Below are 230,686 nucleotides of genomic sequence, written 5' to 3' on the forward strand. Positions count from 1 at the left end.
CCTATTCTACTATCATACTCCCAGAACTGTGCAGTATAATTATTATCTCCTAACTCACTCGAGTGCTCTTGCCCATTAAACCCATAGCGATAACCTCCCGCATTATACCCCCTACCCGGCATCTGCATCCCAAACGGATAATATTCATTCGCAGAAAGCAAATCAAACTTATATGCTTGTCCTATCAACACCTTCCTATCCGACACTGTCGCAAGCACATTCCCCAAATGATTACTTAACTCAAAGACCTTCTTACCACGGTTAAAATTAGTAATTTCTGCCGAACCTAATCCCCGCAATACTATCCCGCCGCCTGTATTCTCATTTAAATCCAATTCCGGCCTCGATATACCCAGCCTGCTGCTACCATACAAGTGGCTTTCTGATAGCCTGATATTGCTACCTGCAGGAAGAGTATAAACGCTCATTACATTCCCCGTTGCATCTCTTACATACCAGGTAGTCGTGTCATGAAAACTTTTACTGATGCGATTACCACTCACATCATAAGTATAACGTATCGTATCACCTTCCGCGTTTACAATATAGGAAATTTTACCATATAATGTCCAGTCAACCTTTTCAATTTTCCCCGTAACATCTTTCACCAGATTACCAATACTGTCATATACATAGTTACCTGGTAACTGTCTGTCAATATCACTCTCATAATTAGCAGCATCTACCGCATCATCGACATAATCCAGCTTATTTGTACCAGGACGATAAGCATAGGTAAGACTATCCATACCCAGTGGCTTATTCGCAAAGGTCTGATTACCATTACGGTTGTATTTAAGAATGTTACCATTAGGATCATAACTCACAGACTCCTTAAAGTCTTCCAGTGCTACCGGATTCCAGGCATTTGACACGACATCCAGTCCCTTATATGCCTGCATTCCCTTAATGCGGTTCAAGGCGTCATACCTGTAATTATACAACAGCGGCTCACCCAAACCAGTCACATACTGACTAATAGCTCCGATATTACCATTATACAGTGGTTTGAAATCACCACCTCCAGCTGCAAAAGGTAGTTTACTACTGTTAATTGGTTTATAATCAGCTCCATAGTAATTCAAAGCAAAACCGAATGCATCGCCGGGAACCACAGCCCCCGCCTTTCCATCACCGCCCTGATCACTGTCTGGTGTCAGCGCCGTACTGTTCACACCTTTAAGCCATCCCTGCAGAGTATAGGCATAATCCAGGCCCTGCACCTGTTGCTGACCAATCACTGTACGTGCGAGCGGACCGTGCTTATAGTACTGGTAATACGCATCATTCTCCCAATATATCCTATCCTTGCTTGTCTCTACACTGGTCAATCTGTTCTCTGCATCATAATTATACCGGTGATAAAACGCATCAGGTGCGCCTGGCTGATATGCTACCTCGTTTATCTTCCCGCTGATCAGATCATAGTTATATGCTATCCTTTTGAAACGATGTCCTGCAAGGCCCATTTTCCCTTCCCTATAGTCCTGCAGCAGGGTATCTACGTTTCCGAGAACATCATATGTATAAAAGGTAGCAACACTATGCCCGCCGCCATTCAATGAATCCGCATTTTTATATAAGGCAGTCCATGACACACGGTTGCGAAGGTTCCGCGCAGCAAAATCACGCGGGCTGAAGAACGGATAGGCAATGTCATACGTTGTTTTCGTTATCTCCCTACGGCTATTGGAAACACTATTAAACCAATTGATAAAATTCTCCTGGTTACGGCTGATGGCATCAGTCATTGTCGTACCTGAAGACAACTCTCCAACCTCTGTTATTCGTCCAAGATCATCATAGCTTGTATAGCTGTAATTGCTGAATGGCTGCTGTTTCGCATTCTGCGACACTGCCAATCTTCCCAACCTGTCATACCAGAATGCAGACTTGCCTGCATCAGGTGTTTTCTGTGCTACTATACCATTCAATGTATTATACCTGTACTCCGTTACCATAGTATGAGCAGGTACCAGTCTCACACCGGCGGCCTTCGCAACTTCCACACTATCTACCCAGGTCTGTCTGCGGTTCTTCATCACACCAGCCGGAGGAACGGTCTTCACAAGATTTCCGGCCTGATCATAATAGTATAAGGTGTAATGGTATTCGCTAAGCGAGTACTTCACGGCAAATTTCTCCAAATACGCTGCCTTGAGAGCTGTGCGCATGTAACTTGCATCGAAGTCATTTTTTATGGAATCGGTATAGGTGTCATATATTACCCTGGCAGCACTTTGAGCAAAGAATGTACTGTCGGAACAAGCAGTTGTCTGATCGATCTCCACAGTTGGGAATACCCCCAGGTTACCACACAGCAACGGCAGGCCATTCACCAGGTAACAACTGTCAAGTCCGGGACATCCAGCCTGATTTCTTACCGGCGTACATGCTTTCTCCACCAGCGCTACGGCACTGATCAGCTTTTCGTCAAGATCTGTAATTGTTTGTGCTCCTATTGTTTTACGGACAACAGATGCGTAAATATCATTACTCCTGATATCTTCAATAGTGTCCTTGCACCCTGTCTTACCACCGGCAGTGGCGATCATTAACAAAGCCCTGTTGTTCAGCATACCTGCTCCGGCAATTGTACCGTCGGGATTCTCAGTAATGTGACGAACATAATCAGCTCCATCTACCCGTACATGACTCGACCACAACACGCCATTATTAACCCCTATCTTGTGCAGATATACATCCCTGGACACAGAATCACTGGGGACAGTCTGTGCTGCCAGTATGCTTCCATCTGCCGCAGCAATGCCGTTAAACAACGCTTCTTCGCCGGTTCCGGAAAGAGCAATCTTTCGGGCAGATAGCACCAATCCACCTCCATTAATATCTAACAGGATACCGGCACGATCTCCCAATAGCTTATAACCAGCCGCTGTCTTAATAATACTACCCGGAATATTGTCATTACCACTAATACCGTAGCCGCTCATATCCAATATCTCACCGGTCGACTTCCGCTGTTTTATTACCACCGCATCATAATTAGCTCCGGCAGCGCTCATGGAAGTTGCTATCACTAATGTATCGTCGTTCTCCAACAGCGCAATCGCCTCCTTCTTCTCCGGAGATGCGATGATCTTTGACCATCTCAACGTACCATCATCGCTCAGAAGTCCAGTCACCCACTCCAGCGGATTGCCCTGTGATATGCTAAGCCCTGCGAACGCATAGTCGCCTTCACTCGTCTGGATAATGTCATAACCTTTGCCCTCATAATTACTACGGCCCATTTCCAACACCTTGTTCCATTCAACCCTTCCCAGACTGTCCAGCTTCGCCACCATTATCGTACCTGCATCATAACAATAAGAGTTGGTAGATCCTATCGCTATATATCCGCCGTCTGTTGTCTGCCTTATACGTTTAAATTCCTCGTGATTTTCTGCGCCATAGGTTTTTGCCCATAAGAAATTACCGGCAGTGTCTGTTTTGATCAGATAAGCATCTTCCTGACCTGCGCTACAGCCGCGGGTCCATCCTGCCAGCAGATATCCCCCGTCCTTACTGCGAACAATATCTTTAATATCATCCACACCGCCATTGGAGTAAGTACTTGCCTGGGCATTCGTACCTGTCTTAGCCGGCTTACATACCGTGTAGCTATCGCCGGTTGCTTTTGTGCAGCTATCCTGCAGAAAAGCAAGATACTCCCATGCTTCCTTGCTGAATCCAAGATGGTTATTCATATAGGATGCAAAGAATTCATTCTTCTTGTCCTGCAGCGTATCATCCAGTATTATCTGCGGCTGTATTCCGTATGTTGTTACAAATGAAGTATATAAACGGTTTACATCCTCACAGGTGGCACAGGCGGGGGCTACATTACATTGCAGCATCGCTGGGATATTGATCTGCGCAGGTAACCAGCTACAGCTACTGTTAGCAGGAGCACTGCAGGCTGATTCCAGCATATCCAGATCTGACTGGCTGATGTTGATGCCACGTTTGCGGCTCAGGTAAGATGAAAACGTTTCTGAAGACTGCCTCAGCGATGTATATTCCCTGCGCAGTTCTGCCAGCTTATCACATTGACAATCCGTAGGACGTGAGAAGCTTGGCTGATCACTATAATTTACCTGGCGTTCATATGGTTTAGGCATGGTAATCACATCAGCATTACAACTCATACTCTTAGTAATACCATGCTGCAGATTATATTCGTCTATTACTTCTTCAAAACTGTGATACTGATAAGTACTGCCTGGTTTCACCGTACTGGAGCCATTAGGATGATCCCGATCCGAGCCTTCCTTACAAACCTTCAGTAATTTCGGTATGATCTCATTATCAATGGCAGACTGGCTATAACAGCTCGCCAGCTGTGCTGTCCAGGATGAGACATAAGCGCGGCAGTTTTCATCATAAGTACGAATCTCCATCGCAGTAGCCGAATCTGTCATCGCCTTCACATCAGGCGTTCCCACCATATTGCCCAAACCTGCATTCGCAAGCTGTTCAGTGCTGGATGTGAAACGAAGTTGCTTGCCGGCATCCAACAGGTCCTGTGCCTTTGCACCACAATTGATTGCTTTCAGGTAATCGTCAAGTACTATACGTTTAGCTGTAAGATACATGCTACGGAAACTGCGCCATGCCATATTCAGATCGCCTTCACACATCTTACTTTCATCGAAAGCCAGTGCCGGCGTATTGTATTTGTTTATGCAGGTTTTATCTGCTGCTCCACATTTGACTGAGCTGGCAGCAATGGTCCACATCGTATACCCTGAATTACTACAATTATTTAAACGCGACTCCAGGGCCGACTTGAAACTAGTGGACAATGGATCCACATTAGATCTAGGAAATGGGATCCCTTGCATATCAGTAGGATTCAGATAGCCTTTATTCCTGGCCTCAGCATAAGTATCCACAGATTCAAAATCTTTGCTCCACTCTTCACTACTGCGGTATTTACTTTTTTCAATCAGCTTGCAGTACTCCGGATGCAGATGTAACAGCGCCGAAGACCAGGAATTCTTGAACGCTGCTGCAAACTGTGCAGGCCGCAGGTTCTGTGGATCTACAAACAGTCCGCTACCTTCATCATACACTTTATCTGGTCTGCCCGCTTCATCAAGATAATGGAGAGATGTATCCATGTAAGTATACATCGTATCTTTCAGATTCAGGTAGAATATTGAGTAAATGTTGGCAGTATCACTGGGGTTTGCATACTGCCCTGAAGGCGCTTCCATATCCAGCAACATCGCATCGCGGATAGCGTCGGTTTCTGTACCGGTTCCACAAAGAATAGTACAGGCACCCAGTGCAGTATTGTATGCTGCTTCCGCCTCGCTCCGGTAGGATGCAGTATCTGTTACAGGATAGTTATTCTCTGTCATATACCTGTCGCGATAAGGCTCCCAGTCCCCAAGGTTGGCCAGACAACCAGCACAATCCGGCACACACTGAACAGTACGCATACGGGTCAGTTGCTGTTGCAGAACAGTATCGTAGCTTCTACATATGCTGCCCTTCATAAAAACACTGTCGCGGTAATAATCCATCGCCGCCTTGTTGATCGTCAGTGTCTTTGTGAACTCATAACTGCCTTTTTTTAGATAAACATCAAAGGAAATATTTATTGGTTGTGGCGTCTGATTGCAGTCAACACTGATACTATCAAGTTTGGCTTTTATTACTTTTTCAAACGGCTTCTTATCGTCAAAACGCTGATTAAAGGCATCGTCCGTAATACGGATCTCCAGATCATATAATCCTGTGTAGCATACAGTATTCCCATTACAATCAATTTTCTGTAATACAGGAGGCGTTAGCTGGTAAGTAAATGAGAAATAGCCGCTTTCCGATACAAACTGGGAATGTCTGCTACTGATCCTCATATCAGTGATCGTATTCTGTCCTGCACCGGACAGCGAATCGGTTACAGACAGGCTGTCTTTTGACGGCAGATCTTCAAGCCCTCTGTTTTCAGGAGAACCTGCCAGAGCTGTGGCAATTGTACGACCATGCATATCCACATATGATACGGATGTCTGTCCATTACCATCGGTCACTGTATTTTTAAAGTAGTGTGTATTCTCACCTACTTCCGTACCAAACAGCGCATAGAGGTCTTCTTTAGCGGCGGTATTGTAGGTATACTTTGTCTCGTGACCACTGCCTAACTTAAACGTCGGCCCTACACCACTCTGACGAAGTACTCTTCCTGTATTATCAGCCGTATATTCAGTTTCAGTAAAGGCATAACCTTCTCCATCCGGGATGAACTGGTTAAAGCCAATATTTTTCTCGGGGTTAGCAGGTGAATAATACAGGTTGGTGCCGGACGCAGTGCTCATTGGTGCGGCAGCAGCTGTCAGGTAGCTTTCGGGAGAAGGCAGGGAGTCATAATAACTCTTGTCATATTCTGCTCCGTTCAGAGCAGAGTTAAGATTATGCGCATATTTTAACACCGTATTCAAGGTAGGGGCGGGCAATACCTGTACGGCAGGACGTCCCTGGTAATCATAGAAAGTTTCCGCAGCTACCACGGTATTTGTGGTATTGTCTTTTGTAACTGTCTGACGTCCCCTCAAACTGCCGTCATAATACTGCACAACCACTTTTCGCTTTCCGTCTTCTGCAAATGAGATAGTGGATTGCCAGTTTAATGTCGGCTCATGCCCGGTAAACTGATAAGCGCCTATACCGGTAGTTGTATCTGAGCTCCAGGCAGTTTCCATCCGTTGATAACCCATCTTTTCCTGTACGCCTCGTACGCGGTAATAAAGGGTACCAGCAGCATCATACAAAAGCGGGATGCTGTAATTATTACCGGAAATGGTAACCCGTGTCGTATTATTCTCAAATATCAGAGTAGGATCGGGGCTTGAAGGATTACCATAACGTCCCGCAGAAAGCGCACTCTGATCAATATATGCCCACTCAAGGTCATAAACATCCGCTCCTGTCATAACAGGCCAGTTCACCTCCAGTTCGTTGGCAGTATCTGCCTTTGCAGGATTGCCGTATATAAATTTCACAGCGTCAGCCTTGCAGGATAGCTTATAAACAGGATGGATTTCCATCTCGTTTAATACCAGCAGTGCCGGAATAATATTCGCCTGTGCAGTAGACGTTATTCCCAATATCTTCACTTTCACCCTGTGGGAACCACTGAAGACAAAACTACTGCGCATGGTATAAGTACCTGCGGTGTCGTAGTTAACAGAGAGCTGTTGATCAACAGAATCAACTGAAAGATCAGCAAGTGTGTAATAAATACGTAGGCTCACCGTTGCCCGGAAAGAATCTGGCAATGGTAATATTGTGTATTCATTTATACTGAGTGTAATAATGTTCTTCACCTGATATGGCGTATCAAGCCTGCCTGTCAGCGCAGCACTAAAATATGCTGAGTCTGACACTGTTGCCACGGAGTCAGCCGTCAGCTGCCCTTTCGCGCCATCCAGTATACGCTTAAGGGTAATCTGACCACCTGTCTGCGCACCGGCTAACTGTGGCAAATATGCCAGTAACAAGAACAATATTCCTTTCAGGATCGTTTTAATTCGCCTCTTATAGTTCATAGGTCCGGGATACTCTAATTCTTTTTTCTTTTGCTGTCAGATATGCGGCTCATTGCAGCTCGCATACCGGAAATCAACTGCCGCTGTCTCTTTCTTTGTCTCATATATCTATTCCAAAGAAATGCTGTTCTATTTATCCTTTTTGTCGACGGCTTTTTCGTTTTTCAGCCGCTGCACTTCCTGCTCCAACGCTTCAACTCTTGCGTTCATTTCCTGTAATGCCTTTACCAGCAATGCTACAGTATTCGCTTCATCGACACCTTTATGTTCAGCTGCCGACATCTCTTCCGGAAGTTCATCAGCAATAAAGCCGATACGCTTCGTATTTGTGCTGTCTGCCTTGTAGATAAAAGTACGTACCTGTGCATCTTTCAGAATGCCGGTTGCACTTACAGTAAACGGCTGAATGTCTTTTTTAAGGCTTCTTAATGATGACTGAACAAATCCTGTGGCAGTTACCTGTCCAGTTACAATAGCATTCCCGCTGGCGTCTGTTTTCAATCTCCAATTGGTGCCTGAACCTCCGGTAAAACCGATGGTGTTATCATTTGCGGCGTATACACTACCACGGCTGATAGCATCCGAAGTTTTAAAATCGAGGTAAGTGACGGTTGTTCCCGTTGTACTTTTGAGTACCCAGCAGGCAGGGCCGTTATGATAAAGGGCTGTGCCATCTGGCGTCGTTAAGCCGGTATTATTTCCAACTCTCACCCAACTTTCAAGGCCTAATCTGCCATCTGATTCCGTCTTCAATGCTATGTTAGCTCCTTTCGTAGCAAAGGTCACATTACCGGAGTGCCAGAATTCTTTCCAGGCAGTCCAGGTACCACTACTCTGATTACGAAAATATGCTCTTCCGAGATAAGTACCGCTCATTCCGCTCGCTATTTGCATCCCGTAATTATTACCATCAGTGAGACCATTCCTGTGCCTTGTAGAGATCAGGTTCCACCAGGCACCATCAGTAGCCGGAGCATTTGCTCCCATATTAGCCGAGCCAATAAAGCTGCTACTTACAAGCGTATTCCAGTCAGTGGGAGTTTCGTATACACCAGCCTTAACATAATAGGGATAACTTGTGTGAAGCACGTCAGATCCTTTGTATTGCAAACGATCCCTCCCGATAGACAGCAAATCAGTCTTTGCGCCGCCGGTGTTGGTAGCATCATGTCTGAAGATCCAGCCTTCATTATCATTATCCCTCGCTTCAAATATCATATTTCCCGGAGGAGTATCCTGTGACGACTCTACAAAAATCTTCCATGCATCGCTATTATACCCCCAGGTTAAACCGTTGGAAGGATTGCCTGACGCCGTGTTAAATGTAATGTCATATGGTGTACTGGCTCCTCTTGCGGTAACTGTTGACAGCGTCTCAGGCGTTAACTGCAGGGTATCCTGTCCGGTTATCGCAATGGCATTGCTACCAACGGACTGTAACTGAAGTTTACGGAACTCAGTACGGCCGTTCCCCTTATTGTACAGGAAGCCGAGGGTATCTTTTGTTTTATTTTCTATGATCAGTTCAGCAGTGTCGCAACCACTATATATCCGGACACTGTCAGCCCGTATCTGATATACATGCTTCTGCGCCATTACCTGACTTGTCACAAATGAAATGCTTAAAAATAACAGCAATCGTTTCGTTCTTCTGTTCATAGGTTTATTTAAAAAATAGATTCAATTATCAGTTTACAAATTCCGGGAGCCAATGAATGCTGTGTATTCAGTTTACTCCTTAATTAAAGCGCTTCTTGTTTCCTTAATTGTCTTGACGCCCCTTTCAGTTTCCTTCTTTACGCGGGTTAATGTCGCGTCATCATCATATTCAAAGAAAGTGGCGTAGTTGTTTTCGTCCAGTTCAGCCATCATACGCAGGTTCCTTGCATCATATACAAATGACTTCATATTGGCATTATAAGGATGGATGCGGATATCGTCGTAAAACACAGTTGTTGATCCTGTTGCAAGCAGCACAACAGAGAACTTCGAGCTTCCCACCGGTATATCGATCACCTGTTCATACCGCTGCCAGCCATCAATAATTGCTCCAACGGGTTTAATTTTAACGACTACACTATTTCCATCTCCAGTTGTTACCGCAAGCGCTACCTGGTTGCTTTCATAAGAGTTGCACTGACAGTCCTGCATTTCTTTCACCCATGCGCTAAACACTGCCTTTCTGCCTGAAAGCAACGCGAAAGAAGGCAGCAGCACTTCACTGTTTGCATTTACGCTTTTGAGCACAGTGGTTGGAACATTGTTACAGGTGAAAGTTGTTTCATTGAAAGAAGGTGCACCCAATGTTTCAGCAACATCCATAATGGGACTGATCACTCCGACGGTATCCCCCGGCACTACTCTGATGCTGTACCTGCCTGTATGTCTCTGAGTAGAATCTATTCTGCTCATATAAGGCGTGAAGTCAAAGCGACGGCCAGCGGGGCAAGCTTCCTGGCAATTTGCATTCGCGAAATAATAATCCTCAAATCCCTCAAAAGTGGCTTCCTGGTAACGGCTATTCTGGACTACTGCAACCGGTATTGCATCACCATATCCATATATCCCTGAATTATAACGACCCAGCGGGTCCTTATTCTCCAGTTCAAATCCTTTAGCGTTAAAAATGGTGCTTTCCGCATTCCACACCCACGCTTCCTGTTTTTGTGCAGACCATTTTCCGTCTTTTACCTGCCAGAAGGCATCAAAATCAGCGAAGGCGCCATCAGTCCTAATATCCGTAGGCTTGTCAGGATCAGACTCCGCACGTGATCCATAATAGGTATAAGAACGCATCGGCCGCCAGCTACCTAAGAGCCCGTAAATGTATGGGTTGACACTGGTATCCGTTACTGCACTGTAGCATACTGCCAGATATGGCGCTGCTCCTATTGTTACGGTGCCTACAATAGAATCCCCACACATATCTGACGTAATCGCCACCCTGTATTCGCCTGCATTCTCAACTCTGAAGTCAGGGATGAACAGATCACTGCTGGTGCTTTGTGTACTGAAGCCATTAGGTCCCGTCCAGTAAGCACGTCTGGCCGTGGTAGGAAGATTAATGGTACGAAGATGGGCCGTTTCTCCAATGCAGTACTCCGGCTTATCACTGAATACCACCTGCGCGGTAGCGAAATCTATTATTTTTAATGATTGCACCGCCGACGCGCCACAGTCATCCTCCACTTTTATATCATAACTCTGATTAGCGATCAGACTATAATTACCACCTGATGCAACAGAACTAAAATAGCCGCTGTTATTCACTGCCAGATAGGGTCCTGTTGCACCCTTGCCTGCCTCAGCCAGCTTAAAAGTATAGACGCCGGATTGCGCGGTACCTCCATATTTACCAAACGCCCTGATCGTTCCCGAATTATTCGCCTGCCTCGGACATACCCATCCAAGAGAATTCTCAACGTCCACAGCCAGCGGCTGGTTCACATAATGCACATCCTTCGCGTTTGACCCATAATCAACAGCCGCACCATCATAAGCCGATACAGCAACACGGTAAGAACCCGGAATGGATAATAGCAGGCTATCTCCTGCCGGTATAATAGAATTGCCGGATCCCGCAGGGCCACTTATGATCTGATAATAAGTCGGCAGGTCCTGTCCTTTATAATAAGCATGTCCTGTCGGTTTAACTGACAGTCCCATACATGTCTGCATACTTGTATAGCTCCATGAATACCTGAATACATCATCTTCTTCTATCGTGATGGGAATCTCGTATACACCACAATTATCTGTTACTCTTATCAGATAACTTCCCACGCCAAACGTTTCCAGTTCACCATTTTTTAAAGGATATGCTATATTATTGTTATTATAATCTACTACGTAAGTGAAGGCTTTGTCCGCAGGACTGATTACCTCAATCCTGGTACCAACTGAAAAAAGCGATGTTTTATGCACTGCTATTAATGCAATACCTTCATTTCCAAGGCTTGCACCAGGCCCTTCTTCCGCAGTAAGAAAATAAGGCGATTCACCAGCCGGCGGCTTCGCCGAAAAGTAATACTGGGAAGCAAGTTTCCCGTCCGCGCCTGTAATTGTCATTTCATAGTCACCAAACGAAAGGTGATTGATCGTATCTGTTACGGTTGCGTCCTTATTGAAACCTATCGTACCATAGCGGTATGAACCTGTAGTGCTATTCTTCAGACTAACGGAAAGAGGATAACAAACCATTTGTGCACCATAAAGGGTATAACTGAGATTAAAATCAGTACCGCAATTATTTTCAACTGCGGCGCTTATCCAGGACGACGGCAAGGATACTGTAACCGATAATATTTCATTGCAGGGTGATTTGAAATTAATCTGTAATGGCGCCCCACGGTAATCACTGATGCTGGTACCTGCAGGCAGTGTAAGATACCCCGGCGCCGATGTCAATGGCACATATGCTGTCGAAACCCCTGCTAACGTGCAGCTTACTTTTAATGGTGCGCTCTCAGAGAAGTATTTGTAGAGGTCAGGTGAATAAAAACCAATAGCACTTATCCATAGTTGCTGACAGTCCAGAGGCACAGGTTCAACGTTAAAACCAACATCTGTTGCGGCTATAGATGTAATCGCATTTACGGTCAGTGTTTGTGTCGGTGCGGTAGATGTACAGGCATCAGACACGGACAAGGTATATGAGCCAGCGTTCAGGCTATCGAGCAGCAAAGTTGAAGCCGATGTCACAAACGTTGTGCGGCCGGCATATTCTGAAGGCTTCCCCGTTATTGTAACAGTATAAGGCGCATTTCCACCGGCGAACGTGATGCTTCCCTGCCCTGTATTACATGAGGCAAATGCCATTCTTTCTTCCTTCAATAACACATTCATCGGTACATAGGTATTTGAAACAGTAACATTAGTGCTGGCCGATACTGACACGTTATTGCATACGGCCTGTACCACCACCCTATACTGACCGCCGGGCACATTTTCAAATACCGGCAGTTCACTCTGCGGCACAGCATATCCTCCTGACACCACCGGCTCAAGGCTGTATAGTATATTCCTCAGCGAAGAAGCCCCGCTACCTGTTAATGTCACTGTTATCTTACCGTTTGCCGCACACGTAGACGTTTGAGCCGCCGCGCTTACAGCCCAGGGACTGCATTGTGCATGCACACTACCATTACGCAATAACAAAAAACAGCCTATCATCCAACACAAGATGATCTTCCATGTATACCGATCTTTAAATATCATCGAATCTCAGGTAATATATTATTCAATAGTTCCGGCACCAATTGTTCAGGTGCATTAATTCCTTTTGTACTGGCATTGATATACGACCTTTACAGCCTCGCCTCTGCCAGTGTCCTGGTAATACACCGAGGGCAGCGTCAATGTCAGTACTCCCGGAGCAAGTACATACTGATAGGTCTTCATAATTGCGGGAATCCGGGAATTTATCACCTGTTTAACCCTAAGCAACCCGCCCCTGATCAAATCGTAACCACCAGCAATGGCTTCCCTTCCTCCCAGAAAGCAGGAATCTTCAGTAAAGCGTATATGTTGGGGAATGCCCATTTTTAACTGGCCATCTTCCACCCTCGGGTCCGTCGACCTTTTCTCCAGTAATATTCCGTCCTGCTGCGAATACATTTCTGCCTGTACACCGAAGATGTTCCACTCCCCAAGTATTGCAATAGAATCAGATGCCTCCTGCTGGCCATGTGTTACATTCACAAAACCAGTGAACATTATCAGCAATACCAATAATCTTTTCATCAACATATTATTTATTTCAGTCTGCGTTTTTTAGTATGCACAGATTATCTTCTGCTTTTTCCTATCCGGTACCTGCCAGCTCTGTTTATATTCAACGGCACTGGCTTTTATAATTTTCTTGTTCTTGTTGATATTCAGGGAATATTTCCCATTAACAAAGTCAAGCGGCGTTTTCATCATAATGACTGTTCCTACATCTGTATTTATGTTCCTCCGGCCGGAACGAAGTACTTTCAAACTCACATCATTGCCAGTGTAGGGCGTTCCATTTTCATCCAGGAAATAAATATTTTTAGTTCCACCATTCAGCGTGTTGATGTCAACCGCCCATATTTTAGTCGCGTTACCAAACGTTGCAACAAGTGGAGCGCAGTCATCATCATTCACTTTATTCTTCCCATAAATGAGGATCTCATCACCGGCGAAAAAACAATCATTGATTGTCTGCAAGGTCGCACCTCCGATAATCTTTCCGTCTCTGATGTCTACGTGTTCCAGTGTTGCATTGACATTCTTGTATGCGCCTGCCATACCTTCGTACATCCATGCCGCGGGATAATTAAACTGGAATATCGAATCTCCGAATTCATTCTGTGTCGCAGTCAGGAGCACGTCCCCGGTCTCGCCGTTATACAGCAGATTGCTGGTAACAACCTTACTGCCTTTATCCATTGCCTCGACCTTCTCCATAATACCATGCCTGTTGATCACCTTCATCGCTGCCGCAGACCGGAACATGTTATGTTCACTCTGTGGAATAGCCATGACCGATGGGATACCAGCAATGAACGGACCGTAGAAAGAAATATCAACGTTGCCCTGCACAGCAACACTAAGTGTCTTCATCTCCGTCTGCCGCATATCCATCATTAGCTCTACATCCTTACCAATAGTAAGATCTGTACTGATATTGCCTTTGGCATCTATTGCCAGAACGGTGTTATTCAACTTCTTAATATCCAAAGAGTCGTTGTCAACGTGATAATAATAGCGGGTATAAGAACCTGGCTGTCCGGCCGAATCTGTTGCCGCATAAATGTTTTCTGCTTTTGGCTTCCCATGCATATCGTTCAGCTCCACTTTAAAACCCTGACTCATTACAAGATGATGTTGGGCATCTATTTTCAGTAGATTCCTCAAACCCGGTTTAAACGTCTTCTTGGTATCCGGGTTCAATAACGAATAGTCTGAAAAAGTTGGAAAATCATATGCCGTATAAAACAGGTTCTCCTTATATCCTGTCACTGACTTTATTTTGGAACTACTATTATGAATAGACCTTGAAATTACAGCACTATAGCCAACCGCCGGGCCGGGGTAAAACGACTCGCACATGGGCGTCTCTACATATCCCATATTGGTCGGCGCCCATAGGGCTGCGCGCTGACCATATTCGATAGGTACACGCAGGGAATTCTCCTCTCCACCCAGTACCGGCTCATAGGTAGCTACTCCGCTGCTGATCTTTCTGTCCTTTCCATCTATATTCCTGATAGTGGTATACTCATATTCAGTACCGTATCTGGATTCCTTACGGCCAGTCATCGCGTTCCAGTTATCATATATAACGATGCGCTTCACACGGTGCCCGCCTCCATACTTCTTATAATCAGGTACATTCAGCCGTACCCACGAACGGTTAAGATCGAGGTCTCTTACCCATCCTTTGTTTCTTACCATATTATCAAATGACGTTACTGCATTGATCACATTACCAGCCATGGAAGTCAGCAGTCTGACGCCGTCTGCTAAATCCAGATTGTCACCTACATCAGATCCGGGATATGCCTTTGATGGCAGGTTAAGCCGAAGGAACTGTGCCGCAGTTTTGGCCACCGTAGTGAAGTCTCCGCCGTCTTCCCCTTTCTTATTAACAGTTTTAATCTTAAACCAGATCGTGTAACCTTTATTCAGGAAGCCGTATTCTCCTGGCACCAGATCAGCATAAGCAGGTACAAACTCGTACCCTTTCCCCCATTTGTCAGAAGGCATTTTCACACTTACTCTGAAAGCCATGTTGTTATCAAGGCCAGACAAATATTTGCGGTATACCTCTTCGTTTGAGCTTACTGCTTCGGGAACATTTACCACCACATAAGGATAATCCCCTTCTGCACCATATAACTGCGGCTTTACACTGCTCATATCTACAGGCGCCTGTGGCGAAAAGCCCGCTATATTGAACATTCTGGCTACCCGTTTATGCTGCACAAATCCATAATCATCACTTTCATAAGTGACTTTCATCCGTCCTCCGGAGGGAAGTATGATCGAATCCAAAGCCCAGGCAGCGGCATTCTGAGCTGCTTTGACGCTGTCCTGGACAGCATAAGGCCGATCAGCATTAGTGATCTTATTATTATCGGTATAACCCGGATTATCTGTAACGCTTTTGTAATTGCCCCAGCGGTCGAATGATTTATGATCATAGTCGGGGTTCTTTCCGGTATAATGGAATACATAGGCATTCTTACGACCTTTTTTGTTTCCATTGTAAGTAAACCAGATGCGTTTCAGTGTCAGTTTTCCGGTCGAATCTGCCGTAGTCACATCTCCACCCATACTGCTATAACCTTTGCACAACTCATATGTATATTCGAAATGCACCGTTTTAACCGGGGTCGCGGCTGTATTATATTTCATAAAATCAGCCTTAGTATACAGGTTGATCTCCTCCAGCCTTTTGGACAATTTACTATTGACGATCTTTTGCCCATTCTCCTCAATAGGCTGCTGATCCTTTCTGTCGCCCAGCACAAAAGTGGCAATCATATTTTTTGACTCAATAGCATTCAGGTACCATAGTTCTTTCTCACCATATACATAACTCCCTTTGTCATCCCTATCATCCGTTTTCAGGGATTCATTATAGGTCGCACCTTCAGAATATGGGGTACGCCATTTATAGAGATTATCGATACCGGCTGTACGGGTGTAATTGAATTTTACCGCATTACCCGGATCATCATCAGAAATACCGTTGCCTGTCAGGTCCACATAATCCGGTGAAACCACTCCCGTTAACAGGAATGAATGCGGATATGCCGGTATTTCTTCACTCGTGAAATACCAGTCAACACCATTCCTGTTCTCAGTTGTGTTGTCCGTTCCATGTGTATAATCGACCATGCCTTCGATAGGATCACCATTATTGTGGTTTACCGCAAAGGTTACCTCCTTCTGCCGGATATTATACACCGGCAAGCCGTATATATTCTTTTTTCCATCGGGACTAAGCACTTCTATTTGTGAAATATGATTTTCCTTCCGTAAACTTGTTACTCTCTTTTCGCGGATCAGCGTATCAGGTATAGCCACGAATGATTCATGTACCGCAGAGGGTGTAAACAGATCCTTCCCTTTTATTGTATCTTTTCCGTTATGAATATATAGCTGTACATACGCATAACTTTCATAGTTAACATATTCCACCCGGAGATCATAAAAAACACCCGCCTCCAGGTTAACCGAGTCCTGGCTAAAGCCGTAGTGGTTCCATTTATCTATAAATATCTTGTCGTTAATAAATACCCTGATACCATCGTCAGCGACACTCTCTATTTTATATTTTCCAGACGTCGGCGCCTTTATCCGTCCAGTCCACTTTACGCTGAATGGTTTACCACCTTTTTCTCCATTGGGCGCCCCTGTCAGATCATTATATTTAAATGCGTTTATATCCGGAAAATAAATATTGGTATCGATCCTTTCATAGACCTTGACTTTTGTCTTCCAATCTGATCCACGGTAATATTCACCACGAAGACCGGAAGTATCCTGGTCATGCTCTCCACCATTATTCGAAACAACTGCACAGTCACTCTGCTGTATGTACCTGTTTAAAAGATGATTTTCTATATACGTCGATTGCCCTGCCAGACTGGCCTCTTTTGCCGTCAGATAGGTAATTACCTGTGTGCGCTTGTCACGTTCATTCTTCACTACGGATTGGTTAGTCAATTGAACATCGCCCCGTTGTATTCCGCCCGCGTAACGTGTAAGCGCATTTGTGGTTCTGATATCGGGCCCTGAACCCAGTAATTTCGGAAAAACGACGTCATCACCACCTACGGCGTTGTAAAAAGCGGCTGTATTGACGGTCATTTCTCCAGGGTTACGGAAGTAAGCCGGCTCAAACAATGCATTCTGCTTTTTGAAACCAACCATCTGTGCCAGACGATTTGACTTCGCCAACCATTGGCCGGCTTCAGTATAAGAACGTGTATATGTGATGTCCATACCGGCATGCACCAGGTTACCGAAACCAACGTCCACGCCAACACTGGCCGATCTGTCTTTTGTCTTTATTTTATGATCATAAATATATCCGATATCACTTCTGTAGCCACGGAAGCTTCCCCCTACCCCTTCACCTGAAATAGTAAAGATGTCATAGGTATAACTGGGCACTCCAATATTCGGCAATGTTGGCTTCTCGCGGTAAACAATATCTTTCTCCCTGTTGAAATCAAGAACGGCTAAGGGATTAGCTTCTGCGTTCTGATAATTGAGATAACCATATGCCGGCAAACTCAGTCGCTGGTCTTCTTTTTCAATGGACTGTTTAGTTACATATCCACTTAAGAAAAAACTCGGATGTACCACCGAAGCCTCCCAACCAGCTTTCAGTGTAATGGTCGTCATTGAGTTGGTGTAGGGTATAGACATCGATGGATTGTATGCTGGATATGCGAAGGAAATACTGCTTGATAAAAGCCCTCCATAACTATTGCGGGAAAACTGCAAAGGACCTGCTGTCATATTAGGGATTCTTGCATGAAGAGCGTCTTTCCGCATCTTCGTAAGTCCGGCACTATACTGTATCGATTTCATGCCCTCCCTTGTGTTATAAGCAGAACTAATTGACAAAGTTCCAGCAAGTCCACCTTTTACGTCTGCATCTTTTTGTGCCAGGTTCGCTGAAATACTTGGAGAGATGCTCAATCCTTCCTGGGAATTACTATTAAAACCTAGTCCTCCAGCAGCGCCATACGCCCCACTTTTTCCTGTGCGTAGTCCCACACCCATACCAATTTCCGTTCCCCATCCGCGATACGTATTATGAAAAACACCCAGACTACCTGTAAGTGTTACGCTTGTCGACACTGCTTTCTTAGCCGCCTCCTGATCCACTCCTACAATCTCCAGATTTAAACCGGCATTGGCTCCGATTGTCTTGTTTTCTTTGATACTCTGTGTCTTTGTAATGGAGTCTGTACCGTTAAAGTCATCAGGTATACCCCGTACGTTACGTGTAATGGTACCCGGATTAAGGTTCCAGCCCAGGCCAGTCCAGCTTGCCTCCTGATCCATTGTGACTCCGCTGTTATAACCAATTGCGATCGGGTAGCCGCCTACATCCATTAAGGGAATAGAATAAGAGAAATCCCCTGTAAACAGATCCACCATATTATCACTGTTCACGGAATGGAACTCCTGCGTTTCGGGCTGGGTAGGACCGCCTTCAGCTTTTTCAGGCGCAGGAACGCGAAGACTGGCGTCTGCCGTCTTTACGATATCCGGCCCGGCACCAGGCTGGCGCCTGTCAACAAATCTGTTGCCAACCATTGCGGCAAGCTTTGTATAGCCAAAGCCAAATCTATTATAATACGGTGTTGTAACGGATGCACCTGATACAAATGGAGGTATTACCATTTCTAAATACAGCAGCACCAGCAAGGTACGGGCAATCGTTTTCTTTCTCTTTGCAGCAAGAGCCAAAATCATCGTCGATCTTATTTATAAGTATAGCACCGGTGGTCCGGTTTTTATCTCGTATATGTAAACTTCATCTGGAAATATTCGTTGCATGAATTTCTTACACGCATGAGGTAAGTGCTAACATCCCGGAGGCGACTGACTATAGAACGCAACCGTCAAAACCAATAGGAACAAGAAAAGGGATACAAAATATTTCATGGTATATAGCATCAAATTCTACCTGGCCGCTATCTCAGACCAAAGGTGCTTAAAATCGTCACAATAAATTATCTATCGGGCCAGGCAAACAATACAAACATATCCGAACAAAGCAATTCACTTATAAGGTATAGCTTTTAAGACGCGGTAAAGTCGAGATGAGAATTCCATTACTCAAATTTTCACACTTAATGACGTATCAATTGCCCCGTTATCAGGGCACAATAATAGATATTTTTTTTCACATTCGATATTATGCTTATGCTTTTTTTTACAGGTGCGTTTACTATACATGCTCTTGCACTGACGAAAATTCACAAAGTGACCAGCATGTCTCCCTTAAGTGGATGATCCTACTATGACGGATTGTAATCCGCAAACGCTTCCAAATACTTACCGATATACTCCTCTTTACGCTTCAGGCGGTATTGCATGATATAACGAGGGTGCTCCAGCGGCACGACCGTTTCAAAAAAGCCTTCCTTCTCATTCAGCTGCTTCAGAAAAGCCGCATTTTTACCTGTACCAAAACAGTAACAGACACGGGTATCTACGCCAAACTCCAGCTGCTGACGGATGCTTTTTACCATAAAGTCATAAACTGCATTGGTCAGCGCCTTACTATCGTAATAGTTGTAATTGATCTCTGAGCCATCCGGCTGTATAGAAGTAAATCCCAGGGGAGAAACAGAAGCGAAGTAGAAATCCTGGTAAAAGGCGGTAGGACCTCCATAAGCGCTGATCACATCATACACGAACACAGAAGATGGCTCATGCGTCTTCAGTCCTTCTATGCCAATCCCAAGCACTTCTGTCAGTCTTTTCGTATCGGTAAAGGGAATCCCCGTTGCTCCAGATCCCAGGCGGCCGGGATTAATGCCCATGATTATACGACGCGGATGATGATCGTCATAGTATTTACGGTAAAATTGCTGCATGATATCCATTACCTGCGGCTGCTCACGGAAAGGGTTCATGATCCTGATGCCCGGAGGCAGGGAGCCGGTGTAATGCAGATTAGTGTTGAATTCAATGACGTGGTCGGCGAATGTCTTCTTCTTCTTCATGATCGGATTTGGACAGTAAAAATACATTGTTTCCTCTTAGCATGAAGGCAATTATCTGACTACCTCCCCTTTTTTATGCTACAAAATACCCCTGCCCATTCACGGCCCTATCTGACCGGTTCAGCACATATTTAGCCTCCTTGCCGGACTTTCACATTGACTCCGGGCACTCATACATCTAGTTTTGATCCATCAATCATTCACATATCTAAACTTAAATCATGAGAAACAACAGAACAATTACTAGCATGAAACGTCTCGCATTATTCGCTATCCTGGCATTGGGCATTGCCTCTTGTGATAAGGACGAAACACCGGCTAAAGATGATACAACGGTAACGGTCGATTATCACCAGACAGCTACCACACAATTTATTGAGTCAGGCGATACAAAGTATGCCTACCGTGTTTTAGGACAAAAAGAAGGTACTCCGCTGGTCATCCTGTCTCCGCTGGGAGGTTCACTGGATGACTGGGACCCTGCTATCACCAACGGACTTGCTCAGAAAAACAAGGTAATTATATTTGACAACCAGGGTGTAGGATCCTCCACTGGGAAAACACCCGCCACTATTGCTGACATGGCAAAAGGCGCTGTAACATTTATAAAGGCACTCGGCTATACTAAAGTGAACCTGATGGGCTTTTCTATGGGAGGATTTGTTACACAACAGATCGCGCTAACTGAACCTGCACTGGTCAATAAGATCATACTTACCGGAACAGGGCCAAAAGGTAGCGAAGGTCTTTCCAACCTGCCCAATCTATTGTCCGCTGCTGCAGGACTGAGTCCTAAAGAGTCCTTCCTCCTTTTCGGGTTCACATCATCCGCAGAAAGCAGAAGCGCAGGTGAACAGTCTTATGCAAGGGTGCAGAAACGCACTGTGAACCGTGATGCACCAGTGAGTAATGAAAGCTTTGGCGCTCAGCTGACAGCTGTCCTGGCATGGGCGCAGCCATATCCCAATGCGCTAAAAGAGCTGGAAACGATTACACAACCTGTTCTGCACATACAAGGCCAGAAAGACGTCCCTGTTCCTGTGATCAATGCGGTTAATATGTCCCAGCATATACCGAATGCACGCCTGTCTGTTTATCCGGATGCTGGTCATGCTGCCTTTACGCAATATCCTGAACAGTTTGTAGAACAGGCAAATGACTTCCTGAAATAAAGCATCTTTTATTTAAAAGAGAAATTCAAAGGCCGCATATATCGAATGACATATGCGGCTTTGTTATTGAGGCATTCTTTATAGATTAACGTAGGTTGATTCTATACAATCTTCAGAAACCATTTTGTTCATTTTACCGATAGATGCAAGTTGTATAAATACATACCATAAATTCGAAGCAAATTGCACTATGAGTAAGAAAATTGTAAAATACAAAAGCAGCCTTTTTACCCAGGAGGTCAAGCTCATTATTAATGAAAAAAGTTCAGGCATTGACCTTAAAAAGGTCGCTCCTGAAAAATTAGCAAAAGCTAATGAAGCATTAAAAGGCGTAAAACTGCCAAGATAGAATTTTCGTACTAAAAGGAATTCGGCCATTTGATTAATTTCAGATGGCTTTTTTTGTCCCCTTCTTTATTGTACCTATGACAAATATCCAGCGTTTTTGTATATTTATACCCACTACGTATTCTAAATTGTCATGCGTAAGAATTCCCACAATGATGAAGAGCTACTGGAACAGATCCAACTAAACAGGGATGCTGCCGCATTTACGACTTTATATGAGCGCTACTGGGAAAAGCTGCTCACACTTGCCTATATCCGCCTTCAATCATCTGCTGATGCCCAGGAAGTAGTGCAGGAAGTCTTCCTCGACATCTGGAAAAGAGCAGGTAATATCTCCCTGGAATATTCTTTTCATACATATATATCCGCCGCACTCAAATATAAAATATTGACCCTCTTAGCCAAACGCAAAGCGGAACAGGCTAAAAGCTCCCTTATAGTGCAGGATGAAGCCGATGCCAGCACAGAGCAATGGCTTAGCTACCAGCAATTACGCCAGGAACTGGAACAAACCGTCCAGACCCTCCCGGAAAAATGCCGCCTGGTGTTCCGCCTGAGCAGGGAGAAAGGCATGAGCGAAAAACAGATCGCCAGGACCCTCAATATCTCTATTAAAACCGTAGAAGCGCATATCTCCAAAGCGTTAAAAACGTTGCGCACCTCCCTTCATCATCTCCACACCTTTTTCCTCTGGTAAAATATTTTTTTCGGGGCACTAAGGGAAACGCCTTCTTTCCGAAGACTATATATAAAAGAGGCCCTACAATGAATGATCTGACATCCGAACAGATATCCCGACTTGCCGATAAATGGCTGAAAGGAACTATCAGCCAGGAAGAAAAGGCTTTGTTTGAAGCATGGTATAATAATGTACCTGAAGGTACTGTTGAATGGGATGATGACATGGCGCATTCCGGTAGGGAGCTCCGTGAACATCTCCTGCAACAGATCAGGGAACGCATGGAAGAGAAAAGGCCTCTTACCTTATATAAAAGGATACCTGTCAGATACCTGGGCGCAGCGGCAGCGGTAATTGTGCTGATGATGGCAACAGGTATCTACTGGTATACCGCCAGAAAGGACCAGTCATTATCCACGGCCTATAATAAAGGGACTACCATCCAGCTGAAACCCGGTGGCAACAAAGCTACCCTTACACTGGCCAACGGCGATGTAATAGCGCTTGAAGATGAACAGAACGGTAAACTGGGACAACAAAACAACACCAAAATCATTAAGCTCAATAACGGTCAACTCGTATATAACAGTGAACAGGGAAAGGCAGGCAATGCACCTGTCGTCCTCAATACACTTTCTGTACCCCGTGGTGGCAAGTACAACATCACTCTTGCCGACGGAACAGTGGTATGGCTGAATGCAGCCAGCAGCCTCACCTTCCCTGCAGCCTTTACAGGCAAAGAAAGGCAGGTTACTTTAAGCGGTGAAGCCTATTTTGAAGTAGCCACTGACGCCTCCCACCCTTTCACTGTTAAGGTGGGCGATATGCAGGTAAGGGTATTGGGGACGCATTTTAATGTCATGGCTTACAATGATGAACAGTCTGTAAACACCACATTATTACAGGGAGCAGTGAAAGTACAGAGTGCTGCGGGTGAAGCATTGCTAAAACCAGGACAACAGGCGAAAATGGACCATACCGGCAATGTAAAGGTAGCTCCTGCCGATATCAATGCGGCCATCGCCTGGAAGAACGGCCTGTTCAGCTTCAACAATGCCTCTATAGAAGAAGTAATGCGACAGGTGGCCCGTTGGTTTGACGCAGAAATAATATACCCGGATGGTATTCCACAGGACCGTTTCCAGGGGGAAATAGACAGAAACTCAGATATAACAGCCGTTTTGAAAATACTCGAAGCAAGTGGGGTTAAATTCACAGTACAGGGACATAAAATACTGGTAAGATCCTGACACTATAACGACAACGCTTTTATCAACCAAAATTGAATGCAGGTATGGATAACGCACCTTGATTCCACCTGCCGTATAACCTGTAATAAAACAGGGGCGATTGAGCCCGCCCCTGCAACGTTTGGGCTATACAGGCAATAAATAATCCGCTGAAGATCAATTATCACTCTCACCCAAACACTGCAAATCTATGCAATTGTATGATTATGTGGAAGCCACCGGCATGCCCGGGCTTTTACCAACCAAAATTGAACATCGCAGCATAGCAAAGAAAGTGACGCTATTCCCTATGCGCAAAATTCTCCTGGTTATGAAAATGATCACTATTTTATTGACAATCGCCTGTCTGCAGGTAAGCGCTGCCAGCTATGCACAAAAGCTGAGCTTATCTGCAAAAGACCGTCCGCTGGAAGAAGTGTTCAGGGAAATTAAAGAGAAAACCGGTTACCTGTTCTTCTACAACATCGGCATGCTGAAAAATGCCCAGAGAGTGAACATACAGGTGGAAAACAGTGATCTGCGCTATGTACTGGATCTCATCTTCAAAAAACAACCTTTCACTTACGAGATCGTGAATAAAACAGTGGTGATAAAGCCACGGCAGACAGACCTCCTGATGGTAGTACCTGCTGAAGCACCTGCTGGTAACGTTTCCGGTCGGGTAACAGACGAAAAGGGGAATCCCCTGCCTGGCGTATCTGTACAGGTAAAGGGCAGTTCGAAAGGTACACAGACCAACGCCAATGGAGAATATCAGCTGACCGGATTAGCCGACAATGCCGTATTGATATTCCGCTATATCGGCTTTCAGCCACAGGAGATACCGGTAAACGGGCGTAACAACATTGCTGTTACGCTTACATCCGGCGCACTGGGCCTGGGTGATGTGGTAGTAGTTGGGTATGGTAAACAATCACGCCAAAACCTTATCAGCGCTGTCAATACAGTAAAAGCAGATGAACTGAACAAAGGCGCTATTACAGACGTAGGCCAGTTGCTGCAGGGTAAGGTACCCGGATTGAACGTTTCAGCCAGCGGTGACCCGAATACTGTAGCTGCCGTGGTACTACGTGGTGCTTCCACACTGAATGCCTCCCAGGGGCCCTTCTATGTGATTGATGGTATCCCGGGCGCAGATATCTCTATCATTGCGCCGGATGATATCGCTTCTGTAGATGTACTGAAAGATGCTGCCGCCACGGCCATCTATGGTAACCGCGCTGCCAACGGCGTGATCATGGTTACGACCAAAAGAGGGAAAAAAGGACAAATGCAGGTGTCTTACAGTGGATATGCCGGTATGGAAAAAGTATCCAACAACCTGAAGATGATGAATGCAGAAGAACTGCGTAGTTTCCTTACAAAGAACGGACAGTCCTTCTCACCGGCAGACGACAAAGGCGCTAGTACTGACTGGCAGAAATCCATACAGAGAAGCACCGCTGTATCGCATAACCACAACCTCTCCCTGAGCGGAGGTACTGACCATAGCACCTATCTGGCAAGTCTGAACTATACCAAGAAAGAAGGTATCCTGCTGAACAGCGACCTGGAACGCGTTATTGCACGTTTGCAGGTGGAACAGTATGCATTGAACGACAGGGTTAAATTTGGCATCAATGTGATGAACTCCAACAGCAATGCCAATGATATCCCTTACCGCAATGTGGTACTGCTGCAATCTGCCTTGCACCTGCCAGTGTCACCTATTAAAAATGCAGATGGTTCCTGGTTCGAGAACTTCGCCACACAAGGCTACTACAATCCTGTTGCTATGATGAACAACAGCCAGATGAACACCAAATACAACAATCTGGTAGGTAGCTTCACCACACAGGTAAAACTGCCATTCGGATTTACATACGATATTAACCTTTCTTATATTGGTTTCACCTCACTACACGGTGAATACTACAACAAATATTTCACATCAAATTATAACAGCATGTATGATAACCCCAATCCCGGATTGGGCTTTCATGCACCGCAGACCTTCGGCCAGAACGGACAGGCCACCAGGAACTCTTATCAGAACACATCAAAGATCCTGGAAACTTTCCTGACCTGGGATAAGACATTCGGACGGCATGTCATCAACATGGTATTGGGCTATTCCTGGCAGAATAACAAAATAGGCGATGGATTCCAGGCAACTACCAGCAATTTCCCTGTAGATAATATCAGTTATAATAACCTGGCCCTGAGTAATCCCTATGCCGTATCCGGCTTCCAGGTAGGATTCGGTCCTGATGGCGTTTACCAGGAGAACAGGCTGATCTCCAATTTTGCCCGTTTAAACTATAACTACGGCGATAAATACCTCGTACAGGCATCTGTGAGAAGAGACGGGAGTTCCGTATTCGGCACCAACAACCAATGGGGTTATTTCCCATCTGTAGGTCTTGCATGGCGACTAAGCCAGGAGAACTTCATGAAGGATGTTACCGCCCTGAGCGATGTGAAACTGAGAGCCAGCTATGGCGTAACAGGTAATGCATCCGGTTTTAACGCTTATACTTCCCGCTTCATCTCCGGTACCCTGGGTACGTATTATTATAACGGAATGTCCATCGCTGCCGGCGGTCCCGTACAGGCTGCCAATCCGAACCTGAAATGGGAAAAGACGGCCACTTCCAACATCGGTGTAGACTTCGGCATCCTGAAGAATAAGCTCAACGTTTCTGTGGATGTCTATAACAAGAAGACAACCGGTATGATCTATTCTTACAGAGTAGACCCTATCCTTGTGCCTACAGGCACGATCGTTGCCAATGGCGGTAGCATGCGTAACAAAGGGATTGAAGTAAGCCTGAGTGCCACACCAGTACAAACCAAGCACTTCAGCTGGACCAGCAGCCTGAATCTGGCACACAACCAGAACAAGATCACCAGTCTTACGAACCCGCTCTTTGCAGGAGGCGACTCTGTACTGCTGGCCTTCCCTGAAGGCGCCGGTCAGTCCAGCCACTCTTTGCAGATACTGAAAGAAGGCAAGCCGCTGGGACAATTCTTTTCACTGGTTTATGCCGGCAAAGATGCTAACGGCGTTTCTCAGTTCGTAGGAGGAGATGGTAAGCTGACGACCACTCCCGTTATTGGTACAGACTATCATTACATCGGTAATGCACAACCTAAATTGCTGATGGGATGGGCCAACAACTTCCATTACCATCAATGGGATCTGAGCATCTTCCTGAGAGGTGTATTCGGCAACAAAATATTCAATGCCACCAGGGCTGATCTGTTCAGACCTGCTACTGCCCAGTATACCAACATCCTGAAAGATGCAGCCAATGAAAGCGTGGCTGACTTCAACGCATATCTCTATTCCGACCGTTTTGTTGAAAGCGGCAGTTATGTGCGGTTTGACAATGCCACCCTTGCTTACAATTTCAAAAACATAGGCCCATATATTAAGGGAATCAGGTTATACGTAACCGCTAATAACCTTTTTGTCATTACAGGATTTAAAGGCGTAGACCCTGAAGTGAACCAGGGAGGCCTCGCACCGGGTGTAGATTATAATAACTTCTACCCTAAGACACGCACCTTCCTGTTTGGCGCAAACATATCCCTGTAAGTGAACAAGTAAAAATCTTCATTATGAAAAAACTACTTCAATATATAAGCATTCCGTTGCTGATGAGCGTATTGGGAGCCTGTTATAAACTGGAGGTGCCTATCACAACTGAGTTAACGCCGGATGTATTCCCGAGGGACAGTGCACAATTTGTGGCTGCTTCCGGCCCCGCCTATGTCGCTTTAAGAGGCAATATTTCCGTGGAATATTTCTTCCTGCAGACACTCTCCACCGACGAAGCTATCTTCCCTGCTAAAGGAGGTAACTGGTATAATGGCGCTGAATTGCAGCAATTACACTATCACACCTGGACGAAAGATAATGGGCTGGTAAACGGAAACTGGACCTGGCTTTCTACTATTATCGGAACAGTGAACCAGACACTGGCGATCCTGGGTAAAAATGAACCGGAAGGATCCTTTAAACAGACCAATCTTGCAGAACTGAGGATGATCCGTGCGCTGGCCTATTTCATGATGATGGACAACTACGGTAACGTACCTATTGATACAGTGAACGGCGACTTTGCACCGAAGCCGAATGTTCCCCGCGCCCAGGTATTCAACTTCGTGGAACAGGAGATTAAAGCCTGTATCCCCTACCTCGGCACAGATCCGGTTGCTACCTACGGCAGGGCCAATAAATGGATGGCTTATACCTTACTGGCAAAAATGTACCTGAATGCCCAAATTTATACGGGCACTGAAAGGAATAATGACTGTATCGCCGCCTGCGATAATGTGATACAATCAAATCAATACGCGATTGAGCCTAAAAGCACCTACCTGCAGATGTTCTATCCTAATAACGGGCCTCAGATGAAGGAGTTTATCTTCGCCATACCTTTTGATCCTTCATGGGCGAATACGTTTCCTTTCAGAAGCCAGAACCTGCATGCACGCTATGATATTCCAAGGGGACTGGCGCAACAGAAATATCATCTTCCCTTTACTCCGGATGCTGCTATCTGCACCCTGCCTGAATACTATGCAAATTTCAACGATCCTGGCGATGTCAGGAACAAGCAATGGCTCACTGGTCTGCAGTACCTGGACGATGGCGTAACACCCGCTACCGTTACCACTACCAAGAAAGGTTATGATCAGTTCTATACCGGTGCGGATGGTTCAGCTCCTTTCACTTACCAGATCGATCTGAAGCCGGAAGTGACCCTCCGCCAGGATGTAGCTTCCTTTGATGTAGGCAACGATGAGATTGCCTGGAATATGGGTTATCGTAACATCAAGATCTTCCCCGACGCTACATCCCTGAACAGGAACCAGAAAAATGATATTCCGTTCTTCCGCTACTCAGACGTCATCCTGATGAAGGCAGAAGCTATCCTCCGCGGAGGAGCGCCAACACTGGGTCATACCGCGCTGACACTGGTGAACCAGCTAAGAGCAGAGCGTAGTACATCACCGGCATGGGGTGCTGTGACGCTGGATGATATCTATGCCGAAAGAGCCCGTGAATTTGCCTGGGAATCCTGGCACAGGAATGATGTGATCCGCTTTGGCAAGTATGAAGGAAAATGGGGATTCAAAACAGATGCAGATCCTAATAAACGCATCTTCCCCATTCCTACCACCGCCTTTCAGCTGAATCCTGTGCTTACACAGAATCCAGGATATCCGCAGTAATAATATACTATAGAATGAATTACACCCGGCTTTATTACGCCGGGTGTAATATTTATCGGCAAGTGTTTAACTTCACGACGGCAACCAATTTTTCAGTCTCATTTTACCATCAGCTAATGAAGATCTCTTTCACGGCCAAAGCACGCCAACACTGGTATTATATCGCCTTGTTCCTTTCTATTTGCCTCTATACCAATGCAACTGCACAGCTTAACAAAGCGGAAGCTACTTCCCTGATCAGGAGAATACTGCCGGAAAAGGCAACTGCTTTCACCGTGGAAGCATTACCACCGCAATCGGACAAAGATGCTTTTGAAATAGAAAGCAGTAAGGGAAAGATCATTTTAAGGGGCAATAACGGCGTCGCAATAGCGGCCGCCTTGTACCATTACCTGGGTGAATATGCCCATTGCCAGATCACATGGAATGGTACTAACCTGCACCTTCCCGATCGCCTGCCTGCGGTACCACAGAAGGTGCAACTGCATACGCCCTACCAATACCGCTACTACCTGAACTACTGTACGTTCAATTATTCCATGAGCTGGTGGAACTGGGAACGCTGGGAAAAGGAAATAGACTGGATGGCCTTACATGGCATTAATATGCCGCTGGCCATCACCGGAGAAGAATATACCTGGTACCTGGTCTATAAAGACCTGGGATTCAGCGATGCGGAATTACAGGACTTCTTTAGTGGCCCTGCCTATTTCGGCTGGTTCTGGATGGGTAACCTCGATGGCTGGGGTGGTCCCCTGCCCCTCAGCTGGATGAAAAGTCATCATGCCTTACAGGTAAAGATCCTGCAAAGGGAAAGGGCGCTGGGCATGAAGCCTGTATTGCCAGCCTTTACCGGCCATGTGCCTGTAGCTTTCAGAAAGAAATTCCCTGCCGCAAAACTCATCACTACCAACTGGAAGAACGGCTTCGCCGATACCCAGATCCTCGATGCGGCTGATCCGCTCTTCGCTGTACTTGGTAAACAGTTCCTGGAAAAACAAACACAGTTGTTTGGCACGGATCATTTATACTCTGCGGATACTTTCAATGAAAACGAACCTCCCTCCGATGATCCAGCCTTCCTCTCCGGATTGAGCGCGCGGATCTATGAAGGCATGAAACAGGCCGATACAGCCGCTGTATGGGTCATGCAGGGATGGCTGTTCTATAGCGACCGTAAGTTCTGGAAAGCGCCACAGGTAGAGGCACTGCTGAAAGCTGTACCCAATAATAAGATGATCCTGCTGGACCTGGCCGCTGAAATTGAACCGGTATGGAAAAGAACGGATGCCTTTTACGGCAAGCCCTGGATATGGAATATGCTGAACAACTTCGGTGGCAATGTCAACCTCTTCGGAAGAATGGAGGGCGCAGCTTCCGGCCCTGCATTGGCTTTAAATGATACCAACTCCGGCAACATGGCCGGCATTGGTCTTACCATGGAAGCGATTGAACAGAATCCGGTGTTGTATGAACTGATGATGGAACATACCTGGCGCTCCCAGCCTATACAGCTCGATGAATGGCTGCATAAATATATCCGCAACCGTTATCGCAGCGAGAACACAGACCTGATCAAGGCCTGGGATATCCTAAAACATACCGTCTACAACGGGCAGTCTATCAGGGATGGTGCGGAATCCATTATTACCGGCCGTCCTACATTCGATTCCGCTGCGGAATGGACACGTACCCGTCTCAATTATCTACCGCACGAACTGCTGCCTGCGTGGGACCTTTTCATCAAAGCTGCAGCAGCGGGAGTCAATACGGACGGCTTCCGTTACGACCTCGTGGATGTTAGCCGACAGGTACTGGCTAACTATGCATTACCCCTGCAACAGCGTTGGGTGCGTGCCTTCCGGGAAAAAGACAGTGCCGCCTTCCGCGTGTACAGCAGCCGGTACCTCGCACTGATCAGTGATCTGGATACCCTCCTGTCCACACGCAAAGACTTCCTGCTGGGACCATGGCTGGCTACCGCCCGCAGTTGGGGAAATAATCCCGCTGAGAAAGCATTGTATGAACGTAATGCCCGCGATCTGATCACTTTATGGGGCGACGCTAACAGTCCTTTGCACGAATATGCCAACCGCCAGTGGAGTGGTTTGCTAAACGACTTCTACAAACCACGCTGGTCACAGTTCCTTGATATGTTACAGCATTCACTGCAAACGGGAGCAACACCCGACCTGCCAGCATTCGACAAGCAGATACGTACCTGGGAGTGGCAATGGGTGAACCGTCAGAAAGCATTCCCTGTCCTACCACAAGGTAACAGCATACAAACTGCACGCAGATTATATGACAAATACAGATCAGTAATAGAAGATCCGCTGTAATGTAGCGGATCTTCCATTTCAGGATATCGTTGTTTGCAATTGTTATCGCTCCATCTGTTTATTAACCCTATCATGATTAACAAGAACAGGCTATACGCTCATACCTCCATCTATGACGAAATCAGCCCCTGTAATAAATGAAGCGCTTGTATTGTCAGACAGGTGAAGTACCATCCGCGCCACATCTTCAGCGGTTCCGAGCCTCCGTAAAGGTATTTCAGGGAGGATCATGTTTTTCGCTGTCTCTTCGTCAAAACCCAGTTTCCTGACAATCTCAGTGGCAGTGGGTCCGGGGCTTACGGCATTTACCCTTATTTTCTGTTCACTCAGTTCAATGGCCGCTGTTTTCATTAACATATTCAGCGCCACTTTACTGGCAGAATACACCGCGCTGTTAGGTCTGTGCATACCTGCGCTGTTGGATGATATCATTACCACAGATGCCCCCTCATTCAGGATGGGGATAAACTTCTGTAATGTGAAAAACGCACCCTTGAAGTTAATATTCAGCACTTCATCAAAGTGCTGTTCTGTTGCAGCAATTATAGGGAAGAAAGCAGCAATACCTGCATTGATCACCAGCACGTCTGCCTTTCCATAATCACGTTTTACCTGAGCGACCAGCTGGTCTATCTCCTGCAGATTGGATTGATCCGCCTGCACCGCCACTGCGCCTGTTTCCCGGGCTGCCTGTTCAATGGCGTCTTTACGTCTGCCGGTAATGATCACCTTTGCGCCTCCGGCGATAAATCCCTTTGCCGTTGCCAATCCGATACCGCTATTTCCCCCTGTAACTACTACTACTTTGTTCTCAAAATTTCCCATGTTATTTTTATTTTTCTGAGCAACAAAACTATTTTCCAATGATGTAAATTTGGCATGACTTACATACAGGATAGTACTTACACAAATGTTACTATATGCACAAAATGATACAGGCAGAATGTAAAAAAGCCCAACTGGCAGTTCAGGATACTTTATATGTTGTCAACGGAAAATGGAAGATGGGCCTTTTATCTATCCTGATAAACAATGGCACCAAACGTTTCGGAGAACTGGTACGTGAGGCGGAGATCTCTCCGAGAATACTTTCAAAAGAATTGCAGGAGCTTGAAATGAACCTGCTGATCACCCGCAAAGTCTGCGATACCAAACCTGTAACTGTTGAATACTCAGCTACGCCCTATAGCAAATCATTGATGGAAGTGATTGATGCGATGATCCGCTGGGGTACGACACACAGAGAGATGGTCGCAGCAGCATTCGCAAATGCCTAATCTTCAACACTCTTATAATCCACTTTAACTCACAGTTAATCCAATGAAAAATCTCATCACAACCTTAGTCCTTGTATTGGCCGTTTACCCATCTTTCAGTCAGCAGCGGGCAGCAAGCAACAGTCATCCTGCAAAGCTGGCAGATGGCATCTCCATTGCCTCGCTGACAGAGGAAGGCATCAACGCAGACAAGATAAATATGCTGACTGAGGAGATCAGCAAAAACACCTATCCCAATGTTCACAGCCTGCTGATCAGCCGTCATAACAGGCTGCTGTATGAACATTACTGGCCGGGCGAAGATCAGCACTGGGGCAATCCTGTGGGTATAGTGCCACACGACAGGGACAGTTTGCACGATATCAGAAGCATCTCTAAAAGTATTGTGTCTGCCTGTATAGGGATCGCTATTCAGCAGGGAAAGATCAAAAGCGTTGATCAGAAGGTCCTCAGTTTCTTTCCAGCCTACGCCGCACAGGATACCGGCATGAAATCTGCGCTCACCATCAGACACCTGCTGAGCATGAGCTCCGGCCTCGTGTGGAATGAAGACGTTCCCTACGATAATCCGGAGAACAGTGAAATAAGGATGATCAACAGTCCGGATCCTATAGGATATGTGCTTATTCAGCCGATGGAAGCCGCTCCGGGCAAGCTCTGGAAATACAATGGCGGCACTACCCAGCTGCTGGCAGCGATCATCGAGCGAACCACCGGTAAACCCATAGACCAGTTTGCCCATGAATACCTGTTTAAGCCATTGGGCATCACTTCCTTTCAATGGGTGAAGTATCCGGGTACCACTTTGCCCGCAGCGGCTTCAGGCCTGCGCCTGCGCTCCAGAGACCTCCTGAAGTTCGGGCTGTTGTACAACAACAATGGCCTCTGGCAGGGTAAACAGATCGTTCCTGCGCCATGGGTAAAAGAGTCCTTCCAGCCACAGGTAACACGTCGCGGTGGTGCTTATGGTTACCAGTTCTGGATATGGAATGATACCGTGGACAATAAGCCCGTTCACGTTGTGAATTGCGTCGGCAATGGCGATCAGCGGATCATTTTTGATAAAGAACATGATCTGGTCGTAGTTATTACTGCCGGCAATTACAATAAATGGGATATCAAAGAAAATAGCACAGCTATCATGCAGGACTATATTATTCCGGCGGTGGGGAAATGATTTGCATCAATGGAGAACATACTGAGATGTCTCCTACATTAGCGGTGTAAAACTTTGCGCTTATTGGGAAAAGGCACCGATGTGCCAGAGGATGCCTGACGGATCATGTATAAAACACTCCTTTCCCCAGTCATATGTTCGTATGGGTGTGAGTCGTACACCTTCATATTTAGCGGGCAGGTCCAAGGTCTGCAGTTCATTCCAGAAACGTTCTACGTCTTCCACTTCGAGGAAGATCATTGAATTGTCTACCCAGTCCTGCACGTAGGCCCGTTGGAGATAGAAAGCCAGTTCACCGGTTTCGAAAACAGACATGTCGGGAGATAATACACCCTCATGGAAACCAAGGTCCCTGTAAAAACGACGGGAAAGTTCAAAATCTTTAGCACCGATGAATGGCCGGATCGACATCGCTTTATGTTCCATGATCGTTACTTTTATTGATTGCCTGTAACCAGGCCTGTTAAAGATAATAAAGCCCGGACAAATAGCCCGGGCTTTATTACACCACTCAATTTATCAAGAAAACAGTTAGTAGGATTTCCTGTAACCTGTTATTCCCATCGGAGAACCTGGCAGTGGAAGGAAGTAATTAGCAGCATCTACTTTTGCAGCTGCCCATGTACCGAATTTCGTATTAGCCAGTGCACCGGTACCTTCCTTCACCTGAGCACCTGGATCCAGGTAAATGAAATACTTATCATACATAGGAGATATTGCGTTCTGCGGTCTGATAAAGGCATTTGCATTAACGATCTGCTGACCTGTCTGACCTGTGCTACCATTGATACGCAGGCTGTTTCCCATTGTATACGCAACGGTATTGTTGGTGAACTGTACGATCGCATTTGCGTAACCTCTCATGCTCACACCATCAAGCGCACCATGTGTAAACAGGTTGTTATGGATGATATGTGTAGCACCATTAGCCCCTGTACCATAGAACTGGCAAAGTTCACCCCAACCATCATGTACAAAGTTGTCATGCGTATTGGTATTCATGGTACGTCCGCCGATCAGGATACCGCCATTATGCGCGGAATTCTTCTCCATTGCCCAGTTGGTCACTTCATTATTGTAGATTTCCAACTGATCGATAGCAGCGGTCTGGATACCATCCTTTCCGATATCTTTTACCTTGTTGTTATAAATTTTCACATTCCTCCACATGATAGGCTGTACATACTGATGACTTGTGGTCATTGCAGCTGTAGCGCCATAGTAAGGTGCATTAGCGGTCAGGTCCCAGTAGGTTGCTGTGTGACCGATATACATCGCTTCGTTTGCAGTGTTATGTATCGCCAGATCATGTATCAGCAGATTGTTCATGGTAGTATTTGGATATTGGGTAGAAGCGTCTCCTGTCACCGGATCTGTTTTCGCTACGATACCGTTACCACCGTTCTGGATAGTCAGATTTGCGACTTCGATGTTATCACTCTTGTTACCGATCTGCAGATCATAATAAGCTTCTTTTGCAGCCTGTGTTGACCCACTGATAATAAGCTGTGATTGTCCTGACTGACCACCAAAACGTATATAATGGGAATTCCAGAATACACATCCTACGCTATAAGCACCACCATTCCAGGAGGGATCACCGATTGTTACTGTGCTACCTGCCAGGTTACGAATAGTAATGGGCGCTGATGCACTTCCACTCATATTCACGACCTGCACCGTTTTAAATGTGCCCTTCAGGTTGATGATGTCACCAGGTTTGTAAGTACCTGCTGAGTTGTCAATAATCAGACGACCATAAGCATCAGGAACCAGTGTATATGATTTTCCCGTAGCTGTTGCGGTAACTGCCAGATTATTATCTGTGCCCAGCTTTTCGCTTAAAACGTCTTCTTTCTGACAGCTTGCGGCAGCAAATAGTATGGCCGCTCCAATCATTGATTGGAAAATGTAGTTACGATTCTTCATGTTGTGATTAAGGATACAGTTAAATTTTCGGCACGGCGCTTCAACCGGCCACCAATGTTGTGAATAATTAAATAAATGTTAAAATTTCTGGCACGTCGCACTCGAACCGGCCATTAATGTTGTGATTAGCTGAAATAAATAGGTGACTAATGTTGTGATTAATCAGACTGAAATAGGTGCATTAAAAAACAATTCGTTACAATGCACTCCTCTGTTCTTCAATTAAAACAGGTGTTTAAAATGATAAGATATGGTACTCTTCTGTTTTCCAATTACATTTTCCAATAGTTCTTCTCCTCTTCTGTTGGGCTTCGTTTGGCATGCATCGTTTACGTTAACCGATGCGAAACATCTCATGACAAAGTAAATAGCAATTTGCTCTTTTTCAATTGCCATGCAAAGTTATAAATTATTCCAAAAAATCAAAACAAAATATATTTTGTAACAAAAAAAAATACGTTCAACAACTAACGAAAATCAATACTGGTAACAGTAACTCATCAATTAAATGACCGATGTTTACTATATTGTGTCGCCTATACAATCATTAATTGAAACCCTCACTATATGATAAAAAAAATTGTCAGCCTGACGTTCATTTGTAGTTTGCTCACATGCGTAGCATATTCACAAACTACCAAGGAAGAAAAGGAATTACTGAACGCTGTAGATCGTTTCACAAATGCCAACAAACAAAATTGGAATGATCTTGAGAAGTTAATGAACAGTTTACCCGACGATGAAATTGCGCAGCGGACAGAAAAATTCCGTAATGCTGTTTTTATCAAATCTTTCAATGTATTCAATCAGGCAAATGGTGATAAATATGCGGCTGTGCGGACTGCCAAATTTGCACAATATGCACCACCTCCACCCGCATTACTCGCGCTCGATTGGGATACCAGCAGCCTCCGCGCACCCAATAGTCTGACAGGCAATATTGATCTGTTCTCCGTAATACTCCTGCGCACATTCGATCCTACTTTAACAGCGCAGATCGCCAACTCGATGTTTGCCATCACCATATTCTCCGACTCAACATTACAGCCTATGGCGCTTCGCTATTACCGTGTAAAGGGGATGTATGGTATGCAGTTGTATACCCGGCATCTTTCCGGCGATTACTGGCAGGTCTGGGCTGCAGATCATATACTTGCGGTTTCATTCCGGTATGATGTAAGACGGGGAATTATCTCTGCTCCGAGCCGCACAAAGCTGGATGACCCCGCTTATGCCAGGATTCAATGGCCGCATTCTATTGAGAAGCCAGCCAATGAAACGGTGCGCCTGATGGATGATCTGCTGCAATCAATATGGGATAGTTACCCCGCTACCGGATATGATAATGAGGACCATTACTTTAGATACAGGCAATTACAGACGGCAAAACTGGCGGCATTCCTCAGTAGCAACCGCGGGCGTTACAGAATAGCTATAGAACAGGAGCTGCGCTCGCTGGAACAACCGCCAGCTACGCTGACCGGATTTAAAGAGCTGACTACAGCAGAGGACGACATTGTTCCCTACAGGGATAGTGCTTATAATGCAGCCACGTTTCTTTATCCGCGTCAGTGGGCGACAGCCATACAAATGGCGGCACTCTCCTATCTCCAGCTGGATCCGAAAGACTATGGAAGAAGAGTGCAACACAATGCAATATTCGGACTGAACAGTTATGCACGCCGGCTCAATGATGACGAGTGGGAAGTCTGGAACATAGGTGCACTGGATGCTTGTAGTTATATATGGGACCTCAGGTCCGGACATGTAAACAAAGCCCGTTACTGGGTCCGGGAGGAACCCGCGTCATAAAGTCCTGCGGCGGCCGGGTCAGCTGCCCGGTACAACTTGCCCCCGGGCTGTCGGCTGAAGTCCAACTCAAAGGCATGGCAAAGCCATAGTAAAGGCGTGTCAAAACCATGTTATCATTGATTACTTAGTCATGTGGAGGAACAACCAGGATGTTGGGTTAACTTTAGGTTTGAGACTGTATATAAGTTCGATATAACTTCGTTTTAACAATGCTTCACCTATGTTCATCTTACGTTGATCCTACGTTCCTGAACGCAGGATTAACGTAAGATAGACATAGGTGAAACATTGTTAATTCCTGTTTATATGCCGGTTATATCCTGTTTAAATGCTTCTCCGGTTGAATTCTCTTTCTCCTATTTTCGCCTTAAGCTTTCTCATAATCAAGCAGTATTACGCCTGATTTCGACGTAACAGCACCTTTAAGTTTCAAGTTAGTCCTGCCCTTCAGATCTGAAAAAAGCGGCGTTCCTCCTCCCAGTATCACCGGATGCACCGCAAGCAGGTAATTGTCGACGAGTCCCAGGTTAACAAACGTAGTGATCAGCTTTGCACCGCCATAAAGCCAGATGTCTTTTCCCGGATGTGCTTTTATTTCATTCACCCTATCAGCAATATCACCTGTAATATATGCAGCATCCTTACTTCCTGTCGGACGCGTTGAAAAAACATACTTGCTTTTGCTGTGCACATTCTCCCAAAGTCTTCTTTCTGGCCAAGAGGCATCGGCAGCAGGCTGATATTGCCCCCAGAGATCATAACTCACTCTCCCGTAAAAGATTGTATCGATCCGCGCCAGGAACTCATCAAAATGCGATGTAATACCCTCTTCTGAATCTGGTCCATCGTCCATGATGCACCAATCGATTTCCCCATTGGGTCCTTCAATAAAACCGTCCAGTGTTACAGCAAGGTTTAAGATCACTTTTCTCATATCGTATGGTTTAAGTTTTTATTTCCCCTGCAAGTTGCCGCAAAAATTTTTTTTATTATTAATTTTCTATTAACTTACTATTGCAAATAACGCAATTGTCAACCCGCTTTGTTTGTAACTCTGTATACCCAAATTAAATAATCATCCGAAAATTGGTATTAAAGTTTGGTTTTACCCCGATGGCTGGAATGCTCTGATTCCTGTTGAAATAATTGTAGATCATATGTTAAAAATCACCGCAACAATACTGTTCTCTTTCATATTTTATTCCACTTATGCGCAGGTGTCTGTTCGGGGAAAAATAACCGACAATAACCAACACCCGATGGCATTTGCGACAATAAGTGTGCAACAGGGAAACATTGTTGTGTATAATACATTTACAGACAGTACAGGCCACTATCGCTTCCCGGATATCAAAACAGGTAACTATAAATTCCTCATCCGACCCGGCGCCTTCAGAGATACATCCATATCGCTTGTCATTCATGCAGATACAACACTGAATATACAATACGATAAAGTACAAATGCTATCGGAAGTGATAGTACGGTCTAAGAAACCTGTTTTCGAGCGAACTATCGACCGGTTGCGGTTCAACGTGGCGGGAACAGATCTCGTGTATGGTAACAACATATGGGACGTTGTTGAAAAAACACCACTGATCAACGCCTCCTCCGACGGTACATTAGAGATCGCCGGTACTTCCGGTGCGATCGTATACATCAACAATAAAAAGAAAATACTGAGCGGCAATGCGCTCAAAAACTACCTGAGCAGCATTCCTTCTGATAACCTCGAAGCAATCGAAGTGATGACCACTCCGCCCAGTAAATATGATGCGGAAGGCGGCGCCGGTATCATCAATATCATCATCAAAAAGAATAAAGAAGAAGGACTGAATGGAAATGCCGTACTCAGTACCCGGCAAAGTGCTGTCAATTCACAGGCGGCAAGTGTATATCTCAATCATCGTAAAGGAAAATGGAACATCTATACAGATATCTATGCAGGCAACAGGAAAAGGAAACCGGAATTTAACAAGAACATCTACTACCCTTCCAATGGCACTGATAGTCTGGCACAAAGGCACATCAATTCTTCCAATGAGTTCCGTGTGTTATACCCCGGCGCCAGCCTCGGCGCAGATTACCAGCTCAATCGCAACCATGTGATAGGCCTGTTATTCGACTTCTCCGGCGACTGGCACAAGGAAACACGCGATGCCTACAGTCGCGATTATTATCCGCATGCCGATTCACTACGGTTCACCAACAACAATGATGATCTCAATTCACAAACATATGCACTGAACTTCAACTACCAGGGAAAACTGGATTCCACAGGCACTACACTCAGTGTGGATGTGGATGTGCTGGAATACAGATCCGGTAATAAATCACTCAGTAAAACACAAACGCTTGATACGGACACCTATAAGCCCCTGCTAACGAAAGACTGGTTCAGGAGTTCTTCTCCCCAGGATATCAGCAACAAATCTGTCAAAGCCGATCTGGAATGGCCTATTGGCAAAAAGGCATCGCTTGACCTGGGTGCAAAAATATCATTATCGTCCATCCACAATGACCTCGTGTTCGAGAACTGGACACCCGACTACACATGGGAGAAGGATTTTACAAGAAGTAATCTCTTCAGATATGATGAAAACGTCAGCTCTCTGTATGCCATATGGAATAGTGAAATAAACGCACGATGGAGTTATCAGCTGGGTATGAGAGTGGAAAACACGGTCGCCAAAGGATGGCTCAATGGCTCAAAGGTAGTGAACAGGAATTACACCAACGTCTTTCCTACTGCATTTCTCAAATACACCACCGCGAAAGAACGAACCTATGTACTGGCAGTATCCAGCAGGATCACCAGGCCTGGTTTCTGGGATGTGAATCCTTTCAGGATGTATACCACCGACCAGACCTATTTTGAAGGGAACCCCTTCCTCATGCCGTCAAAATATTACAGGCAGGAACTCAGTCATACACTGGAAGGTAAAACAGGTACCTACACCTTCCAGCTAGCTGCCAGCCAGCTGCTGGACGAGTTCTATGCACTCCCCTATAATCCTTCAGGAAATATCATTGCCAATAAAAAAACAAACTATGGAAATAAATACAGCTATTCAGGCGCAATGGTGTATTACAATAAACTGCTGCCCTGGTGGACTTTATCAGGGTCCCTGCTGACAGGCTATGTCATTTCCAGGGGGAAATATGCAGACAGTGTCGACATTAACAATGAATCTTTCCTGCTGAGTCTCTCGGCTAACCAGACCTTTACTATATCGAAGAAAAGAGGTCTCTCCTGTACGGTGATCGCGAAGAACACATTCCCTGTGACCATCGTCAATACAAAGATCTCCAACAGGCTGGAAACAGAGATCAGACTGCGGAAATCCATTCAGAATTTCAATATTGTACTATCTGCACAGGACCTGTTCAAAAGCAATATGGACAGATACAATATTATGCTGGACGGCCTGCGGATCATCGACAAAAACTATCACGATACGCGCAGTGTAGCGCTATCGGTAAGCTATAATTTCGGCAAGTCGACTGTAAAGAGTAAAAGAGACCGGGATACCGGAAATGATGACGTAAAAGGAAGAATTATGTAGTAACCCAACACCCCCGAATCCATCTGCTTTACTGGTGCTTCTTTAGTTTCATTTTTAATCCCAATAAATGAAAGGGCAATTGCCATGTCCTTACTGATGGCACATTTTTCATTTCTTTAAACCTCAAATTTTATGAAGAAAAAAACCAGGATCGCATCACAACCTGAACAGAAAAGCATCATCGATGAAGCACTGAAGTCCTCAGAAAATGAGCAACTTGACCTCTACAAAGCTATTTTCGGTGGCATAGGTGCTGACTGCCCTGTTGTTGCCGTTAGCAATCTGCGTTCAAGAGCATCTGCTTACGATAAGCACGATACTTTCCTGCAGGCAATTGGTTAATTAACCAGATGTATAGCCAATCTATCAGCAGATAGATTGGCTATTTACACCTCAACCCCGTTTCTACTATGAAAAAGATAAGCTCATTCGTGCTCAAGATTGCCAGCCGCTGTAACCTCAACTGTTCATACTGCTACATGTATAACCTGGGCGACAAGACCTATATGAATCAGCCAAAATTCATGTCTATCGACACCATCACGGCACTGGCAGAAAGACTACGGTCATATTGCAACGCGGCAGATATACAGTTTGTCCAGATCGTTTTCCATGGAGGGGAACCGCTGCTGCTGAGTAAAGAATTTTTCAGGGAAAGCATTGAGATCTTTACCAGCACCTGCCCCGATATTGAATTCTCTTATACTATCCAGACCAATGGCGTACAGCTGGACAACGACTGGTATCATTTCTTCAATGAATACCAGGTGAAGATAGGCATCAGCTTTGATGGCCCACGGCAACAACATGACAAGTACCGGAGGTTCCATAATGGGAAAGGCTCTTACGATGATGTAGCGACAGCCGTACGACTGGGGAAAGACAATGGTCTCGCCGGTATACTGATGGTATTAAACACGGATATTCCACCAGCAGATTTTTATAACGAGATCAAACAACTGGGCGTCAGAAACCTGAACCTCTTATTCCCTGATGGTCACCATAGCAAACTGCCCGGCGGATTTGATATGAAGCGGCTTTCCGAAGCAGGATACACCCCGTATGCAGACTGGCTGATCGCTTTGTTTGTACTATGGAAAAAGGATAAGAGCAGACCCACCATCCGGCTTTTTGAAAACATTATCGCATTGCTGATGGGCAATGAGCAGATCGGCAATCAGGCCATGGGAAAAAAAACCAATGGTGTTGCCGTCATAGAAACAAATGGCGGAATAGAGGTAGTCGATTCATTAAGGGCCTGTTATGAAGGCATCACCAGGAACAATCTGAATGTACATACCGGGAAGATAGAAGATCTATTTGGAGATGATGTATTTGAACTGTTCTACAACTCCCATGAAATGGTTTGCGAGCAGTGTCTCAACTGCCCCGTCTATGACATCTGCGGCGGTGGTTTCCTTGGCAACCGTTTCTCCGAAGCCAACGGATTTGATAATCCCACTATCTACTGTAAAGATATTATCCGCCTGGTCAGTTTCCTGCAGAACGATATATTGGAAAGCCTTCCTCCTGACACGGTTGACCGGATAGGTATTGAGAAAATGTCTTACGAGGAAGTATTGGAAGAACTGAAAAGGCCCGCTGACATCCCGATAGACAACAGTGTAAAACAAAAATTAATCTCATTCAAACAACTATCATGATGGAACTTAAAAAAGGAATCGGCTTATACAGCAAGCTGCCCGGGATTAATGAACAGTTGTACATTAATGAAGGAACAATCCCCGCTACAGCAGATACCGGGCTTTATTACAATCCCGGTTCATATATACCCCGGCATGGATGGAGACACCTACAACCTGCCGAATCAAAGTTATTAATCAGCCATGTTGCTGACGATACAGACTTCAGTAAAAGCATCTATGTAGGTGATATTCCGGATAATCTAAAGACCTCCTTTGCCACACTTGGCCTGGACCAGGTGAAAGAGCTGGATAAGGTCTATCCTACTTTAAAAGAGAACGAAGGCATCGTGAAGCAGATAACAGATGAACTGGATGTTTTTCTACGTCCATTGTCGGCGAACAGGAACTATAAGTTTCACCGTATCACGAGGGCGATGCCCAACCGTGAAACCATTACCTGTCATTATATCGACGAGCAGTTTATTTATATCGGCTTACATATCGATCAGAGCAAACGTTTCACGGCGCATACTGCGTATAAGTCAGGCAACCGTATCTCCATCAATCTCAGCAAAGAGAACCGCTTTCTGGCTTTCATTAATCTTTCTATGCGACAGGTAGTGAATATGCTGAGAGACAAGATGGACGTGGCGGAGGTGAACCCTGATAACATCGCCTATCATTTCTTCAAACACTACCCGGATTACCCCACTATTAAAATTGAGATCAAACCTTATCAGTATTACATAGCGCCTACGGATAATTTCTTTCATGATGCCACCACATTAGGCAACAAGGAAATAGATGTAACGATTGTGTACACGGGTGTTTTTGACACGGTCCATTTAAATAACTAGTGTATGAAAATGATCAGGGGTATCCGGCTGCACAACCAGACTGCTGATGGGCACACCATCGTTTCCATTAACACAGGTGTTCTGCACCATGCCGGTCAGGAGAAACAGGCAGTGAACTATGAAGGACTTTCCTTTGTGCCCGGCTTTGAAGAGGGCGCCTTCCTGCCAAAAAAGAACTGGCGGTCGCTAAACAGTACAGAACTAAACATACTAAAGCCCGTGGGCAAACATGATATTGGCAAAACGATCTGTATAGGAGAAATTCCTGACGAGCTCAAAACGCTGTTCGAACAATTGCACCTGGACACCTGCAGGAACAGGGAGGATGTCTTTGCAAGATTCAGAGAGCATCCAACAATTACGACAGCTATCAATACATTGACAGATCAGTTCCTGCAAAGCAAATCCAACGGGCATCCATATAAGTTCCACTACCTGGGCACCAATCTGCCAGACCTGGAAGTAACAGCCTGCGATACGACGGTGATGCGGACGGGTTATACAGAGCAGGATAAGAAGTACATGGGTATTCATAACGATGGTACCGAGTATGTGTCTCCTTACCAGTTACATAAACTGGGGAACAGGCTGACGATCAACCTTGGCAGGGAGCCCCGCTCCTTCCTGTTCCTGAACCTCACTATGGTGCAGGCGCTCAATAAGCTGAAGCAGGTCATAGATGTAGATGAACATAAGATAGATATCATCAATATCGCTGACTACTTCTTTAAATATTTCCCGGATTATCCGGTGGTAAAGATCACACAACATCCGTATCAATATTACATCGCCCCAACAGATAATTGTTTCCATGACGGATCAACACTGGGAATGAAGTCGCTGGATATCATCCTGGTATATTTCGGCATGTTCACCTGTAAGATGTAACACAAACCTTTTTGAATATGATGCAATTAAAAAAAGGGATCACTATCCATAACAAGTTGCCGGAGCGCTATGATGCCCTGAGCATCAATTCCGGTACCGTTTACCATACAGAACAGGAAGCGCCGCCTGTTAATTTTCAGGGACTTCATTACACTCCCCGGTACATTGATGGCGCCTATGTGATCAAAAGAGACTGGCGGCCGCTGAATGGAGATGAGATCAGGTGTCTGCAGGCGAATGGTCAACGCACTGATTATAGCACCATCTACCTGGGAGACATTCCTGAGCAGCTGAAAGACCTTTTCCAATCACTCTCTTTAAACGGTGCCGGCAACAGGGACGAAGTAATGGAAAAACTGGCAGCAAGCCCGGAGAAGACAAAAGCACTCAGTGAACAGATCAATGCCTTCTTGCAACCACTAGCCAATCAACAGCCCTTCAAATTCCATTGTATAGGCATTAATTTCCCCAATATTGAGCTGGTGGCCTGTAATACAACCAGACTACCAGCAGGCTACAAACCGCAGGATATCAGGTATATGGGCATGCATAATGATGGCACCAGAGATATGACCATCTATACCGCCAATAAAGCAGGCAACAGGATCTCTATCAATATTGGTGAGGAAAGCAGGTCATTCCTGTTTGTAAACCTCTCTATGGTACAGGCCATCAATATGCTGAAGAAGAAAATAGATATTGCGGAACATAATGTCAACATCGCCAACATCGGCCGCTTCTTCTTTCAGTATTACCCGGATTATCCGGTGATAAAGATCCGGCAAAAACCCTATCAGTACTATATCGCACCAACAGATAATTGCTTCCATGATGGTTCTACATTGGGTAGTTCCACGCTGGATGTTACCATGGTCTATTTTGGCAACTTTCAATATTAATGTATGCGTCTGAAACAAGGCATAAGATTACACAGCCTCTTACCGGAGGGATATGATGCTGTTTTCATTAACTCGGGTACCTCGCCTTATCAGGAACAGGTACTGGCAGAAGTAGACTTCCAGGACTGGCATTTTACGCCCCTCTTTGAAGACGATGCCTATCTGCCGAAGAAAGACTGGCGAAAGATGAATCCGCAGGAGGCATCTATTATCTGCTCCAAAACAACACGTAAAGATTACAACACCATCTTTACAGGTTATATTCCCGAAGAGCTACAGGACACTATCAGGCAACTCGGACTGGAACAGTCACAAAACCGGGAGGAAGTGATGCAAAAGTTCAGGGATCATCCTGCTACAGTTCAACAGCTCAATACAAAGATGCAGCAGTTCCTGACGACTGTGGCAGATAACAAGCCCTTTCACTTTCACTGTATAGCTGCCAATCTGCCCAACCTGGAAATGGTAGCCTGTGATATTACACGGTTGCGTGAGAACTTTACTGTACCAGAGAAAAGGTATATAGGACTGCATAATGATGGTACGCAGTTTATGACCCTGCATACTACGCATAAAGCGGGCAACCGTATCACTATTAACCTTGGTAAACAATCGAGGATATTTTACTTCGTAAACCTCACCATGATACAGGCATTGAACATGCTGGCGAAAAAGATCGATGTGAAAGAGCAGGGTATCAATATCCATAACGTGTCTGCACATTTCTTTAAACATTACCCGGAGTATCCCGTCATCAAGTTCATTCAACAACCTTATCAGTATTACATTGCCCCGACTGATAACTGCTTTCATGACGGATCAACGCTGGGCAATACGGTATTAGACATCAACATGGTTTATTTTGGAACTTTCAGATGCTGAACTTTAATCAATACCCCTTTCAGAAACAGCTGGACTCGATGGATTGCGGGCCTGCCTGTTTAAAGATGATCACCGCCTATCATCGTATTGAGACGAATATTTTCGTGCTCAGAGAATGGTGTAATACATCCAGGCTGGGCACCAGTATAGGCGACATTGTTTATGCCGCGGAACAAACCGGTCTGAAAGCACTGGTACTGAAAACTACGGATGAATATCTGACGAAACAGCAGCCCTTCCCCTGTATATTACACTGGAGAGAGAATCACTATGTGGTGTTGTATAACATCAAAGACGGAAAGTATACCATTGCTGATCCCGGGTATGGTATCGCTACGTTATCACGCGAAGAATTTATGCGTTCCTGGCTGGGCAGAGGAGAAAAGGGTATTGCCATGTTCGTGGAACCTGATCCTTCGCTGACAAACAATACAGTCAACAACCCGGCCCACAAGCGGAATATATCCCGTCAGTTCCTGCAATTCCTGAAACCCCATGCAGGGAATACGGGTATACTCTTCCTGATCATCCTTATCGCCAGCCTGATATCATTACTGATACCGAGAACGATCCAGTATATGACAGATCATGGGGTACAGGAAAAGAACATCCATATCATCTGGAAGATGCTTTTGTTCCAGTTTGTACTATTTGGCAGCCTTACTTTTACTAACTATATCAAGAACCTGATCCAGGCGAAGCTCAGCACGAAGCTGAGTATCAGTATTATCTCTGAATTCCTTGTTAAGCTATTACACTTGCCGGTGTCCTTTTTCGATACAAAGAACCATGCAGACATCTATCAGCGTATAGATGACCACGAGCGGGTGGAAACCTTCCTGTCTACGAAACTGGTCGCCTTTATTTTCTCGGTAGCCTTGCTGGTATCGTATGTATTGCAAATGTTGTTCTTTGACAAATACATTGTGCTCAGCTTTGTGGTATTTACCGTGCTGTCTTTCATCTGGTTCCTGCTGTTCCTGGGTAAGCGGAAGGAACTGGACTATCGTCGCTTCGGACTTGCTATTGAGGAACGGCATTACCTCAATGATCTTATTTCAGGCATGACGGAGATCAAGCTGAACAACGCGCAGGCCGTCAGGGTAAGACAATGGCAGGACTTACAACAGAAACTGTACGACTTCAAACTGGGCAATCTCAAGCTATCGCACCTGCAACAGAATGGGATCAACACCATCAATCAGCTGAAGAACATCTTCATTACTTTCCTCTGCGCCTACTGGGTTATCAACGATAAAATAACTTTCGGTGTGATGCTGAGTATCAGCTACATCATTGGCCAGCTGGCCATCCCTTTACAGGAGGTGATGAACTTCTTCCATGACTACCAGGATGCCAGGACCTCCTTCGAACGCCTGAATGAAATACAGTTAAAGGCTAATGAAAACGATGAAGAGAAGCTTGACTTCCCGGCAACATTCAGGGAAGGATTTGAGATTGTTGATCTTTCATTCAAGTATGCCGGCGTGCATAATAACTATGTGCTCCGTGATATTCATCTCACTATTCCCAAGGGCAAGATCACTGCTATAGTAGGCACCAGCGGGAGTGGTAAAACCACTTTAATGAAGTTGCTTTTAGGGTTTTATGCCCCTCAGCAGGGTCATATATTAGTAGACAATATCGACCTTCAAAGGATCAATACAGACGACCTGAGAAAGCATTGTGGTGTGGTGATGCAGGACGGATATATTTACAGCGCCTCCATTGCGCAGAATATTGCGATGACCGACAGGGATATTGATGTGGAACAGGTACAGCGCGCGCTGCAGATAGCTTGTCTGGATGAATTTGTAGACTCCTTACCACAAAAGCACAATACACTACTTGGCAGCATTGGTGTAGAGCTGAGTGGTGGACAGAAACAACGCTTATTTATTGCGCGGGCGGTATATAACAATCCCAGGATCATCCTTTTTGACGAGGCCACCAATGCACTGGACTCCAACAACGAAAGAGCGATCATGGACAACCTGGAACAATTCTTTGAAGGGAAGACGGTCGTGGTTATTGCACACCGGTTGAGTACTGTGAAGAATGCCGCACAGATAGTCGTGCTGGAAAAAGGTGAGATCGTGGAAGTAGGCTCTCATGCAGGGCTAACTAAGAACCGGGGGAAGTATTTTGAATTGGTGAAGAACCAATTGGAATTAGGCGTGTAATTGATGCCTCATATAACAGACAAAGGCCGCACAAAGGCGGCCCTTATCGTTTTTACAGATCAATTCACTTAAAGCACCACGAGCTTTTGTGTGGAGTTGAGCGCTGTATTCGCGATCTTCACCAGGTATACGCCTGGTTTAAGCGCTTTAGGTTCTACTGTATAATTATTACCTGTAGTTACTTTCTGCAGCAGCAGTTCACCTGTCAGGCTATAGACAGTGATAATACTTCTTTCCATTTTAGCATTTGAGAAACGGATCTGCACACCGTTGCTGGCTGGAGCCGGATTAGGAAATACCTGAAACTCAGGATGAGCGTACACAAGTTTGTATTCCTCAGGTCTTGCCTGTCCGTTGAATGGCTGGTTACAGTATAAAGACCAGTCAATACCAGATTTAGTCTCAGCAAAAGCTTCGCTGGTTCTTGCACTTGAAAGCAGGGCAGCAGTATACCATTTTGTGTTCACGCTGGCAGCGCCGGTAACACCGGTAACGAGCTGCAGACGGTAGTCATACTTTGCTTTCCTGGTAGCTTCTCCTGAATAGATATAATCGGTGTTTGTAATGATAGCGATCACTACATTGTTAGCAGGAGCAGCAGCAAGTTTCAGCGTAACGTTACCGCTGGAAACATACTGGCTGTATACAGGCGTACCATTGGCAGTCCAGTAAGCCAGCTGACAGGTCATATTTGCACCAATTGGCTGGAAGTTAACCGTAACGGTATTGCCGGTCACTGTTAAAGGGATCTGGTTAGCGCCAGACCAACCTGGCAGTGTAGTGGTATCTGGTCTCAGTACACCGTTGGTATTGGTCGTTTTCGCATAAGGAGTGGCAGTCCACGGAGCAGGATTCAACCAGGAAGGCTGCCACTCAGCACCGATAGCGCTACCGAAGTTATCATTGAGTAATTGCACAACAGCTCTCTTCCATTTACCAAAATCAGCCATCGCCTGTTTAGCCCTGTATTCTGTAATCAGCCTGCGCATCTGGGCAGCACCGATGCCGCTTGCGATACCTTCCAGTACCCTCGAAGAGGCATATCTCCAGATCCATGGAACAGCGTTGTCGCCCAGGGTATTACCCAGGAAAGTAGGGAATGAAGAGCTGTACTGGTGTCCGCCCAGGAATCTGCGCCATGTACAAAGCTGTTGGCCTGCACTGTTAAACATGTTCACGCCTTCTGCTGACGGTCCGCCGAAGCTACCATCCTGCAGCCAGCCTGAATAACATTCGATCGGCATAAACGGTGCGATGAAATCCGTACCATTCAGGAAGCCCATGGAGCTGTAGTTATTGGACCTGCGTGCATCAGCTGTTTGCTGGAACCACACGTTACCACCTTCATGGAACCATGCAGAGTTCTTTACGCCAGGCAGGTCAGCCAGTGTTGCGTGAATACCCTCATGTACCATCGCACTTCTCTGGTATTCGCCATCGCTGCCGGTAAATTTAGGATCAAAAGCATATACCGGATAATAAGAAGCCAGGATCATCGGCCAGCTCTTTCCGTTGTAAGAAATGGCGCTCTGCCATCCGCCAAGCTCTGTGCTATCTGCCTGGTCAGTGCAAAGACCCGAACCGTACAGATATACAGCACTCTTATAACCACTTCTCGCTCTCAGATCAGCAGGCCAGCCCATTGTATCGCGGAAGTATTTGAACTCGCTGTTCAGGCGTGCCAGCATGGGTGTGATAGCTGCTGAAGTAATGTTAGAGCGTTTCTTTGGTCCCCAGCGGAATGTCCACCAGCCGGATGACTGTGTACCTGCCACCTGCGGACAGTCATTCAATACCTGTTGAGGTTCAGCCAGATTAGGATATTCAGTCCTGAAGTCATAACTGATGGTAGGCGAGTATTTAGGCCAGGTATAGTTGCTGCTGTCGCCACCAGTTGGAGGAGGAGTTGTTACAGCCGTACCGTATACCTGCCATTCCAGTATCCCTGTTGACTGCGAAGTGTTACGCATAGACAGCCGCAGCCGGGTTACATTCACTGATGCGAATGATACGGTGTTGAATGCATTTTTCTGTAAAGGAACATTGGCCAGCTGTGTCCATGCGGAGCCGTTCCAATATTCAAGATAAGCAGTAGTAGGTGTCAGTACACCACCCGCATCATCAAACCAGTACACCTGTGCGGAGGTAACAGCGTAAGTCTGTGACCAGTCATACTGCACCCATTGGATGGAATTCGGATTATCCCAGTTGCCATAGGCGCCATGGGTTTTGTCGTTTGAGTTGGCCGGCGTATAATTGTCATTTAACGCCGTGATTGTTTCCCAGGAGGAAACATAAGAAGTTGAGGAGCTGGCTTGTGGCGCAATATTCGTTTGTGCGTGCGCGACAATACTGCCAAACAACAACAGGAGCGATGCTCTTGTAAATTTCAGCATGTGTGTTTCTTTTAAATGGTGATAAAAAAAGGATAGCCTGATAGTCGTTCATTTCACCATCGACGGGTTTTTCAAGTCACAGTAATCCCTGCAGCGGGCTTTTCAAGTCGCTGCTTCATAGGTTCTCGTATTAGTCTTCGGAATAAAAATAAACTATAGCAGAATAGAACGCCATAGCTGGGTTGTATCATTTTCCTATACCGTGAATGGTTCTTTTGAGTTTAAATAATATGGTTCTTGATGCTCAGTACACTAGACTATTGCACGCTGTAAAAATAGTATAGTCCTCAATACCGAGACCTCCATATTTTAACTTCTTTGAATAGTATTTTATCCATATGGTGTCAAAAGGACACTATATAATGGTATGCCAATATTAAGCGATTATTATCAACAGTAACAGCCCCACGATTTCCTGGCAGAATTGTTCCAGGTTAAATATACCCGCTGAACCCACCGCTATTTCTCCCTGATAAATTGACGCATTAAACAAAGTAGTTTGACGTTTTAAACAAAGTCGTTTCCCGTTGTTGTCTTTAGCTTTGTCTCATAAAATTCTTAAAAATGAAAGACAACTATAGCGGCGCATTACAACAGCCCCTCCATTCAGGATTCAACGCTACCTCCACTACACAGGATGTAATAAAAGGAATTGACCTTCAGGGTAAAACAGTGATTGTTACTGGTGGTTATGCAGGTATAGGACTGGAAACAGTAAAGACCCTGGTGGCAGCAGGCGCTAAAGTGATCGTGCCGGCAAGAGATGTACAGAAGGCAGCTAACAATCTGAAAGGTGTCCCTAATATAACAGTAGCAAGTATGGATCTGATGAACCCTGCCTCTATCGATGCTTTTGCAGATGCATTCCTTTCTACCCATGCGCAGCTCGATATCCTTATCAATAATGCGGGCATTATGTGGGTGCCGCTGCAACGTGATGAACGTGGTTATGAATCGCAGCTGGCTACCAATCACCTGGGGCACTTTCAGCTAACAGCAAAGTTATGGCCAGCCTTAAAGAAAGCCAACGGCGCCCGTGTAGTGAATGTATCTTCCTTCGGGCACCAGATGGCGCCCTTCAACTTTGAAGACCCAAATTTCATCAATCGGGAGTATGAGACCTTACAGGGTTACGGACAATCCAAAACAGCTAATAATCTCTTCTCTGTAGAACTGGACCATCGCGGTAAAGCCTACGGTGTACGTGCCTTTTCCCTGCATCCCGGCTCGGTGTTGGGTACCGACCTGGGACGTGTTGCACCTATGGCCTTATTCCAGCAAATGGGAACACATGATGCGAATGGCGACATCTATCCTGAAGTAGCGGCTAAACTTAAAACTGTTGCACAGGGTGCGGCCACTTCTGTATGGTGCGCTACCAGTCCGCAGTTAAATGGTATTGGTGGTGTGTATTGTGAGGATGCGGATATTGCGCAACTCGATGAAGGGAATATTGAACACAATTATGACGATCCTTCTTCACTACGTGGTGTAAAACCATATGCGGTGGATGCCGCCAATGCACAAAGATTATGGACGCTGAGCGAAGAGATGACAGGTATTTCATTTCCTGCAAACTGACGCGATCATTCGCGACAACCGGCCCGCCCATGGCGTAGCCGCCTTGTTTGTCGCCTGAGATACAACCGGGAATACGAACTGCGCCGGAAATCCGAAACACGCCGGACAATACGTCCGGCATGTTTTATTTTTGTAGATTTATCATTTTACAACCATGGAATTTGAAACTAAATATATAACTCCTGATATCAAACTATCGGAATTCACCGGCAAGTCCTTCAGAGTGGAGGTCATGTTTGAACATCACATGCTGGTCTGGTTCATCTCCGGTGAAACCAAAATCATCCAGGCAGATGCCACTTATACCTTCAATGCCGGCGATACCTTTCTGATCCCGCGTAACCAGCTGGCTACTGTCATCAATTACCCCAAGGATGGCATGCCGCATAAAGCCGTGGCGATGCATCTTACCAAAGAGCGTCTGGAGGATTTCTACACCAGGCATAAGGCAGTTAATAGTAGCAGGGTACAACCACTACAGAAGGTCTATCGCTTTACGAAACATCCGCTGCTGGAAAGCTGTCTTGCCTCACTCATCCCCTATTTCGATCTGGGCGATAAACTACCTCCAGATATCGCCTCCATTAAAATTGAGGAAGCCATCAGCATTCTCAGATCAATCGATAAAGATGTAGATGGGTTGCTGGCTAACTTCGAAGAGCCGGGTAAGATCAACCTCACTGATTTCATGGAACGGCATTATATGTTCAACATGACGCTGGACAGGTTTGGCTATCTCACCGGCCGTAGTGTGGCGACCTTCCGAAGGGATTTCAAAAAGGCCTACAATACCACTCCACAGAAATGGCTGACAGAAAAGCGGCTGGAACTGGCGCATTACCAGATCGCCGAACAACAACGAAAGCCTATTGATGTATATGTGGAGGTTGGGTTCGAAAACCTTTCACATTTTTCGTATGCTTTTAAGAGCCATTTTGGATATTCACCTAACGCGCTGCTTGAAAAAAGGTGATCACATCAACCCTCATCAAAGATGTGCAGGTAGTGTACTTCTACGTAGTCGTATTTCTTGAACAGCTCAAACTGTGTTTTGTCACAGTAAGCATAGATAAAGTTATCATCATCCGGCCTTAAGAGACAATATTTCTCTTCCCGGTCTTTTAGCAGCTTGTTAAACATCATTCCCAGCTCATAGAAGTTCCATTTGTCCAGGTGCTCCACTGTCTGGAACCGGCCAGAATTAAAGACGACCTTCATCCTGTTGGATACAGGATCAGCCGGTGAATTGATATCTAATTGAATTGTATTCCCCGGATTGATGTTCAACACCTTCTCCAGTTCCTCACGCAGCCATTGCGGGGCTTCCTTATCTGCATACACCGGTAGGTAATGCCTGCCATCATACAGGTCCGACTGGTACTGCAGGTTCAGTTCTTCCAGCGTCAGGCGTACAGGGATCTGCGGTATCTCTTTCGCTTCTTCCGGAAAGAGGAACAGATAATTATCGACATCTCCCAGCAGTGAATACCCCTGTATACCATGCAACAATTCCCGGCGACTGGCATATGCAAGGTATAAGTTGGATATAATGAATGATTCATTCGGAGCGGCAGCACTACGGAGCGGCACGATGCCATATCCATTGAAACGATGGATCAGGTGAGCATTGACTGTTTTGATGACATCGACAATAAAGTTGTCCAGTCGGTCTATATAGTTATCATATAGAATGCTTTCCGTATGGCGTATCGGTCCGTCTGAGATCTCCATTTCCAGCAGATGCTCATTATTATTCTTCAGCACGATCCTGCAGACAGGGTCATTAATGGCAGCCAATAAGCTGTTGAGATGTTTGATCAGTTCGGGCACAAACCATTCATGGTGGTCGGGGAACTCTTTCTTTACGGCATCGCCGTGAAAGAAACGGATAGCTTGTTTTTCAGGCATAAGAGATTATACAACGAACACAAATTAAAAAATTAGACTATTATTTCCTGTTTTTTTTATCTGTTGCAACGCTATAAAACACGTCTGATCTTTCCGCAGATCAACTACTTTCCCAGCCTTTTGGGACCTCTTCCAGCACTTGTTCACCGATCGATCCTGCCTCTCCGGCGAAAACCACTGGGTATTTCCTCTCAGGCCAGCTAGTTTCGGGCCATGAGTCATTATCTAAGGGAGCTTTTATGAGTAGATTATTACTGAATACGGCATTGGCCGCGATGCCATTTGTACTGCTGGCCGCATGCCACCCGGGCGGGAAAGACAAACAGGCATTACAGGCCCGTATAGATAGTTTGCAGGAAAAGGTGAATGCAGCCTATGTACCGGGAACAGGAGAGATCATGAATAATATCATTCAGCCGCATCATCTGAAACTATGGATTGCAGGCAGTGATGAGAACTGGGTATTGGCAGATTATGAACTGCATCTGTTATCCGGGGGATTTAAACGAATAGAGAAATTTCATAAGGGATCTCCTGAAGCAATAGCCCTGCAGATGATCTATCCGGAGATAGATAGTGTAAAGGAAGCGATTAACGGTCAAAAAAAAGAGTTATTCAAAAAACACTTTCTGCTAATGACGAACACCTGTAATACCTGTCATCATGCAACAAACAATCCGTTTGTCGTCATAAAGGTGCCGGATAAAGAAGCGTTCAGCAATCAGCAGTTTTAACATACTGATTACAACAACCTACAGGATTATTACAGATTCCGCTGATAGTTTTGCTCTTCGTAAACGGAAGCTATCCCCACATTACATGGAATCATTATCAAATTGTCATGGACTTCATCATTTCAATTATATATGTGTATCAGTAAACAAACAGCCATACGACTTTTGACAGGCTTTGCGCTTGTACTACTAGGTGCCTGCGGCACTAAGAAAAGCAATCCTGCAAAGAATGATGTGAAGACGTACCCGGTGCTGGAAATAGCCTATCAGCAGGCAGAGATAGACAATGATTATCCTGCCACTATTCAGGGTATTCAGAACATCGAAATCCGTCCGAAGATTGATGGCTATGTGGAAGATATTTATGTAGATGAAGGCGCCACAGTAAAGAAAGGGCAATTGCTATTCCGCATCAATGCGCCGCAATATGAACAGGCAGTAAAAACAGCAGAGGCAAATATTGAAATAGCCCGTGCGGATGTAAATGCTGCACAGATGGAACTGAATAAGGTAAAGCCGCTGGTGGATAAAGACATCGTCAGCAAATATGCAGAGGAAGCAGCGCAATATACACTGCAATCCAAACAGGCAGCACTCACGCAGGCCAGGGCAGCGTTAAGCAATGCCCGGACAAACTTTAGTTATACCAGTATCTACAGTCCCGCCGATGGCGTGATCGGCATACTACCTTATAAGATAGGGAGTCTTATCAGCAGTACAACACCGAACCCTTTAACAACCGTATCCAATATCAGCAAGATCTATGCATACTTTTCCATCAACGAGAAACAGGGGCTGGATTTCTTTGCTGCATCCAAAGGGGCAACCATGCAGGAAAAGCTGGCAACGCTTCCTCCTGTAACATTAGTGCTTGCAAACGGAACACTGCTTCCCGACAAAGGAAAGGTAGAAACGGCGAGTGGTCTTATTAATACACAGACCGGTGCATTGAATATGAGAGCTACCTTTCCCAATCCGGGAGGCCTGGTACGCAGTGGCAGCAGCGCCCTGGTACGCATTCCCGAAAACATAGATACTGCCTTGCTGGTTCCTCAGAAGGCCACTTACCAGATACAGGGGAAATTATTTGTGTATGTGCTGGGAGAAGGTAATAAGGTTAGTTCTGTAGAGGTTGCCTCTTCTGCGTCTGCCGGACAGGCATTTATTATTACAAAGGGGATCAGGCCGGGAGATAAAATCGTTGCGGATGGCATATCAAGTTTACGGGAAGGCCTGGTCATTAAGCCCAAACTAATCAACGCAACTGACATAATAACTGCCTTGTAACAAGACTGTCTGCTAAAATGATGATATGTTAAAGCGATTTATAGAACGGCCGGTATTATCTACGGTGATATCCATTATTATCGTGACGCTTGGCGTGCTCGGATTGGTATCATTACCGATATCACAGTATCCTGATATTGCGCCACCGACGGTACAGGTACAGGCATCCTACAACGGGGCGAATGCAGATGTGGTGATGAAGAGCGTGATCGTTCCTTTGGAGCAACAGATCAATGGCGTGGAAAATATGGACTACATCACCTCCACAGCCGGCAACGACGGTAGCGCCAATATCACGGTGAGTTTCAAGATCGGGAGCGATCCTAATATGGCAGCCGTGAATGTACAGAATGCAGTATCACGAGCTACGCCATTGTTACCGCAGGAGGTGACCCGTGCGGGTGTTACAGTGCAGAAGAAGCAGACCAGTACCCTACTGATTTTCGCATTGTACAGCGATAATCCGGCCTTTGACCAGACTTTCATACAGAACTACGCGTCTATTAATGTGTTGCCTGTTATCAAGCGTATACAGGGAGTAGGCGATGCTTCCTCCCCCAGTACGATGGACTATTCCATGCGTATCTGGCTGAACACCGAAGCAATGGCGTCTTATGGGCTGGTGCCTGCAGACATCACAGCGGCCCTGGCCGATCAGAACATTCAGGCGGCGCCTGGACAGTTTGGTGAACGGGGAAAACAATCTTTCCAATATGTGATCGTCTATCCGGGTACATTGACAGATCCTTCACAATTTGGGGATATCGTGATACGTTCCAACCTGAGAGGCCGCATTCTCCGATTAAAAGATATCGCGCGTGTAGAACTGGGCGCATTAAGTTATTTCAACCCTGGCCGTGTGAACGGACATGCCGGTGTATCTGTAGACGTAGCACAGGTAGCAGGTTCCAATGCGCACCAGGTGATACAACAAACACTGAAAGCCCTGCAGGAGGCGTCAAAGAGTTTTCCGCCTGGTCTCAAGTATGCTGTGTTACAGAATGCGGATGACTTCCTGATGGCCTCCATCGACAAGGTACTACATACACTGGCGGAGGCTTTCATACTGGTATTTATTGTCGTTTTTATCTTCCTGCAGGATTTCCGGTCTACGCTGATACCTGCTATTTCTGTTCCGGTAGCCATTATCGGCACTTTTTTCTTCCTGAAATTATTTGGGTTTACCATCAACCTGCTGACGCTTTTTGCCATTATACTGGCGATAGGCATTGTAGTGGACGATGCTATTGTGGTAGTGGAAGCCGTCCATGCCAAGTTGGATGAAGGCTATGAATCGGCGGAGAAGGCTAGTGTGGATGCACTCAGTGAGATATCGGGAGCGATCATTTCCATTACCCTGGTGATGTCTGCCGTATTTATTCCTGTCAGTTTTATCGGAGGGTCATCCGGTATATTCTACAAGCAATTCGGACTTACGCTGGCTACTGCCATTGTGCTCTCGGCTATCAATGCACTGACACTAAGCCCGGCCTTATGTGCCTTGTTCCTCAGATCCCATCATGAAAAGCAGCAGAAAAAGAGTCTTTTGCAACGATTCTATACAGCGTTCAATACATCATTCGAATTGATGACTACCCGGTACAGACGCGCTGTTGCCTTCCTGGCAAAAAAAGTATGGATACCTCTTTCCATGTTGGCGGTCTTTATTGCTGTTTTGTACTTTCTTTCGAGGAGTACTCCTACAGGATTTGTACCCAATGAGGACCTGGGTGCTATCAACTGTAATATTGCCCTGCCTCCTGATGCCTCGCTTGACCGGACGGACGCCGTAGCGCGGAAAGTGGAATCAATTGCCCGCACTATCCCTGAGGTAAATAGTGTGCTCGTGGTGACTGGTCGTGGACAACTATCGGGAACCGGGAGCAACTACGCGTTGGTGGTAATGCGGCTTATACCATGGTCTCAACGAAAACGTAATGTACAAACGATCATCAAAGAGCTGTTTGCAAAGACGGCAGATATTACCGAAGCGGAGATCAAGTTCTTCGCCCCTCCTACTATCCAGGGGTTCGGCGCTACCAATGGATTTGCTTTCCAGCTGCAGGATAAGACAGGTGGCAGCATTGCCAGTTTCTATAAAGTAGGTAAGGATTTCCTTTCTGCACTGAATGATCGTCCGGAGATACAATTCGCCACCACCTCATTCAATCCCAACTTTCCGCAATACATGATGACCATCAATGTGCCGAAAGTCAAGGAGGCGGGGCTGAATGTCACAGATATTACAGGAGCTATGCAGGGGTACTATGGCGGTATCTATGCTTCTAGTTTTAATGAGTTTGGACAGCAATACCGGGTGATGGTACAGGCATCTCCTGAGTTCCGTACGACGTCGGAAAGCCTGAATGCGGTGTTTGTACGCACGCAGGACGGTCAGATGGTGCCAATTACTGAATTCGTAACGCTGACGCAAACCTACGGGCCGCAGTCTATCACCCGTTTTAATCTATTCAACTCCATCAGCGTGAACGGTACTCCTAATCCGGCCTACAGTTCCGGGCAGGCCATCGGCGCGATACAGGCAGTGGCAGCAGAAGCCCTGCCGCAAGGCTATAGCTTCGAATATTCCGGTATCACCAGGGAGGAACTGATGGGCGGCAGTCAGACGGTGTTTATATTCCTCCTGTGTCTTGTTTTTGTGTTCCTCCTGCTGAGCGCCCAGTACGAAAGCTACCTGCTGCCTTTTGCCATATTGCTAGCCATCCCTGTCGGGATAGCAGGCACTTTTATGTTCATCAATCTATTTGGCATCGCCAATAATATCTATGTACAGATCACCCTTATCATGCTGATCGGGTTACTGGCCAAAAATGCCATTCTGATAGTGGAATATGCCCTTGAAAGGAGGAAGGCGGGCATGGATATCGTCGAAGCAGCTGTAAAAGGCGCAGCAGCCAGATTAAGGCCTATTCTGATGACTTCTTTTGCCTTCATCCTGGGACTGGTTCCCCTGATGCTTGCTACGGGTGCAGGCGCAAATGGTAACCGCTCCATCGGCACCGGGGCTATCGGGGGCATGCTGATCGGTACCACCTTCGGGATCTTTATCACACCAGTTCTGTTTATCCTGTTCCAGACCTTACAGGAAAAATTCAGGAGAAAAAAGCGAGTTATATGAAACGGCATATTATCATCACTGTTATAGTTGCGTTGGTCATTACCTCCTGTTCTGTAAGCAGGAAATATGAACCACAAAATACTGCCGTAAAAGGGCTTTACAGGGATATTGATGAAACAGATACCAGCAATATCGCCAGCCTGCACTGGAAAGAGATTTTTACGGATACACTGCTGCAAGAACTGATCACCACCGGCATTCAGCAAAATCTGGACCTACAGGCTGCCTACTCCCGCATCCGGCAGGCCTCCGCAACGTATGAACAAAGCAGAATGCAATTCTTCCCTTCCGTTGGCGCCAATCCTAATGTAGCCTATGCAGGATCATCTGATCCGCAGGCTATCGGGAAAAACATCACAAACAGCTTGTATCAGACAACGTTGACGACCAGTTGGGAAGCGGACATCTGGGGAAAACTAAAAAGCGCCAAAAAGGCCAGCCTTGCTAATATGTTGCAGGCTGGCGCAAATGCCAGGGCCGTACAGACTTCCCTTGTGGCAGGTATTGCTGCCAGTTACTATACCTTACTGGCGTTGGACCAGCAGCTAGTCATCACGAGGGAAAGCGTGAAGAACTGGCAGACTACAGTTGATATCATGAAGGAACTTAAAACCGCCAATACCGTTACAGGAGCTGCCGTTGTACAGAGTGAAGCAAGCAAATATGCGGTATCTGTCACTATTCCTGATCTGCAACGCTCCATCCGGGAAACAGAGAACCAGCTGAACCTCTTATTGGGGAATGTTCCGGGACCTATCAAACGGGCAACACTGGACAGTCAACTTCCTATTACACTGTTACAGACAGGCGTACCGGCACAATTACTCTCCAACAGACCAGATGTGCAGGCAGCTGAATATAACCTGCGATACTACTTTGAACTAACGAATGTAGCGCGTAGTTATTTCTATCCTTCACTGACACTGAGTGCCTCTGCGGGCTATGCCAGTTTAAGTTCTTTCTGGGGAACAGGTTCCTGGCTCAGTAACCTGACAGCGGGATTAACACAGCCCATTTTCAACCAGGGTATCAATAAAGCAAGGCTGCACGCCGCACGCGAACAACAGCAGCAGGCAGCCCTGAATTTTAAAAACACCGTACTGACAGCCGGCGAAGATGTGTCCAATGCCATGTACTCCTACCAGATGGCAGGACAAAAGGCAACAGACAGGAACCTGCAGCTGGAGAACCTGAGAAAATCAGTAGAATATACCCAGGAACTGGTGCGCTACGGTTTCGCTAACTACACCGAGGTATTGACTGCACAGCAAAATCTGCTGATAGCACGACTCAACAAGGTCAGCGACCGCGAACAACAACTGCTGGCGATTGTGTCACTATACCGGGCATTGGGGGGCGGCTGGAGATAGGTCGCCACCTGTTTAGAAAACATCCAGTATCATCAGTTTCTTCTCTCCCGCCGGAACCTGCCAGCGAACTTCCTTACCTTTCTGAAAACCCAGTAAGGCCGTACCGATGGGCGCCAGTACTGATATCTTATTCTGACTGATATCTGCCTGATCGGGTGTAACGATCGTAATAGAAAGGATCCGTTCCGTTTCCATGTCTTTGACGACCGCAGTGGAATTAAGTCCTACTACCGTGTCAGGAAAGTTCTCCTTGCTTACCAGCCTGGCTTTTCTTAATTCTGTTGCCAGGTCCATTACATTCCCTTTGTCAAACGACTGCGGGTTTCCATTCCTGATGTATGTTGTGAGGATATCAAAATCCTCTTTCTTTATTACTAACTGTTCTTTTTCCATTTTAATACGTTTTGATTTTTAAAATTGATAATTCGGGGTGTGAACGGGGATTGCAATCCCACGTTCCGCTCCCCCGGGGGTTGCACCGTTATATTCGCGCCCCGCGGGCAACGCCATGTTTATCCCCGGGGTTACGAACCCCATGATTTATCCCGGGGTTACGAAACCCCGGGCGCACAACAAGGGAACTCCTAACGGAGTCCTATTGTGTTTTGTTGATGACGTTTTGCCTATCAGGCACTTTTCTTCAGGGAGACGGGCAACATCTTAGACAGGATCACCTTCCATTTTTCGGCTTTATCTTCCAATGCGCGTAGCTCACTGATATTGTTTTCTGCCTGTTTGAAAAAGGGAATATCTGCAGGTTGTTTTTCCAGGAGGAACCTGAAATGTAAGGTCATCCTTTCAAGATAATGTTCCAGCTTTCTCTTCCTCAGACCATTTACATGAATACGGCCATATTGCTTTTTCACAGAACAGTTACTTACCTGGTTCAGGTCAATGACATATTCCGTAAGCGACCCGCTATTGGTACCATTCAGTACCAATAACTTTCTTTGTACACCATCCAGCCCGATGATGCAATTCCTCAATACCTCCTGGCTTGAGAAGGTAAGCTCATACTTTGATCCAAGCCTGCTGAAATAATCAAGCAATCTTTTCATCTTTCTACGTTTTTGTCTGTTTCGAATAGCTGTCAGCAACCCGTAACATAAAAAAGCTGCTGCTGAAAGCAGGATAAACACATCGGCCAATGACATGATAATTTTTTACAACGCAGTACGATCACTTGTTCCGGCTAAAGCCATATAACAACATTACCGGAGTGGTGATACATAATATAAAATACCATTTAGGACTGGCGATCATGCCCCGCTCCATTGCAATGGCGCTTAATACGGCCAATAGCGCGACAGCTCTGCCAGGAGAAACACGTTGTTTCCTGTACATGGCAATAACTTTTACACGGTAATTACTAACAGTAAATAAGGTTGAAATACAATTATCCCAGGCTATCGGAGTAATCAGGCCTGGGCAAACCTGTTAAAGTCTTTAAAGTTGGAGAAGTAGTACAGGTCTACACAAAAGGGGATAAATTCCGGGAAGGACCAGGTAAAACAGTTGCTGATATCAGGTATTACATACCTGACAGCATCTGTAGTGTTAATATGGGAGCTCTTCCGGATCATTTAGTCAAACTTACTAAATAAAATCTGTTATAAAAACATCAAATATTTAATGAAACGTTAATTGTGGCACCATTATACTAACTTTAAGCGCATGAAGGCAGGTATGTTTCTACGCAGCACGTCACTCCAGGATGACACCTATTTTGAACAGGCCCTTATTTTCATTACTGAACATAACGAAAAAGGCGCTATGGGCTTTGTGGTGAACAGGCTTTTTCCCCGGAGGATCAATGAACTGGTAGAATTCAAAGACAGTGCCCCCTTCCCCTTATATGAGGGCGGACCGGTAGACCAGGAACACCTGTTTTTTATACATCAGCGACCCGATCTGATAAAAGGAGGCGACCCGATAACAGACACGATCCACCTGGGCGGGGATTTCAAAGCCGCCATGCAATATATTAATGACAACACGATCACAGAGAAGGATATCAGGATATTTATCGGTTATTGCGGCTGGGACTTCGAAGAACTGGAAGCAGAGATAGCTGAGGGCAGCTGGGAACCTGTAAAAGAAACGACAGTCAGTCTTTTCTGATCATGAGCACTTATAGTTGTAACATTTGCACCCCGATGGCCGTTTTATAGCAACAGGTCCACTTGTTAAACTATATCACTGCTGTATCATGAAACATCTTTACCTCCTTCTTTCCATTGCTTTCGTATTTGCAGCCTGTTCCAAAGATGACTTCAACCCTTCGAAACCTAAAGATGGTCAGGTGGTTGGATACATCGCATACCGCGTACAGCTTTAGGAGAACCACCTTGTAGTACTGAGATAAAACGAGGCATATCTGATTATCAGGTGTGCCTCCATTGCATATTCAGCAATAAGACCAATAACAAAATATCTCCGGAGCTGTCAATAAACCCGCTACGCGACTTTTTCATTAACTTTAGAAAAAAACAGCACATGGAGAATAAAGGGCTGCTTTTTATTCCGGATATAAGTGGCTTTACCCGTTTTGTGAACGAAATAGAGATCGATCATAGCCGGCATATCATACAGCAGTTATTGGAGGTACTGATCAACGCCAATAACACGGGACTTGAGATCTCAGAGATTGAAGGAGACGCCATCCTGTTCTATAAATTCGGAGCACCACTGGACCTGGAAGCATTATATAAACAGGTGGAAAAAATGTTCTGTGAGTTCCACCGGCATCTGAATGCATATGATAATCGCAAAATATGCCAGTGCAGGGCCTGTGTATCCGCTGTAGGCCTTACGCTGAAGGTCATTACCCATTACGGTGAATTCACCACGTATAATGTAAAGAATTTCAGCAAGCTAATAGGTAAAGATGTGATCGTTGCGCACCAGCTCCTGAAAAATGATATTGACCAGCACGAATACTGGCTTGTTACGGATAATCTGCTGCAGGACACACCTCCTGCCGGGTTGGCAACATGGATGAAATGGGATGCCAGCGCTAAACAAACTGAAACAGGAGAAATACCCTTTCACTATACCCAGCTAAGCCAGCTAAAGAAAGAACTACCGCCTGAGCCGGATCCGCAACTGGAGCTTTCCGACAAGGTGAAAGTGCTCTCTGTGTTTAAGGACTATGACGTGGATATTAAAACCCTCTGTTTTACCACCGTGCATTTTGAGTTCCGTCACCAATGGCAGGTAGGATTAAAAGAAATCAATGAAGTGGAACATTTTCTGCCGGGTGTAGGCAGCCGGCACCAGCATATACTGGAAAACGGGCAGAAAATAATGATGTTTACCAGCAGCTTTTCTTATAATCCTGAAGAAAAGATACTATTCAGTGAAACCGATGAAAAGCGGAAAAGCTCAACCTATTATACAATTGAAAAAGCACCTGACGGACGATCCCGTCTAACACTGGATATCTATATCCCTAAAAATCCGGTGCGCCAGCTATTATTTAATCTCTTTGAGAAAAATGCATTGCACGCGAACCTTCGCGAGTCGCTGGAAAGGCTGGAACCTATCGTAAAAGAGATGGTATTACCACTGGAATTTTAGTCGGAGCTACCTGATACCGGCAGGCAGGGAGAAGAATTCCCCGCCCCCGGAAAGGCTTATTTTAAGCCATTTGATGGCCACTTAATACGTTATGATGAAAAGGTGCGCTACACCTGCTGCAGCTTCGCTATTTCTATCTTTCCCATCTGCATCAGGGCTTCCTGTGCTTTCTGAGGATTAGAAGATTCAAACAGCAGCTGTACAATGTTTTTCGGAACTACCTGCCAGCTAATGCCGAAAGGATCTTTGCACCAGCCACACAGCCCCTCCTCCCCGCTTTGGGTGAAGGTATTCCAATAATAGTCGATAGCTTCCTGGTTGTCACATTCCAGCACCAGGGAGACACCTTCCGTAAAGGTAAGATGCTGAGGTACGCCGCTATCCATGGCCATCAGCAAATGTCCATTGAGCGTGAATTGCGTATGCTGGACCTGCCCTGTCATTGGCCCTTCCGCATAGCGCATAATACCGTCATTCCTGTACGCCGGGAAAGTCCTTTCATAGAAATCAAGCGCCTGCTGGCATCGCCCTTGCTGGGCCTGGCCGAACATCAGCGTAGGTACAAGTTTGTTATATTTCCAGTCGTCCTCCCCATAGTACAATTGCCAGCTCACACCATAGCGATCTTCGACCCAGCCATAACTTGCACTCCATGGATAACTATCCAATTGCATGAATATTCTGCCGTCTTTGGTCAGTTTCTCCCATATCTGTGCGATAGCGACCTTGTCATTGGAAACCCACATAAAGGAGATCGCAGGATTGGGGGTGTACATAGGCCCTCCATTCAGTCCCATCATTTCAGTACCATCCAGCAGTGCCTTGACGACTATTGGATTCTCATCTGTAATTTTTGAATTGGGGAAAACCGACACATAAAAATCAAATGCCTCTCTGGCCTTCCCGTCAAACCATATACAAGGAAAGATATTGGTGTTCGATGAAGCGTTCATGATGCATCATTTTGCTATCGAATTTAACTATTTACCCGATGACAATGAAATTCAATTCATTGCTTGACAATATCTTTATCCCTTCCCTCTATCAGGAACGAGTGAAAATTCTCCAGTAATGCATCAGAAGTATTCGAGTTAGTAAAGATGGCATAACCCATTTTCAGGTCCTTATACACTTCAAACCGGCATTTAAAATCACCGTTGTTACCGCCATGACCAAACGTTTTGCCAAAAGGTGTTTCCCTGATCTCGAGGCTCATACCCATATAGGTAGGAACCTTCGGTTTATGTGTCCATCCGGTGAAGTCATATTCTGACTGCTTCGACATAATGGTACTATAGGTTTCCGGTTTCAGCCCTTTCTGCTCTAACAGGAACAACATAAACCGCGTGAAGATCAGCGCTTCCGTATGCATGGAATAGGCCATGCCTGGTTTTTCCGGCAGGTCGTTGTTACTGGGTCGTCCATCAAAGTGACCATACGCCACCACCCGCTGCAAAGAATCATTCTTTGAGAAGAACGTATGGTATAGTCCGACAGGCTGGATGACCTCTTCCTGTAACACCTGCTCTACATTTTTACCGGTGATCTTTTCTACCACCATTTTGAGGTATTCGAAGCCTTCTCCTGAATAGCCAAAAGCTGTTCCGGGGGTAAACTTAATAATCAGTTTACCATCACGCCAGTTAGGGAAACCAGTACGGTGCGTCAGTACATGTCTTGCTGTGATCAGCTTATAGCGATCATCGTATTCTATGTCTTTGTAGGGAAGATATTGGTATAAGGGTTTGTCGAGGTCAATCACCCCACGTTCCGCCAATCGTTCAACGGCCAAAGCAAACACAGGTTTTGTAACGGAGGCTGCTTCAAACAGTGTATTGTCGTTCACCTTTTCACCGGTCATTGTGTTGGTGACCCCGTATGTTTTATGATACACCACTTTACCATCCTTGATCAGTGCCAGCGAAACACCGGGTATTCCATAGTACTCTCGGTAGGCTTCAATAAAACTATCTACCTTGCCAGGATTGTCTGCAGTAAAATCAAACAGTACACCTTTGTCGGGGATCAGGTCGGGCACAGGCGATAACGGGAGCACAATATCAGGAGCGACCACTTTCTGTCCTGCTTTCGCTACAACCGTTGGAGATGTTTTAACGGCAACTGAGTATAGTTTGTCGTCGGATTGATAATAATGGTTGGGAAATGACAGCTCGTATTTCCCCGCAGGAATAACTATTGAATAATTGCCTGCGCTATCTACTTCTGCCGCCGTCCAGAGTCTTGGATGCTCTACAGATTTCAGACGCACCTGGCCAGGTAACTTCACAGCGGTGTGTTGGTCCCAGCTGACTTTGCCTGAAACGGTGGCCAATTTTGCGTCTTTGGGCAAAAAGAAAATATCGCCCAGGCTGTTTGCATTCATATATTTGGCCTCTCCCTTTCCCCAGTCCGACCAGGAAAAACTCCCATCTTCGTCTTTGTCCATTACATTTAGATCAAAGCCCACCGACTTATCAAGCGCCAATTCATTTCCCAAACGGATACGCCACTCGTAATAGCGCATATTTCCCTTCCGGGTCATGGCTACTTCCGCAATCTTCCAGGAGGCTGCGCTGGCGAATGGGTCGTAGAAGGCATTATTTATGTTACGGAGTTTTTTGCTGTACATAAATGAGGCCACCCCTGAACCGGACATCAGATGACGGGCATCAATACTTATCTGCAGGCCATCCTGGGTATTCCACCTTACATTTTCGGAAGTATCTTCTACAAAATCATCGTCTCTTATTGTAAATGCCAGGTATAATGACTGGTCTTCGAGCCGGTACCCCAGTTGAAAGAATCCGGAGAAATCTGCGTCGTCCTTGGGTTTCGTGTCTGAGAGATTCATGCCGATCTTGTACTTAGCCGCATCTTTCGGCCAATCGGAAAGATCGCCGTCAACAGTGATCTTATTAAGCGGATAAGCAAACGCTACACTCCCGTTGTGGGCCATTGAGTGCAGACAAAGATAAGTGCATAATATAGTAACGCACACTGCTTTAAGAGATGGTATTGACATGTCCAACAATTTATAAAGTGATGTTCCTGTTCCGTTGAACGAAATAGAGGTTGCTATCTAAGGACACTTCAGCGATAAAAAGGTTGCATGTGCAATAACATTTTCCTCCGGATGGCAAGAATTTGTTGCATTTTCCGGATGGTCAGAAATTATATAAGCGTCTTCCTCATTTCTATCAGGGAAAAAGAGGACCGTGCGGCTGAGGATTTGTTTGAAAAAGGCACCTGGTTCCCTGTAGGTACAAAACCCTTACGCCGGTACCAGTCGATCAACTCCTTCCGCTTGTCGATGACAGTGATGGTAATAGTGTTATACTGGTGTTCTTTTGCAAAAGCCTCGCTGTATTGTATTAACCGCCTGCCAATACCTACGGTCTGCGCACCTGGTAACACAGACAACATGCCCAGGTATAATGTAGCTTCCTTTTCCTCTAGTAATACACTGCCGACTATCACTGACTGACTGTCGCAACATTTAAATATCGTAGTCCCTTGCAGGCTGATAATGTCGAGTATTGCAGCTTCGGTGGTCCGCTCCCCTTCTACCAGGTGTCCTTCCGAGGTCCAGCTTTTACTGCCTGCTTCACCTTTATAAGCGCTGTTGATAAGCTGTGTTACAGCAGGAATATCTGCTGCTGTAACGGGAGAGATTGTAAAAACTTCATGGGTCTCTTGCATGCCTTTAAAATACTACTTCCGGTAATATTATGCAAGTCGTCTTACGCCAATGTTAATACTATCATCAATATCAGGTCCTCCCACTGCCCCAATACACGCCGCCTGCGCCGGCAATGATAAGCGCATTTATCTGCTGCCTGTACGGCTCTTTCACGAAAGAAAAGATGGTAATGTAGATAGCCGCTATACATGTAGCACCTATAGCTACCACGGCCGAAAATTCTCCTGTCATGTCTGATGTATTTAGGGTCACAAAGTTCTGCATTACACAGGGCAGCTGTTAGGATGTAGCAGGCAGCTTGTAGGATTTTTCAATCATCACAGCGAATTACCATCCTGTTTTCTTTTATTAACATACGCATATACTTTGTGTCGGGACAGATATTTTCTTATCTTTCACGTCGTCAAAAACAACGTTATGAAATCTGTCAGCGCTACTATTGCCTTTATATTTGTTTTTCACCTGTTTGCAACGAATAATTCAGCCTTCGCGGGGAACGGGTATCATGTAGCCGACACCGGTATAGTAGCCGATGGCGCCACGCCACAACTGATTTCCAGGAACTTCTCATTTACTGAAGGCCCGACAGCTGACAGGCAGGGCAATATTTACTTTACGGATCAGCCCAATAATAAGATCTGGAAATATAGCACCGATGGTCATCTCTCCGTTTTTATGGATAGTGCAGGCCGGTCAAACGGGATGTATTTCGACAAAAAAGGCAACCTGTATTCCTGTGCAGATGAACGGAACCAGCTCTGGAAGATCGATTCTCATAAGAAGATAACCGTATTGATAAATGATCTCAACGGTAAAAAACTGAATGGACCAAATGATCTCTGGGTATCTCCGCGCGGAGATGTTTATTTCACAGACCCTTACTATCAGCGCAGCTGGTGGGCGAGAACCAAGCCTGAAATAACAGGAGAAAAAGTATATGTTCTGCTACATGGCAGCAGAAAGGTCATACCTGTTGTAGATACCCTGCAACGCCCTAACGGTATTGCCGGCACAGCGGATGGTAAATACCTGTATGTATCGGACCTTCAGGGTGGCAAAACGTATCGTTATACTATCAGGAAAGATGGTTCTTTAAGCAATGCTCAACTGTTTGTAAACATGGGTTCTGATGGTATGACGACTGATAGCCAGGGAAATGTATACCTTACTGGCAGAGGTGTCACTGTATTCAACAAAAAAGGGGTACAGATAGCGCATATCCCTATCCCCGAAGGCTGGACGGCCAATCTTACCTTCGGAGGTAAAAACAGGAACAAATTATTTATCACTGCGTCCGAGGCAGTTTATATGTTGGATATGAAGGTCAGGGGCATTGAGTAATACATTTTCTGACTATCTTCGTCCCCATTAATAACTTATACCGTGAACTTCACCACATTAACCCTAAGGGACGCAATAGCACAGGAACTGCTGACCTCACTTGCTACAGACTTAGACATGCTGGAAGATGGCGCCGACTCGCTTATCATCAGGATATATGAGGGAAACACTATCATTAACGAATATGTAGATCTGCATGACCTCTTTTACGAACAAAAGATTGCAGGTATCATCGTAAATGGTAACCTGACCGTTAATGCACCTATTATCGATTTTGAGATCGATACCTATTCTTCCTTCCTGATCGTACATGGATCACTTACCTGCAAAACCCTGGCCGCAGGATGTGCGGAGATCATTATAGACGGAGATGTAACAGTAGCAGATGCGATGGTCGCTTTCTATAACCACGGTACTATTGAGATCCAGGGAGATCTGAATGCCAGACTCCTGATCATTGATGACCATGGGGCCTCCATTAAAGGCAGGATCAATGCTGCCACCTATTGCCGTGGATGGCATATAAAAGGAGCTAACTATACGAACTGGCGGCATATCTTATTGCCTGAGGTAGCAGACGAGCTGCTGGATGAAAAGGATTATCTCTTTGCCGGCGATGTGCGTCTGCTCAATATGCTGAAGGATGAAAAGCCTGTGTTCAGGGATAAGCTGGGTGATATATCCGCCGCTAATAATCCCGAAGCAAAAATTGTTTCATGGGAAACCGTTAAGCCGATGATCCAACACCTGGAATGCAAATATGAAGCATATCCCTTTGCCATTGCTGAAAAACGAGAACCAGGCTTGCCCGATGACCGCTTCCTTCTGTATAATGGCACTACGGTACTGGACGAACTGGACCTGGATACTGAAGACTATATGAGCATAATAGTCGTGGGAGATCTCCATGTAAAAGGCAGCATTATCAACGAAAATACTGATGGCGCCTGCTCATTGATAGTACTGGGAAATCTGAAGGCGAAAAATGTATGTGTCGGCGGACAAATTATCTATATCAACGGGTACATTGCTGTTGAGGAGATGCTGATGGGTATATACAACCATGGTGAACTATACAGCACTTCCTATGTCTGGTGCCCGGTGGTAATAGCCGACGACTACAGCTTTTACTTCCCTGACTATGCCAATGTGAAAGTGCTGGAACTCTATGACCAGGACGACAACGACCTGATAAAGGAAAAACTGATCGGTGAGCTTTTCGATGAGGAAGAAGGCTTCCTGCTTTATAGTACCATCCGCGAGGGCGTTCCCCTGCTCAAACAGCAGGAGCAGCTTACATCGATCACCAAAGAAGCGTTGGAAGCGATCATAAACGCACCACTCCTGGGACCGGATAATTACAAGGTTGCTTTCGATGAAGACGACTGGTATATCACATTGGACAGAGGTGGAGAAATAGATGCGGATGGTAATGCGAGCCCTTCATCAGTGATTGCTATCAATCTTGATAAAGGCAAGTACTATTTCTGGTACCTCTCCGAAGATGGTACCATTGCCACGATGATAAAAGAGGGTGAAGACTGGATCATGGCGCCACCTGAGGCAGCAACCGATATACTTGAGCACTTCTCCCTCATTAATAGGCTCATCAACCGGAAAGTACGCTGGAATAATAAATATGTACAAAACATCAACCAGGAGGAGTTGTGGAAACTTGTCTGGATGTTCCGCAATGGACAGGAAGAAACTGTATTCCAGGCAAGCGCCATTACCATCTGCAGAAGAGTGCTCTATGCCGCTGCCTATCCCTTTGCATATATCTTTGCCAGGTATAAGGAAGACAGCGAACACCGTGGTCTTGCGGGCTACCCTAGCTGGGCGCCCGCAGCCGCATTACTGGACGGACTGATACAGTGGGAACTGGCACAGGAGATCACCAGAAATAAACCGCTGGCCGAAAAATCAGAAGAACTGGATATTATCACGAACTATAACTGGGGTGTCGCCTATCAGATCCCGGAACAGTATAACACCAAACCTATTGACAAGGACTTCATGATAGAGCTGAATGCCGACCTGGCGGCACGTGAAGGAGCCATATTGCGACTCGATGCAGGCATTGGTTCCTTCGTTATCGCGGGTATGCATGTGAATGATCTTGATATCCTCAATGACCTGATGCATCCCTTAGGCATTTATCCGAAGTACTTCACTGTTGTAGATAAAGAAGAAGAGGATGCATTGAAAGAGATTGCCGACGCCCTACTTACCGCTGCCTCGGATGAAGACCCCTTGAAACTGCAACCTTACCGGGAGTATCAGGCAACTATATGGAACTATGCGTATAACGAACTCGGGGATGTCGTATTCTGGCAGAACTGGATGGAGACATTACAAAGCAGGCTGACAAATCAGGCTGGTTCCTCCTATATCTTCCGTGGAGAAAGCCATGTAGCACCGATCCATCCTGAATTCGATCACTGGATCAACTGGTGTGAAAAGTACAAGACTATCGCAGAGGGAAGTCATATTATTCTACCGGAAGAAGAAGCGTAAGATCACTAACATCTTTTAAAAAGAACGGTGCCCACGAGATTCAGGCACCGTTCTTTTTTGTATCATTCCTGCTGTTTCTTCAGGGAATATTTCAGCGCTACATTACCGGACACTGTGCTGGTAACCGAATACCATTTATTCGCGTCACTGAGTAACACCTCATAGCTTACACCTGCCCTATTGGTGATTTCTGTGACACCTTCAATATGCCTGTCGCGGTATTTTTTCTTCACCGCCCTCAACACTGTTAATGGCAGTTCATTCTCGCCGCAGTAGCGTAACGAATAGACCAGCGTACATTGTTTATCATACCAGATCCTGTATTGGCTATCGTCCTGTACGAAGCAAACAACATCAAGCGCTCCATCCTCTGTCCATCTGATATACTGCGCCTCAGGAAAAGTGTGATTGAAAAGACGTAACAATGCCTCATTGGGGGCAGCAAACAAAGACGATTGTGAGCAGAAGACCATTAATGCTACCAGAGCAATTCTTTTCACAGTCAACATGGGATGAAAAACAGCTACACGTAAAAAAGTAATCCGTTTCATGGTTTCAGATTTTATGAAGAACAATTTTGTTATTGATGATGTAAAAGTAGTACGGCGTCAAACTTCAAAATTGTATAAAACGGAATAGGGTCTCTTTTTTCGTAAATGCTTTCTATTACATGGTATATAAAACGCCGGAGTCTTATTCGCCTCCTGCTGTGGTACTTTTGAAGATCTCTGCCAGTTTATCTGTTAAGGCTTTCCCCCGCAGGTCACGTGCAATGATGTTGCCATTGGGATCTAACAGGAAGTTAGCCGGGATCGCCCTTATGTTGTATATCTTTGCTGCTTCGTTACTCCATCCTTTGAGATCACTCACCTGTGTCCAGTTTAACTGGTCCTTTTCAATAGCCTTCAGCCATGCTTCTCTTTGGCTTGGACCATCCAGCGATACGCCTAACACAGTAAATCCCTTCTCCTTAAATTGTTTATAGGCGGCCACCACATTCGGGTTCTCCTCTCTGCATGGTCCGCACCAGCTTGCCCAGAAGTCCAGCAATACATATTGCGACCTGAAATCAGACAGCTTCACCTGCTTTCCATCGGGCGTAGTCTGCTGAAAATCGGGGGCTGTTTTACCAATCTGGGTACTCTTGACAGCAGCCAGCCGGACAAGTATATCTTTGGCCAGTGGCGCCTTTTTCAATGTTGGCGAAAGCCGATTGTACGCCGCTTCAATTTCGCTATTGAGTGTGGCTTCGGCAGTAGCTTGTTGTAAGCAGATCAGGCTGAAATAAGTATCCAGGTGTTTCTTCGCAAAATCCAGGCGGAGCTGGTTTGATTCTGTTATCAGCAACTTCTCCCGTGCATCGAAACCTTCATTTACCTTTGCATCCTTTTTCTGTTCCTCGGGCAATGCATTATACTCTTTGTATAAGGCATCAAACTTATCTTCATTAGGCTTTAATAATGCCAGGACTTCCTTATTCAGGCTGTTAGTGACAGAACCTTTGATCTCAAGATGCTTCAGCGAATCAGGCGCCATCATCGAGAATGCCGCAGGCTCCAGGTAAAACCGGAAAAAATCCATCGTTTCTCCCTTTGGAAGCTTGTTGACATAAGGGTTCCTGTTAAGAAACAGGGATGAGTAAACAGGATACTCCAATTTACCTTTAAAGATAAAACGTCCTTCCTGAACAACAACTGAGTCAGTTATTTGTTGATCCTCCAGATGATATACCAGGAAGATCTTGTCTCCGTTCTTCAAAGCATCCACCTTTCCTTCTACCTTAAAGGAATGCTGTGCCATCAGCATTGAGGGGAACAATAACAGTGCTGTTAGCGATTGTTTTATTCTAAGGGCCATTCGGGAATGTGCGGATAAGTCTGTGTCCAGCATATGCTGTAATCTATTTTTCATGTCTATTTACGTGTACCTGGGTTAAGGGATTGGTCAATATACAAATTAACCGGATTATTTCTTATTCCACCGGGAATAATGATACATGCATACCAGGACTGATATACGGTTGCCAGGCAGGTTCATTATTAAAGCTCTCTTTAAAAGCCATTACAGCCCCATAAGGCCAATTTATCCTGATATCCTTTAAATTTACACGAAGGCCGGCGATAGTGCCAAAAAAGGGTTCCAAAAGCCTGAAATAAATCGTTTCGATATTATCTTAGTAATTCACTTTTTACTATTAAATGACTGCTCATGCGTTTATCAGGTATTCCACTCCTATTGGCTCTATTCTTTTGCAGTAGCACAGTATTCTCTCAGCAACGGCCTAATGTCATTTTTGTACTAACGGATGACCTGGGATACGCTGATCTCGCCTGTTATGGCAATCCTGTTATTAAAACGCCCTTTTTAGACCGGATGGCCGGGATGGGAGTAAGAGCCACCAACTACGTTGTGACCAGTCCCACCTGCTCACCATCAAGAGCTTCTTTACTCACGGGCAGGTATTGCACACGACCTGATATTCCATTACCACTGGCACCCGGTTCTCCACTGGGACTGCCGGCATCAGAAGTAACAATTGCTGAAATGCTCAGGGCATCAGGCTATAAAACTGCCATGATCGGCAAATGGCATCTGGGCGACCACCCCGCTAATCTGCCTATGAACCAGGGCTTTGATTCTTATTTCGGACTGTTGTACAGCCATGACTATCGCCCTCCATATGTTAAAAGCGATACTACCATGAAACTGTATCGTAACTACACACCTGCCGTTATCAGGCCACATGATAGCTCCCTCATACAGACATATACAAGGGAAGCCATACGATATATAAAAGAACAAAAAAAAGATAAACCCTTCTTTCTGTACCTGGCGCATAATATGCCCCACCTGCCGGTATATTTTGCAGCGCATAGGAAGAACAGCAGTATGGAAAATGGCGGAGAACTGGGCGCCGTGATTAACGAAATGGATGAAGGGCTGGCTGCTATCTGGAAGACACTGGAACAACAGGGTCTGGCAGACAATACCATCTTCCTGTTCTCCAGCGATAACGGCCCATGGAATGATTACCCTTCCCGTATGTCTGACGACAGCGTTACGAAATCCTATCACACCGGTTATACAGGCGTATTCAGGGGAAGCAAAGCCACTACTTATGAAGGGGGGGTACGGGTTCCTTTTATTGCCTACTGGAAGAATCATACGCTTAAAGGGGCAACCGTTTATGCGGCCATGACCTGCCTGGATGTGCTGCCTACACTCGCAGAATGGGTGCGCTGCCCTTTACCAGCCAATACAGCACTGGACGGGCAGTCCATCGCTACAGTACTTACCCGGAATAATGCCCCGGATACCCACAGAGAGATCTATTATGTACACAATAACATACCTGAAGTGGTACGCCAGGGACCCTGGAAATTAAGAAGAACAAAATCGTCCGGACAGGCAGTCATTGAATTATTCAATCTCAATTACGATCCGGCAGAAAGAGTGAACGTCTCCAACGATCATCCTGAGATAGTAGCAAAACTCACTACACTTTTAGACCAATATCCCGTAAATTAGCCAAAGAAAAGGCTTGTTTACTTTCCCCCGCATGATCAACATGCGGGGAAAATATCCAGATACACTGTACCCTGTCCACGTTTTATCCCCCTACCTAAAGATTGATATCCCTTCTATAACACAGTTCTTTCATAATGCACCACGACTGGAGGCATCGGCAATCATAATAGATTTTAACTATTAAATTATAAAATCAATTGATTTTGATTATTTCTCCAATATCTTACTTTTACCGCTCTATACACAAAATACCAGGTGTAAAAACTGTTCATTTAACTTCATAAACCTCTTAAAAATGGAAAACGAAAAGGATATCAGTAAATGCCCGTTTCATAACGGCAGTATGAAGCAGAATGTTGGCGGTGGTGGCACCAGGAACCGTGACTGGTGGCCCAACCAGCTAAAGCTGAATATACTGCGTCAGCACTCCTCTTTATCAAACCCTATGGGGGAAGATTTTAACTATGTCGAAGCTTTTAAAAGCCTCGACCTGGAAGCAGTAAAAAAGGATCTGCACGCACTGATGACAGATTCGCAGGATTGGTGGCCGGCAGATTTCGGGCATTATGGTCCTTTGTTCATCCGTATGGCCTGGCACAGTGCAGGTACTTACCGCGTATTTGATGGTCGTGGTGGTGGCGGTCAGGGACAGCAACGTTTTGCCCCGCTTAACAGTTGGCCTGACAACGTGAGCCTCGACAAAGCCCGCAGGCTGCTGTGGCCTGTTAAACAAAAGTATGGCCGTAAGATATCCTGGGCAGACCTGATGATCCTCACGGGTAACGTAGCGCTGGAATCAATGGGCTTTAAAACATTTGGTTTTGCCGGTGGACGTGCAGATGTATGGGAACCAAGTGAAGATGTATATTGGGGTTCAGAACACACCTGGCTGGGTGGCGACATCCGCTATGCGCATGGTTCACACGGTGTAGTAGAAAATCATGGTGTATTGGTATCTGACGATGATGCGGATGGTGATATCCACTCCCGCAACCTGGAAAAGCCACTTGCTGCCGTACAAATGGGTCTGATCTACGTGAATCCTGAAGGTCCTGATGGCAATCCCGATCCTATTGCTGCTGCTAAAGATATCCGTGATACATTTGGTCGCATGGCGATGAATGATGAAGAGACAGTTGCCCTGATAGCCGGTGGTCATAGCTTTGGTAAGACGCATGGCGCTGCTCCTGCCACTAACGTAGGTAAAGAGCCTGAAGCTTCCGACATCGAACTGCAGGGCCTGGGCTGGAGCAATAGTTATGGCTCTGGTAAAGGTGCCGACACCATTACCAGCGGACTTGAAGTTACATGGACTAAAACCCCTACCCAATGGAGTAATAACTTCTTCGAAAACCTGTTCGGTTTTGAATGGGAACTGACCAAGAGTCCAGCCGGAGCACATCAATGGGTAGCTAAAAATGCAGAAAGCATTATTCCTGATGCCCACAACAGCTCCAGGAAGCATCTGCCTACTATGCTGACGACCGATCTTTCTTTAAGATTTGATCCGGTGTATGAAAAAATATCCAGACGCTTCCTGGAAAATCCGGATGCTTTTGCAGATGCTTTTGCCCGTGCATGGTTTAAATTAACACACCGTGATATGGGACCTCGTGCACTCTATCTAGGTGCTGATGTACCGAAGGAAGAACTGATCTGGCAGGATCCTATTCCTCCAGTAAACCACACATTGATAGATGACAAAGATATTGCAGCGCTGAAGGCAAAAGTACTGGCGTCCGGATTGAGCGTATCGGAACTGGTGTCCACCGCATGGGCTTCTGCTTCTACCTTCCGTGGTACCGACAAACGTGGTGGTGCAAATGGCGCCCGTATTCGCCTGGCCCCTCAAAGATATTGGGCGGTGAACAATCCTTCACAGCTGCAAAAAGTGCTGAATGCACTGGAAGGTATCCAGAAAGAATTTAACGGTGCGCAGGCTGGCGGCAAGAAAGTGTCACTGGCAGACCTGATTGTACTGGCAGGTGGCGCAGGTATTGAAAAAGCTGCGAAAGATGCCGGACAGACTATTACCGTTCCTTTCACACCTGGCCGCATGGATGCATCACAGGAACAGACCGATGTTGAATCAGTGGGTTACCTCGAACCAATGGCTGACGGCTTCCGCAACTACCGTAAAATAAAGTTCCCGGTATCAACAGAAGAGTTGCTGATAGACAAGGCTCACTTACTGACCCTTACAGCGCCTGAGTTAACCGTACTGGTAGGCGGTATGCGTGTATTGAATACCAATTTCGATGGTTCGCAGCATGGTGTTTTCACCGCACGTCCTGGCCAGCTTACCAACGATTTCTTCATCAACCTGCTCGATATGAACACTGCATGGAAAGCAGTAGCAGCAGATAAGGAATTGTATGAAGGTAGCGACCGTGCTACCGGCAAAGCTAAATGGACAGGCACCCGTGCAGATCTCGTATTTGGTTCCAACTCAGAACTGAGGGCCATTGCAGAAGTATATGGAAGTGCAGATGCGCAGGACAAATTTGTCAAAGACTTTGTAGCTGCCTGGAATAAAGTGATGAACCTGGACAGATTTGATATCGCTTAATAGTAAGAACCAGTGAATAAAAAAGCAAAGCCGCCCTCACAGGCGGTTTTGTTTTTTTTAGCTGATACCATTTCCAGTTTAAACCCTTAGCGAACCACGAAAACCTCTGGCAGCATAATAAGAGATGGCGCCGTTATGATACAGGAAAACAGTGTCGTAGCGGCGATCACAAAAGACTGCCCCGCCCAGTTTTCTGATGTTGGCGGGTGTAGCCACCCAGCTGGAGGTTTTCAGATCGAATGCACCAAGTTCCTGCAGTCCGCGGTATTCTTCTTCTGTTAAAAGCTCGATACCCATAGAAGCGGCCATATCAACAGCACTACCATCCGGTTTTGCTTCTTTCCTTTCCTCCAATGCTTCATCATCGTAACAAAGACTTCTGCGACCCTTAGGGCTTTCGGCTGAACAATCATAAAAAATGTATTCGCCCGTCTTTTTATCATGCCCTACAACATCCGGTTCACCACCTGTTTTTTCCATTTCACTGAGTGCCCACAGCTTTTCTGTATTGGCTTCCAGCTTTGCCTGCACATCTGCCCAGGCAAGACCTTTGTGACGCTGCATGTGTTTCTCGAAACGGGCTTTTAATATGCCGAGTAACTCTTTACGTTGTTCTGCGGACAACTCCTTCTTTGAACTGGTTTTCTTTGCCATAACTTCAATTATTACTGCCACATTGGGGCTTTACTTAAATATACATGAATCTTTGTGCTCACGTATTTCATTTATTGATTAACACCGGAACAAGTCTTCTTTCTGCAGGTCTGAAATACCAGGATATTACAGTCAGTGCTAACAGCAACAGGGAAGGAAATATCTCATTCACAGCATTGCCTGCTAAAATATGTGAAGCTATCGCGCCTGTCATGGCAAAGAAAAACCCTGCATACGCCCATTCCTTCAGTAAAGGGGCTCTTGGAACCAGCACTGCTACAACACCCAGCAATTTCCAGATACCGATTATGGTTGGGAAATAAACAGGATAACCTAAATGTGCCAGAAAATCTGTTTCCGATTTTATTTTGAATAATTGTACTATACCTGTTGAAAACATTCCTAATGCGAGCCAGGCAGTGGCAATCCAATAAATGATCTTGTTCCTTTTTGTCATGCGTGTTGTTTTAATTTACTTACTATTTCCTGTAATCGGTTATGTGCTATATTTATACCATAGGCAAAAGGCATCTTCAGCTGCTGGTCTCTGTCAGCGGCAGATTTGTACACTATATGCATGGTGAGTTTACTTGTATCGTCGGTGAGTTTTTCAAACTCCAGGAACTCAAGCTGAACACCCCATGATGCATTCACCATTTCAAATGTTCGTGTGATCTTCTCGTTGGGACGAAAGTCATGGAATACACCGCTGGCCTGAAATGCCACATTACCCTGAGGATCTTTTGTTTCATACTGCCAGCTGCCATGCTTCTTACCTTCAAACTTCACCACTTTCGTTCCCATCCATTGCTCAATGATTTCGGGTTCTGCATGTGCCTTAAAAAGCAATTCCAATGGCAGATCAAATTCCCTTGTTACCGTTAAATCATGCTTTCCTTCTTCAGCATTGACCTTTGTTTTTCTTTCCATAGTATTTCATTTATTGGGTTTGTACTTTTTCATTACATCTTCCAGTTTGTTGAACCTGTCGTCCCACATGTTGCGGAATGGTTCGATAAAGTCTGCTACTTCTTTCATTTTTTTTGCATTGATGTGATAATAAATCTCCCTGCCGTTTTGCTCTTGCTGAAGCAATTCGCACTCGGTGAGTATTTGCAAGTGTTTTGAAACTGTCGGTCTTGCTGTGTCAAAGTTGGCAGCTATTGCGCCTGCTGTCAGTGACTGTGTAGCAAGTAACAACAATATGGCCCTCCTCGTCGGATCTGCTATCGCCTGGAATACATCTCTTCTCAGATTCATTATGTAGCTATTTGACTACAAATATAAGTGTAGCTATTTAACTACACAACTTTTTTTAGATATTTTTTTATACTACTGATTTTCAATACTTTTCACTTTCCCGACATCAGATGCCGGGGCTGATTATCCCGCTCTACGGGGAAATTGTTGTATGGCCAAAACAAAAGCCGGCCAGGGTCCTTGTATAAATGCTACTCAATGCATGCACTGTTCTGATACATACAATGACTGTCCATAATCGAACATTTATGCATTTTTAAAAAAAGGCAAGACTTTGACATAAAGACGGTTAGGTACATGGCACAACGTTTGGCTCCGGGTAACTGTCTTCATAATAGATATTGTATATGAGAAAACTTTTCGCTCACCTGCTGATACTGGCATGCTGCGCCACGCAGGTAAAGGCGCAGTCGGCATATGATTCCGTCCACGTGTCCATAAAAAAATTCATGACAGAACAGCATGTTCCCGGCTTTGCTACCTGCATTGTAAAAGACGGAAAAATAGTATGGTCTAAGGCCTATGGACAGGCAGATATCGCCAAAGAAAGGGCCATGAGCATAGACGGGATAATGAACATTGGCTCCGTATCCAAGACATTTACAACAACTGCAGCAATGCAACTGTGGGAGAAAGGATTGATTGATCTGAATGCAGACGTCAGCATCTACCTGGGCTTTAAAGTCAGGAACCCGAAATACCCGGATAAACCGATCACCGTTTTCCAGATACTAACACATACCTCATCAGTCATTGACAGCAAAGCCTATGAGGAGAGTTATGCCTGTGGGGATCCTACCCAATCTCTGGATAACTGGATCCGTAGTATTCTGACTCCGGATGGATCCCTATACAATAACGGTGACACCTACGCCAACTGGTCCCCAGGCGATAAACGCCAATATTCCAATGTGGCATTCGGACTACTTGGATTGATCGTAGAGAAGGTAGCCAGACAACCTTTCAACTTATATTGCAAAGAGAATATCTTTCAACCCCTGGGCATGTACAAAACCGGATGGTTGTTAAGCGAGGTAGATACCAGTAATTATATCCGGCCTTATGCCTACATTACAGCAGAGAGCAGAAAGGAGTATATGGCCTTTGGCCGGCTGTTTCCCAACGAGTCTGAGTTTAAAGTAGGCACCTACATTCCGGTGTGTTTATATAGCTTCCCTAATTATCCTGACGGGCTAGTCAGAACCAGTGTACGTGACTTGTCCTTTTTTATGACTGCGCTCCTGAATGGCGGTGAGCTAAACGGCAAGCGAATATTGAAGAAAGAAACTATCGACAAAATGTTTACCTCGCAACTGGAAGGATACCAAGCGCAGGGCTTAACCTGGCGTACTTCCGAATTCGAAGGCAAGCACAGCAAGGTGAAATTGTGGGGACATTCCGGCCTCGATCCCGGTATTCAAACTTTCATGTTCTTCAATCGTGAAAATAAAACGGGGGTGATTACTTTTCAAAATTCCCCTGCCGACGGGATACCTAAGATTGTTGGGGAGTTATATGAAGCGGCGACGATATCCGACACACAATAGCTTACCCGAAAAATACAAACTAGTTGGTATTTCCCGTTTGAGCGGGATTTAAAGACGATCCATAAAGATGGACTGACGAACAGAAGGAATATTATAAATTCGGAATTCAAATTATAAAAGCATGTTTGTATTGTGCCGTTGCGGGGCAGAAAACCCGCAACGGCACAACTTTTTTCGCCAGATGCCGGGCGATCATTACGATAAGCGCGTTATAAAAAAGTTAACTCCCTTGCAAAAGTAAACCGCTATCGCTTTCTTTGCACGTCGTTTATCACCTGCATGGAAATCGAATCCTATGCACAATTGCATATCTCGCGACTGCGATGACGACCGGATATGCCATTTCTTTAAGCATTACATCTAATCGCACTATGAAACAAACTATTCTTGTAACCGGCGGCACAGGCACACTTGGAAAACAGGTTGTGAAACAACTGATTGATAAAGAATATACACCAATTGTTTTCACGTCGAAAGAAAATGCCATTATTGAGAAAGGAGCAATGCCAGCTGTTGGGAATTTAGCGCTGAATACAGGTTTACATGAAGCGACCCTCAATGCAGACACCATTATCCATTGCGCAAGCAATCCCCGCAATGCTGCCGAGGTAGACATTCAGGGTACTGCAAACCTGCTTGCTTCAATACCATCACACAAATCACCCCACATCATTTATATATCAATATGCGGAGTAGACAAAAGTAATTACGCATATTACCAAAATAAACTGGCGACTGAAAAACTAATAGCAGCATCCAGGTTTCCATACACGGTTCTCCGGATAACGCAGTTTCATGACTTTATTCTACACCGCATGCTGACACCCGGTCTGAATGAACAGGAATCATTTATCGAGCTGCCGGACAATACGTCTTTCCAGCCGATAGATATCCGGGATGTAGCTACTTATATTGCTGACAGGATTGACGAAAGACCGCAAGGAGCCTGTTTAACAATCGGAGGGCCTGAAATCTTCACAATTCGGCAGCTGGCCACAACTTACCTGGAATATACTGGAAAAGAATACGCCATCAGAGAGTCGTCAGCCCAAAGCGATTTCCTTAATATTTTCAGGTCCGGCATCAACCTGACTCCTGAGAATAAAACAGGAGCAATAACATGGTCAACATATCTGCGCAATACCCTTCAAGAGCCGCAACAATCCTGATAGAATACGATTCAACAAGTGATTTATGAAATATATTACTGCCGGCATTGCAGCATTGTTATGCACCATCCTATCCTCATCAGGGTATGAGTTGGCTATGAAAATTGAACATGTTCAGACGGTCGACTCCCTGGGTGCCTGCCAGGGTATTTCTTACCAGCATGGCAAATTTTTCCTGTACGGAGACCGGGAAATAGGGATAGTCAGGGAGTATACCCTGCTGGGCGATAGTCTTGTTTATGCGAACAGGGAAATGAAACTGACCCTCCATGACACAGATGTGATCAATCATCCGACCGGTTTTGCCTATCATGACGGTTCGCCTTTCTTCGTCGGCAACAGCATCCGGCTTAATAAGGAGGGCACCCGCTGGCGCGCTGTGATCTACTGTGTGGACTGGAAAGGACTGCAACGAACGGGTACCCTCGATGGCAACCTGCTCAATACGATCGAGGACGATGCCTGTATCCAGGGGACGCGACCTGAATATGTACAGTACAATAAAAAATGGTATGTAGCCACTGCAGACTATGGCGACAAAGGGAATGAAGTGCGGTTATATGATCCGGCGGCATTGCAAAAGGCACAGAAGACCTCAGACAAAGGTGTTTTGTATAAGAAGTTCACCTGTACACCCTGGGTACAGAACCTTTACTGGATGGCGGATAAAGGATGGTTGGTGCTAATCCAGAACCAGATCGAAGGACGGAAATGGCGGTTTACCTATGTAGATCTCGCCGCCAGCATCGCTTCCGGCAAGCAAGAGACTGTGAAGGTGGTCGATATCGACGGGCGGGAAGATGAGCTGGAGGGATTTACCTTCCTGCCTGGTTACGGAAAGGGGATCGCGGTAAGCTCTTCCCGCCACAATAATGTGAACAGGATGAATATTTCCTGGTAGTGCGCCCGATTTAGCTACAACTTCCCGCGATTCTACTACTCATATAAAAGTCTCTTCATCGAATTTTGACTTGCAAAATCAAACATACTATGATAAAGCAAGTGAAATTAGGTAGCCAGGGACTTACCGTGCCAACAATCGGATTAGGCTGTATGGGCATGACCACCTTCGGTCAGAACGATACTTATGGAAAGGCCGATGAGAAAGAATCCATTGCCACCATTCACCGCTCCTTCGAACTGGGTGGTAATTTTCTGGATACAGCAGATCTTTATGGTCCATTGAAGAATGAGCGATTGATTGCCAAAGCTATCCAGGGTAATAGGGACAAATATATTATTGCCTCCAAATTTGGATATGAAGTAGATGATCAGGAACAGCTTACCGGTGCAATAAATGGCAGCAAGAATTACGTAAAGAAGGCTGTGGAACGGTCACTGAAAAACCTCAATACCGACTATATTGACCTCTATTACTTACACCGCCTGGACACCAACACGCCCATTGAAGAAACAGTAGCAGCAATGGCGGAACTCGTCACAGAAGGTAAAGTACGATATATAGGACTTTCAGAAGTTGGTTCCAATACCATCAGGAAAGCGCATGCAATTCATCCATTAACGGCTATACAAACCGAATATTCGCTATTCGAGAGAGAAGTAGAGCGACTGGGTATACTGAACACATTAAACGAGCTGGGTATTGGCTTTGTCGCCTATTCGCCCCTCGGCCGGGGTTTTGTATCGGGAGATTTTAAAAAACCGGAGGATATACCAGAGACCGACTTCAGACGTTATCTGCCACGTTTCCAGGGAGAACAATTCTATAAAAATATCGATCTGCTGGCGAAAATTGAAGCCGTAGCCAAAGCAAAACAAGTTACGACATCGCAGCTTACTATTGCCTGGGTAATCGCGAAAGGTTACGTGCCAATCCCCGGCACAAAGCGGGTAAAATACATTGAACAGAATATCGCGGCGGCCAATATCACACTGACAGCCGAAGATCTCAGCCTGCTGGAAAGTATCATTCCAATTGATGCCGAGACAGGCGCCAGGATGCATGAACAAGGAATGCAACAGGTGAACCTTTAAAACCATTGGCGGGTAGTAACTAGTTACAACCCGCCATTTTTGTAACTTTGTGCTATGAAGCATACGCCGTATCATATCAGGTCCATTTCAGCCTATCATACCCTTTACCAACTGGCTAAACCGCTACATCCCCTGGTAAGCGTGATCAATTATGCTGACTTCAAAATACTGGATGCCGAAGTGCCGGACACCATCATGTACGACATCTACTCCATTAATCTAAAAAAGAACTTCGACGGCAAAGTCAAATATGGCCAGCAATACTATGACTTTGACGAAGGTGTGATGACCTTTTATGCACCCGGGCAAGTGCTGCATATAGAGAACAGCGGTACAAGGATACCTGATGGCTATTCACTTATTATTCATCCAGATTTTCTTCAGGGCAACAGCTTAGGAAAAAAGATCCATGAATATGGCTTTTTTAGCTATGCGACAAATGAGGCGCTACATTTATCAGAACGTGAAGAGGAAATTGTAGAAGGCATCTATGAAAATCTGCGTCATGAAATCGGTTCCTCAACAGACGTGCACACACAAGATGTAGTGCTGTCGCATATAGACTTGCTGCTCAGCTATAGCAACCGCTTCTACAACCGCCAGTTCATCACAAGAAAAACGGCAAACAATACTCTATTAGTCCAATTGGAAACCCTGTTAAACGACTACTTTGAAAGTGGGGAAATAATGAAGTCAGGGCTACCTAATGTCCAATACCTCGCCCGGCAGCTAAATGTCAGTGCCAGCTATCTCGGCGACATGCTCCGTTACCATACAGGCATGAACACCCAGCAACACATCCATAACAAAATAATTGAGAAAGCAAAAGAACTGTTAAGCACAACTAATAAAAGCGTAGCAGAGATTGCCTATCAGATCGGCTTCGAACATCCACAATCGTTCAATAAACTTTTCAAAAGCAAGACCAATCAATCCCCTTTACAATACCGCCAATCTTTCTCCTGACAGATAGCCCCAAAATATCCCGCGCGTACCCAAAAATATGTTATAGATTTGAGTTGATTGTTTATGTAATGTCTTAGGGAATGTCTAAAAATCGGCTATCCTTGAAGTGTATACATAATTCTCATGCACTTACCTGTTTTATATCATAGTTTAAGTGATCTTGTTTAAGCGATCTTTGCATCCACACTGATAACAACGGAAACTGACTAAAATGGACTTTGTAAATTATGAACAGTATTTCCAATCTATATTAAACGGAGAGATCACCAATGCGCCATATGACAGTCCGGCCTATATGAATTATACGAAGCTGAATTGGACGCGTCAGCAACGCTGGTTGAAAACCGGTGAGATGAATGCTGATCTCATAAAACTCGTGATGCAGATAAAGCAGCCGCAACACTGGATAGTGATCACGGAACCATGGTGTGGAGATGCCGCGCATATACTACCCTTCATTCATAAACTCAGCCAGCTTAATCCGCTTATTACGCTGGATATACAGTTACGCGACGCTGCGCCTTATCTCATCGAGAACTATCTGACCGGTGCGAACAAGTCTAAATCCATCCCCAAGCTGATAGTACGCAATAGTGAAGAGCAGGACCTGATAATATGGGGACCAAGGCCCCAGGAGAATCAGGAGCTTTTCGAACAGATGAAAGGCGATAAAAGAGATATGGAGGAGATAAAACTACTGTTACAGAAATGGTATAATGACGATAAAGGCAGAACATTGCAACATGAGTTGCTGGAAGCTTTAACGCCTGTATTCGCACATATGCAGTGACAACTATTCGGGGGGCACGCATCTCTCCCCGAATACCTCCTATCATGATGCTTTATCAAAAAAACTTACAAAATTTGTCTTTCTACCCTACCCTCACTAATAGCCCATTTGTTATATCCATCCGTCTTTCCTGACCCGGGTATAAATATAGTCAACGAGTCATAGATGGGTTTATAGTCTTAACTAAAATAAGTATATTTCGATTCTAAACGCAGTCCCGGTCCTTAGAGTTTCCTTAAATGTTAACTAATAAAAGTTCTCAGCCTGTGAATGTAGCTACTGCAATGGCTACATCCAATTCTAACACTTCAGGTATATCCATGCCTGCGGTTCATCCTTATCAAAAAAAGGCGGTTGAGAAAGGCGACAAACAGGAAACTCCCGCTCAGACGTACGATATAGAAAGCGCTACAACAGTTGAACCATTTCAGTTAAAACCTGATAGAACAGGACTGCCGGCGGATAGCCATCAGCCCCTGTCGTTTGCAACTGTGCAGGGGGACCATGTCGTGCAGCGGGTTATTAAATCAAAAGATCTGGCGGGCTTTTTACAGGAGCAGATCGAACTTCAGCATAATGAGGGAATTGGTAAAAGCAGCAAGGGTAAAGGAACGCCCATCTCTCCACAGGAAAGTACGGGCAGTGGAAAGCCTAAAGCCCCGGAACCATCAGTAGAAGGTCCCAGGGAAAGTACTAAAGATAAAGGCAAGGAACCCGAAGAGGCTCCTCCAAAATATACTACGCTGGGATTTGAACATGAGTTTGCGCAGATGACCGACGGACCTTTGAGGGGTGTTTCGCATCTGGAACTGGCTACGTCAGACATGCGCATGCCACTCACCAATCTGCCCTTTGTAATAGAAACGGATGCGGGGAATGAGGTTGAACTGGTGAGTCCTCCGTTTTTGTTTGAAACCCATCCCGAAATTCCCATCCCCGACCCTGAAGAGGTAGCATTCGTAGACCATATGTTGGAAATGGCGCTGCGTACTCATACACGCCAGGACGGTTCAACCACCCTCACAACTTTCATGCAGGCATTCGGGGCCGCCTATGGCTTTACCTTTGATTGGAAGGTGAACAAAAAACAGCAGGTGGAACTGGAACCCAAAAACATGACCTATAACACCGATGCGTCCATTTATAAGGGAATCATAAAAAGTGGGGTCCATGCGTTTAGTACTGCTACTTTAGGCAATATACACATCGGTCCCGGTGTGAAAGGTGTAACCGGCGGCATGGCGTCAGACGAATTAGACAAAATTGATAAGGAAGAGCTGGCAAAGAGTGGAGGTAACGCAACTGGCGCCGTTGTTAGCCAGGCGAATCTGGCCACTGATGCTCGCGTGATTGAAATGATGCGGCAACTGGGAACTGAGCGCGGTGAGCAGGTTGAAACCTACCTGACAGCCCTTAGCGACCATTTCCGGCAAAAGCTGTTGTTTAGAACTTTCGGGAATAAACGTGAGGGTATGGAGGCCCTGCTGGACGGTCTTTTGATCCTGAGCAGGCAGGTGGAAGCGTTGTATAGTAAATCCGGGATGTGGCGTATGAGAGACAGAAGGGATCATTTTAAGACGCAGATGAAAAACTATATGTCCATGCTCGCGGAGCCCGATCTGAGTCAGGGAGAAACAGTGAAGGTGGCTGGAAACCTGGCAAAACTGCTTGCCGATTCAGCAAAAGAATTGGGAGAGCCTTACCAGGGAAGTACACTGACGGTAACCACCACTCTGGAAGACCGGGAGAAAGGCGTAAAAGAAACCCGGGAAGAAGTCACACTCGATGTATTTGGCCAGCAATTAGTGCACCAGCTAAAGACATTGCCAGAGTTGGGTTCCGGATCGCCAAGCCTGCGTATGTTTTTAGGCATGCTTGCCCGCACCCTTGCGGGACAGTTGGCAGTACCCGCACAGAAGAAACTGAAGGAAGCACAGGAGAAACGTTTCAAATCCGATATCTATAAAAACCGCATGAACGAAAACGTAATAGGTGTAGAGGCCTCACTCACCAGCCGTGTGAAGGACCTGGACCAGGCATGGGTGAAAGATAATATCATCAACGTAGGTACCGGCATACTGGAGCCGGAAGATTGGCAGGAAGTCGTAAAACTGTTGGGTAAAGGCAGCGATTTCAGGCGAAACATGGAAATCGAAATCCCAAGTCCTGAACCTAAGAAGGGCGTAGCAGATGAAACGTTCAAAAAACTGACCCAATACCGGGGCAAACTGGGAAAACAGGTACTGGACACCATGGATACCGTTCTCAAATACATCAACACGAAAAAACTCACAACAGATAATCCGGATAACAGTCCCATCGCTCCCAAAAAGACGCCCAACTTTATGGGTCACGATGCCTCGTTTATAGACCCGCGGCAGGACACCTTCCTGGACACCGATCGGATACAGCTGCCCCAATATTGGCCTAATCGCCGTTTACACGTGCTGGAGATACGCTGGAGATCGACCGAACAATTGAGAAAACTGAGGACCTTTTATGAATCGGGGTTTGCACCACAAGTAAGGGAGCGATACATACACCGGCCCACCGGGGTGGGCAATGAGCTGTGGACAGCGTTCCTGCAGGAAATAAACCAGGTGGAGCGCCAGCCAGTTGACGACAGACCATACGCCTACGGTAACATGTACGCTAGCGTGGCGGAGGAAAACAAAAAAGCCCAAACGGCACCTTCAACCAGCAGCGCGAAAAAAGAAGAAAAGCGCAGCTTTGCCGCAGATGAATTTGACCTGATTGAAAATGTCGGAGGTGGAGACTGCCTGTTCCACGCATTGGCCGGTGAAGACCTGGATGCCGAGGACGTACTCCAAGAAAGAGCACAGATAGCTGAAGTAAGAACCGGCATGGTTGGCAATATCAACAGGAATGCCCACGCAATAGTAACAGCCCTTTACCAGACCGGCGTAGTAAATGACGATGATCTGCGCTTCCTGATGGAAGGCCGGCATGCTATTCCTCACAACGTGTTAGCAGCCATGCAACGCATCCCAGGCATTTATGCCGGGGATGAGGAAATACAGCAATGGTGCATGCACGGTGAAGGAAACCGCACCGTCTTTGTGATCGACATTAACGGCACGCTGACACGCTTCGACAACACCGGACCACACCCTGTACCCTACACCCCATTAACCCGTACGGCGGTATTGACGAATGGTATGCAGACTTCTACCGTGACACTTTTTAAAACGCCGAATCATTGGCGGCAGGTGACCGCTATAAGAGGCGTAGTGCCACCACCTCCCGTGGATGATAGCACCAGTAAATCCGAGTAGTCTTCAATAGATCTCCTGCACTTCCCAGGGAAAAAGATTCAGGTGAGTGAAAAATTTTTCACTTATTTTAATCCGGCGATTTCTAAAATTACTGTTATGAAAAAATGTATATTTCATTTCACAACTGTTTTCTTCTTCGCGCTGCTGGTGTTTTCAGTAAGCGCATGTGGCCAGCAAAAACAAATTTCCAAAGGCACTGTTAAGCGAATAAAGGTTCATGGCAAATTACTGGAAGGAAATCTCAGTGGCGACAGCACCAATCGTTATGTATCAGTGTATCTGCCTGCCAGCTATCAAACCAATCCAACAAAACGTTACCCTGTAGTTTACTTCCTTCATGGCTATACGGATGATGATGCAAAGTATTATGGTTTTAAAAAGCATTGGATGATACTACCGCCCATTTTAGACACCGTTTTTACTGGTGATGCTGCTCATGAAATGATCGTAGTTACACCAGATGCTTATACACTTTTCCAGGGGAGCATGTATTCCAATTCTATCACGACAGGAAACTGGGAAGATTTTGTTGCAAAGGAACTGGTAGCTTATATCGACAGTCATTACCGTACCATCGCCCAAAAAGAAAGCCGCGGTTTGTGCGGTCACTCTATGGGCGGTTATGGCGCATTGCGGATCGGAGAAAAGAACCCTGACGTGTTTTCAACGGTATACCTGCTTAGTCCCTGTTGCCTGAATTCATTTCCGATACCTGTAGAAGCTATCCCTACGCCTTTTTTACGCGCAGATAGCATTAAAACAACAGATGAAATGCAAAAAGCCGATTTCTTTACAAGAATACTCTTTGCATCAGCAGCGGCCTGGTCGCCCAATCCTACAAATCCACCCTTCTATCTTGATCTTCCAGTAAAAGATGGAAAACTGCAGCCAACTGTTTTACAAAAATGGGATGCCAACAGGCCATTGAATAATCTGGATCAATACATCTTCAACATTAAAAAGCTGACCGCCATCGGCTTTGATGCAGGAACAAAAGATGAAGGTATTGCAGAGAGCATTAAAACATTGGACAGCGAGTTGAATAAGTATGGCATCAAACATTCCTTTGAAATTTATGAAGGAGATCACATCAACCGCGTTGCCGAAAGAATCGAAAAGAAAATGTTAAGTTTTTTTTCGGAGAATCTGTTATTTGGGGAGACCAGAAAGAAATAAGACATTTACCGTTTAGATACCGCTTTGATACCGCTTTGATACCGCTAATCCTACGTTAATCTTACGTCTATAAACGTAGGATTAACGTAGGATTAGCGGTATCAAAGCGGTATCAAGACGGTAAAAAAGCACAATAAAAGCAGCAAAAAAAGCCGACTTATACAAGAGCTTGCCTTAGTCTTCAACCTCATAGTTTGCATTTCGTCCTCACGTTTTTGCAGTTCGTATACACGCTTTTGCAGTTTGTATACATAGCCCTAAATGGCGTAACCAATTGTGCTAATATTGTGTCAGCAATCGCGATCAACGAGACTGCTCCTAAAGCGGATAGAAGTGCCTTCTGCTTTACTCGTTAAACATCATTGTAGCTAAATAAAATTTAAGGGGTTCGGTTAAAAGTGGACGAAAGATTGCACATAACTTGCTGAAGTTTTATATTGGGACCACAATTCCACTGTATGAAAATCCTCACATTAACCGTAATTCCTTTATTCATGACCGTTTTTGCCTGTGGACAGGTAAAAGTAGACATGAAAGGCTATAGACAGGCAAACGGTACTTTGGTCACTCAACAAGGGCAATCGCTGGAGATCAGTTGGCCGGCCGGTAACACATTTAAAGGCAGAGTGGTGTTTGACCTCTCTCCTTCCCAGCCACTCTTTAAGACGATCTCTCTGGGTCAGCAGCAGATCGCCGCAAGTATAGAGCCTGCATTTCTGTTGAGCGTCGGTAAAAGGGATCTCATCTCACAGAATGGCTGGAATATATTTTTCGATAAGGTGCCCCAAAAGCCGCATCAAAGTTATCCGCTGACACTGCAGAAAACAACAGTGTCAGTAAGAACCGCAGGGAACCGTACAATAGCCAGTATAGGCCCTATAGCTGCTGAGACATTTTCAGGCATGCTGGAAGTCACCTTCTACAATGGAAGTCCGCTTTTCAATATTGCCGCCGTAGTCAGCACAACAGCGGAAGCTAAAGCTATCCTGTTCGATGCAGGCATGATAAGTACGAAGACAGACTGGCAGTATATTTCATGGATAAATACAGGAGACAGCCTGCAGCAGGCACAGGTCATCGCCAACGATACAGCGCGTAATCTTGCGGTAAAATACAGAGCGATTGCGGCATCCGGGAAACAGGGTACGATGGTGGTCTTCCCTCCTCCACATCAGTATTTTTATCCGCTGGACGAAGCTTTCAACCTGAATTTTACCTGGTATGGTCATCAATACCGACAGATGGTCAACGGTTATGGTATAGGCATCCGTCAGGAGCTGGAAGGAGATAAACGCTTCGTGCCATGGTTCAACGCTCCTCCTGGCACCCAACAGCGTCTTAATTTCTTTTGCCTGCTCAGTAAGGACAACGATGGGACAGCGTTTGCCACACTGAAAGCATTTACACATAATGACCGGTACGTCGGATTACCCGGATTCAAGACAATGTCCAGCCACTTCCATAACGAGTTTGTGATGAAGGTGATGATGTCCGGACAAGCAGTACCAGCACATCCGGAGTTCGTAAAAGTGTTCAGGAACCTGGGCGTAGATATTGTGCATCTTGCAGAATTCCACTACACCGCTGATCCTAAGGGACCGGATGAAAAACGCCTCCCGCAGCTAAAAGCGCTTTTTGAACTATGCGAAAAGCAGTCAGATAACAAATTTCTATTGCTGCCTGGCGAAGAGCCCAATGAATTTTTCGGTGGCCACTGGCTGGACTTCTTTCCGCGACCGGTGTACTGGGTAATGTCCCATAAACCTGGCCAGTCATATGTAGAAGAAAGACCCGGTTATGGAAAAGTGTATCATATCGGTAATAAAGAGGAGATGCTAAGATTGCTCAAAGACGAGCGCGGACTTGCATGGACCGCGCATCCACGAACAAAAGGTTCGGTTAGTACGCCCGACAGCTACAGGCATGAACCCTTCTTTCTATCTGACCGTTTTATGGGAGCCGCCTGGAAAGCAATGCCGGCAGACCTTTCTCAGCCTCGTCTCGGTAAAAGAGTACTCGATCTCATGGATGACATGAACAACTGGGGTACGAAAAAGACGGTCATCTGTGAGGCAGATCTGTTCACTATTACACAGCACAACGAGATGTATGCACACATGAATGTCAACTATCTCATGCTCGATAAACTTCCGGCGTACAAAGACAGCTGGCTTCCCATTCTGGACGCCATGCAGCATGGAAGATTCTTCGGTAGCACAGGAGAAGTATTAATACCCCGTCTGAAGATCAACGGTCATATTTCGGGCGATAGCCTGCAACTACCGGCTAATGGTATGGCTACTGTCGACATGAAACTGCAATGGACCTTTCCTATGAATTTCGTTGAGATCATTTCCGGAGATGGTAAAAAAGTATATCGTGAAAGAATACCGCTGACTAACACTGAATCATTCGGAGAAAAAAGTTTTCAAATTCCGATTAAGCTAAATGGCAGAAAATGGGTTCGTGTAGAGGCATGGGATGTTGCTGCGAATGGAGCATTCAGTCAGACGTTCTGGTTGTTGTGAGCACCTTATCTTTCCAATTCCACCATTTCAATTTTTCTGTTTCATGTTGTTCTTTGGATGTATTGGCATAATATACTGCACATCTGAAAACATACAATACACAACGGTCCTGCACCACACCCGCAAAGCGGTTAGAAAGGTCGTAAAGCAATTCCGGATCCTTTCCTTTAAGGTCGGCAACTTTTGTAATACCAATATTCCAAAGATCGGTAGCCAAAGACTTGCCAACTCCGGGAATTTGAATGAGATCTTTTATTGCTTCCTGCTTTGTCATTTATAATTAGCATTAATCCGCTCAAAAGTACACAAATTGAAGATCAGATGTATTATATACCAGCACTCACTTGTTACTACCACGATTAGCTGCTGTTACAGGTAAAATATTCCCGGTACCTGGGACGAGGATTATCTCGCCCCAGGATCGCCGGAATATTGTGCAGGCTACCGCTGTTGCCTGATCAATGCCATACATAGGAGGTTATGTCCTCAACCTTATTTAGTTGTATCCTTCTGGTGTTTCCACAATTCCTGGAAGATGGCACTGTGTTCACGCAGGTATTCAAACGTTCCCTCTGCCACAACACTTCCCTGCCGGAGCACATAAATATAGTCGAACTGATATAAGAGGTGCAGGCGGTGCATAGAAGAAATGAGCGCCTTGTCTTTGAATGCAGCAAACATCTTCTGATAGATCATTGCTTCCGTCTTCGGATCGACACTACTGGTAGGTTCATCCAGCAACACTACTTCACTTTCCCGAGCGGCCAGAATACCACGAGCCAGTGCCAGTCGCTGCTTCTGACCTCCGGATAGGTTTACACCTTTTTCCCGTATGTCCGACTCCAACCCTTTAGGGAGATGATGGATCACATCGGTAAAATGGGCGCTTTCGCTGACCTCCATTATTTCTTCATTTGTAAAGGGGAGACCAAGAGTGACATTGTAAGCAATCGTGTTCTCGAAGATTTCCGGTTCCTGGGGGAACAAGGTCACGGTTTCATTGATGGTAGGCAGCCCGAAGGACTTACCGTCTACCTGCAACTGCATGCCTGGCTCGGGAGTATACAGGCCTCTTAGCAAAGAAAGCAAGGTACTTTTCCCACTACCGCTTTCCCCGATCAGGGCTATCTTTTTTCCCCGGCCGATGGTGAGATGCAGATTATGCAGGCTTTGCGGTGCATGTTCACTATCATATTCGTTACGGTGTGAGAAATTGAGGTTGCTGATCTCAATAGTCTGCCAGTTATCCGGCAAATCAGTAAGTTGATCAGGACGGTGCTGTTCCTTATAAGCCTTCTCAATATTACGGGCGGTTTCCACGTGGGTGTTGAACTGCACAATCTCAGTGTACTGCCAGGCTACGTCATGGAATACAGTAGTGAATTGTGTAACAAAACCCAGCAGGGTAATCAATCCTGCCACGGGAAATACCTGTCCGGATTCCCAATTCTGGTATACATATCCCGCGGCGATGGTCACATAAATGAGGCTCACTAACATATCGGCCGCAAACCACTTCCATTCATTGATCACAGCATTCTTTCTGAACGGACGTGCAATCAGCTGCACCTTACTCAGCAATCCACTTTCCATGCTCTTTTCCAGGCGGAGCGTGATCACCGTCATGATGTTCGAGAGACTGTCAAACAGTGTCGAAGAGACTACGTGTTCCTTCTCATTCACTTCATCGAGTGTTTTAATGAAGGGTTTGTCGAATTTCATAATCACCCAGATGGTAAGGATGCCAAGCAGGATACCTATACCGCCAAACACCGGAGAAAAATACAGCATGGCGATGACCGAAAATACCATTTTGGCGAGCGCATGGATATACATGAATCCCTTATCAAAAAATTCCCTCAGGGCTTCATAGGCCTTGCGGATACGGTTGATAGTAGATCCACTGTGATGGTCCTGATGCCATTTTATCGACAGATGCAGGGCCTGATGATAACGTTCCATGAGGAAGTTACGGCTGAGGTTAAAGGCCAGCTGGCGCTCCATGACACGTGCCGGCCCGTGGAAACACCATTCCACGAATTTCAGTCCGAAGTAAGTAACCGCGTAGAGAAACGCGTAATAGAAAACCCGCTGGGTATCCTGTTGTACCTTCCCGATAAACCACCCAAAAAGAATCGGGTTCAGGGAGAAGATGATATTCGCAAAAATGAATAGTGTATATACAAATATGTATTTCTTTCGTTCGTGGCGGGCATAATGGTATGCTGTCCGCAACAAAGCGATATATGGATTGGACATTTTCTGACTAATAAAAAGTAAATAAAAAAGATGCTTACCAGGGGACTTTCCAGTAGCAATATAAGATCAGAGCGTGCAACACAGTCAATGCTGTGGCAAAACGCTACTACTTAGTATGTAAAGGTCATTAGGAACCTGCCTTTCATCGTTGGTATTTTAAGATGGAATTGCAAAGGTCGGAAAATTTTTTGAAATGGATGGCAGGTAGGGAAATTTCTCCTACCCCAAAAGTCCTCCATCAGCGAGAATGACAATATGAAATTAATCAAGTGCCTTATAATCCTCCCTCACCGGGCTGAAAATATCAAATATTTTGCAATCCGTAAGCGCCACACCACTATGCTCTACCCAGGAAGGTATAATTGCCACCATTCCTTTGGTGTACACTTTCGTTTGACCACCAACTGTCAATTCAAATTCTCCTTCTTCTACCTGTGTCACCTGCTCATGGACATGTTTGTGATTCGGAAGTGCTGCTCCTTTTTTTACGTCCCAGTAGCTCAGTGTCATAGAAGGGCTGTGAATAAATTTCGCGGAAAAACCGGGTATGATCTCATGGGCGGAGATGTCATCTAAATTTATCATGCTCTATGTTCGCTTTTAATGCTATAAGTTATATAAAATGTGCCGGATTATAAAACGCACGTACCTGTGTCAGACTCACTTTATTTCGTAATCTAACGTAAGCCTTGGCGAAATGCAGCGGAAATCAAACCCTGACAAAATAATAAAAAACTGATTAACAGCATGTTAAATGCAGGCATAAGTATTGCCATTCTCCGTTCATTCACTAACGTTAAACATCTTCAACCAGTATACAGGCATTGTTAGTGTATCTCGGGGGAATCAGAAAAAAAAATATTAATCTTTAAAAATAAAACGATGACCAGTCAAGCATTAATTGAATTAACTAAAGATCTCATTTATCATGCTACGCATTTTGACGTGCCGTATGTGAAGGAAGTTTATGCAGATAAATTCCTGATAGCTAATGTTGATAAAGAAGGTGTGGTACAAACCATGAACAAGGAACAGCTCGTCGCTTTTGTTCAGGGAAACAAGAATGCGAATATTGAACCACTTTCCACAAAGACGGAATATCATTATGCTATATGCGATGAAAACATGGGTATGGTCGTAATTACCCGCGAATTGGAATTGAATGGGATACCGAGTAGAAAGTTCCTGACTGTCATTTGGGAAAATCTATCCGGAAGATGGCAGGTTGTTAAGGAATCATCTATCGTACGCGACTAAGTCAATTATGTAATGGAACAAGCCGGCAATTGACAGGCTTGTTTCATTAATTCCACTTAAAACCCCAACCCCTTGTCGACCCATAAAAGGCAAAATAAGATTTGTATCTGTTTGTAACCTTTTCGCAATAATCTACTCTATTAGGTAAACAAGTTGTATGCTTTACTTAATCATCGCACTTTTCGCTATTGCTGCCATTATCGGCCTTACTATCCTTAAAAACTGGTTAACGTCGGCCAAAACCTCCCGGGGTGTTGTTTATGCGCATGGCACATTTGCTGCCCTTGCCCTGGTGCTGTTACTGATACATGTGTTGCAAAATCCCGCCGGTCATCTGCGTACCAGCCTCGCACTGTTTATCATAGCGGCCATAGGCGGCTTTTACATGTTCTTCCGGGATCTTAAAGGCAAGTTTAGCCTTACCTGGGTAGCCATCATTCATGCATTGATTGCGGTATCAGGGTTTATCGTTCTGTTGTTAACTGTTATTTAAATACTATATATGAAGTTATTTGGCCATCCGGTACATCCCCTGCTGATCCATTTTCCAACGGCTTTACTACCGATGGATCTGGGGCTCAGCATACTGTACTACACCACAGGCAATTTCACCTACTACCAGGCAGGTGCATATTGCCTGTGGACAGGTGTCCTGTTGGGTTTGCTCGCAGTGATCGCCGGTATAATAGATATGACTGCTATTCCACGCACCAATAAAAAAGCAGTAGCACTTGCAGTATACCACGGATTTTTAAATGGTCTGCTTGTGCTTATCTTTGCTATTATTGCCTGGAAATCCTGGCAGGCCTCCCCTTCTCATTTCCTGGCAGGGAAAATGGGGATTATCTTAAAAGGCATTTTAGTCCTTGCTCTTTTTGTCGGAAATTTTATGGGAGGAAAATTAATTTACAGCCACCACGTCGGTATAACACTTAATAAAGAAGCAAATGGAGACATTACAGCATAAATTCAGCTATGCTCCTGATGAGGCCATCATTTAAAAAATACTTGCTGGTGAAATAGTGCTTTTTGAGGTATTGATACGCCGGTACAATGCACTGCTTTATAAGATTGCCCGTTCTTATGGTTTCAATCATGAGGATGCGGAAGACCTGATGCAGGAGTCTCATTTCTCTGCATACAAATCCCTTCGTACGTTCCGTGCAGATGCATCTTACAAAACCTGGCTTACTAAAATTCACATAAATGGGTGCTATCATAAATTGAATCAGCATGCCATTCACTATGAAGAAGCAACCGATGATGTCATTAATCACCATACTACTGTTACACCCACTATTGGCGAAAACCAACAAACAGAGCAAATGGTTATGAACAAAGAACTGGGCCGGGTATTGGAAGAAAGCCTGCAACAACTTCCGCTTGTTTACCGCAGCGTGTTTGTACTCAGAGAGATCGAAGGATTCAGTGTGGCAGAAGCTGCAGATCTGCTGAGTATTACACCTGTGAACGTAAAAGTGAGGTTAAACCGGGCAAAGACGATGCTGCAAAAACAACTGGAGAAGTTTTATTCAGTAGCGGATCTGTATGAGTTCCATCTTATGTATTGCGATAAAATTGTCAGGAATGTGTTTGAGAGAATTGCACGCGAACAGGCGGAGGGAGCCAATCATGATACGATATGACAACAATTGGGTGCGACAGCTAAAAACACCAGTCCATATACTAAAAAGTTACTGTATATTGCAATAACTACTTTAACCCGATTCCTTTCCTATGACAGTCGAAAACAAAAGCACCAAAGCTATACACAAGATAAAAGAAATCACCCTCGTAACATTTCTTATATTAATCTGTACCGTTGTAAAAGCACAACAAGCCCCCACAGTGATCAATAGATTTAAGCTACTGATTACCAATGAAAGCAATGAATTCCTCCTTGTCAAATGGAAAGGCAACTGGGAAGTTCCAGGTGCTGAATATGGTGATAGTATCGTAGTTAAACCCATAAACGAATTCCTGGTGGATCTCGCTGCCAGACTTGGGATTAAAATCAAACAACCAAAACTTGCCGGGCTATTCACCTACTATATGAATGACCGGCAGTATCCGATGATCTTCAGCTATTATACCGCGAAATTAGACAAAGAACAGCTTAAACCGGAGCCAGGTATTGAAGAAGTAAAATGGTTTCCTATATCAGAAGGTTTAAAAGCAGTTCCATATCCCAATTCCAGCGCAATAATTAAGCAAGTCTTCTCTATGCCGCAAACAGTTTGGGGCGGTGCGTTCAGGGTATATCCTTCACAAGGCTGGAGATATGAAGTCATATCAGATTTCTATAGGATGAATTGACTTTCGATTCAGGAAATCCGCTGTAAAGCATTTTTTTTCTACGACTAATACGATGTCGTATTTACCCCTGTACATTGTCCACTTCATACACCACCCCCTGTTTAGCATCTCCTTAATTTTACGAATGTAAAAACGCTGATTAAAGCGGCATTCACAAACAGGAAATGCAATATCATGAAAATCATTATTTATCTGGCATCATCAGCCAATGGCAAGATCTCTAATAACAGGAACGTTCCGGATTGGCTGTCGCAGGAATATGGGCGAGGATTTATGGAGATCTCTCAAAAAACGGGTGCTGTCATTATGGGAAAAACAACCTATAACATATTGGCGCCTGACTATTTACCGCTTCAAAATGAAGGCACTATGGTAGTGCTTACTCATGACACTACCGCCACACCTGCAAAGCCTAATGTGGTATTCACCGATAAAAGCGCCAGGGAAATTGTCGCGCTGCTTGAATCAAAAGGACACCAGGAAGCGGTGATCATTGGAGGTACAGCTACCGTAAGTGAATTCATACGGGCAGGATTAGTGAATGAGATCATCCTCGTAGTTGAACCGGTACTGTTTGGGATGGGACTGCCTATGTTAGAAGATGTAGATATAGACCTTAAACTGGATTTATCAGAGATAAAGAAACTCAATGATCATACCGTTCAGCTGCATTACCAGGTACAGGTACAATAACTTTTTGCCATTACAGGTATTTTAACCTTGACATTCAATATTAAAAGCCATATGTTTGTACATACAATAAGAACAAATGTACAGACATATATATACACTGGTAGCCATAGCCTTTCTTTATTCCTGTGCGAGCCAGCGGGAAAATCTGCTGCAATATCCAGATCCCGGTATAGGGACTGCCCATAGCCGGTGGTTCTTTTACACACCTGCTGCAGTACCTCACGGCATGGCCAAACTAGCCCCTTCCACGAACGGGCATTATGGCAATCCGAGTGGCTGGGAGGCTGTTGGTTATGATACAAGACACAGCTCAATAGAAGGATTTGCGCATTTCCATGAATGGCAGGTCGGCGGAATTGTCGTTATGCCTGCAACAGGTCGGAGGATTTTGACACCCGGGAACCTGGAAGACGCAGAAAAAGGGCTTAAAAACGGCTATCGCTCGCTGTTCGATCACAAAAATGAAGTTGCCCAGCCAGGATATTACAAAGTAAAATTGGATGATTATAATGTCATTGCCGAACTTACAGCAACCGAGCGGGTAGGCTTCCACAGATACACCTTTCCTGCCAGTGCAGAAGCCAGGATCATACTCGATATTGGCAACAAACAAGGGGAAAGCGGCGAAGTACTGGATGCTGCTGTGCGCATGACTGATCAAACGCATTTTGAAGGGTTTGTAACCACCTACCCCGCATACATCAAAAAATATGATCCGCAGGGTAGGGTATCGATGTACTTTTACGGTGAGATCAGCAAGAAACCTGCATCTGTAGGCGCTTTTAATGCCAACGAGGTAAAAGAAAACACAACCGAAAGTAAAGGTAAGGGTGCCGGCCTTTTCCTCGAATTCTCTACAACAGATCAGGAAGCCGTCGAACTAAAAATGGGTCTCTCCTATACCTCTACGCTCAATGCGAAGAAAAACCTCGAAGCCGAAGCAGCAGGGCTTGATTTCAACAAGGCGAAAAAGATTGCACAACAAGTCTGGCAGCAGGAACTGGGCAAGCTTGCTATAAGCAGTCCCAATGCAAAAGACAAAATCAAGTTCTACACAGGACTGTACCATGCATTGCTGGGCCGCGGCATTATTAACGATTTCGGCCAACCCAATCTATATAACACTGATGCCATCTGGGGTGCATTCTGGAATCTGACCCAGCTCTGGGCGCTCGCCTATCCTGAACATTACAGCGACTATGTCCGCTCACAGATAGATATCTATCAAAAAAGGGGCTGGTTCGCCGACGGCGTCACCAATGGACACTTCACCTCTGGCGTCGGTACCAATTTTGTAGGACTGGCATTAGCAGCCGCCTATCAATGCGGTATCCGCGATTATGATACCGCGTTAGCTTACAAAGCCATCAGGGCGAACGAAAAGGAAGGAACAAACAGACCGCTGGGAGCCGGAAAACTCGATGTCGAAGCCTTCAACAAATATGGTTACTCGCCTTTTCTTGAAGAAGATAAAACAGATTCGACCGGATCACGTTTTTCCGCATCACATACGCTGGAATATAGTTACAGCGCATTTGCGGCTGCCCAGATGGCAAAGGCATTGGGCAGACAGGCTGACTATGATTATTTCATTAACAGATCTAATGGCTGGCGAATGCTCTTCAATCCAGGATCGAGGCTGGTACAACCTAAAACAGCCGACGGCAGGTTCATCGACAAATTTGATCCGCTTGAACCCTGGCGGGGTTTCCAGGAAGGAAACGCAGTACAATACACCTTTTATGTACCACAAAACCCTGCTGGTCTTATTGCCGCAATGGGTAGAGAAGAATTTAATACAAGGCTGGATAACATCTTCACCACCGCCCAACAAAACAGTTTCGGGGGAGGAAAGACGATTGATGCATTTGCAGGTATAAAAGCAAGTTACAACCATGGTAATCAGCCTAACCTGCATGTCAGCTGGTTGTTTAACTTTTCCGGAAAACCCTGGCTCACCCAAAAATGGACTCGCGCCATCTGCGACGAGTTCTACGGAACGGAAAGCATCCATGGTTATGGTTATGGGCAAGACGAAGATCAGGGCCAGCTCGGCTCATGGTATGTGATGGCGTCATTAGGGTTGTTTGACGTCAAAGGACTTACCGACCTGCGACCGGTTATCCAGCTGGGCAGTCCTCTGTTTGACAGGGCTGATATCAAACTGGGCAACGGCAAAAAACTCCACATCATTACACAAAACAACAGTAAGGAAAATATCTATGTACAGGAAGCCAGTTTTAATGGCAAGCCACTTAATAATGCATGGCTGTACCGCGATGAACTAATGAAAGGCGGCACATTGTTAATGAAAATGGGGAATGTACCAAATGAAAAATGGGGAAGTCAGATCCCTCCCCCATCGGTACAATAATTCAAAGCATTATCAATTCGTCGCCTATTTCCCTGGGATAGGCTGCGGAATGCTGGTAGGTCCTTCTACAATGAGCGTTCCGTTTTTCAGGATCTTCATACGGTCGATGAAGACAACACGCTTATCGCCTGTTGCTGAAGTGCGCGCATGATACACACATAACATCTCCTTTCCATCCGGGGAATAAGTAATGCTGTTATGTCCTGTGCCTGTTACGACACCACCTTTCTCAGTGTTTTTCTGTAATACCGGGTTATTGGCTGCTTTCGTAAAGGGTCCAAGGGGACTTTTTGAGGTGGCATATCCCACGGCGTAATTCTTGCCACCGAAGTAGTTGGCGGAATACATCATGTAATAAGTGGATCCTTTTTTGAAGGCAACTGAGCCTTCCGTCCAGCGGCGGTTGACTTCCTTCGAGGTAACGGAGCGGCTTTCCCATTCTGCCTGTTTATCATCCATTTTTACCGGGGGACGCAACAACAGTACTGGTTCGCCTACGGCGCCACTAAAATCAGGTTTGAGCTCAACGCCGTATACCCAACTTTCTTCTATCGTGTCAAACCATCCCTTTTGCTTTGCCCAACTGGCCACTTCGCTCTCAACGGGATGCTTATAGCAACAACGGGAATAATAGAGATACACACGGCCATTGTCAAAGAGTACATTGGCGTCGATAACAGGGTAACCGGGATCAAAGACAGGTTTGCTGCTCAGATCGATGAACGGACCTGTGGGCTTATCTGATACGGCCACACCTATACGGAAGTTTTCAACTTCATTAGTGGGGTTCCTCCCCCATTGCGCGCTATAAAACATATAAAACCTGCCGTTATGTTCGTATACTTCAGGCGCCCAATATGCACCGTTCCATGCGGCGGTAGAGTCACTCCAGCCATTCTTGTTGGCAGCGTAATATACCTGGCCTTCATCTTTCCAATTCACCAGGTCTGTAGAGGAATAAGCGGCAAATCCATTTTTGGCAACACCACCGGTTCCATACATATAATACTTGCCACCCTTTACTTGCAGGACATACGGATCTGCCAGTTCAACCGCCAGTGGATTCTGGTATGTGTGTACGGCAGCAGTGCGATGCGCCTGGGCAAACAATCCATTAGTATTGACCACTATAGACAACAAAAATCCTACTGAAATCGTTACTATTTGCTTCATCATTTACTATTTATCTAAGAAGATAAAAATACCGATATTAAACAATTAATCATAATTGGTTGTAAAAGGTAAGAAACAATCACGTTGGCAGGCTAATGCTGAGATCATCTAAAATATCAAGGAAATGGTTGATGTTCATATATGGTGGCATTGGAGTATTCCTTATACTAATTACCGCAAACATTATTTTAAACCGGATCATTCAGCATAAAGTCAGTGAAAAACTGCAGCACCTTTCTCCTGCGCTAAAAATCAGTTTTTCGTCCATCAATAGTAGTTTAATCACCTCATCACTTTCACTAAACAATCTCATAATAGATTATATACCCGATAGCACTGAACATCAACATCAGCACGCTATTCGCTTTTCGGTCGTTGAACTTCATGGTATTAGTTTTCTGAAGATATTGTTTCGCCGAACGCTTTCCATCAATAACTTAAATCTCAGTAATGGAGCAATGTATCTCGACCGGTTCTTATTGAATAAAAAAGATACCGCACCAATGCATCTGTTTGCTCAGCCACCCTTCGAAGATATATCAATCAACCATTTTCAATTAACCGCAATCCATGTATTTGAACATACAGATAAGGTCAATAAGCTGCTGCTAAAAGGGAACGTTGGTATAGACGAAATAAATATCAGTGATGCCACGAAAGCATTCACCCCTGATAATTTTCATTTCGGTGCTGTCAAAAGTAGTTTATCCGACATCAACTATGCCATACCGAATGCCTATCATACGCTGATGATTAAACAGGTAATAATAGACAGCCAACAGGGAATATTTCAGATAAAATCCATAAAACTACTACCACAACACAACAAATCCGACTTTTTCAGGAGCTCCGGCAACCAACCCTTATACGTGGAGGCAAGTATTGCAGATATCTCCATTTTCAAATTGGATATCCGGAACTTGTTTGATAAAAAATTGGTGGCTGAAAAAATAACCATTAACAACCCCGATCTTAATATTTATAGTGAAGCGGTCGGAACAAAACAAGTCCTATCCCGGTCATTTCTCTTTATTGATCTGAAAGAAAATCTTGCAGCGATACAAGCAGATTTATTCAGAGTGGTCCACGCTTCTATCACTTACGAAGAAACAACAGGAGATCATTTACAACTAAATGGTAATATTGAGACGGACACACTAAAAACCCGGATAACAGATAGCCTCTTCAGCAATCATGATATTCAATTCAAAACGCTTACCTGCGCCCTGACCGATATTCAGACCGTCATTCCAGGCACTTATCAGCACATTCAGATAAAGCGATTGAACATTGATCGCAAAGGAACATTGCAGGCTTCTTCCCTGAGGATCATTCCGCAATACAATAAGTTTGAGATGGGACAAAAAGCAGGACACCAGATAGATGTTGTTGACGCTGCCATTTCCGGTATAACAATAACCAAACTGGATCTCCTCAAGTGCCTTCAGCAAAAGTTAATAGCTGAACAAATATGGATAAAGGAAAGTAATATCTCTATTTTCCGGGACAGGAGGTTACCTCGTATATCACAGTATCAACCATTACCGGTTGCATTCCTGAAGAGCATTCCGATTCATATCCGCGTACATCATTTCAAAGTGTCTCCATCGACCCTGTCGTATGAAGAATTTCCGAAAGACGGGTTACAAACTGGTTTGCTGAAGATTGAAAAGCTTCAACTTTCGTTATCCCCGTTTATCAGCCACCCTACTCCATCCGATCCTGATCATATGGACCTGCATATGGAAGGATCTATAATGGGTTCAGGCACGATCAACGCGTCTGTTTCTTTACCGTTCAACCCGGGTAAGGATTATTATATCAGCGGGGCGATTGACAATTTAGATGTTACCAGCTTAAATCCATCAGCAGAAAATCTTGGCAATTTTCATGTCGAATCCGGCCTGCTTAATAATTTATCATTTCAATTCAGTCTGAATGATGAAAAAGCGAGTGGAAAAGTGGTGGGAGAATATCATAATCTGGTCCTGGACAAATTAAAAGGAAATAAAAAGATAGCCAAGTTCCCGTCCTTCATGCTGAAACATGTCATCATTCCCAAAAATAAGGATAAATCACTGCCCGTGGCCCGTCGTACAGGTACTATAGATTATAAGTTTGACCATACACGTTTTTTTTCCTTCTATCTCTTGAAATCATTGCTGTCCGGCATAGAGTCAAGCTTTACCTTTGGATTTCTTCTTCCAAAGTAACCATCCCCTTGCTACCAACAGCACAGCCGACCGCCCTCTAGGAATTTCCACATTTATTTATTTAAATTGCTGCGGTAAACCGCCACGTTTTGAATACTATAGCTGCTTTGAAACAAGGTAACCTATTGGTTTTTAATGAAGTTTATTATTCCTGGCACAAAAGGGTCTACTATTTTATTCTCCAAAAAACCAGGTCATCCTTCATTGCAGAAGAGGTGACGCAGCTCACATTCATCAAATGCTGGAACTACCGGGAAAATCTCGCTGACGACCTCAATATACAGTTACAGCTATTCCGCATTGCCCGCACCACCCTGATCGATTTTCTCCGCAAGGAAACTGTTTATAAGGAAAAGATCATTCATGTCATTGACAAGTATACCCTGCCGGTAGATGACCTCTGGGGGAAACTGGCGGAAAAAGAACTACAGGTGAAGCTGGCGAACGCATTGAAAGAAATGCCTCCCATGCGTCGTAAGGTATTCGAAATGAGTCGTTTTAAAGGCATGACTTATCAGCAGATCGCACACGAACTTTCCTTGTCGTCCAGAACAGTCGAAACACATATTTTTCAGGCTATCAAACAGATAAAACATTATCTCGGACTCCTGGCCTCCCTCCTGGCCTGGCTTAGCGGGTTCTAAAATATTTTCGGATCAGACTACGTAGTTCGCACGTCACAAACGTATTACTTATCTATCAGCCGTATCTAATATGATAAATGATGAATTACTGAAACGGTTCTTCAGCGATCAATGCACACCGGAAGAAGCGCGCATGGTAGCCAATTACCTGCAGGAGCATCCTGATATGCTGGAGAAATATATGCCGGAAGAGGAATTCCTGCAATTACAGGAAGAAGGCTACTTCCCGGAAACCGTTTCCCAACTGTGGCTGAAAAATATTCATCAGCAAACAGTATCTGATAACCGGAAGAAGTGGGCTCAACGACTGGCCATCGCGGCAGTAGCGACCGGTGTATTAGTTGGCGGAACTATGCTACTACGACACCGTGATCATCAAAATATTACTGTTGTTAATCAGGAAATGAGGGTAACGATTCCTCCCGGACAACAGCAAAAAACTACCAACACCAGCAACAAAGCCATGGTCATCGTATTGCCAGAAGGTTCTGTAGTACGACTGCTGCCGGCAGCCACCGTGGTGTATAATAAACAATTCAGGGAAGACAGGCATATTTATCTGACAGGAGAAGCCGATTTTACTGTAGCCACCGATCATTTACATCCCTTTGTAGTGTACAGCGGCGAACTATATACGACCGCACTGGGCACCTTTTTTCATGTGAAAGCCATTCCCCGGGAAGATATGATCAGCATAAGACTGAACAATGGGAAAGTAATGGTACAAGGAGCCACAAATAAAAAGAAAGTCATTAGCGATGTAGTACTTACGCCCGGCAAAGAGCTCAAATACTACCGTAAAACAGGAAAGGCCATTGTATCAGACTTCAATACCAGGGGGACGGACATATTAGTAAAAGCCGGCAACAACGACACAGTTTATACGAAACCAGACTGGTATAAATTCAATAATCAACCAATGCCACAGGTATTGGATCAGCTAAGTAATTACTATGGAGTAGCCATCTATTATTATCCTTCAGACGTAATAGAGATTTATTTCGATGGTAAATTTGAAAAAACAGACTCGCTGGAGAAGATCCTGACTGATTTAACACTTCCCAATAATCTGAAGCTGATCCGGAATGATAGCGGATTTATAATTAAGAGAAAATAATTCACCGATAATAGTTCTATTCCTCAAGTGAGCGACTTTAGCGCTCCAGGGCTTGCTATGCCCTGCACTTTAAAAACACGTTCCAGTTATGAAGATGTTCTATCAACCAAAATGGCGTCTGTTTCTGCTACTAGTCATGTTGATACCAGGCGTTTCAATGACCACCCAGGCACAGGGTCGCATGCAGGTGACCGGCACCGTGCGTACAGATCAGGGTGACCTTCTCCCCAATGCTTCTGTGGTGGCACTCAATGAAAAAACAAAGTATACCGCCGGCGTAGTGACTGACAGCAATGGCGTATTCCGTTTCTCCGGATTACCACCTGAAGGGAAATACTCCTTCAGCATTTCATACATGGGTTTTGAAACCCAGCGGCTGAACGACGTTTCCCTGAAATCGGGCGCCACGCTTACTTTTTCTGTACGCCTCATCAGAACCGTGGCGGCCCTGAACGACATCGTTGTTATTGGTTACGGTACTGCCAGAAAGAAAGATGTCGTGGGCGCCTTCAACGTAGTAACGGTGAAAGAAGCGGGCGCGGTAAATGCTACCAACCCCTCACAACTACTCATCGGTAAAGCCGCCGGCGTACAGGTGCTGCAAAGCAATGGCAGCGCCGGCGCAGATGCACAGATTATTATCAGAGGTACCGGTAGCTTCACCGATATCAACCCACTGTATGTAGTAGATGGCATCCAGGGCACCAAAAATCTTTTCAATACGCTCAATCCTCAGGATATAGAAAGTATCACCATCCTGAAAGATGCATCTTCAACAGCTATTTATGGCTCCGCAGCGGCCAATGGCGTGGTGATCATCACCACCAAAAAGGGAAAGACAGGTCCTCCCCGCGTCAGCTTCACTTCTCAATGGGGCATCGCCACAGCCTGGAAACAACTGCACCTGCTCAATGCAGCACAATATGTGGACGCGCTGAAAGATCTCGCTGCTACCAAGAATACCGTGCTGCCCGCAAAATTCAACACAACGGCAGTTTTACAGGACAGTACCGACTGGCAGGATGCTATCTTCCGTAATGCCCTTGTATCTGAAAATGATCTGAACATCAGCGGCGGGGGCGAAAAAGTGAACTATAGTATATCTGCCACCTACATTAATCAACAGGCGATCTTAACCAATGCTACAAACAAGCGATTCCAGGCACGCATAGGTCTTGAAGAAACACTGGGCCGGTTCCGGTTTACGCAAAACATCATCGTCCGCCAATATGTAGGCAAAGGCTACTATGCCAATATCATCAATGCCATGCAGTATGCTCCTTATAAGCCCATCCTGGACCCATCTATCCAGGGCGGATATTCTATCCTCTCCAATATCGATGACTTCAGTAATGCTGTTAATCCTATACAGGAAATTGCTATGAAAAGTCAGACGACAAAATCACTGGCTTTCTTCCCACAACTATCGGGAGAGGTACGCATTATCGATGGCTTAAAATTCCGTTCACAGTTCGCCGCAGAAGTGAACTCCAACCGGAGTAACAGCTATCAGCAACAGTACCAGGCGTCCAATTTCCTGAACCAGGCCCGCCAGTCGACGCTGAGTTTTACGGAAAACGCTTACTACATGCTGGAAAACTACCTGTCGTACGAAAAACGACTTGGCAGTCACCAGTTCTCTTTGGTCGCAGGACAAAGCTATATTGATCCTGGCGTCACAAATGGCTCTACCATCAGGGGTACCGGGCAACCCAATGATAATATCACCAATGTGGGAGTCGCTTCTTCCCAGTCTGTTACCAATAGCTATTCTAATTATGCCCGCCCTTCTGTCATCTCCTACTACAGTCGTCTGAATTACACTTATGATGACAAGTATATACTGACTACTAGTTATCGCCGGGATGGTGCTTCCAACTTTGGCACTAACAACCGTTACGGCAATTTCGCTGCCGTAGGTTTATCCTGGCGCTTTTCAGAAGAAGCATTTATCAAAAACGCATTCCCGGTACTGTCGGAGGGTAAGCTGGGTGCCAGCTGGGGACAAACCGGCAACAACAATATCCCTAACTTCCTGAATACAGCAAAAACATATCAGGGCACACCTGGCGGTGCACTGGTATACTCATTGGGCAGTACAGAAACATTTGTGTCCGGCACCACCTTGACCACCCTGAGTAACCCGGATTTGAAATGGGAACAAACCAAACAGACGGATATAGGCATCGACCTGGCCTTCCTAAAGAACCGCCTCACCATCGAAGCCGATTGGTATGATCGTAAAAGTACCGGTTTGCTGGTAACAACCTTGTTACCAGCCAGTATTGGTGTAAGCCCTACCGGTACGCAGCCTCGCAAAACAGTCAATGCTGCTGATGCCCGGAACAAAGGTTTTGAGTTGACCATCGGGTATAGGGATAAGATCAACAACAACCTCAGCTTCAATGTGAGCATTAACGGATCTGTTAACCAAAACGAAGTGTTGTCATTAGGTACTCAGTTTTCTGCACCTATCCAGGCCGGCGCGTTCACGCCGGTACCTGCCACCACTTACACGGCTGCAGGTAATGCCATCGGCTCATTCTATGGCTACCGGCTGGATCATGTGGCCAGGGATGTAGATGAAATAAATGCCCTCAACCAGGAAGCGGCCAGAAAATCGGGTAAACCAGAAGCGAAGTACCAGGATGGTTTGTTGCCAGGCGATTTTATTTGTAAAGATATTGACGGAGATGGCATGGTTACCGCAAAGGATCAGGAAATATTAGGCAATGCCATCCCAAAATATGTTTACGGCATCAATGCGGGTATCATCTATAAAAACTTTGACCTGAACCTGGTATTGTCAGGTATCAGTGGATTAAAAATCCTGAATGGCCTGAAATTAAATACCAGCTTCATGTCTACAGGGCACAATGCCGGCACCGACATTCTCAACAGATGGCGTAAACCCGGCGATGTAGCCGCTTTACCCCGAATAGGCCAGAATGTAACCGGCAACGGTAACCTCCGTCCATCCGACTGGTGGCTGGAAGATGGCAGCTACCTGCGTTTACGGAATATCACTATTGGATACAATGTCCCGGTGCCGATATTAAACAATGTCACTAAAAGCACCGTTAAATCGCTCCGCATATACATCGCAGCACAAAACTTAGTTACCCTCACCAAATACACGGGATACGATCCGGAAGTGGCAGGCGACTATCTGTTTGCACGCGGTATTGATCAGGGACAGGTACCACAGCCAAGAACGTTCCTGGCAGGTATTCAATTAGGATTTTAATTTTTAAACGTGATTTTATGAAGAAGCATATACATCGATTTCTGCTGATAGCTGCGCTGATGACGACTTTCGCCGGATGTAAAAAATCGCGCCTCGACCTGGTGGACCAGAGCGCATACGCATACGATACCTATTTCACTAATATAGGGGCACTAAACCAGGCGACTATTGCCAGTTACGCTACACTGCTACATCCAGGACTATGGGCCAGGGAGTATTATTATATTTTTGACCTGATGGGGAATGAAGCCAAGCGTGCCAGCTTTTTGCTGGGGGCGGAACAGGAACTGGGCGATTACAGTTTTGGCACCAACAACGCTGACCAGAGTGCCTTATGGAGTTCCCTCTACCGGATGATCTTCCGGACTAACCTGGTGATAGACCGGGCAGCAGCCTGGAACCCTACAGCCACCACAGATCGCGCCAAACTGAACCAGTACCTTGCAGAGGTAAAGTTCTTACGCGCATATGCGTATTTCCATTTAGTAACCTTATGGGGAGATGTACCGCTATATATCGACTATCAAACCACATTGCATAACAACTATTTATCCCGCAGTCCTGCTGCTGATGTATGGAAGCAGATAGAAAAAGATCTGACAGAGGCTGAAGCAACCACAGAATTACCCACCGTATATCCTGCCACAGAATTAGGCAGAGCAACCAAAGGCGCTGTAGAAGCTCTGCTTGGAAAGGTTTACCTGTACCAGAAAAAATGGGCCCTCGCACAAACGTCGTTCGAAAAACTGATAGGCGCTCCATACGCCTACAAACTCGACCCTTCATTTGATAATGTTTTCAGCACCACCAATCAGAACACGCCAGAGAACATCTTCCAGATCATGGACCAGCAATGGACCGACTGGGGTATTGGCTCTCCTTACTATATGTTTGGCAATGGCGCGGAGCAGGTAGGTAAACAAACGCATACCGGCCGCGCCATGGAATATGGATGGAACGATTGGAAGAATGTATATATCAGCAATGCTGCCGTAAAAGCATTCACCTATCCCAATCCTGCAACCGGTGAGTCGTATACTGATCCCCGTGCAAAATCCACCTTCTATGGCACTGCTGCTTCAGGTGGAGAAACCATGTACTGCCAGCAATGTGCTACAGGTGCGAAACCATTTCCTTTTGATGCTACCGATCCACAGGGCGATTATCGCTGGAAGAAATATGAGTATTACAATCTCGTGGAAAAATATGGCGATCCCAAAAGTCCCATCAATGGGCAGGTGATCCGTCTGGCTGATGTAATGCTAATGCTGGCGGAATCGTACATACAGCAAGGCAATACGGGTGATGCACCCTTGGCGCTGATCGACAGCGTACGCTCCCGCTCTCATGCGGTTTTGTATACTACGTTGGGCGATAAAGACAATGCCATGAAAATATTGATGCGTGAACGCCAGCTGGAATTGTGCGGAGAGCAATGCCGGTATTTCGACCTGCTGAGATGGGGAATTATCAAACAAACTATCAACGCGGAAAAAGCAGCGGAACCAGGCGCAGGCACACAACCCTTCCAGGATAAACACCTGCTGTTTCCTATTCCCGATGTAGAGAAAAATTACAACCCAAATGTGGCCAAAGACATCCGAAATGACTGGAATTAAAGCGCATGGGAAAAACCAGATGGATGGCGACGGCTGATACCATAATTAGTCAGCCATAGCGACGAAAGCATAACCCCAAGGATCATCTAAAAAACCTTAAAAATTCCACTACGAACATGAAAAAAGTTTTTTACACCCTATTGCTAACAATTTTTTATCTGACCTCTTCGCGGCAGGTAAACGCGCAAACGTACACCTGGAACCAGGTCCGGATAGGCGGATCGGGTGCGCTGCCTTCCTTTGTAGCACATCCGTTGGTACCCGATCTGTATTTCATCACCACCGATGTAGGCACTCCTTACCGATGGAATAAAAACCTGCAGAAATGGGAGCATTTAATGTTATTTCAAAAGATACCGGTCAACTACTGGACCTGGGAATGTAATCAACGTTGTGGTAGCCTGGGAATAGATCCCAACGATGTTACCGGTAACATTCTGTATGCTACAGTGGAGAACAGCGCTGGTTCCGCACCTGGCAAAGGTTCAACCGCTGTAGGTACTATTATGAAAAGTACCGACAGGGGTGACTCCTGGACTGACCTGCATGTGCCTATCGTAGTACATCCTAACAGCACGCAGGCTTACAGCGATCGCATACAGGTGGATCCCGCCAATAGTAATCGGGTATGGGTGGTGACAGACCAGAATGGCGCCTGGAAATCGGAAGATGCCGGTACTACATGGTCGCAGGTAAGCGCAGTCACTACGCCGGGCTATTGCTCTTTTCTTCTTTTTGACAAAAGCGCGGGAACCATTCCCATCAATGGTGTGAACGTTAGCAAGCGGATTTACATTGGTCGTTCCGCCGGCGTATTCATGTCAGACGATGGTGGCGCATCTTTCTCCCAGATGAGCAACAGTCCACAGTATCCTACACGGGCCACAATCCACTCTGATGGAACCCTGTATATATCTGCCGGGGCTGAGGATCTAAAAAAGGGCGTCTACAAGTATAAGAACGGCAGCTGGCAGGAAATCTCTCCTGTAACTTTAGATCCCGAGCCGAATAAAGGCGACAGGTACTTCTCCAAAGTGGCGGTGAACCCGGCCAATTCAGATGATATCGTGGTAAGCACTCGTGGCTCCTGGCAAAAAGATCCTTATTATATTTCAAGACGTGGCGGCGCCCAGGGCTCTTATACACCTGGAAAGATCACCCGCGATAATTCCGAAGCGCCGCATTCAGAAAATGACGGCGTAGGCTATAATGACCCCGGGCATAATGCTTTTGCGTTTACCTGGGATCCCATTTATCCTGACAAGGTCTGGATAAATGATATGCTGGACATACTGTCTACTGATAATATCTTCGCTTCTGTTGCCAATTGGAAGATCCGTGTAGTAGGATTGGAAGAGATCATGGTTACAGGCCCGATGGTGGCTCCTCCCAGTGGCAAGAATCTCCTGCTCACCAGTACTGCAGATGTTGGCGGTGGTCACCACCGTTCTCTTACAGAGCCTTTGTACCAGGGCGCAGTTTCCTCCACTGTTCTGCACAATAACGTCTTCTCTGCATTTGAAATGCAGGGCGTAGCTTTCCAGTATACTGATCCTGATTTTGTGGTGCGCGCGGGCAGCGATGGTGCAGATAATAATAGTGCCAGCGCATGTCGCGCGGGTTACTCCACCGATGGCGGCGATACTTATACCCTTTTTTCAAAGTTGCCCGGTATACGCGGACGTGTAGCCGTATCAGCTAATCGCCGGAACATTCTCTGGCTCACACAAATGGATGGCAATAGTCCAGGTAACGTATACTGGTCGGAGAATCTGGGTGCCGACTGGACAAAATCTACCGGCGTATCTTCGGGTATCTTACCCGCAGGCCCTCAGTGGAACATTTATCCAGGGGAAAATCATCTTGCATCAGATAAACTAAATGGTGATTATTTCTATATCTGGGATCGTGGTTCTTTTTATGTAAGTGCCGACGGAGGGAAATCATTTCAAAAAACAACCGCCACCGGTCTTACAGCAAATGCCGGCAGTAATCCCAATGGCTCTGCTTATGCTACCACTTCCAACATTGAAACTACGCCAGGCAAAACAGGGGATGTATGGATCGCATTTTACAATGATGTATATCCTGAATACAGTGCGCTTTACCATACCTCAGACACGGGTAAAACATTCACTAAGGTGGGTGGTGAAAATTTTAAGCCTAAATGGATAGCTGTCGGCTTGTCTGACACCACGCCCAATGCCCACCTGGCTTTGTACGCTACCAGCCAGAACCTCCCTATCAATGGTATTACCTACGGTGCCTACCGCTCTGATGATACTGGTCGTACCTGGACGACCATCTTGGACCGCGTGCCAGGTGTGGTGCCAAGTATTGCTGCCGATAACAAAGGAAGAATGTTTATTTCCGCAAGCGGAAATGGCATCTTTTTCGGCGCCCCGGTAGCAGGTCCCGTGCAGTCGGTAGAGATCGTCAATCCCGCATCAGACACTATCGTAAAAGGATTCTCTGTGAAGCTGAACGTGAAGCTTACCCCTACTTATCCCACCAATCCGTCTGTTACCTGGAGCTCTTCGGATACAGCAATAGCGAAAGTGGACGCCTTTGGAAAGGTAAGTGGCATGCATGCAGGTACTGCCACCATTACGGTTACATCGGTCGATGGAGGGAAAACAAGTACAAGGCAGATCGTCGTGGTCCCTCCCACTATATCAACCGGTATTACGATAGACAGTGTCTTGTATGGTACTATGAATACGCCTAAGCAGATTGTCGCTACTGTTCTGCCCTCCAATACTACTAATAAAGCCCTCAACTGGTCAGTGGCGGATACTACCATTGCAAGTGTAGATGCCAATGGCATGATTACCGGCTTAAAGCTGGGGTCTACTACTCTCACCATTGCGGCCGCTGACGGAGGATTCACTAAAACCGTGCAGTTGATCGTCAACACCATTGTAACAGCCATCAATGCAGGTTCAACTGCCACCACGGGCAGTTCCCCTACGCCGTATCAGAATACTGCTATTGGTCAATATATCCCTGAAGGGCCTTCCGGAACCGATAAACTATGGCATGCAGGATATACCTGGAGCAACCGTAATACAGCAACGATGGACCTGAGCCAGGTAACAGCGCCAGCTCCCCGCCAGGTATATGAGTATATGCGCGTCGCCAAAAATACAGTGGCTCAGCTGCGTTATTATTTCCGCAACCTGATTCCCGATGCCAACTATTCGCTGCGCCTGCACTTTGTTGAGCCCAGCGATGCTGACAAGGCCAACCGTGTGTTTAATGTGAAGACCAGCGGCGACAGCCTCATAAACTTCAACATTTACCAGGCTGCAGGCAATAAGCTGAACACCGTGGTTACACGCACCCTTGAAGCAAAGGCAGACCACGCAGGTGTAATAACGGTGTATTTCATCCCCAAGGTTGGCACCAACGATCCATACAGCGCTTCTGTAGCTGCGCTCGAGGCAAGTATCATTCCGCTACAGGGAATCAGCATCCATTCAGACAGCAGCAATCTCTATGTAAGCTATAAAGACACACTGAAACTGACCACTACACCGGCAAATGCCACTAACAGGAATCTCGTATACAAGTCTTCCAACGACGCTATTGCCACTGTAGATCTGAACGGCGTGGTAACAGGAAAAGCTGCGGGCACGGTAACGATCACCGCGACATCTGCAGAAAGCCATTTTTCTGCTACCAAAACCTACACCGTTATCTATGTACCTGTTACAGCCTTAACGTTGGATAGCACTTCGGCCAATGTATTTGTAGGATCCACCTTCCAGCTGAATCCCACTATCAGCCCGGCAAAGGCCAGCAATAAAGGGATCATATGGAAATCTTCGGATACAACAATCGCCAAAGTAAGCGTCAGTGGCCTTATCAGCGGTATCAAACAAGGCGATGTAATAATAACAGCTACCTCCGCAGACAATCCGGCAATTACTGCAAACGCAAATACTCATGTAGCGAATGTACTGGCTACAGGCATTACCCTACAACCATCCCCGGCCATCGTCGGAGAGATAGACACGCTACGTGTAAAAGTCGACTTCCTTCCAGCTAATACTTCTATTAAGAAAGTAAGCTGGAATAGCTCTAATATGGCACTGGCCACGGTTGATAGTACTGGCCTTATTACTGCTATTAAACAAGGTACCCTGAGTATCATTGTCAATAGCCAGGACGGCTCCGGCGTGTCAGCTACCTTGCCGCTAACGGTCGTGCCGTTCGATTCATGTGGAGGAATACCTAACTATGGTTTTGAAAGTGGTCTTATCAACTGGATAGCTTATAGAGAAGGTATCGCTACTCCGGGTGCTGTGTACACGGTTAGCGGGAAAGGCCACTCGGGCGATAAAGCCGCTACTATGGGCTTCACTACGGCAAATACCTCATTAAACATACGAGGTTCTATACCAGTGAGAGGCGGCAGCGTCATCGTATTTACCCAATGGGTAAAAGTAGAGAAAGACGCCAGCGGCTATCCCTGGTGGGCAGGATATGGTGTTGGCTTTATAGATAGCCTTGGCGCCTCCACAGGCAGTGCTTCCTATTCAAAACAGGTAGATAATGTAGTTGCATACCGTGACAACTGGGCGCAGATAAGAGACACCATACATGTGCCGGACAGCGCTATTGGTCTTACTTATTGGGTGGCTAAGGTAGGATTCGGCACTGTATGGGTAGATGATTATTGCATAGAAGTTTTAAAGACAAATCAATCGGCTATTTATGGTATTAACGCGGGTACCACACAAACACCTCCTGGTCCATATGCCAATACTACCTTTGCGCAATATGTTCCGGAAGGCCCCACCGGTACAGATAAACTATGGCATGCAGGTTATACCTGGGTACAAAAAGTGAATTCCCCTGTAGACCTATCGCATGTAACAGATCCCGCTCCCCCGCAGGTCTATGAGTATATACGCGTATTCAAAGACAATATCACCCAGATGCGTTATTACCTGCGCGGGCTCACTCCTAATGCCATTTATGTTATCCGCCTGCACTTCGTTGAGCCACAGGATGCGGAGAAAAATAAGCGCATATTTAGCATAAGAGCTACCAATGGTCTGGACAGCCTTATTGACTTCAATATATATCAGGCCGCAGGCAACAAGTTGAATACCGCTGTCATAAAAACCATCAGGGCAAGAGCAGACAACACTGGTTTGATACAGGTAGCTTTCTATCCTAAAAAAGGATTGTATGATCCTTATAGCGGTTCGATTGCAGCTATTGAAGTACGGACACCAGCGCCTGGAGACACGCTGCAAAGTGCGACTGCAAATCAAAACATGATCGCAGTAGTCAGCAACAAATCCGACATCCACGGTAACCTGGATTTTACAACAGAAATATATCCTAATCCTTCCGATGGCGTGTTTAATATTAAAATGACTTCATCTTCCAAAGCACCAGCGTTACTTATCATTGTTAATAACACCGGCAATACAATTTATTCTACGAGGATAAATGCCGGTGCGAACTACCAGCTTGGCCAGAATCTGAAACCCGGTATCTATTATATCAATATCAAACAAGGCGCTCAAAGCAAGACAATGAAAGTGGTGAAACACTAGAAAATTAAACTAAAAGAAAAAAGCTGTCTCAAAACTGAGGCAGCTTTTTCTGTTTTATATCACAATTCGGTAACAGATTAGCCGACTGTATGATCGTAATCATAGTTATTATCACGCTACAATCTGACATTTGCCAGCAAATCAAGTCCAACAACCTGCAGCGCAGCTGCTAAACAAATATTTATGTACACGTCCGAAGTTCACAGTTTTCATATTCCGGTATTAGGTTTAGGTTACAGTATAGATACACCGATAAAAGTAGCCCGTTTCGGTATTGCGTCAGTAATATCTATTGTAGAAGATCAGCTGATTGAAAAAATGCGGGAGTACTATTGTAACCAGGAAGGCCTACCCTACCAGGCCATTACAGAAACTGATCCGGATTTCAGAGCAGCCCGTATCACCGACTACCTTAACCTGGTAAACCAAATAGTACAAAAGCAGTTGAACCAATTGCGCTCCTTACCATTTGAACCCGGTAATGATCTGGTAAAATACTTTGAACTGTTACCTGACAATAGCCGGTTAAAACAGCAATACCTGCAAATGACGCTCCTGCCGTCAGGCGTGGAAAAAGAGCAATTACAGCAACAACTACGTCAGGCTATTGTAGCCGGGGCTATAGATGTAAATATTATGGCCAAGGTAGATAAGCTAAATACAGATGCCGATGGCCAGCCATTAACTTCAGAATATTCAGATGCATTAGCAGCTTTGCGCGGATTTGCCAATAGCAACCTGCAATCATCTGTTATTATTTCCGCCGGCTATAATCCACGCCTATATAGTTATATTGATCAGTTTCCCGATTTTTTACCCGACAGCAACGGACAGTTGAAAAAGAAACTGATCCTGAAGGTAAGCGATTACCGGTCTGCGCTGGTACAAGGCAAAATACTCGCTAAAAGAGGTCTGTGGGTATCAGAGTTTAGAATTGAATCGGGCCTTAATTGCGGCGGACATGCATTTGCTACAGAAGGTATATTATTAGGCCCTATACTGGAAGAGTTTAAAGAGAAAAAAGAAGCATTGGCTACAGAGCTTTTTCCCCTTTGCTGTGCAGCGCAGGCAGCAAAAGCGCAAACTGTTTTTGCTACGCAACCACCTTTGAAAATTACCGTACAAGGTGGTATAGGTACCGCAAATGAGAATGAGTTTTTACTGGAGCACTATGCCGTAAACGGCACAGGATGGGGAAGTCCATTTTTGCTGGTACCCGAAGCCACCAATGTAGATGAAAATACCCTGCAGCAACTGGCTACCGCTCAACCAGATGATTATTATATGAGTGATGCCTCTCCTTTAGGCATACCTTTTAATAACTTTAGAAAAAGCAGCGGAGAAGCACAGCGCCTGAGAAGAATCGAAAAAGGAAGGCCCGGCAGTCCGTGTATAAAAAAATACCTTGTTTCTAATACAGAGTTCACTGACAGCCCTATTTGCACTGCATCACGCCAATACCAGCATTTGAAAATAAAACAACTGCAGGAAAAAAAATTATCTCCGGAAGAACATAATAAAGCCTTAGAAGAAATAACAGTAAAAGACTGCCTCTGTGAAGGCCTGGGTACAGCAACCCTGCTGAAAGACAATATCGCTCCATGGCGCCCTGGCGCAGCTGTGACCATATGTCCTGGTCCTAATCTTGCCTATTTTTCAGGAGTGTTTACTTTGTCAGAAATGGTAGATCATATTTATGGCAGGTTACACCTGCTTAATACATTATACCGGCCGAATATTTTTATTAACGAATTACACTTATATATTACCTATTGGAAAAAACAGATTGACAAAGCCACTGCCCCGACTCCCAAACAGGCAAAATATTTTCAAACCTTTAAAGCCAATCTGCTGGAAGGGATTGATTATTATAAAAATATAGTCTCTCTTTTCAAAAAAGAAAGCAGTCAGTACATAGCTACTATGAAAAAAGAACTGGATGATGCAGTCTTGACGATAACCAGCCAGCATTTGAACGTAGCGGTAAATGACGGCAGCACAATGACAATATAAAACAGACACTATAAGGATATTGTATGATACCTGCAGATCTGCAGGTGTCATACAATATGAATTCCCCTATCCCACCTCATTTGAACCATCGGGCAGGTAACGTTGATGTTATCGGCCTAATCTCCAAAATTTATATTAAATTTAAAAAAACTATGAAATTGTGTCTTTTCTCTCATTTTATATGAGAAAAGTTCACATTTCTTTTTGTATTTTAATCCCGCGCAGACTTAACCTTAAGTTTATTACTGTCCAAAACCACGTATATGCAAAACATTCAAACCAATAAGCTATTCTGGGCAAGTTGCCTGGCGCTGTTAGTAACCTCGCTTTCCTTTGGTATCCGAGCAGGAATGATGAACCAATTAGGGATAGATTTCCAGCTGAACGCGACACAGCTGGGTAGCATTACCGCTACCGCTTTCTGGGGTTTTCCACTGGCAATGGTCATCGGCGGTGTTATAGTGGACGTCATTGGCATGAAACGCCTGCTGGTCATCGCGTTTCTTTTTCACCTGGCCGGCATTGCACTCACTATTTTTGCGCAGGGCTACTGGACGCTGTTTTTCTCCACCCTGCTGATCGGTATTGCCAATGGTACAGTGGAGGCGGCCTGTAATCCGCTGGTAGCGACACTTTATCCGAAAGACAAGACCACCAGGCTGAATTATTTCCACCTTTGGTTTCCGGGAGGTATCGTGATCGGTACCCTGGTAGTTACCTTATTTGTCAACCTACACCTGGGTTGGCAGTTACAGGTGGCAACCATGCTGATTCCTACCCTGATCTATGGTTTCCTGTTTTCACGGCTTGATTTTCCGCCTACTGAAAGAGTTTCATCCGGATATTCCAGCGGTGACATGTATATGGCCGTACTTTCGCCACTGTTCATCTTCATGCTCATTTGTATGTTCATGACTGCGATCACTGAACTTTTCACTGGTCAGTGGATAGGCCTTCTGCTAAAAAATGTGACTAATAATGCGCTGTTACTGCTGACACTAACGACTGGCATTATGGTTGTTGGCCGGGCCTTCGCTAAGCCAATCGTCAAAAAGCTGGCACCGCAGGGTGTTCTCCTCTTCTCAGCCATTTTTGCCGCTATAGGGCTTTATATGCTGAGCACATTTACAGGAAGCTCGGTATTCTTTGCCGCCCTGATCTTCGGCATCGGCGTATGTTACTTCTGGCCAACCATGATCGGTTTTGTTGCCGAGAATATCCCACAGTCCGGCGCACTGGGGCTTAACCTAATGGGTGGTGCGGGAATGTTCGCCGTATCTATATACACTATGTTCATGGGAGGATTTTATGACGGTTTGATTGTCAAACACCTTCCTGCAGGCGCTCATCTGGGTACTTATACTGCTGCTGCCGATGGCACTCCCGAAGCGGCCGCGCTGAACGAGGCGAAGAACCTTGCAGGCCCTGAAGTATTACAGGTTACTTTAGTGTTACCCATTATACTGATTGTAGCTTTTACAGGTCTGGTCGTTTACATGAGATCCAGAAAATCCAGGCAACTGGCCGCCGAGGCTATTTGATAGAGCTGTTTTCTTTCTATAGGAAAAGCCATTAAATGCAGCTATTGCTGCGTTTAATGGCTTTTTAACTTTAACAGCTGTATGTTTATTTACTAAAACGGTACTATCCCCCGCCGACTGCAGGTCTGTTACAGGCCTGTCTGCTTATCTTTTCACTGATATTCTGTCACCCTTTACGATAACCCTTTTGTTAACTAAAAAAGTCCCCTACATGAGCAAACATTTATACCTGGTTATTATTGCCTGGCTTATTGGTGTGAACACTACCCAGGCACAAAATGCGGACCAGCTGTACTACAACACCTTCGCATTGCAATTTCACTACAAAGCAGCAAGCTTCGTCGTAGACACGCCATTTGTAGCTTCTGCCCCACAAGCCTTTCTGTTATGGAGCGCCAACGTGTACCAGGATTCCACGAAAAGTTCTTTATCGCTCGATCAGTTTGATGCCAACGGCAACTTCCTCTCCGAGCATATAGTTCCACAACCCAGCAAACTGTTACCATCCCTGCTGCCAAAGAAAATCTTCCGCATGAAAAGCGGCAAAGGTTACTATCTCTTAGGCTATGTGATCCAGTCCATTAACCTGATCAATGGCATTCCCGTGTACTCCACACCGGTCATCATTCGCCTGGATCAGCTGCTGAACCCTGTCTGGGTACAGAAGCTGCACTTCGCTGCAGTAACCACTGCCAATGCTAACGCACTCATTGAATACAATGACCTTATTGAGGCTACTAACGGCGATGTGATCATTGCAGGTCGCTATAGCCCCGCACCGGCAGGTCAGCAGATCAATATACTGGCTACCCGCCTCACCGCCGCAGGTGCCATTGTATGGAACTACCAGTACTCCACCAATTTTACCTGTAACGCTAACGCACTGGCCCTGACAGAAGCCACTGACAACAACATCATCCTGACTGGTTATGTAGAGCTGTGTACCAGCGGCTTCGGAGGTCCACGCCAGGTACTCTTCCTCCGTCTCCAGCCCAGCGGTATCCCAGTTACCGGTTTCGCTTATCTCGGAGCCACTACTGAATCTGCCGGCACCAAGATCGTGAAACGTACCAACGTTGCTGGTAACGATGCCTTTTTCATCTCCGGCTTTGTCGATGTCACAGCCGCCACCGGCGCCCCTAACAGACAGGTACTGATTATAGATGTAAGAGAAAGCGGCGCCATCACAGGCTCCTTCCATGTTGGTGATGCTGGCACAGAAGAGTCCAACGACCTCGTTATCCGTAACCTGGGCAATGAAAACTACTACCTCTATCTCACCGGCTTCACCACCAGTTACTACACCGCTGTAAGCAAAGAAGTATTCTACCTGCAACTGCGATACGTGTCCGGTACCCTGGGTCTCGTAGAATTCAGCACCTTCCCGCAGACGGCCAGTTACACCGAAAGGTATGGCCTGGAAATAAAAGCTGCCGGCAAAGACAAATTCGCGATACTGGCCAATGCCAATTACATCATCAATGGCACCAGCAACACGAGTACATTCACCAACGTGCTTCTCCGTGATCTCAGCAGCGCCAGCCAGCAGTGTATCAAATTACACCAGCCGCCGGTAAGCACTATCAACTTCAGTCCTAAACAACTCGAGGTATCACCGAAAGCACTCTCTTTCAAACCTTATGCAGAGAAATATACTGTATTCCAGAAAGTATTTCCGAAACTGCTCTGTGGTCAGTTCAACGTCAACGCGTACGATGCACTCAACAGCGGCGTGATAGAACAACGGATAGCCACGCCAAACCTGACACTCAGCAAAGTGGCGCCGGTAACTAAACCGGAAACCGTGAGCGTTTATCCTAACCCTGCCAGCAACTACGTCTTTATCGAATACAGGAAACCTATCACCTCAAAGGTGCAGGCGAAAGTGTTTGGTCCCGATATGCGCTTGCTGAAGATTATTGAAATCAATGACAATAACAGGAAAACGTTGTCGCTCGACGGCCTCCCATCCGGCTTGTATTTTATACAGGTGGGCGATAATAATAAAAGCGAGAGCTTTAAGATAATGAAGAACTAATGACTACTTGATCACTACAAAAGAGGGCGTCAAAAGGCGCCCTCTTTTTTCGCGGTGACCGCCAAAACTCTGTGCCATAACTTGGTCCGGTGGAACTGCTCGCAAATGCTATCGGTTTGAGGGCTTTTTGCCTTGATTTGCGTATAATCAATATAACACAGAATCAAAAATCCGTCAATTTCAATAATAAATTACCTTCGTTGTCAAAACCATAAACATCCTATGCGCGCATTATTATTCGATGCCTATAGTCAGGTGGTGAAAGAAATCGTTTTGCCAGCAGAAAGAGCAATATTTTATCAACAAGTAAAACAGTACCTAAATGCAGAAGGCATTGATATGATACATCCTAATAAACTGCTCACCATTCTTTTTGATCCACTTGCCTTTACCAAAGCAGGTACTCCAGGCTTTCTCCTAGGGCTATTGGAAGAATTTCCGCTGTTTGGCAATATCATTTGTGTCGGACGTAATCCGATCACCTATCAAATAGAAGATTTATCCGGAGAATTTACGCGCGATCATTTTGACGTCAGCTGGTATGCACCAACAGAGGCAGAAGAATACAGAAAGAAGGCTATGCTGATCGGCATCAATAATTATAGAAGTTAACTGCTCCTAAAGGCAACTACAAACATGTAATAACTAATTCTGTTTCAATCAATATCGGCTTTACGAATTATAATATAGATATTGCTCTCTTTATTGAAGGCTCGCTCGGACTCGAATCCGATTATAGCTTGACAATGAAAATAATTATATAAACTCTCCAAAAAAAAAAAAACGCTACAAGTCTTTAAACCTGAAGCGATTCATTTTACCCTGATCGCTATGGTAAAACTCGAACCTTTTTATATTCGATTTACGTAAATTAGCTGAAATAGTATAACCAATTACAATATTTAAACAAAATATTTCTGGTAAAATGAGGGCAAATCGCGATACCCACCAAACTTTTGAGCAATGAATGTACAAAAACAAAAAGAGAAAAATGAAGGCTTACAGCACGATCAGCCGGGGATAAAGATTCGATCAAACGACAATCCTTATCTGTCAGCTGACCCTCAAAAAAACTTACTGCAACCTCGCAGATTATCTTCTTATTTTATTGTATTAATTGAAAGCGGTTCAATTACATACAATCTAGAATTACAAGACTATACGCTTACTGATGGGCACTTGCTCTTCGCAATGCCCAATCAAATTTTTACGCCACCTGCCAAAACTAACGATCTTAAATATTTCAAGCTGCTGTTTGATGAAAATACATTGGCCTTGTTGCCACAACAATTTCCTTTTTTAGTCAACCCTTTAAACGCGCCGACCATAGCTCTTGACCCTGCTGCGAAAGAAAGAGTGATAAAGGTCTTTGGAATTTTAAACCAGATACTGCACTTAGATAAATACGAGACTGACACTGAAATAATGTTAGCTTATTTGAGCTCATTGCTATCAGAATTAAACAGCGCCTATTTCAAAAACAAAGGACCCGCTAATATCTTAAATCCAAACCTGTCAAAGTTTATTGCCTTCAAACTAGCTGTGGAAACGTCCCTTACAGAACAACCTTCTATCAACGCAATTGCAGAAAAATTAGCTTTATCTACCAACAGTTTATACCGGATTGTAAAAGAATACGCCGGCACATCGCCCAAAGACTATTTTATCAGTCGCCTGATGGCGGAAGCTCAGCGGAAATTGCGCTATTCCAATATTTCTATCAAAGAATTGGCCTATGAACTAGGCTTTAATGACCCTGATTATTTTTCAAGGCTCTTCAAGAAAAGTACAGGAAAAAGCGCCAGTGAATTTTTACCCGGGCAAGATTTGTCGGGAGAATAAACAGATTTGTCCATTCCCGCTATTTTTGGCCCCTCTACTTTTGCTTTATAAAATTCACACAACATGAAATTTGCATTAGTAACAGGAGCCAACAAGAGCATTGGCTTTGAAGTGGCACAGCAACTTGCTGAGGAAGGAATGTATGTTTACCTCGGTAGTCGTAATGTAGAAAATGGCGTTGAAGCCGTTGGTAAATTAAAAGCAAAGGGATTAAACAATGTAGAAGTTATTCAGCTTGACATTACGGACGACGAATCAGTAATTAAAGCCCGTAAAGAAATAGGTAAAAAAACAGACGTCTTGGACATACTTATTAATAATGCGGGTATTTATGGTGGTTACCCACAAACGGCACTTGATGCAACGATTGACCAGTTTAAGGCAGCTTATGACGCAAATGTCTATGGCGCGGTGCGCGTTACACAGGCATTTATCGATTTATTGAAAAAGTCATCAGCACCTCGCATTGTAAATGTAAGTTCAAGTCAGGGCTCAATTACCCTCCACAGTGACCCAACATATAAATATTACGATTACAAAGGCGCTGTATATCTTTCCTCCAAATCAGCCTTGAATATGTACACGGTGGTTTTAGCATACGAGTTTAAAAACACTCCCTTCAAAATAAATGCCGTTTGCCCGGGATTTACAAAAACAGATTTCAACGGACATCGTGGGCCCGGAACGGTTAAAGATGCTGGAAAACGGATCGTAAAATATGCGCTGATTGACGATGATGGCCCAACAGGGAAATTTTTTAGTGAGGAAAATAATCCTAAAACAGGAGAAATACCTTGGTAGTTCAGATAAATTAACCCAAATGAAAACCAGTAAGAACTGCGGATCGACTAAAAATAAACCAAATAACAAAGCTCGCGACTAGCGCGAGCTTTGCAGATACCATACAATTTTCAAATATATCTATACAGAAAATCAAGCACATTGACCATCAACAATTTAGACAACACAAGGGACGTAGCGGGGACGATTCTTCCCTAAGAACTAATTTCAAGCTTATACCCTTTGCCTCGTATAACAACGATGTTGATATTGGGATCCAACTCCAGTTTTTTTCTAAGTTTCGAAATGAACATATCCAGGCTGCGCCCAACAATAACACCTTCATCTTCCCATACCTCTTTTTGCAGCCGGCTTCTCTCTATAGTCTGGTTAGGAGACAATGCGAAAATGAGCAGTAAACGCGCTTCCGTGTCAGTCAGGTCTATGGTGTTTTCATTTATTACCAGTCGCCGTTCCTGGGTATTAAACAAGACCGCTCCAAAAGTTAAAATGCCGGTATTTTGATTGCCAGGCTCGGCTTCTCGAGGTTTAGCCGGTCTAAAAAAAACGAAACCAACAAATGCTAAAAATGACAGGCTGCCCATAAGATATCCAATCTTTGTGGTATTTATACCTGTCGGTTTGAACTTAATGTTAACCACGTAACATCCTTTGGGTTGTACTCTTCCTCTACAAGCTACAATTTCATTTCTTTTGTTGTTGGATATAGCGTATCCATAGACTACACTGGAGTTGCTACAGTTAAGAACATTAACAACATAATCACTTGTGAGGGGGTCCTGGGCCAACAAACGCCGGGTAGTATTAATCAGCGAGCCCGGTTGAAAAGTAAGCTCATTCTCAAAGCTGATCTGGTATTCATTTTCGGCGATTTTTTTTACCGGAAGCACCCTTGATCTACTGTCGCCCGACTGTGTGAGTAGTTCGTCTCCTATCTTCCGAAGCAAAACTTCCCTCCTGGCGATATCAAAACCGTCACTGCCGGTCATATTGAAAGCCACGCATATTACAGAGATAAAAAGGGGAAATATCAATACCCACAGGTACTTACGTTTCCCCAAAAATAGATTTCGGCTATAAAACATACCGTTTTACGATTTATTTACAAAGGTTACATTTTTATTTACAATCTAAATACCCGTGTGGAAAGGTATTAAGATAATTTCGCTGGACCAACTTTGATAGGATTTGAAAAACAAAAAATCATGAAATACATACACTTAAATATCTTGTTATTAATGCTTGTTTGTCACACTTCCTGCGGACAAAAGCAAACTGAACCCCATCAGGATAATATCAATTACAATATCACAGACATAGTCCCTTCCTACCAGCCTTACACAATGGTTCGGAAAGATAAAAAAGGAAACATCTGGACTACCGGTGAAGTAAGTCCGAATGTCCGGCCACTTTCACGTTATGATGCAAAGTCCTTGTATAATAAAATACCCACTGTAACAGAAATTAAGTCAGAAGGAGGAATGGGGGCAGAAACTGATCTCAGACTTACTTCCAGAACGGCGATGACGAATAGTTGAACAAACGTCCATTGTTGATTTTAAAATCATTCATCACCTATTTTAATATATCGATATGACTAAACAAACAAAATCCTTTGCATCTTTTTTTTTACTTCTGTTCTTTTGTATCCAAGCAAGTATTCTATCTGCACAAAACACTACAACCTATTCCAAAGACGTACGAACAAAGATCAAACAGTTCGAAAACAATTTAGGTTTATGGGTACAAATAGAGAATCAGCAATTTACCCTTGCCGACAGAATGAAAAGTAATCATGTAAACGGAGTAAGTATTGCATTAATAAAAGATTATAAAATCGAGTGGGCTAAAGGATATGGTTGGGCAGATAGTGCTAAACAACGGCCAGTTACAATAAATACATTATTTCAGGCAGGTTCAATCAGCAAATCATTAAATGGGGTTGGTATTTTAAATTTAGCGCAGGAGGGCAAATTGAACCTTGATTCCGATATCAATATTTATTTGAAATCATGGAAATTTCCTTATGACTCTCTATCAAAAGGGAAAAAGATAACGATAGCAAATCTGTTAAGCCATACAGCAGGACTAACGGTACACGGATTTGACGGTTATGAAAAAGGAGACACCATCCCTACACTGATTCAAATTTTAAATGGCGAAAAGCCGGCTAACAATAAAGCGATTCGGTCAATGTATGAGCCATCTCTCAAATCTGAATATTCAGGTGGAGGAACAACCATATCACAACTAATATTGCAAGATGTGACAGGACAACCTTACGATACATACATGTGGAACAATGTATTAAACCCAATGGGAATGAACAATAGTTTTTATGCCCAACCGCCGCCAGCGGATAAAGAAAATCTATTAGCAAAAGGTTATTATAATGATGGGAAAGAAGTGAAAGGTAAGTATCATATCTATCCCGAACAGGCTGCTGCGGGCCTATGGACAAACCCTACAGATTTAGCTAAATATATTATAGAAACACAGCTGTCATTACATGGAAAAAGTAATAAAATACTTTCCCCGGAAACAACCAGGCTTAGATTGACCCCTTATATTGATAGCTCTGCAGCGTTAGGAGTGTTTATTATTAAAAAAGGAAGTGAAAAATATTTCAACCATGATGGTTGGGATGAAGGCTTTGTTGCTTCATACTACGGCAGCATGGAAAATGGGAATGGCGTAGTAGTAATGGCAAATACCGATAATGGAAGCCTGTTAAGCGAAATAGTCAATTCCCTGGCTGCTGTTTATAAATGGAAAGATTTTTATACTCCGAAAATTAAAAAGGTTGTTGCCGTAAATAACGAAATATTGAAATCATATGTTGGAAACTACAAACTACATCGGGATACACTTAATGTTACGCTGGAAAAAGAAGGTTTGGTGATAAGGTTGAACAGTAAAACGAAATACAAAATTTATTTTACCTCTGATTCTGATTTCTTTATATTGGAAATAGCTGGATCGGAACAAAGATTTACGAAAGACGAAAACAAAAAGGTAAATGGCTTTGAGATTAATGGCAATGGTTATAAAATGCAAGCTGTAAAAATTGAATAGTTACCAGGGTGTAGTCAATTGATATTGAGAATAAAAAAATTGCAGGGAACCTAACAATTAAGGGCATTTTAAAAGAGATTGTCAGATTCCCGGCCTTCTCGCAGATGGATGTAATCGCGGTTATCTACGGGCTATTCCCGTATGAAGGTATGTAACAGCTCGGGGCAGATGCTGCGGGAGAAAGTGCCATGGCAGTATGGTAGGCCCAGGAACGGGCCATTTCGATAGCAACGGTATATTAGTAGTTGCCTGGTCCTGGGTCGCATTTAAATTGCTGGTAGTAAGATGTGGCCGGCCAGAATTTCAGACCGGTTTTTTATAAATTCCAGAAAACAATAACAGCTATGCCCTGAGCAGGATTGCGGTAAAGTTTTTTTACAAGCTCAAGGCGATGTAGACGAATGCTTGAAGGCATTGTGAAAAGGCTTTGCCAATTTAAAGGCGCTCTACGCCTTGTAGCGCAACATAACTGTTCCGGATTTTAGCTGCCTCACATCTATCAATGACAAATTGCTTCGATATTCTATATTCTTAAACAGGACCTTTCCTCTTCCGACTATCTTTGGACTTACCCTGATGTTGTACTCGTCGATCAGTCCTTTACTAATCAGATAATTCGCAAAGGTGGCGCCACCCCATGTTAAAATGTCTTTACCGGGTTGCTGCTTTAACATGGCAATCTCAGCATCGGGGTCAGTGGCGATACGCGAATTGGGCCAATCGACCTTTTGCTGGTTTTTTGAAAATACGATATGTGGAATTTGGTAGGCCCACCTGGCATATTTCACTTCGTTCGGATCTGCTGTTGGATTGTTCAGCTGCGCCCGCCAATGATCAAAGTACAGGGGATTCATTCCCGCGCCTGCCAATATGGTATCTACTGATTGCAGGTCATTAAACATATGGTTCCATAATTCATCACTGTCATCGACATTATGGTCTGCTGTATCGGTTTCCCCAGCTGCTTCATTGTTCTCAGCCGCTACAATACCATCGAATGACATATCCATTGATAAGATCAGTTTTCTTGCATTTGTCTGTTTCATATAATGAGATTTGATATAGCAAAGTTATAAACACCAGAACAGTTACATGCGGTGTAGTCCTGACTAAATAAGGGTGTAAATGCGCTACCAAATAAGAGAACATCATTTTGTTTTACATTGCTGTGAAATCTATGGCGAGGGAGCAGGCATATAAAAAGCAAAGCTCACGCTAACGCGCGAGCTTTGCCCAATTTCAGCGAGTCCTATGATACAGCACTCTAGCTGGTTATCTTTCCCAACAAACGGCCATTCTCATCGTTTCACTAACCGTATAAGCCAGATTAGTAAGATAGCTCCCACCAGTGCCACGATCAGTGAGCCCAACAGACCGCTTCCGATATGGATTCCAAGCTGGCCGAAAAACCACCCACCCAGCCAGCCGCCTATTACTCCCACAATAATATCCACAATTATCCCAAACCCTTTACCTCGCATCAGTTGCCCTGCAAGCCAGCCAGCTATGCCGCCGATAATAATAGTCCAAATCATAAATTGATGTTTACATTAAGTTTCAATTTACTGTAAAATATTGTTATTACATAAATAATTTATATGATTAATAATGGCATATTACAAAAGCGGAGTAGCTGCTCCTTTGACATAATCATTCGGTTCTCTTTTAAATATGAACTGATTTTATTATCTTCCTAAGTACATATTTCTTCACCTAAACCCTAATTGCTCATGAAAAAGGAAAACAGAAAAAAACTGACCCTGAACAAAATTAAAATCGCTAGACTAAGCAACACCAAGCTAAATAAAGGGGTAGTAATAAATCCAACAGAAGGGCCTACCTGTGCTGTTTGTGATCCTATGACGATCACAGAAAACGTCATCGTATAATCAAAACTGCGTGGACATCGAAGTATCACCTAATGGCAAATGGGATCGTCGTTCCTCCAAAATGACGATCCCATTGCGTTATAGGAGCGGAGTTTATTAAATAAAAGTCTGATCAGAAGCGAGGACACAGCTGAACAGAATCAGCAAGCGCTCAATAGGAATGTGTTTGTGTTGGAGTCCATGTTATGGTATTTTGAGTGTAAAAAATAAACGGGGGTGTAACGAATAAATGCACATGACGTTCTTCTCGGACTAAGCATACTAATTTAGTACAATTATTTGGATTCCAAATAATTATCAGCATAAGCCGGAGCACCGGCTTTAAAGATATCTTGCAAATGCGACGCCGCTAAATGTTAAACCCAGTTCTTCTATATCGGCAATAGGGACAATTACATTTTCGCTACTGCCGAATATAGAAATAGTCCAGGTGGCAAAAGGCGACAAATAAGCATATCGTCCTTCTAACCCTCCCAGGTCGAATGTTTCAGACTCTCCGTTTTTATAAAACTGGAACAATGTTCGCTTTCTATGTTTGAATTCTCGCACACCGCCATATACATCAACAAACCTGGGATTCCCCTGATGCGTCAGTAACACAGTATAAAACGGTGTATCTAGGAAACTTAACCCTTTAATTCTTATGGTCACTGTCTTCACCAATAGACCACTTAACGTTCGATACTGAGGTAATGTATCCGGTAACCTGAAGCTGCAATTAACGGTTAATGCGACAATTTTTAGATCTTGTAAATACTAGAAATAAGCAAATCCTGCATGCGGATGCTATCGCCACACGTATCAATGAAATAGACAGTGAAATCGGTTCCATCCACACAGAAGTACTTTCCACTAAAGGCAGACTATTGGAAACGGAGAATCCTTATTTGCCCGCTAATATCATCTTTTTTGAAAAGGCCAACAATCGTATAATATAGCAATCACGGTTAAGAAGGCCGGCAAAGGTAGCACTCTGGCTTGCGTTGTGTGCATCCAGCGCTCTTAACATATTTTCAAATGTGGTGATGTGAATACCCGTTTGTGATGATAGGTTAATTTTTTCGGAGCAAGTTAAAGCGGAACTCCGGGTAGCCCTGCTGATCCTCCATACAAGCTAAAAGGGCAGCTCCTTTGGTCTTTATATTAACAGGCTGCTTAGCTTTCTGTTTCCGGGGGCGTCTGACCAAAGATCCGGCTCATTTGCGCATACATTTCAGGATGATGCTGTTTGAATTTCTCAGGTTTCTGAAAGAAATATTCCGAAGTCACCGCCAGAAACTCTGCTTCATTTGTCAATGCATAAGGATTAATATCAGATCGTCCCTTCTCAATACAACGCATTTCCTTGTGCATCATTTTCAACCAGGGTACAGCATATTCATGTCGCATCAGATTTTCAAGTACACCATCGGTCGCACCATCTGACATATCCAGCAGATGTATGAATTCATGAATAGCCGTGTGTTCGGAACCTGATGAAGAAGAAAACGCCTTGATCAGAGCGGCTCTGGATAGTAACATCTGCCCGTTCATATAACCCGAGCCAACCATACCCAATATATTTCTCTCATCACCTTCAAACTGGAAATTGTGATCAAAGGTATCCGGGTAAAGGATAACGTTTGTGAGATTGCGATATTTCCAGTCAGGGAAACCAAAGATGGGCACCACGGCACTTGCAGCAATGTAGACTTTGTCCAGATCAGTGACTTCTGTGCCAATGCCTTCAATACGCACGTACTGTAAGAACTCATTTACCAGTGTTTCAAACCTTGCTTTTTCCTTGTCATTCAGGAGTTGATAATACCGAATATGCTCGTTGAGTAAAACGCTATAAATACCGGCCAGCGCCTGACTCATCGTCTGCTTTTCCTTTTTACGGCGCATGTACAAAACGATGAACAGGCAACATAATAGCAAAGCAATTGTATATAACATCATAAGTTAAATTTAAGCAAAATACCTTATCAACAGGCACCTATGCAGATAGTCTGACGTAGAGTTCTGATATATGGAAAGAAGCCCTAATTATTACAATGGCTTCGCATATTGTTGTCAATAATTTCAGGCTTATTTTAAGTGAAGATAATAGGACATAATTTTCTTAAAAGAAAGGTTGAACAGCTTTTATAAATGATGTTAGCGAGATCGTAAATGAATCAAATGATGGTCTGATAACTAGCCCATGTTGGCCTAACTGGATAGTTTGTCCCAACCTCGAACTACAAAAATAAATCCATTATTAGCTCTCGTTGCGGATCTGACGGACATTTCATACAAACAAAAAGCCCGACTTCTCTTCGAAGCCGGGCTTTTGTGATCCCGCTGGGACTCGAACCCAGGACCCATACATTAAAAGTGTATTGCTCTACCAACTGAGCTACGGAATCATCCCTTTTGTGATTGGGATTGCAAAGGTATAAAATATTTTATTCATTCCAACTTTTTGACAACTTTTTTTCAAACAATTTCACAAAACCCGCCACAGACAAAATAAACCATCATATCTCATTTACCCCTATTTTTGCATTTGAAAAAAAATCATAATGCAAGATAAAGTTGTCGTTATCACAGGCGGTACTTCCGGAATAGGAAAGGCGCTGACGATAGCATCTCTCCATTCAGGCGCTAAAGTAGCCGTTTGTGGCAGAAAGCCCGAAGCACTGCAGACATTAGAGAAGGAATTAGCATCCGGCAACCTCTATACCTATACTGCCGATGTAAGTAAAGAAGAGGATTGTAAAAACTTCATTGAACAGGTCATCTCCCGCTTCGGTAAAATAGATGTCCTGATCAATAATGCGGGAATCTCTATGCGGGCATTATTTGATGATGTAGACCTCAAGGTCCTGAAACAAGTGATGGATATTAACTTCTGGGGTACTGTTTACTGTACAAAATATGCGTTACCGTCTATATTGGCGAACAAAGGGACCGTTGTAGGTGTATCTTCTATAGCAGGTTACAGGGGCTTGCCTGGCCGTACCGGATACTCATCGTCTAAGTTCGCCATGCAGGGCTTCCTCGAATCACTACGTACCGAGCATTTGCATACAGGCGTCAACGTAATGTGGGTATGCCCTGGCTTCACCAGTTCCAATATACGTAACACAGCATTGAATGAAGAAGGACGCAGCCAGGCAGAAACACCACTGGATGAATCAAAGCTGATGAGTGCAGAAACAGTAGCTGCTGCTGTCATGAAAGCGATCTCCAAACGGAAACGCACACTTGTTCTTACAGGCCAGGGGAAAATGACAGTGCTGCTTAGCAAACTGTTTCCAGGACTGCTGGATGGTATAGTATATAATCATTTTAAAAAAGAACCGGGTTCGCCGCTTAAATAATGATGTTAAGCTGTTCAGCGCCAATAGCTGATTACAAGGCAATTAGCATGAACAGCTTAACTTGAATCTTTTACTTTTTATTCTATTATTTTTTGCTTATAAGCGCCCCAAACCCCCGACCCCGGCCCTTTTATAGTTATTCACATCTGAACAAGTAATTGGCTGTTTAGTCGCAGCAACATGCAGATTTTATATTTCTTTGCATTACAAAACAACGCCAATGCCCCAATGGCATTCTTTTTGGGTAATTGGTATTCATTGATAACATACATGTCCATAATAACACTAACATCAGATATAGGCTTACAGGACTACCTGGTAGGCGCCATCAAAGGGCAGCTGTGGCAACACTGTCCAGGCGCTCCTGTTATGGACATTACTCATCAGATATCTCCTTTTAACCTGCCACAGGCCACTTACATCTGTAAGAGCTCCTTTGCTTATTATCCGCCACGTACATTCCATATTGTACTGATTAATCTGTTCGACCGTAAAGCAGATCACGTGCTGCTCGCAGAACACAACGGACAATATATAGCCTGTGCAGACAACGGACTGATTACAATGATTGCGGGTGGAGCCCCCACCAAAGTGATCAAACTGCCTTTACATAAGACACAGCCCCGGGATACATTCTCTATTCTCCAACGCTTCGCCGAAGCCTACAGGGAATTGCAGAACGGTAAACCATTGGCTGAACTGGGCGAACCAGCCTCGGGATATATCATCAAAAACAACCTCCAGCCGATGACTGGCCAGGATTATATCGACGGACAGATCATTCATATCGACAACTTCGAAAACGTAGTCGTGAATATCACCCGCCAGCAGTTTGATGAACACCGCCAGAACAGGCCATTCTCCATCTATTTCCGCCGTGATGAGGTGATTACACAACTTTGTGAAACCTATGCGGATGTACCGGAAGGGCATAAACTGGCACTCTTCAACGCCGCCGGCTACCTGGAAATAGCCATTAACAAAGGAAACGCTGCCGGCCTCTTTGGTTTACAGGGCTTTACCCGTGACCAGCTGACCTCCGGCTACCAGAAACTGTCCTTCTACCAGACCGTCCGTATCATCTTCGGCTAAACCAGCCGAAGCCCCCTCCTATTGCCCCGACTTCCCTTACGACTGTTAATCAATCACTTTTCTATTCTGCTTTTCAACCCTCTATCTACAAAAAATTTTTCTTATTAAAGAAAAAGTTAAAACTGTTATCACTAATTATCATAATTTGCCACTTTTTCTATTTTTGTCGGACCTAAAACATCCTTATGAATTTTAAAAGGACCAACAACATTGTCGGTTGGGTTATCTGTATCATTGCCTGCACTGTCTATATTATGACAATGGAGGCCACCGGCAGCCTTTGGGACTGCGGCGAGTTCATTTCCAGTGCCTACAAGGTACAGGTTCCGCACCCTCCTGGAGCTCCTTTATTTGTGCTGTTAGGTAGATTGTTCACTATCCCGCTGTCTCCACAAAACGCAGCCTTAGGTGTGAACCTTATGTCCGCCCTGTCCAGTGGCTTTACAATCCTGTTCCTCTTCTGGACCATTACCCACTTCGCCCGCCGCGTGATCGTTAAAAACGGGGCACCTATCACCCGTGATCAAATGATCGCTATTATGGGTGCCGGCGCAGTAGGTGCACTCGCTTACACATTCTCCGACTCTTTCTGGTTCTCCGCTGTGGAAGGTGAGGTATACGCTATGTCCTCCCTCTTCACCGCCATCGTTTTCTGGGCTATCCTGAAATGGGAACATGAATCAGATGAAGCATACGCTGACCGTTGGATCGTTTTCATCGCCTTTACGATGGGTCTCTCTATCGGTGTCCACCTGCTGAACCTCCTGACTATCCCTGCTATTGTAATGGTGTACTACTTTAAACGCTATAAAGTAACCCCAATGGGTACTTTCTGGGCATTTATCGTTGGTTGTGCCCTTACCGGTATGGTACAGAAATTCGTTATACAAGATACGATCAAGGCTTCCGGTCTGATGGACGTTTTCTTCGTAAACTCCCTCGGTCTTCCTTTCTACAGCGGTTTTGCTTTCTATTTCATCGTACTGGCCGGTTTGCTGCTGTATGGTCTGAAAAATCCGAAATTCGGATTCTATGCACCATTGATACTTGTTGCTTCCGTTATTGTGATCCCTTCCTTTAATGAGGCGACAGGCACCGGAGTGAAGATCCTGAAGATTATCGTTGCAGCAGCTATCGTAGCTATACCTTATTTCCTCAAACAATTCGGTACAAACGTAAATACTGGCAACTTCCAGCATTTTACCAAAGTGACCATCTACTCCATCCTCTTCCTGTTATTAGGTTACTCCACATACATCACCACCATGGTTCGCTCTACCGCTAACCCATCTGTGGATATGTACAATGTGGACAACCCGATATCCCTGGTAGGTTACCTGGGTCGTGAGCAGTATGGCGACTTCCCGCTGATCTACGGACAGGTATTTACCGCCCGTCCTACCAGCTACGAAGATGCCGGCAATATCTACGCCCGTGGTAAAGACAAGTATCTGATCGCTGGTAAGAAACAGGTACCTGTTTATGCACCGGAAGATAAAATGCTGTTCCCACGTGTATGGGATGCCAGCAACGATCAGGGACACGCAGACTACTATCGCGATTTCCTCGGTCTCGCCGACGGACAAAAACCTTCTTTTGCAGATAACGTACGCTTCTTTGTAAAATACCAGGTTGGTTTCATGTACCTGCGCTATTTTATGTGGAACTTCTCCGGCAAACAAAACGATACACAGGGTTATGGCAACGTACGCGACGGTAACTTCATCACAGGTATTTCTTTCATAGATAACCTGTTTTATGGTGACCAGTCCACAATGCCAGACAGCCTGAAAAATAATAAGGCACACAACACGCTCTTCCTCCTGCCCTTCATTCTGGGTCTGATCGGATTCATCTATCACTACAACAATCACCGCAGAGACGCCCTCGTAGCTGGTCTGTTGTTCTTCTTCACCGGTTTCGCTATCGTTCTGTACCTCAATCAGGCCGGTAACCAGCCACGTGAACGTGACTATGCATACGTTGGTTCCTTCTACGCTTTTGCGATCTGGATTGGTCTGGGAGTACTGTCCATCTACGAATTCCTGAAAACCAAAACCAAATCAGCGATCTCAGCTCCGGCGGCGACTATTGTCTGCCTCCTGGCTGTTCCGGTACTGATGGGCTTCCAGGAATGGGATGACCATGACCGCTCTACTAAAACTATCGCCCGCGACGTAGCTGCCGACTATCTTAATTCCTGCGCACAGGATGCCATTCTCTTCACCGTAGGTGATAATGATACTTATCCGCTGTGGTACGCACAGGAAGTAGAAGGTATCCGTCCTGATATCCGTGTAGTCAACCTCAGCCTCCTGGGCGTGGATTGGTACATTGATCAGCAGCGTCACACGGTGAACAAAAGCCCTGCTATTCAAATGAACTGGGCGCCTGACAAGTATCAGGGTGAAAACCGTAACTACATCCAGTACTACGATGGTGGTAACTTCCCACAGGATAAATTCTATAACCTGAAAGAAGTCATGAACTTTATGGGGTCTGATGATCCGCGTGCGAAACTATCTACTACAGATGGTTCCCAGATCAACTACCTCCCTGCTAAAAAGCTCTTTATACCAGTAGATGTAGCTGCGGCGATTAAGAGCGGTACCGTTGATATCCATGACAGCGCGAGGATCATGCCTCAGCTGCCTTTCCAGGTAAATAAAAACTACCTGCTGAAAAACGACCTGGCGGTATATGATATCATCGCTGCCAACGACTGGAAACGCCCGATCTACTTTACCAGCCCTACCGACCTCGGTCTGAATGACTACCTCCGTATGGATGGTCTGACTTACCGCCTGGTACCGCTGAAAAAAGAAGAAAGTAACGATCCGATGGGCGCAGAAAAGAATGTGAACATTCCGGCGATGTACGACAACCTGATGAAGAAATTCGCTTTCGGTGGTGCAAATGTGAACGGTACATACTTCGATGAGCCTAACCGTAAACTGCTGCAATACATCAGAAACTCCTACACCAGACTCGGTACTGCCCTGGCACTGCAAGGAAATAAAGATTCTGCACTGGCTGTACTCAACAAGGCTGACAAGAATCTGTTTGAAAGCAACTTCCCTTACGCCATGACCACTCCGGGCCAGATGCATAACTACAGCTCCATGCAGACTGTATATGCCTACTACCTGGCAGGTGATGCGAAGAAAGCAGATGAGATCTCTCAGAAGATCATCAAGGATTGTACACAACAGATACAATACTTCCGCAGTCTGCCTCCTTCCAAACAGGACGGCCTGAAGCGTGATACAGATATGTCAGAGCAGTTCATCTCCCTGCTGCAGCGTATGAAGGAAGATTTCACTCATCCTGAACGCCGTCAGCAAGGACTGGAAGGCAGCCAATCTATTGAGGTTGACTCCCAGGGACAGGCAGCTGATAGTCCTCAACACTAATAACAAATGCTTTATAAAAAAACGGGGTGTCCTATAAAGAGACACCCCGTTTTTTTATATCAAAACATCATCAACAAACCATAATAGGACTCCGTCAGGAGTCCCATTGTTTGTAGCGCGGGGTGATAACCCCGGGGAGCCCCATTGTTTGTAGCGCGGGGTTGATAACCCCGGGGGAACCCCATTGTTTGTAGCGCGGGGTGATAACCCCGGGGGAACCCCATTGTTTGTAGCGCGGAATGATAACCCCGGGAACATATATTCAATCCCTCACCTTCTCAGACACCAGCCGGCAATGATCACATTTCAGATCAAATTTCTCCAGCAGCTTGCTTTCCAGCTTCCACTGCCCTCCACATGACGGACAACTTTGCTCCATTTTCTTACTATCATAATTAAACAGGTAATAATAACTGGGCTTACCGGTCAGCTCTTCTAATTTGTGGCAGATATCCCTTCCCTGCATTGTCAGCGGACTTTTAATATCTGACAAATAACTATGAAATTGCTTTTCCCCCATCGATCCCCTGAACCAAAGCCCGTCAATCTCCTCATAACTCCTTGACCATGAGTTAATATCCTCGTAGCTCCGGTGCCGTGTATGCGTGTAGGGAAAGCTATACAGGGGAATCGGGTCAAAGCTGTCGCCCGACCTGATGGGCGAAGCCCCTCCCCAGTACAATATCAGCGACCTGGAAGACGCGATATCTGCTGTAGGGACAGCAACCAGGTGTTCGCCCACATATTTATAGGAAATAGTGACGTCGTAACGCTCCATGAGAATGGAAGTCCACTGATTGACATAATCGCTGTTATAACGCTCGTCCAGGGAGTCTTTTTTGAGACACTGCACATGCAGCCATACCGCGTTTTCCTGGCAAAGGAATACCTCATTCAGGGATACCAGCTGACCATTGGAACGTAAAGATCTGATGAAAAAATCGGCGTCATACAGGAAGGATTCCATCTCTGACTTAGGCCAGTTCGCCTTCTGAAATAGGATTTGATAGATGAACATAGGGATAGAATTATATGAATGGTAGTCAAAGAGATGACTACAGCAACAGGATTATATTAAATATAACGAAATATTTCGGTTATAAAAAATCCTGGCGGTCAATTCACTTATCCTTCAGGTTCAGCCAATTGGGGCAAATAAAAAACTCCCGCTTTCACGGGAGTTTCCTATCAAATGTTATGATACGCTTATAATTTACCTACTTCCTGCCACCAGAACTTCACACACTCTTTCACATCAGGCACACTGTTATCCCAGTTATATTCATACTCCACAGAGAACATGCCTTTGAAGTTCTGCGCCTTCAGCTCAGCCAGTACAGCTGGCATGTTACAAACACCGTTACCCCAGATAACATCATGAGCATCAGGTGATTTTTCATTCAGGTCTTTAAAGTGCAGGTGCAATACATGTCCTTTCAGCTGTTTGATACACTCCACAGGCTCCATACCGGAACGTACCCAGTGACCGATATCTGCGCAGGCACCAAATAGTTTGCTGCGGCCTTTGATAGCCACCAGTACGCTGTCAGGATGCCAGTAATGGCTTGGTTTCGGATGGTCGTGGATGGCCACTTTGATCTGATATTTATCGCACAGGCGGGAAACGGCATCCCAATGTTCGCGTTTAGGCTCTGCAGTGATCACCTGGATACCCATTGCCTTCGCGAATTTGAATACTTCCTCCCATTCCTGCTCGCTTGCCGGCGATACCACGCCGTAAGCTACCAGTTTCTTCTTCTTTGCTTTCAGCAGTGCTTTTACCTGTGCCTGCTTAGCAGCGTCCATTCTCCAGTCAAACTTGCCTTCAATGCCGTTGCCAATGGTCTGGCCGTTGTAGCATTCAACATATTGGACACCAACACTATCCATTTTGTCCAGCGCCTGTGCCAGCGTAAAACGGTTAAAGGTATATGCCTGTGCACCTAATTTCCAGCCCAGCTTATCCGCTTTCCCCTGCGCAAAACTTAACGTGGATGTCATCGTCGTACCAGCCAGCATACCAGCCAGTAACAGCACGCTGCTCAATTTTTTAATCATCTGCTATAGTTTTAATTTGATAATCAGTAAAGACCTTCGCGAAAAATAACAGCTTTCCCTGAAGAAAGCAAACGATACGTGGTTAACTGGTCATATACTGCCAGTAAAAGGGGCCGTTTCCTGGTAAATAACGGGACCAAAAGAACTTACGCAATGTTAAAAATTCAAAAGCCGAACACACATTAAAATATGATACATACATAATAGTCTATATTCTATCGATATTTTTCGTTCTATTTTGCATAGATTGCCACCCATGGACTATGTGCTTACATCATCCAACTAAATTCGCTAATTTTAGAATTATTATGAGAGGCATACATTTTTCCAAATTTGAACCCGATGAGCAGCAGGGAAAATCGCCCTTTGAGAAGCTACTGGATGTATTCACGCAACTGCTGACTTATACCAGCGGAGATGTTAGTGAAGCATTGCAATGGCTGACCGAACTGGACAAAGAGTACCAACTTACGAATGAGGATTATGGCATCGGAGATTTTATACAGGAGCTGAGGGACAAAGGATACATCCGCGAAAACGAAGAGAACGGAACCATCCAGATAACCGGCAAAACCGAACAGAGCATCCGCAAACGTGCACTGGAAGAAATCTTCGGTAAACTAAAAAAATCCAGCCAGGTTGGTAACCACAATACCCGCAAATCAGGCCAGGGAGACGAACTAAACGCTGATAGCCGTCCATTTCAATTCGGGGACGCACTGGAGCAGATCGATATGACCGCTTCCATCCGCAACGCCCAGATCAATCACGGTATCGACAGCTTTTCCATCCAGCAGGATGACCTTGAGATCCAGGAAACAGACTTCAAAACACAGACGTCTACCGCCCTGATGATCGACATCTCCCACTCCATGGTACTTTATGGTGAAGACCGTATCACACCGGCTAAGAAAGTGGCCATGGCACTCAGTGAACTGATCACCACCCGCTATCCGAAAGATACGCTCGACATTATTGTGTTTGGCAATGATGCCTGGCAGATAGAGATCAAGGATCTTCCGTATCTCCAGGTAGGTCCATTCCACACCAATACCGTAGCAGGACTGGAACTGGCCATGGATATCCTCCGCCGCAGGCGCAACCCGAACAAACAGATCTTCATGATCACCGACGGTAAGCCCACCTGCCTCAAGAACGGGAAAGAGTACTATAAGAACAGCTTCGGCCTGGATCGTAAGATCCTCAACCGGACGCTTAATCTCGCTGCTCAGTGTAAGAAATTAAAGATTCCAATCACTACATTCATGGTAGCTACCGACCCGTGGTTGCAAAAATTCGTAACAGAGTTTACGGAAACCAACAACGGGAAAGCCTTCTTCTCCGGTCTGGATAAACTGGGACAATTCCTGTTCTTCGACTTTGAGAATGGAAAAAGAAAAATGCTTTAAAAGCATCGCATCATATCATCGATAATCCATTAATACAACATGAATATTAACATAAGTACGTTAGGTGAATTAAAGAAGAGTGGATATAAACCTAAATCTGTTAAAGAAGAGATCAGACAAAACCTGATCCGCAAATTGCAGCAAAAAGAGAATGCATTCCCAGGTATCATCGGCTATGAAGATACCGTTATTCCAGATACAGAAAGAGCCCTGCTCTCCCGTCATAATATCCTGTTCCTCGGTCTCCGCGGACAGGCAAAAACGCGTATGGCCCGGCAGATGATCTCCCTGCTGGACGAATATATTCCTATCGTAGAAGGCTCCGAAGTGAACGACAGTCCCTTCGATCCGCTGTCCCGTTACGCCCGCGACATCGTGGCTGAACTGGGCGACGCGACGCCTATCTCCTGGGTTTCCCGCGAACAGCGCTACAGTGAGAAACTGGCTACGCCGGATGTTTCTGTTGCCGACCTGGTAGGCGATATCGATCCTATCAAAGCGGCAAATATGAAGCTGAACTACGCAGACGAAAGAGTGATCCACTTCGGTATCATTCCCCGCTCCAACAGAGGTATCTTCGTGATCAACGAATTGCCCGACCTGCAAGCCCGTATCCAGGTATCCCTGTTTAACATACTGCAGGAAGGTGATATCCAGATCCGTGGTTTCAAAGTGCGTATGCCGCTGGATATCCTGTTTGTGTTCACTGCCAATCCGGAAGACTATACCAACCGTGGATCTATCGTTACACCGCTGAAAGACCGTATCGAAAGCCAGATCATCACCCACTACCCGAAGAACGTGGAAAACTCCCTGCTCATCACCGAACAGGAGGCCAACGTACATGAAGAACAACAGCATGTACACATCAGCGATATGATCAAACGCCTGATCGAACAGGTGGCTTTTGAAGCGCGTAACAGTGAATATGTAGACAAGAAAAGCGGTGTTTCCGCCCGTCTCACCATCGCTGCTTATGAAAATGCAGTGAGCGCAGGTGAACGCAGAGCGATCATCAACAAGGAAAAAAGTACCCACGTCCGCATAGCTGACCTGCAGAGTATCATCCCCGCCATTACCGGTAAAATTGAACTGGTATATGAAGGCGAACAGGAAGGACCTTTACAGGTAGCCGTTAACCTGCTGGATAAATCTATCCGCAGTGTCTTCTCCCAATACTTCCCTAACCCGGACTCCTTCAAGAAGCGTAAACAATCCGCTACTGCAGAGAATCCCTACAGGGCAGTCATACAATGGTTCGATAAAGGCAATGCGGTGCAGTTATTACAGGATGTGAACGATAAGCAATACGAGACCTCACTGCTGAAAGTTGAGGGCCTTAAAGAGCTTATAAAGGGCAAATTCCCGCATGCCAATGCCAAGGAGCAATTACTGCTGATGGAATTTGTGCTGCACGGTCTTGCCTCCTACTCCCTGATCAGTAAAAAAGTAGTGGAAAATGAGACCCGTTTCAGCGATCTGCTGGGCACCATGATGAACTTCGGCACCGGCACCGAAGAAGAGAACGACGAATTCTAAACATACTTTCCGTAGAACGACGCGGAATACCGGAAGTTATCTGCTTAAATTGGGGGTTGCATCTTACAATTGAAGTATATATCTTTCAGTATTCCGCGTTTTGCATTATTATGCTCCGCGCTCATTGAAAAACACTCTATTAACTCACAGTTATGAACAATTCAAGAAGACACTTTATCCGCTCTGCCTCCACATTGATGGCAGGAGCCGGATTGGTCAGCGCGTTACCCGCTTCTTTACGCGCTGTTGCCCCCAGTGACAAGATCAATGTTGCCGCCATCGGTATTAACGGGATGGGATGGGCAGATCTTACCGCCATCCTGAAAAACCCTTATGCGCAATGCGTAGCCCTCTGCGATGTCGATAAGAACGTGCTCGATAAAAGAGCCGGGGAACTGGCCCAGAAAGGTCAGAAAGTGAAGACATATAGCGACTACCGTAAGCTGCTGGAAGATAAAACAATTGATGCCGTGATCATCGGCACACCAGATCACTGGCACTGTCTACAGATGACAGACGCCGTATCCGCAGGAAAAGACGTCTATGTGGAGAAACCCATCGGGAACTCTATTGCAGAGATCAATGCCATGGTAGCCGCCCAGGAACGTACCAAACGGGTGGTACAGGTAGGCCAGTGGCAACGTAGCCAACAGCACTTCAAAGATGCGGTTGCCTTCGTACATTCCGGCAAACTGGGCCAGGTGCGCCTGGTAAAAGCCTGGGCCTATATGGGCTGGATGCATTCCATCCCCAAACAACCGGATGGCACTCCGCCTGCAGGCGTAGACTATGCCTCCTGGCTGGGCCCTGCTGAAAAGCGCCCTTTCAATCCTAACCGCTTTCACTTCAACTTCCGCTGGTACTGGGATTATGCAGGCGGCCTGATGACCGACTGGGGCGTACACCTGCTGGATTATGCCCTGCTGGGTATGAAAGCGCAGCACCCGGTGTCTGTCATGGCTGCAGGCGGCAAATTCGCCTATCCTGATGATGCAGCTGAAACACCAGATACACTCACCACAGTATACCAGTTCGACGGTTTCAATATTCAATGGGAACACGCAATCGGCATTGACGGCGGTCCTTATGGCCGTGACCATGGTATTGCGTTCATTGGCAACAACGGTACGCTGGTATTAGACCGCGGCGGCTGGGAAGTGATCCCTGAAAAAGGAAAAATGGAAGCGGTACCCCGTACCAAATCGGTAGACAACGGACTGGACAACCACGCTGTTAATTTCCTGGACGTGATCAAATCCCGTAAACTGGAAGACCTGAACACACCCATCCAGGCCGGTGCACATGTGGCAACTATCGCACAGCTGGGGAATATCGCTTATAAAACAGGCAGGAAACTGAACTGGAATGGCGCCAAAGAGCAGTTCGACGATGCGGCCGCCAATAAGTTCCTGGCTGCAGAATATCACAATGGTTACAAGCTTCCAAAAGCTTAGCGCATAAAAGAGAAAGGGATGTTCAGAAAATCCGGACATCCCTTCTTCCAATGAATGCATAATATTATCTCCATTGATGCCCCTTCAGGTATTTGCATCAACCGCCTCCAACATTTCTACCGCCTCCACATTTCCCTGCTGGGCGGCCAGATCCATGGCAGTTAAACCCCGGTTGTCCCGGATGTACTTATCTGCACCATGATCCAGTAACAGTTTTACCATGTTATTACGTCCGAACATGGCAGCAAACATCAGGGCAGTACCACCATTCCCGTGCTGCAGGTTTAGATCCGCACCATAACGGATCAATAGTGTCGCTATCTCAGGATAACCTTTAAAACTCACACCCATCAGGGATGTATTACCACCCAAATCAGCAGCGTTCACATCTGCACCTGCTTCCAGCAATATCCCGGCCGCATCGTATTGGCCGTTATAGGTCGCAATGATCAGGGGTGTATATCCACGGACATCGCGAATATTGAGATCGTCTATTTCATTGATATGCTCCCGTAGAAAATCTATATCTCCGTTACGGGCTGCTGTAAAGAATTCATTATGTAAAGTCTGCATAGTTTGCTGCTTATTTGAGATGAACATGGTTTTGTCAGTACGCATATACCGTCTCAAATATTACGCCCGAAAGATTTTTTAACGATCGCCTCTGTGCAACAATAAGCACTTCCTTTCATTGGCAGCAAGCCGTATTCACTATACCAGGTAGTTGACATACTTTTCTGTAAAGTCTCCGTTGGCAAACAATTCTATCAGTCCGTAACCCGGTGCAGTCTCTCTGTTGTTGCCATTCCACCACGCTCCACTCACTGCGCCGTTGCACAGATAGGTTACATTGTTATACACTACTTTATCTTTCAGATGAATATGCCCGCTTAAACACAACTTCACATTCGGATGCTGATAGAACAGGCGAATGATCTTTGCTACATCAGTATGCATCTCTCCTCCCAGCATCTGCCAGCGGTTCACCACATTATCTTCTACCATCAGGGTGGCCGTCAGGATAGGAATATGCGATAACACACATACCGGCATCCCGGAGTCTGTTGACTTCAATTCCTCTTCCAGCCAATGCATCTGCTCATCTCCCAGTTTGCCAATATACCAGGTATCGTCAATATCCAGGTGAACGCTATCCAGCACGATGAACTTCCATCCGCCTTTCACAAAGCTGTAATAAGGTAATGATAACTGCAGCTGTCCCATGGAATATTGCTTACCATAAGCCGCTTGTCCGCGGCTGTTCTCATGCCACCAGATATCATGATTACCCAGTGTATAATATACCGGCAGACTACATTCATTCTTCATAATGGAATGTAACAATTTCCATTGCTGATCAATAGTGGAGAGATTCTCTTTGTTCATATCAAACACAATATCTCCACCATTCAGGATCATATCCACGGTAGGTTCCTGCGATTGTACATGATGCAGGCATTTCCTGAAATGATCCGGTGCACCCGACTTGTCGTACAGATGTACATCGGTAAGGTGAGCAATCCGCAATACAGGCTTGTCATTGCGGGGAGCCGCTGCAATCGTACCAAAAGGAATAGCCGGAGCCAGCAGCAATCCACCGAGCTTTTTGAACAAGGATCTTCTTTGCATAAACATTCTTTCGTTGACAATAAAAAACTATCCGTACTAATAAGCAAGTACGGATAGCGCCGGTTAAAATAATATATTATTCCTGTGGATACCTGCACCTGCAACAGATTTAACAATATGTTCGTCTTGCAGTACTGCAGGATAACTTTACCAGTTAGGATTCTGTTTCAATGACTGATTTAACAACAGCTCCTGTGCCGGTATAGGGAACAAATAATCCCGGTCTTCACGGAATGTTTTTGGAATAGTACCATTGATGATGATATTACCGCCTGATGCACCATTTTCCAGCACGACATCTGTTCCGAGCTTCAGCAGCTGGATATTGGGAATAGCGGGCGGAGTGGCCGTATAAATAGCCAGATCTGCTGCGCCATCACCATCCAGGTCATAGTTACCTGCTCCGGGGAAATAGGCGCCCTTGAATTGTACTGCCAGCAGATGCCCTTCTTTCCAGCGCATCAGGTCATTCCACATAAACCCTTCCATCACCAGTTCTACCCTTCTCTCTCTTCGTATTTCGAGCAGGATACCCTTGTTGGCACCACTTACATGCCCGTACTGAGCCGCCAGGTAATTGTCAGGAGCAGCATTAACAGCTGCCAGGTCCACATTCGGCATTCCTACCCTGTCTCTCAGCAGCTTGACAGATTGATCAAGATCAGCCTGTGTAATAGTACCCAGTTCTGCCTTAGCCTCTGCATAGTTCAGCAATACTTCCGCATAGCGGAAAACAGGCAATGGATTGGGCGATTTAGCCAGTGCATCATTCGCTGCGGCGGTAACAAACTTCGTGAGCTGATAACCGGTTACCGTACCTGCATAAGAAGGCGGCAGCACCGTATTACCATCAATGCGTTTATAGCCCGGCGCACGCACCGTCTGTGCCAGCCGCGGATCCCTGTTCTGCATCTCATCAAAGAACTGCATCTTGTCGTATCCCGCCTTGTCAGTAAACCGGGAGCCATCTTTCATCAGGTAACTGTTCACCAGGCTTTTCTCCAGTCCCGGTTTACCGAAGGAGGGTGCTGTCGTGTAATAGTTCACATTATGGAAGATCTGTAGATTGGCGCTATATTGCCTTGCCAGGATAATCTCGTCCTGGACAACACTCAGTGAAGAGAACAGGTCTCTGTAAGCTTTGTCAGGCGAGCTTTTATAGATCGTATACGCTCCTCCTTTGATTACTTCGCCCGCAGCATCTGCTGCCATTTGCAGGAAACGGTCAGCATCTTTCAGTTCGAATTCATCATGATATTTTCTAAAGGTGCCTTCAAATAAACAGATACGGGACTTCAAAGCCAGCGCCGTCCACTTTGTTACTTCGGCTACATCTTTTCCTGAGCCCAGGTGTGCGATAGCAAAATCAATATCATTCACGACAGAATCCATTACCAGTGTACGCGGATCTCTTTTCTTATTCAGACTGGCAGTATCATTGACTTCAATAGGTTTGGAATACCAGGGCACATCACCAAAGCGCGCCACCATACTGAAATAAAAGTAGGCACGGAAGAACTTTGCTACAGCCACATACTTATAGGTGATCGTTGTATCAAGATTACCACGCATATAGTTCTGCAGGAAATAATTCACATTGCGCAGATCTGTCCAGTCCCATCCACCACCAGCGACAGGCACAGTACGATTACCTGCTATCTGTGGCGACAGGCTGTTCACCACGATATTGTTGGCAGTCTCTGTATATAAACTTGTAAAACCATTGTCTTCATTGTCTGCATTAGGCAGCATCTTATCGTAGAAAGAACGCACATACAATCTCAACTCGCTCTCCGAATTGAACCCGTTCACAGGAGAGATCTGGGAAAGCGGCTCCCTGTCCAGGAAATCTGAACACCCTGATAATACTATCAGACCAGCTGCTACAAACCCTAATATTCTTTTCATTGCATTAAACAGTTTAGCATTTAGAAAGTGGTGTCAAAACCGAAAGTATATTGTCTGAAGAATGGATAGTTCCTTCCACCGATATCACTACTGTAAGGGCCTACCTGCTCAGGATCTATATATTTGTTGTGCATCTTTGTAAACGTGAACAGGTTCTGACCGGTAAAGTATACGCGCAGGCGTTGCATCTTCACGCGCTTCACCAGGGACGCAGGCAGGTTATAACCTATCGTCAGGTTCTTCAAGCGCACATAAGCCAGGTCCTGCAGATACTTGTCGTTCTTCACTGCCAGCTCTCCACCCGGATAAGCGGCATATCCCCGCAGCAATGGGAAATAGGCATTAGGATTTTCAGGACTCCATACTTTGCTCACAAAGTCTTTCGGCAGGAAGGAGGTATAAGGTCTGCCGTATACACCCCAGAACTTGGCCGCTTCCACATCAGGATACCAGTTCTGTTTACCAATACCCTGGAAGAAGGCAGACAGGTCGAAATTATTCCAGTTAAATCCAGCAGTAATACCGAAGGAATAACGGGGTAATGAGTTACCGATCTTACGCAGATCGCCATGCTCAGACAAAGTATTCTTACCGTCGTTGATCACCTTATCTCCATTCAGGTCGATGAACTTCATATCACCCGCATGCAGTTTGCTCCATTCACCAGGAGAGGTCACACGCTGATCCCTGTCTACATAGTCCTGGTTCACCGTCCAGTTCTTCGCTTCGTCTTCAGACTTGAAATAGCCATCTATACTGTATCCCCACATTTCGCCCAGTTCCTGGCCTTCATAGAAGTTGCTAAGTAATTTATTAGGGTTATCAAACCGGGTGATCTTTGCTTTATAATCAGATAGGACAAAACCAATATTATATGTAAACGGTTTGCCTGCCAGTTTACCATTATCCTGCCATCTCACAGAGAGATCAAAACCTTTTGTTACGAGGTCACCGGCATTCTGTGTAGGTGACGGCGCACCAAATACACCGGGCATTGTTTTACCGGGTATCAGCATATCCCGGGTAGTACGACGATACCAGTCATAGCTGATCTGCAATTTATTTCTGAAGAATCCTGCATCAATACCACCGTCCAGGGAGGCTGATTTCTCCCAGGTAAAATTAGGCGTGATAGGATCAGGAGCACTTAAATACTGCGCCTGGTTGCCGCCTACAATCCATTTGGACAAACCACTGCTCATCACAGGGATGTAAGGATACAGGTTACCACTGCCCACATCCTGATTACCCAGTGAGCCATAAGATGCCCTCAGTTTCAGCTCAGGCAGGACATTTTTCGCTGGTTCGAAAAACGGCTCCTCACTGACTCTCCATCCACCGGAAACGGAAGGAAAGAACCCGAAACGCTCTTCTTTCGGAAAACGGGAACTGCCATCATAGCGGCCATTCACTTCCAGCAGGTATTTGCTTTTATAATCATAATTCACGCGGGCGAAATATCCCAGCAAAGCCCATTCACGGGCATTACCACCTGACTGCTGTGCGCCGGTTCCCAGGTCTATCTGGTTCAGGTCCTCCGAAAGCAGGTTGGTACGCATCCCCATATTGGCCTTATACTTCTGCAGCTCCTGGTTGTAACCTGCGGTCACCTTCATATTATGCTTACCGATACTTTTCTCATAGGTACCATACAGGTTCACCGAATGGTGCTGATCCAGGTAGGTATTTTCATTATACTGATCATAACCGGCTGTATTGATGATACCCGGATTCACTGACCAGGGAATAAGTGTATTACGTTGATAATCGGAATATGGCGCCAGCTCAAAAGTGTAATTACCGGCCAGCGATAATCCACCGCGGAAATGTGTTTCAAAACCCACCATGTTGGTCAGGTTATACTTTTTATTACCACCGTGCGACTTTCTATGCTGCAGATCCGCATACTCATAAGCGCCGTAGTTATTGAGGTTGGTGCGAAAAGCAAAAGTACCGTCCGGATTCTTAGGAACATACGACGCCATAGCATGATTGTACAGGCCTGTCAGATTAGCCCCATAACCCGGCCAGGTATAGTCGTTGGCGCCGAACTGGGTATTACTATAGATAGTCAGCCAGTCTGTTACATGTGCATTGATCTTTGCACGGAAGTTATACGCATTATAGACATCCTGTCGCAGATAGGTCTGGTACATTCCTTTCTGCTGATAGTATCGTCCTGACATCATAAAATCCACCTTATCGTTACCACCGGTCATATTGAAATGCTGTTCCATTCCAGGCTGCGTTTTCCTGAACAGGAAATGCCACCAGTCAGTGCTGCCGTAGTAAACATATTGCTGTTGCCCGTTACGGTTTTGCAATACTACAGACGGTAATGACTTATCCGTCTGCCTGCGTTTCAGCTCAGCATAATCGTCTGCATTAAAGCCTGTGTAGCTATTGCCTACGTTGCGGGAGAACGCTGCATCCACCAGGGAATCCTGTGTAAAACCATCCGTGATAAAATCAGTACGGGTGGTCATACTTTGTATACCATAACTGGCGCCGTAGTTTACATTCAGCTTTCCTTTCTTTGCTTTCTTTGTGGTAATGAGGATGACCCCGAAAGCTGCTCTGGAACCATAGATCGCGGAAGACGCCGCATCCTTCAATACGGAGAGACTTTCAATATCCTGCGGATTGAGCATATCAATATTACCCGGAGCACCATCTATCAGGATCAGCGGAGAACCGGTGGTATTCTGAATAGACGCATATCCGCGTATATTGAAAGCACCTGTACTACCAGGATGCCCATCCCCAAAATTGATATTCAGGTTAGGTACAGCACCCTGTAACGCTTGCGCAGGACTGCTTACAGGTCTGTCAGCAAACACTTCGCTACCTACCTGGCTCACTGCTCCGGTGAGGTTTACTTTCTTCTGGGTACCATAGCCTACTACCACAACATCACCCAGCCCGATGCTTTTCTCGTTCAGACGGATCAGCAGCAGATTTTTACCATTATTCTTCACCGTAAAACCGGGATATTCTCCTTTCTCATATCCCATCATGGTGAATTGGAAATCATATTGACTACCTACTTTAAAGCGTTTGAATACAAAGTCACCATTGGCATCAGTAAGGGTATTGAACTTTGTGCCGGCGCTCTTTTCGATTGCCTGGACAGTCACGCCGGGCAATGCAGTTCCTTTCGTGCTGACTACAGTCCCGTGTACATCAGAGCTGCCCTCCTGCGCCCTGATCTCCTGTTTCATAAGCATCATGAGCAGCAGGCATGAGAGACCCCTGAACAGCGTTTTTGCTTTTCCCATTTTTGATTAAGATTTAATTATTTTACTACAGATATAGCTTCCCCGTATCTGCACGTTTACTACGCAGATAATAGCTGTTCTTCTGTGAAGAACTGTTGGAATAAATGTTTTGAAAATTACCGGATGATGAACACTCCTTCGTCGGCTGTCAGTGTCAGTTCATTGATCCTCGCAATGTTGCCCAGTACCATCTTCAAGGAATCTCCCGGCAATATTTTTCCTGAGAAATAAACGTCTTTAAAATCTTTCTGCTGATAGTTTATAGTCACATGATATTGCTCCTGCAGAAAATCAAACACCTCCTTTAAAGGTGTATTCTCGAACACAATATTGTTGTCATTCACCTGTATAGTTGATAACCTGATATCATTCTGTGTTGCGATACGCTGTTGCCATGCATGGCTTAGCAGATGTTGATGTGTATCCCTGTAATACTGCCATTCATCACCCGGCGCCAGGTATACGTCGTTCATAGCATACAACTGATTGTCTGTTTTCTTTACCACCACTTTCCCTGAATACAATCTCACCAGCAGTTGTTTTCCTTTCCCGGCAGCCATCATAAACCGGGTACCAAGTGCCGTAGTGGTAAATCCTCCTGCTGCGACGCTGAATGGCTTTCCAGCAACCGCCGCTACATCAAATTCTGCTGTTCCTTTCAGATAGATGGTACGGCTGTTTACATTGTAGGCAGATGAATCGAAACGGATCTCCGTGCCCGGGAACAGTCTTGCTACAGAACCATCCGGCAGTCTAAAATAAGCAGGTTGTGTTACTGCGTTATAAACCAGCCATGAGGTATCCTGCTGATGCGCTTCCTGTTGAAGTGCAATGCCTGTAGCTTTTCTGCCTGACCCTGGCAACAGGTGCTGCCAGAGGAACAGACCTGTTATCAGTAATACACTTGCTGCAACTGCAAGGCCACGCCAGGGCAGTCTTCTTATCAGGGTCTTTTCTCCAAAAGTATTTGCCTGGATGTGAGACAACATTTCTTCGTCATACGCCTCAGGATAAGTTCCTTTCCAGGAAACCCTTTCCCACTCTGCCTCCGCTTCGTTATCCGCTTCATTTTCCAGCAGCCAGTTCATTACCACCTTTACCTCTTCCGGTGTACAGTCGCCGTTATTAAATTTTTCTATCAATGCTTTATCAGGCCTCATGCACTGCGCTTATTTTCTTGTGTATCGTATATATGTACACCGCGAAGGTATTGATGCCCCTACCGGTAACAATTTCTTAACAATGACTGCTTACAGGCGAAGCAGCAGTAATAATAAAAGGAAATGGCTGGCAGCGATCTCCCGCAGGTGGTGATGTGCCTTTGTGATGTGATTTTCAACTGTCTTGACGGAGATCGACAGTTCTTCCGCAATTTCTTTGTTGGACAGCCCCCGGTGTAGTTTCAATAGTACCACCTGTTTGCGGATGGGAGATAAATGCAGTACTACTTTTTCCAGGAAATCATTTGTCTCGAAGCTGTTTGTTGCGATGGCAGTTGCAGATGCCCCTTCGGGAAATTGTTCCTGCGTATACTTCAGTTCCCGCTCTTTCTTCCTGTCTTCCATCCTGAGATGGTTGAGTAAGACTGACTTCGCAGTAATAAACACCTGCTTTTCCAGCGGATGCTCGTCTGACAGGCTTTCGCGGTATTGGTAGATACGAATAAAACATTGTTGTGTAAGCTCTTTGGCAGCTTCGGCATCCCGGACTTTCTTCACTAAAAAGTTGAAGACCTTCCCGTTAAAATAATGGTACATTTCAACAAAGGCCTTCTCATTACCCTGTCTGAGACGTTGTACTTCAATTGTATGGTTCATGACCTATCCCTTACATCATGGGACCAGGCAAAGTTATAAATATGTAAATGCGGGATATATTACCTTCTTATTAATTCTATGGAGCCATGCAGACGGGTTCATGATAAAGCCAAATGGCTGAGGGAAAAGTCATGTAGATCAAGTCCGTTGGGGGTGGAATTGTCTGTGGTCCGGTGCTCCCGGAGGACCATGTGTTTCCGGCCATACATTATACTCAGGATGTTGTACTCATCCCTTAGTACAATTTATCAATATCTATTGCTATCAGCCGCGATACAAAAAATGTCAAACGACGGCACTCAGATAGCCGTACCAGCGCTTTCATTTTCCTGTTCCAGCATCATTGACAGGTATACGGCATCACTGATAGGATTGTCGTAATATGCTGCTATGGGGTGGAATCCAAGGCTTGTATATAATTCAATGGCCGGACGCATATGAGCAAGGGTATCAAGCAACATACGTTTATACCCCAGCTTCCTGCCGGCTTCTATGGCTCTTGTGGCAAGCGCTCTGCCAACGCCATGACCTTTGAAGGCATCACGTACAAAAAGCCTTTTCATTTCGCAGGTCGAGTTCTCAAAACTCCGTACACCTACGCAACCAGCCGGCTGTCCGTCTACCAAAGCGAGAAATAAAGCACCTTCAGGTGCTACATAGTAGGGATAAGGTAAACTGCTTAGTTCTTCTTCGAACCGTTGAAAACTAAGGTCCACACTTAACCAGTTGGCATACTCGCGGAAGAGTCCTTTAACCTTCTCCAGCGATTTCAAATCATCCTTTTTTACTTCTACAATGTCTAGCATACCGCATCTTTTTAGTATATAAAACGCAAAAGCCTCCTGAGCATCAGAAGGCTTTTTCCGGTTCCGGATAGGGAATATGTTTGTAAGTTCACATAGTACCTTTCCTGAACACTTACTGTAAACGATATAATTTTAAAATTAACTCATTGTCAGCATTCAAAACTTCACTCAATTCAGCCTTACTGCTCACCTCCCTGTTTTTTTTAGGGGGGAAACAAATATAAGGAATTTTACTCAAAAAGCACAGCTGTTGAAAGAAATACTTTAAGTCCTATTTACTATCGGTATGTGCCGCTTTCAGTTCTGCTGCGAGGGCCATCATCGTGTTTACACCCCAGTGTTCATAGTACTTTCCGTTCTTTATCGTCACCATATCCATCACATGAATAATTACAGGCTGATGTGTAGCTGCTACGCCCATAAAAGTACCTGTATGTATGCCGCTGATCGTCTTTCGTGTTGTGACCTTATCACCCTCTCCTACCTGTTCATAAATCGTTACTTTCAGATCTGAAAATGCAGGACGCAGGATGTTCTCAAAAGTATGTATCAACCCTGCAGGCCCTTTATCCATCCCCTTCGCAGCAGTATGATTGATAAACGCAGGATCTACTATTTCCTGGAAGCTCTGCGGATTACCCTCTTCAATGATCTCTTTGTTGAAACGTCTTACGATGGCTTTGTTCTGTTCAATTGTTGCTGTCATGATCTATGATTTTCATCAAAATTAGATCGTATGCGAACGGGTATGTTAGTCCTGTGCGTTCAGCCTTTGTGCCTGGACGTTCATATTTTGTTCCTGGTAAGCCGAAGGTGTAACACCAAATACCTGGCGGAATGATTTCGAGAAGCTGGAATGACTTTCATAACCTACCTTATCGTACACATCTCCTGGTTTGGTCTGCCTGTCTCTCAGCAATCTTGCCGCCACCTGCATTTTCTGTTCCAGCATCCATCGCTGGGGAGATGTACCATAGATCTTCATAAACCGGCGTTTAAAAGTAGACAGGCTCATACTGCACAGAAAAGCCAGTTCCTCTACCGTCACCGGGCGGGTGATATTACCTTCCACGGCCTTCCGGATCTCGAAATCCTGTGTACTGCCGGCGCTGTTGCCCTTAAACTGCAGCAGGATATCCGGCGTTGTCTGTAACAGGTAAAACAATAGCTCTTCGAACTTGAGCAGGCAGACCTCCTGCGGCAAGGGCTGATCCATCTGCAACATCAGTCGCAGGGATTCAATATAGTTACGGAGGAATACATCTTTCTCAAAAGTGATGAACGACGCTTCGGGTAACGCTTTCCCTTGCCGGTGCTGTTGTACCAGGCGATCATACTTCATGTAGAAATCCTGTAATGCATGATCGCTGAAATATAGCAGGATGGCCTGGTAATCACCTTTGTCAGACAATACACTGGTGGTCAGGCAGCTCCCTGCGGCCAGGAACAGGAAAGCGTCGTCATTGACAGTGGTGGATTGTCCGCCGTAGATAACCGTCTTACGTCCTTCAATCAACAGGTGGATCATATTCCTGTGCAGGATGACCCTGTTCTTTTTCGTCTTACAAAGGGAAGTAAAGGGTCTGATGAGGAAGTGATCCTCTTCACGGTATTGTGCCGGATTCAGGTCCTGAGGAAGATTGATGACTTGCATTCCTGCAAAGATCACAAAAAAACATTTACGGTATGATACCACGCTTCCGGAAATCGTCAAAGATCCGGAAGAACATTTCCTTTGTCTCCACATATTCATGAAAGCCTGCCCTGCGTGCCTTAGATCCGTCTCCAAACATATCATAATCCCAGCTGAATACGAAGTCGGCAAAGCGCCAGGAGGACAACTCCTCATAGCTGATATCCGCCAGCCCGTATTTCTGCTTCATTTTCTCCCATAGAGGCGCTTTGTCGGCCATGATCACCTCCAGCGACATCGGCAATGGCGGTGCTACCTGTAAATCGAAATAAGAAGCTATTTCCGGCCACATCTCATTCCAGCGGAATAAGTCTCCATTGACGATATTAAATGCCTCATTTGCCGCCTTTCCCGTCGTTGCAGCCCAGGTAGTTGCCTTTGCCAGGAGACCGGCATCTGTCATCTCTATTAATTTATCATAAGCCCCGGGTTTACCAGGGAAGCGTAGCGGCAGGCCTAACTCCTTTGAAATAACCGCATACATGGCAATGGCCAGGGCCAGGTTCATAGGATTACCCAGGGCGAATCCACCCACTACGGAGGGACGTAATGCTGACCAGGTCCATTGTTTACCCACCTGCTGCTGTTCCAGGAATTCCTGCTGGTCTACATTGAATTCCGGAGGCATATGTCCGGCGTCCGATTCCCTGGCAGGAGTTTTGAAAGGTCCCAGGTGGGCGCCATACACTTTATATCCCTGCATCAGGCTGATATGCTGCAGATCGGTTGCTACCGGTTCTACTACTTCCACCAGGTTTTTCAGCATCGCCAGATTGGGTGGTACCAGCTCCGCCCAGGTGGGTGCGTCTACATACGCTGCATAGAAAATGTGGGTGATGTCCGTGAGAGAGTGCAGCTTGTTATAAGTATCCTCCCTGTTCTGCAGGTCCACCGCGATATGTCGTATGCCCCCTTCCGTTTTTCCTCCTCTTCTTGATAATCCGATAATATCCCAGTCGCCCAATGTGGCCAGATGAGCTGCCAGGTTCCTGCCAATTACGCCTTGTGCACCTGCGATGAGTGCTACTTTTCGTTGTCCGTTCATACAGTTGATTTTATGCCTCAAAATTACCTTCATGCGTTAGTCTGGCATTTGTACATTGGTAGGGATTATTTGTATTTTGCGTCGTATGCAGCGGTATGTTCAACATGAGTTTTTAAAAGTCTCCCATTTCACCTGTGCAGAGTGGCCACATCCTTTGCATAACCACAATCATTTTGAGCTGATCTTCATTCACCAGGGCAGCGGCTTTCATTGTCTGTCGGGTATGAAATATCCTTACAGCAGCGGGGCGGTGTTCTTACTTCATCCTGCGGATTACCACAGTTTCGAAATCGGGACAGCCACTACTTTCACGTTTATTAAGTTCACCAGCGCTTATATCACGCAGGTAGGACATCTTCCCGCAGAACATCACTGGAACCGGCATATGGATGAGTTGCTGGTCTGTAGTCGCCGGCAACAGCTGCCTGTTCTCAAATCTTCCGCGGATGCGGACAAAATAGATTCCCTGCTTCGTCTGCTGGTAAGTGAATGGCAAGAAACCGCCAATGAAACTAGTGAGACAATTTTCTTTCTCGTGCAGTCTGTGATGTCTATCATCAGGCGTAATATGCATGAATCAGCAGAAGCACCCGTCAAGCAGCAGGAAAAAATCACGCATATCCTGCATTATATCCACCAGCATATTTATGATACGGCGAATATCAGGCAGGAACATCTGGCCGCGTTATTCGGTTTTTCCGGGAAACATTTAGGCGCTTTCTTCAAAGAGCAGATGCAGGTTTCGCTTCGCGATTATATCCAGCAATACAAGCTGCATATTATTGAAAACAGATTGAAGTACAGCTCTTTATCCTTAAAAGAGATCAGTGAGGAACTGGGCTTTACCGACCTCAGTCATTTTAATAAATTCTTCAAAAGTCATCACAGAATGAATCCATCTGCATTCAGGGAGAAATAACCCTATTTGACAATGCATATAAAAATATTATATTTGTCTGACAGTGTTCGATCCTATGACTGACAGTCTGATAATGCCAGCGAACTATTTCTAAATCAGTATTAGATCCTATGAAACTTTTTGATCGCTTCAGCAAAAAATCCACCACTACTCCTGGGCCTGGGCAAGTGCCTACCGGCGACAACTTTGTAGATGACCTGGTAACTTATTTCAGTTCTCAACCGGAAGTGACCGCTGCTTATTTTGGTTTTGCCTACAATAGTGTTAAACAATACCAACTTTTTCTTGCGGTAGATCATGAAGGAATAGCCGAGGTCATCTCAGACCCTACCTGGATGATTAAATCTGCACATATGAGCGATACGGAGATCCAGTATGCGTCTCCTACGCGCAGCAGTGATATGTTGGAATACATCAGTCAGCACAATCCGCCTTTTTATCATAAAGACAATTCCGCATTATTGCAGCAAAAGGTCATGAAGCAGTGGTTCGATGTAACGAAATATAAACAGGAGTTGATTGATACACTCAAAGCGTCGAAAGTCTTCACACTTGCACATGAATACGAAAAGCCGGCAGACCGTTTGAGCTTTACCACCTATGTCAGGGATACGGGTGAATTCATTCCGTTATTTAGTCACCAGGATATGATCGCTAAAAGTGGGATCAGTGAAATACCAACAGGCCGGCTGGCTGTACAGCTACCTTTTGAAATGATTTCAAAAATGCTGGGACAGGAGCAATTCTTTATACTGAACCCAGGTACGCCTTTTGAAGTGGAACTGCTTGTATAAAAATACTATCTTGCAGCGGTTACCCGTCTTTCCTATTGTAGGTTTCATTCAACCAGGGAAAGTGATAAACCGGTAGCATACAACCATATGATAGAAAATCTGGAAGAACTCCTTTCCGAACTAAATCCCAATGACGTTTCCAGGTTTAGCCTGGCAGGTGCTGAGACCCTGTGGTTAACCTTTAAGAATATTTACACTAAAGAATTTAAGGGAGACGTTACTATTACTTCAGACCTTTTTGATAAAGCCTGGTTACTGGTATCGGGTCAATTGAAAGATACGACTGTCGATCAGCTGGAAACTGCTGCTAAAAGCCAGATCCCTGATCTCGACAATTTCATGGATATCTTCGAATCTGCCTGGCGCACTACTTTAGCTTCTGCTGCGCAGAATGCCGCTACCGGCGTATGGCTGGCTATCTGCGGATTAGCAGTAGAGCCGCTGGGCGCAGCAATGGACACTTCTGATATTATCTCGAATACACTGGATATACTGATCAGTACACAGTATAGCGTTGAGCATGGAAATGATGAGTATCCATCTGAAGAAGACGTACAAGGACATCCACTGTACCAACATGAGAAGACGAGGCAACTCGAAGCGATCAAGGCATTGAAGAATGGTAAAGCTGCAAACTTCAGATCTGAGTTTGTAACATTACTGAACCTGGAGTCGTTGGGACTTCCTCAGGAATAAGCATATCATCTGATTATAAGAAAAGCCCTTTCCCGGTGGGAAAGGGCTTCTTTTTTGATACTAAAGATCCCTGCTTATCTGGTGGGAAGTAGTTAGGACCCGCTTACTTCGTCGGAAAGAGTTGCGGTAAAATGCTGACGTTAAAATCAACTATATCTTTTGTAGACTGATTGATGGCCTCAAATTTTTCTGTCATTGGTCCGCCGCCAACGATTGTCCAAAGCGGTCTTTCTCCTTTAGGCAGTTCTACCAGTTTCAGCATCGCATCAGCTACTTCCTGCGGGTCGCCACTTTCTGGAGTGGGCACGAAGTATTGTAGTAATGCACGTTTGAAGTTCAGTGCGTCTTCACCATATTTCGCCTCTACCTCTTCATTTTTTCCCACTATTCTTTTGTTCGTGATATCGGTGGTTTGGAAAGCACCTGGCTGGATATTTACTACGTCGATACCTGATGACTTCAGTTCATAGTGATACCCAACAGTAGCAGCGTCCAAAGCTGCTTTCGTACCGTTGTAGGTACTCAGGCTTGGGATATGGTTTCTGCTCTGTACGCTGGTTACGTTAATGATAAGTCCTTCTTTCTGCGCATGCATATAAGGTAATACTGCCTTCATCGTACGTTCGGGCCCGAGTGTATTTACCTGGTACATTTGCTCCGTTTGTTCAATGGTCAGCGCTTCTCCAAATCCATAATAACTGACACCCGCGTTGTTGATAAGTACATCAATCCTGCCACCTGATTTCTTCGCTATTTCAGCAACGGCGGCATTGACGGATACAGTGCTTGTTACATCCATTTCCACTACCTCTACCTTTACGTTGTGCGCTTTAGCCCAATCCTTTAATTCCTGTGCCACTGCCGCGTTAGCGCCGGATAACCATTTAATATTACGCATTGTAGCGTATACTGTGTGTCCCTGTAGTGCAAGTGTCTTCACTGCTTTCAATCCGAATCCGCTGGCGCTTCCTGTCAGAATGATCTGTTTCATTGTTTAATAATTGATGGTTTGAATAATTGGTTTTATTGTTAAAATGTCTACCTACACACAGGTAGGTGTTATAGTTTTTAAAAAAGTCTTTTCTGAAAAGGCTTACACAACTACCTATATGCAGGTAGGTATTACAGGCAAATAAAAATCCTTTTATGAGGATTTAACTGTTTGCCTCAGTGAGTTGATCGTTTTGTCGAAGGCTGCTTTTCCGCCTGTACGACCTACCAACAAAGCGCCAGGCATCATGGCCATCCAAACATTGGCCAGGTCATCCACTGACTCTTTAAACGAGAACTCACCTGATTCAAGTCCTTCTTTCAGCGTGGCCGCCAGCCAGACTGTTACCAGCTCAGCATATTGTGACACCGCCAGCTTCATTCTTTCTGTGATCTCATTATAGGAACTACTGAAAGTACTGATCACACAAAGCTTCTTACCCTCTCTGAAATAATACTCATAACTGGCGATCAGGGCCTGCAGCTTGTCCATAGCCTTCGCCTTCTTCGTCTTCTGGGTGAGGTAAATGAAGTCCTGGCGGTCTTTTTCTATTACAGCCAAGCCGAGGTCTTCCTTGGACGGGAAATAATGGTGAATAGAAGCGTTTTTGATGTTCAGCTCCAAAGCGATCTGTTTATAGTTAAAGGAATGATAGCCAATCCTTTGCATATAGTCTCTGCCAAGTTCTATTATTCTGTCTCTGGTGTTTTGTGCTGTGTTCATCGTAAAGTTTATGCTTTGACGAGGCAAAGATACCTACTTATAGATAGGTAGACAAATTTATTTTGGGAGGAATGACTTTCTTAAAATAAAAAGGATGCCTCAAACATTTTTGAGACATCCCTCGGCTTAAAATATATTTCTCACTCAGATTCCAATTGCTACTTGCTGTTAAATTTATCGATCCAATAAGCGATATCTTCCGCCTTTAATTCTCCGACCTATTCCGACCTCTTTGAATTCAAAAAAACAAGCCTCGTTTTTTATACAACTCATATAATAGCAGATTAGCAGCCCAGTCAGTATCAGGATCATTAAGCGCCTTTATCCACTTTTCAGGTGTCATCTTCTTAATAAGAGAAGAGTCGTTCGCCAATTTATCTACCCGTACTAAATACTGCGTCGGTTCCATTCTTCCATTTTTAAATTTTGCACCTATTATACTAATATGATAAGAAACTGTCTCATTATTAATATGAGTAAACAAACTATCTTGTTGTGCATATACGCTCAGACTAGTCAATGATAATCCCAGAAAAACAGCCAACTTGCAAGTTGAAAATCTTAATTTAATAGCCCATATTAGCACTTCTGCCATCTTCCGTTTGTAATGTGCTATCCTCAGCCGTTTCAATGCTTATATTTTACCAATTAAAAGGAAATAAATCACTTACTCAATTCGTCAAAAAAGTCCAAGGACTCTTTTAAGCAGGTTGAAAATGGCCGTTCGAGATTGCTTAATATTACGGAATTGCAAATTTCTTTCAATTGTACTGAAGGATATTTAAATGAAACAAAAAAGCCATAATCATGGCTGGGCATTCGCAACGGATCCGATTTAGCTGTGTGTATAAAAGAGCTATCTCTAACTAAACATTGCAGCCACGTATTTATACGGTTATCTGTCAAAATTTTATATTTCTTGGTTCTTAAATTATAACAGTATGCCTTCATAATATTATTTCTATTCACGATAACAGCAAATGTAGCCGCCGCAAAAGCCCGATAACCAATAACTTGAACGACCTCATGTTTATTTAGCTTAATTTTCCCGACAATACTGTCTATAGTTGACAAATAGGATTTCTTATCAAATGAAGAATAGTAGTCGCATTTACATTCCCAAGTAGCCTGTGCTTGAATATTTCTACACAGAGATAACAATAGTATTAAAACACCAAAATAGCGCATGGTATATATATTACTTTAATAATCTCATCAATTTCAATACCTCTTTTGTATCCTTATAATACTGAGGTACATCCTTAGCGACACTGGGTTCTATAAGTCGGCCTCGGTTATGTTGTCCTCCGTTTCTGTAAACATCTAACCCCTGCGATCTTAAATAAACATTACTCATTTGAATAGCATCTTCCTGGTTAAACACAGGATTCGACAGAGACCATCCCACACCATGCCCAAGTAGTTCGTGTGCTATTGCCTCACCAAACGACGGGCCTCTCTCTACATACTTTCCGTCTTTTTGTACGTATGCCATGTCGCCGACCACTTTTGAGTCCATAACGATGCCTGTGATAGTACTGTTTTCACCATAACTCTTATTTAATCCACCTCCATCTTTAAAATCTAAGAGATCTGCCGACGCCTCCAGTAGTTTCTCCGTTCCTGCCTCTGCATTTTCTCCTGATTTTAAGACAGACACAACATGTGTTGCATCTTGTGATATTGCCAGTAAATAAGCTCCTGCAAGGGTCAATTGATCTTCATTTAGTCCGCTCGATGCATCAATAAAAGCATCCATGCTAATGCTATTAAATGTGACGCCATCCTTTCCAATTTGAAAGAGTGACTGTACTTTTTCGTTTCCCGCAAAAGAACCGCGAATCCCCTCTAGTAACCTTTGCGCAGATCGTTCAGAATATCCTCGTATCGTATCGCCACGGAAATCACTGTTAAAAATTGGATTATTCCCCATTGCTGTATATGGACTGAGAGAATAGTCTGGCATGGGATCAATCTGCGTCCAGCGGCCAATCTGCGGATCCATCGTCCTGTAGAACGCATCATATTGGTTAAGATCCAAATCGGTAGTATGCTCAATACCATTGAACTCCTTTCGGTTTTGTGAATAATTCGAACCTTTCAAAGCATCAGTAGAAATTCCCGCCATTGTCAACCCATACGGATAATAATGCGTCTCCTCCAACAAAGGCCCACTATTCACCACCAAAGCAACATTATCAAAGAACACATCCTGCTGAGTTTCATTACTCGTATAAACATAAAGGAAACCACTCATTTCAACCGCCATTTTCTCTACTTCTAATTCCTGCAGTTCATCTGGGCTTTCTTTCACCTGCCTTACACCACTATTATCCTCCACTAATTTAAATTTATCATCGAATAAAACAAAGTTTAAATATGCTTTCGGACGATTTGACTGCCCATTATCGTTATTTTTCTCTCTTAAACGTTGATAATTATTGTTATAAAAGTCTGCATTAAAAGGTGTATTATTAGAAATCGCCTGGGACGCATGCGATCCATTTTCACCTTCAGTCCCTCCAAATGCCTGCACCAATCCTGCTACCATATCTTCTACTGGAGCCTTTCCGTTATTATCACTCGGTCCCTGAGACTTATAAAATGCCTTTGCCTTGATTTGAACTGTATCGCCGACCATTACACGCAACACCAATGAAGGACCAATCTTCTTTCCTCCTGCTTTCGCGTTCAACTTCGCTACAAACTTATTTTGTTCTGTAGTTTGGTCATCAGGATAACCGGACGGCTTTTCAGCACGGGTTTCCTCCACATTACTAAACAATGCCACTTCCTGGGCAGCTACCTCCGTTTCCATAGTCGCGGCATACATTGTAAAGTCTGCCTGGTCCGTCAAAACCGTCCTCACGTTCCCAAGGTGATCTTTTTCGAAATAATCAAATGCATATTGCACCGGTTGTCCACTTTTATAAACAGGGCGGATACGGCCTTCTTCATGACTTATCAACTCCAGGCTATCCTGCTTATAGACAAATGCGCCCGCATAGTCAGTCACCGTTGTTTTAGAGGAGCTGCCGGTATTGTCTACTACAGTCTTGGCCAGTTTATTTCCGGTAGCATCATACAGATAAGTAATTGTGCCCTTACCTGCGATAGTGATCACTGAAGGGAGGTTCAGATGATTATATACAATTGAACTGATATGTTTATTAGAGTCAGCCACCATATTGCCATTTCCATCATAGAAATAGTCATTGCCGGTATTCGTCCCATCAATAAAATCCCCCAGTTTGGCAGATGCAGTCTTTGCAGGATTTGGATCAGCTACCGCCGCTAATTTGTTACTATTAGCTAGGTAGGTATAGCTTAGACGATCTATTGTGTCAATCTTTGTTCCGATCATTCCCTTCTGCCACATAGATTTGATATTGCCATTAGCATCATAAGTCAGATTACTAACTGTGAAATCTTTCTTATCCTGTGCCCAACTGCCGCCGTTTTTCTGGGTAAAGTAAGCCCCTGTCAGGCGATTAGCCTTATCATAGCCATAACCGTACGCCCACGCACTATCTGCACGTGTCTTCCATTTTACGCCCGAGATATTACCATTATATTGGCTGGAATCAAATCCATAGTCATAGCTCAACTCCTGGCCAAACCAGTTGGACGTACTGCTACCGCTGTTTACAAAGTTCTTGTTGATACCCTGTAGCCAGCCCCGGATATTATAAGTGTAATTTAAACTGTCAATCACACTTCCCGAAGAAGCTACGCCCAAACGTTTTAACTTCAATTGCCCCAATTCATCATAACTGCTCGCTGATATCAATTTCTCCTGGCTTACATCATCATTCAATTGCTTCTTCACTGTAAGCAATCGGCCACCATGATCATATGTCATACTTGTCAGCAAGGTACTTTGCAGTGTAATGCTTCTTGGATTTTGATGACGAAGATATGTAGCAAGAACAGCTCCCTTAAAATTATACAATGTTGTCAGTACATCCTTACCTCCCAGGTTATTCTCACTTATTACTTGAATTGCACGGCCTTTGTCATTGTAATACGTAGTTGTTGTCAGCCAGTTATTAGTTCCCAATACCCTTACTTTAGTACCTGTCACTAAGCCCGTGGTCATAGTACTTATTGGTAGTTTCTCGGGGTACAAGGTATCCGCAGCCAATAACTTTCCAGTGTCAGTACCAACAAAAGCCAGCCTACCAGAATAGTTATAGTTATCATAAAATGTATAGGTCAATGGCGTTAAAGCAGATGCTGATATATTAGGTAATGGATTCGTCGCAGTAATTATCGTCGTATCACCTCCTGCAGCTGGATCAATTCTAGCTTCGGTATCTCCGCCTGTGTTGGAGTCAAATCCCTCCAATATAGCAATGCTGTTGGTAGCTGTGTATAACGCACTACCATCGTGACTATACAAAGCCAGATCCGCCGTTACAGGCGCCACATAAGAGATGGATTGAGACGCTGGTGCAGCATTCATACTCGTCTGTAAAGCTTCTCTGGTAGACGTTCCCTTATAGATAGCCGTCATAGTTGGCCGATTTAGGTCATCATAAAAAGTCACCAGCCATTCCATAGGCGATTTCGTCCGTTGAACGGAGTCTTGTGTAAATACAAGCCTGTCCCGTACATCGTACACCATGAATACCCTACCAGCACCAGGCACCTTTTTTACCACCAGGCGTTGCCTTCCATCGTATTGATATTGAAAACACAACTCATCAGCGATGGCTGTACTTATTGTCCAGGAGCCTTTTATAGCATCTACAGCCAGTGGGGGTATAACGAAACGCAGACTTCCCAGATCATCATACACATAGTAAGTACATAACCAGCCTATATGTCCTGTACCAGGAGTGGCCGCAATCTGTACCTTTTTTAATACCACCTGACCTTGCTTGTCCTTATACTCAACCACCTGGCTGCCTTGTTCATCAATAGTCACATTCTCTTGTAGCTGTCCTGCTGCGTAATTGCCTACACTGGTAGGTATCCCTGTCCCGATATTCCACAATCGCACCGAATCAGCCACGGAATTCACCTGATACCGGCTTTCTACAGGATGATTAACCCAGCTATTGCCTGGCGCATAGGATTTAAGCGGCCTGTTAAGTGGCGACTGCTCAAACTCCTGCTGACCATAATAAATGTTCTCACCTATAACGCCAGGATTAAGTACTCCATTCTGATAAAATGCCTTCTGAGAATTAAAGGGATCCGTCTTAAACTTTCCATCGCTGACATTACCTGACTGCTGCACATAGGGAAGATATTTGAATTGTTCTCTTCCATAGTTATCATATATCACTGGCGCTACCAGGTCCTTTCCGCCACTACTCGTTCCTTTAGAAACCGTCTGTATTGGCCGGCCAAGACCATCAATGTATTGAGTAGTCTGTTTCACTTCCCTAACCAACCTGCTAGCCGATGTAACTGCTGCCGTATCCGTCAATGGCTTATCTGGCTCCCAGGTTCTGACATAGTTGATCGAAGTAGTATTATATGCTGCCGGAACTGTTACCGCCGTTGCCGTAGAGCGTGTTCCCCCAGGTCTGTTTTGGGCAGGCAAAAAAACTGGTACAATAAGAAGAGTACTCAGTATTATAGTATAAATTACGTTTTTCTTAAACTTCATAGGTTTGCTACTATTTAGAGGAAGCCTTATACAAGTAATCACTCGGCTTCAAAACATCTGCGCCCAGATACCGTATTGTCAGTTCAGTTAAAGGCTACCAATCGCTACAACTTAAATTAAGTGTACATGGTGTTGCATTATCCTGGATAAAATCAACACTTTTACTGCAATCACTCCATTCAAAATGGTAAGTACATTTATACAACACCCCTCCACCTGGCTGCAGAACAGCCTGCGAAGAAGTATTCACCCTGTTTCCAGTCTGACAAACACCGCCAATTACCTTTTTGTCAATACCGATACAAGCAACACAAGCGGAATTAGGCACGCCAACAACCACCCATCGCTTTGTATTGTATGTTGGGCTGCAGGGATTTGCGTCTATCTGTTCCTGCTCCTGGTTACCATTTGGTTGCCCTTCGGTTGTCAACTGGCAACGTGCAGGTGTTGCAGTGTTATTCCATCCAGCTACACTAGCGCAGGAAGTAGATTTCCCTACATCCTCCCATTTAAGAGATTGCCATGTAGCACTTTTCTGGTTATAGTCCGCATATAACAACTGTAGCGTGTCGGTCGTATAAGCACCGTTTATCGCACATGGCTTACATCTCGCCTGACCTGTGGAACGCCATACCGGGGCTGCCGTATTAAACCCAACTGCGTAATACGCTGTTTTCTTAACAACGTTTTTGTTAGCATCCCTGATAGTTGTGAGCCCATAAAGCGTATCATATTCATAATAAGTTGTACGGTTTTCAGGTGAAGCATCCGACGTCAGACCGAGTATAGGATCATAGTTATAGGTTGTTACGAGACTTCCTGCGGGATACATTCTAAGTTCGTCAATGGTAGCAGTACCACTTACTGTAACAGTAGTTGTTGTTTCAGGCAGAAGATGCTCGTAATAGGTCCAGCCATTTCTAATCGGTCCACCTACAACTGTTAATCCATTTACCTGCGTAGTTCCTCCCATTGCCCAATAAGAAACAATAACTTTCCTGTTGGTTGCAATCCTGGTAAAACTGATATTTCCAGCGTTTAAAATATATGATCTTGAACCTGCAAAAGCCAGATTACTTCTCGTAGCAGAGGGAATCCCCCAGTTGCCGTTATCACTACCCTCAAATCCCGTGAACGCAATCTCTCCAGCACCTGCATTTACGGCATTAGCTATCAGAAGTGTATTATTATATCCCCATACAAGCCCACGTACATCTTGATCTTTCGACACTATCTGGATAGGGTTGTTATCATTATCATAACTCAAAGCTACCTGGCGCTGAAACTGGGTAGACGGAAAATTTAGTGTTTTAGGATAAGTACTGCTAAGGTTCAGTGCTGAAGGTAAAACTCCTGTATTTGTGGTTAGTTTAAACTCTTCCCTTTTTAGAATGCTTTTAGTATCCTGCGGTGATGTTCTTCTGTATAAAGCATATCCACCGGCATAGACCAGATTATTCCTTTTTATAAAAGATGCTACAGGAATATTCAGATATGCATTTCGCATTTGCAACCCCAACGAATCCGTTCCATTAATATCCGGCAGATCCATAGAGAAAATTGTCTCAGTACGAAGAGAGTCACCATTACTCGCAATACTTTTTGAGGCGGTCTGACTAATATGATATGGGCTTTCATAGTACAGACTCGTTGTATCTGTCATTTTTGTGCCATTGGCATCATAGACATCTGTGATTTTCTTTCTTGTTAATACCGCTATCTTGCCAATTGCAAACGTTCTAAAGAACATATATGAATCATCTGGCTTATACATGTAATGAGAACCGGGATGATTACCATAATCAACGATTGGAATCATCGGCCGATCACAGATCTTAGTACTTAGTAAACTGCTGAACTCAATTATCCTTGCTGTAACAGGATATCTGACGGCTTCATACTCGGTCTTTTCTTCTTTTAATAGCTGTCCCGCGCTATTATAAGTTCTTATACTTTTGGGAGAACCTGCCAACAAGTTTTCATACGGTTTACGTGCCTGCCAGCTTTGTAACACATCGTAACTACCGCGAAAGCAATAATCTGTATTGGTACATATATTAAAATAAAATAACGAATCTGTATTGGTATCATCATAATATTCATATTGCGTATAACCGTTTTGTGCTCCGCGCCGCTCCTGAGCGACAGTAACATTTTTGTAAGAGATGAATGGTCCTGCACCGGCACCAGATTGTTGATTTTGCGCACTGACCAGATATTTGGGGCTATTTGTCGTATTACCACAATACTGAAAATCACTCACATCAGTCACTATCGACGGAGTGCTGTTTAAAAACCCCGAAGACAATACAGAACCAAAAAAATTATACTTAAATGTCTTAATCAGAGTATCATTATTTACAGGGTCAATCTGTTCAATTCTTTTTATTCTTAATCCACCTATGGTATCAGTTATGGCGAAATTATGATGGGAATCGCAGAAAAAAGTCTCATAGTCTCCAACTAAACCATTCATTAGTCTGCCACCAGATGCACTGTGTGGCTCATAAATAAGCCTTACTTTCCCTCCTGTAGGATACAGTATTTCTGTCAATGCATCTCTTTGCATCTGCGGCCATGCGGCCTTCCGGGACACCATACTTTCACCGCTACACCCATTTATATACAGTGTTTGTTTCAGATCATTACGCGCGTCATTGTAATACCCCCAATAATCCTGAGAATAGTAACTAAAAAACGGTACTGAATCCAAATTATCCCTCACCTTTCTGAATGCCGTATCATAGTAGTTGAAGGTGTAAGGCATAATTTGAGTACGCTGGTAATTCATCACCAGCACTTCTCTCAACTTCATTTTTTTGGAAAGAAAACTCCCATAAGTGAACTGAATCTTTTTATATGGTACAGCACTGTTTGCATCCTTTACTATAAAAGAATCGAGTCGGTTAAAACGCGTTTGTACGGATTCTTCGCGGTAATAATTACTGTCAGTGGTAGAATAATAAAAATTCAATTGTTCATTTCTGGTGGTAATAGTAGCAAGTTGACATTCTTCCATCCCGTTTATTTCGACAGCTCTTGTGAAAGACGGCCAGTTACAGGAATCCAATTGTTGCTTTGTTACGAACTCCTCTTTATTAACAGCACCAATATGATTAGAAATCGCCTTATCATAGGTAAACAGGACACTGTCTTTTGTGAGATTGTTAACAATTTTGGTCAGTGCCCACGCATTGGGACGACGTCCCCCCTGAAACGTAGAATAACTTTTTGAATTATCTGTTTCCCCAAAATAATAGGTGATCCCATCGGGAGTAGTGATAGACCAGGTATCAAAATAATAGTTAGTCCACCCATTTTGATTCTGTTGGGAAAAAACAGGAACAATTTTGATATCCTTATCATAGGGAACAAGCACTGGCACTCTGTTATTTCCAAAAATGAATTTCCCTGAGTAGTTCCCGCAATTATAATAAAATAGATCCGGGGAAGCATCATTTAGTCCATAAAATGACCAATCCATATCTGAAGACGCAGGTACCTGTCCATTTTTAATGGCGTCATTATGTTGCTGCATAACAGTAGACAAAACCGGGATATCAAGCGAATTGCCGTTATCTACATAAAAACCACCATGCTTTCCCCTCATGTCTACATACTCTTCTACCTTGCTGTGATAGCGAATCGCTGTATCGCGTCTGGTTCCCACTACCGTAACAATTGTATCCTTCCATACCTTGGTAATCAAGCCCTCATCAGGATTTCCTCTGACTGTACGGGAAATCATTCCTCCTGCTTTAAAATCCCATCCCAAGCCTACCATTGTCGCATCCTGTTCTACTTTTATACCGCCTGCCTGATATACTATCGAAATAGGCACAACTATATCCTTTGAACGGGCTGTGTGCAAAGGAATTGTAAAACTACCGGAACCTGTAAAATTACTTACCGGAACATCAATCGCCTGTTGCATCGACGCCACCGCTGGCGTTTTCGGGGAATAATCAAACTGTGGATCACCAATAGTTGACTGTCCGGATGTATTAAAAACAAAACACAATAAAAAACAAAAACATTGAAGTCCGAAAAGCCTTCCTTTCATGATATATAGTTAGAAGCTACTTGTAAGATTTATATTCCAAACGTATCTATTCCTCCTTTAACTCAAGTGCAATGCACTAATAACATCGTATAGCCATACAACATTGCATTCATTGGTTACCATGCCTTATTTGGATTTCAGTTTTTCAATCTCCTCTGCCATTAATCTGATCCGTTCTTCCTGTACTGTGTTCCGTTTCTCCTGCTCTATCAAATGCAACGTCAACTCCTCTATCTTCTGCAACAAAACCCTGTTCATCTCACCTACATCCTGCCCATCCTTCGCCACCTCTGCAGCCGACGGCACCTCGGGAAGATGCTTATTCGCCTTAATGTACGCCTCCAATTCCGCTAATGACGGCAACTTATACTCCGGTTCAAACACAAAGTCCGGCCATGTCGCTGCCTGCGTAACTTTAACCCTCCTCGCAGCTATCGTTCCTTCTACAGCCAGTTTATTTGTTCCTGTTGTCAGTGTTCCGATACCAACGTTACCCGTTCCGGTTACAATCATCTGGGGGTTTGGTGTCGCTCCCGTTACAAATAGAATGTCTCTGCTCTGTATCCCCGCCTGAAATATCAGGTTGTCATAGTTGTTGAAAGGATATGCCCCTGCTCTTGTACCACTTCTATATATCGTCGGCTGATTGGCATCTGTACCCGTCGTATAGGCAGTGCTGTAGCTTATTAATTTCAGTTTTCCAGATAAATTCAGGCCATTCTCCGTTACTGAAGCATCTGGCGCCATCCCAATCCAGACATTTTTTGTAGTATAATTACCAGCAGTTACAACGGATTCCAATGTCTGACCTTGTGAAATGCCAACAGTAAACGCGCATAAAGCTGTTAATAGAAAAAACTTCATCTTTATTTTTATTTAAAAGTTATATCCTATTCTTAATTTAATCGGACTTGTTGACGGCATATTCCGCTTCGCCAAAAAATCGTACAACACCATAATATTCCCCTTCATTTTCGCGCTCACCTTATATTTCTTACTAATCCCCAGCAATGCACTTCCCTGCCAGCCCTTCCAATCCTTTAACTGGTCCGAATGAGTAATAGTCGATACATAATTCTGCTCAAAGCCACCATTCACAAAAAACGTCCCTTTCAACTTCCAGTCAACGAAAGACCGTAATCCCATGCCCTGATGACTGATAGCTATATTATTCCAGCCCGTTCCCATGCCCAGCTTATAGGACGCTCCTATACCTGCTGTTCCATTCTTATGGAACTTATACCCTACCTGACCGGCTATATCAGTAGTCGTCGGAAAATAACGGCTGGACTTCTGGAACTGAATATTTCCTCCGAACTCCAATCGCTGAAGGAAACTCTTTGTCTTCATAGGATTGGGCTTAAAATCCGGCATATCCCCTGCATTGTCCAGATCCGGGAACTTGTTCTTCAGTTCATTTAACTGTGACTTTGCCTGATCCATCTGCTGACTTACCGCCTGTCTGGCGCCCGGATCATTACCCAATCTTTGCTGTATCAGCTGCTCCACTTGCGTACGGGTCTGCAATCCTTCCAGACTCTGGGCGGTATTGTTCCCGGCGGCTCCCAGGTTAAACAGACTGGCTAACTGCGAGTTTTTACGGAGAAAATCATTGTAGGCGGGCATTTTCTTCAGCAACTCCATTGCCTTCGCCTCTGCTTTCTTTTTATCTTTCAGTACAGATTTGTACTCATTGATCTGCTGACCATAGTAATAGGCCTCTTTATTGATCTTCTGAAGATCTTTGGCAAAGCCGGCATATTGGGATAACTGCTCCTTTAACTGTTTTTTATGCTCACGGATATACGCCTTGATCTGCTCCGCCTGTTGCAATTTGCCCTGCAGCGATTCAATATTCCCGGTAACACCTGCCAGTTTTCCTTTGGAGGCTCCCAACAGCTCCCCCTTCCCTTCCAGGAACTTTAAGGAACTACCTAATGAATCCAGATAGCTATTCCCTAAAGGCAGCTTGCCTGTCACTTTATTTTTGAGTCCTGCCTTCAGGCTACCCAAACTGTCAATTGATTTCGAGAAAATATTACCTGCAGCTACAGAATCCACTTTCCACAGGCGGGCCTTCATTTTCTTTTCCTGCCTGAGTAAACGGCTCAACGCCTTGTCAGCACGTTTATTTACCTGCTCTTCCACATGCATTGATTTTTGTTTTACCTGAGATAGATATTTCGCAGGTAATTCTGGTGCTTTCATAGAACTGCTATCCCGGACTGTAACAGTCGTATCAATACGATTGGAGCCAACAGGATCATGCAGATTCATTATAAGAAGACTTATAACAATCCAACTATTCATATTTATAGGCTAAGATCTAAATTGAGAATTCTGAATATGCTCGAACAAAGTATAGATTATGAAATAAAATTTTGGGCAACATCAAATTTCAACTGCGCCAAAGATCAGAAAACAACATGACAAATTGCGTAACACCTTCGTTGTATAACAAATTATTAACATCATTAAAATGATCTCGTTACAAAGAAAAACAATGCCTGCGCACCGTATATGCGTATAGGAATTTTCATTATTCTTTACCGTATTTCTTATTGGGGTCAACGGGCTTTATGAAATCAGCCTTTCATAAATGTATCTTGAAGGTAACAGCTGTACCGACATCCGTAAGGGGAATTGACAAACTATACCTTACTTCAAAGGAATCCTTAGCAAAATTAACCGAACCAGAACGCAATACGCCATAATTTCTCAATGCCGGGAAAACGTCTTTATCTTCATTAAAAACCTCCCTTGTTATGATAGTATCAATACGTTTATTATTATCTACGCTAACTTCCAACTTCGACTGATAAGTATTAGATACAAAACCTTTAATACCATATATTTCCGTGTACGCATCCGGAATGGATAAAGAGCTATCATATAAACAATAATGCCGGAATCTAATACTGATTCGCTTTCCTTTATAACTATAAGAAGTATCTATATTCAGCGTATCATCATACCGTGTATACTCATTGTAAATATCATCCAGTTCGGGCGTCTCAAAATCATCACCCTGCGCGCCCGCTGTGAGCGAGTCTTTTCTCAACGTATCTTTCATGGAGTCCCCGGCCGCTTTTACTTTTTCCTCAACAGCGCTACTATGACATCCGCTATTTGCGAGCATCGCGCCAACAATGAAAACCGTAAACAACCAACTTATTTGCAATTTCATAGGCTTCTTCTGATCATTGGTAAAAAGCAATAAAAATAAGAAGATAAAGCCTTTTAGCAATACACCGACAAAAATAACACCCTCCCATATTCCCTTTCCCAGACCAACCCTTCATGTACACTGCCTCACATGGAGTTCATCCCCTATCCGTAGGTATCACCAGACTATCCGATATACCAATAACAGCAAAAGCCTTGTTCAACACAAAGCTTTTGCTGTTAAAACCTTAAAATGACTCTTTACGCTTACGCCTCCGCTCCCACTTCCTTCGGATTTGGCGCACCCTTTCCTGTCGTTATCAGGTTCATCAGACTCTGTTGTATATACTTAGTCCATGAACTATTACAGATCTGGTAACATTCATACGAAGGCACCAATCCTTCATGCGTAAAGCGTATCTCTGTTTTACCTCCCTTGTCGGCAATCTCAAAGAAGATCTTTGTGCCGTTCCATTCACTCTTATCTTCCGTAAAATTGAAATAATTATCCAGCACCTGCCATACTACCTTCTGTGCCGGAATAAGCTCAATGACCTTTATGCGACAACGGTGAACATCCTTAAAGCTGTATACAAACTCACTATTGAGTGTATCTGTGCTTCCATCGATGTTCTCTGACCACCATCCGCGAACGTTATTAATTGCATGATAAGCTTGTTGAGCTGACTGATCCACCAGTATAGTTGTCGTGAAATCCTGATTATTCATACTTGTATGTTTTGAAGTTATTCAAATGTAGCCCCTATTTACACAATAGGGGCTGTACTGATTAGACATTCTGGCGGGTGGATTTAGACAGTCCACCAACTTATTCCTTCACATGAAATACTTTATACGTTGTTATCACATCATTCGCTTTCAATTGCAATAGATAAACACCTGCAGCCAGGTCTGGCGTTTGCCAGGTAATCGTCTGTACACCTGGTTGCATCACCTGATCAACAAGACGCGCAACGATTTCGCCATTCGCAGAATAAACGTTCAGCTGTACCCTGCTTTCAGTAGCAACATCAAATGAAATGACGGCATAACTGTTGAACGGATTAGGATAAGTCCTGATAAAGGCCTCGCCCATTAATTCCTTGCGGGCACGGCTTTCCAGATCCTTCCATTCTTCACTGCTGTCTTGCGATGCGGATGATTGACGAAGCGGCATTGCCCTCAGCTGATTAATGATCTTCTGCGCAGCATTAATAAGGGCATTCCTGTCAATATCCGTCAGGCGTGTCCTTTGTGTCGCATTCCTTACCAGCACAATGAATACCCTCAGTACAAAGATGGCAGGTTGTATCCGTCCCCTGTTTTCCAGCTGCAATGAAATATCTACAATACCATTCAGTATCCGGCCTTCCCTTGGCGTCAATTTTCCTGCATTCACCAATGCAGTGATCTGCTGCATGAGAGCCCGATATTGTTGTGTAATATCTGCTTGCGGTTGGCTCACCTGTATGGATACACTGCTCTGATCATCCTCTGTACTGACGCCATTGCCAGGAGATGAATCCGGATCAGGTAATTTGCTGGCCGTTACTTCAGCAATATTGGTAATAGTTCCGGCTGCATTAGCAGTACCGGTGATGGTCAGCGTTGCCTGCTGCCCATTATTCAACAGCGCCACCTGCCACTTACCTGTCGCACTGCTGTAAGTACCAACAGAAGCTGTGGCCTGTTTAAAGGTAATACCCGCCGGCAGCAGGTCTGTCACGACGATATCAGGCGCATTGGCTGTTCCCTTATTCGTTAGCTGAATAGTGTAGGTCACCTGATCACCCACAACATATTGTGTCTTATCAGCCTTTTTGGTCAACTCAAGATCTGCAGTTTCGACGTTCCCCATTTGCAGACAAGCACTGAATTCACTGGTATTATGAGCAGGATCGGTTGCCGTACTGGTAACGGCCGCACCCGCTGGTAATGTTATGCCAGTTAAGAGCGCATTGAACGTGGCGTTACCATTTGCATCAGTAGTTACTTTAAAGGAATCCAGGAACGCCTGCCCTTCGCCAAATCCTGATGGATTACAAGCATCATTGGAGAAGAAATCCAGCCTGAAAGTGGCATTCGGCGTACTATTCAGTGTACCTTGTATATTGGTATTTCCACCACTACTATTTACGGCTGTCAATACAGGAAAGTTCTGCAGATTATTCGGTCCTGTATCTGCGTCGCCAACATCATTAGCGGTAGGTCCGTCATTACCAAGATCAATGCCAATACCATTATTTTTGAAGATAGCATTTGCTGTCATATCACTCCCGGCGCCCGTTCCACCAAAGGCAATTCCTTTTCCATTAGCGGTAATAGTATTGTTGTTCATACTGGCGGTGGCAGCATCATTCACGAGTATACCGATACCATTTCCGGAGATAGTATTCCCCTCAAGATGCGCAATTGTAGTACCGTCCAGTAAAATACCCGGTCCGCCATTGTCGGTAACAGTGTTGTTGAGTATACTCTTCTCTGTCAGGAAACTGGTGACTTCTAAACCCGTCAGCACATTCTTATCAAAGATATCCTTCTCTATAAATGCTCTAAGTGTAACAAGGTTCTTCCCATCGCTGATCCAACGAAGGCCAGCGCCACCGTTCACGGCAAATCTATTCTCCATTGATGTAAGCGTTGCGATAGCATTCACATCAGCGAATACATCCAGCCGGTCTCCATCCTTACCGTTATTGACAGCCGAAGAACCTAACAGGGCATAACTGAATTCCGTTCCTGCCTTCAATACTACTTTTCCCGTCCTTGCACCGCCCGCATTGCCTGAATATGCATCGCCCTTCACCCTCAGCGCCATTTGTAAACCCGGGGCAAGATCTGCTACATAGTTGAAAGCCACACCAGCATTTCCTTGATATATCCCGTTGCTGAAATCTTTGTTGCCCGCTGCATGAAATATAAAGTTAGCCCCTGCCTGTCCCAGTTTTAGCGTATCGCCTGCAAAAATCCAGTCGATCTTCCCACTGAGCGATTCTTCTACATCCAGTGCCATTCCGTTACCACTGTGCAGATTATTCTGGTACATCATCTGTACATTTTTTCCTTCACCAAACCGCAGCTTGCTGCCAACAGACATATTTCCTTCAAAGGTATTTCTGCGGATATTATAGCTACCGTCTCCTGTCACAAACAGATCAATACCGACTCCGACAATTTCTGTAATGACATTTCCTTCGATAGTAATAGGCTTGGCACTGGCAGCAATACCCACTTTGAATTTGGCGCCCGTCTTATTCTCACCTATAAAATTACCTAGTATCTTAATTCCTTCCGTCAAACTACCGGTAACGGTTACACCGTTAGTGTTATTGGTACCGGCCATCTTGTTGCCCTGGTTGGGGTCCGACCCACCAATCGTGTTGTTAGGGGCGTTATTCAATACCACTGCATCCCCCTTATTCGGTAAAGCATTCTCACCCGATATATCCAGTCCGATGAGATTACCTATTGCCAGATTATTCTGCGCCCCATTGGTCCCGAACTGCGAGGGATCAAGTCCCTGAATATTAATGCCGCGACCTTCATTCCCCGATATAATATTTCTTAAAATACCCGTGCCACCAATCATACAGCCGGGCGTATTGTCGATGAATATCCCATCTCCGCCATTTCCCTTGGCGGTAGTACCGGTAAAGTCGGTACCGATATAATTGTTCTGTATACGATGCCCACCTTCGCCGGGAGGTGGTGTACCCGAAATGAACATGCCGTGGGAAGAAAAACTATTGATGACAAAAAAAGAAATCTCACAACCACCGCCAAGCAAACGCAGACCGATTGCACCGCCTCCTGCCATGCTACCGTCCAGTTCAATACGCCTGCCATCGCTATTAATACCGTCAATAAATACAGATCCAAGAATAGGCGGCAATGCGCCCAACCCCGTGCTTCCGACTTTTATAATGATACTACCCGTGCCTGGTGCATTGGGAATATCAAAGGTGATACGGTTTTGTCCCAGGTTACGGTTCCCATTCTGGTTTTGTATAGCGGCGCGAAAAGTACATTGATCGCCCATTGTAATCGGGTCTACATCACACCTTCCGTCATCGCCGATATTATCTGCATTAGGATCACTTTCATCGCCAGTCATATTGACCGTAAATGTCTTGGTGGACTGCGCCATTATATTGACCGGCGACAGTAATAAAAACAATAAGAAGATAGTCGAAAACCTTTGTATCAAAGAACCATAGGAATGATTTTGTTGTGTTACATCAATAGAGGTAGTAAGAGATAGATCACTCTCTTTTAGATGTTGTCTCATGGTCATATACTTTAGGAAGTAAGCAATACGATATAATCCAGGCTATTGCATCTGTTACTATTCATTTGCATGTCCGTGTAGTGGGGTTACCGAAAAAAAGGCCCACTCAAGCTATTGAGTATTCCATTGGAGTATGTTTTTGGGAGAAGCTAAATGTTATAATGAGAATCCTGGACGTCTAAATTGGCTACAGTGCTCTTACAGATACGATGGAATCGATTCCAAACCAGTTAGTTATTCATAGTAACAAAGTTCATAAAAAACAGGAGAGATAAAAAATAATATCTCACGCTTTATGAAAATTCTTCTACCAGATCAGGCAGCTACACAGGTGTCCGCATTAAATATTTATTTAGTTTTACGCCCCTATGATGATATTCCCTCCCTTCGCTATCGAGCTACTCGTTCTGCTGATCTTGAGCGTCATTATGTTCATCTGTATCAGGGAAAAAAAGCTGACCGTACCCGCCGCCCTGCTGGCAGGTCTGATCGGTGCTGTTACTTTCCTGGGTACAAGCTGGGTCGGTTTACTTTCATTGCTCCTGTTTTTTATACTAGGTGTATGGGCCACTTCTCACCGGAAAGATCTGAAGGCCAGACTAACGGCCGAAGGCATCCATCCCGAAGGCCGGAAAGCCAGCCAGGTCTTTGCCAATGGTGGTGTAGCGGGCATTGCATCATTTATAGCCTGTCTGGATCCTTCACGTCTAGCCTTATACGAACTAATGGTTGCCGCCAGCCTGGCATCTGCGCTGGCTGATACTTTGTCGTCCGAACTGGGTATGGTATACGGCCGCAACTTCTACAATATCTGGAGTTTCAAAAGAGACACCAAAGGTCTGGATGGTGTTGTCAGCCTCGAAGGAACACTAATCGGTGCTGTCGGTGCAGGTCTGATTGCACTGTTATATGCCGGCTTTGATAAAACGGGGATTATTGTCTTGTTGGCGGGTATACTGGGCAATCTGGTTGATTCCGTACTCGGCGCAACACTGGAACGCAATAAATATATCGGAAATGATGTGGTGAATTTCCTCAATACCTTGTTTGCCGCAATTTTTGCCGGAGCATATTATGTCCTGCTGCAGCTGTAGCAGATTGACTATTGAAACCATTCTTCTTTGAGCACTCTGCAATCTTTTTCAGGAACGTTTCAGCACTGAACAGGATGCTGTGCCAAACACACATCCCCAAAGAAATAACCATGTTGCTGTCATAAGATGGGATCAGGGTAGTTCAATTTATCCATTTTTTTTGTTAAATTCATTATGAGCAAGCATCATTACACCCAAACAGCTTTATCATGTCCACGCTTATTGATCATAAAACGACGGTATTTGATAAGTTCCCCACCATACGCACTCCACACCTGGAACTTGTCCAGATCACCGAAAAACATGCCCATGACCTGTTTAAGATATTATGCGACAAACAGGTGAGTCAATACTATAACCTCCTGCCTCCGGAAGATGAAAACGACTGCCAACGTCTTATCGATTACTTCCGTGAACGCTTCAAATCAAAATCCGCCATCAGATGGGGGATCCAACAGAACGACAATAACGAAATTATTGGTACCGTGGGTTTCAATCACTTCACCAAAAAACACCGGGCCAATATCGGGTACGACCTGCAATATTCATACTGCAACAAGGATGTCATTGCAGAAGCCCTGTATGCCGTTATCAGCTTCGGCTTCTTTGCGCTGGATATTAACCGTATTGAAGTAGAAGTCATGGAAGGCAATGATCTATCCATAGAATTGCTGAACAGGATAGGTTTCAAACAGGAAGGTACCCTCAGACAATGGCATTACTGGGACGACAAACATTATGATATGCTGATGTTCTCTCTCCTGCGATCAGACGGAGAGGCATAAGTAACCACCTCTTTTCACAAAATCCCGTAAACCAGGTTGACTGGTTTACGGGATTTTTTTTATGCCTTCATTTAACAAATACATTATAAATACCATGCGTTAATAACCACTTAAACAAGTGCTTACATAACGCCTATTTTATACTGTCTGAGCAAAGCTGCTATCATAGCCTATTCAGAGAGATAACCCATATATAACCCATATATAAGCCATATATGCCCCATATATAACCCATATTTAAGAGATATGGATTATATATGGGTTATATATGGTTAGACCATGGTTTATAAATAAATTACAGAAGATATTTACTTAAATTAGCAGCATGTTTAAAGTACGTTAGCTTCAATCTGAGAACCGCAAGCCATACCCCATTTATACACCATTTAAAAAGTTAATTCCCTTATTATGGCCATTATGAATAATAAGATGTTGGACATCTCCGGAGGTTTAGGGTCGTTCAGCTTCTACAAACGGAGAGACTCCGACAAGGTTATTTTACGCACTAAAGGAGGCGCCACCAGGAAACAGATCCAGAAGTCGCCGAAATTTGCGCTGACACGCCTCAACAATGAAGAATTTGGAGACGCAGCAAGAGGTGGCTGCGGCATTCGCCTGGCGATATTTCATATCCGGCATCTGGCAGATTATAATTTTACACCTCCGATGAATGCGTTATGCAGGTCTATTATGAAGATGGATACGACCAGGGAACTGGGCATGAGAAGGTTGGAGTTTTCGGAATACCGCCATTTGCTGGATGGGTTTAATCTCAACAAACGGCACCCCTTCAACAATGTCGTAAAGCCTCCCGTTTACTGTACGATAGACCGCAATACCTCCAGTGCTACCGTTCAACTTCCCGAGCTGACTCCGGGCATTAACCTGTCATTACCATGGCAATATCCCATGTACAGGATTATAATGTCCATTGGTATTCTTTCGGACGGCGGTGCTGACAGCGATTATGCAGCCAGCCGCCCCATGTTGATCAATCAGCCTGTTACGACGGCCTGGCGTTTAGCAGCACAGGCATATAAAGCAGAAACGATCGTGCTGCAGCCGGAGACCTTAAAAAAGTTGTCTGCCGATGAAACACTGGTAGTATCCATCGGCATTGAAATGGGCACACTGATCTCCGACGCCGTGATCGAGCGGGTAAAACGTGCAGGTAGTGGAAAGATCCTGATAACAGGATAATAAAAGCGCTGGCATAAGAGCACCACAATGCTAGAACCTGAAACCGGCAGTAATATAGGGCAGCGCTCCTTCTTCAGAGATGCCGACCGCTGCCTGTATCAGGAACAGCTCTACTGGTATGATGTAGATACCACCTCCATAACCGTCATGCCATCTGGTGGAAGATTGATTAGGCATCCAGACACGGCCCAGATCATTAAATCCGATCAGGCCTACACTGCCCGGCAAAAGGTAAGATGTGAAGTCAAATAATTTCAGGCGTAGTTCAAAGTTGTGATAGACGGCAGTCTTTCCGACGAAACGGTTGGTATGGAAGCCGCGAAGGACCTGTGTACCACCTATGGACATCATCTGGAAATAAGCAGGATCGCCGAAAGTGGTACCCGCGGCAATACGATTCGCCATTACCAACGTGGAATCGCCAATCAGGGGAATATAAAAGCTGAAGTCAGACGTGAGTTTGCCGTACCTTTTATTTTCCCTGTTCGTTTGCTGCATACCTGTTAGCTCCGTATGCCAGGTGATCCCTTTGCGCGGCATCATACCCGGATTGCGGGTATCTGCCTCAATAGCGGTCACCAGACCGGCGTAAAAGCGGTCGTCAAACACCCTTTCACCCGGGAAAGTAGCATTGTAGGCGCCCAGGAACTTATGACTATTGTTCGCTTCCCGGCTGGTATAGAACTGTCCGGCAATGCCTCCGCTGACAGTCAGATGATGACCAATATTGCGGTATAGCCTTACATCTCCGTTGACCAGGTCATAGCGATTACGGTAATACGTAATTAATTTATCATTTTCATTTACGAAAATAGATTCATTCCCCAATCCGAAGAAGTTACTCAGGTTGTGCGGTCCGCGGGAAAGAACATTGATACGCAGGTCATTCTTCCCTATCAGCTGCTTAAAATCAGCCAGGTACTGCAACAGGAACGCCTGTCTGCCGGTCACATAACTCACTATCAGCTGATGCTGTTGTGCGTATGGCTTTTTACGAAAGCCCTGCTTTTCGTACATCATATTGGCACGGAGCATCAGGCCCTGATCGGGGTTGTACTGTACGGAGAATAAAGGCCCCAACCTGTCAAACAGGAAACTGCGTTTATCATAGCTATTCACAGATGTATCCGCAGCTGTCCGGATCTTTGCGTCTCCCTTCGGTGGTATACTATTCTCTTCGTCAGAACGATCGTACACATATAGTCTTCCCTTACGTGGCACATTATCCGCCACAGTGAAACTATCTATACCATTCCCTCCTATCATACGTATACGGATAGGCGAGCCCTCATTGCCTGTAACCCTGAACACGTCGCGCCCATCAAGACCGTACAACCGTACTTCTTTGGTTACCGCAGGATCGAATACCCGTTTATACAGCAGATCATCCGTCGTACCATCCTTCTTCACCTTATAGATAGACACGTCCACCTTTCCGTGTGGCTGTCGCTGAATATCCAGCAACTCCTGTTTATCAGAAGCCGGAACATCCACATAAATAGACAGGAACTTATAATAGCTGATCGCCTCTTTCTCCAGCTTATTCCTGCGGGCAATGAAAGCGCTGATGATCCGCTCTCCCGACAAGCGGAAAATCGTGTCCGGCATCAGCATCACCGACTGGCGGATCAGACTATCCGTCAGTGTAGCCTGGATATAATGCACCTGTTCCCGCCAGTCGTCTTCACTCAGCCCATTCAGGAAATAACGGTCAAAATACCGGGCATTGAAGTTAAAGCCCTTGATATCCCTGATATGGTCGTGATACCCCTGGAACTTGGATTTCAGCCATTGATGGGAGATGATCCAGGGAAACAAGCCGGTAGTATTGTAATATACCTGGTCCCTGTCGCGAGGCACCGGGGTATAGGTTACTTTCTTCTTATTCTTTTCCCTCTCCCAGCGCCATTGATCCTCATGCCGGTCCCAGTCGCCCAGCAACATATCCAGCAGTCTTGCCCTCAGCACGATCTGTTGATTAAGATGCACATCATTGTCCTCTTCCAGCTTGCGCTGTGTTTTGTCTGTATTGTCCGTACGACTGGCATCTTCCGGTTCTCGTTCTTCAAACAGGAACACGGCATTGGCAAAGTCCTGCCGGTATTCTCCCAGCGCAGGATCATCGGGTATGTATATGATCTGTGGATTGGCATGAGGTATGCCCAGGGCTTCCGCCAGTGGCGGAACGGTCAGCGAGGAATAAGGATGCGCAGTCACCACCTGGTCCTGCAGAATATCTTTCGTAATAGTAGCCCTCAGATTTTTAGGCAATCCCCTTTCAGGATATTTCTGAATGGTACGCAGCACCCATTCATGGCCACTGGCGTCTTTTAACCGTAAAGACTTGGTTTGCAGCCCGCCGCCTCGCTGTTCTATGGTCAATCCTCCCTTCTCTTTCTCCAGGTAAAATACCTTCATCTTTACAGGAGCGGCCCATAGCTTACGGTAACTCTCTCCAAACAACATACGGTGGAAACCACTTACATTATCATAAGCGGGAGAAATAGCTACGGTAATGCTATCGCCTGCAGGCGTTTGTGCCTGTGCCGTGGAAATTGCCAGAATAGCCAGGGTAGTAAAAAATCTGTTTAGGCCCATGCGGTTGTTTTGTCGGATTGATAAGTTATCTGGATAACATGTCCCTGCCAGCTCCTCAGCATCAATGTTTGTGCCTGATAACCTTCAGAAGAAACACGAAAAATACGAAATGAAACTAACTCCTACCAAAGAAGACACAAAAATTTCTATTTGAAAAAACAGGCAGTTAACCAGTAGTAAGGTCCGCCTTATGCAAAACATGTATTATAGAAACATTGTTCTCTCCCTGCAGGTTCTTTTCCACAGGCTTCATGTTTATAACAAACGGCATTAACAAAACACAATAGGACTCCGTAGGAGTCCCCTTGTTTGTAGCCCGGGGTTGAAAACCCCGGGAACGTGCGTAGCACGGGGTTTTCAACCCCGGGGAACGTGTGTCGCCTGGGTTTTCAACCCCGGGGAACGACGCCCATCCCCGCCACGTACGCAACGCCCACCCTATTCCGGCACCGGTACCGGCGCCGCTCTGACAGCACTATTCCGGATAAAGACCACGGACATCAATGCACCGAGGATTCCCAGACATCCGGCTATACGCATAATTTTCTGATAGGCAGCTACGAAGCTGCTATGATATAGGCGGGTTACTTTTTCTTTATCTGCTTCATTCAATGATGAAGGGGCTTTTGCATTTCCCAGTTCGCCTGTCTGCTGCATGACGGCCTGCTTACTGGTCTCATTCAGTGGCAATGCGGACAACTCCTGTTTCAGTGAGCCGGAGAAAAACAGGACAGCCAATGCGCCCAGTATGGCATTCGCAAATACACCTGCAATACGCGATAAGGCATTATTAATACCGGAGGCTGTTCCGGAGTGCTGATCACTGACAGCACCCATCACGGTTGCCGTCAGTGGCGCTACGGTAAAAGACATCCCCAGCCCTAATACAACAATACCGGGAAAGAAAGTACTGAAATAGGCGGATGGTCCGGGTGTTTGTCCGACGAAAGACAACATCAGCAAACCTGTTCCGGCAACGGCGGGGCCAATGGTCAGTAACAGTTTGGGACCATATTTATCTGCCAGCGTTCCGGCAAAGCGGGCCACGAAGACCATCAGGATGGTAAACGGCAGGAAGGTCAACCCGGATTGCAACTGGTCATATCCCTGCGCCTGTACCAGGTTGAGGGACAGGAACAACATACCAGCTCCCAATCCGGCGTAGAGAAAGAGTGTCAATAGGTTCGCTCCGGAGAATGTCATGTTCCTGAATAGCGACAGGGGCATCATCGGATGTCTGCTTTTCTGCTCAATGACGATGAAAGCGGTCAGCAGCAGTAAGCCTGCACCTAATGAAACAGGTACCTCCCAGTTATTAAATCCAATCTCGGGTATGCGCAGGAAACCAAAAGTAACGGCCGCCAGTCCGAGGGCGATGGCCGCAGCGCCGGGAAAGTCCAGTGTCTTATCATCATCGTCTGCAACACTTTCCTTTACTTTCTTCCAGAGGATGAGTACTGCCACAATGCCTATGGGCACGTTAATGAAAAAGATATACCGCCAATAGCCGGCATCAGCGAGTGCACCGCCGAGTACTGGTCCGCCGATGGTGACGACGGTTGTGAAGGCAGACCAGGTGCCGATGGCTTTACCGCGTTGGTCTTCATTGATGGAGGAAGAAATGAGTGACAGACTACCGGGTATCATCAATGCTCCGCCGATGCCCTGTAATACTCTGAAGATGATCAGTAACGTCACATTGCCGGCCATTCCACAGGCAGTAGAACCAATAATGAAAATGAGAATACCGGTAATGAAGATCCTCTTACGCCCCAACTTATCTCCCAGTGAACCGCCGATTAGCATCAGCGACGCCAGCATTAACAGGTAAGCGTTCAACATCCAGAACAGGTCTGTACCGGAGGCATGCATACTTTTCTGGATAGCGGGCAGGACCACATTCAGGGCCGTGCCATCGATAAAGGCCATCGCCGAAGCCATGATCGTTGATACCATGATCCATTTACCGGATGCACTGGAGAGTGATACTGTTGCCATTCACGGAAGTTAGGACAAAAAAGGACGCAGCGCTCACTCCGCCTTCCGGCTGTTAATCGGATTAGCAACAGCCGTCTTCACGGCCTGGAAACCTACAGTACATAAGGTGATCAGCATCGCCAGGGTTCCAGCAAGGCGGGGGCATAGTGTCAAACAGCTGCCAAACAAATACGAGCTACTCAAATCCATTCAGCTTTGAGATGGACATATTCGTTTTTAGACAGAGGAAATGTTGGGAGAAAATTCAAAAGGGGGTTAAACAATTTGTCTGGTATTATCATATTGGCATGGTTACCATCAGTGCCGTCTTGGTTCAAATACCATTACCAATCAGCACTCTTGCCTATTCTGCTGATTGACATCAGCTATTTGCAGGTCAGCTTTCGTCAAAGTATCGCTATCGATCAGCTTTCTTACATACCCTTCTTCTGACAAAGGACAGTTCGCCAAATCGAGAAAGTCATCTTTCCCGAGATGGCACTGTTTTTTCATTTTAGCTATTAAGTAGTCATTTATATCCTGATCATTATGACTACAATAAGTTTGCAGGACATATTTCCCATTATGCCAGAATTCAAGATACTGGTGGTCTCCTCCTGCCTTTACAAACCCCTTACTGAGCAGGTTTCTTATCGTTTTTTGTGATTGTAATACCGCCATCATTAAAAATTTACTTCTTTAATAATAGTATTTAATACTGTTTTGATCCGCTTAATTCTCTCGGACATCTGACTATCCGATAGTTCATTATACCGCTGGTAAATAAAGTCAAACTCCTGCGCAAAATCTTGCTCAGCTTCGGCTTCAGTTCTACCGGTAGCGACTATCCCTAATAGCTCGTTCTCGATCATAAAGTAGCTATCTTCATGGCGCAGTGTAGAAGACAGCGGAGAATGAAGCAAATAAGTTCTCTGCCCTGCGATAATCGTGTTGGGAGAATACGATAACATAGTTGATTGGTTTTTGTTTAATTTAACAACTTGGGTTACTCCATGTTTACCCTTCTGAGGGTCGGTGTTAACTAAACCTGATTCACCATTTGTATTGAAGGCCATTGGCTGCGCAATAGGCTGGGTGTGGTTTTTCACAATGTGCATCATACTGTATATTTTATTACAGCAACAAATGTACAACTCCCCTTCCGGGATATTTCAGTTCATTTTGTTCATTCCTCAACTCCTCTCTTCACATTGTTCACTCCATTCACCACTACATTTTCAGCGACACAACTACGGGTATTATTTCAAGGTCAGCGCATTATTAGGATCGCGTACAACATCCACAGATCTATTCAAAAAATGCCTGTTTCAGATCTTCCATATTCATCGCGATATGCGATGGTGGAAACCGGGGGGCTAAGCGGTACATTTTGCGTCGGGCTTCTTCTTTATGTTTTGAATGGAAAACGAAGTAGTGATTTCCATGAATATTAGGTGGGTTACCCAAAGCTGAAGTAGATCCTGATATTTTATCAGTCAGATCTTCTGGTCGTAAGTTTCTCATACCAGTAAATCGTAGCTTGAATTCCGCAAACACTATTTCCTGACTAGCGCCAGCAAGGTCCTCAATAATAAAGGCAGCGTCCATTGACTTATTAAGAAGCCGGCCATCATTTGCAGCGAGTCCAGCTTCCACACAGTCCATATTGAGCACAATGTCATCTCCATTAAATGTTGTCGTAGTCTCAGTATATCCTTCTTTAATGATAAGCGTATCCATTAATTCAAGACATTCTTCTTTATCGATCAATTTAGCGAATTCTTCTGTAGCTCTTTTGGCGTATTTCATTAGATGCCGTACTGATTTATGCGGTCCAGTGCAATGTTGAATGATGCAAAAATTGGATCTATTTCTTTGTTTAGATAGGTATAGTTATACTTGAATTTTTCCTCTGCTTTCTCCGCTAAATAAAAATTCACTTTGTCAAGAGTCCCTTGCTTTTCAGAAATATAACGGATGGCACTGACCATATCCGGATTATGGGTTGCCAGGAAGAACTTAACACCAAGTTCTTTGTTCAACAATACAATGATCCTGGCATATTCAATAATCCATTGCGGATGAAGATTTGATTCTGGTTCATCAATGATCAACAATGTTTTATCAGTGATTGAGCCATTTTTCAACAATTGTAAGATAATTGAAAAGGACTTGATTCCTGTAGCGACATCCATCAAATTAAAAACCTTCCCGTCATTTCGTTTAAACTTAAAATCTTTTGTGAAATAAACTTCTTCTACTTCTATATCGCCCTGTATGATCTCTTTACTTATGATTTCTGTGATGCGGTAAACATTGTCTCCTTTCTTTCCTAATAATTCATACAAATCTTCCCAATAGCCATTATTACTCATGCCTGCATGAAACATCATAGGGCTATCAATATAAATAGCATTCTTAATATTATATGGAATAGCAAGTGTATCACTATCCAAAGAGACAATTGGGCTACCATATTCTTCAACCTGGAATACTTTGGGTAAATCGTTTACAGTAAATAATTTCTGAAGTTCCGACTCGAAAACGAATGTCGGCCTTAATCCAATCATCCTAACTGCATCAGCAAAGTTTCTTGATATCAACTGTTTCAGCTTTTTAAAGGAGTCTGCAAGCGGCTCATCGGCTTCTTCCCTAGTATCCAATATGTCACGCAATATTCGCTTAATCCGTTGCTCTTTTCGGGGCTCTATATTTTGTTGATTGATATTCTCGTATAGTGCGGCCTGAACATGCTCGAGTAAAGCCATAAACTTCACCGGATTTAATTCAAAATCCTCCTTATCCATTTCCTCGTTCAATTCCTTCAGCTGACTACGCACAAAATCAACAACCTGCTGGGGAGCTACACCTCTCAGATCCTGATTGATAATTTCGATAAAAGTGAAGAATTTATTTAAGCTTCCTCGAAGAGAACGTTTAATAACAGCATCATAATCGGCAACGGTTTTATACAAGTAATATAATAACTTGGAGATTGAACTTTTGCCGGAACCGTTCTCACCGGCAACAACCGTTATACCATTTATAAGTATATCTGCACTTGCGACGGCCCGAAAATCCTTAACTATTACCCGTATCTCTGGAGCTTCAGCCATTGGCTTTTATGGTTTTATTGAGTAAATATAACAAATAGGCTCAATTCACTCCACGTCGAAAAGATATCAGGAGAAACGTTGTTGTAAAACTTAATTCCTTTTCACCTGCTCAAATTTCATTTTCCGCTGCCTGTAAAACAAAAAAGGACTACATTTCTGTAGTCCTTTTCGAGGTTTCGAGCGGATTCGAACCGCTGTAGGAGCTTTTGCAGAGCTCAGCCTAGCCACTCGGCCACGAAACCTTATTTTTGTGCGCCCATCCGTTTGATGGGATTGCAAAAGTAGTAAATTTTAGATATTTGCCAAATCTATTTCACAATTTTATCAGATAACCATGAATAAACGTATTGCAGAATCTGAACTGATATTAAATAGCCGGGGAGCCGTATATCATCTGGATGTCAGGCCAGAAGAGCTTGCCACGACTATTATCACCGTAGGAGATCCTGATCGCGTACCCGAAGTTAGCAAACATTTCGATCGTACAGAAAGCAAACATCAGCACAGGGAATTTGTCACCCACACCGGATATATCGGACAAAAAAGACTCACTGTTGTCTCTACCGGTATCGGAACAGACAATATCGACATCGTGTTGAATGAACTGGATGCCCTGGCAAATATTGATTTCAATACCCGGACCGTAAAACCGTCCCTCACCCGGCTGCAAATTATCAGATTAGGCACTTCCGGCGCACTGCAGGAGAATGTACCAGTAGACAGCTTCGTGGTTTCTTCTCATGGTGTAGGACTGGACAATCTCCTCCCCTGGTATGAATTCGAGAATACTGCCGCCGAAAAAGACCTTTTGGAGGCTTTCCGTCAGCAGGTACACCTCCGTCCGGGCAGCGCCAACCCATACCTGTTAAGTGCCGCTAATGACCTCGCAACACGCTTTACCGAGGGATACATCAGCGGTATTACCATCACCTGCCCGGGATTCTATGCGCCTCAGGGACGCGCGTTGAGAGGACCGCTCTCCCATCCTCAGTTACTGGAGCAGCTGACCGCCTTCCGCCAGGGCGATCATTACATTTCAAACTTCGAGATGGAGACCGCCGGTATTTATGGCCTTGGCCGCGTACTGGGGCATGATTGCCTGTCTATCAGCGCTATTGTGGCCAACCGCATCAGGCAGGAATTCACCAAAGACGGTGCACTGGTCGTAGAGAACCTCATCAAACAGTCTTTAGCCATCATAGAAAAGATCTGATTATCAACTGTCCATAAATTTGACTTCGTCAGCCATTAACAGTTGACCATGTCAAGCAACAGGCCCGGGTACAGCAGCTCCGGGCCTGTTGTGTACGGACTATTGACTATCGCTTAAAAGACTTACTTTTGCGCATTATGTCAGCAATTCATTTCTACAAATACCAGGGAACCGGCAATGACTTTGTGATCATGGACAACCGGAAAGGCGAGTATAACTTTCTGACGGAAGAGCAGGTAAAATTTCTGTGCGACCGCCGTTTCGGTGTCGGCGCAGATGGCCTGATGCTGCTCAATACCCAGGAGGGCTACGATTTCGGAATGAAGTACTATAACGCCGACGGCCGCGAGAGCAGCATGTGTGGGAATGGTGGCCGCTGCTTAGTAGCTTTCGCCCGTCAGATGGGGCTCAAAAACGAAAAACTCAGCTTCCTGGCTGTAGACGGTCCCCATGAAGCTACCCTTAAAGGAGATAGCTGGGTGAACTTGAAAATGCAGGACGTGAATGGCGTGGAAATAGGGTCTCTCTATTCTTATCTCAATACCGGCTCTCCGCACTTCGTTAAATTCGTAGACGACGTACAGGCGGTAGACGTATATACCGAGGGAAGGGGCATTCGCTATAACGACCGCTTTTCCAAAGAAGGCACTAATGTTAATTTTGTTCAGCCCCTGGAACAGGGCATCTTCGTTCGTACCTATGAGCGTGGCGTGGAAGATGAGACCTACTCCTGCGGTACTGGCGTCACTGCTGCAGCGCTGATGACTGCAGGCCCGGAACAGAAAGAATATGTTATACCCGTGCAGACATTGGGTGGAAACCTGGAAGTACGTTTTACCAAAACCGGTGAAAGGTCCTACAATAACATCTGGCTATGCGGACCAGCCACCCTTGTCTTCGAGGGAAATATCACACTGCCATAACTTTAATTAATCTACCTTTGCGGCCGGATGATCCAGTATTTCAAAAATATAGACGCGCGTACGGTAGAAATATCAAGTCCTGAGAATGGGGCATGGGTGAATATTACCCCTCCCCTGAAACAATCTGAATTCGAACAACTGTCAGAAGAACTGGATATTCCTCTCGACTTCCTCACCGACTCCCTCGATATCGATGAGAAGTCCCGTTATGAACTGGAGGATAACGTAAAGCTGATCGTCATCAAGACGCCCACGGAAAATAATTCCATCAACGAAAGTGATGCCTATTACATTACCATCCCGATCGTTATCATCCTCACGCACAATCAGATCCTGACTGTCAATTCATTCGATAATGCCGCTATCAACCGCTTCCTGAATACCTTCCATAACCGTCATCCTGAAAAAAGGAATATGATGGTGCTGAAGATCTTCGAAAAGGTAACCATGAACTTCCTGGATTACCTGAAAGAGATCAATCAGCGCAGGAATATCCTGGAGCAGAAACTGTATGACAGTAACCGTAACGAAGAGTTACTCTACATCATGCGGATCCAGAAAAGCCTGGTGTATTTTCTCACCGCCCTTCGCAGTAATGAACTGCTGCTGATGAAGATTGAACGCACCAACTTCCTGGGATTGAATGAAGACGAGAAGGAATTCCTGCATGACCTGATCGTAGATACCTCACAGGCGCTGGAAATGGCCAACGTCTATACCAACATCCTCAGCAGCTCAATGGATGCCTTTGCCAGCATCATCTCCAATAACCTGAACCTGGTCATGAAACGCCTGACGTCCATTACCATCGTTCTGACCTTCCCCGTATTGGTAGCCAGTATATACGGTATGAACGTAGAGATCCCGTTTGCCCATTCGACACACGCTTTCTATATTCCGGTCATCCTGTCCATCGTGATCTCCGTGATCATGAGCTGGTATTTCATGAAGAAGAAATGGTTCTAAACAATGTTTAATGTTCGCGTATACGGAATAATGATGAATGAGCAGAAACAGGTGCTCGTTACTGATGAATATATCCGTGGCGGATATTATACCAAATTCCCCGGAGGCGGACTGGAATTCGGAGAAGGCACCCTGCAATGTGTGGTGCGTGAATTTCAGGAGGAACTGGGACTTGACGTGGAAGTCATAGAACACATCTATACGACTGATTTCTTCCAGCTCTCTGCTTTTGGAGATAATTCCCAGATCATCTCTATCTACTACCTCGTAAAACCCTTGTCGGCATTCAATTTCCCCCTACTAAGCGAACCTTTTGACTTCGTTATTCCTGAAGATAAACGTGATGTGGAAGGTGCCAGATGGATCAACTGGGAAGAGTTTTCCGCCGAGGCAGTCACCCTTCCCATTGATAAAGTAGTTGCTGATCTTGTGAAAGTGCGCTACTAAGCCTGCAACGTTATTCCGCTGCCTTGCCCATAGCGGCTTCTTTCATGCGGGTAGTCGTTTCCTTACCCAGATAATTTTCTATACGTCCTTCTATGAAGTAAATCACAGGCGTCAGTAATATGGCAACGGTGAATTTGTAAATGTAGTTCACCACACACACAGCCAGTACCAGCTGCCAGCTCCAGTTATTCCCCAGCTTAAAGGCAATAAACAGTACGATGAAACTATCTATCAGCTGGGATATCACGGTTGATCCTGTCGCCCTCAGCCATACATGTTTTTCACCGGTAGCACGTTTGATGCGATGGAATACTGCGACGTCTATCAACTGGCTTACCAGGAATGCCGTGATACTGCCAATGATGATCCACATTCCCTGACCAAAAATACCGCCGAAAGCCAGCTGCATATTGGGAATGCCTTTGTCTGCATTCGAACCGATCCAGAAATCAGCCGGTGGTACCGACAGGGATACGTAAAACATGATGAACGCATAACTGATCAACGCTACGGCGATGTAGGAGATCCGTTTTACTGCTTTAGGCCCGTAATACTCATTGACAATGTCAGTCATGACAAACTCCAGCGGCCATAATAATACGCCACAGGTAAGGTTGAAGGATAGTCCGCTTTGACCAAATACCGTGAAGGTATGTACGGGTAAACCGAACAGTTTCTCCAGGGAAAAGATCTTCCCGCCGATACATTCTGCGATCAGCGCATTGGCAACGAAAAAGCTGCAAAAGAAGATGAAAAGCTTAGTTGGTCTGTCTTTTAGGATGTTGTGTATCATTAGAATAAGAAAAAAAATTGCAGGATCAAAATTAAAACATTCACAATAAATACATAGGGAGGAAGGTCCGGCCAGGCTATCTTACGCCTGTACAACATAATAGCAGACACGATCAATACCAGCAGGTTCAGCGGAAAAGAGACGACAATTCCCATCAGCAGGATATATTTCAGCAGCTCCGAAAAATGTCCCTTGTAGTCAATATAATAAGAGGCTTCTGCCAACAGAAAACAAATGTTACAGATAAATGCCACCTTTAAAAAGAATCGTAACCGCCCCATTATTGAAATTTCGGATAAATTACAGTTATTTTGCTTTCCCTGTGAGGAAATACATAAAAAAGGAAACTAATTCATGCAAATAGCAATATCAATAGTCATATGTTCGTATAACAGAGAAGCCTATATCATTGAGGCCATCGATAGTCTGTATAAACAGGATATTGATAAACAACGCTATGAGGTGATCGTGGTAGATAATAACAGTAAAGATAATACCGCTGAGAAAGTAAAAGCATACATTGCTGAACATCCTGATATGCAGTTGTCATATTACCTGGAAACCCGCCAGGGTGCATCCTATGCGCGCAATACCGGTGCAGAAAAGTCCCGTGGAGCACTGATCTGCTGTATGGATGATGATGCTGTCGCGATGCCGGGATATCTCCAGCATATCATCACTTTCTTCGAACAACATCCGGATGCTACAGGCCTGGGAGGCCGTATTATTCCCCGCTATATCCCATCGGAACCGAAATGGATGTCCCACTATGTGTCCTCTCTGGTAGGAAACTTTGACTACAGCCCTGTTGCGAAACCTTTTGATAACGGCCGCTATCCATTGGAATCCAATATGATAGTACGTCGTGATGATTTCTTTGCCGTAGGCGGTTTTAATACCAGTCTGCCGGGAGTGAAAGGTACTCTGCGCGTAGGTGGTGAAGGAAAGGAATTCTTTTACAAGCTGATAGAAAGAGGCGGAGTCATTTACTACGATCCTTCAGTGATCGTACATCATGTCGTGGAAGTAAAAAAACTGACATCCGAATATATGTACCGCGTTGCGTCCGGTATTGGCCGCGGAGAGAAAGTACGGATGGTGGTGAAAGGAAATATGGCTGTTCACAAGAAAAGCCTGGAATACCTGTTTAAGCTGGGTGCTTCCGTTGTGATAGGCGGATACTACTTATTGCAGGGAAAACCAGCAAAATCATGGCCGGTGATACAGTTCCGGATTGACGTATTGAAAGGATACTGGGAGCCGGTACACCAACAGGAGGCATAAACATTCGGGGTTCTGCGCCCGGAGGGAGGATGCGGGCGTATTACATCACAACACCTTGTAGAAATGCGGTTTATTGCGAACAATTGTCGGCGTCATCACCCACAGACGGAAGACATTCTTCGTCAATCCCCATACCTGCGGCATGTACTTAAAAGGATTACGTCCTTTGAACAAATTCTCCAATATACTGCCAATAAAAAACACCGGTACCGCAAATGTATAATTGAGTAACAGGATAAAATACCACATCACACCAAACTGCTTACGTACCCTTACATGGTTTGACAGCATCAGCTGCAATCCTTTCCTGTCATACAATCCGTAGTATCCTTTTTCATCTGAATCAAATGCATCACCGGTAGTTTCCCCTTGCAGATGTATGATATTGATATCTCCGAAAATAGCCAGCGGCCCCAGTTTACGCAGCCGGCTGCACCACTCCACCTCTTCCGCATACAGGAAGAAATCTTCGTCCATATAACCTGCTTTTTCGAGAGAAGAACGTTTCACCATCAGATAAGCACCACTGATCCAGTCTACATGATGTTCGGTACTGGCTTCCTGCACGTTAGGCACTTTGGTTTTCAGCTGATAGCCTATCCAGCGGATCACCTTTCCCCAGTAAGGCAGTGGTAGCAGGTGATTCAATCCTCCTTTCATGAAATAGTTGCCGGAGATCTGCAGACTACGGTCTGCATTCAGTTGTTGCACCCCACAGGCAACGAGGTCGCTTTTGGCAAAGCGCTGCACGCAACAGTCCAACGCATGATCGAGGATCAGTGTATCAGGATTCAGCAGTAACAGGTAATCGCCTTTCGCGGCACGTAAACCCATATTGTTGGCCCGGGAGAAGCCTGCATTGTAGCCCATTTGCAGGAACTGTACGAAGGGGAATGCATATGTGATCAGTTGCTCGCTGTTGTCACCTGAAGCATTGTCCACTACAATCACCTCATAGCTGATAGCGGTTGTCTCTGCCACAATAGTGCTGATACAATCCATTATGAGACGGCTGCTCTTATAATTCACGATGATGACAGACAAATCCATATGCAGGGCGGAAATATAGTAAACCGCCAAGATAAAAAATATGCGGCAATATTATATGAAAGCTGTCCTTAATCTAAAAATATAAATATCTTAGTGGCCAAACAGACTAGGAATATATGGGTGTTGTAAGGACTAAGAGCCTCGTTTCTTCGATTTATACATATTTTGGATTCATGCTAGGTGCGATAAATATCTACCTGATGACAAAATACTTCGCGCCCGCAGAAAACGGCCTTACCCGTACCCTTTTCGAGATCTCTACCCTGATGACCAGCGTTGCCTGTCTGGGTATTCCCACCCTGGTAGCCCGGTACTATCCCTACTATAAGGCGCTCCCGCAAAAAAAAATGGACCTGCTTACCCTGGCATTTGCATTGGGTGGCATAGGACTGCTGATCGTATTTGCAGGTTCGTATTTCCTGGAACCCCTGATTATCCGCAAGTTTTCCGGCAAATCGCCTTTGCTGGTGGAGTATTTTTATATCAGTTATCCGCTTGTATTTTTCTTCCTGGGCTTTCAGATCATGGAAGTGCATGCATGGAATCAGCATAAGACCATTCTTTCCAACTTCATGAAAGAGGTCGTATTCCGCGTGTTTCACACTATTCTGGTGCTGGCCTTCATCTTTGGTCTGATCCGCTTCCATACCTTCATGAATTTCTTCGGATTCACATATGCCGTAACCTTCTTCGGATTGTTTCTTTACTTCTGGTATAAGAAACAATTGCCGCTGGGCAGGCTTCCCAGCCAGGTGACCAAAGACCTTGGCAAACAGATGTTGCGTTTCACCGCATTCATCTTTGCCAGCAATGTGATCACTATCATCAGCCTGACCATTGATTCCATCCTGATCTCAAGTTTCAAAGGACTGGAATTTGCTGCCGTATTTACGCTGGCCACTTATATCTGTACCATCATAGATGTACCACAAAGAAGTATGATCAGTATAGGAGTACCGATCATCGCCCAATCCTGGAAGGACAATGATATGGCAAACATTGCCAACGTCTACACGAAATCCTCCATTAATCTGCTGATCTTTTCTTCCTTTATATTCTCTATTATCTGGCTGAACCTGGATGATGCCTTTGAGTTCCTGCAATTGCCGGCAATCTATCATGAGGGAAAACAACTGGTACTGATATTAGGTATTACGAAGATCATCGAACTGGGTACGGGTTTAAACTCACAGGTGATCTCGACATCTCCGCGCTGGCGTTTTGAATTACAGTCGCACCTTATTCTACTGGCCTTAACATTGCCACTGAACTATTACTTTGTAAAAACGTATGGCATTATGGGAGCTGGTGTGGCACAGCTGATATCCCTCACTATCTACAATGGTATCCGCTACATCTTCCTCTGGAAAAACTATAATATGCAGCCGTTTACAAAACAGACGCTGTATTCAATTATACTGACGCTATCGTTGTACTTTATTGTCAGCCGCCTAATCAATATCTCTGTACCACTCCTGAATATGATAGCGCGGACAATAGTATTTGCGGCCATCTACGGATTTGTGGTGATCAGGCTGAACCTTTCTGAAGATATCACCATCCTGTATAAAAAGGGCATTTCCCTTGTTGTCAGTAAGATAGGCAGACGATAACTATTTATACTTTCCGAGCAACCTGTTCTTCAACATCTTAAAAATGTTCTGATAAGAGATCCTGCTTTCAGTGTATAATATCTCCTTTCGTACAATCAGCTGTTTGATCATATCAAGGTACCAGTCCTGGTGTTTGTTGACAATGTAGTCTACTAGTTCCACTACATTCGGGCGGGTATCGTTACGGTACGTTGATTTCTTTGTTTGCCTATAGAACAGCAATCTTTCAGGTATCACTTCTATCTTCCATCCCTGGCGGGTCACACGGATATAAAACTCCCAATCCTCGTATCCAAGTTTCATGGCTTCATCAAAGCCACCGATGTCTTCCCAGCATTCTCTTCTGTATATCGCGCAGGCGGGGCATTGATTGCCGAACAGGAAATTAACGTCGGTACCGCCCCGTGGTTTGGATACTAATCTTTCGGCGCCAAACAACTGGATATAAGAGGTCACAACCCCTATTTCTTTATTGGCATCCAGTATGGCCATCGCTTTCTTAAAAAAGGTATCGCCAAAATAGTCATCTGAATCCAGCGCGGCAATGATCCTGCCCTTTGCATGTTTGATACCGTAGTTCCTTGCTGAGGCCATTCTGCCGTTCTCTTTATGCAGTACCTGCACATCCGGGGCGACTACTTCATCCAGTACTTTTAAGGTAGCAGCATCAGTAGAACCATCATTCACAACGATGATCTCATAATTGGGATAATCCTGCCTGCGGATAGAAGCAATCGCTTCATGCAGATAGGCACCATCATTATAACACGGAATTACGACAGAGATCAGCTCATTCAACATTACGGATCAGATTATTTATTTAAAAGTGATGTCAGATAACAAAGAAACATGCCAGTTTTTGAAATAATGCCTTTCGTCCATAAAGAAGCGGGCAATTTTGACTGGAAGGCAGCCATACGGTAAAGCTCCCGATGTACCGGAAAACCCTTTGCCAGCGCGGTCAGCTCTTCACTACTACGAATGCCGTATCTGCGTAACAATCGCCAGAAGTAGTCATAATATAACCACTTTCTCAATGTTCCGGGACGCAGCTTATCGAGTAACTGGATGTGTTCTTTTACATCCACTTCCTTATTGTCTTCACATTCCTGCGTCACCTGGTAAGCATGAATCCCCACCTTCACGAGCGGTTCATTCACACATACGATGGCGGGATTACGATACAGTTCATGAATATAACCATCAATATCCACCAGCCATTTCATCCGGTTATCGTACATGAATTTATTTCTGAACAGGGTCACACTGGGTGTGGAGATCGGTTTTACGACCATCACATATTCCGGTTCCCGGCGCACACGGTCAAGGTTTTCGATCTTCATGGGAAGCAGCCATTCTTTCCCGTCATCATACACCAATAATGCCCTTGCGTATGCAAAGTCACTTCCTGGGGCAGCCTCCAGTGCATCGTGCAGTTTCTGCAATGCATTGGGCGTTGCCAGCCAGTCGTCATGATGAATGAGTTTAATGTACTTTCCTGTTGCCTGGCGGATGGCCTCATTCCAGTTTTCAGGCGTGCCCAGAGAAGGGACGTTATGTTTATAACGGATGGGAAGGATATCTTTGTAACTGTCCACCAGGCGTGCTACTTCATCGCCCGGACTATCATCGGTTACGATCACTTCTATATCGGTAAATGTCTGCTGCCGGATACTGTCCAGACAGCGTTTTAGCATCTCGGGTTGCTTGTATGCCGGTATACATATTGAAACTGCAGGACTACTACTCATGAATCTTTTCTCTTTTTCCGGTTTACTCTATTCTGCCACTCCCGGCATAATATCTTGCCCAATAAGTCTCGTTCAGATCACTGATTGTCACTCCAAGACTCGTTGAAGCGTGCACAAATTTATTATTATTCAGGTATACACCCACATGAGAGATTGATTTTCCATTAGTTTTGAAAAAAACCAGGTCTCCTTCCCTCATTTCTGATTTACTCAATTTTCGGGCCTTTTCATATAATTGAGCGGAGCTACCTGAGCTGTTCAGCCGGAAAACCGCTACCAGTAAGTTATTGGTAAAGCCTGAACAATCTACGCCATCCCTGGTCTTGCCACCGTATACATAGGGTGTGCCCCACCATTCTTCAATAAATGCGAACAGATTGGTATTCAGGACCGTTTCTACACGAACATCCAGCAATTCGGCATATTTGAACTGCCAGAGCGGGGCATTTTCTATCAGCGGACTTGAAGCAGTGAATTTCAGCGTGCTTTTACTTCTGGCTGTATAATTATTTCCGTTGATGGATAAACCATCCAGGAATTCTACACCGCCACGACTACTACTGCTGGTTCTTTTCGTTGTTCCCTGTTTTGAGGAGGAGCAGGCAGCCAGTCCCAACACGCAAACCATAGCCATTATCCCTAAAATACTTTTTTTGCCGATCATAAGCGCCCGTTGGTTAAATCGGGGCTAATTTACTAATAATATTTATAATAAATGTTTTTAACATGTTCAGTAATCCTGATTACTAAGGAGATATCACTTTAAAATGCGGGTGGTATAAATTCTACACAGCAAATGAAATGCAAAAAGGTACTAACAACAACCGACAAACGAAGATCCAATAATGACGATGGCCTGGCCGGAAGACGGTATATCTTTCAGCCAGGCCATTGTGTTTAATCGTCTGCTTTATTAACGACGGGCAGCGCTGCCTCCGGTGGAGTCAACCACGATCTGCTCACCATAATAGTAATAGCTCTGGTCAATACGATTCCATTCAAAGCGGGTTGCATTCAGCACTTTGATCACACACTCGAAGTCCAAACCGCCATTGGGTGTTACAATAAGATGCGTAGCATCGCTGTTCAGACGCCATGTACCATGTACAATTGAACCATCTTTATAAGTCTCAACGGTAGTTCCGTCAGCCTTGTATTCAACTGTCAGCTGGTCCAGCGCAGTAAACGTATTATTGGGTTTGCCAATACGCCATACCAGGTCAGCGGATGCCAGCGGGAAGTTGTAGAAATATGTTTCATACTTCCATTTCTTGCCGGTCAGCAACTGAGCGACGGTCTTCGTTTTGTCTGACTCAGGGAAACGTTTCATCATTACACCATAAGTGGTACCGCCCACCACTTCCCATTCGAACTGGTTAGCAGTCAGTACACGGATGTCAGATGTAAAAGTAGTGGTGCTGTTCACCACGATCTGCGTTTCATTGTTAGTGAAATGCCAGGAGCCTTTCAGTGAATCTCCTTTCTCGGTGATTTCCCAGTAGGAACCATCTTTATTGAACTTTACCTTGTTCAGGCGAAGGTCCAATGTGTTTACAGAACGGTTGCTTTTCCAAACCAGTGTGGACCCGGAGGTCTGGAAATTCTTGTAATACTCATAGTACCTCCAGATCGTATCTGTGAGTATCTTTCCTTTCTCGCTTAATACAATTGTATCAACGGGATCGGGTGTATCGTTCTTTTCGCATGATGAAGATGTGAGGGCCATGAGGGCAACAACACATAGGGATAGAAGGGAAAATATCTTTTTCATATAACAAATATATAGAATGTACTCAATATTGAATTGAGTAGTGTGCATAAATTTTCATAACCTTTTATTCATATTCTGGCAGAAGAGTCGGAATTTTGCCAAATGATCTTTTCCCACTTACACGTTCATACACAGTATTCTCTGCTGGATGGTGCAGCAGACATCAAGTCATTGTACAAGAAAGCTATGGCCAGCAATCAGCCGGCCCTGGCCATCACGGACCATGGTAACATGTTCGGCGTATTCCAGTTTGTGGCGGAAGCTTATAACAACAAGCTGAATCCTGAAGATCCGAAGGATAAAAGGCTCAAGGTAAAACCCATCGTTGGTTGCGAGTTCTACGTGGTGGAAAATCGCTTTAAACGTGCCTTTACCCGTGAGGAAAAAGATATCCGTAATCACCAGGTGCTGCTGGCTAAAAATGACGAAGGTTATCGTAACCTCATCAAATTGTGCTCGCTGGGATACATGGAAGGCTTATATGGTAAATATCCCCGTATTGATAAAGAATTGATCCTCCAGTATCATAAAGGCCTTATTGCCACTACCTGCTGTCTGGGTGCTTCTGTGCCCAGGGCTATCCTGAAAAAAGGAGAAGAAGCGGGTGAAGAGGAATTCAAATGGTGGCTGGACATCTTCGGCGAGGACTACTACGTTGAATTACAACGTCATGGTATTCCTGAACAGGAGAAGGTGAATGAATCGCTGATCAAGTTTGCCGCCAAGCATAATGTAAAGATCATTGCGTCCAACGACTCCCACTATGTGGACCAGGCAGACGCCAACGCGCATGACATCCTGCTCTGTATCAACACAGGCGAGAAAAAGAGCACTCCTACCATGAAGGATTTCTCTGATGATGATGTGTCCATGAAGAACAGACGTTTCGCTTTCTATAATGACCAGTTCTATTTCAAGACTACGGAAGAGATGAGCGCACTCTTCCACGATCTGCCACAGGCGATAGACAACACCAATGAGATCGTGGATAAAGTAGAACTGCTGGACCTCAAGCGGGACATCCTTCTGCCCAACTTCCCTATTCCGCCTCCCTTCCTGACACAGGACCAGTACCTGCGTCACCTGACCATGGAAGGCGCCCATAAAAAGTATACGGAGGTTACCGCAGAGGTAGAAGAGCGTCTGAACTTCGAACTGCAGGTAATTGAGAACATGGGATTTGCGGGTTACTTCCTTATTGTGTCTGACTTTATCAAGGCCGGACGCGACCTGGGGGTATTCATCGGCCCGGGCCGTGGATCTGCGGCCGGTTCTGCCGTAGCTTACTGTATAGGTATCACCAATATTGACCCGATCAAGTATAACCTCCTGTTTGAGCGTTTCCTGAATCCGGAACGTAAGAGCATGCCCGATATTGATACGGACTTCGATGATGAAGGCCGGCAGAAAGTAATTGACTATGTGGTGCAGAAATATGGTAAGAACCAGGTAGCACAGATCATTACCTACGGTACCATGGCCGCCAAGATGAGTATCAAGGACGTGGCCCGTGTGATGGACCTGCCACTGGTGGAATCCAACATGCTGGCCAAAATGGTGCCTGATAAGCCAGGTATCCAGCTGGACCGTATCTTCAATGCACCTATCGACGAAGGAGAAAAGAGCCTGGCCGAAAAAGAAGGCCTGGGCCCTGAAGACCTGGAAAACGTAAAGCGACTGCGTGAACTGATCAAAGGACAGGACCTGCAGGGGGAAGTACTGAGAGAGGCCTGCGTATTGGAAGGGTCCGTACGTAACACGGGTATCCACGCAGCAGGTATCATCATTGCCCCGAAAGACCTGTATGACCTGATCCCGGTATCTACTGCCAAAGACTCCGACCTGCTGGTTACCCAGTTTGAAGGTAGTATCATTGAAAGTGCCGGTGTAATCAAGATGGATTTCCTGGGTCTGAAGACCCTCACCATCATCAAAGGCGCCCTGGAACTGATCAAAACCAATCACGGGATAGATATCAGCATCGATGATATTCCGCTGGACGACGCCAAAACATATGAACTGTACCAGAAAGGGGAAACCAACGCCACGTTCCAGTTTGAGTCTGCCGGTATGCAGAAATACCTCCGCGAACTAAAACCTGACCGTTTTGATGACCTTATTGCCATGAACGCCCTGTACCGTCCGGGACCGCTGGAGTACATTCCACTGTTCATCCGCCGTAAACACGGACTGGAAGAAACAGTATACGACCTGGCGGAAATGGAGGAATATCTGAACGATACCTATGGTATTACAGTATACCAGGAGCAGGTAATGTTACTGAGCCAGAAGCTCGCCAACTTCTCCAAGGGAGATGCGGACGTACTCCGTAAAGCCATGGGTAAGAAGCAGAAGGCAGTACTGGACAAAATGAAGAAACAATTCATGGAAGGTTGTGCCGCCAACGGGCATGACCTGAAAGTCTGCGATAAAGTATGGACAGACTGGGAGGCATTCGCATCCTACGCGTTCAACAAATCCCACTCCACCTGTTACGCTTTCGTGGCGTATCAGACTGCTTATCTGAAGGCACACTATCCTGCGGAATATATGGCGGCCGTACTGAACAACGCCAGCAACATTGAAAAGATCACCTTCTTCATGGAAGAGGCGAAACGTATGGGAATAGACGTATTGCCGCCGGATGTAAACGAGTCTTTCAAAGGTTTCGCGGTGAACAAACAGGGCCAGATCCGCTTCGGCCTGGCCGGTCTGAAAGGTGTGGGTGAAGCGGCAGTGGAAAACATCCTGGAAGAAAGGAGAAAAGAAGGGCCATACAAAAACATCTTTGAGATGATCAGGCGTGTGAACCAGCGTGCAGTGAATAAGAAATCCCTTGAGGCCCTGGCCATGTCAGGCGCCTTTGACTGTTTCCCGGAGCTGCACCGTGCCCAGTACTTCCATAAACCTGAAAATGATACCACTACCGGCCTGGATAAGATCGTGAAATTCGGCCAGCAGGTATCTGCCGGGGTAGCTACCGCCATGGGTAGCCTGTTTGGCGAAGAATCAATGCCTGATATCGAACCGCCTAAAATCCCGCCTTGCGATGCATGGCCGTTGATCCTCAAACTGAACAACGAACGGGAGGTAACTGGTATCTACATCTCCGGACACCCGCTGGATGATTACCGTTTTGAAAGCCGGTATTACAATATGAATACGGTACAGGAACTAGTTGAATATCAAGCAGATCTGACCACACCCGGCAATGCACGTGCAGGCCGTGAACGTAACTTCAGACTGGCTGTCTATGTGACGGGAGCGCAGGAAAGAATATCCAGAAATAACCGCCAGTTTGGCATAATGACTATTGAAGATTACTCGGGCAAATTCGAATTCGCCTTGTGGAGTGAGGACTTCATCCGTTTCGCGCCTTACCTTAAAACGGGGTTATGTCTCTTTATTAATGGCGGTTTTAAGGCCAAGCGTTTCAATGATGCCGAATATGAGTTTAAGGTGAGTGGTATACAGCTCTTACAGGAGGTGAAAAAGACGCATACGAAGAAGGTGACGCTGGTAACGATGCCTAAATTCATCACCCGGGAGCTGGTAGACTTCCTGGTAGACAATATTGCCAAATATCCCGGCGCCAGTGAGCTCTTCCTGCAACTCATTGATCGTGATGATCAAATGCAGGTCAAGCTGCACACTTTCAATAAACATATTGAGATGAACGATGAACTGGCGCACTTCTTGTCCAAACAGCCTGATGTCGATGTGTATATAGATACAATCAATAAGTAAGGGTACTAAAATGATCTAATTTGCATGGTCAAACGGCGCCTTTTAAACAAAACATACCGGCTGTCAAAAAAGCAGTAACTTGCATCCGGTTCGAAAATTGAATGTATATATTTGCATTTATAAATTTATTCAGGAACTTTGATTTATAATAATTTCATAAACTTTAAATATCATGGCATTAGAATTCACAGATTCGAACTTCCAGACGGAAGTATTGAGCTCCGATAAATTGAGTGTGATTGATTTCTGGGCAGAGTGGTGTGGTCCTTGTCGCGCTATCGGTCCGGTTATCGAAGAGCTCTCTAAAGACTATGCGGGCAAGGTTAACGTAGGTAAAGTGAACGTAGATCAGAACCCACAGTTGTCAATCAACTACGGTATTACCAGCATTCCGGCTATCCTGTTCATTAAAGATGGTCAGGTAGTTGACAAACAGGTAGGTGCTGCACCGAGAGCAATTCTGGAAAAGAAAATTCAGGCTAACCTCTAATAGGTTAACACTATAAAAAGAAGCCGGCTCGTCTCAGACGGGCCGGCTTTGTTATTGGGGAAGGACATAACCCCATCTATATACACATGGTTTATGCTCCCAGATGCCGCTTACCTGATCAACATTACTGATCCTCTCTGCAAGTATATCTTCTTTTCCGATCCATAATACGCATATTCAATCATATATACATAAGCACCATTTGGCAGCAACTCATTTCCGAAAGTTCCATTCCAACCTTTATTAAAATCAGTTGAAGTAAAGATTAATTCTCCCCAGCGATTATACACAGACATTTTAAAAATAGCTACGCCTCCTCCTTTTACGCGAAATACATCATTCACGCCATCCTTGTTAGGCGTAAAGGCAGTCGGAACATACAGGAACCGCCGGGTATCCACGTAGACTGTTACGCGGTCTTCTTTTATACAGTTGAGCCCCGTGACGGTAGTTACTATATATGTGGTCCGCTGCATAGGCTGAACAACAGGCGACGCACAATCCACACAACTTAATCCTTCTACAGGCGTCCAGGCATAATCCGGCGCATTAATAGCGTGCAACTGTACGTAATCACCCAGCCTGATAGTCGTATCGCTGTTTGTTATAGTGACTGCTGGTATATCAATATCATTCACTTCCGCATTGCTGCTGGCCACACATCCGTTGGCGTCAGTCACCTTTACACCATAATTGCCTGCTGAAAGCCCTGTCAGATGTGTAGATGATGTCGGTACACCATTGACTTCGTAGTTATATGGAACAGCTCCTCCATTAGCGCTTATTGTCAACTCTCCATTTCCTCTGGTACAGATTTCATCGATTGGAGTAATGGCTAAATTGATAGCTGTGGGAGCCGTTAATGTTACCGTGGTGCTATCCTGGCAATAGCCGTTACGACCATAAACTTTGTAAGTGCCTGCATCCAGATTATTAAAGGTGGTGGCTGTCTGGTATGGCTGATTATCGATAGCAAATTCAAAAGGAGGCTGTCCTGATATCACCGTCATACTTATCGTCCCATCCGCAACTCCATCACAACTGGGCGACTGAATAGCCACGGAAAAATCGATCATGTTGGTCCGATCTATGCTGATAGTTGCCTGCCTCGTAATGGTACAACCCAGGTTATCTTTTATATCGATATTATATGTCCCCGCTAACAATTGGGTAAAATTGTTCTGTGTTCCTCTGTCTGTGCCATTCAGTACATATGTGAATGGAGCCGTACCTCCACTGGGATTCACCACAATACTACCTGTTGCATTCCGGCAATCGATCAACCTTATATCGAACGTCGCGTCCAATAAAGGACTGATATTAACGACAACATCGTCTGTAGCCGTACAACCGTTAGCGTCTGTTACTACCACACTGTAAGTACCACTGGTAGTTACAACAAGACTACTACCCGTGCTGTTATCAGACCATTGATAGGAACTGAACCCGGTGCCCGCATCCAGTAATACCGGCGTGCCATTACAGGTAGTCACATCCAATCCGAGGTCCACCACAGGAGGCGGCGCCGCAGTAATGGTTACCTGTTTGCTGATTGTACAACCCAGATTATCTTTTATATCGATGGTATATGTACCTGCGATAAGTTGGGTAAAACTGTTCTGCGATCCTTTACTGATCCCATTCAGCGCGTACGTGAATGGAGCCGTACCACCACTGGGATTTACCACAATGCTACCTGTGCTATTCCGGCAATCGATCATGGTGGTATTGAACGTGGCATCCAATACGGGACTTATATTCACGACAACATTATCCGTAGTCGTACAGCTGCCCCCATTTGTTACTATCACACTATAGGTACCGCTTGCATTTACCATAAGGGTACTGCCCGTACTGTTGTCAGACCACTTGTAGGAACTGAACCCGGTACCGGCATTCAGTAATACCGGCGCCCCGTTACAGGAGGTCACATCCGGTCCCAGATCTACCGTACGAGGCGCTACTACAACAATGTTTCTGCAGGTGGTTTGTTGACTGGGAAGGCCTTCGTCCATAATCATATTGACAGTATAAATACCTGGTTGATTATAGGCAAATGACGGTGGATTAATCAGCGTGGATGAGGGTACAGTACTATTGTTACAGGTACTGAATTTCAGTCTGGAAACAGAATTACTCGGGGCGCTGGCCACAAAAGTATACAGATCATCTTTGATCCTGAAAACGGTAGACAATGAATGCGGATAACTTAGATTTCCGACATTACCATAAGATGTAGCTGTAATGTTGCCTGTAATACTGCCGCCTTCAAACTCCAGCTTCAGGATGTCGTTACTCCCGCCATTAGCGACAAGACCGAAGACACCGCCACAATCATTTACGATATAGATATCACGGGGAGCATTCAGCAAGCCGCTGGGATTGCCCATATTTGTCGCCACCGGTGTATTCAGCAACGAATTACCAAAATCAAGGCGCGTAATAGTATTGTTGTTACCATTGGTGATAAATACATACCAGTTACCGTTATAATTCACGGTATAAATACCGGTCGGAAAATCCAGGTTACCCAGGTTGCCGAGGTTAGTTCCTGCAGGTGGGCTATTAAAGGAAGAACCAAAATCAAAACGTGTGACAGTGCTATTATCAGCATTGATCGTCAGACCGTGCCAGGTACCTCCATCCTGGAACATGTACAGATCCACCGGAAAGGCAAGCGTACCAATATTCCCCCAGTTCGTACAGGTGGGCGTGTTATTCAGGCTTGAACCGAAGTCCAGCTTCGCGATCCCCGGACTGCTAACCAGTCCACCACCAACAACAATAATATGCCAACCATCAGCATCCTGTATGATCTGTAAGCCCTCCGTCTGTGGTGGGAGATTCCCGCCAACGTTACCCAGGTTGGTAACAACCGGTGTATTTAGAAGACTATTCCCAAAGTACATACGTACAATGGACTGGCTGTTATTGGTAACGAAGACATAGTAGTCGTTCCCTTCCTGGGCCATATCCAAGAATGTTGGAATATTAAAAACGTTACCAGGATTCCCCAGATTAACACCCTGAGGGTCCTGGAATAGGTTACCTGCACAAAAGTTCCAATAGTAGGAACTTCCGCCGGTGGAAGTATTTGTCAGATTTACCTGTTCATTAACACAAACCGTGTCCGGGGCTGTAAAACTGGCCTGCTGGGCCAATACCGGTATACTCAACAATGAAATAATTAAAATATTAATACTGCCTGACAGTAAGAATGCTCTCATAGATAAATTGGATAAACCTATATAAAGGGTAGGGCTGACTACGTTTATAACAAATTTTCACAAAATGCGTTACTTATAGCATTGTCCCAAAAACAAGCGGCAATTTACGAAATGATTATAATATGAAAGAATCATAATTTAACCGAAGAATATCGCTTTTCGCAGATTCACTATCTGCCTTATAGCTATAAGGTTGTAACTTTTCCAGGAAAAATAGCGGGACAAACCGTATATTTTAACATTCAAACTAGAACATTGCGCAATTTTACCCTTATTATCCTTGCATGCCTCTATGTAATACCAGCCTTTGCCCAACGTAAATGTGGTACCGAGGAAGCTATGCAGCAACTTATTGCGTCCAACCCGGCATTCCAGAAGATCCGTGAAAGAAAAGAAGCACGCCTCCAGGAAATGACCCGCTCAATAAAACAATCAAGGGCGCAAATGAAAACCGTCTATCCTACTGTCACTATTCCCGTAGTAGTACATATTGTGCTGAAAAATCCCAGCCTGGTAACAGACGAACAGGTGCAATCTCAGATAGATGCGCTCAATCGCGATTATAGCGCCAGTGCGCCGGATATTCCCAGCATTCCTGATGCCTGGAAAGGACGCCTTGGCGACGCGCAAATACAATTCTGCCTGGCACAACGTACACCAGATGATAATCCCACTAATGGGATCGAGAGAGTAACCACCACCCGGACTTCTTTCAGTGTATCGAATTCCGCTTCGGCAGTAAAACATGTTTCCTCTGGCGGCGCTGACGCATGGAATAGCAGTAATTATCTCAATATATGGGTCTGTAACCTATCTGACAACTACCTGGGTATTGCCACCTTTCCCGAAGGATATGCTGCCCGTGAACAGGGCGTTGTGATCACTTACACCGGTTTCGGTACGACCGGCAGTGCTGTGGCGCCGTTCAATGTGGGCCGTACTACCGTTCATGAAGTAGGCCACTATTTCTCCCTCCGTCACATCTGGGGCGATGAATCCGGCTGTGCGGCAGACGATGGTATTGACGATACGCCTTTACAGGGCAACTATACCTACAACTGTCCGAAGTTCCCGGTTACAGACGCCTGCTCTGTAGATTCACCCGGCATCATGTTCAATAATTTCATGGATTATTCAGATGATGCATGTATGCTGCTCTTTACCTCCGATCAGGTGGACAGAATGCGCCTGTCGCTGAATGAAGACAGGGCTTCCCTCCTTTCTTCCAACGGCTGCGTACCGCTGAACCTCCTGGACAACGATGCGCAGATACTAAGTGTTACTTCACCTTTCGGACAGATCTGTGAAAACAGTATCGCCCCGTCTGTAATATTGAAAAACCAGGGTAAGAATACCCTTACTTCTGTGAAGATCAATTATCTGGTTGACGATGGCTCGCTGAAAACCTATAACTGGACCGGCAGCCTGACGGCACTGAAAACAACTACCGTACAGCTGGATTCCAATACTACAGAAGAGGGCGCACACATTCTGAAAGCTTATACCCTCTCTCCTAACGGTATTGCCGACGATGATCCGACTAATGATACCGGCTGGACCACCTTCCAATACTACCGGGATGCCAACTTTCCATATGTGGAAGGCTTTGAGGGTAACACCTTCCCTCCAACAGGCTGGGAAATAAAGAATTATGACAACAGTTATACCTGGGAGCTCACATCAGACGCAGCCAGTTCAGGCACGAAGTCTATCGTGATGCATAACCTGGCTTACAATACCAACGACGCTATTGACGACATCCTAAGCCCTACTTTCAATCCGGCAGGTCACGATTCTGTGTTCTTGTTCTTCGATGTAGCGGCAGCTGCATTCTCCAGCGTCAATAGTTCGAATGCTGTGTGGGACAGCCTGCAGATCTTTACCACTTCCGACTGCGGTAAGACGCTTGACAGTCTCTATAAAAAAGGCGGTGCGGGCTTCGTGACCCGCAAACAACCGGTGACTACCGAGTTTGTTCCCATGGCTTCTGAATGGCGCAGGGATTCTGTAAACCTGACCCCGATTATCAAAAAAGGTCAGTTCAGGGTGGTATTCAGGAATATCAGTAATGCGGAAAACAACATTTACCTCGATAATATCAATATCGTTACGAAGAATACCTTGCCATACCTGAAGGAAAAAGGTATCGTAGTAGGACCGGTGCCTGTAGTGAATCAATTGTTCATTACCTTCCTGGAAGCACCTAACAATCTGGATTACATTGCGATCTATAACACTTTAGGGCAGCTGGTCACCAAACAACCCGGCACAGCTATCAATAATAGCAACCGTTTTATCTTTGATTTGGTAAATGAGCCAAATGGTATTTATTTTGTAAAATTAATATACAGGAATAACGTCAAGACTATTAAGATAACTAAAGTGAATTAAGTGAGATGACGACCAGAAATGATCATCCTGCCGTAGAGACATTACTGCAAGATATAAGATTGGACAAAGGGTTGAAAACCATTGGAGAAAAGGTATTGTCCGCAGAAAGGCTGACGCCTGAAGAGGGACTGCTTTTATTTGAAAAAGGAGACCTGGCATACCTGGGCGCCCTGGCCAATGCGGTAAGAGTGCGTATGCATGGCGACAAGACTTACTTCAATCGTAATTTCCATATAGAGCCCACCAACGTTTGCGTTTTTACCTGCAAATTCTGCTCTTACTCGCGTTTATATAAAAACCGTGAAGAAGGTTGGGAATTAAGCATCGAACAGATGCTGGACATCGTCAAAAAGTATGATGGCCAACCAGTTACCGAAGTACATATCGTAGGCGGCGTGCATCCTAAAATGAACCTGGATTTCTTTGTGGAGCTGCTGCAAAAAATCAGGGCGCATAGACCTGACCTTCACCTCAAAGGTTTCACTGCCGTAGAGCTGGACTATATGTTCCGCAAAGCAAAAGTGTCCGTAGAAGAAGGTATGCGCATCCTGCATGATGCTGGTTTACAGTCCATGCCGGGCGGTGGTGCGGAAATATTCCATCCTGATATCCGTGCACAGATCTGCCATGATAAAGTAGATGCAGACGGCTGGTTACATATTCACAAAACGGCACACCTGCTGGGTATGCATACCAATGCGACCATGCTGTACGGCCACCTGGAACAGTTCTGGCACCGTGTTGATCATATGGAACGCCTGCGTAGTCTCCAGGACGAAACCAAAGGCTTCAATACCTTCATCCCACTGAAGTTCCGCAACAAGGATAATGAGATGGCGCATATACCGGAGACTTCTGTTGTGGAAGACCTGAGACTCTATGCCATTGCCCGCCTTTACATGGACAACTTCCCCCATCTGAAAGCCTATTGGCCGATGCTGGGTAGAAATACAGCACAACTGACACTTTCCTTCGGCGTAAATGACCTGGACGGTACCATTGATGATACCACCAAGATTTACTCCATGGCAGGTTCAGAAGAACAGACCCCATCCATGAACACCGCCCAGCTGGCCATGCTTATCAAACAGGCAGGCAGAAGACCGGTGGAAAGGGATACTGTTTATAATGAGATCAAAGATTATACTGATGTTGTATTCTCAGAGGAAGAATTGATGGCCCGTTAAAAACATGTTTATGTCAGCTACCCGATGGTGGTTATTCAATGCAGGACTATGTCTGTATGTTGGTCTGTATGTTGCCGGTTGTCATAACAACCGTAGCCAGGTCAGCAACCTGCAATCGTCTGAAACAACTACCACCATCAGTACCGCTGCCGATCCGGGGCCGCAGTTTAAAAAGGAAGGTGTTCTTTATTTTCTCAGCAAGGTAAACAATGATACGCTCCGCCAGATCGATATTGAACTGGCTACCAATGACCAGGAAAGAGCACAGGGCCTGATGGACCGCAAATCCATGACAGATACCCAGGGAATGTTGTTTATCTTTCCTCATGCAGAGGAACAATCCTTCTGGATGAAGAACACTTACATCTCTCTTGACATCATTTATATCGACGACAAAAATGAAATAGTATCCGTGCAGAAGTATACCACTCCCCTCTCCGAAGAGAGCCTGCCTTCCTTCAAAAAAGCGCAGTATGTGCTGGAAGTGAATGCAGGATTCTGCGATAAGTATCATATCGCATATGGCGATAAAATTGGTTATAAGGAAATCAGGTAAGATAATAGTATTACTATAAAAATAAAGACCGTCTCATTCATTATGAAACGGTCTTTATTTTTTGCTTGAATGTATTATTTCGATACCTTTATGCCAGACATAGCATTAAATGCTTGCAAATATCTGCATATAGGAAAATAAATTATCTTCTCCTTTTGCAGTCTGAAAATATACCAATACTTCTTTTTCTATTTATCCCCTGCCTGCCAACAATCGTAACAAGTCATAGTGTTCGTGTCATTAGGAAACTACTATTATTCACCTCTTAATCTTAACATGTGAAAACTATCCTGATTGTCGACGACGAGATCCATATCTGCACCTTGCTAACCACCATCCTTACTAAAGAAGGATATAAGGTAGACCATAGCGTTTCTGGCAGCATAGCCCTCAAAATGTTAAAAGAGAATAGCTATGATGTCATCTTCTGCGATTACCGTTTGAAAGATAAAGAAATTGATGGGAGTATCCTGTCGCTCAGGATCAGGGAAATGAGCCCGGCCACAAGCATCATAGTGATGACAGGTTATCCGGATGTACGGGTAGCGATTCAACTGATCAAACAGGGTATCCACGACTATGTTGTTAAACCATTAAATGCAGCACAGGCTATTCTGCTGGTGCAGAAGGCGCTGCTTCATCAGGCAGTGCTTGCAAAAGAGCAACTACCTCCAGTCAATCCACTGACAGTCAATCCTGTTTCTACATATGTATCCCGGAGAGGGCAGCTCAGCCAGTTTGTATATGGCATGGGCAATACCTCCAAGGAACTCCATACACAGATCAAACTGATCGCACCTACCGATTACAGCGTTATCATTCTGGGAGAAACCGGTACCGGCAAAGAATCTGTGGCGCATCTCATACATAGTCAGAGTAAGCGGAAGGATAAACCGCTGGTAGCGATCGACTGTGGTAGCCTGTCTCCCGAGCTGGCCAGCAGTGAGCTGTTCGGTCATGAAAAAGGAGCCTTTACTGGCGCTATACAGTCAAAAGTAGGCGCCTTCCAGGAAGCGCATGGCGGTACTTTATTCCTTGATGAAATAGGGAACCTTTCTTATGAAGTGCAAACCGCTTTATTACGCACGATACAGGAAAGAGTGATCCGTCCGGTAGGCAGCACAAAAGAAATACATGTAGACATCCGCATTATCGTAGCGTCTAACGAAGACCTGCAGCGCGCCGTTCTGCAAGGCAGATTCAGAGATGATCTCTATTACCGGCTGAATGAATTTACCATCAACGTACCACCTTTACGTGAACGCAAAGAAGATCTTCCACTGTTTGTAACTACGTTTAAACAGGTAGTTGAAGATGAGCTGGGACGGGAATGTGGTCCTTTATCCGATGACATACTGGCTGCCTTTTCCAATTATTCCTGGCCGGGTAATATCCGTGAACTTAAAAACGTGATGCGGCGTATCTGTCTCTTATCCAGTGATAAAGATCCCATCACCAGTGAGCACCTCCCGGAGGAATTACATCCTGCTCCCAGGGAACTGGCAGTGCCGGTAATTGCTGGTGAGGCCAACCTGAAGAATGTAACCCGGCAGGCGGAATATCAAAAGATACTGGACGTACTGCAGCAGGTCCGCTTTAATAAATCACAGGCGGCCAGGCTAATGAACATTGACCGTAAGACACTTTATAACAAACTGCATACTTTGAATATATTGCTGTAAGCGATGAACATTGAAGACACTTTTCTGCCGTCATTTCAACTCTTCCATAGTAAATGACTTCTGCCGCCCCTTATATTGTTTTCTGACGTCCTGGATATCTTTCTCCGTTACTTTGGATGCATGATTGCTCCAGGCGCCACGAATGAAACTAAGCACTTCAGCAATGTCCTTGTCTGAGAACTCATCATTGCTGCCTATTCCTGGCATATCACCGCTTATTTCAGGTGCTTTGTATTGTTTGCCGGCTACCGTCACAGGACCGGTTAATCCGAACAGTACAATGGATGCGAGGCGATGTTTATCTCCTGTAACAACCTCCGACTGATTCAGCGGTGGCGCTAAGGATTGTATACCGTCCCCGTCCGCCCCATGACAGGTTTGACAAACTGTTTTAAACAACACGGTGCCTCTTGGATAAGTCTTCTGCAGACTTTCATTCACGCTGGCTTTCTTACGGTTCTCAATATCTTTTAAAACGGTTTTCAGGTGTTTATGCAGCACCAGGGTACTGTCAGCGTTCCAGGCAGTAAGCTGTTGTAATAACGCTGTTTCCTTACCAGCCATCCGGCTGATGATAGCATCGGCTACATACGGATCATTCGCATATCTTTCCATCAGCTGCGTTTGCAGCATATCCACTTCTTTTTGTAACTGTGGCGGAAAAGCTGGCAACAGTAAAGCCACATATGGCGCCAGGAAAACATTCTTCTCCATTGCCGCCAGTTCCTTCAGTACTTCTGCACCATTAGCTGGGGTGAGCACGGCAGGTAAAGCGGCCAATCCCTGCACCTGCGCATAAGGATTTGACTGATGAAGCAACACCATCACATCCGCCAGTTGTAATGCACCCAGGCCTTCCAGCGTCCATAATGCATGTATCTGTCCATTCAGGCTGTCTTTCCGCTGCAGGCGTTCTTTCAATGCCGGCGCCAGTGATGTATAGTGATGATCGATGATCATTTGTTGTGCCTTATCCCTTACCCAGCCATTCGGATGATCGAGTAAGGCCAGTAATTTATTTGGCTCATTCTCTATCAATACCGGCACCGGCTTTTGACCAGCAGGCACTACACGATAGATGCGCCCGCAGTTCAGCGGATTGGTCAATTGACGGCTTCTGATCTCACTTTTAAGATAAGGCGTCAGGTAGGTTTTATGCTGGATGATGCCCCGATACATATCAACGATATACATGGCGCCATCTGGACCATCATACAGGCTGACCGGCCTGAAACGTTCATCAGTGCTGGCAAGGAATTCATGGCCGGCATAAGCCTGCTTTCCTTTTACAATATAACCGCTGTCTTTTACCAGGTTCCTTTTAATCAGGTTGCCGGAAGGTTCTGCTACGAAAATGTTGTTATCATATGGCTTGCCCAGCAACCCACCTCTGTATACCAGCGGCCCACACGCTGCCGTCATATTCCGCAAGCGGAGGCTATCGTCCAGCACGTTTTTCATGTATCCCCTGTTCACACCAGTAGTCGCCCGGGAAGGATATACCCGCGTATCAGGAACGATCTTCTCATCGTAACCGGATACATTTTTCTGTTGCTGATTGTGAGCGCCCAGTCCCGCGGGGAAGTAATCTCCCAGCACATTTTCGGAGTTGTTATTATAAAAGAGGCGGCCGTAGTTATCTTGCGTAATACCCCACTGACCGCGGAAATGGGTTTCTTCTTTCAGCCATTTTCCGCCTACCTTACGGTAGCGCTTATCTGATTTGGCGTTGTAGATCCAGTTATCCATGGCTCTGAGCAATCCGTTGGGCTGGTGCTCCACATTACCGCCTTCAGTATATTTATCGTCTACCAGCGTACGTTTGCCGGGCTTGTCATTATTGATCTCCACAAACCACAGTTTAGGTGGTTCTGCAATCAGGATGCCGTTCTCCACAAGACTGATGGCTCTTGGCAGTACCAGCGAGTCCAGGAATACTTCCCGTTTATCTGCTACCCCGTCATGGTCGGTATCTTCGAGGATCACGATCTTTCCGTTAGGGACGTCTTCTCCTGTACCAACGGTATCAGGCATATACCCAGTCATCTCTACTACCCACATACGTCCTTTTTCATCAAAAGTCATGGCAACCGGTACCGTTACTAAAGGCTCCGCGGCCACGAGCTGCACTTCCAGGCCTTTCTCCACTTCCATATGTGAAATAGCTGTCTTTGCATCCAGCACAGGAGAAACAGCGTATTTCTCCCGGATAGCCAGTGAGTCTGATGCCTTTGATGATTTCGTGTTGTCGCCATTGTTACATGCCGCCAGCAGAAAGCCGATCCCTAAAAGATAAAACCTGTAACGCATTCTTATAAATCGATTGTTAGACCCAAAATATAAATTAAATTAGGAATTTGGAATTATCTTCGTTATTTATACCATTTTAACGCGCTTATGGGACGTTTCCAAGGAATCTTCGGGATTATCCTTATCCTGGGACTGGCATACCTGGTTTCCAACAATAGAAAAAAGATCAACATCCGCCTGGTAGTCAGCGGAATGGGCCTGCAGATATTAATCGCATTACTCATTTTCAAGGTAGGGTTTGTTTTCCGGTTCTTCCAGGGTATTGGTAAGGCGATGGGCAAACTGGAGGATTTTGCCCGTCAGGGTGCAGCATTTGTGTACGGTGGTATTGCAGTGGAAAAGACACCGGGCACCATAGGTAATTATCTCACCGGTGGATTTGTATTTGCATTTAATATCACGGCAGCGATCATACTCGTGTGTTCACTCGTAGCCATCCTGTATCACTTTGGCATTATGCAGCGCATTGTAGCGGTGATAGCCAGGGCGATGAATTTCATTATGCGCGTGAGCGGTGCAGAAGCATTGAGTAACGTAGCCAGTGCCTTTGTTGGTCAGATCGAGGCGCAGGTAATGATCCGTCCCTATCTACCCTATATGACGAAAAGTGAACTGCTGGCGTCTATGAGCGGAAGCCTTGCCTGTATTGCCGGGGGTATCCTGGTGGTATATTCCAATATGGGTAAAGCAGCCGGTATGGACATCGCTCCCATGCTGATCACGGCCAGCCTGATGGCAGCGCCGGGCGCGCTGGTAATCTCCAAGATCGTTTTTCCGGAAACAGAAGAATCTCAGACCATGGGAAAGGTAAAACTGGAAGTAAAAAGCCAGTATGTAAATGTGATAGATGCCATCACCCATGGTGCGGGCGACGGCTTTAAAATAGCCATGAACGTGATCGCTATGATCATCGGATTTGTGGCCCTGATAGCGTTCCTTGACTGGGGATTACTAAAGATCGGACAGCTGTTGCACCTTGACTTTGCACTGAGCTTAAACTGGATCTTCGGAAAGCTCTTCTACCCTGTTGCCTGGGCAATGGGCGTACCTGAGCAGGATGTCAACAGCGTGGCTACCCTGCTGGGACAAAAGCTCAGTATCAACGAATTTATCGCCTTCAAGAACCTCACCGATAAGACAGTACCTGTGTTAACGGAAAAGGGATTACTGATCGTGAGTATCGCGATCTGTGGCTTTGCTAACTTCAGTAGTGTGGGTATGCAGATAGGTGGTATCGGTGTGCTTGCGCCGGAAAGACGTAGTGATCTGGCCAGCCTGGGATTAAAAGCACTTTTCTGCGGAACGCTGGCATCTTATTTATCAGCTACCATTGCGGGGATACTGATTTAAGTAAGTACAAACTAATACTAACAAAATCCGCCTTATCATCCTCCCATGCCGGGTATGATGATAAGGCGGAGCTCTTTTATAGTATCAATCAGAAACCTAATCTCTTTATCAGATCGGCCAGTACGGCGTCCCAGCTTTCCAGTTGTCCTTCTTCAGTCCTTGCCTCTTTCATTTCAGATGCAGTCCTGATCTTTTCAACAACACTAGCAGCCAGTTTACGCAGAGCGGGTGTAGCCAGCAGTTGCAGTGAATCCAGGTTATCCAGCGGATCTTCCGGGAAATCTTCGCTTGCTTTACCGCTCAATGCAGCCACTACTTCTGCAGCTGCCAAGGCGTCTTCGCATTCGGATGTATCCAGTACGCCATCCTTGTTAAGTGTGAACTGCAATGTGTCGGCAACCATGCCGCCATCTTTGTTGTCCATCATTTCAAATACCCAGTCTTGCGAGCCATCATTTTCGAAGTTTCTGGTACCCCATGTGCCCATGATATGTAGTTTTTTTGGTTTGCTTTATTGACGATTAACTTAGTTCAGACTCCTGAAATCCACCGGTACCAGTTTACTCACACCCGGCTCCTGCATGGTAACCCCGTAGATCACATCCACAGCAGCCATTGTCTGCTTGTTATGCGTAACAATAATGAACTGCGAATTGTCTGAGAACTTACGGATCATATTGGTGAATTTACCTACGTTGGCGTCATCCAGCGGCGCATCTACCTCATCGAGGATACAGAATGGCGCTGGTTTGATAAGGTAAATGGCAAACAGCAATGCTGTTGCTGTCAGTGTCTTTTCTCCACCACTCAGCTGTGTAATAGCTGCCGGACGCTTACCCTTTGGTTTGGCAATAATCTCAATACCTGTATCTGCCAGGTTTTCAGGATCGTTCAGTATCATATCACACTGATCTTCTTCAGTGAACAATGCCTTAAATACACGTACGAAGTTTTCCTTCACCTGGTTGAAGGTATCCAGGAATTTTTGGTTAGCCGTTGCTTCCACTTCCTGTATCGTTGCCATCAGCGATTCCTTGGCGGTCACCAGGTCATTCTTCTGCTCCAGGATAAACTCATAACGTTTCCTCATTTCCTGGTAGGCCTCGATAGCAGTAGGGTTGATCTCCCCCATATTTTCAAGGCGCTTCTTCAGTCGCTCGGCACTTCCCTGCAATTCATCCACTGGCAATGTGGAACTACGCTGTTCGTCAATGATCTCGTCCAGGTTCACCTTGAACTCTACGCTCAGCCTTTCTTTCATAGAGGCCAGCTGTAATTTCAGTTCGTTCACCTTATCCTTGATCACCGTCAGCGCCTGTTCCAGCTGTTCCCTGGCACGCTGGCGTGCACGCAGGCTGCTTTCTTTTTCCTGCAGCCCATTACGGAAGTTGTAATATTCCTGGTCCTTTTCGTTCAGCTCTTTCTCTTCTTCTTCTTTACGGCGGAACAGGTCTACTAATCCGTCTTCTGCTGCTCCCAGCTTGTCTTCCGCAGCAGCGATATTAGCCACTGCATCTTCCAGCTGTGTTTTATTGCTGGTGATCTGCACATGCAGATCTGATAATTGCTTGCGTTTGAATTCCAGTTCCTGTTTCAGGGCCTGCACCTTACTCTGCTGGCGTGTATGCTGCAGGTTCTGGTTGTTGAACTGTACATTGGCCTGGTTGAACTGTTGCTCTGCCTCTGTAGCTGCTCTTTCTGCCGCTACAATGTTATCATGCAATGCATGCACCTTATCATTCAGGTCTTCCAGTTCTTCCTTCACCCCGGAAATGCTTTCCTGGTTAGCTGCCAGGGAATCCTGCATTTCCAGCAGGCGCTTGTCACTTGATTCTACCAGGTGACGGAAGTTCTCAATACGGTTCTGCAATCCAAACACCTGGTTATTCAACTGGTTGATCTTCTCGCGGGCAGCATTGATATTATTCTCATTCAACTGGCTGTTGAATCCTAATACCTGGTTGTGTTTATCCTGGATCTGCTGACGCAGGTTAGCCACAACTTCCTCCAGCGCCTTGATCTCTTCATCCAGCTTTTCCAGGTTCTTGGCTCGTCCCAGTTTCTTTCCTTCGAACAGTCCTACGGAACCACCACTGAAACTATACCTGCCCCGGTTCATTCTGCCGCTCTTCTCTATCACCAGGATATCCTGGTCTGCCAGCTGACTGAATTCCAGGTTGCTGATATCGTCGGTGATAAATACTTTGCCCAGCAGATAGTTACCCAGTCCTTTGTAACGCTCATCCAGCTCTACCACCTGCAGGGCGGGAATTGCGCCTGGAGGGGTGAACAGGCTTCCACCCTGTTGGTGGAACTGGTCCAATATAAAAAAGTTTGCTTTACCTTTCTTGTTATCATCCAGTAAACGGATGGCCTGCACTGCCTCTGCTGCATTATTTACAACATAGTAGTTAAGATAAGGTTCAAGCAGATTCTCTACACAGGTGCGGTATTCTTCCTTACAGAAGAAAATATCACTCAGGATAGGCGCACTATTATTCCACGCTGTATTCTTTTTGAGGAACTTGATACTTTCAGGATAACCTTCCAGGCTGTCTACGAGGGATTTCAACAGGTCATACTCATTCTTCTTCTGGTCCAGCGCACGGTTCTCATCTACCAGCTTATCGCGCAGACCTTCTATTTCGCCCTGGGTGGCCAGGATCTTTCCTTTGGTCTCTTCCTGGAAAGCGATCATATCTTCCAGGTCTGCCTTCTGGTCCTGCAGCGTTTCCTGCAGACCGACTTTCTCTTCTTCCAGTTGTGTGATCTGCAGCTGACGACCGGCTTTTTCATCCTGTAACTGCTGTATGCTGCGTTGCAGGTTCTGTACGGAAGTATCGGCTACCGCCACTTTCTTTTCCGCTTCGAACTGCTGCCGTTGCCATTGTTGCTGATCGCGGCGCAGGGTTTCGAGCGACAGTTTTTTCTGGTTGAAAGCTTCCTTCTTCTCATCCATCATCTCCTGCAATCCTTCCAGCTGGTCCTGTAAGCTCTCAAATGCTTCCTGTTCTTCTTCCACCTGTGTCTCGGTAAAAGCGATGGAATCTGTCAGGCCCTGCAACTGTCCCTCAGCATTACTGAGGAACTGGCTGATATTGCGTTCCCGCTCTTTCAGGTAAGTGAGCTGCTGGCTGGCCAGGTTCTTATCGTTCTCTTTGGTACGGATGGTAGATACCAGTTCATTGAAAGATTTCTGCAGTACCTGTAGCTCTCTTTCCTTGGCTACGAAATGCAGTTTATCTTCTTCCACACTGGCCTCTGCGGAGGAGATCTCCGTTTCCAGGGCCATTTTCTTATCACTTTCCGCCTGTTGTTCATCTGTCAGCTCTTTAAAAGTGACATTAAATCCTTCCAGGGCAGCTTTCGCCAGCTCTATACTGATCTCGCGATATTCTTTTTTAATCTCGTAAAAGCGCTCGGCCTTACGCGCCTGGGCTTCAACGGTCTTTAAGTTGTTATTGATCTCAAACAGCAGGTCCTCAATACGGTTCAGGTCACCTTCCGTAGCATCCAGCTTGGATTTGGCTTCCTTTTTACGCGTTTTATAGATGGAGATACCGGCAGCCTGTTCCAGCATACGGCGGCGGCTGTTCTCTTTATCTTTGATGATATCGTCCACCATACCCAGCTCAATGATGGCATAGGAGTCAGTACTCACACCAGTATCCATAAACAGGTTATGGATATCTTTCAGTCGGCAGGCCACATCGTTCAGACGGTATTCGCTATCGCCGTTCTTATAAAACTTGCGGGTAATGGTAACGGTAGTGAATTCGGTTGGCAATACATTGCGGGTGTTCTCGAACGTGAGGCTCACTTCGGCCATACCGCTGGCAGAGCGTGTTTTGGAGCCATTGAACACCAGCCCTGACTGATTTTCCGAACGCAGGTTACTGATCTTATGCTCCCCGATCACCCAGCGGATAGAGTCAATGATATTACTTTTGCCACATCCGTTGGGGCCAATGACCCCGGTTACCCCCTCATCGAAGTGTAATACGGTTTTGTCAGCAAAACTTTTGAAGCCTTTGATTTCTAATGTCTTTAAACGCACAATTGCTTTGCTTTGTTTTTTTAAGCCGTCAAAGATAACTATGATTTCTCTGATTTATGACCAGGATTTACCTAATCATACTATAATAATGCATTTTTACCAGACTATTTATCTCCTTTTTCTGATAATCAGTATCTTAATCCGACCCTCTTACCTTTAATTTTCCAAAGAAAACAGTAATTTATCAGACAACCATGTCCCGGTTAGAATTTAATTATACACAGTTGTGTATAAATTGCATTGAAATAGTTGATCAGTGGCTGCTGCAGCATTATATTTAACCGACGTACCGTGAACAGAAGACTGCCGTGCGCATAGACTAGCATTCTTTTTGCTTATCAGCGATTTAAATAACTTTGTATATATTAAATTTTTCAGATGCGGCATTGGGTCCAGGAAGTCAGGAATTTCATTTACAGTTATCATTTCAGCACCGGATTACGTACTACCATTAGTGTGGTAGTGCCCTCCGTGGTGTTTTCCCTGATGGGCGACCTGCCCATGGGCATTGAGATCTCCCTTGGCGCACTGGCTACTGCGCTGTCAGACGTTCCCGGTACTGCGCTTCATAAACGGAATGGTATCCTGACCGCCATTGCTTTCATCTTCTTCACGGCCGTCGGCACCAGCCTGATTGCGCCTTATCCTCTGCTGATGACAGGCTGGATCCTGGCCTGCTGTTTTGCCAACGGCATGCTGCTGGTATACGGCAACCGCGGAGGTAATATCGGTATTGCCTGTTTACTCGTTATGGTGTCCATATTGGGAGAACCGGCTGTCGCCCCCGCTCAGGCAATGGTCCATTGCGTGCTTATTTTAGCGGGGAGCGTCTGGTATGGGTTCCTCGCCCTGCTACTCTGGCAGATCCGCCCTTACCTGAACGTACAACAGATGCTGTCGGAATGTATCATGGAGACAGCCCGCTACCTGGAAGAAAGGGCAGCATTCTACGATAAAGGAGCAGATAAAAACCTGGATGAGATCTATAAATCAGTACTGGCCCAACAGGTGGTGGTGAGCGAAAAACAGGAGGCAGTCCGTGAACTGCTGCTCAAACGCCGGTCTTCACAACAGGGTTCTACCAGTATCAATAAAAGCATGGTGCTCATTTTCCTGGATATTGTAGACCTCCAGGAACAGATCATGGCTTCCCAGACCAATTATGAGGCCCTGCATAAAGATTTTGGAGAAATGGATATCCTGGAGAAATTCCATGCCCTGATCCTGCAATTTGTATCTGAATTACATCTGATCGGGACGGCCGTCGCAGCCGGACAACGTTCCCTGCCCAAGGCTAACCTCCGGTATGAAATAGAGAAAGTACAGCATGCCATTGCGGAAATCCGCAGAACTATGCCTACGTTCCAGGAACGTACCCGGCTCATTGCCCTGACCAATATCCTGCATAATATCCAGGATATGACACAGCGTATTTACAACCTGCACCGGCTCACCCGGCTGGAAAGGGTAAAAGATGAGATCATTGATCCACGTATACAGCTGTCCAGTTTCACTACCCGCAACCGCTATGACCTGGAAACCCTGATGAACAACCTGACCTTCCAGTCGCACATTTTCCGGCATGCCCTGCGTGTGAGTATTGCCGCTGTAACCGGTTACCTGCTGGGACAGGTGTTCCACCTGGATAGGGTGTATTGGGTATTACTGACTATCGTCGTCATCCTGAAGCCCGGCTTTGGCATCAGTAAAACCCGGAGCTTTCAGCGTATTATCGGCACCATTACCGGGGCCTTATTCGCTGCAGGCGTATTGTTCCTGACAGACAACGCTACGCTGATCTTTATACTGATGTTGATCTGTATCCTGGGCGCCTATAGTTTTATGACGCAGCAGTATACACTCAGTGTATTCTTCACCACTCCCTTTGTTATTTTCCTCTTGCACTTCCTGCATCCTGCCCACCTGCAGAACGCAGAACTGCGCGTACTCGACACTTTTATAGGTGTTAGTATCGCTTTCCTGGCCAGCTTCCTGTTGTGGCCCAGCTGGGAGCATCATCACCTGCCAAATTATATGACAAAGATGGCGCAGGACAATGCCCGTTATTTTGACCAGGTAATGCGCCTGTATACAGGGAAGGAATTTGTAATGAATGATTATAAACTGGCAAGAAAGGATACCAATGTAAGTGCGGCCAACCTGATGTCGGCCTTTCAGCGGATGTTGTCTGAGCCTAAAAGCAAACAGATACACGGCTCGGAGGTCTATCATTTCGTGGTACTGAGCCACTCCATTATGTCGCATATTGCGGCACTGGCGAACTATGGCCTGCTACATGGCGTGCATTTTCCCAAACCGGAATATAAACTGATCAATCAGTACATGTGCCAGCATTTTGACTGTATCAGCAAACTGCTGGAAGATCCTGCCTATAAACACGCGCCCCTGCCTGCCAATATTGAAGCTTTTGAGACATTGGAAGTGGAACTGGAAAACCTTTACCAGCGGAGGCAGGAAGAGATCAACCAGGGCAAAGGAAAAACTCCGGTGCGTGAGGAAATGCTGGAAACGAAGATGGTTCGCGACCAGCTGCACGCTATGTTCTCCTTGCTAAAAGATATGAAGAAGACGATCGATAAGACTATTGCTGATAAATAATCCCGAACTGATCGCTCAGCGGATCAATATGTTCGAGCACTACATCAAAGAATGCCGGTCCCTGATGCACATACCAGGGCATAAAGTTCTCCTTTCTTTCCTGTAAAGAATTTGCAGGGAACAATCTTGCCTTGAGGTTGCGGATCTGTTCCGTTTGCCAGCCGAATTTCTTCTTTTCAGCCCGCAGGAACTTGTGCTCCAGCTTTCCAATAGATTTTACGGCCCGGGTACGCTCTGAGGCTACAGATGCTTCCAGCGTTACGTCAATTTCCCTGGCTTTCATTACCAGATCATCAAACAGTTTCTCTACGGCCGCATACTCATCTTTTAATACCAGTGATGCATTGGTGTGTTCCTGCACAAAGCGGTTTACCAGCTCCTCAGTATCTTCAAAAAGATCAGTGATGCGCAGTCCGAGCTTCCGCAGGCGTTCCTGTGAAAAACCATCTGTAAGCAGGAAGGAATTACGCAATATCAACGCAGGGTATGGCACCCTGTAATAGGCAAATAACTCCTGCAGTTCCAGCCAGTAGGCAATTTCCCCGCCACCACCAATGAACGCGATATTCGGCAGGATGGTTTCCTGCAGCATACCACGCAAAATCACATTGGGACTGAATCGTTCAGGATGTTCCTCCAGCTCTTTCTCCAGACTGGCGGCCGTAAATTCCACCGGCAGGTGTAATACCTTCCAGACGTCTCCCACCTGTACAATCCTTTCACGGGATGTTTCCGTCAGGTAAAACAGGTTGATCTCTCTTGGATTGGCCTGTACTTTATGATGTTGGGAAAGTGCTTCAATTGTTTCGTTGACGATCCGGTAGGAATGCTGGTTAAACAGCTCGTCCCGCATCACAGGTACAAACAGTTTTTTCAGCTTCGGATTATCCGGTACCAGTACCACCAGTCCATAACGACCGAACAGTTCATTGACCAGGTAAAGCGTGGCATCCTGGATATTTGCATGTCCCAGGTAGGCCTTCTTTAACAGCTCAATCAGTTCTTCGGAATATGTCCCATAGCCTACTGCAGCTTTCACCTTTTCGATCAGCTCTTCAAAACCTTCCGGTTGCATACGTCCCACGGCTCCTTGCTGTTCCGTTGGCCAGGTGATGGTTTTACCGTCGATGTATACGTGTCCCAGTTCATCCAGGTCAGCATCTTCACTGCCCATGTAGTAAACAGGCACGAAATTATACTGCGGATATTGCTGCCTGAGCTTGTCAGCTAACTTAATGGTTTGCAATATTTTGTAAACGAAGTATAAATAACCGGTGAAGATGTTCGGCTGGTGTGCGGTGGTGATGGTGAAGGTCTGCTGATCCAGCAGGCTGTTAATATTGTTGCGGACACTCTCAGTGATGTCCAGCCCTTCGTACTGTTCCTGCAGGGCAGCTACCAGCACATCCCGCTGTTGTGGGAAGAGCTTTTTGTCTTGTATAACTGCCTCAAAATCAGGTTGTACTGGAGAGTATTTATAAAAAGGTCGGAGATTAGGATGCTCGGCCAGAAAATCTATTACCAATTGATTGAAATACCCGGTTTTACCATACGGGATATGACTTACAGGTTGCTCCATACGCTAAGCGCTGATTCTTTTGATGCACGAAGGTAGGGAATGAATTACGAATCATCAATTACGAATTACAAATGGTTAAAATATAGAAGGAGCGGAAGAAAAGACGTAACAGTGTTATGAAAACAGGTAGAGGCGTAACCACCAGTTGGGACAGCGAAAGTAGCACCCGGTTTCAGATGGAGATGCCGGGCCTTCGGCTCTCCGGTGACACGACAGATGCTGCCTAATCCATATTCAAAATCCGGTACGATTGATAACGCCCCATAGCATTCCAGAGAGGCGCCGACCGGCATCCCATACTGAAACCGGCGCTACTTAGCGTATAACTAAAGAGCCCCAAAAGCATCTCACTTTTGGGGCTCTTTTATTGATAGACATTGTTATCTAGATCACAAACCCATCCGGCAATACCATCCCGTTCTTGATCACCACAATACCATCCTTCACGGCGTATAGTTCATGATCACCATCCGGCAACACATTCCCACTCACATTGATCAGTACATTATTCCCGATACTACAGTTCTTATCGATGATCGCATTATTGATCCGGCAGTTATCTCCGATCCCCATGGGCGGATGTCCTTTGGATTGTGCTTTCTCCAGGTCTTCCAGCGTCTGGTAGAAGTCGCTTCCCATCACGTAACTGTTAGTAATAACAGAGTTCCGCCCGATACGCGTTCTGATACCCACCACACAACGTTCCAGGTGGCTGTCAAGAATAATACTACCATCTGAGATAACAGTATTCTTCAGCGTACCGGAGATCTTTGCAGGTGGCAGCATACGGGAACGGGAATAGATGATCTGAGACTCATCGAAGAGGTTAAACTTCGGTATCTCATCCGTCAAACCGAGGTTAGCCTCCCAGAAGGAACTGATGTTACCGATATCGGTCCAGTAACCGGTATACTGATAGCTCACTACTTTCATGTCGGCATTGATGGCGTAAGGGATCAGCTCCTTACCGAAGTCGGTAGCCGCCTCCTGACCATTCAGCAGGTCATACAGCGTCTGCCGGCTGAAGATGTATATACCCATGCTGGCCAGGTAGATCCTGCCTTCCTGCTGCATCTCTTCGCTTACGGGAGAGGCCCAGGGAGCCAGTACGTCCTGTTTGGGCTTTTCTGTGAAAGATGTGATCAGGGCTTTGTCGTCCGTTTTCAGGATGCCGAAGTCGGAAGCGTCCTTTGCATTCACGGGGATGGTGGCAATAGACACCTCTGCCTGACTTTCTATATGGTGCTGCAGCATTTCGCGGAAGTCCATCTGGTAGAGCTGGTCGCCCGAAAGGATGAGCACATATTCAAATTCATAGTTGTCGATATGATGGAGGCACTGACGCACAGCATCAGCGGTACCCTGGTACCAGGTCGGATTGTCTGGTGTTTGCTCTGCCGCCAGGATGTCTACGAACGCCTTACTGAAGTGGCTGAAATGGTAGGTATTTTTGATGTGCTTATTCAGCGACGCAGAGTTGAACTGAGTGAGCACAAAAATACGGTTCATATCCGCGTTCAGGCAATTCGAAATGGGAATATCCACGAGGCGGTACTTACCGGCTACCGGCACGGCGGGTTTGGAGCGCTTACGAGTAAGGGGGTACAGGCGGGTGCCGGATCCGCCACCTAAGATAAGGGAGATAACTGCGTTAGACATATATTTCGATTCTTTAATTCAGTGTTTGGAATGCTAATCAGTGTGTTACTATTGAGCTGTACAATTGCAGATATTCTGCTGCAGCACTATCCCATGAGTGGTCGAGCTGCATAATGGTTTTACAGATAACGTGCAATTTTTCAGTATCCTTGTATAACGCCACAGCACGGCTTACGGCAAGACAGGCATCCCATGCTGCTGCATGTATAAAACGGATGCCAAATCCATTGGGTTCACCGAAGTCAGTTACTGTATCTTTTAATCCTCCTACACTACGAACAATGGGAACTGTACCATAACGCAAAGCGTACATCTGGTTCAATCCGCATGGTTCCACCCGGCTTGGCATCAGCAAAAAGTCGCTGCCTGCGTAAATTCTGTGCGACAGCGCTTCGTCATATCCAAACTGCACATTAAAATTAGCTTCAGTGTATATTCTTGTCTGTTGCAATGACCATTCCACATGTGGATCTCCACTTCCCAACAATAGAAAATTCACTTGTTGTTTCTGCTCATAGATGGACCTGCCAATGATGTCTGGCAGCAGGTCTGCTCCTTTCTCCCCTACGAGACGGCCAATAAAGGATATCAGCGGGAGTTCCGGATCGAGGTTAAACTGCTCACATAATTGTAGCTTTATGTCGCGCTTTCCTTCTATAAATGTATCCTTATCGTAGTCGACCGGTAGCATAGGATCTGTAGCAGGATCCCATACTACGGTATCTATGCCGTTCAATATACCAACAGCTTTACCCCTTTCATAGTTCAGTAGATTCTCTAAACCGTTGGCGCCGTTGTATAATTCTTCGAGGTAACTGGGTGATACCGTTGTGAAACGCCAGGCGCATTTAATAGCTGCGGCAAGTGGATTGATGGCACCATCCCAACCGAGCAATCCGGCATTCCAGAGATCAAAGCCCGGCAACTGGTACAATCTGTCCCAGCCAAACTGACCCTGGTATTGGGCATTATGTATCGTTAAAACAGTGGCAATATTTCTTAAACGCTCATATTTGTAAGCATGGGTCATCAGGAACGGGATCAAGCCGGTGTGATGGTCGTGCACGTGCACAACGTCCGGCTGATGCTGCCATTCATTGAGCCAATCCAGTACAGCTACCTGGAAGGCCATAAAGCGTTCTGTATCGTTGTAATAGCCGTATACCCTTTCGGTGTCCAGCAGTCCCGGGATATCGACCATATACAGGTCAAAGCCAAGCAGGTTGGTCACCTCCCTCCACACATTGAAGTGATACCAATTGTGTCCTAACCAGCAACCACCCTGGTGTACAAGCTCAAATTCGTGTGTATGAAAAAACCTTGTATTGTAGGCCGGCATCACCACCTTGGCTATATGCCCTGCCTGGAACTGGTACTTGGGTAAGGCCCCAACTACATCCGCCAGCCCTCCTACTTTGGCTACCGGGTAACACTCCGCGCTAACGTGTAAAATCTCCATGCTAAACGATTATATCTGTTTCTTTTAAATTACCTTGGAAAAAGCATATTACAAAGGATTATCCAAACTTTATTTGAGTGCGCCCATCCTGCAATACGCTGCTGATCTCAATCCTGAAGTGCAGTGTAATTTAAAGCAATCTCTTTATATAACATCAAATTTAAACAAGCGTTTTTTTTAATCGGCCCGTTACAGTTAGTCTCCTGTCTATTTGTCCCATTATTCCCTCATCTGGGGCGGGCTGGCCCCGGAATGCGGAATAGTCCGTATAAAAGCATAATGCATTACCTTCGGAGAAAGATTCACTTCACTATGGATTTTGGTCGTGTTGATCCGGCGTTGCTGGACGAAATAGATTTTACACTGCCGGCTGAACCGGCTTTTAATAAAACGGTCTTAAAAGGGAAACCGCTTAAGCAACCAAAGATCTACCTGGGCTGCGCCAAATGGGGCCGTAAGGAATGGATCGGGAAGATCTATCCCAAAGGCACCAAAGAAGCCAATTTCCTGGATGAATATGTGCATCACTACAACAGCATCGAACTGAATGCCACCCATTACAAGATATATGGCCCTGAAGCCATCGAAAAATGGGATGTGCGTGCGCAGGGAAAGGACTTCAAATTCTGCCCCAAGGTACCACAGTCCATCAGCCATTACAGCAACCTGATAGATGCCAGCCTCCAGACTACTTCCTTCCTGGAAGGTGTGCTCGCCTTCGGTGACCACCTGGGGCCCATCTTCCTGCAGGTCAGCGACAAATACTCCCCTAAAAGAAAGGATAACCTCTTCCGCTACCTCGAAAGCCTGCCCAAAGACCTCCAGTTCTTCCTGGAAGTGCGTCACCCTGACTGGTTCAGCGATGCCACCACCAGGGAGGAGCTATTCAGCACCCTTCATAAACTTAATGTAGGCGC

Annotated in this window: 167 protein-coding genes and 2 tRNA genes (1 of these 169 cut by a window edge); 90 read left to right on the forward strand and 79 right to left on the reverse strand. The window is 45.3% G+C overall.

Going from position 1 to position 230,686, the window contains the following annotated elements; genetic code table 11:
• The 6 genes from CLV42_RS04600 to CLV42_RS04625 form a co-directional block, all read right to left on the reverse strand.
• The coding region (locus CLV42_RS04600) for a hypothetical protein (protein ID WP_146154308.1) at positions 1 to 7,556 on the reverse strand (7,556 nt) is incomplete at its 3' end.
• A 129-nt stretch (positions 7,557 to 7,685) separates the two neighbouring features.
• Complete coding sequence (locus tag CLV42_RS04605; RefSeq protein WP_106600732.1) at positions 7,686 to 9,215, reverse strand: pyocin knob domain-containing S74 family peptidase; 1,530 nt, start codon at positions 9,213 to 9,215, stop codon at positions 7,686 to 7,688.
• A gap of 72 nt (positions 9,216 to 9,287) precedes the next feature.
• Positions 9,288 to 12,728 (reverse strand): hypothetical protein, encoded by a 3,441-nt coding sequence (locus tag CLV42_RS04610; protein ID WP_146154309.1) that lies wholly within the window; start codon positions 12,726 to 12,728, stop codon positions 9,288 to 9,290.
• 99 nt (positions 12,729 to 12,827) lie between these two features.
• The gene (locus CLV42_RS04615; RefSeq protein WP_106600734.1) at positions 12,828 to 13,298 is read right to left on the reverse strand and encodes a hypothetical protein; all 471 of its coding nucleotides are present in this window, start codon (positions 13,296 to 13,298) and stop codon (positions 12,828 to 12,830) included.
• A gap of 30 nt (positions 13,299 to 13,328) precedes the next feature.
• Positions 13,329 to 19,025, reverse strand: coding sequence for a PA14 domain-containing protein (locus CLV42_RS04620; RefSeq protein WP_106600735.1), 5,697 nt, complete (start codon positions 19,023 to 19,025; stop codon positions 13,329 to 13,331).
• Between the two features lie 548 nt (positions 19,026 to 19,573).
• Positions 19,574 to 20,284, reverse strand: coding sequence for an SMUG2 DNA glycosylase family protein (locus tag CLV42_RS04625; protein ID WP_106601334.1), 711 nt, complete (start codon positions 20,282 to 20,284; stop codon positions 19,574 to 19,576).
• A gap of 221 nt (positions 20,285 to 20,505) precedes the next feature.
• On the opposite strand from CLV42_RS04625, the gene CLV42_RS04630 reads away from it, so the two are divergent.
• From CLV42_RS04630 to CLV42_RS04655, 7 genes are all read left to right on the forward strand, one after another.
• Entirely contained in the window at positions 20,506 to 21,456 is a 951-nt protein-coding gene (locus tag CLV42_RS04630) for an alpha/beta fold hydrolase (protein WP_106600736.1), read from the forward strand.
• 190 nt (positions 21,457 to 21,646) lie between these two features.
• Positions 21,647 to 21,805, forward strand: coding sequence for a hypothetical protein (locus tag CLV42_RS33815; protein WP_170117393.1), 159 nt, complete (start codon positions 21,647 to 21,649; stop codon positions 21,803 to 21,805).
• A gap of 132 nt (positions 21,806 to 21,937) precedes the next feature.
• The gene (locus CLV42_RS04635; RefSeq protein WP_106600737.1) at positions 21,938 to 22,501 is read left to right on the forward strand and encodes an RNA polymerase sigma-70 factor; all 564 of its coding nucleotides are present in this window, start codon (positions 21,938 to 21,940) and stop codon (positions 22,499 to 22,501) included.
• 68 nt (positions 22,502 to 22,569) lie between these two features.
• Entirely contained in the window at positions 22,570 to 23,733 is a 1,164-nt protein-coding gene (locus CLV42_RS04640) for a FecR family protein (protein WP_106600738.1), read from the forward strand.
• 190 nt (positions 23,734 to 23,923) lie between these two features.
• Positions 23,924 to 27,313, forward strand: a complete 3,390-nt coding sequence (locus tag CLV42_RS04645) for a TonB-dependent receptor (protein ID WP_245901487.1) — start codon at positions 23,924 to 23,926, stop codon at positions 27,311 to 27,313.
• A 23-nt stretch (positions 27,314 to 27,336) separates the two neighbouring features.
• Positions 27,337 to 28,956 carry a RagB/SusD family nutrient uptake outer membrane protein gene (locus CLV42_RS04650; protein ID WP_106600739.1) on the forward strand — a complete coding sequence of 540 codons (1,620 nt, stop codon included), beginning with the start codon at positions 27,337 to 27,339 and terminating at the stop codon, positions 28,954 to 28,956.
• A gap of 116 nt (positions 28,957 to 29,072) precedes the next feature.
• Positions 29,073 to 31,298 carry an alpha-N-acetylglucosaminidase gene (locus CLV42_RS04655; protein WP_106600740.1) on the forward strand — a complete coding sequence of 742 codons (2,226 nt, stop codon included), beginning with the start codon at positions 29,073 to 29,075 and terminating at the stop codon, positions 31,296 to 31,298.
• Between the two features lie 90 nt (positions 31,299 to 31,388).
• On the opposite strand, the gene CLV42_RS04660 is transcribed toward CLV42_RS04655, so the two are convergent.
• Positions 31,389 to 32,123 (reverse strand): SDR family oxidoreductase, encoded by a 735-nt coding sequence (locus tag CLV42_RS04660; RefSeq protein WP_106600741.1) that lies wholly within the window; start codon positions 32,121 to 32,123, stop codon positions 31,389 to 31,391.
• 95 nt (positions 32,124 to 32,218) lie between these two features.
• Here CLV42_RS04660 and CLV42_RS04665 point away from each other — a divergent pair, with 95 nt between their 5' ends.
• Both CLV42_RS04665 and CLV42_RS04670 read left to right on the forward strand, forming a co-directional pair.
• Positions 32,219 to 32,575 (forward strand): winged helix-turn-helix transcriptional regulator, encoded by a 357-nt coding sequence (locus CLV42_RS04665; RefSeq protein WP_245901489.1) that lies wholly within the window; start codon positions 32,219 to 32,221, stop codon positions 32,573 to 32,575.
• A gap of 43 nt (positions 32,576 to 32,618) precedes the next feature.
• Entirely contained in the window at positions 32,619 to 33,752 is a 1,134-nt protein-coding gene (locus tag CLV42_RS04670) for a serine hydrolase domain-containing protein (RefSeq protein WP_106600742.1), read from the forward strand.
• Positions 33,753 to 33,812: 60 nt separating this feature from the next.
• Here the strand turns inward: CLV42_RS04670 and CLV42_RS04675 are convergent, their stop codons facing one another.
• Positions 33,813 to 34,178 (reverse strand): VOC family protein, encoded by a 366-nt coding sequence (locus CLV42_RS04675; protein WP_106600743.1) that lies wholly within the window; start codon positions 34,176 to 34,178, stop codon positions 33,813 to 33,815.
• A 105-nt stretch (positions 34,179 to 34,283) separates the two neighbouring features.
• Positions 34,284 to 35,681 carry a right-handed parallel beta-helix repeat-containing protein gene (locus CLV42_RS04680; protein ID WP_245901491.1) on the reverse strand — a complete coding sequence of 466 codons (1,398 nt, stop codon included), beginning with the start codon at positions 35,679 to 35,681 and terminating at the stop codon, positions 34,284 to 34,286.
• 567 nt (positions 35,682 to 36,248) lie between these two features.
• Between CLV42_RS04680 and CLV42_RS04685 the strand changes: the two genes are divergently transcribed.
• On the forward strand, positions 36,249 to 37,493 hold the full coding sequence (locus tag CLV42_RS04685) for a hypothetical protein (RefSeq protein ID WP_106600745.1): 1,245 nt from the start codon (positions 36,249 to 36,251) through the stop codon (positions 37,491 to 37,493).
• Between the two features lie 367 nt (positions 37,494 to 37,860).
• Here CLV42_RS04685 and CLV42_RS04690 read toward each other — a convergent pair whose 3' ends face one another.
• A complete protein-coding gene (locus tag CLV42_RS04690; RefSeq protein WP_106600746.1) occupies positions 37,861 to 38,427 on the reverse strand; it encodes a dihydrofolate reductase family protein in 567 nt (188 codons plus the stop codon).
• Positions 38,428 to 38,650: 223 nt separating this feature from the next.
• On the opposite strand from CLV42_RS04690, the gene CLV42_RS04695 reads away from it, so the two are divergent.
• From CLV42_RS04695 to CLV42_RS04730, 8 genes are all read left to right on the forward strand, one after another.
• Complete coding sequence (locus CLV42_RS04695) at positions 38,651 to 41,059, forward strand: outer membrane beta-barrel family protein (RefSeq protein WP_106600747.1); 2,409 nt, start codon at positions 38,651 to 38,653, stop codon at positions 41,057 to 41,059.
• A 132-nt stretch (positions 41,060 to 41,191) separates the two neighbouring features.
• Positions 41,192 to 41,401: a hypothetical protein gene (locus CLV42_RS04700; protein ID WP_106600748.1), complete on the forward strand. Its 210-nt coding sequence runs from the start codon at positions 41,192 to 41,194 to the stop codon at positions 41,399 to 41,401.
• 68 nt (positions 41,402 to 41,469) lie between these two features.
• The gene (locus tag CLV42_RS04705) at positions 41,470 to 42,723 is read left to right on the forward strand and encodes a radical SAM protein (RefSeq protein ID WP_106600749.1); all 1,254 of its coding nucleotides are present in this window, start codon (positions 41,470 to 41,472) and stop codon (positions 42,721 to 42,723) included.
• Entirely contained in the window at positions 42,720 to 43,562 is an 843-nt protein-coding gene (locus CLV42_RS04710) for a hypothetical protein (protein ID WP_106600750.1), read from the forward strand. Before CLV42_RS04705 ends, CLV42_RS04710 begins: the two co-directional genes overlap by 4 nt.
• Positions 43,563 to 43,565: 3 nt before the next feature.
• Positions 43,566 to 44,450, forward strand: a complete 885-nt coding sequence (locus tag CLV42_RS04715; RefSeq protein WP_106600751.1) for a hypothetical protein — start codon at positions 43,566 to 43,568, stop codon at positions 44,448 to 44,450.
• Between the two features lie 17 nt (positions 44,451 to 44,467).
• Entirely contained in the window at positions 44,468 to 45,349 is an 882-nt protein-coding gene (locus CLV42_RS04720) for a hypothetical protein (RefSeq protein ID WP_211303388.1), read from the forward strand.
• A 3-nt stretch (positions 45,350 to 45,352) separates the two neighbouring features.
• A complete protein-coding gene (locus CLV42_RS04725) occupies positions 45,353 to 46,231 on the forward strand; it encodes a hypothetical protein (RefSeq protein WP_106600752.1) in 879 nt (292 codons plus the stop codon).
• On the forward strand, positions 46,225 to 48,414 hold the full coding sequence (locus tag CLV42_RS04730) for a peptidase domain-containing ABC transporter (RefSeq protein ID WP_106600753.1): 2,190 nt from the start codon (positions 46,225 to 46,227) through the stop codon (positions 48,412 to 48,414). The genes CLV42_RS04725 and CLV42_RS04730 overlap by 7 nt, the downstream gene beginning before the upstream one ends.
• Positions 48,415 to 48,482: 68 nt before the next feature.
• Here the strand turns inward: CLV42_RS04730 and CLV42_RS04735 are convergent, their stop codons facing one another.
• Positions 48,483 to 50,810, reverse strand: coding sequence for a T9SS type A sorting domain-containing protein (locus tag CLV42_RS04735; RefSeq protein ID WP_106600754.1), 2,328 nt, complete (start codon positions 50,808 to 50,810; stop codon positions 48,483 to 48,485).
• 564 nt (positions 50,811 to 51,374) lie between these two features.
• On the opposite strand from CLV42_RS04735, the gene CLV42_RS04740 reads away from it, so the two are divergent.
• Both CLV42_RS04740 and CLV42_RS04745 read left to right on the forward strand, forming a co-directional pair.
• Positions 51,375 to 52,391, forward strand: a complete 1,017-nt coding sequence (locus tag CLV42_RS04740; protein ID WP_106600755.1) for an SDR family NAD(P)-dependent oxidoreductase — start codon at positions 51,375 to 51,377, stop codon at positions 52,389 to 52,391.
• Positions 52,392 to 52,545: 154 nt separating this feature from the next.
• Positions 52,546 to 53,364 (forward strand): AraC family transcriptional regulator, encoded by an 819-nt coding sequence (locus CLV42_RS04745; RefSeq protein ID WP_106600756.1) that lies wholly within the window; start codon positions 52,546 to 52,548, stop codon positions 53,362 to 53,364.
• Between the two features lie 5 nt (positions 53,365 to 53,369).
• Here CLV42_RS04745 and CLV42_RS04750 read toward each other — a convergent pair whose 3' ends face one another.
• Positions 53,370 to 54,299, reverse strand: a complete 930-nt coding sequence (locus tag CLV42_RS04750) for a hypothetical protein (RefSeq protein ID WP_106600757.1) — start codon at positions 54,297 to 54,299, stop codon at positions 53,370 to 53,372.
• 239 nt (positions 54,300 to 54,538) lie between these two features.
• On the opposite strand from CLV42_RS04750, the gene CLV42_RS04760 reads away from it, so the two are divergent.
• The 4 genes from CLV42_RS04760 (at position 54,539) to CLV42_RS04775 (ending at position 60,829) form a co-directional block, all read left to right on the forward strand.
• A complete protein-coding gene (locus CLV42_RS04760; RefSeq protein ID WP_106600759.1) occupies positions 54,539 to 55,033 on the forward strand; it encodes a hypothetical protein in 495 nt (164 codons plus the stop codon).
• Between the two features lie 132 nt (positions 55,034 to 55,165).
• Positions 55,166 to 56,320: an efflux RND transporter periplasmic adaptor subunit gene (locus CLV42_RS04765; protein ID WP_106600760.1), complete on the forward strand. Its 1,155-nt coding sequence runs from the start codon at positions 55,166 to 55,168 to the stop codon at positions 56,318 to 56,320.
• Positions 56,321 to 56,345: 25 nt separating this feature from the next.
• The gene (locus CLV42_RS04770; protein WP_106600761.1) at positions 56,346 to 59,459 is read left to right on the forward strand and encodes an efflux RND transporter permease subunit; all 3,114 of its coding nucleotides are present in this window, start codon (positions 56,346 to 56,348) and stop codon (positions 59,457 to 59,459) included.
• On the forward strand, positions 59,456 to 60,829 hold the full coding sequence (locus CLV42_RS04775) for an efflux transporter outer membrane subunit (RefSeq protein ID WP_106600762.1): 1,374 nt from the start codon (positions 59,456 to 59,458) through the stop codon (positions 60,827 to 60,829). The genes CLV42_RS04770 and CLV42_RS04775 overlap by 4 nt, the downstream gene beginning before the upstream one ends.
• Positions 60,830 to 60,841: 12 nt before the next feature.
• Here CLV42_RS04775 and CLV42_RS04780 read toward each other — a convergent pair whose 3' ends face one another.
• The 4 genes from CLV42_RS04780 to CLV42_RS33825 all read right to left on the reverse strand — a co-directional run bounded on the left by CLV42_RS04780 (position 60,842) and on the right by CLV42_RS33825 (position 62,412).
• Positions 60,842 to 61,222: a GreA/GreB family elongation factor gene (locus tag CLV42_RS04780; RefSeq protein WP_106600763.1), complete on the reverse strand. Its 381-nt coding sequence runs from the start codon at positions 61,220 to 61,222 to the stop codon at positions 60,842 to 60,844.
• Between the two features lie 233 nt (positions 61,223 to 61,455).
• Positions 61,456 to 61,887, reverse strand: coding sequence for a hypothetical protein (locus CLV42_RS04785; protein ID WP_146154310.1), 432 nt, complete (start codon positions 61,885 to 61,887; stop codon positions 61,456 to 61,458).
• Between the two features lie 121 nt (positions 61,888 to 62,008).
• Positions 62,009 to 62,173 (reverse strand): hypothetical protein, encoded by a 165-nt coding sequence (locus CLV42_RS33820; protein ID WP_170117394.1) that lies wholly within the window; start codon positions 62,171 to 62,173, stop codon positions 62,009 to 62,011.
• A gap of 74 nt (positions 62,174 to 62,247) precedes the next feature.
• A complete protein-coding gene (locus tag CLV42_RS33825; RefSeq protein WP_170117395.1) occupies positions 62,248 to 62,412 on the reverse strand; it encodes a hypothetical protein in 165 nt (54 codons plus the stop codon).
• Between the two features lie 91 nt (positions 62,413 to 62,503).
• Between CLV42_RS33825 and CLV42_RS04790 the strand changes: the two genes are divergently transcribed.
• From CLV42_RS04790 to CLV42_RS04795, 3 genes are all read left to right on the forward strand, one after another.
• A complete protein-coding gene (locus CLV42_RS04790) occupies positions 62,504 to 62,950 on the forward strand; it encodes a YqgE/AlgH family protein (RefSeq protein WP_106600765.1) in 447 nt (148 codons plus the stop codon).
• A gap of 88 nt (positions 62,951 to 63,038) precedes the next feature.
• Positions 63,039 to 63,167: a hypothetical protein gene (locus tag CLV42_RS34410; protein ID WP_262509986.1), complete on the forward strand. Its 129-nt coding sequence runs from the start codon at positions 63,039 to 63,041 to the stop codon at positions 63,165 to 63,167.
• A gap of 158 nt (positions 63,168 to 63,325) precedes the next feature.
• Positions 63,326 to 64,408: a DUF2652 domain-containing protein gene (locus CLV42_RS04795; RefSeq protein WP_106600766.1), complete on the forward strand. Its 1,083-nt coding sequence runs from the start codon at positions 63,326 to 63,328 to the stop codon at positions 64,406 to 64,408.
• A gap of 107 nt (positions 64,409 to 64,515) precedes the next feature.
• Here the strand turns inward: CLV42_RS04795 and CLV42_RS04800 are convergent, their stop codons facing one another.
• The 4 genes from CLV42_RS04800 to CLV42_RS33830 form a co-directional block, all read right to left on the reverse strand.
• A complete protein-coding gene (locus tag CLV42_RS04800) occupies positions 64,516 to 65,361 on the reverse strand; it encodes a VOC family protein (RefSeq protein WP_106600767.1) in 846 nt (281 codons plus the stop codon).
• A 56-nt stretch (positions 65,362 to 65,417) separates the two neighbouring features.
• Complete coding sequence (locus tag CLV42_RS04805; RefSeq protein WP_106600768.1) at positions 65,418 to 67,430, reverse strand: serine hydrolase; 2,013 nt, start codon at positions 67,428 to 67,430, stop codon at positions 65,418 to 65,420.
• 149 nt (positions 67,431 to 67,579) lie between these two features.
• Entirely contained in the window at positions 67,580 to 68,107 is a 528-nt protein-coding gene (locus tag CLV42_RS04810) for a GNAT family N-acetyltransferase (protein ID WP_106600769.1), read from the reverse strand.
• Positions 68,108 to 68,177: 70 nt separating this feature from the next.
• A complete protein-coding gene (locus tag CLV42_RS33830; protein WP_170117392.1) occupies positions 68,178 to 68,339 on the reverse strand; it encodes a DUF6010 family protein in 162 nt (53 codons plus the stop codon).
• A gap of 186 nt (positions 68,340 to 68,525) precedes the next feature.
• Between CLV42_RS33830 and CLV42_RS04820 the strand changes: the two genes are divergently transcribed.
• Positions 68,526 to 69,449 carry an SMP-30/gluconolactonase/LRE family protein gene (locus CLV42_RS04820; RefSeq protein ID WP_106600771.1) on the forward strand — a complete coding sequence of 308 codons (924 nt, stop codon included), beginning with the start codon at positions 68,526 to 68,528 and terminating at the stop codon, positions 69,447 to 69,449.
• 42 nt (positions 69,450 to 69,491) lie between these two features.
• Entirely contained in the window at positions 69,492 to 71,966 is a 2,475-nt protein-coding gene (locus CLV42_RS04825) for a hypothetical protein (RefSeq protein ID WP_106600772.1), read from the forward strand.
• Between the two features lie 62 nt (positions 71,967 to 72,028).
• On the opposite strand, the gene CLV42_RS04830 is transcribed toward CLV42_RS04825, so the two are convergent.
• Positions 72,029 to 72,517, reverse strand: a complete 489-nt coding sequence (locus tag CLV42_RS04830) for a hypothetical protein (protein WP_106600773.1) — start codon at positions 72,515 to 72,517, stop codon at positions 72,029 to 72,031.
• Between the two features lie 142 nt (positions 72,518 to 72,659).
• Positions 72,660 to 73,877 carry a TlpA disulfide reductase family protein gene (locus tag CLV42_RS04835; protein ID WP_106600774.1) on the reverse strand — a complete coding sequence of 406 codons (1,218 nt, stop codon included), beginning with the start codon at positions 73,875 to 73,877 and terminating at the stop codon, positions 72,660 to 72,662.
• A gap of 297 nt (positions 73,878 to 74,174) precedes the next feature.
• Here CLV42_RS04835 and CLV42_RS04840 point away from each other — a divergent pair, with 297 nt between their 5' ends.
• Both CLV42_RS04840 and katG read left to right on the forward strand, forming a co-directional pair.
• Positions 74,175 to 75,494 (forward strand): sulfatase-like hydrolase/transferase, encoded by a 1,320-nt coding sequence (locus CLV42_RS04840; protein WP_106600775.1) that lies wholly within the window; start codon positions 74,175 to 74,177, stop codon positions 75,492 to 75,494.
• 295 nt (positions 75,495 to 75,789) lie between these two features.
• Positions 75,790 to 78,063, forward strand: a complete 2,274-nt coding sequence (gene katG / locus CLV42_RS04845; RefSeq protein WP_106600776.1) for a catalase/peroxidase HPI — start codon at positions 75,790 to 75,792, stop codon at positions 78,061 to 78,063.
• A gap of 78 nt (positions 78,064 to 78,141) precedes the next feature.
• Here the strand turns inward: katG and CLV42_RS04850 are convergent, their stop codons facing one another.
• The 4 genes from CLV42_RS04850 to CLV42_RS04865 all read right to left on the reverse strand — a co-directional run bounded on the left by CLV42_RS04850 (position 78,142) and on the right by CLV42_RS04865 (position 79,977).
• Positions 78,142 to 78,717 (reverse strand): DUF4256 domain-containing protein, encoded by a 576-nt coding sequence (locus CLV42_RS04850; RefSeq protein WP_106600777.1) that lies wholly within the window; start codon positions 78,715 to 78,717, stop codon positions 78,142 to 78,144.
• 67 nt (positions 78,718 to 78,784) lie between these two features.
• Complete coding sequence (locus CLV42_RS04855) at positions 78,785 to 79,174, reverse strand: DoxX family protein (RefSeq protein WP_106600778.1); 390 nt, start codon at positions 79,172 to 79,174, stop codon at positions 78,785 to 78,787.
• Positions 79,171 to 79,647, reverse strand: coding sequence for an SRPBCC domain-containing protein (locus tag CLV42_RS04860; RefSeq protein WP_106600779.1), 477 nt, complete (start codon positions 79,645 to 79,647; stop codon positions 79,171 to 79,173). Before CLV42_RS04860 ends, CLV42_RS04855 begins: the two co-directional genes overlap by 4 nt.
• A 6-nt stretch (positions 79,648 to 79,653) precedes the next feature.
• Positions 79,654 to 79,977: an ArsR/SmtB family transcription factor gene (locus CLV42_RS04865; protein ID WP_106600780.1), complete on the reverse strand. Its 324-nt coding sequence runs from the start codon at positions 79,975 to 79,977 to the stop codon at positions 79,654 to 79,656.
• A gap of 347 nt (positions 79,978 to 80,324) precedes the next feature.
• On the opposite strand from CLV42_RS04865, the gene CLV42_RS04870 reads away from it, so the two are divergent.
• The 9 genes from CLV42_RS04870 to CLV42_RS04910 all read left to right on the forward strand — a co-directional run bounded on the left by CLV42_RS04870 (position 80,325) and on the right by CLV42_RS04910 (position 93,444).
• Positions 80,325 to 81,524, forward strand: a complete 1,200-nt coding sequence (locus CLV42_RS04870) for a serine hydrolase domain-containing protein (protein WP_106600781.1) — start codon at positions 80,325 to 80,327, stop codon at positions 81,522 to 81,524.
• Positions 81,525 to 81,895: 371 nt separating this feature from the next.
• A complete protein-coding gene (locus tag CLV42_RS04875) occupies positions 81,896 to 82,693 on the forward strand; it encodes an SDR family oxidoreductase (RefSeq protein ID WP_170117396.1) in 798 nt (265 codons plus the stop codon).
• A 25-nt stretch (positions 82,694 to 82,718) separates the two neighbouring features.
• The gene (locus CLV42_RS04880) at positions 82,719 to 83,594 is read left to right on the forward strand and encodes a hypothetical protein (RefSeq protein ID WP_106600783.1); all 876 of its coding nucleotides are present in this window, start codon (positions 82,719 to 82,721) and stop codon (positions 83,592 to 83,594) included.
• Positions 83,595 to 83,683: 89 nt separating this feature from the next.
• Positions 83,684 to 84,688 carry an aldo/keto reductase gene (locus tag CLV42_RS04885; protein WP_106600784.1) on the forward strand — a complete coding sequence of 335 codons (1,005 nt, stop codon included), beginning with the start codon at positions 83,684 to 83,686 and terminating at the stop codon, positions 84,686 to 84,688.
• Positions 84,689 to 84,742: 54 nt separating this feature from the next.
• Positions 84,743 to 85,654: a helix-turn-helix domain-containing protein gene (locus CLV42_RS04890; RefSeq protein WP_106600785.1), complete on the forward strand. Its 912-nt coding sequence runs from the start codon at positions 84,743 to 84,745 to the stop codon at positions 85,652 to 85,654.
• Between the two features lie 211 nt (positions 85,655 to 85,865).
• On the forward strand, positions 85,866 to 86,444 hold the full coding sequence (locus tag CLV42_RS04895) for a thioredoxin family protein (protein ID WP_106600786.1): 579 nt from the start codon (positions 85,866 to 85,868) through the stop codon (positions 86,442 to 86,444).
• A gap of 239 nt (positions 86,445 to 86,683) precedes the next feature.
• A complete protein-coding gene (locus CLV42_RS04900; RefSeq protein WP_106600787.1) occupies positions 86,684 to 89,740 on the forward strand; it encodes an OTU domain-containing protein in 3,057 nt (1,018 codons plus the stop codon).
• A gap of 96 nt (positions 89,741 to 89,836) precedes the next feature.
• Positions 89,837 to 90,916: an alpha/beta hydrolase gene (locus CLV42_RS04905; protein WP_106600788.1), complete on the forward strand. Its 1,080-nt coding sequence runs from the start codon at positions 89,837 to 89,839 to the stop codon at positions 90,914 to 90,916.
• Positions 90,917 to 91,374: 458 nt separating this feature from the next.
• On the forward strand, positions 91,375 to 93,444 hold the full coding sequence (locus tag CLV42_RS04910; protein ID WP_106600789.1) for a CehA/McbA family metallohydrolase domain-containing protein: 2,070 nt from the start codon (positions 91,375 to 91,377) through the stop codon (positions 93,442 to 93,444).
• Here CLV42_RS04910 and CLV42_RS04915 read toward each other — a convergent pair.
• The 3 genes from CLV42_RS04915 to CLV42_RS04925 form a co-directional block, all read right to left on the reverse strand.
• Positions 93,419 to 93,718 carry a helix-hairpin-helix domain-containing protein gene (locus tag CLV42_RS04915; protein ID WP_106600790.1) on the reverse strand — a complete coding sequence of 100 codons (300 nt, stop codon included), beginning with the start codon at positions 93,716 to 93,718 and terminating at the stop codon, positions 93,419 to 93,421. The genes CLV42_RS04910 and CLV42_RS04915 overlap by 26 nt on opposite strands.
• A 218-nt stretch (positions 93,719 to 93,936) precedes the next feature.
• Positions 93,937 to 95,703: an ABC transporter ATP-binding protein gene (locus CLV42_RS04920; protein ID WP_106600791.1), complete on the reverse strand. Its 1,767-nt coding sequence runs from the start codon at positions 95,701 to 95,703 to the stop codon at positions 93,937 to 93,939.
• A gap of 261 nt (positions 95,704 to 95,964) precedes the next feature.
• On the reverse strand, positions 95,965 to 96,288 hold the full coding sequence (locus CLV42_RS04925; protein ID WP_106600792.1) for a cupin domain-containing protein: 324 nt from the start codon (positions 96,286 to 96,288) through the stop codon (positions 95,965 to 95,967).
• Between the two features lie 297 nt (positions 96,289 to 96,585).
• Here CLV42_RS04925 and CLV42_RS04930 point away from each other — a divergent pair, with 297 nt between their 5' ends.
• The 7 genes from CLV42_RS04930 (at position 96,586) to CLV42_RS04960 (ending at position 102,343) form a co-directional block, all read left to right on the forward strand.
• Entirely contained in the window at positions 96,586 to 96,960 is a 375-nt protein-coding gene (locus tag CLV42_RS04930) for a hypothetical protein (RefSeq protein ID WP_106600793.1), read from the forward strand.
• Positions 96,961 to 97,117: 157 nt separating this feature from the next.
• The gene (locus tag CLV42_RS04935; protein WP_106600794.1) at positions 97,118 to 97,453 is read left to right on the forward strand and encodes a hypothetical protein; all 336 of its coding nucleotides are present in this window, start codon (positions 97,118 to 97,120) and stop codon (positions 97,451 to 97,453) included.
• A gap of 9 nt (positions 97,454 to 97,462) precedes the next feature.
• Complete coding sequence (locus CLV42_RS04940; RefSeq protein WP_106600795.1) at positions 97,463 to 97,927, forward strand: DUF2231 domain-containing protein; 465 nt, start codon at positions 97,463 to 97,465, stop codon at positions 97,925 to 97,927.
• A 55-nt stretch (positions 97,928 to 97,982) separates the two neighbouring features.
• Positions 97,983 to 98,606 (forward strand): sigma-70 family RNA polymerase sigma factor, encoded by a 624-nt coding sequence (locus tag CLV42_RS04945; protein WP_170117398.1) that lies wholly within the window; start codon positions 97,983 to 97,985, stop codon positions 98,604 to 98,606.
• 91 nt (positions 98,607 to 98,697) lie between these two features.
• Positions 98,698 to 99,276 (forward strand): NUDIX hydrolase, encoded by a 579-nt coding sequence (locus CLV42_RS04950; RefSeq protein WP_106600797.1) that lies wholly within the window; start codon positions 98,698 to 98,700, stop codon positions 99,274 to 99,276.
• A gap of 174 nt (positions 99,277 to 99,450) precedes the next feature.
• Entirely contained in the window at positions 99,451 to 99,969 is a 519-nt protein-coding gene (locus CLV42_RS04955) for a dihydrofolate reductase family protein (RefSeq protein WP_106600798.1), read from the forward strand.
• A 76-nt stretch (positions 99,970 to 100,045) separates the two neighbouring features.
• Positions 100,046 to 102,343 carry a GH92 family glycosyl hydrolase gene (locus CLV42_RS04960; protein ID WP_106600799.1) on the forward strand — a complete coding sequence of 766 codons (2,298 nt, stop codon included), beginning with the start codon at positions 100,046 to 100,048 and terminating at the stop codon, positions 102,341 to 102,343.
• A gap of 24 nt (positions 102,344 to 102,367) precedes the next feature.
• Here CLV42_RS04960 and CLV42_RS04965 read toward each other — a convergent pair whose 3' ends face one another.
• Complete coding sequence (locus CLV42_RS04965; protein WP_106601338.1) at positions 102,368 to 103,516, reverse strand: glycoside hydrolase family 43 protein; 1,149 nt, start codon at positions 103,514 to 103,516, stop codon at positions 102,368 to 102,370.
• A 131-nt stretch (positions 103,517 to 103,647) separates the two neighbouring features.
• On the opposite strand from CLV42_RS04965, the gene CLV42_RS04970 reads away from it, so the two are divergent.
• The 12 genes from CLV42_RS04970 (at position 103,648) to CLV42_RS05025 (ending at position 126,164) form a co-directional block, all read left to right on the forward strand.
• Entirely contained in the window at positions 103,648 to 105,729 is a 2,082-nt protein-coding gene (locus CLV42_RS04970; RefSeq protein WP_170117399.1) for a DUF748 domain-containing protein, read from the forward strand.
• Between the two features lie 89 nt (positions 105,730 to 105,818).
• Positions 105,819 to 106,373 carry a sigma-70 family RNA polymerase sigma factor gene (locus CLV42_RS04975; RefSeq protein WP_170117400.1) on the forward strand — a complete coding sequence of 185 codons (555 nt, stop codon included), beginning with the start codon at positions 105,819 to 105,821 and terminating at the stop codon, positions 106,371 to 106,373.
• Positions 106,374 to 106,443: 70 nt separating this feature from the next.
• Positions 106,444 to 107,490, forward strand: coding sequence for a FecR family protein (locus CLV42_RS04980; protein WP_106600802.1), 1,047 nt, complete (start codon positions 106,444 to 106,446; stop codon positions 107,488 to 107,490).
• Positions 107,491 to 107,578: 88 nt separating this feature from the next.
• On the forward strand, positions 107,579 to 110,737 hold the full coding sequence (locus tag CLV42_RS04985; protein ID WP_106600803.1) for a SusC/RagA family TonB-linked outer membrane protein: 3,159 nt from the start codon (positions 107,579 to 107,581) through the stop codon (positions 110,735 to 110,737).
• A gap of 17 nt (positions 110,738 to 110,754) precedes the next feature.
• Complete coding sequence (locus CLV42_RS04990; protein WP_106600804.1) at positions 110,755 to 112,356, forward strand: RagB/SusD family nutrient uptake outer membrane protein; 1,602 nt, start codon at positions 110,755 to 110,757, stop codon at positions 112,354 to 112,356.
• A 116-nt stretch (positions 112,357 to 112,472) separates the two neighbouring features.
• A complete protein-coding gene (locus CLV42_RS04995; RefSeq protein WP_106600805.1) occupies positions 112,473 to 117,929 on the forward strand; it encodes an Ig-like domain-containing protein in 5,457 nt (1,818 codons plus the stop codon).
• A 183-nt stretch (positions 117,930 to 118,112) separates the two neighbouring features.
• Positions 118,113 to 119,942: a hypothetical protein gene (locus tag CLV42_RS05000; RefSeq protein WP_106600806.1), complete on the forward strand. Its 1,830-nt coding sequence runs from the start codon at positions 118,113 to 118,115 to the stop codon at positions 119,940 to 119,942.
• Positions 119,943 to 120,205: 263 nt separating this feature from the next.
• On the forward strand, positions 120,206 to 121,483 hold the full coding sequence (locus CLV42_RS05005) for an MFS transporter (protein WP_106600807.1): 1,278 nt from the start codon (positions 120,206 to 120,208) through the stop codon (positions 121,481 to 121,483).
• A 211-nt stretch (positions 121,484 to 121,694) separates the two neighbouring features.
• A complete protein-coding gene (locus CLV42_RS05010; protein WP_106600808.1) occupies positions 121,695 to 123,521 on the forward strand; it encodes a T9SS type A sorting domain-containing protein in 1,827 nt (608 codons plus the stop codon).
• Positions 123,522 to 123,743: 222 nt separating this feature from the next.
• Positions 123,744 to 124,133 carry a hypothetical protein gene (locus CLV42_RS05015; protein ID WP_106600809.1) on the forward strand — a complete coding sequence of 130 codons (390 nt, stop codon included), beginning with the start codon at positions 123,744 to 123,746 and terminating at the stop codon, positions 124,131 to 124,133.
• A gap of 351 nt (positions 124,134 to 124,484) precedes the next feature.
• A complete protein-coding gene (locus tag CLV42_RS05020; RefSeq protein WP_106600810.1) occupies positions 124,485 to 125,363 on the forward strand; it encodes a helix-turn-helix domain-containing protein in 879 nt (292 codons plus the stop codon).
• A gap of 63 nt (positions 125,364 to 125,426) precedes the next feature.
• A complete protein-coding gene (locus CLV42_RS05025) occupies positions 125,427 to 126,164 on the forward strand; it encodes an SDR family oxidoreductase (RefSeq protein ID WP_106600811.1) in 738 nt (245 codons plus the stop codon).
• Between the two features lie 194 nt (positions 126,165 to 126,358).
• Here CLV42_RS05025 and CLV42_RS05030 read toward each other — a convergent pair whose 3' ends face one another.
• Positions 126,359 to 127,153: a winged helix-turn-helix domain-containing protein gene (locus tag CLV42_RS05030; protein ID WP_245901494.1), complete on the reverse strand. Its 795-nt coding sequence runs from the start codon at positions 127,151 to 127,153 to the stop codon at positions 126,359 to 126,361.
• Between the two features lie 216 nt (positions 127,154 to 127,369).
• Here CLV42_RS05030 and CLV42_RS05035 point away from each other — a divergent pair, with 216 nt between their 5' ends.
• Both CLV42_RS05035 and CLV42_RS05040 read left to right on the forward strand, forming a co-directional pair.
• Entirely contained in the window at positions 127,370 to 127,702 is a 333-nt protein-coding gene (locus CLV42_RS05035; protein ID WP_106600813.1) for a hypothetical protein, read from the forward strand.
• Positions 127,703 to 127,757: 55 nt separating this feature from the next.
• Complete coding sequence (locus CLV42_RS05040) at positions 127,758 to 129,239, forward strand: serine hydrolase domain-containing protein (RefSeq protein ID WP_106600814.1); 1,482 nt, start codon at positions 127,758 to 127,760, stop codon at positions 129,237 to 129,239.
• A gap of 446 nt (positions 129,240 to 129,685) precedes the next feature.
• Here CLV42_RS05040 and CLV42_RS05045 read toward each other — a convergent pair whose 3' ends face one another.
• Both CLV42_RS05045 and CLV42_RS05050 read right to left on the reverse strand, forming a co-directional pair.
• A complete protein-coding gene (locus CLV42_RS05045) occupies positions 129,686 to 130,285 on the reverse strand; it encodes a dihydrofolate reductase family protein (RefSeq protein WP_106600815.1) in 600 nt (199 codons plus the stop codon).
• Positions 130,286 to 130,537: 252 nt separating this feature from the next.
• Positions 130,538 to 130,774 carry a GlsB/YeaQ/YmgE family stress response membrane protein gene (locus CLV42_RS05050; protein WP_106600816.1) on the reverse strand — a complete coding sequence of 79 codons (237 nt, stop codon included), beginning with the start codon at positions 130,772 to 130,774 and terminating at the stop codon, positions 130,538 to 130,540.
• A gap of 195 nt (positions 130,775 to 130,969) precedes the next feature.
• On the opposite strand from CLV42_RS05050, the gene CLV42_RS33835 reads away from it, so the two are divergent.
• Entirely contained in the window at positions 130,970 to 131,128 is a 159-nt protein-coding gene (locus CLV42_RS33835) for a hypothetical protein (protein WP_170117401.1), read from the forward strand.
• Between the two features lie 321 nt (positions 131,129 to 131,449).
• Here the strand turns inward: CLV42_RS33835 and CLV42_RS05055 are convergent, their stop codons facing one another.
• Complete coding sequence (locus tag CLV42_RS05055) at positions 131,450 to 131,788, reverse strand: hypothetical protein (protein ID WP_146154312.1); 339 nt, start codon at positions 131,786 to 131,788, stop codon at positions 131,450 to 131,452.
• 68 nt (positions 131,789 to 131,856) lie between these two features.
• On the opposite strand from CLV42_RS05055, the gene CLV42_RS05060 reads away from it, so the two are divergent.
• Positions 131,857 to 132,066, forward strand: a complete 210-nt coding sequence (locus tag CLV42_RS05060; protein ID WP_106600818.1) for a hypothetical protein — start codon at positions 131,857 to 131,859, stop codon at positions 132,064 to 132,066.
• 217 nt (positions 132,067 to 132,283) lie between these two features.
• Here the strand turns inward: CLV42_RS05060 and CLV42_RS05065 are convergent, their stop codons facing one another.
• Both CLV42_RS05065 and CLV42_RS05070 read right to left on the reverse strand, forming a co-directional pair.
• Positions 132,284 to 133,069, reverse strand: a complete 786-nt coding sequence (locus CLV42_RS05065) for a M90 family metallopeptidase (protein ID WP_245901495.1) — start codon at positions 133,067 to 133,069, stop codon at positions 132,284 to 132,286.
• 376 nt (positions 133,070 to 133,445) lie between these two features.
• Positions 133,446 to 133,518, reverse strand: a tRNA-Lys gene (locus CLV42_RS05070).
• A 156-nt stretch (positions 133,519 to 133,674) separates the two neighbouring features.
• On the opposite strand from CLV42_RS05070, the gene CLV42_RS05075 reads away from it, so the two are divergent.
• The 3 genes from CLV42_RS05075 (at position 133,675) to CLV42_RS05085 (ending at position 138,980) form a co-directional block, all read left to right on the forward strand.
• On the forward strand, positions 133,675 to 134,475 hold the full coding sequence (locus CLV42_RS05075) for an SDR family oxidoreductase (protein WP_211303389.1): 801 nt from the start codon (positions 133,675 to 133,677) through the stop codon (positions 134,473 to 134,475).
• 270 nt (positions 134,476 to 134,745) lie between these two features.
• Positions 134,746 to 135,567, forward strand: coding sequence for an SAM hydrolase/SAM-dependent halogenase family protein (locus CLV42_RS05080; protein ID WP_106601339.1), 822 nt, complete (start codon positions 134,746 to 134,748; stop codon positions 135,565 to 135,567).
• 185 nt (positions 135,568 to 135,752) lie between these two features.
• On the forward strand, positions 135,753 to 138,980 hold the full coding sequence (locus CLV42_RS05085; RefSeq protein WP_106600821.1) for a glycosyltransferase family 117 protein: 3,228 nt from the start codon (positions 135,753 to 135,755) through the stop codon (positions 138,978 to 138,980).
• Positions 138,981 to 139,242: 262 nt separating this feature from the next.
• Here CLV42_RS05085 and CLV42_RS05090 read toward each other — a convergent pair whose 3' ends face one another.
• Both CLV42_RS05090 and CLV42_RS05095 read right to left on the reverse strand, forming a co-directional pair.
• Positions 139,243 to 139,998 (reverse strand): DUF2310 family Zn-ribbon-containing protein, encoded by a 756-nt coding sequence (locus tag CLV42_RS05090; RefSeq protein ID WP_106600822.1) that lies wholly within the window; start codon positions 139,996 to 139,998, stop codon positions 139,243 to 139,245.
• Positions 139,999 to 140,186: 188 nt separating this feature from the next.
• On the reverse strand, positions 140,187 to 141,038 hold the full coding sequence (locus CLV42_RS05095; protein WP_089830870.1) for a sugar phosphate isomerase/epimerase family protein: 852 nt from the start codon (positions 141,036 to 141,038) through the stop codon (positions 140,187 to 140,189).
• 308 nt (positions 141,039 to 141,346) lie between these two features.
• Between CLV42_RS05095 and CLV42_RS05100 the strand changes: the two genes are divergently transcribed.
• The 3 genes from CLV42_RS05100 to CLV42_RS05110 all read left to right on the forward strand — a co-directional run bounded on the left by CLV42_RS05100 (position 141,347) and on the right by CLV42_RS05110 (position 145,440).
• Complete coding sequence (locus tag CLV42_RS05100; RefSeq protein ID WP_106600823.1) at positions 141,347 to 142,447, forward strand: vWA domain-containing protein; 1,101 nt, start codon at positions 141,347 to 141,349, stop codon at positions 142,445 to 142,447.
• Between the two features lie 39 nt (positions 142,448 to 142,486).
• Positions 142,487 to 143,986, forward strand: a complete 1,500-nt coding sequence (locus tag CLV42_RS05105; RefSeq protein WP_106600824.1) for a MoxR family ATPase — start codon at positions 142,487 to 142,489, stop codon at positions 143,984 to 143,986.
• Between the two features lie 152 nt (positions 143,987 to 144,138).
• Positions 144,139 to 145,440 carry a Gfo/Idh/MocA family protein gene (locus CLV42_RS05110; protein WP_106600825.1) on the forward strand — a complete coding sequence of 434 codons (1,302 nt, stop codon included), beginning with the start codon at positions 144,139 to 144,141 and terminating at the stop codon, positions 145,438 to 145,440.
• An 84-nt stretch (positions 145,441 to 145,524) separates the two neighbouring features.
• Here the strand turns inward: CLV42_RS05110 and CLV42_RS05115 are convergent, their stop codons facing one another.
• From CLV42_RS05115 to CLV42_RS05160, 10 genes are all read right to left on the reverse strand, one after another.
• Positions 145,525 to 146,013 carry an ankyrin repeat domain-containing protein gene (locus tag CLV42_RS05115; RefSeq protein WP_106601340.1) on the reverse strand — a complete coding sequence of 163 codons (489 nt, stop codon included), beginning with the start codon at positions 146,011 to 146,013 and terminating at the stop codon, positions 145,525 to 145,527.
• A gap of 138 nt (positions 146,014 to 146,151) precedes the next feature.
• Complete coding sequence (locus tag CLV42_RS05120; RefSeq protein ID WP_106601341.1) at positions 146,152 to 147,069, reverse strand: metallophosphoesterase family protein; 918 nt, start codon at positions 147,067 to 147,069, stop codon at positions 146,152 to 146,154.
• 147 nt (positions 147,070 to 147,216) lie between these two features.
• A complete protein-coding gene (locus CLV42_RS05125) occupies positions 147,217 to 148,977 on the reverse strand; it encodes a RagB/SusD family nutrient uptake outer membrane protein (protein ID WP_106600826.1) in 1,761 nt (586 codons plus the stop codon).
• 20 nt (positions 148,978 to 148,997) lie between these two features.
• On the reverse strand, positions 148,998 to 152,255 hold the full coding sequence (locus CLV42_RS05130; RefSeq protein ID WP_106600827.1) for a SusC/RagA family TonB-linked outer membrane protein: 3,258 nt from the start codon (positions 152,253 to 152,255) through the stop codon (positions 148,998 to 149,000).
• 116 nt (positions 152,256 to 152,371) lie between these two features.
• Positions 152,372 to 153,415 (reverse strand): FecR family protein, encoded by a 1,044-nt coding sequence (locus tag CLV42_RS05135; RefSeq protein ID WP_106600828.1) that lies wholly within the window; start codon positions 153,413 to 153,415, stop codon positions 152,372 to 152,374.
• A 90-nt stretch (positions 153,416 to 153,505) separates the two neighbouring features.
• Positions 153,506 to 154,072, reverse strand: a complete 567-nt coding sequence (locus tag CLV42_RS05140) for an RNA polymerase sigma factor (RefSeq protein ID WP_106600829.1) — start codon at positions 154,070 to 154,072, stop codon at positions 153,506 to 153,508.
• Between the two features lie 299 nt (positions 154,073 to 154,371).
• The gene (locus CLV42_RS05145) at positions 154,372 to 154,878 is read right to left on the reverse strand and encodes a GNAT family N-acetyltransferase (RefSeq protein ID WP_106600830.1); all 507 of its coding nucleotides are present in this window, start codon (positions 154,876 to 154,878) and stop codon (positions 154,372 to 154,374) included.
• 271 nt (positions 154,879 to 155,149) lie between these two features.
• Positions 155,150 to 155,584 carry an ester cyclase gene (locus CLV42_RS05150; protein WP_106600831.1) on the reverse strand — a complete coding sequence of 145 codons (435 nt, stop codon included), beginning with the start codon at positions 155,582 to 155,584 and terminating at the stop codon, positions 155,150 to 155,152.
• A gap of 45 nt (positions 155,585 to 155,629) precedes the next feature.
• Complete coding sequence (locus CLV42_RS05155) at positions 155,630 to 156,532, reverse strand: helix-turn-helix transcriptional regulator (RefSeq protein ID WP_170117402.1); 903 nt, start codon at positions 156,530 to 156,532, stop codon at positions 155,630 to 155,632.
• Positions 156,533 to 156,557: 25 nt separating this feature from the next.
• On the reverse strand, positions 156,558 to 157,616 hold the full coding sequence (locus tag CLV42_RS05160) for an SDR family oxidoreductase (protein WP_106600833.1): 1,059 nt from the start codon (positions 157,614 to 157,616) through the stop codon (positions 156,558 to 156,560).
• 85 nt (positions 157,617 to 157,701) lie between these two features.
• Here CLV42_RS05160 and CLV42_RS05165 point away from each other — a divergent pair, with 85 nt between their 5' ends.
• The 3 genes from CLV42_RS05165 to CLV42_RS05175 all read left to right on the forward strand — a co-directional run bounded on the left by CLV42_RS05165 (position 157,702) and on the right by CLV42_RS05175 (position 160,025).
• A complete protein-coding gene (locus CLV42_RS05165; RefSeq protein WP_106600834.1) occupies positions 157,702 to 158,535 on the forward strand; it encodes an AraC family transcriptional regulator in 834 nt (277 codons plus the stop codon).
• Between the two features lie 110 nt (positions 158,536 to 158,645).
• Positions 158,646 to 159,329 carry an enhanced serine sensitivity protein SseB C-terminal domain-containing protein gene (locus tag CLV42_RS05170; protein WP_106600835.1) on the forward strand — a complete coding sequence of 228 codons (684 nt, stop codon included), beginning with the start codon at positions 158,646 to 158,648 and terminating at the stop codon, positions 159,327 to 159,329.
• A gap of 87 nt (positions 159,330 to 159,416) precedes the next feature.
• Positions 159,417 to 160,025, forward strand: a complete 609-nt coding sequence (locus CLV42_RS05175; protein WP_106600836.1) for a DUF416 family protein — start codon at positions 159,417 to 159,419, stop codon at positions 160,023 to 160,025.
• 103 nt (positions 160,026 to 160,128) lie between these two features.
• Here CLV42_RS05175 and CLV42_RS05180 read toward each other — a convergent pair whose 3' ends face one another.
• The 10 genes from CLV42_RS05180 to CLV42_RS05230 all read right to left on the reverse strand — a co-directional run bounded on the left by CLV42_RS05180 (position 160,129) and on the right by CLV42_RS05230 (position 178,875).
• Positions 160,129 to 161,016, reverse strand: coding sequence for an SDR family oxidoreductase (locus tag CLV42_RS05180; RefSeq protein WP_106600837.1), 888 nt, complete (start codon positions 161,014 to 161,016; stop codon positions 160,129 to 160,131).
• A gap of 153 nt (positions 161,017 to 161,169) precedes the next feature.
• The gene (locus CLV42_RS05185; RefSeq protein WP_106600838.1) at positions 161,170 to 161,739 is read right to left on the reverse strand and encodes a TetR/AcrR family transcriptional regulator; all 570 of its coding nucleotides are present in this window, start codon (positions 161,737 to 161,739) and stop codon (positions 161,170 to 161,172) included.
• Between the two features lie 238 nt (positions 161,740 to 161,977).
• Positions 161,978 to 162,334 (reverse strand): hypothetical protein, encoded by a 357-nt coding sequence (locus CLV42_RS05190; RefSeq protein ID WP_146154314.1) that lies wholly within the window; start codon positions 162,332 to 162,334, stop codon positions 161,978 to 161,980.
• Positions 162,335 to 162,937: 603 nt separating this feature from the next.
• Positions 162,938 to 167,359 (reverse strand): DUF6443 domain-containing protein, encoded by a 4,422-nt coding sequence (locus CLV42_RS05200; protein WP_106600841.1) that lies wholly within the window; start codon positions 167,357 to 167,359, stop codon positions 162,938 to 162,940.
• A gap of 94 nt (positions 167,360 to 167,453) precedes the next feature.
• Positions 167,454 to 171,422 carry a hypothetical protein gene (locus tag CLV42_RS05205; protein ID WP_146154315.1) on the reverse strand — a complete coding sequence of 1,323 codons (3,969 nt, stop codon included), beginning with the start codon at positions 171,420 to 171,422 and terminating at the stop codon, positions 167,454 to 167,456.
• A gap of 126 nt (positions 171,423 to 171,548) precedes the next feature.
• Complete coding sequence (locus CLV42_RS34130; protein WP_211303390.1) at positions 171,549 to 172,286, reverse strand: hypothetical protein; 738 nt, start codon at positions 172,284 to 172,286, stop codon at positions 171,549 to 171,551.
• Positions 172,287 to 172,298: 12 nt separating this feature from the next.
• Entirely contained in the window at positions 172,299 to 173,699 is a 1,401-nt protein-coding gene (locus CLV42_RS05215; protein WP_106600843.1) for a hypothetical protein, read from the reverse strand.
• A 316-nt stretch (positions 173,700 to 174,015) separates the two neighbouring features.
• Positions 174,016 to 174,609, reverse strand: coding sequence for a hypothetical protein (locus CLV42_RS05220; RefSeq protein WP_170117403.1), 594 nt, complete (start codon positions 174,607 to 174,609; stop codon positions 174,016 to 174,018).
• 245 nt (positions 174,610 to 174,854) lie between these two features.
• The gene (locus tag CLV42_RS05225) at positions 174,855 to 175,316 is read right to left on the reverse strand and encodes an SRPBCC family protein (RefSeq protein WP_106600845.1); all 462 of its coding nucleotides are present in this window, start codon (positions 175,314 to 175,316) and stop codon (positions 174,855 to 174,857) included.
• A 100-nt stretch (positions 175,317 to 175,416) separates the two neighbouring features.
• The gene (locus CLV42_RS05230) at positions 175,417 to 178,875 is read right to left on the reverse strand and encodes a right-handed parallel beta-helix repeat-containing protein (protein ID WP_170117404.1); all 3,459 of its coding nucleotides are present in this window, start codon (positions 178,873 to 178,875) and stop codon (positions 175,417 to 175,419) included.
• Between the two features lie 368 nt (positions 178,876 to 179,243).
• Between CLV42_RS05230 and CLV42_RS05235 the strand changes: the two genes are divergently transcribed.
• The 3 genes from CLV42_RS05235 (at position 179,244) to CLV42_RS05245 (ending at position 181,954) form a co-directional block, all read left to right on the forward strand.
• The gene (locus tag CLV42_RS05235) at positions 179,244 to 179,969 is read left to right on the forward strand and encodes a DUF92 domain-containing protein (protein ID WP_106600847.1); all 726 of its coding nucleotides are present in this window, start codon (positions 179,244 to 179,246) and stop codon (positions 179,967 to 179,969) included.
• Between the two features lie 209 nt (positions 179,970 to 180,178).
• The gene (locus tag CLV42_RS05240) at positions 180,179 to 180,754 is read left to right on the forward strand and encodes a GNAT family N-acetyltransferase (RefSeq protein ID WP_106600848.1); all 576 of its coding nucleotides are present in this window, start codon (positions 180,179 to 180,181) and stop codon (positions 180,752 to 180,754) included.
• A 408-nt stretch (positions 180,755 to 181,162) separates the two neighbouring features.
• The gene (locus CLV42_RS05245; protein WP_106600849.1) at positions 181,163 to 181,954 is read left to right on the forward strand and encodes a hypothetical protein; all 792 of its coding nucleotides are present in this window, start codon (positions 181,163 to 181,165) and stop codon (positions 181,952 to 181,954) included.
• 30 nt (positions 181,955 to 181,984) lie between these two features.
• Here the strand turns inward: CLV42_RS05245 and CLV42_RS05250 are convergent, their stop codons facing one another.
• From CLV42_RS05250 to CLV42_RS05280, 7 genes are all read right to left on the reverse strand, one after another.
• Entirely contained in the window at positions 181,985 to 184,552 is a 2,568-nt protein-coding gene (locus CLV42_RS05250) for a BamA/TamA family outer membrane protein (RefSeq protein WP_106600850.1), read from the reverse strand.
• 438 nt (positions 184,553 to 184,990) lie between these two features.
• Positions 184,991 to 186,550 (reverse strand): MFS transporter, encoded by a 1,560-nt coding sequence (locus CLV42_RS05255; protein WP_106600851.1) that lies wholly within the window; start codon positions 186,548 to 186,550, stop codon positions 184,991 to 184,993.
• A gap of 330 nt (positions 186,551 to 186,880) precedes the next feature.
• Positions 186,881 to 187,210: a type II toxin-antitoxin system HicA family toxin gene (locus CLV42_RS05260; RefSeq protein WP_146154317.1), complete on the reverse strand. Its 330-nt coding sequence runs from the start codon at positions 187,208 to 187,210 to the stop codon at positions 186,881 to 186,883.
• A 2-nt stretch (positions 187,211 to 187,212) separates the two neighbouring features.
• Complete coding sequence (locus CLV42_RS05265) at positions 187,213 to 187,650, reverse strand: hypothetical protein (RefSeq protein ID WP_106600853.1); 438 nt, start codon at positions 187,648 to 187,650, stop codon at positions 187,213 to 187,215.
• A gap of 187 nt (positions 187,651 to 187,837) precedes the next feature.
• Positions 187,838 to 188,338, reverse strand: a complete 501-nt coding sequence (locus CLV42_RS05270; protein ID WP_106600854.1) for a hypothetical protein — start codon at positions 188,336 to 188,338, stop codon at positions 187,838 to 187,840.
• Positions 188,338 to 189,645 carry an AAA family ATPase gene (locus CLV42_RS05275; RefSeq protein WP_106600855.1) on the reverse strand — a complete coding sequence of 436 codons (1,308 nt, stop codon included), beginning with the start codon at positions 189,643 to 189,645 and terminating at the stop codon, positions 188,338 to 188,340. The genes CLV42_RS05270 and CLV42_RS05275 overlap by 1 nt, the downstream gene beginning before the upstream one ends.
• 171 nt (positions 189,646 to 189,816) lie before the next feature.
• Positions 189,817 to 189,887 (reverse strand) — tRNA-Cys (locus CLV42_RS05280).
• Between the two features lie 92 nt (positions 189,888 to 189,979).
• On the opposite strand from CLV42_RS05280, the gene CLV42_RS05285 reads away from it, so the two are divergent.
• From CLV42_RS05285 to CLV42_RS05300, 4 genes are all read left to right on the forward strand, one after another.
• Positions 189,980 to 190,858 carry a nucleoside phosphorylase gene (locus CLV42_RS05285; protein WP_106600856.1) on the forward strand — a complete coding sequence of 293 codons (879 nt, stop codon included), beginning with the start codon at positions 189,980 to 189,982 and terminating at the stop codon, positions 190,856 to 190,858.
• A gap of 137 nt (positions 190,859 to 190,995) precedes the next feature.
• The gene (gene dapF, locus CLV42_RS05290) at positions 190,996 to 191,781 is read left to right on the forward strand and encodes a diaminopimelate epimerase (RefSeq protein ID WP_106600857.1); all 786 of its coding nucleotides are present in this window, start codon (positions 190,996 to 190,998) and stop codon (positions 191,779 to 191,781) included.
• Positions 191,782 to 191,808: 27 nt separating this feature from the next.
• Positions 191,809 to 192,747 carry a magnesium transporter CorA family protein gene (locus CLV42_RS05295; RefSeq protein ID WP_106600858.1) on the forward strand — a complete coding sequence of 313 codons (939 nt, stop codon included), beginning with the start codon at positions 191,809 to 191,811 and terminating at the stop codon, positions 192,745 to 192,747.
• A gap of 3 nt (positions 192,748 to 192,750) precedes the next feature.
• Positions 192,751 to 193,194 (forward strand): NUDIX domain-containing protein, encoded by a 444-nt coding sequence (locus CLV42_RS05300; RefSeq protein WP_106600859.1) that lies wholly within the window; start codon positions 192,751 to 192,753, stop codon positions 193,192 to 193,194.
• 10 nt (positions 193,195 to 193,204) lie between these two features.
• Here the strand turns inward: CLV42_RS05300 and CLV42_RS05305 are convergent, their stop codons facing one another.
• Both CLV42_RS05305 and CLV42_RS05310 read right to left on the reverse strand, forming a co-directional pair.
• Positions 193,205 to 193,987: a queuosine precursor transporter gene (locus CLV42_RS05305; protein ID WP_106600860.1), complete on the reverse strand. Its 783-nt coding sequence runs from the start codon at positions 193,985 to 193,987 to the stop codon at positions 193,205 to 193,207.
• Positions 193,987 to 194,268, reverse strand: a complete 282-nt coding sequence (locus tag CLV42_RS05310) for a hypothetical protein (protein WP_106600861.1) — start codon at positions 194,266 to 194,268, stop codon at positions 193,987 to 193,989. The genes CLV42_RS05305 and CLV42_RS05310 overlap by 1 nt, the downstream gene beginning before the upstream one ends.
• Positions 194,269 to 194,341: 73 nt before the next feature.
• Here CLV42_RS05310 and CLV42_RS05315 point away from each other — a divergent pair, with 73 nt between their 5' ends.
• Positions 194,342 to 195,271, forward strand: a complete 930-nt coding sequence (locus CLV42_RS05315; protein WP_106600862.1) for a glycosyltransferase — start codon at positions 194,342 to 194,344, stop codon at positions 195,269 to 195,271.
• A gap of 45 nt (positions 195,272 to 195,316) precedes the next feature.
• Here CLV42_RS05315 and CLV42_RS05320 read toward each other — a convergent pair whose 3' ends face one another.
• Entirely contained in the window at positions 195,317 to 196,321 is a 1,005-nt protein-coding gene (locus CLV42_RS05320) for a glycosyltransferase family 2 protein (protein WP_106601342.1), read from the reverse strand.
• A 116-nt stretch (positions 196,322 to 196,437) separates the two neighbouring features.
• On the opposite strand from CLV42_RS05320, the gene CLV42_RS05325 reads away from it, so the two are divergent.
• Entirely contained in the window at positions 196,438 to 197,934 is a 1,497-nt protein-coding gene (locus CLV42_RS05325; RefSeq protein WP_106600863.1) for an oligosaccharide flippase family protein, read from the forward strand.
• On the opposite strand, the gene CLV42_RS05330 is transcribed toward CLV42_RS05325, so the two are convergent.
• The 4 genes from CLV42_RS05330 to CLV42_RS05345 all read right to left on the reverse strand — a co-directional run bounded on the left by CLV42_RS05330 (position 197,935) and on the right by CLV42_RS05345 (position 201,456).
• Positions 197,935 to 198,735 carry a glycosyltransferase family 2 protein gene (locus CLV42_RS05330; protein WP_106600864.1) on the reverse strand — a complete coding sequence of 267 codons (801 nt, stop codon included), beginning with the start codon at positions 198,733 to 198,735 and terminating at the stop codon, positions 197,935 to 197,937.
• An 11-nt stretch (positions 198,736 to 198,746) separates the two neighbouring features.
• Positions 198,747 to 199,685: a glycosyltransferase family 2 protein gene (locus tag CLV42_RS05335; RefSeq protein ID WP_106600865.1), complete on the reverse strand. Its 939-nt coding sequence runs from the start codon at positions 199,683 to 199,685 to the stop codon at positions 198,747 to 198,749.
• 22 nt (positions 199,686 to 199,707) lie between these two features.
• Complete coding sequence (locus CLV42_RS05340; protein ID WP_106600866.1) at positions 199,708 to 200,349, reverse strand: C40 family peptidase; 642 nt, start codon at positions 200,347 to 200,349, stop codon at positions 199,708 to 199,710.
• A 249-nt stretch (positions 200,350 to 200,598) separates the two neighbouring features.
• The gene (locus CLV42_RS05345; protein ID WP_146154318.1) at positions 200,599 to 201,456 is read right to left on the reverse strand and encodes a hypothetical protein; all 858 of its coding nucleotides are present in this window, start codon (positions 201,454 to 201,456) and stop codon (positions 200,599 to 200,601) included.
• 102 nt (positions 201,457 to 201,558) lie between these two features.
• On the opposite strand from CLV42_RS05345, the gene dnaE reads away from it, so the two are divergent.
• Together dnaE and trxA are read left to right on the forward strand one after the other, a co-directional pair.
• A complete protein-coding gene (gene dnaE, locus CLV42_RS05350) occupies positions 201,559 to 205,203 on the forward strand; it encodes a DNA polymerase III subunit alpha (protein ID WP_106600868.1) in 3,645 nt (1,214 codons plus the stop codon).
• Between the two features lie 172 nt (positions 205,204 to 205,375).
• The gene (gene trxA / locus CLV42_RS05355; RefSeq protein ID WP_106600869.1) at positions 205,376 to 205,693 is read left to right on the forward strand and encodes a thioredoxin; all 318 of its coding nucleotides are present in this window, start codon (positions 205,376 to 205,378) and stop codon (positions 205,691 to 205,693) included.
• 110 nt (positions 205,694 to 205,803) lie between these two features.
• Here trxA and CLV42_RS05360 read toward each other — a convergent pair whose 3' ends face one another.
• Positions 205,804 to 208,920 carry a T9SS type B sorting domain-containing protein gene (locus CLV42_RS05360; protein ID WP_106600870.1) on the reverse strand — a complete coding sequence of 1,039 codons (3,117 nt, stop codon included), beginning with the start codon at positions 208,918 to 208,920 and terminating at the stop codon, positions 205,804 to 205,806.
• A 255-nt stretch (positions 208,921 to 209,175) separates the two neighbouring features.
• Between CLV42_RS05360 and CLV42_RS05365 the strand changes: the two genes are divergently transcribed.
• From CLV42_RS05365 to CLV42_RS05380, 4 genes are all read left to right on the forward strand, one after another.
• The gene (locus CLV42_RS05365) at positions 209,176 to 211,311 is read left to right on the forward strand and encodes a M43 family zinc metalloprotease (protein ID WP_106600871.1); all 2,136 of its coding nucleotides are present in this window, start codon (positions 209,176 to 209,178) and stop codon (positions 211,309 to 211,311) included.
• A gap of 5 nt (positions 211,312 to 211,316) precedes the next feature.
• Positions 211,317 to 212,498: an aminofutalosine synthase MqnE gene (gene mqnE, locus CLV42_RS05370; protein ID WP_106600872.1), complete on the forward strand. Its 1,182-nt coding sequence runs from the start codon at positions 211,317 to 211,319 to the stop codon at positions 212,496 to 212,498.
• Positions 212,499 to 212,508: 10 nt separating this feature from the next.
• Entirely contained in the window at positions 212,509 to 213,054 is a 546-nt protein-coding gene (locus CLV42_RS05375; protein ID WP_106600873.1) for a DUF192 domain-containing protein, read from the forward strand.
• A gap of 278 nt (positions 213,055 to 213,332) precedes the next feature.
• Positions 213,333 to 214,736 carry a sigma-54-dependent transcriptional regulator gene (locus tag CLV42_RS05380; RefSeq protein WP_106600874.1) on the forward strand — a complete coding sequence of 468 codons (1,404 nt, stop codon included), beginning with the start codon at positions 213,333 to 213,335 and terminating at the stop codon, positions 214,734 to 214,736.
• A gap of 30 nt (positions 214,737 to 214,766) precedes the next feature.
• Here CLV42_RS05380 and CLV42_RS05385 read toward each other — a convergent pair whose 3' ends face one another.
• A complete protein-coding gene (locus CLV42_RS05385; RefSeq protein ID WP_106600875.1) occupies positions 214,767 to 217,046 on the reverse strand; it encodes a DUF7133 domain-containing protein in 2,280 nt (759 codons plus the stop codon).
• 87 nt (positions 217,047 to 217,133) lie between these two features.
• On the opposite strand from CLV42_RS05385, the gene CLV42_RS05390 reads away from it, so the two are divergent.
• Positions 217,134 to 218,396, forward strand: a complete 1,263-nt coding sequence (locus CLV42_RS05390) for a NupC/NupG family nucleoside CNT transporter (RefSeq protein WP_106600876.1) — start codon at positions 217,134 to 217,136, stop codon at positions 218,394 to 218,396.
• An 88-nt stretch (positions 218,397 to 218,484) separates the two neighbouring features.
• Here CLV42_RS05390 and CLV42_RS05395 read toward each other — a convergent pair whose 3' ends face one another.
• Both CLV42_RS05395 and smc read right to left on the reverse strand, forming a co-directional pair.
• A complete protein-coding gene (locus CLV42_RS05395) occupies positions 218,485 to 218,883 on the reverse strand; it encodes a DUF4259 domain-containing protein (RefSeq protein WP_106600877.1) in 399 nt (132 codons plus the stop codon).
• A gap of 39 nt (positions 218,884 to 218,922) precedes the next feature.
• Positions 218,923 to 222,453: a chromosome segregation protein SMC gene (gene smc, locus CLV42_RS05400; protein WP_106600878.1), complete on the reverse strand. Its 3,531-nt coding sequence runs from the start codon at positions 222,451 to 222,453 to the stop codon at positions 218,923 to 218,925.
• Between the two features lie 378 nt (positions 222,454 to 222,831).
• Between smc and CLV42_RS05405 the strand changes: the two genes are divergently transcribed.
• On the forward strand, positions 222,832 to 225,072 hold the full coding sequence (locus CLV42_RS05405; protein WP_106600879.1) for an FUSC family protein: 2,241 nt from the start codon (positions 222,832 to 222,834) through the stop codon (positions 225,070 to 225,072).
• Here CLV42_RS05405 and bshC read toward each other — a convergent pair.
• The 3 genes from bshC to CLV42_RS05420 all read right to left on the reverse strand — a co-directional run bounded on the left by bshC (position 225,056) and on the right by CLV42_RS05420 (position 229,769).
• Complete coding sequence (gene bshC / locus CLV42_RS05410) at positions 225,056 to 226,651, reverse strand: bacillithiol biosynthesis cysteine-adding enzyme BshC (RefSeq protein ID WP_106600880.1); 1,596 nt, start codon at positions 226,649 to 226,651, stop codon at positions 225,056 to 225,058. The two genes, CLV42_RS05405 and bshC, sit on opposite strands and share 17 nt — an antisense overlap.
• A gap of 384 nt (positions 226,652 to 227,035) precedes the next feature.
• Complete coding sequence (locus CLV42_RS05415) at positions 227,036 to 228,310, reverse strand: glucose-1-phosphate adenylyltransferase (protein ID WP_106600881.1); 1,275 nt, start codon at positions 228,308 to 228,310, stop codon at positions 227,036 to 227,038.
• A gap of 37 nt (positions 228,311 to 228,347) precedes the next feature.
• The gene (locus CLV42_RS05420; protein WP_106600882.1) at positions 228,348 to 229,769 is read right to left on the reverse strand and encodes a glycogen synthase; all 1,422 of its coding nucleotides are present in this window, start codon (positions 229,767 to 229,769) and stop codon (positions 228,348 to 228,350) included.
• Positions 229,770 to 230,081: 312 nt separating this feature from the next.
• Here CLV42_RS05420 and CLV42_RS05425 point away from each other — a divergent pair, with 312 nt between their 5' ends.
• On the forward strand, positions 230,082 to 230,686 hold the 5' portion of the coding sequence (locus tag CLV42_RS05425; RefSeq protein WP_106600883.1) for a DUF72 domain-containing protein. The gene runs 304 nt beyond the window's last position; only the first 605 of its 909 coding nucleotides appear in the window; its start codon is at positions 230,082 to 230,084; its stop codon lies off the right edge, out of view.

Source organism: Chitinophaga ginsengisoli, from assembly GCF_003014595.1.
Classification (GTDB): Bacteria; Bacteroidota; Bacteroidia; order Chitinophagales; family Chitinophagaceae; genus Chitinophaga; species Chitinophaga ginsengisoli.

What these genes read in the sequence shown, in the direction of transcription:
- CLV42_RS04605 (WP_106600732.1), bottom strand. Translation starts at nt 9,215, where the DNA reads ATGAACAGAAGAACGAAACGATTGCTGTTATTTTTAAGCATTTCATTT.
- CLV42_RS04610 (WP_146154309.1), bottom strand. Translation starts at nt 12,728, where the DNA reads ATGATAGGCTGTTTTTTGTTATTGCGTAATGGTAGTGTGCATGCACAA.
- CLV42_RS04615 (WP_106600734.1), bottom strand. Translation starts at nt 13,298, where the DNA reads ATGAAAAGATTATTGGTATTGCTGATAATGTTCACTGGTTTTGTGAAT.
- CLV42_RS04620 (WP_106600735.1), bottom strand. Translation starts at nt 19,025, where the DNA reads ATGATTTTGGCTCTTGCTGCAAAGAGAAAGAAAACGATTGCCCGTACC.
- CLV42_RS04625 (WP_106601334.1), bottom strand. Translation starts at nt 20,284, where the DNA reads ATGAAGAAGAAGAAGACATTCGCCGACCACGTCATTGAATTCAACACT.
- CLV42_RS04630 (WP_106600736.1), top strand. Translation starts at nt 20,506, where the DNA reads ATGAGAAACAACAGAACAATTACTAGCATGAAACGTCTCGCATTATTC.
- CLV42_RS33815 (WP_170117393.1), top strand. Translation starts at nt 21,647, where the DNA reads ATGAGTAAGAAAATTGTAAAATACAAAAGCAGCCTTTTTACCCAGGAG.
- CLV42_RS04635 (WP_106600737.1), top strand. Translation starts at nt 21,938, where the DNA reads ATGCGTAAGAATTCCCACAATGATGAAGAGCTACTGGAACAGATCCAA.
- CLV42_RS04640 (WP_106600738.1), top strand. Translation starts at nt 22,570, where the DNA reads ATGAATGATCTGACATCCGAACAGATATCCCGACTTGCCGATAAATGG.
- CLV42_RS04645 (WP_245901487.1), top strand. Translation starts at nt 23,924, where the DNA reads ATGCAATTGTATGATTATGTGGAAGCCACCGGCATGCCCGGGCTTTTA.
- CLV42_RS04650 (WP_106600739.1), top strand. Translation starts at nt 27,337, where the DNA reads ATGAAAAAACTACTTCAATATATAAGCATTCCGTTGCTGATGAGCGTA.
- CLV42_RS04655 (WP_106600740.1), top strand. Translation starts at nt 29,073, where the DNA reads ATGAAGATCTCTTTCACGGCCAAAGCACGCCAACACTGGTATTATATC.
- CLV42_RS04660 (WP_106600741.1), bottom strand. Translation starts at nt 32,123, where the DNA reads ATGGGAAATTTTGAGAACAAAGTAGTAGTAGTTACAGGGGGAAATAGC.
- CLV42_RS04665 (WP_245901489.1), top strand. Translation starts at nt 32,219, where the DNA reads ATGCACAAAATGATACAGGCAGAATGTAAAAAAGCCCAACTGGCAGTT.
- CLV42_RS04670 (WP_106600742.1), top strand. Translation starts at nt 32,619, where the DNA reads ATGAAAAATCTCATCACAACCTTAGTCCTTGTATTGGCCGTTTACCCA.
- CLV42_RS04675 (WP_106600743.1), bottom strand. Translation starts at nt 34,178, where the DNA reads ATGGAACATAAAGCGATGTCGATCCGGCCATTCATCGGTGCTAAAGAT.
- CLV42_RS04680 (WP_245901491.1), bottom strand. Translation starts at nt 35,681, where the DNA reads ATGAAGAATCGTAACTACATTTTCCAATCAATGATTGGAGCGGCCATA.
- CLV42_RS04685 (WP_106600745.1), top strand. Translation starts at nt 36,249, where the DNA reads ATGATAAAAAAAATTGTCAGCCTGACGTTCATTTGTAGTTTGCTCACA.
- CLV42_RS04690 (WP_106600746.1), bottom strand. Translation starts at nt 38,427, where the DNA reads ATGAGAAAAGTGATCTTAAACCTTGCTGTAACACTGGACGGTTTTATT.
- CLV42_RS04695 (WP_106600747.1), top strand. Translation starts at nt 38,651, where the DNA reads ATGTTAAAAATCACCGCAACAATACTGTTCTCTTTCATATTTTATTCC.
- CLV42_RS04700 (WP_106600748.1), top strand. Translation starts at nt 41,192, where the DNA reads ATGAAGAAAAAAACCAGGATCGCATCACAACCTGAACAGAAAAGCATC.
- CLV42_RS04705 (WP_106600749.1), top strand. Translation starts at nt 41,470, where the DNA reads ATGAAAAAGATAAGCTCATTCGTGCTCAAGATTGCCAGCCGCTGTAAC.
- CLV42_RS04710 (WP_106600750.1), top strand. Translation starts at nt 42,720, where the DNA reads ATGATGGAACTTAAAAAAGGAATCGGCTTATACAGCAAGCTGCCCGGG.
- CLV42_RS04715 (WP_106600751.1), top strand. Translation starts at nt 43,566, where the DNA reads ATGAAAATGATCAGGGGTATCCGGCTGCACAACCAGACTGCTGATGGG.
- CLV42_RS04720 (WP_211303388.1), top strand. Translation starts at nt 44,468, where the DNA reads ATGATGCAATTAAAAAAAGGGATCACTATCCATAACAAGTTGCCGGAG.
- CLV42_RS04725 (WP_106600752.1), top strand. Translation starts at nt 45,353, where the DNA reads ATGCGTCTGAAACAAGGCATAAGATTACACAGCCTCTTACCGGAGGGA.
- CLV42_RS04730 (WP_106600753.1), top strand. Translation starts at nt 46,225, where the DNA reads ATGCTGAACTTTAATCAATACCCCTTTCAGAAACAGCTGGACTCGATG.
- CLV42_RS04735 (WP_106600754.1), bottom strand. Translation starts at nt 50,810, where the DNA reads ATGCTGAAATTTACAAGAGCATCGCTCCTGTTGTTGTTTGGCAGTATT.
- CLV42_RS04740 (WP_106600755.1), top strand. Translation starts at nt 51,375, where the DNA reads ATGAAAGACAACTATAGCGGCGCATTACAACAGCCCCTCCATTCAGGA.
- CLV42_RS04745 (WP_106600756.1), top strand. Translation starts at nt 52,546, where the DNA reads ATGGAATTTGAAACTAAATATATAACTCCTGATATCAAACTATCGGAA.
- CLV42_RS04750 (WP_106600757.1), bottom strand. Translation starts at nt 54,299, where the DNA reads ATGCCTGAAAAACAAGCTATCCGTTTCTTTCACGGCGATGCCGTAAAG.
- CLV42_RS04760 (WP_106600759.1), top strand. Translation starts at nt 54,539, where the DNA reads ATGAGTAGATTATTACTGAATACGGCATTGGCCGCGATGCCATTTGTA.
- CLV42_RS04765 (WP_106600760.1), top strand. Translation starts at nt 55,166, where the DNA reads ATGTGTATCAGTAAACAAACAGCCATACGACTTTTGACAGGCTTTGCG.
- CLV42_RS04770 (WP_106600761.1), top strand. Translation starts at nt 56,346, where the DNA reads ATGTTAAAGCGATTTATAGAACGGCCGGTATTATCTACGGTGATATCC.
- CLV42_RS04775 (WP_106600762.1), top strand. Translation starts at nt 59,456, where the DNA reads ATGAAACGGCATATTATCATCACTGTTATAGTTGCGTTGGTCATTACC.
- CLV42_RS04780 (WP_106600763.1), bottom strand. Translation starts at nt 61,222, where the DNA reads ATGGAAAAAGAACAGTTAGTAATAAAGAAAGAGGATTTTGATATCCTC.
- CLV42_RS04785 (WP_146154310.1), bottom strand. Translation starts at nt 61,887, where the DNA reads ATGAAAAGATTGCTTGATTATTTCAGCAGGCTTGGATCAAAGTATGAG.
- CLV42_RS33820 (WP_170117394.1), bottom strand. Translation starts at nt 62,173, where the DNA reads ATGTACAGGAAACAACGTGTTTCTCCTGGCAGAGCTGTCGCGCTATTG.
- CLV42_RS33825 (WP_170117395.1), bottom strand. Translation starts at nt 62,412, where the DNA reads ATGATCCGGAAGAGCTCCCATATTAACACTACAGATGCTGTCAGGTAT.
- CLV42_RS04790 (WP_106600765.1), top strand. Translation starts at nt 62,504, where the DNA reads ATGAAGGCAGGTATGTTTCTACGCAGCACGTCACTCCAGGATGACACC.
- CLV42_RS34410 (WP_262509986.1), top strand. Translation starts at nt 63,039, where the DNA reads ATGAAACATCTTTACCTCCTTCTTTCCATTGCTTTCGTATTTGCAGCC.
- CLV42_RS04795 (WP_106600766.1), top strand. Translation starts at nt 63,326, where the DNA reads ATGGAGAATAAAGGGCTGCTTTTTATTCCGGATATAAGTGGCTTTACC.
- CLV42_RS04800 (WP_106600767.1), bottom strand. Translation starts at nt 65,361, where the DNA reads ATGAACGCTTCATCGAACACCAATATCTTTCCTTGTATATGGTTTGAC.
- CLV42_RS04805 (WP_106600768.1), bottom strand. Translation starts at nt 67,430, where the DNA reads ATGTCAATACCATCTCTTAAAGCAGTGTGCGTTACTATATTATGCACT.
- CLV42_RS04810 (WP_106600769.1), bottom strand. Translation starts at nt 68,107, where the DNA reads ATGCAAGAGACCCATGAAGTTTTTACAATCTCTCCCGTTACAGCAGCA.
- CLV42_RS33830 (WP_170117392.1), bottom strand. Translation starts at nt 68,339, where the DNA reads ATGACAGGAGAATTTTCGGCCGTGGTAGCTATAGGTGCTACATGTATA.
- CLV42_RS04820 (WP_106600771.1), top strand. Translation starts at nt 68,526, where the DNA reads ATGAAATCTGTCAGCGCTACTATTGCCTTTATATTTGTTTTTCACCTG.
- CLV42_RS04830 (WP_106600773.1), bottom strand. Translation starts at nt 72,517, where the DNA reads ATGAAACGGATTACTTTTTTACGTGTAGCTGTTTTTCATCCCATGTTG.
- CLV42_RS04835 (WP_106600774.1), bottom strand. Translation starts at nt 73,877, where the DNA reads ATGAAAAATAGATTACAGCATATGCTGGACACAGACTTATCCGCACAT.
- CLV42_RS04840 (WP_106600775.1), top strand. Translation starts at nt 74,175, where the DNA reads ATGCGTTTATCAGGTATTCCACTCCTATTGGCTCTATTCTTTTGCAGT.
- katG (WP_106600776.1), top strand. Translation starts at nt 75,790, where the DNA reads ATGGAAAACGAAAAGGATATCAGTAAATGCCCGTTTCATAACGGCAGT.
- CLV42_RS04850 (WP_106600777.1), bottom strand. Translation starts at nt 78,717, where the DNA reads ATGGCAAAGAAAACCAGTTCAAAGAAGGAGTTGTCCGCAGAACAACGT.
- CLV42_RS04855 (WP_106600778.1), bottom strand. Translation starts at nt 79,174, where the DNA reads ATGACAAAAAGGAACAAGATCATTTATTGGATTGCCACTGCCTGGCTC.
- CLV42_RS04860 (WP_106600779.1), bottom strand. Translation starts at nt 79,647, where the DNA reads ATGGAAAGAAAAACAAAGGTCAATGCTGAAGAAGGAAAGCATGATTTA.
- CLV42_RS04865 (WP_106600780.1), bottom strand. Translation starts at nt 79,977, where the DNA reads ATGAATCTGAGAAGAGATGTATTCCAGGCGATAGCAGATCCGACGAGG.
- CLV42_RS04870 (WP_106600781.1), top strand. Translation starts at nt 80,325, where the DNA reads ATGAGAAAACTTTTCGCTCACCTGCTGATACTGGCATGCTGCGCCACG.
- CLV42_RS04875 (WP_170117396.1), top strand. Translation starts at nt 81,896, where the DNA reads ATGAAACAAACTATTCTTGTAACCGGCGGCACAGGCACACTTGGAAAA.
- CLV42_RS04880 (WP_106600783.1), top strand. Translation starts at nt 82,719, where the DNA reads ATGAAATATATTACTGCCGGCATTGCAGCATTGTTATGCACCATCCTA.
- CLV42_RS04885 (WP_106600784.1), top strand. Translation starts at nt 83,684, where the DNA reads ATGATAAAGCAAGTGAAATTAGGTAGCCAGGGACTTACCGTGCCAACA.
- CLV42_RS04890 (WP_106600785.1), top strand. Translation starts at nt 84,743, where the DNA reads ATGAAGCATACGCCGTATCATATCAGGTCCATTTCAGCCTATCATACC.
- CLV42_RS04895 (WP_106600786.1), top strand. Translation starts at nt 85,866, where the DNA reads ATGGACTTTGTAAATTATGAACAGTATTTCCAATCTATATTAAACGGA.
- CLV42_RS04900 (WP_106600787.1), top strand. Translation starts at nt 86,684, where the DNA reads ATGTTAACTAATAAAAGTTCTCAGCCTGTGAATGTAGCTACTGCAATG.
- CLV42_RS04905 (WP_106600788.1), top strand. Translation starts at nt 89,837, where the DNA reads ATGAAAAAATGTATATTTCATTTCACAACTGTTTTCTTCTTCGCGCTG.
- CLV42_RS04910 (WP_106600789.1), top strand. Translation starts at nt 91,375, where the DNA reads ATGAAAATCCTCACATTAACCGTAATTCCTTTATTCATGACCGTTTTT.
- CLV42_RS04915 (WP_106600790.1), bottom strand. Translation starts at nt 93,718, where the DNA reads ATGACAAAGCAGGAAGCAATAAAAGATCTCATTCAAATTCCCGGAGTT.
- CLV42_RS04920 (WP_106600791.1), bottom strand. Translation starts at nt 95,703, where the DNA reads ATGTCCAATCCATATATCGCTTTGTTGCGGACAGCATACCATTATGCC.
- CLV42_RS04925 (WP_106600792.1), bottom strand. Translation starts at nt 96,288, where the DNA reads ATGATAAATTTAGATGACATCTCCGCCCATGAGATCATACCCGGTTTT.
- CLV42_RS04930 (WP_106600793.1), top strand. Translation starts at nt 96,586, where the DNA reads ATGACCAGTCAAGCATTAATTGAATTAACTAAAGATCTCATTTATCAT.
- CLV42_RS04935 (WP_106600794.1), top strand. Translation starts at nt 97,118, where the DNA reads ATGCTTTACTTAATCATCGCACTTTTCGCTATTGCTGCCATTATCGGC.
- CLV42_RS04940 (WP_106600795.1), top strand. Translation starts at nt 97,463, where the DNA reads ATGAAGTTATTTGGCCATCCGGTACATCCCCTGCTGATCCATTTTCCA.
- CLV42_RS04950 (WP_106600797.1), top strand. Translation starts at nt 98,698, where the DNA reads ATGACAGTCGAAAACAAAAGCACCAAAGCTATACACAAGATAAAAGAA.
- CLV42_RS04955 (WP_106600798.1), top strand. Translation starts at nt 99,451, where the DNA reads ATGAAAATCATTATTTATCTGGCATCATCAGCCAATGGCAAGATCTCT.
- CLV42_RS04960 (WP_106600799.1), top strand. Translation starts at nt 100,046, where the DNA reads ATGTACAGACATATATATACACTGGTAGCCATAGCCTTTCTTTATTCC.
- CLV42_RS04965 (WP_106601338.1), bottom strand. Translation starts at nt 103,516, where the DNA reads ATGAAGCAAATAGTAACGATTTCAGTAGGATTTTTGTTGTCTATAGTG.
- CLV42_RS04970 (WP_170117399.1), top strand. Translation starts at nt 103,648, where the DNA reads ATGTTCATATATGGTGGCATTGGAGTATTCCTTATACTAATTACCGCA.
- CLV42_RS04980 (WP_106600802.1), top strand. Translation starts at nt 106,444, where the DNA reads ATGATAAATGATGAATTACTGAAACGGTTCTTCAGCGATCAATGCACA.
- CLV42_RS04985 (WP_106600803.1), top strand. Translation starts at nt 107,579, where the DNA reads ATGAAGATGTTCTATCAACCAAAATGGCGTCTGTTTCTGCTACTAGTC.
- CLV42_RS04990 (WP_106600804.1), top strand. Translation starts at nt 110,755, where the DNA reads ATGAAGAAGCATATACATCGATTTCTGCTGATAGCTGCGCTGATGACG.
- CLV42_RS04995 (WP_106600805.1), top strand. Translation starts at nt 112,473, where the DNA reads ATGAAAAAAGTTTTTTACACCCTATTGCTAACAATTTTTTATCTGACC.
- CLV42_RS05000 (WP_106600806.1), top strand. Translation starts at nt 118,113, where the DNA reads ATGTACACGTCCGAAGTTCACAGTTTTCATATTCCGGTATTAGGTTTA.
- CLV42_RS05005 (WP_106600807.1), top strand. Translation starts at nt 120,206, where the DNA reads ATGCAAAACATTCAAACCAATAAGCTATTCTGGGCAAGTTGCCTGGCG.
- CLV42_RS05010 (WP_106600808.1), top strand. Translation starts at nt 121,695, where the DNA reads ATGAGCAAACATTTATACCTGGTTATTATTGCCTGGCTTATTGGTGTG.
- CLV42_RS05015 (WP_106600809.1), top strand. Translation starts at nt 123,744, where the DNA reads ATGCGCGCATTATTATTCGATGCCTATAGTCAGGTGGTGAAAGAAATC.
- CLV42_RS05020 (WP_106600810.1), top strand. Translation starts at nt 124,485, where the DNA reads ATGAATGTACAAAAACAAAAAGAGAAAAATGAAGGCTTACAGCACGAT.
- CLV42_RS05025 (WP_106600811.1), top strand. Translation starts at nt 125,427, where the DNA reads ATGAAATTTGCATTAGTAACAGGAGCCAACAAGAGCATTGGCTTTGAA.
- CLV42_RS05030 (WP_245901494.1), bottom strand. Translation starts at nt 127,153, where the DNA reads ATGACCGGCAGTGACGGTTTTGATATCGCCAGGAGGGAAGTTTTGCTT.
- CLV42_RS05035 (WP_106600813.1), top strand. Translation starts at nt 127,370, where the DNA reads ATGAAATACATACACTTAAATATCTTGTTATTAATGCTTGTTTGTCAC.
- CLV42_RS05040 (WP_106600814.1), top strand. Translation starts at nt 127,758, where the DNA reads ATGACTAAACAAACAAAATCCTTTGCATCTTTTTTTTTACTTCTGTTC.
- CLV42_RS05045 (WP_106600815.1), bottom strand. Translation starts at nt 130,285, where the DNA reads ATGAAACAGACAAATGCAAGAAAACTGATCTTATCAATGGATATGTCA.
- CLV42_RS05050 (WP_106600816.1), bottom strand. Translation starts at nt 130,774, where the DNA reads ATGATTTGGACTATTATTATCGGCGGCATAGCTGGCTGGCTTGCAGGG.
- CLV42_RS33835 (WP_170117401.1), top strand. Translation starts at nt 130,970, where the DNA reads ATGAAAAAGGAAAACAGAAAAAAACTGACCCTGAACAAAATTAAAATC.
- CLV42_RS05060 (WP_106600818.1), top strand. Translation starts at nt 131,857, where the DNA reads ATGCGACAATTTTTAGATCTTGTAAATACTAGAAATAAGCAAATCCTG.
- CLV42_RS05065 (WP_245901495.1), bottom strand. Translation starts at nt 133,069, where the DNA reads ATGATGTTATATACAATTGCTTTGCTATTATGTTGCCTGTTCATCGTT.
- CLV42_RS05075 (WP_211303389.1), top strand. Translation starts at nt 133,675, where the DNA reads ATGCAAGATAAAGTTGTCGTTATCACAGGCGGTACTTCCGGAATAGGA.
- CLV42_RS05080 (WP_106601339.1), top strand. Translation starts at nt 134,746, where the DNA reads ATGTCCATAATAACACTAACATCAGATATAGGCTTACAGGACTACCTG.
- CLV42_RS05085 (WP_106600821.1), top strand. Translation starts at nt 135,753, where the DNA reads ATGAATTTTAAAAGGACCAACAACATTGTCGGTTGGGTTATCTGTATC.
- CLV42_RS05090 (WP_106600822.1), bottom strand. Translation starts at nt 139,998, where the DNA reads ATGTTCATCTATCAAATCCTATTTCAGAAGGCGAACTGGCCTAAGTCA.
- CLV42_RS05095 (WP_089830870.1), bottom strand. Translation starts at nt 141,038, where the DNA reads ATGATTAAAAAATTGAGCAGCGTGCTGTTACTGGCTGGTATGCTGGCT.
- CLV42_RS05100 (WP_106600823.1), top strand. Translation starts at nt 141,347, where the DNA reads ATGAGAGGCATACATTTTTCCAAATTTGAACCCGATGAGCAGCAGGGA.
- CLV42_RS05105 (WP_106600824.1), top strand. Translation starts at nt 142,487, where the DNA reads ATGAATATTAACATAAGTACGTTAGGTGAATTAAAGAAGAGTGGATAT.
- CLV42_RS05110 (WP_106600825.1), top strand. Translation starts at nt 144,139, where the DNA reads ATGAACAATTCAAGAAGACACTTTATCCGCTCTGCCTCCACATTGATG.
- CLV42_RS05115 (WP_106601340.1), bottom strand. Translation starts at nt 146,013, where the DNA reads ATGCAGACTTTACATAATGAATTCTTTACAGCAGCCCGTAACGGAGAT.
- CLV42_RS05120 (WP_106601341.1), bottom strand. Translation starts at nt 147,069, where the DNA reads ATGCAAAGAAGATCCTTGTTCAAAAAGCTCGGTGGATTGCTGCTGGCT.
- CLV42_RS05125 (WP_106600826.1), bottom strand. Translation starts at nt 148,977, where the DNA reads ATGAAAAGAATATTAGGGTTTGTAGCAGCTGGTCTGATAGTATTATCA.
- CLV42_RS05130 (WP_106600827.1), bottom strand. Translation starts at nt 152,255, where the DNA reads ATGGGAAAAGCAAAAACGCTGTTCAGGGGTCTCTCATGCCTGCTGCTC.
- CLV42_RS05135 (WP_106600828.1), bottom strand. Translation starts at nt 153,415, where the DNA reads ATGAGGCCTGATAAAGCATTGATAGAAAAATTTAATAACGGCGACTGT.
- CLV42_RS05140 (WP_106600829.1), bottom strand. Translation starts at nt 154,072, where the DNA reads ATGAACCATACAATTGAAGTACAACGTCTCAGACAGGGTAATGAGAAG.
- CLV42_RS05145 (WP_106600830.1), bottom strand. Translation starts at nt 154,878, where the DNA reads ATGCTAGACATTGTAGAAGTAAAAAAGGATGATTTGAAATCGCTGGAG.
- CLV42_RS05150 (WP_106600831.1), bottom strand. Translation starts at nt 155,584, where the DNA reads ATGACAGCAACAATTGAACAGAACAAAGCCATCGTAAGACGTTTCAAC.
- CLV42_RS05155 (WP_170117402.1), bottom strand. Translation starts at nt 156,532, where the DNA reads ATGCAAGTCATCAATCTTCCTCAGGACCTGAATCCGGCACAATACCGT.
- CLV42_RS05160 (WP_106600833.1), bottom strand. Translation starts at nt 157,616, where the DNA reads ATGAACGGACAACGAAAAGTAGCACTCATCGCAGGTGCACAAGGCGTA.
- CLV42_RS05165 (WP_106600834.1), top strand. Translation starts at nt 157,702, where the DNA reads ATGCAGCGGTATGTTCAACATGAGTTTTTAAAAGTCTCCCATTTCACC.
- CLV42_RS05170 (WP_106600835.1), top strand. Translation starts at nt 158,646, where the DNA reads ATGAAACTTTTTGATCGCTTCAGCAAAAAATCCACCACTACTCCTGGG.
- CLV42_RS05175 (WP_106600836.1), top strand. Translation starts at nt 159,417, where the DNA reads ATGATAGAAAATCTGGAAGAACTCCTTTCCGAACTAAATCCCAATGAC.
- CLV42_RS05180 (WP_106600837.1), bottom strand. Translation starts at nt 161,016, where the DNA reads ATGAAACAGATCATTCTGACAGGAAGCGCCAGCGGATTCGGATTGAAA.
- CLV42_RS05185 (WP_106600838.1), bottom strand. Translation starts at nt 161,739, where the DNA reads ATGAACACAGCACAAAACACCAGAGACAGAATAATAGAACTTGGCAGA.
- CLV42_RS05190 (WP_146154314.1), bottom strand. Translation starts at nt 162,334, where the DNA reads ATGGCAGAAGTGCTAATATGGGCTATTAAATTAAGATTTTCAACTTGC.
- CLV42_RS05200 (WP_106600841.1), bottom strand. Translation starts at nt 167,359, where the DNA reads ATGAAGTTTAAGAAAAACGTAATTTATACTATAATACTGAGTACTCTT.
- CLV42_RS05205 (WP_146154315.1), bottom strand. Translation starts at nt 171,422, where the DNA reads ATGAAAGGAAGGCTTTTCGGACTTCAATGTTTTTGTTTTTTATTGTGT.
- CLV42_RS34130 (WP_211303390.1), bottom strand. Translation starts at nt 172,286, where the DNA reads ATGAAGTTTTTTCTATTAACAGCTTTATGCGCGTTTACTGTTGGCATT.
- CLV42_RS05215 (WP_106600843.1), bottom strand. Translation starts at nt 173,699, where the DNA reads ATGAATCTGCATGATCCTGTTGGCTCCAATCGTATTGATACGACTGTT.
- CLV42_RS05220 (WP_170117403.1), bottom strand. Translation starts at nt 174,609, where the DNA reads ATGAAATTGCAAATAAGTTGGTTGTTTACGGTTTTCATTGTTGGCGCG.
- CLV42_RS05225 (WP_106600845.1), bottom strand. Translation starts at nt 175,316, where the DNA reads ATGAATAATCAGGATTTCACGACAACTATACTGGTGGATCAGTCAGCT.
- CLV42_RS05230 (WP_170117404.1), bottom strand. Translation starts at nt 178,875, where the DNA reads ATGAGACAACATCTAAAAGAGAGTGATCTATCTCTTACTACCTCTATT.
- CLV42_RS05235 (WP_106600847.1), top strand. Translation starts at nt 179,244, where the DNA reads ATGATGATATTCCCTCCCTTCGCTATCGAGCTACTCGTTCTGCTGATC.
- CLV42_RS05240 (WP_106600848.1), top strand. Translation starts at nt 180,179, where the DNA reads ATGTCCACGCTTATTGATCATAAAACGACGGTATTTGATAAGTTCCCC.
- CLV42_RS05245 (WP_106600849.1), top strand. Translation starts at nt 181,163, where the DNA reads ATGGCCATTATGAATAATAAGATGTTGGACATCTCCGGAGGTTTAGGG.
- CLV42_RS05250 (WP_106600850.1), bottom strand. Translation starts at nt 184,552, where the DNA reads ATGGGCCTAAACAGATTTTTTACTACCCTGGCTATTCTGGCAATTTCC.
- CLV42_RS05255 (WP_106600851.1), bottom strand. Translation starts at nt 186,550, where the DNA reads ATGGCAACAGTATCACTCTCCAGTGCATCCGGTAAATGGATCATGGTA.
- CLV42_RS05260 (WP_146154317.1), bottom strand. Translation starts at nt 187,210, where the DNA reads ATGGCGGTATTACAATCACAAAAAACGATAAGAAACCTGCTCAGTAAG.
- CLV42_RS05265 (WP_106600853.1), bottom strand. Translation starts at nt 187,650, where the DNA reads ATGATGCACATTGTGAAAAACCACACCCAGCCTATTGCGCAGCCAATG.
- CLV42_RS05270 (WP_106600854.1), bottom strand. Translation starts at nt 188,338, where the DNA reads ATGAAATACGCCAAAAGAGCTACAGAAGAATTCGCTAAATTGATCGAT.
- CLV42_RS05275 (WP_106600855.1), bottom strand. Translation starts at nt 189,645, where the DNA reads ATGGCTGAAGCTCCAGAGATACGGGTAATAGTTAAGGATTTTCGGGCC.
- CLV42_RS05285 (WP_106600856.1), top strand. Translation starts at nt 189,980, where the DNA reads ATGAATAAACGTATTGCAGAATCTGAACTGATATTAAATAGCCGGGGA.
- dapF (WP_106600857.1), top strand. Translation starts at nt 190,996, where the DNA reads ATGTCAGCAATTCATTTCTACAAATACCAGGGAACCGGCAATGACTTT.
- CLV42_RS05295 (WP_106600858.1), top strand. Translation starts at nt 191,809, where the DNA reads ATGATCCAGTATTTCAAAAATATAGACGCGCGTACGGTAGAAATATCA.
- CLV42_RS05300 (WP_106600859.1), top strand. Translation starts at nt 192,751, where the DNA reads ATGTTTAATGTTCGCGTATACGGAATAATGATGAATGAGCAGAAACAG.
- CLV42_RS05305 (WP_106600860.1), bottom strand. Translation starts at nt 193,987, where the DNA reads ATGATACACAACATCCTAAAAGACAGACCAACTAAGCTTTTCATCTTC.
- CLV42_RS05310 (WP_106600861.1), bottom strand. Translation starts at nt 194,268, where the DNA reads ATGGGGCGGTTACGATTCTTTTTAAAGGTGGCATTTATCTGTAACATT.
- CLV42_RS05315 (WP_106600862.1), top strand. Translation starts at nt 194,342, where the DNA reads ATGCAAATAGCAATATCAATAGTCATATGTTCGTATAACAGAGAAGCC.
- CLV42_RS05320 (WP_106601342.1), bottom strand. Translation starts at nt 196,321, where the DNA reads ATGGATTTGTCTGTCATCATCGTGAATTATAAGAGCAGCCGTCTCATA.
- CLV42_RS05325 (WP_106600863.1), top strand. Translation starts at nt 196,438, where the DNA reads ATGGGTGTTGTAAGGACTAAGAGCCTCGTTTCTTCGATTTATACATAT.
- CLV42_RS05330 (WP_106600864.1), bottom strand. Translation starts at nt 198,735, where the DNA reads ATGTTGAATGAGCTGATCTCTGTCGTAATTCCGTGTTATAATGATGGT.
- CLV42_RS05335 (WP_106600865.1), bottom strand. Translation starts at nt 199,685, where the DNA reads ATGAGTAGTAGTCCTGCAGTTTCAATATGTATACCGGCATACAAGCAA.
- CLV42_RS05340 (WP_106600866.1), bottom strand. Translation starts at nt 200,349, where the DNA reads ATGATCGGCAAAAAAAGTATTTTAGGGATAATGGCTATGGTTTGCGTG.
- CLV42_RS05345 (WP_146154318.1), bottom strand. Translation starts at nt 201,456, where the DNA reads ATGAAAAAGATATTTTCCCTTCTATCCCTATGTGTTGTTGCCCTCATG.
- dnaE (WP_106600868.1), top strand. Translation starts at nt 201,559, where the DNA reads ATGATCTTTTCCCACTTACACGTTCATACACAGTATTCTCTGCTGGAT.
- trxA (WP_106600869.1), top strand. Translation starts at nt 205,376, where the DNA reads ATGGCATTAGAATTCACAGATTCGAACTTCCAGACGGAAGTATTGAGC.
- CLV42_RS05360 (WP_106600870.1), bottom strand. Translation starts at nt 208,920, where the DNA reads ATGAGAGCATTCTTACTGTCAGGCAGTATTAATATTTTAATTATTTCA.
- mqnE (WP_106600872.1), top strand. Translation starts at nt 211,317, where the DNA reads ATGACGACCAGAAATGATCATCCTGCCGTAGAGACATTACTGCAAGAT.
- CLV42_RS05375 (WP_106600873.1), top strand. Translation starts at nt 212,509, where the DNA reads ATGTCAGCTACCCGATGGTGGTTATTCAATGCAGGACTATGTCTGTAT.
- CLV42_RS05385 (WP_106600875.1), bottom strand. Translation starts at nt 217,046, where the DNA reads ATGCGTTACAGGTTTTATCTTTTAGGGATCGGCTTTCTGCTGGCGGCA.
- CLV42_RS05390 (WP_106600876.1), top strand. Translation starts at nt 217,134, where the DNA reads ATGGGACGTTTCCAAGGAATCTTCGGGATTATCCTTATCCTGGGACTG.
- CLV42_RS05395 (WP_106600877.1), bottom strand. Translation starts at nt 218,883, where the DNA reads ATGGGCACATGGGGTACCAGAAACTTCGAAAATGATGGCTCGCAAGAC.
- CLV42_RS05405 (WP_106600879.1), top strand. Translation starts at nt 222,832, where the DNA reads ATGCGGCATTGGGTCCAGGAAGTCAGGAATTTCATTTACAGTTATCAT.
- bshC (WP_106600880.1), bottom strand. Translation starts at nt 226,651, where the DNA reads ATGGAGCAACCTGTAAGTCATATCCCGTATGGTAAAACCGGGTATTTC.
- CLV42_RS05415 (WP_106600881.1), bottom strand. Translation starts at nt 228,310, where the DNA reads ATGTCTAACGCAGTTATCTCCCTTATCTTAGGTGGCGGATCCGGCACC.
- CLV42_RS05420 (WP_106600882.1), bottom strand. Translation starts at nt 229,769, where the DNA reads ATGGAGATTTTACACGTTAGCGCGGAGTGTTACCCGGTAGCCAAAGTA.